Source organism: Blautia sp. AM23-13AC (assembly GCF_003435675.1).
Taxonomy (GTDB): Bacteria; Bacillota; Clostridia; order Lachnospirales; family Lachnospiraceae; genus Fusicatenibacter; species Fusicatenibacter saccharivorans.
The window spans coordinates 57,672-288,357 of sequence record NZ_QTUL01000002.1 but is presented as its reverse complement, the minus strand read 5'-3'; the positions used below and the strand labels follow the sequence as shown (position 1 = coordinate 288,357).

Annotated in this window: 207 protein-coding genes, 2 tRNA genes and 2 pseudogenes (2 of these 211 only partly in view); 181 read left to right on the top strand and 30 right to left on the bottom strand. The window is 47.6% G+C overall.

The window, feature by feature from the left end; translation table 11 throughout:
- From DW642_RS03755 to DW642_RS15810, 6 genes are all read left to right on the top strand, one after another.
- On the top strand, positions 1-1,228 hold the 3' end of the coding sequence (locus DW642_RS03755) for an alpha-L-rhamnosidase (RefSeq protein ID WP_055267552.1). Its footprint begins 1,583 nt before the window's first position; the window shows 1,228 of its 2,811 coding nt (coding positions 1,584-2,811); its start codon lies beyond the left edge, outside the window; it ends in the stop codon at positions 1,226-1,228.
- A gap of 14 nt (positions 1,229-1,242) precedes the next feature.
- Positions 1,243-2,595 (top strand): MFS transporter, encoded by a 1,353-nt coding sequence (locus DW642_RS03750; RefSeq protein ID WP_055267537.1) that lies wholly within the window; start codon positions 1,243-1,245, stop codon positions 2,593-2,595.
- A gap of 266 nt (positions 2,596-2,861) precedes the next feature.
- Positions 2,862-3,218, top strand: a complete 357-nt coding sequence (locus DW642_RS03745) for a family 78 glycoside hydrolase catalytic domain (RefSeq protein ID WP_010782296.1) — start codon at positions 2,862-2,864, stop codon at positions 3,216-3,218.
- A complete protein-coding gene (locus DW642_RS03740; protein WP_055267539.1) occupies positions 3,215-4,309 on the top strand; it encodes an alpha/beta hydrolase in 1,095 nt (364 codons plus the stop codon). Before DW642_RS03745 ends, DW642_RS03740 begins: the two co-directional genes overlap by 4 nt.
- A gap of 888 nt (positions 4,310-5,197) precedes the next feature.
- A complete protein-coding gene (locus DW642_RS03730) occupies positions 5,198-6,028 on the top strand; it encodes an alpha/beta hydrolase (RefSeq protein ID WP_147326096.1) in 831 nt (276 codons plus the stop codon).
- Between the two features lie 82 nt (positions 6,029-6,110).
- Entirely contained in the window at positions 6,111-6,425 is a 315-nt protein-coding gene (locus DW642_RS15810) for a hypothetical protein (RefSeq protein ID WP_010782299.1), read from the top strand.
- 2 nt (positions 6,426-6,427) lie between these two features.
- On the opposite strand, the gene DW642_RS03725 is transcribed toward DW642_RS15810, so the two are convergent.
- Positions 6,428-6,745, bottom strand: a complete 318-nt coding sequence (locus DW642_RS03725) for a hypothetical protein (protein ID WP_010782300.1) — start codon at positions 6,743-6,745, stop codon at positions 6,428-6,430.
- A 3-nt stretch (positions 6,746-6,748) separates the two neighbouring features.
- Positions 6,749-7,666, bottom strand: a pseudogene (locus DW642_RS16625) (ParM/StbA family protein).
- 220 nt (positions 7,667-7,886) lie between these two features.
- Between DW642_RS16625 and DW642_RS03715 the strand changes: the two are divergent.
- The 5 genes from DW642_RS03715 to DW642_RS03695 all read left to right on the top strand — a co-directional run bounded on the left by DW642_RS03715 (position 7,887) and on the right by DW642_RS03695 (position 12,443).
- Positions 7,887-8,561: a response regulator transcription factor gene (locus tag DW642_RS03715; RefSeq protein WP_014080778.1), complete on the top strand. Its 675-nt coding sequence runs from the start codon at positions 7,887-7,889 to the stop codon at positions 8,559-8,561.
- The gene (locus DW642_RS03710; RefSeq protein WP_117509307.1) at positions 8,549-9,727 is read left to right on the top strand and encodes a sensor histidine kinase; all 1,179 of its coding nucleotides are present in this window, start codon (positions 8,549-8,551) and stop codon (positions 9,725-9,727) included. Before DW642_RS03715 ends, DW642_RS03710 begins: the two co-directional genes overlap by 13 nt.
- A gap of 116 nt (positions 9,728-9,843) precedes the next feature.
- Positions 9,844-10,914 (top strand): ABC transporter permease subunit, encoded by a 1,071-nt coding sequence (locus DW642_RS03705; RefSeq protein ID WP_117509306.1) that lies wholly within the window; start codon positions 9,844-9,846, stop codon positions 10,912-10,914.
- Positions 10,911-11,567, top strand: a complete 657-nt coding sequence (locus DW642_RS03700; protein ID WP_242991119.1) for a transporter — start codon at positions 10,911-10,913, stop codon at positions 11,565-11,567. Before DW642_RS03705 ends, DW642_RS03700 begins: the two co-directional genes overlap by 4 nt.
- Positions 11,568-11,570: 3 nt before the next feature.
- Entirely contained in the window at positions 11,571-12,443 is an 873-nt protein-coding gene (locus DW642_RS03695; protein WP_117509305.1) for an ATP-binding cassette domain-containing protein, read from the top strand.
- A gap of 67 nt (positions 12,444-12,510) precedes the next feature.
- Here the strand turns inward: DW642_RS03695 and DW642_RS03690 are convergent, their stop codons facing one another.
- Entirely contained in the window at positions 12,511-14,727 is a 2,217-nt protein-coding gene (locus DW642_RS03690; RefSeq protein ID WP_117509304.1) for a tetratricopeptide repeat protein, read from the bottom strand.
- A 250-nt stretch (positions 14,728-14,977) separates the two neighbouring features.
- On the opposite strand from DW642_RS03690, the gene DW642_RS16410 reads away from it, so the two are divergent.
- Positions 14,978-15,112 carry a hypothetical protein gene (locus tag DW642_RS16410; RefSeq protein ID WP_005348500.1) on the top strand — a complete coding sequence of 45 codons (135 nt, stop codon included), beginning with the start codon at positions 14,978-14,980 and terminating at the stop codon, positions 15,110-15,112.
- Positions 15,113-15,159: 47 nt separating this feature from the next.
- Here DW642_RS16410 and DW642_RS03685 read toward each other — a convergent pair whose 3' ends face one another.
- Positions 15,160-15,768, bottom strand: coding sequence for a hypothetical protein (locus DW642_RS03685; RefSeq protein ID WP_055195104.1), 609 nt, complete (start codon positions 15,766-15,768; stop codon positions 15,160-15,162).
- On the bottom strand, positions 15,761-15,946 hold the full coding sequence (locus tag DW642_RS16185) for a hypothetical protein (protein WP_014080774.1): 186 nt from the start codon (positions 15,944-15,946) through the stop codon (positions 15,761-15,763). The genes DW642_RS03685 and DW642_RS16185 overlap by 8 nt, the downstream gene beginning before the upstream one ends.
- Positions 15,947-16,283: 337 nt before the next feature.
- Between DW642_RS16185 and DW642_RS03675 the strand changes: the two genes are divergently transcribed.
- The 19 genes from DW642_RS03675 (at position 16,284) to DW642_RS03600 (ending at position 29,971) form a co-directional block, all read left to right on the top strand.
- Positions 16,284-18,038: a recombinase family protein gene (locus DW642_RS03675; RefSeq protein WP_242991118.1), complete on the top strand. Its 1,755-nt coding sequence runs from the start codon at positions 16,284-16,286 to the stop codon at positions 18,036-18,038.
- Positions 18,039-18,160: 122 nt separating this feature from the next.
- Positions 18,161-18,481: a SymE family type I addiction module toxin gene (locus tag DW642_RS03670; protein ID WP_117509302.1), complete on the top strand. Its 321-nt coding sequence runs from the start codon at positions 18,161-18,163 to the stop codon at positions 18,479-18,481.
- Positions 18,482-18,495: 14 nt separating this feature from the next.
- Positions 18,496-18,975, top strand: a complete 480-nt coding sequence (locus DW642_RS16180) for a ParA family protein (RefSeq protein ID WP_242991117.1) — start codon at positions 18,496-18,498, stop codon at positions 18,973-18,975.
- 26 nt (positions 18,976-19,001) lie between these two features.
- The gene (locus DW642_RS16175; RefSeq protein ID WP_242991116.1) at positions 19,002-19,280 is read left to right on the top strand and encodes a ParA family protein; all 279 of its coding nucleotides are present in this window, start codon (positions 19,002-19,004) and stop codon (positions 19,278-19,280) included.
- Positions 19,270-19,617, top strand: a complete 348-nt coding sequence (locus DW642_RS03660) for a ParB N-terminal domain-containing protein (RefSeq protein ID WP_242991115.1) — start codon at positions 19,270-19,272, stop codon at positions 19,615-19,617. The genes DW642_RS16175 and DW642_RS03660 overlap by 11 nt, the downstream gene beginning before the upstream one ends.
- 65 nt (positions 19,618-19,682) lie before the next feature.
- Positions 19,683-19,850 carry a hypothetical protein gene (locus DW642_RS15970; RefSeq protein ID WP_015524526.1) on the top strand — a complete coding sequence of 56 codons (168 nt, stop codon included), beginning with the start codon at positions 19,683-19,685 and terminating at the stop codon, positions 19,848-19,850.
- Between the two features lie 82 nt (positions 19,851-19,932).
- On the top strand, positions 19,933-20,121 hold the full coding sequence (locus DW642_RS03655) for a hypothetical protein (protein WP_117509428.1): 189 nt from the start codon (positions 19,933-19,935) through the stop codon (positions 20,119-20,121).
- A 149-nt stretch (positions 20,122-20,270) separates the two neighbouring features.
- Positions 20,271-21,281, top strand: coding sequence for a helix-turn-helix domain-containing protein (locus tag DW642_RS03650; protein ID WP_117509301.1), 1,011 nt, complete (start codon positions 20,271-20,273; stop codon positions 21,279-21,281).
- Between the two features lie 158 nt (positions 21,282-21,439).
- Positions 21,440-21,877: a radical SAM mobile pair system MarR family transcriptional regulator gene (locus DW642_RS03645; protein WP_007884694.1), complete on the top strand. Its 438-nt coding sequence runs from the start codon at positions 21,440-21,442 to the stop codon at positions 21,875-21,877.
- Positions 21,874-22,563, top strand: coding sequence for a radical SAM mobile pair protein A (locus tag DW642_RS03640; protein WP_117509300.1), 690 nt, complete (start codon positions 21,874-21,876; stop codon positions 22,561-22,563). The genes DW642_RS03645 and DW642_RS03640 overlap by 4 nt, the downstream gene beginning before the upstream one ends.
- A complete protein-coding gene (locus tag DW642_RS03635; RefSeq protein ID WP_055228656.1) occupies positions 22,551-23,459 on the top strand; it encodes a radical SAM mobile pair protein B in 909 nt (302 codons plus the stop codon). Before DW642_RS03640 ends, DW642_RS03635 begins: the two co-directional genes overlap by 13 nt.
- 44 nt (positions 23,460-23,503) lie before the next feature.
- Positions 23,504-23,878, top strand: a complete 375-nt coding sequence (locus DW642_RS03630) for a hypothetical protein (RefSeq protein WP_055228657.1) — start codon at positions 23,504-23,506, stop codon at positions 23,876-23,878.
- 74 nt (positions 23,879-23,952) lie between these two features.
- Positions 23,953-25,950 (top strand): hypothetical protein, encoded by a 1,998-nt coding sequence (locus tag DW642_RS03625; protein WP_117509299.1) that lies wholly within the window; start codon positions 23,953-23,955, stop codon positions 25,948-25,950.
- On the top strand, positions 25,950-26,288 hold the full coding sequence (locus DW642_RS03620) for a hypothetical protein (RefSeq protein WP_055228658.1): 339 nt from the start codon (positions 25,950-25,952) through the stop codon (positions 26,286-26,288). Before DW642_RS03625 ends, DW642_RS03620 begins: the two co-directional genes overlap by 1 nt.
- On the top strand, positions 26,285-26,701 hold the full coding sequence (locus tag DW642_RS03615; RefSeq protein ID WP_055228659.1) for a phage holin family protein: 417 nt from the start codon (positions 26,285-26,287) through the stop codon (positions 26,699-26,701). The genes DW642_RS03620 and DW642_RS03615 overlap by 4 nt, the downstream gene beginning before the upstream one ends.
- Positions 26,698-27,114: a glycoside hydrolase family 73 protein gene (locus DW642_RS03610; protein WP_117509298.1), complete on the top strand. Its 417-nt coding sequence runs from the start codon at positions 26,698-26,700 to the stop codon at positions 27,112-27,114. The genes DW642_RS03615 and DW642_RS03610 overlap by 4 nt, the downstream gene beginning before the upstream one ends.
- Complete coding sequence (locus DW642_RS03605; RefSeq protein ID WP_173815312.1) at positions 27,111-27,569, top strand: hypothetical protein; 459 nt, start codon at positions 27,111-27,113, stop codon at positions 27,567-27,569. The genes DW642_RS03610 and DW642_RS03605 overlap by 4 nt, the downstream gene beginning before the upstream one ends.
- 30 nt (positions 27,570-27,599) lie before the next feature.
- The gene (locus DW642_RS15965) at positions 27,600-27,881 is read left to right on the top strand and encodes a hypothetical protein (protein WP_173815311.1); all 282 of its coding nucleotides are present in this window, start codon (positions 27,600-27,602) and stop codon (positions 27,879-27,881) included.
- A 143-nt stretch (positions 27,882-28,024) separates the two neighbouring features.
- Positions 28,025-29,971 (top strand): ATP-binding response regulator, encoded by a 1,947-nt coding sequence (locus DW642_RS03600; protein WP_158554968.1) that lies wholly within the window; start codon positions 28,025-28,027, stop codon positions 29,969-29,971.
- 147 nt (positions 29,972-30,118) lie between these two features.
- Here DW642_RS03600 and DW642_RS03595 read toward each other — a convergent pair whose 3' ends face one another.
- Positions 30,119-31,423, bottom strand: a complete 1,305-nt coding sequence (locus DW642_RS03595) for a sensor histidine kinase (RefSeq protein WP_117509296.1) — start codon at positions 31,421-31,423, stop codon at positions 30,119-30,121.
- 1 nt (position 31,424) lies between these two features.
- On the bottom strand, positions 31,425-32,141 hold the full coding sequence (locus DW642_RS03590; RefSeq protein WP_117509295.1) for a LytR/AlgR family response regulator transcription factor: 717 nt from the start codon (positions 32,139-32,141) through the stop codon (positions 31,425-31,427).
- A 293-nt stretch (positions 32,142-32,434) separates the two neighbouring features.
- Between DW642_RS03590 and DW642_RS03585 the strand changes: the two genes are divergently transcribed.
- The 15 genes from DW642_RS03585 (at position 32,435) to DW642_RS03515 (ending at position 47,651) form a co-directional block, all read left to right on the top strand.
- Complete coding sequence (locus DW642_RS03585) at positions 32,435-32,809, top strand: response regulator (protein WP_117509294.1); 375 nt, start codon at positions 32,435-32,437, stop codon at positions 32,807-32,809.
- A 25-nt stretch (positions 32,810-32,834) separates the two neighbouring features.
- A complete protein-coding gene (locus DW642_RS03580) occupies positions 32,835-34,289 on the top strand; it encodes a sensor domain-containing diguanylate cyclase (protein WP_117509293.1) in 1,455 nt (484 codons plus the stop codon).
- Positions 34,290-34,349: 60 nt separating this feature from the next.
- On the top strand, positions 34,350-35,135 hold the full coding sequence (locus tag DW642_RS03575; RefSeq protein ID WP_055227661.1) for a hypothetical protein: 786 nt from the start codon (positions 34,350-34,352) through the stop codon (positions 35,133-35,135).
- Positions 35,126-36,400: a glycosyltransferase gene (locus DW642_RS03570; RefSeq protein WP_117509292.1), complete on the top strand. Its 1,275-nt coding sequence runs from the start codon at positions 35,126-35,128 to the stop codon at positions 36,398-36,400. Before DW642_RS03575 ends, DW642_RS03570 begins: the two co-directional genes overlap by 10 nt.
- Positions 36,397-38,094 (top strand): leucine-rich repeat protein, encoded by a 1,698-nt coding sequence (locus DW642_RS03565; RefSeq protein ID WP_117509291.1) that lies wholly within the window; start codon positions 36,397-36,399, stop codon positions 38,092-38,094. Before DW642_RS03570 ends, DW642_RS03565 begins: the two co-directional genes overlap by 4 nt.
- Positions 38,081-39,202 (top strand): DHHW family protein, encoded by a 1,122-nt coding sequence (locus tag DW642_RS03560; RefSeq protein WP_117509290.1) that lies wholly within the window; start codon positions 38,081-38,083, stop codon positions 39,200-39,202. Before DW642_RS03565 ends, DW642_RS03560 begins: the two co-directional genes overlap by 14 nt.
- Positions 39,202-39,795: a hypothetical protein gene (locus tag DW642_RS03555; RefSeq protein WP_117509289.1), complete on the top strand. Its 594-nt coding sequence runs from the start codon at positions 39,202-39,204 to the stop codon at positions 39,793-39,795. The genes DW642_RS03560 and DW642_RS03555 overlap by 1 nt, the downstream gene beginning before the upstream one ends.
- A complete protein-coding gene (locus tag DW642_RS03550; protein ID WP_055264982.1) occupies positions 39,759-40,433 on the top strand; it encodes a polyphosphate polymerase domain-containing protein in 675 nt (224 codons plus the stop codon). The genes DW642_RS03555 and DW642_RS03550 overlap by 37 nt, the downstream gene beginning before the upstream one ends.
- 66 nt (positions 40,434-40,499) lie before the next feature.
- The gene (locus DW642_RS03545; protein WP_070103674.1) at positions 40,500-41,180 is read left to right on the top strand and encodes a DUF4956 domain-containing protein; all 681 of its coding nucleotides are present in this window, start codon (positions 40,500-40,502) and stop codon (positions 41,178-41,180) included.
- A gap of 12 nt (positions 41,181-41,192) precedes the next feature.
- Complete coding sequence (locus DW642_RS03540; RefSeq protein ID WP_117509288.1) at positions 41,193-42,626, top strand: CotH kinase family protein; 1,434 nt, start codon at positions 41,193-41,195, stop codon at positions 42,624-42,626.
- A 2-nt stretch (positions 42,627-42,628) separates the two neighbouring features.
- Positions 42,629-43,729, top strand: coding sequence for a non-hydrolyzing UDP-N-acetylglucosamine 2-epimerase (wecB, locus tag DW642_RS03535; RefSeq protein ID WP_117509287.1), 1,101 nt, complete (start codon positions 42,629-42,631; stop codon positions 43,727-43,729).
- 214 nt (positions 43,730-43,943) lie between these two features.
- The gene (locus tag DW642_RS03530) at positions 43,944-44,882 is read left to right on the top strand and encodes a hypothetical protein (RefSeq protein WP_147326095.1); all 939 of its coding nucleotides are present in this window, start codon (positions 43,944-43,946) and stop codon (positions 44,880-44,882) included.
- Positions 44,882-45,571 carry a response regulator gene (locus tag DW642_RS16490; RefSeq protein ID WP_158554966.1) on the top strand — a complete coding sequence of 230 codons (690 nt, stop codon included), beginning with the start codon at positions 44,882-44,884 and terminating at the stop codon, positions 45,569-45,571. The genes DW642_RS03530 and DW642_RS16490 overlap by 1 nt, the downstream gene beginning before the upstream one ends.
- Before the next feature lie 27 nt (positions 45,572-45,598).
- Positions 45,599-46,444: a LicD family protein gene (locus DW642_RS03520; protein WP_022461471.1), complete on the top strand. Its 846-nt coding sequence runs from the start codon at positions 45,599-45,601 to the stop codon at positions 46,442-46,444.
- 31 nt (positions 46,445-46,475) lie between these two features.
- Positions 46,476-47,651 (top strand): glycosyltransferase, encoded by a 1,176-nt coding sequence (locus DW642_RS03515; RefSeq protein ID WP_117509284.1) that lies wholly within the window; start codon positions 46,476-46,478, stop codon positions 47,649-47,651.
- Between the two features lie 63 nt (positions 47,652-47,714).
- On the opposite strand, the gene DW642_RS16165 is transcribed toward DW642_RS03515, so the two are convergent.
- From DW642_RS16165 to DW642_RS16155, 3 genes are read right to left on the bottom strand one after another with little or no spacing between them, the layout of a single operon-like run.
- Positions 47,715-47,942 carry a hypothetical protein gene (locus DW642_RS16165; protein ID WP_242991114.1) on the bottom strand — a complete coding sequence of 76 codons (228 nt, stop codon included), beginning with the start codon at positions 47,940-47,942 and terminating at the stop codon, positions 47,715-47,717.
- The gene (locus DW642_RS16160; RefSeq protein ID WP_242991113.1) at positions 47,917-48,381 is read right to left on the bottom strand and encodes a GGDEF domain-containing protein; all 465 of its coding nucleotides are present in this window, start codon (positions 48,379-48,381) and stop codon (positions 47,917-47,919) included. Before DW642_RS16160 ends, DW642_RS16165 begins: the two co-directional genes overlap by 26 nt.
- A gap of 58 nt (positions 48,382-48,439) precedes the next feature.
- Entirely contained in the window at positions 48,440-49,165 is a 726-nt protein-coding gene (locus tag DW642_RS16155; protein ID WP_242991112.1) for a transposase, read from the bottom strand.
- 197 nt (positions 49,166-49,362) lie between these two features.
- Here DW642_RS16155 and DW642_RS03500 point away from each other — a divergent pair, with 197 nt between their 5' ends.
- From DW642_RS03500 to DW642_RS03485, 4 genes are all read left to right on the top strand, one after another.
- A complete protein-coding gene (locus DW642_RS03500) occupies positions 49,363-49,857 on the top strand; it encodes a DUF4118 domain-containing protein (RefSeq protein WP_117509427.1) in 495 nt (164 codons plus the stop codon).
- A gap of 131 nt (positions 49,858-49,988) precedes the next feature.
- Positions 49,989-50,297 (top strand): sensor histidine kinase, encoded by a 309-nt coding sequence (locus tag DW642_RS03495; protein ID WP_242991111.1) that lies wholly within the window; start codon positions 49,989-49,991, stop codon positions 50,295-50,297.
- Positions 50,290-50,991 (top strand): response regulator, encoded by a 702-nt coding sequence (locus tag DW642_RS03490; RefSeq protein ID WP_022461465.1) that lies wholly within the window; start codon positions 50,290-50,292, stop codon positions 50,989-50,991. Before DW642_RS03495 ends, DW642_RS03490 begins: the two co-directional genes overlap by 8 nt.
- Before the next feature lie 82 nt (positions 50,992-51,073).
- Complete coding sequence (locus DW642_RS03485) at positions 51,074-51,850, top strand: GTP pyrophosphokinase (RefSeq protein WP_117509282.1); 777 nt, start codon at positions 51,074-51,076, stop codon at positions 51,848-51,850.
- A gap of 326 nt (positions 51,851-52,176) precedes the next feature.
- Here the strand turns inward: DW642_RS03485 and DW642_RS03480 are convergent, their stop codons facing one another.
- From DW642_RS03480 to DW642_RS03460, 6 genes are all read right to left on the bottom strand, one after another.
- Positions 52,177-53,130, bottom strand: a complete 954-nt coding sequence (locus DW642_RS03480; RefSeq protein ID WP_117509281.1) for a tRNA dihydrouridine synthase — start codon at positions 53,128-53,130, stop codon at positions 52,177-52,179.
- Positions 53,131-53,359: 229 nt separating this feature from the next.
- Positions 53,360-54,334, bottom strand: a complete 975-nt coding sequence (gene bsh / locus DW642_RS03475) for a choloylglycine hydrolase (RefSeq protein WP_055219508.1) — start codon at positions 54,332-54,334, stop codon at positions 53,360-53,362.
- 270 nt (positions 54,335-54,604) lie between these two features.
- Positions 54,605-57,622 (bottom strand): EAL domain-containing protein, encoded by a 3,018-nt coding sequence (locus DW642_RS03470; protein ID WP_117509280.1) that lies wholly within the window; start codon positions 57,620-57,622, stop codon positions 54,605-54,607.
- Positions 57,623-57,624: 2 nt separating this feature from the next.
- A complete protein-coding gene (locus tag DW642_RS15805) occupies positions 57,625-57,801 on the bottom strand; it encodes a hypothetical protein (RefSeq protein WP_158554965.1) in 177 nt (58 codons plus the stop codon).
- Positions 57,802-57,838: 37 nt separating this feature from the next.
- Positions 57,839-58,201: an extracellular solute-binding protein gene (locus DW642_RS03465; RefSeq protein WP_117509279.1), complete on the bottom strand. Its 363-nt coding sequence runs from the start codon at positions 58,199-58,201 to the stop codon at positions 57,839-57,841.
- Between the two features lie 364 nt (positions 58,202-58,565).
- A complete protein-coding gene (locus DW642_RS03460; protein ID WP_117509278.1) occupies positions 58,566-60,101 on the bottom strand; it encodes an aminotransferase class I/II-fold pyridoxal phosphate-dependent enzyme in 1,536 nt (511 codons plus the stop codon).
- Between the two features lie 310 nt (positions 60,102-60,411).
- Between DW642_RS03460 and DW642_RS03455 the strand changes: the two genes are divergently transcribed.
- Positions 60,412-61,734 (top strand): APC family permease, encoded by a 1,323-nt coding sequence (locus tag DW642_RS03455; RefSeq protein WP_158554964.1) that lies wholly within the window; start codon positions 60,412-60,414, stop codon positions 61,732-61,734.
- A 22-nt stretch (positions 61,735-61,756) separates the two neighbouring features.
- Positions 61,757-63,136: an MATE family efflux transporter gene (locus DW642_RS03450; protein WP_055219500.1), complete on the top strand. Its 1,380-nt coding sequence runs from the start codon at positions 61,757-61,759 to the stop codon at positions 63,134-63,136.
- Positions 63,137-63,214: 78 nt separating this feature from the next.
- Here DW642_RS03450 and DW642_RS03445 read toward each other — a convergent pair whose 3' ends face one another.
- Complete coding sequence (locus DW642_RS03445; protein WP_022461391.1) at positions 63,215-63,619, bottom strand: ACT domain-containing protein; 405 nt, start codon at positions 63,617-63,619, stop codon at positions 63,215-63,217.
- Between the two features lie 322 nt (positions 63,620-63,941).
- Here DW642_RS03445 and DW642_RS03440 point away from each other — a divergent pair, with 322 nt between their 5' ends.
- The 3 genes from DW642_RS03440 to glgD all read left to right on the top strand — a co-directional run bounded on the left by DW642_RS03440 (position 63,942) and on the right by glgD (position 69,202).
- Positions 63,942-66,557 (top strand): glycoside hydrolase family 3 protein, encoded by a 2,616-nt coding sequence (locus DW642_RS03440; RefSeq protein WP_117509276.1) that lies wholly within the window; start codon positions 63,942-63,944, stop codon positions 66,555-66,557.
- Between the two features lie 300 nt (positions 66,558-66,857).
- Complete coding sequence (locus DW642_RS03435) at positions 66,858-68,066, top strand: glucose-1-phosphate adenylyltransferase (protein WP_117509275.1); 1,209 nt, start codon at positions 66,858-66,860, stop codon at positions 68,064-68,066.
- Complete coding sequence (glgD, locus tag DW642_RS03430; protein ID WP_117509274.1) at positions 68,060-69,202, top strand: glucose-1-phosphate adenylyltransferase subunit GlgD; 1,143 nt, start codon at positions 68,060-68,062, stop codon at positions 69,200-69,202. The genes DW642_RS03435 and glgD overlap by 7 nt, the downstream gene beginning before the upstream one ends.
- Before the next feature lie 221 nt (positions 69,203-69,423).
- On the opposite strand, the gene DW642_RS03425 is transcribed toward glgD, so the two are convergent.
- Positions 69,424-71,187 carry a Na/Pi cotransporter family protein gene (locus DW642_RS03425; protein ID WP_117509273.1) on the bottom strand — a complete coding sequence of 588 codons (1,764 nt, stop codon included), beginning with the start codon at positions 71,185-71,187 and terminating at the stop codon, positions 69,424-69,426.
- Between the two features lie 283 nt (positions 71,188-71,470).
- On the bottom strand, positions 71,471-71,899 hold the full coding sequence (locus DW642_RS03420; RefSeq protein ID WP_022461386.1) for a hypothetical protein: 429 nt from the start codon (positions 71,897-71,899) through the stop codon (positions 71,471-71,473).
- Between the two features lie 181 nt (positions 71,900-72,080).
- On the opposite strand from DW642_RS03420, the gene DW642_RS03415 reads away from it, so the two are divergent.
- From DW642_RS03415 to DW642_RS03365, 11 genes are all read left to right on the top strand, one after another.
- Complete coding sequence (locus DW642_RS03415) at positions 72,081-73,514, top strand: glycoside hydrolase family 32 protein (protein WP_117509272.1); 1,434 nt, start codon at positions 72,081-72,083, stop codon at positions 73,512-73,514.
- Positions 73,515-73,518: 4 nt separating this feature from the next.
- Positions 73,519-74,937: a GH32 C-terminal domain-containing protein gene (locus DW642_RS03410; RefSeq protein WP_117509271.1), complete on the top strand. Its 1,419-nt coding sequence runs from the start codon at positions 73,519-73,521 to the stop codon at positions 74,935-74,937.
- 190 nt (positions 74,938-75,127) lie between these two features.
- The gene (locus DW642_RS03405) at positions 75,128-76,003 is read left to right on the top strand and encodes a methionyl aminopeptidase (protein ID WP_117509270.1); all 876 of its coding nucleotides are present in this window, start codon (positions 75,128-75,130) and stop codon (positions 76,001-76,003) included.
- An 89-nt stretch (positions 76,004-76,092) separates the two neighbouring features.
- On the top strand, positions 76,093-77,001 hold the full coding sequence (locus DW642_RS03400) for a radical SAM protein (protein WP_242991110.1): 909 nt from the start codon (positions 76,093-76,095) through the stop codon (positions 76,999-77,001).
- 136 nt (positions 77,002-77,137) lie between these two features.
- Positions 77,138-78,340: a class I SAM-dependent rRNA methyltransferase gene (locus DW642_RS03395; protein ID WP_117509269.1), complete on the top strand. Its 1,203-nt coding sequence runs from the start codon at positions 77,138-77,140 to the stop codon at positions 78,338-78,340.
- Positions 78,341-78,407: 67 nt separating this feature from the next.
- The gene (locus DW642_RS03390) at positions 78,408-78,632 is read left to right on the top strand and encodes a DUF6472 family protein (protein ID WP_117509268.1); all 225 of its coding nucleotides are present in this window, start codon (positions 78,408-78,410) and stop codon (positions 78,630-78,632) included.
- A gap of 74 nt (positions 78,633-78,706) precedes the next feature.
- The gene (locus DW642_RS03385) at positions 78,707-79,228 is read left to right on the top strand and encodes a nitroreductase family protein (RefSeq protein WP_022461381.1); all 522 of its coding nucleotides are present in this window, start codon (positions 78,707-78,709) and stop codon (positions 79,226-79,228) included.
- Between the two features lie 135 nt (positions 79,229-79,363).
- Positions 79,364-80,035, top strand: a complete 672-nt coding sequence (locus DW642_RS03380; RefSeq protein ID WP_117509267.1) for a response regulator transcription factor — start codon at positions 79,364-79,366, stop codon at positions 80,033-80,035.
- Positions 80,036-80,059: 24 nt separating this feature from the next.
- Complete coding sequence (locus DW642_RS03375) at positions 80,060-81,079, top strand: sensor histidine kinase (RefSeq protein WP_117509266.1); 1,020 nt, start codon at positions 80,060-80,062, stop codon at positions 81,077-81,079.
- Positions 81,080-81,225: 146 nt separating this feature from the next.
- Positions 81,226-81,993 carry an ABC transporter ATP-binding protein gene (locus tag DW642_RS03370; RefSeq protein WP_055219485.1) on the top strand — a complete coding sequence of 256 codons (768 nt, stop codon included), beginning with the start codon at positions 81,226-81,228 and terminating at the stop codon, positions 81,991-81,993.
- Entirely contained in the window at positions 81,986-83,986 is a 2,001-nt protein-coding gene (locus DW642_RS03365; RefSeq protein ID WP_117509265.1) for an ABC transporter permease, read from the top strand. Before DW642_RS03370 ends, DW642_RS03365 begins: the two co-directional genes overlap by 8 nt.
- Before the next feature lie 117 nt (positions 83,987-84,103).
- Here DW642_RS03365 and DW642_RS16485 read toward each other — a convergent pair whose 3' ends face one another.
- Entirely contained in the window at positions 84,104-84,643 is a 540-nt protein-coding gene (locus tag DW642_RS16485) for an FKBP-type peptidyl-prolyl cis-trans isomerase (protein WP_330410098.1), read from the bottom strand.
- 327 nt (positions 84,644-84,970) lie between these two features.
- Between DW642_RS16485 and DW642_RS03355 the strand changes: the two genes are divergently transcribed.
- From DW642_RS03355 to DW642_RS03310, 10 genes are all read left to right on the top strand, one after another.
- A complete protein-coding gene (locus DW642_RS03355; protein WP_117509263.1) occupies positions 84,971-86,443 on the top strand; it encodes a vWA domain-containing protein in 1,473 nt (490 codons plus the stop codon).
- Between the two features lie 87 nt (positions 86,444-86,530).
- Positions 86,531-87,970, top strand: coding sequence for an ATP-binding protein (locus tag DW642_RS03350; protein WP_117509262.1), 1,440 nt, complete (start codon positions 86,531-86,533; stop codon positions 87,968-87,970).
- Positions 87,971-87,999: 29 nt separating this feature from the next.
- A complete protein-coding gene (gene truA / locus DW642_RS03345) occupies positions 88,000-88,737 on the top strand; it encodes a tRNA pseudouridine(38-40) synthase TruA (protein ID WP_117509425.1) in 738 nt (245 codons plus the stop codon).
- Between the two features lie 106 nt (positions 88,738-88,843).
- Positions 88,844-90,172: an electron transport complex subunit RsxC gene (rsxC, locus tag DW642_RS03340; RefSeq protein ID WP_117509261.1), complete on the top strand. Its 1,329-nt coding sequence runs from the start codon at positions 88,844-88,846 to the stop codon at positions 90,170-90,172.
- Between the two features lie 13 nt (positions 90,173-90,185).
- The gene (locus DW642_RS03335; protein WP_117509260.1) at positions 90,186-91,142 is read left to right on the top strand and encodes an RnfABCDGE type electron transport complex subunit D; all 957 of its coding nucleotides are present in this window, start codon (positions 90,186-90,188) and stop codon (positions 91,140-91,142) included.
- Positions 91,139-91,777, top strand: a complete 639-nt coding sequence (locus DW642_RS03330; RefSeq protein ID WP_022461370.1) for an FMN-binding protein — start codon at positions 91,139-91,141, stop codon at positions 91,775-91,777. Before DW642_RS03335 ends, DW642_RS03330 begins: the two co-directional genes overlap by 4 nt.
- Positions 91,774-92,478, top strand: coding sequence for an electron transport complex subunit RsxE (rsxE, locus tag DW642_RS03325; RefSeq protein ID WP_022461369.1), 705 nt, complete (start codon positions 91,774-91,776; stop codon positions 92,476-92,478). Before DW642_RS03330 ends, rsxE begins: the two co-directional genes overlap by 4 nt.
- Positions 92,475-93,050: an electron transport complex subunit RsxA gene (gene rsxA / locus DW642_RS03320; protein WP_022461368.1), complete on the top strand. Its 576-nt coding sequence runs from the start codon at positions 92,475-92,477 to the stop codon at positions 93,048-93,050. Before rsxE ends, rsxA begins: the two co-directional genes overlap by 4 nt.
- 13 nt (positions 93,051-93,063) lie before the next feature.
- On the top strand, positions 93,064-93,858 hold the full coding sequence (locus tag DW642_RS03315; protein WP_117509259.1) for an RnfABCDGE type electron transport complex subunit B: 795 nt from the start codon (positions 93,064-93,066) through the stop codon (positions 93,856-93,858).
- A 191-nt stretch (positions 93,859-94,049) separates the two neighbouring features.
- Positions 94,050-94,550, top strand: a complete 501-nt coding sequence (locus DW642_RS03310; RefSeq protein WP_022461366.1) for a heme-degrading domain-containing protein — start codon at positions 94,050-94,052, stop codon at positions 94,548-94,550.
- Between the two features lie 113 nt (positions 94,551-94,663).
- Here the strand turns inward: DW642_RS03310 and DW642_RS03305 are convergent, their stop codons facing one another.
- Complete coding sequence (locus DW642_RS03305; protein WP_117509258.1) at positions 94,664-95,554, bottom strand: RluA family pseudouridine synthase; 891 nt, start codon at positions 95,552-95,554, stop codon at positions 94,664-94,666.
- Between the two features lie 257 nt (positions 95,555-95,811).
- Between DW642_RS03305 and ftsH the strand changes: the two genes are divergently transcribed.
- The 37 genes from ftsH to DW642_RS03115 all read left to right on the top strand — a co-directional run bounded on the left by ftsH (position 95,812) and on the right by DW642_RS03115 (position 143,125).
- Entirely contained in the window at positions 95,812-97,671 is a 1,860-nt protein-coding gene (gene ftsH / locus DW642_RS03300) for an ATP-dependent zinc metalloprotease FtsH (protein WP_117509257.1), read from the top strand.
- Between the two features lie 220 nt (positions 97,672-97,891).
- Complete coding sequence (locus DW642_RS15800) at positions 97,892-99,565, top strand: hypothetical protein (protein WP_158554963.1); 1,674 nt, start codon at positions 97,892-97,894, stop codon at positions 99,563-99,565.
- A gap of 61 nt (positions 99,566-99,626) precedes the next feature.
- Positions 99,627-100,019, top strand: a complete 393-nt coding sequence (locus DW642_RS15795; RefSeq protein ID WP_158554962.1) for a TIGR04086 family membrane protein — start codon at positions 99,627-99,629, stop codon at positions 100,017-100,019.
- A gap of 133 nt (positions 100,020-100,152) precedes the next feature.
- Positions 100,153-100,293, top strand: a complete 141-nt coding sequence (scfA, locus tag DW642_RS03290; RefSeq protein WP_022461131.1) for a six-cysteine ranthipeptide SCIFF — start codon at positions 100,153-100,155, stop codon at positions 100,291-100,293.
- Between the two features lie 116 nt (positions 100,294-100,409).
- Positions 100,410-101,768 carry a thioether cross-link-forming SCIFF peptide maturase gene (gene scfB / locus DW642_RS03285; RefSeq protein ID WP_117509255.1) on the top strand — a complete coding sequence of 453 codons (1,359 nt, stop codon included), beginning with the start codon at positions 100,410-100,412 and terminating at the stop codon, positions 101,766-101,768.
- A gap of 24 nt (positions 101,769-101,792) precedes the next feature.
- Positions 101,793-104,072 carry a protein translocase subunit SecD gene (gene secD, locus DW642_RS03280; protein ID WP_117509424.1) on the top strand — a complete coding sequence of 760 codons (2,280 nt, stop codon included), beginning with the start codon at positions 101,793-101,795 and terminating at the stop codon, positions 104,070-104,072.
- 79 nt (positions 104,073-104,151) lie between these two features.
- Positions 104,152-105,876 (top strand): single-stranded-DNA-specific exonuclease RecJ, encoded by a 1,725-nt coding sequence (gene recJ, locus DW642_RS03275; RefSeq protein WP_117509254.1) that lies wholly within the window; start codon positions 104,152-104,154, stop codon positions 105,874-105,876.
- A gap of 131 nt (positions 105,877-106,007) precedes the next feature.
- Positions 106,008-106,532, top strand: a complete 525-nt coding sequence (locus DW642_RS03270) for an adenine phosphoribosyltransferase (protein WP_117509253.1) — start codon at positions 106,008-106,010, stop codon at positions 106,530-106,532.
- A gap of 47 nt (positions 106,533-106,579) precedes the next feature.
- A complete protein-coding gene (locus DW642_RS03265) occupies positions 106,580-108,877 on the top strand; it encodes a RelA/SpoT family protein (protein ID WP_117509252.1) in 2,298 nt (765 codons plus the stop codon).
- 15 nt (positions 108,878-108,892) lie between these two features.
- Positions 108,893-109,516, top strand: coding sequence for an MBL fold metallo-hydrolase (locus tag DW642_RS03260; protein ID WP_117509251.1), 624 nt, complete (start codon positions 108,893-108,895; stop codon positions 109,514-109,516).
- Positions 109,488-110,987 carry a coproporphyrinogen dehydrogenase HemZ gene (gene hemZ / locus DW642_RS03255; protein WP_117509250.1) on the top strand — a complete coding sequence of 500 codons (1,500 nt, stop codon included), beginning with the start codon at positions 109,488-109,490 and terminating at the stop codon, positions 110,985-110,987. Before DW642_RS03260 ends, hemZ begins: the two co-directional genes overlap by 29 nt.
- A complete protein-coding gene (locus tag DW642_RS03250) occupies positions 110,984-111,664 on the top strand; it encodes an HD-GYP domain-containing protein (protein ID WP_117509249.1) in 681 nt (226 codons plus the stop codon). Before hemZ ends, DW642_RS03250 begins: the two co-directional genes overlap by 4 nt.
- Positions 111,597-112,853 carry a histidine--tRNA ligase gene (gene hisS / locus DW642_RS03245; protein ID WP_117509248.1) on the top strand — a complete coding sequence of 419 codons (1,257 nt, stop codon included), beginning with the start codon at positions 111,597-111,599 and terminating at the stop codon, positions 112,851-112,853. Before DW642_RS03250 ends, hisS begins: the two co-directional genes overlap by 68 nt.
- Positions 112,854-112,945: 92 nt before the next feature.
- The gene (aspS, locus tag DW642_RS03240; protein WP_022461141.1) at positions 112,946-114,754 is read left to right on the top strand and encodes an aspartate--tRNA ligase; all 1,809 of its coding nucleotides are present in this window, start codon (positions 112,946-112,948) and stop codon (positions 114,752-114,754) included.
- A 223-nt stretch (positions 114,755-114,977) separates the two neighbouring features.
- Entirely contained in the window at positions 114,978-115,241 is a 264-nt protein-coding gene (locus DW642_RS03235) for a hypothetical protein (protein WP_022461142.1), read from the top strand.
- 222 nt (positions 115,242-115,463) lie between these two features.
- Positions 115,464-116,894, top strand: coding sequence for an efflux RND transporter periplasmic adaptor subunit (locus DW642_RS03230; protein ID WP_117509247.1), 1,431 nt, complete (start codon positions 115,464-115,466; stop codon positions 116,892-116,894).
- A complete protein-coding gene (locus DW642_RS03225; protein WP_117509246.1) occupies positions 116,891-117,574 on the top strand; it encodes an ABC transporter ATP-binding protein in 684 nt (227 codons plus the stop codon). The genes DW642_RS03230 and DW642_RS03225 overlap by 4 nt, the downstream gene beginning before the upstream one ends.
- A complete protein-coding gene (locus DW642_RS03220; protein WP_117509245.1) occupies positions 117,571-119,958 on the top strand; it encodes an efflux RND transporter periplasmic adaptor subunit in 2,388 nt (795 codons plus the stop codon). The genes DW642_RS03225 and DW642_RS03220 overlap by 4 nt, the downstream gene beginning before the upstream one ends.
- An 11-nt stretch (positions 119,959-119,969) precedes the next feature.
- Complete coding sequence (locus tag DW642_RS03215) at positions 119,970-121,220, top strand: ABC transporter permease (RefSeq protein WP_117509244.1); 1,251 nt, start codon at positions 119,970-119,972, stop codon at positions 121,218-121,220.
- A 275-nt stretch (positions 121,221-121,495) separates the two neighbouring features.
- The gene (locus DW642_RS03210) at positions 121,496-121,963 is read left to right on the top strand and encodes a CBS domain-containing protein (protein ID WP_022461147.1); all 468 of its coding nucleotides are present in this window, start codon (positions 121,496-121,498) and stop codon (positions 121,961-121,963) included.
- A gap of 22 nt (positions 121,964-121,985) precedes the next feature.
- On the top strand, positions 121,986-123,752 hold the full coding sequence (gene argS, locus DW642_RS03205; RefSeq protein ID WP_117509243.1) for an arginine--tRNA ligase: 1,767 nt from the start codon (positions 121,986-121,988) through the stop codon (positions 123,750-123,752).
- Positions 123,753-123,894: 142 nt separating this feature from the next.
- The gene (locus DW642_RS03200; protein ID WP_117509242.1) at positions 123,895-125,502 is read left to right on the top strand and encodes a serine/threonine protein kinase; all 1,608 of its coding nucleotides are present in this window, start codon (positions 123,895-123,897) and stop codon (positions 125,500-125,502) included.
- A complete protein-coding gene (locus tag DW642_RS03195) occupies positions 125,499-126,833 on the top strand; it encodes a hypothetical protein (protein WP_117509241.1) in 1,335 nt (444 codons plus the stop codon). The genes DW642_RS03200 and DW642_RS03195 overlap by 4 nt, the downstream gene beginning before the upstream one ends.
- 90 nt (positions 126,834-126,923) lie before the next feature.
- Positions 126,924-128,543, top strand: a complete 1,620-nt coding sequence (locus DW642_RS16480) for an HAD hydrolase-like protein (RefSeq protein WP_117509240.1) — start codon at positions 126,924-126,926, stop codon at positions 128,541-128,543.
- A 178-nt stretch (positions 128,544-128,721) separates the two neighbouring features.
- On the top strand, positions 128,722-129,453 hold the full coding sequence (rpsB, locus tag DW642_RS03185) for a 30S ribosomal protein S2 (RefSeq protein ID WP_022461152.1): 732 nt from the start codon (positions 128,722-128,724) through the stop codon (positions 129,451-129,453).
- Positions 129,454-129,573: 120 nt separating this feature from the next.
- Positions 129,574-130,512, top strand: a complete 939-nt coding sequence (gene tsf / locus DW642_RS03180) for a translation elongation factor Ts (RefSeq protein ID WP_022461153.1) — start codon at positions 129,574-129,576, stop codon at positions 130,510-130,512.
- Positions 130,513-130,766: 254 nt separating this feature from the next.
- Positions 130,767-132,446: an FMN-binding protein gene (locus DW642_RS03170; RefSeq protein WP_022461155.1), complete on the top strand. Its 1,680-nt coding sequence runs from the start codon at positions 130,767-130,769 to the stop codon at positions 132,444-132,446.
- Positions 132,447-132,621: 175 nt separating this feature from the next.
- A complete protein-coding gene (locus tag DW642_RS16135) occupies positions 132,622-133,029 on the top strand; it encodes a hypothetical protein (RefSeq protein WP_226906371.1) in 408 nt (135 codons plus the stop codon).
- Between the two features lie 157 nt (positions 133,030-133,186).
- The gene (locus tag DW642_RS03155; protein ID WP_117509239.1) at positions 133,187-135,925 is read left to right on the top strand and encodes a translation factor GTPase family protein; all 2,739 of its coding nucleotides are present in this window, start codon (positions 133,187-133,189) and stop codon (positions 135,923-135,925) included.
- A gap of 1 nt (position 135,926) precedes the next feature.
- Positions 135,927-136,631, top strand: coding sequence for an IspD/TarI family cytidylyltransferase (locus DW642_RS03150; protein WP_055219430.1), 705 nt, complete (start codon positions 135,927-135,929; stop codon positions 136,629-136,631).
- A complete protein-coding gene (locus DW642_RS03145) occupies positions 136,628-137,641 on the top strand; it encodes a galactitol-1-phosphate 5-dehydrogenase (RefSeq protein WP_055219428.1) in 1,014 nt (337 codons plus the stop codon). Before DW642_RS03150 ends, DW642_RS03145 begins: the two co-directional genes overlap by 4 nt.
- A gap of 4 nt (positions 137,642-137,645) precedes the next feature.
- The gene (locus DW642_RS03140) at positions 137,646-138,317 is read left to right on the top strand and encodes a ribulose-phosphate 3-epimerase (RefSeq protein WP_117509238.1); all 672 of its coding nucleotides are present in this window, start codon (positions 137,646-137,648) and stop codon (positions 138,315-138,317) included.
- A gap of 80 nt (positions 138,318-138,397) precedes the next feature.
- Positions 138,398-138,958: a manganese efflux pump gene (locus DW642_RS03135; protein WP_055219426.1), complete on the top strand. Its 561-nt coding sequence runs from the start codon at positions 138,398-138,400 to the stop codon at positions 138,956-138,958.
- A gap of 139 nt (positions 138,959-139,097) precedes the next feature.
- Entirely contained in the window at positions 139,098-139,862 is a 765-nt protein-coding gene (locus tag DW642_RS03130; protein ID WP_117509237.1) for a glycosyltransferase family 2 protein, read from the top strand.
- A complete protein-coding gene (locus DW642_RS03125; protein WP_022462990.1) occupies positions 139,862-141,259 on the top strand; it encodes a sugar transferase in 1,398 nt (465 codons plus the stop codon). The genes DW642_RS03130 and DW642_RS03125 overlap by 1 nt, the downstream gene beginning before the upstream one ends.
- Positions 141,252-142,127: a LicD family protein gene (locus tag DW642_RS03120; RefSeq protein WP_117509236.1), complete on the top strand. Its 876-nt coding sequence runs from the start codon at positions 141,252-141,254 to the stop codon at positions 142,125-142,127. Before DW642_RS03125 ends, DW642_RS03120 begins: the two co-directional genes overlap by 8 nt.
- 17 nt (positions 142,128-142,144) lie before the next feature.
- Positions 142,145-143,125: a glycosyltransferase family 2 protein gene (locus DW642_RS03115; RefSeq protein ID WP_055219419.1), complete on the top strand. Its 981-nt coding sequence runs from the start codon at positions 142,145-142,147 to the stop codon at positions 143,123-143,125.
- A gap of 58 nt (positions 143,126-143,183) precedes the next feature.
- On the opposite strand, the gene DW642_RS03110 is transcribed toward DW642_RS03115, so the two are convergent.
- Positions 143,184-145,430 (bottom strand): hypothetical protein, encoded by a 2,247-nt coding sequence (locus DW642_RS03110; protein WP_158554961.1) that lies wholly within the window; start codon positions 145,428-145,430, stop codon positions 143,184-143,186.
- A gap of 199 nt (positions 145,431-145,629) precedes the next feature.
- Between DW642_RS03110 and DW642_RS03105 the strand changes: the two genes are divergently transcribed.
- The 5 genes from DW642_RS03105 to DW642_RS03085 all read left to right on the top strand — a co-directional run bounded on the left by DW642_RS03105 (position 145,630) and on the right by DW642_RS03085 (position 149,470).
- Positions 145,630-146,697 carry a DUF6077 domain-containing protein gene (locus tag DW642_RS03105; protein ID WP_117509234.1) on the top strand — a complete coding sequence of 356 codons (1,068 nt, stop codon included), beginning with the start codon at positions 145,630-145,632 and terminating at the stop codon, positions 146,695-146,697.
- Positions 146,698-146,709: 12 nt separating this feature from the next.
- Entirely contained in the window at positions 146,710-147,546 is an 837-nt protein-coding gene (locus DW642_RS03100; RefSeq protein WP_055227571.1) for a hypothetical protein, read from the top strand.
- Between the two features lie 16 nt (positions 147,547-147,562).
- Complete coding sequence (locus DW642_RS03095; RefSeq protein WP_022462984.1) at positions 147,563-147,913, top strand: EamA family transporter; 351 nt, start codon at positions 147,563-147,565, stop codon at positions 147,911-147,913.
- On the top strand, positions 147,906-148,244 hold the full coding sequence (locus tag DW642_RS03090; protein WP_022462983.1) for an EamA family transporter: 339 nt from the start codon (positions 147,906-147,908) through the stop codon (positions 148,242-148,244). The genes DW642_RS03095 and DW642_RS03090 overlap by 8 nt, the downstream gene beginning before the upstream one ends.
- Positions 148,245-148,339: 95 nt before the next feature.
- Positions 148,340-149,470, top strand: a complete 1,131-nt coding sequence (locus DW642_RS03085; RefSeq protein WP_117509233.1) for an acyltransferase family protein — start codon at positions 148,340-148,342, stop codon at positions 149,468-149,470.
- Between the two features lie 117 nt (positions 149,471-149,587).
- On the opposite strand, the gene DW642_RS03080 is transcribed toward DW642_RS03085, so the two are convergent.
- Positions 149,588-151,537, bottom strand: a complete 1,950-nt coding sequence (locus tag DW642_RS03080; protein WP_070103202.1) for a sulfatase-like hydrolase/transferase — start codon at positions 151,535-151,537, stop codon at positions 149,588-149,590.
- A gap of 306 nt (positions 151,538-151,843) precedes the next feature.
- On the opposite strand from DW642_RS03080, the gene rfbC reads away from it, so the two are divergent.
- From rfbC to DW642_RS03035, 9 genes are read left to right on the top strand one after another with little or no spacing between them, the layout of a single operon-like run.
- Entirely contained in the window at positions 151,844-152,404 is a 561-nt protein-coding gene (rfbC, locus tag DW642_RS03075; RefSeq protein WP_022462980.1) for a dTDP-4-dehydrorhamnose 3,5-epimerase, read from the top strand.
- A gap of 16 nt (positions 152,405-152,420) precedes the next feature.
- A complete protein-coding gene (locus DW642_RS03070) occupies positions 152,421-153,221 on the top strand; it encodes an ABC transporter permease (protein ID WP_055227566.1) in 801 nt (266 codons plus the stop codon).
- Between the two features lie 9 nt (positions 153,222-153,230).
- A complete protein-coding gene (locus DW642_RS03065; protein WP_117509232.1) occupies positions 153,231-154,562 on the top strand; it encodes an ABC transporter ATP-binding protein in 1,332 nt (443 codons plus the stop codon).
- 28 nt (positions 154,563-154,590) lie between these two features.
- Positions 154,591-155,514: a class I SAM-dependent methyltransferase gene (locus DW642_RS03060; RefSeq protein WP_055227563.1), complete on the top strand. Its 924-nt coding sequence runs from the start codon at positions 154,591-154,593 to the stop codon at positions 155,512-155,514.
- Positions 155,515-155,518: 4 nt separating this feature from the next.
- Positions 155,519-156,895, top strand: coding sequence for a hypothetical protein (locus DW642_RS03055; RefSeq protein ID WP_117509231.1), 1,377 nt, complete (start codon positions 155,519-155,521; stop codon positions 156,893-156,895).
- A gap of 2 nt (positions 156,896-156,897) precedes the next feature.
- Positions 156,898-157,869, top strand: a complete 972-nt coding sequence (locus tag DW642_RS03050; RefSeq protein WP_022462975.1) for a glycosyltransferase family 2 protein — start codon at positions 156,898-156,900, stop codon at positions 157,867-157,869.
- Between the two features lie 18 nt (positions 157,870-157,887).
- Positions 157,888-159,129, top strand: a complete 1,242-nt coding sequence (locus DW642_RS03045) for a rhamnosyltransferase WsaF family glycosyltransferase (protein WP_242991109.1) — start codon at positions 157,888-157,890, stop codon at positions 159,127-159,129.
- The gene (locus DW642_RS03040) at positions 159,110-160,543 is read left to right on the top strand and encodes an ArnT family glycosyltransferase (protein ID WP_117509230.1); all 1,434 of its coding nucleotides are present in this window, start codon (positions 159,110-159,112) and stop codon (positions 160,541-160,543) included. The genes DW642_RS03045 and DW642_RS03040 overlap by 20 nt, the downstream gene beginning before the upstream one ends.
- Positions 160,544-160,573: 30 nt before the next feature.
- Positions 160,574-162,778 carry a glycosyltransferase gene (locus tag DW642_RS03035; protein WP_055265468.1) on the top strand — a complete coding sequence of 735 codons (2,205 nt, stop codon included), beginning with the start codon at positions 160,574-160,576 and terminating at the stop codon, positions 162,776-162,778.
- 194 nt (positions 162,779-162,972) lie between these two features.
- On the opposite strand, the gene DW642_RS03030 is transcribed toward DW642_RS03035, so the two are convergent.
- Positions 162,973-164,280 (bottom strand): D-alanyl-D-alanine carboxypeptidase family protein, encoded by a 1,308-nt coding sequence (locus DW642_RS03030; RefSeq protein WP_117509229.1) that lies wholly within the window; start codon positions 164,278-164,280, stop codon positions 162,973-162,975.
- Positions 164,281-164,531: 251 nt separating this feature from the next.
- On the opposite strand from DW642_RS03030, the gene DW642_RS03025 reads away from it, so the two are divergent.
- The 21 genes and pseudogenes from DW642_RS03025 to DW642_RS02920 all read left to right on the top strand — a co-directional run bounded on the left by DW642_RS03025 (position 164,532) and on the right by DW642_RS02920 (position 192,970).
- Positions 164,532-166,364 (top strand): glycosyltransferase family 2 protein, encoded by a 1,833-nt coding sequence (locus DW642_RS03025; protein ID WP_117509228.1) that lies wholly within the window; start codon positions 164,532-164,534, stop codon positions 166,362-166,364.
- Positions 166,352-167,326 carry a glycosyltransferase family 2 protein gene (locus DW642_RS03020; protein ID WP_117509227.1) on the top strand — a complete coding sequence of 325 codons (975 nt, stop codon included), beginning with the start codon at positions 166,352-166,354 and terminating at the stop codon, positions 167,324-167,326. The genes DW642_RS03025 and DW642_RS03020 overlap by 13 nt, the downstream gene beginning before the upstream one ends.
- A 150-nt stretch (positions 167,327-167,476) precedes the next feature.
- Complete coding sequence (locus tag DW642_RS03015) at positions 167,477-168,886, top strand: undecaprenyl-phosphate glucose phosphotransferase (protein ID WP_117509226.1); 1,410 nt, start codon at positions 167,477-167,479, stop codon at positions 168,884-168,886.
- Positions 168,887-168,904: 18 nt separating this feature from the next.
- The gene (locus tag DW642_RS03010; RefSeq protein ID WP_117509225.1) at positions 168,905-170,101 is read left to right on the top strand and encodes an LCP family protein; all 1,197 of its coding nucleotides are present in this window, start codon (positions 168,905-168,907) and stop codon (positions 170,099-170,101) included.
- A gap of 22 nt (positions 170,102-170,123) precedes the next feature.
- On the top strand, positions 170,124-171,077 hold the full coding sequence (locus tag DW642_RS03005; RefSeq protein WP_117509224.1) for a glycosyltransferase family 2 protein: 954 nt from the start codon (positions 170,124-170,126) through the stop codon (positions 171,075-171,077).
- Positions 171,078-171,250: 173 nt separating this feature from the next.
- A complete protein-coding gene (glmS, locus tag DW642_RS03000) occupies positions 171,251-173,077 on the top strand; it encodes a glutamine--fructose-6-phosphate transaminase (isomerizing) (protein ID WP_117509223.1) in 1,827 nt (608 codons plus the stop codon).
- Between the two features lie 145 nt (positions 173,078-173,222).
- The gene (locus DW642_RS02995) at positions 173,223-174,944 is read left to right on the top strand and encodes a trypsin-like peptidase domain-containing protein (protein WP_242991108.1); all 1,722 of its coding nucleotides are present in this window, start codon (positions 173,223-173,225) and stop codon (positions 174,942-174,944) included.
- Between the two features lie 225 nt (positions 174,945-175,169).
- On the top strand, positions 175,170-176,606 hold the full coding sequence (clpX, locus tag DW642_RS02990) for an ATP-dependent Clp protease ATP-binding subunit ClpX (protein WP_055219393.1): 1,437 nt from the start codon (positions 175,170-175,172) through the stop codon (positions 176,604-176,606).
- 80 nt (positions 176,607-176,686) lie between these two features.
- Positions 176,687-177,178 (top strand): zinc-ribbon domain-containing protein, encoded by a 492-nt coding sequence (locus tag DW642_RS02985; RefSeq protein WP_117509222.1) that lies wholly within the window; start codon positions 176,687-176,689, stop codon positions 177,176-177,178.
- On the top strand, positions 177,175-177,633 hold the full coding sequence (locus tag DW642_RS02980) for a signal peptidase II (RefSeq protein WP_117509221.1): 459 nt from the start codon (positions 177,175-177,177) through the stop codon (positions 177,631-177,633). Before DW642_RS02985 ends, DW642_RS02980 begins: the two co-directional genes overlap by 4 nt.
- A 162-nt stretch (positions 177,634-177,795) precedes the next feature.
- A tRNA-Leu gene (locus DW642_RS02975) sits at positions 177,796-177,879 on the top strand.
- Between the two features lie 302 nt (positions 177,880-178,181).
- A tRNA-Leu gene (locus tag DW642_RS02970) sits at positions 178,182-178,265 on the top strand.
- Between the two features lie 241 nt (positions 178,266-178,506).
- Positions 178,507-179,580 (top strand): carbamoyl phosphate synthase small subunit, encoded by a 1,074-nt coding sequence (locus tag DW642_RS02965; RefSeq protein ID WP_055219571.1) that lies wholly within the window; start codon positions 178,507-178,509, stop codon positions 179,578-179,580.
- Positions 179,580-182,786 (top strand): carbamoyl-phosphate synthase large subunit, encoded by a 3,207-nt coding sequence (carB, locus tag DW642_RS02960; protein ID WP_022462958.1) that lies wholly within the window; start codon positions 179,580-179,582, stop codon positions 182,784-182,786. The genes DW642_RS02965 and carB overlap by 1 nt, the downstream gene beginning before the upstream one ends.
- 202 nt (positions 182,787-182,988) lie before the next feature.
- On the top strand, positions 182,989-183,900 hold the full coding sequence (locus DW642_RS02955; RefSeq protein WP_117509220.1) for an undecaprenyl-diphosphate phosphatase: 912 nt from the start codon (positions 182,989-182,991) through the stop codon (positions 183,898-183,900).
- A 509-nt stretch (positions 183,901-184,409) separates the two neighbouring features.
- Positions 184,410-187,040, top strand: a complete 2,631-nt coding sequence (gene ppdK, locus DW642_RS02950) for a pyruvate, phosphate dikinase (RefSeq protein ID WP_117509219.1) — start codon at positions 184,410-184,412, stop codon at positions 187,038-187,040.
- Positions 187,041-187,185: 145 nt separating this feature from the next.
- Complete coding sequence (locus tag DW642_RS02945; RefSeq protein ID WP_022462955.1) at positions 187,186-187,779, top strand: NUDIX hydrolase; 594 nt, start codon at positions 187,186-187,188, stop codon at positions 187,777-187,779.
- Positions 187,780-187,881: 102 nt separating this feature from the next.
- Positions 187,882-188,025 (top strand): annotated as a pseudogene (locus tag DW642_RS02940) (MATE family efflux transporter); the annotation flags it as partial.
- Positions 188,026-188,207: 182 nt separating this feature from the next.
- A complete protein-coding gene (locus tag DW642_RS02930) occupies positions 188,208-189,947 on the top strand; it encodes an ABC transporter ATP-binding protein (protein WP_334294013.1) in 1,740 nt (579 codons plus the stop codon).
- Positions 189,928-191,772, top strand: coding sequence for an ABC transporter ATP-binding protein (locus DW642_RS02925; protein ID WP_117509216.1), 1,845 nt, complete (start codon positions 189,928-189,930; stop codon positions 191,770-191,772). The genes DW642_RS02930 and DW642_RS02925 overlap by 20 nt, the downstream gene beginning before the upstream one ends.
- Positions 191,773-191,791: 19 nt before the next feature.
- On the top strand, positions 191,792-192,970 hold the full coding sequence (locus DW642_RS02920; RefSeq protein ID WP_055219378.1) for a phosphopentomutase: 1,179 nt from the start codon (positions 191,792-191,794) through the stop codon (positions 192,968-192,970).
- Between the two features lie 16 nt (positions 192,971-192,986).
- Here DW642_RS02920 and DW642_RS02915 read toward each other — a convergent pair whose 3' ends face one another.
- On the bottom strand, positions 192,987-193,604 hold the full coding sequence (locus tag DW642_RS02915; protein WP_055219376.1) for a hypothetical protein: 618 nt from the start codon (positions 193,602-193,604) through the stop codon (positions 192,987-192,989).
- 168 nt (positions 193,605-193,772) lie between these two features.
- Between DW642_RS02915 and DW642_RS02910 the strand changes: the two genes are divergently transcribed.
- The 22 genes from DW642_RS02910 (at position 193,773) to DW642_RS02810 (ending at position 215,751) form a co-directional block, all read left to right on the top strand.
- On the top strand, positions 193,773-195,104 hold the full coding sequence (locus DW642_RS02910) for an MATE family efflux transporter (protein WP_117509215.1): 1,332 nt from the start codon (positions 193,773-193,775) through the stop codon (positions 195,102-195,104).
- Positions 195,077-195,379, top strand: coding sequence for a hypothetical protein (locus DW642_RS15755; RefSeq protein ID WP_147326094.1), 303 nt, complete (start codon positions 195,077-195,079; stop codon positions 195,377-195,379). The genes DW642_RS02910 and DW642_RS15755 overlap by 28 nt, the downstream gene beginning before the upstream one ends.
- Complete coding sequence (locus DW642_RS02905) at positions 195,355-196,722, top strand: MATE family efflux transporter (RefSeq protein ID WP_055219374.1); 1,368 nt, start codon at positions 195,355-195,357, stop codon at positions 196,720-196,722. The genes DW642_RS15755 and DW642_RS02905 overlap by 25 nt, the downstream gene beginning before the upstream one ends.
- 101 nt (positions 196,723-196,823) lie before the next feature.
- Positions 196,824-198,374 (top strand): Mur ligase family protein, encoded by a 1,551-nt coding sequence (locus DW642_RS02900; protein ID WP_055219372.1) that lies wholly within the window; start codon positions 196,824-196,826, stop codon positions 198,372-198,374.
- Between the two features lie 503 nt (positions 198,375-198,877).
- Positions 198,878-199,825 carry an L-lactate dehydrogenase gene (locus tag DW642_RS02895; RefSeq protein WP_055219369.1) on the top strand — a complete coding sequence of 316 codons (948 nt, stop codon included), beginning with the start codon at positions 198,878-198,880 and terminating at the stop codon, positions 199,823-199,825.
- Between the two features lie 206 nt (positions 199,826-200,031).
- Complete coding sequence (locus DW642_RS02890; protein WP_117509214.1) at positions 200,032-200,829, top strand: CoB--CoM heterodisulfide reductase iron-sulfur subunit B family protein; 798 nt, start codon at positions 200,032-200,034, stop codon at positions 200,827-200,829.
- Positions 200,826-201,209 carry a 4Fe-4S dicluster domain-containing protein gene (locus DW642_RS02885; RefSeq protein WP_117509213.1) on the top strand — a complete coding sequence of 128 codons (384 nt, stop codon included), beginning with the start codon at positions 200,826-200,828 and terminating at the stop codon, positions 201,207-201,209. Before DW642_RS02890 ends, DW642_RS02885 begins: the two co-directional genes overlap by 4 nt.
- A 33-nt stretch (positions 201,210-201,242) precedes the next feature.
- A complete protein-coding gene (locus tag DW642_RS02880) occupies positions 201,243-203,231 on the top strand; it encodes a CoB--CoM heterodisulfide reductase iron-sulfur subunit A family protein (RefSeq protein ID WP_022461170.1) in 1,989 nt (662 codons plus the stop codon).
- The gene (locus tag DW642_RS02875) at positions 203,222-203,674 is read left to right on the top strand and encodes a hydrogenase iron-sulfur subunit (protein WP_022461171.1); all 453 of its coding nucleotides are present in this window, start codon (positions 203,222-203,224) and stop codon (positions 203,672-203,674) included. The genes DW642_RS02880 and DW642_RS02875 overlap by 10 nt, the downstream gene beginning before the upstream one ends.
- Complete coding sequence (locus DW642_RS02870; protein WP_117509212.1) at positions 203,659-204,627, top strand: 4Fe-4S dicluster domain-containing protein; 969 nt, start codon at positions 203,659-203,661, stop codon at positions 204,625-204,627. Before DW642_RS02875 ends, DW642_RS02870 begins: the two co-directional genes overlap by 16 nt.
- Positions 204,628-204,630: 3 nt before the next feature.
- Positions 204,631-205,656: a 4Fe-4S dicluster domain-containing protein gene (locus DW642_RS02865; protein WP_055227522.1), complete on the top strand. Its 1,026-nt coding sequence runs from the start codon at positions 204,631-204,633 to the stop codon at positions 205,654-205,656.
- Complete coding sequence (locus DW642_RS02860) at positions 205,657-206,511, top strand: FAD/NAD(P)-binding protein (RefSeq protein ID WP_022461174.1); 855 nt, start codon at positions 205,657-205,659, stop codon at positions 206,509-206,511.
- A 16-nt stretch (positions 206,512-206,527) separates the two neighbouring features.
- On the top strand, positions 206,528-207,202 hold the full coding sequence (locus DW642_RS02855; protein ID WP_055265389.1) for a 2Fe-2S iron-sulfur cluster binding domain-containing protein: 675 nt from the start codon (positions 206,528-206,530) through the stop codon (positions 207,200-207,202).
- A 14-nt stretch (positions 207,203-207,216) separates the two neighbouring features.
- A complete protein-coding gene (locus tag DW642_RS02850; protein WP_117509211.1) occupies positions 207,217-208,827 on the top strand; it encodes an FAD-binding protein in 1,611 nt (536 codons plus the stop codon).
- Positions 208,828-208,963: 136 nt separating this feature from the next.
- Positions 208,964-209,806 (top strand): fumarate hydratase, encoded by an 843-nt coding sequence (locus DW642_RS02845; protein WP_055265393.1) that lies wholly within the window; start codon positions 208,964-208,966, stop codon positions 209,804-209,806.
- A gap of 2 nt (positions 209,807-209,808) precedes the next feature.
- A complete protein-coding gene (locus tag DW642_RS02840) occupies positions 209,809-210,372 on the top strand; it encodes a Fe-S-containing hydro-lyase (protein ID WP_117509210.1) in 564 nt (187 codons plus the stop codon).
- Between the two features lie 144 nt (positions 210,373-210,516).
- Entirely contained in the window at positions 210,517-210,837 is a 321-nt protein-coding gene (locus DW642_RS02835) for a hypothetical protein (protein ID WP_022461179.1), read from the top strand.
- 315 nt (positions 210,838-211,152) lie between these two features.
- Positions 211,153-211,905, top strand: coding sequence for a nickel pincer cofactor biosynthesis protein LarB (larB, locus tag DW642_RS02830; protein WP_055219567.1), 753 nt, complete (start codon positions 211,153-211,155; stop codon positions 211,903-211,905).
- Entirely contained in the window at positions 211,898-213,223 is a 1,326-nt protein-coding gene (gene larC, locus DW642_RS02825) for a nickel pincer cofactor biosynthesis protein LarC (RefSeq protein ID WP_117509209.1), read from the top strand. Before larB ends, larC begins: the two co-directional genes overlap by 8 nt.
- Positions 213,220-214,395, top strand: a complete 1,176-nt coding sequence (gene fliB / locus DW642_RS02820) for a flagellin lysine-N-methylase (RefSeq protein WP_055265399.1) — start codon at positions 213,220-213,222, stop codon at positions 214,393-214,395. The genes larC and fliB overlap by 4 nt, the downstream gene beginning before the upstream one ends.
- Positions 214,396-214,480: 85 nt before the next feature.
- On the top strand, positions 214,481-215,128 hold the full coding sequence (locus DW642_RS02815) for a YczE/YyaS/YitT family protein (protein WP_117509208.1): 648 nt from the start codon (positions 214,481-214,483) through the stop codon (positions 215,126-215,128).
- A gap of 137 nt (positions 215,129-215,265) precedes the next feature.
- Positions 215,266-215,751 carry a cytidylate kinase-like family protein gene (locus DW642_RS02810; protein WP_022461910.1) on the top strand — a complete coding sequence of 162 codons (486 nt, stop codon included), beginning with the start codon at positions 215,266-215,268 and terminating at the stop codon, positions 215,749-215,751.
- Between the two features lie 74 nt (positions 215,752-215,825).
- On the opposite strand, the gene DW642_RS02805 is transcribed toward DW642_RS02810, so the two are convergent.
- The gene (locus DW642_RS02805) at positions 215,826-216,617 is read right to left on the bottom strand and encodes a DUF975 family protein (RefSeq protein ID WP_117509207.1); all 792 of its coding nucleotides are present in this window, start codon (positions 216,615-216,617) and stop codon (positions 215,826-215,828) included.
- A gap of 295 nt (positions 216,618-216,912) precedes the next feature.
- Here DW642_RS02805 and DW642_RS02800 point away from each other — a divergent pair, with 295 nt between their 5' ends.
- The 4 genes from DW642_RS02800 to DW642_RS02785 all read left to right on the top strand — a co-directional run bounded on the left by DW642_RS02800 (position 216,913) and on the right by DW642_RS02785 (position 220,262).
- Positions 216,913-217,824, top strand: a complete 912-nt coding sequence (locus tag DW642_RS02800; protein WP_226906353.1) for a GTP pyrophosphokinase — start codon at positions 216,913-216,915, stop codon at positions 217,822-217,824.
- A gap of 32 nt (positions 217,825-217,856) precedes the next feature.
- Positions 217,857-218,084 carry a hypothetical protein gene (locus tag DW642_RS02795; RefSeq protein ID WP_055227506.1) on the top strand — a complete coding sequence of 76 codons (228 nt, stop codon included), beginning with the start codon at positions 217,857-217,859 and terminating at the stop codon, positions 218,082-218,084.
- Complete coding sequence (locus DW642_RS02790; RefSeq protein ID WP_022461914.1) at positions 218,081-218,635, top strand: hypothetical protein; 555 nt, start codon at positions 218,081-218,083, stop codon at positions 218,633-218,635. The genes DW642_RS02795 and DW642_RS02790 overlap by 4 nt, the downstream gene beginning before the upstream one ends.
- A gap of 202 nt (positions 218,636-218,837) precedes the next feature.
- The gene (locus DW642_RS02785) at positions 218,838-220,262 is read left to right on the top strand and encodes an alanine/glycine:cation symporter family protein (RefSeq protein WP_158554960.1); all 1,425 of its coding nucleotides are present in this window, start codon (positions 218,838-218,840) and stop codon (positions 220,260-220,262) included.
- 19 nt (positions 220,263-220,281) lie between these two features.
- On the opposite strand, the gene DW642_RS02780 is transcribed toward DW642_RS02785, so the two are convergent.
- The gene (locus DW642_RS02780) at positions 220,282-221,175 is read right to left on the bottom strand and encodes a polysaccharide deacetylase family protein (protein ID WP_226906352.1); all 894 of its coding nucleotides are present in this window, start codon (positions 221,173-221,175) and stop codon (positions 220,282-220,284) included.
- Between the two features lie 136 nt (positions 221,176-221,311).
- On the opposite strand from DW642_RS02780, the gene recQ reads away from it, so the two are divergent.
- The 3 genes from recQ to DW642_RS02765 all read left to right on the top strand — a co-directional run bounded on the left by recQ (position 221,312) and on the right by DW642_RS02765 (position 224,557).
- Positions 221,312-223,147 carry a DNA helicase RecQ gene (recQ, locus tag DW642_RS02775; protein WP_117509420.1) on the top strand — a complete coding sequence of 612 codons (1,836 nt, stop codon included), beginning with the start codon at positions 221,312-221,314 and terminating at the stop codon, positions 223,145-223,147.
- Between the two features lie 52 nt (positions 223,148-223,199).
- Positions 223,200-224,081: a hypothetical protein gene (locus DW642_RS02770; RefSeq protein ID WP_117509205.1), complete on the top strand. Its 882-nt coding sequence runs from the start codon at positions 223,200-223,202 to the stop codon at positions 224,079-224,081.
- A 137-nt stretch (positions 224,082-224,218) separates the two neighbouring features.
- Positions 224,219-224,557, top strand: coding sequence for a cyclic-di-AMP receptor (locus DW642_RS02765; RefSeq protein ID WP_055227503.1), 339 nt, complete (start codon positions 224,219-224,221; stop codon positions 224,555-224,557).
- A 4-nt stretch (positions 224,558-224,561) separates the two neighbouring features.
- Here the strand turns inward: DW642_RS02765 and DW642_RS02760 are convergent, their stop codons facing one another.
- The 3 genes from DW642_RS02760 to DW642_RS02750 all read right to left on the bottom strand — a co-directional run bounded on the left by DW642_RS02760 (position 224,562) and on the right by DW642_RS02750 (position 227,669).
- Positions 224,562-225,329 carry a TIGR03915 family putative DNA repair protein gene (locus DW642_RS02760; protein ID WP_117509204.1) on the bottom strand — a complete coding sequence of 256 codons (768 nt, stop codon included), beginning with the start codon at positions 225,327-225,329 and terminating at the stop codon, positions 224,562-224,564.
- A 98-nt stretch (positions 225,330-225,427) separates the two neighbouring features.
- The gene (locus DW642_RS02755; RefSeq protein WP_117509203.1) at positions 225,428-226,867 is read right to left on the bottom strand and encodes a putative DNA modification/repair radical SAM protein; all 1,440 of its coding nucleotides are present in this window, start codon (positions 226,865-226,867) and stop codon (positions 225,428-225,430) included.
- A 322-nt stretch (positions 226,868-227,189) separates the two neighbouring features.
- Positions 227,190-227,669: a COG2426 family protein gene (locus DW642_RS02750; protein ID WP_055265411.1), complete on the bottom strand. Its 480-nt coding sequence runs from the start codon at positions 227,667-227,669 to the stop codon at positions 227,190-227,192.
- A 278-nt stretch (positions 227,670-227,947) separates the two neighbouring features.
- On the opposite strand from DW642_RS02750, the gene hisH reads away from it, so the two are divergent.
- The 4 genes in view from hisH to DW642_RS02730 are tightly spaced (at most 19 nt apart) and all read left to right on the top strand, a layout consistent with a single transcriptional unit that may run on beyond the window.
- On the top strand, positions 227,948-228,565 hold the full coding sequence (gene hisH, locus DW642_RS02745; RefSeq protein WP_117509202.1) for an imidazole glycerol phosphate synthase subunit HisH: 618 nt from the start codon (positions 227,948-227,950) through the stop codon (positions 228,563-228,565).
- A 3-nt stretch (positions 228,566-228,568) separates the two neighbouring features.
- A complete protein-coding gene (hisF, locus tag DW642_RS02740) occupies positions 228,569-229,330 on the top strand; it encodes an imidazole glycerol phosphate synthase subunit HisF (protein ID WP_055265415.1) in 762 nt (253 codons plus the stop codon).
- 19 nt (positions 229,331-229,349) lie between these two features.
- On the top strand, positions 229,350-230,042 hold the full coding sequence (locus DW642_RS02735; RefSeq protein WP_117509201.1) for a uracil-DNA glycosylase: 693 nt from the start codon (positions 229,350-229,352) through the stop codon (positions 230,040-230,042).
- Positions 230,039-230,686: the start of a putative polysaccharide biosynthesis protein gene (locus DW642_RS02730; protein WP_117509200.1), read on the top strand. The gene runs 978 nt beyond the window's last position; 648 of the gene's 1,626 nt are visible here — the first part of the coding sequence; the start codon lies at positions 230,039-230,041; its stop codon lies beyond the right edge, outside the window. The genes DW642_RS02735 and DW642_RS02730 overlap by 4 nt, the downstream gene beginning before the upstream one ends.

The window sequence follows — 230,686 nt, the reverse complement described above, 5'->3', positions numbered from 1 at the left end:
CAGCGGGGATGCTGCCATATTGGAACAGCAGTTTGACAGTATGAAGGCTTGGGTGGACTATATCCGTAAGGTGGACGGAGAGCACCACGGATGGAGACATTCCTTCCATTACGGAGACTGGCTGGCGCTTGACCGGGTGGGAGCCGCGGCGGGAAATGTATACGGAGCGACCGATGAAGGCTATATTGCGGATATTTATTATGCGGCAAGCGCGGAGCTTACAGCGAAGGCAGCGGCGGTTCTCGGGCGAAAGGAAGAGGAAAAACAATATCGGGAAATCGCCGAAAAACAATGGCGTGTGGTAAAAGAAGAATATTTTACCCCGACCGGAAGATGCGCGGAAAAGACACAGACGGGTCTTCTGCTGGCTCTGAAATATCATTTGTCAGAGGACGAAGAGCTGACCAGAGAGATGTTAAAGAAACTTTTCCGCGAGAGCAGAAACAAATTGAATACCGGATTTGTGGGAACCTCTCTTTTGTGCAATGTGTTGACCGATAACGGAATGACGGATACCGCCTACCGCCTGCTTTTGAACGAGGAGTATCCGGGGTGGCTGCACGAAGTGAAACTGGGAGCCACCACAGTCTGGGAACGATGGAATTCACTGGATGAAGACGGTAAGATATCCAGTACCGGAATGAACAGTCTCAACCATTATTCTTACGGGGCGATTCTGGAATGGATGTTCCGCCATGTGGGAGGAATCCATCTTTTGGAAGAATCTCCGGGAGGAAGAAGGATTGCAATTTGTCCGAATGTCCATTATGATTTGAGAAGGGCAGAGGCAGTGTATGATTCGGCCGTCGGACAGTATGCATGCAGCTGGGAAATTATGGAGGATAACAGGATTAGAATCAAAATTACGATTCCGTTTGGCGGAGAAGGCGAGGTGCGATTGCCGCATGCTCCGGAGATTCTGTTTGAAGATAAGACAAATCCACTATTCGCAACAGTGGTGAACGGTATTTGTTATATCACTGCAGGAAACTATGAAGTCGTATATGAGGCAACTGAGAAGTTAAAGAAAATATACAGCGTGGAGTCAAAGCTGGAAGATTTGCTGAACCATCCGCAGATACGGGCATTTTTGTCGACGATGACCGAGGTGGATATGATACCGGATGCGGTCTATGGACTGTCGTTTCGACAGGTGGCGGAGATGTTTTCCGGACCGATGGATGAAGGGCAGACAGAGATGTTGAATACAGCATTATCACAATATTAACGAGGAGAGAACAAATGAGTGAGAAGAGTAAAAAACAAAAGGTTAGTATCGTGGAAAAAATGGGCTTATTTATGGTATGTGCGGGAAATATTCCACTGATGGGATTATTGTCAGGATTCTTTATGATTTACTATACGAATGTGGTTGGTCTGGAACCGGCAGCACTGGCGACCCTGTTTTTAATATCCAAGGTGGTGGATGGAATCAGCGACCCGATTATGGGATATTTTCTGGACAAATTTCCGGTAACAAAAATGGGAAAATTTCGCCCTATGATTATTCTGGGAACAATCATCTGTGTTATAAATTATATTTTACTGTGGTTTGGCGCAGTCTGGATTCCGGTCGGAAAATATGTGATTGTGTATGTGACGTATCTGCTGCTGGGCTGGACGTTTGATATTATGGATATCTCCAAGAACAGTTTGCTCCCGGTCATGAGCGCGGATGACAAGGAGAGAAACAGTTTGTCACTTTTCAACGCGTTGGGAACAATGATAGGTAGCGCGGTACTGGCTGTGGCAGCACCGATTCTTGTGGCGGAAGGAACGTTACAGAACTATTACGTGTTAATTTTCGGTTCCATGGCCATGGTGTTGGTTTTATCTATTGCAGGGGCTCTTTGTGTAAAGGAAAGAGTAGCTTTTGAAGGAAAAAAAGAAGAAAGTTATACATTCAGGGAATTGTTACAGTTTTTGCGGTATAAACCTGTCTGGGCACTGTTTTTAGTGGCACTGGTAGTCGGGGTGGGCAGTAATATAGCAGGAGGAGCCGGCGCTTATTTTTACACATATATATTGGGTGATATGACGCTTATGTCAGGGGTGTCACTTGTTTCAATGATAACTGCTCTGGTGGGAATTTTCCTTGGACCAATTCTGGCAAACCGGTTTGGAAAGAAACAGATTTTTGTAATGGCAATCGTCGTATCCATCCTGTTTTCCGCACTGCGTTTGATTGATGTGAGATCTATGCTTTTGATCTATATTAGTACAGTGGCAGGAGGTGTGGCAGGCGGATGTATAGCACCGCTGACAACCAGTATACAGGCAGATAATACTACTTACGTGCAGTATAAAACCGGAAAACGTGCAGAAGCGGCGATCGCATCGCTTACATCTTTTATTACAAAAGTGGCGCAGGGACTCGGAGGAGCGATTCCGGGGTATGTATTGGCAGCTACAGGTTTTGTTACCGGCTCGGTTGCCCAGCCGGAGAGTATCAATACAGGAATTATCCTCTGCGTACTGATACTTCCGACTATCCTGACTGCCGCAGGGGCGATTCTTTTTGGTACACAGTATACGTTGGATAAAAAAGCAGTAGAGGAAATGCACACGGCAATCGCAGCGCGCAGCAATAAGTAACATATTGAAGGAGAATGCGATGGAACTGTCAAGATTAAAAGTAAACAACCACAGCGACGGATAACACCGGTGATACCGCCACCGCCACATCCTCCTTTGAAACAGGTTTTATGAAAAGGGAGTGGAGTGCGCAGTGTTGTTTGAAACGAGAATTGAGTATGAAGACGGCACATTTGAGACAGTTCTCTCTGACGATAAGTTGAAAGTTGCCGATGGTACAGTATGGTGAACCTGTGCGGCCGGTGAAAGAAGTGGAGGCGGTCGGTATGGAGGTAAGCCCAAAGGGAGAGACCATTATCGATTTCGGTCAGAATCTGGCAGGTGTACTGCGGGTAAAGGTGGATTTGCCCGCAGGAACAAAGTTGATACTAGATCACTTTGAGACCAAGGATTCTCAGGGGAATTATTTTAATAATATAGCTGGTGCTGACATGACAGGTCATACACAGACGGATGTATATATATCTAACGGGAAACCCGCAGAGTACAGACCGCATTTTACATATCATGGTTTCCGCTATGTGAGAGTGATATGTGATGCTCCGGTAAAGCCGGAAGATTTTACGGCAGTGGCGCACGCAGGACAATTTTGGGCAAGAGATAAGGAGGAAAAGAACATATGAAAATTCTGGCAATGATAATGCTCGTGCTGCTCATTTTAGCAGTCGGCTTTGTGGGGTATGTTTATAAGAAAAATGCGATGTTTCTGCCGGCACTGTTTGGCATCGGCGGTTTTCCGAATATAAAAAAGAAAGATTATTATCAGGCAGACGGAACATTCCGGAAAGCGGAAAAAGATGATAAAATGGCATTTTTTATGCAGCATCCGGTGTTTGGCGGCTATAAGCATATGTTTTTTAATGTTGAGGATAACGTGTTAAAAGCGATTGCCCCGGCAAAATATGCAGATTTTCTAAAAGCGCAGGGCAGAAGTGATCAGATGGAAAATGCACTGGAGGCTTTTAATTACCTGACCCGGCTTGTGGAAAGTGGAGAGGCGCAGTTGATTTCCGATATTAACTCGAAAGAAATGATAGAACAGAATCCATATCAGTCTCATTTGACCGGAATGTTTTACAAAGGAAAGCAAGGAAAACCGTTGGCGGTGGTCGTTCCCGGAGGTGGATTTATCAGTAATGTGACGGACTGCGAGGGATATCCCGTGGCAATGAAATTACACAAGTTGGGGTACTCCGTATTGGTAATCAGTTACCCGATTGGCAAACAGCTGGGAGAAACGGAACATGAAAAACAGGGGCAGGCAGCGGTCAGGGAGCTGGTGCAGGTAATCCGTTATCTGAAGGAGCATGAGCAGGAACTGTCTGTGGATATGGATGACTATGCGATATTCGGTTTCTCGGCAGGCGGCATGATGACTACGGCATATTCCTTCGCAAATTACGAGGACTGCTGTCACAAAGTAAAACTGCCGAGACCGAAAGTGATTTTCCCGATGTATGGTCTGGACTGGAATGTGAAAGCGCTTGAGCAGGATAAGGGACTGGCGGTATTTTCCATCGCAGGGCGCGAGGATGAATACGGATTCGGAAATGTAGAGAAGAGACTTCCGCAATTGAAATCCGTGTTGGGTGAGGACAATGTGTCTGTACGGATTTACGATAATCTCGGACATGGATTTGGTATTGGTTCCAATACCATAGTACCTCATTGGTTTGAAGAGGCAGTGGAATTCTGGGAGGCACATCGGAAATAATTTTTTCAAGAACAGGAAGAGTGAATTTTGAGAGGTCAAGTGTTTTATAAAATTATAAAACATCTGACCTTTTTTAAAGATGTTGGGGTCAAAAGCCCCCAACTATGATGCCTACGGATTGTTCCGTGCTTTGCACTCCCACAATCCTCCCAATTATTCGCAGAGTAGTCTCGGAAACTCAATAAATAATTGATATAATTCAGAGAGTATTCCAGCAAATCAGTAATACAGTGGTTTGCGAGCGGAGGAGATGATGTTTAGAAGAGCTGCAGTAAAAAAAGACATGGTAAGCAGCCATCTTGAATGAGAGCTGAAACAAACGCTATTGGGGAAAGAGTCCGCTTATATGTTGGATAGTTATCCATGGCAGAATCAAGGCACATATTTGATATGTGCAGGTCGGGCATGTGTTTTTCAAATTCATGGAAAGCTACCAGAAAACTGACAGAATCATGTCTTTTGGCACTGGTAAACCGCAAAAGGAGTGGAATATCAACGTGTAGTGAATGGCGCACAATTCACGAGAAATGACAATAGTTTTTTGGAAATTTGCTGAAAAAATTTAAAATCCCTCTCTGAAAATGGGAGGAAACGAAAAAAGTAACAAGTACAAAAAGAGCGGAGATTCGGGTTTTATGGAGTTTCCGAGACCGTTCTGAAATAGATAAGGAGGAAAAAAACATGGGTAAGTACAAAGGGCTGTTCTGGCCGGCAATCTTAGGCGTCAAGCATATGCCGAAGGTAAAGGAATCGGAGTTTTACAATGTCGCGGGAGGGTTCCGCAGGGCTACGATCAATGACAAGATTGCGTTCTTCCTGCAGCATCCCGTATGGGAGGGCAGGCCGGAGCTTTTTATGAAGACCGGGTCGCCAAAGGAAATATATGCCATGTCAGGCATGAGCGTCCATGGTTTGTGCAATCTTATCGGGCAGCCCGCACAGGCGCAGAGCATCGTGGATGGTTTCAACTATGTCGTGGAGCAGAAAGGGCTGAAAAAGGTGCATTTCATCAGCGGGCTTTATGCGGAGGATGAGGTAAGGCGTGATCCCGACAAGGGAAAGGTACAGGGGATCCTGTTCCAGGGGGAGCCAGGGAAGCCCGTGGCTGTGCTGATTGCGGGCGGCGGGTTTGACGGCGTAGCCTCTTATTTGGAGAGCATCCCGGCAGCCATGGAGCTGCACAGGAGGGGATACAGTGCGTTTGTGCTGGTCTACCGTGTGAATGTGGAGCTGCATGAAACCGAACCGCAGGCCAAGGGCGGGGAGGCATCCAAGGATGTGCTGCCGGCGGTAAGGTATCTGATAGGGCATCAGGCAGAGTACGGCTATACGATGGACGGCTTTGGTATGTTCGGGTTCTCCGCTGGAGGCCTGATGACGACAGCCTACGCATTTTCTGATTATAAGGACTGCTGCCATAAACATAATCTGCCAAGGCCCGCCGCCATCTTCCCCATCTATGGCCTGCACTGGGAGCTTAAGGTTCACGAGGAGGACAAGGGGCTTGCTATATTTTCCAGGGTCGGGCGGGATGACCCTACCGGTTTTGCGGCCGTGGAGAAGATCATCCCGGACATCAGGAAAGCGCTGGGGCAGGAAAATGTCGATATCGTCATGTATGATAAGCTGGGTCATGGCTTTGGCCTGGGGATAGATACTGCGGCAGAGGGCTGGCTGCGGGATGCAGTCGCATTCTGGGAGGAGCATCGGAAATGTTGATTTGCTCTTCACGGATTTCAACTGTTGTTTGTGCCGCGGTGCGGCATGTCCGAAAGCGTGGGAGAACAGGAGAAATGACAGTATGGGACAGGTAAAAAACAATGATTCTTTTTTGGGCAAGGCTGAAAAATTAAAGCCTGTGCTGAAGCACAGGATGCTCCGGCCGGTGGGCGTTGTGTCCTTTGAGCGGAAAAAGGCGGACAGCGGGGCGGATTTCTGGAATACGGTGGGAATTGAGCGGTTGGGGATCCTCTCCGTTATGTTATCGGACGAGCCTCTCGCATATCGTGGGATTGTCATCCCACTTTTAGGCTCATATTGGGGCGGGTCCCAAGGCCTTTCATCCACTTATGAGCAAGCTCATGTGGATTTAGACCTTTTGACCTTGGCATCATGACATTACCTGATTTGGGGCTCCCTTTGCGCCATGCCTGCAGTCAGTCCGGAAAGAAAAAGTGGCAATGCCTGTTTCAGACTGTTTTCCACTGCATCTACAATCTGTTTCACAAAAAGTTCTTCCCGTTCTCTTGTTTCCAGATAAGGATCAGCCCGTGTGCGGTAGTAGCGGTCAAAATAATCTACCAGTGCAAGAGAGATTACCTGACTGTAAGATTTAAAATCCTGCCTGTCCATTGTCTGTAAATATTCCCAGGCTCTCCGCTGCTGTTCTTTGTCCAGATTAAAACGCAGGTTTGTGTTGCGGATATTGTTCTGCATGGTTTATCCCCTCCTTTTCAGGCTCATATAAGCAAGAGATTCGTAACCTTTAGCGGTGGCGCAGATGTCATCAATGATGGTGACTCGTGATTTGTCATACGTTCCGAAGTTACGGAACAGGCATCCACCGCCGCCAACCACATACAGGCGCATCAGGTCAGGATTGTATTCATATTTGCGGAGCGTGGAAAAAAGTTCTGCCACATACTGTCTGGCAATAGAACTGATACAATCCAGATATGGTGCTGAAATGTCAGCTGTTCCAAACCGCAGAATCTGTTCTACTGTGGATTCTTCAATTTTCACTCCGAATTTGTCCAGAACAGCGTTCTTTGCAGCAATCATGCATTGGTTTACACCAAGTTTTTCTGTCCAGCATCGGCTCTCCTGCGCTTTCTTATTGTTGATATACAGAATGTTCATGGTTCCGTTTCCGATATCTGCAAGGAGATTGGTTCCCTTGAAATCTCCAAGTTGGTTTACGATAGCCGGATACCCCTGTGGGTAAAGGCTGCATCCCACAAAGTGGAGATGATACTCTTTGCTGTTAAAAAGGTAACGGACTTCTGGATTCTGGAGCAGATAGGAACGAAAAGCTTCTCTTTGAGTTCAGATCCATGTCAGAGGGAGTCCGGCAGCCAGATGAACATCTGCTTCACGGATGGAAAAGACATTCAGTTCCCTTGCAATAGCCATTAGCGTCAGAAGATAATATTCTTCGTCCATAGCTTTATCCGGGATAAATTCTTTGTGTCCTTCGCCAATCCGGTAGTAAATGCCGTTATATTCCAGAATATTCCCGGTGAAGATTGGTTCGGTTTCATAGGCTTTGATGCCGGTTGGTGTGACGATGTTTGCTGTTTTCATATTGCCGTAGCCATGATCTACAGCAATGATTTTTGTGTTTCTGAGTTCTCGCATAAAAAATACCTCCGTTTTCGTATTGATTGATTCAGCAGGTCGTACCGGTGTGGTACTGCTCTGCTGTGAGATAAGCATACGAAGATCGGAGGAAAAAGGCATTGAGGGGAAATTGAGCAGGAATTGAGAAAAAAGATATATTGTGCTTACGTTCTTCATGTACTCTTGTTGTGATTTCATTGTTTTTTATCGTATAATATGGATACTGGAGGTGGTTTGGATGAAATACAAGATTTTAGTTGTCGATGATGATAAAGAATTGGTGAAAATGCTTTGTAGTTATTTTAATATGAAACAATATGAAACCATTACGGCTACAGATGGAATGGAAGCATTAAATAAAATAAAAATGAAACCGGATATTATTTTGTTGGATATCAATATGCCACGCATGGATGGGATTGAAGTATGTCGTCTGATACGCAGTAAAGTGTTATGTCCAATTTTATTTCTAACAGCAAGAGTTGACGAAGATGATAAAATTAATGGGTTGCTTTCAGGTGGGGATGATTATATTACGAAACCATTTAGTCTTCGGGAGTTGGAAGCGAGGATTGTTACAAACATAAAGAGAGAAGAAAGGCATCAACAAAAAACGGAATACCGTTTCATGGATGAAATGCTGATTGATTATTCTGAAAAAATAGTAGCTATAGCTGGACACAGGATGGAGTTCACAAAAATTGAATATCAGATTATTGAATTCTTATCCATGCATCCAGGGCAGGTGTTTGATAAAGAACGTATATATGCACAAGTCTGTGGATATGATGCGGAAGGGGACAGTAGAACGATAACGGAATTAGTACGGCGTATAAGGAAAAAAATAGCGGATTATTCAGAAAAAGAATACATAGAAACTGTATGGGGGATTGGATACCGATGGAAAAAATAAGAAACTTGTCACTGAAAAAAACAATTCTGCTTTATTTTGTGATCAGCTTAACGGCAGCATTTCTGTTATCTGGATTTACAGTTCATTTTGCAAGAAATATGCAGAATAAAATATGGGAAAAATATATTGATTATGCAGATTATACGGACGTGTTTCAGCAATATGGAAAGAAATACGAGATTGAGATATCAAGACCTAATCAATCACAGATGAATCGTTTGGACCATCATCTTTCGGAAATGTGTGACTTTATGGAAACATATTCGGTACTGATTTTTTCGATTGTTGGGAGTGTTGTTGCGGTATTCTTTTTTTATAAAAATAAGTTAAAGACACCTCTACAGGAACTAAAAGATGCCTCACAAATGATTGCAGATAATGAACTGGATTTTCATGTGTCCTATGAAAATAAAGATGAGATGGGAACTTTGTGTAAAGAATTTGAAATGATGCGAAGTGATTTATCAGATAACAACAGAAAGATGTGGCGAATGATTGATGACGAGAAGGCTTTGCGGAATGCAATTGCACATGATATACGTTCTCCACTTTCCATATTGCGTGGGTATCAGGAAATGCTCTTAGAGTTTGTTTCTGCTGAGAGTATAAAAACAGAGGATGTTATTGATATCTTACAAACAGGCATGTATCAGATTGACCGTATAGAGCATTTCACGGAAAACATGAGAAAAATGTCCCATTTAGAACAGAGGGAACTGCAATGCTCAGAGATAGAATTATCGGAACTGGCAAAAAAGATTGAGGCAGAAGCTGCCATGCTGTCCAAGAAGGAAAGTAAATTATGTAAGGTAGAAAGAGTGCAGGAACAAAACATTGTGAAAGTGGATGAGGAACTTGTCATGGAAGTGACAGACAACTTACTGGAAAATGCGGTTCGATATGCACAAAAAAGTATTGCTTTGCAGATAAAGAAAAAGGATGGTTTTCTTATAATTTCTGTTGAAGATGATGGAATAGGATTTGTGGATACTGAGGAAAAAGTAACAGAACCATTTTATCATAAGAATCCACAAGATGATTTAAAGCATTTTGGCCTTGGTATGTATATTTCTCGTATTTTCTGTGAAAAGCATGGAGGAAATTTGAAAATATATAATGCCAGACAAGGCGGTGCTCATGTAGAAGCTCTTTTCAAAGCTGAATAAAAATACTTTATAAGGCTGAAATCACAAATAAAGTGGTTTTAGTCTTTTTTGTTGTGAATTTATTGAGAATTGATTTGTATGATGTTGTTAAAGAAATAAAGAAAGGAAGAGATACAATGAAAACAATCATAAAAAGAAGTATACTTGATTATTTAAAGAACCCTGTTTTGTGGATTGGCTTGATTATTATAGTTGCCAGTATGTATCAATGTCTGTCACCGTATTTGCAAATTCATTATATCAAACAGAATGAACAGGTCACACAAAATGATGTAGAATTGGAAGATGCCGATGTCATGGATGGGTACATTCCCACATCTGATGATAAAGAAAGAAGAAGGGAGTGGGAAGATACGATCAAAGAGACGTTAATGGACACCTCCCAAAATGGTTTTGGATTTAGCAGGCAGGAAGCGGATCATGTAATGAAAGAAATTCAGAATATGGATGTAAAGACTGCTTCTGAGTTTTTGGAATCCCAATATGGCTATTATAATGCAATATATGCTTATGAGGACCTTGAAATTCATAAGGGGACAGCAGAAGAAATCAATCATTATATCGAGCGGAAATTATCCGAACATTCTTTTTCCTGGTACTTTGCCAAAAAGTTCACGGATTTTGCAGGATTGCATATGGCCTTTTTTGCAACAGTCTTGCTATCATTTTTATTTATTCAGGATACACGAAAAAGTACCTATGAATTATTACATACAAAGCCTGTTACGGCAATCCAATATATATGTGGGAAAGTAATAAGCGGATTCATTAGTATGCTGGGAGTATTAGTGATTTTGAATGTTATATTCTTTATGCTGTGTTTGAAAACGTCTTTAGAATCGGGATTTCCGGTAACACCAATTGATTTTTGCGTGAATTCTCTGATCTATATTGTGCCGAATCTTTTGATGATATGTTGTGTCTATACAATTACAGCATTAATATTTAAAAATCCGCTTCCGGCAGCACCAGTTTTGTTTTTACACATTATATATTCAAATATGCTGACCGAGAAGAATGATATTTATTATATGAGACCGTTCTCTATTATGGTGCGATTTCCTGGCAGGTTTTTTGAAACACATGCAGCCAAAATGTCAAATATAAATCAGATTATGCTTGTGATCGCATCTGTTATATTAGTATGTATTTCTGTTACAATCTGGAAAAGGAGGAGGGTTCATTGAAAACGGAACTCAAAAACTGCCTGTCGTTATATAAGATTTTTTATTCATGTGCCTTTATACTGATATTGTGTGTTATTCATCCGATTATATACTATGAAGAAATCGGTTCAGCAATTCAGTCTCCAATAGCATTTTTAACAATTATTTTTTGTAGTGACACATATTTGATGGAAGTAAAAAGTAAGCGTGCCGATGTATTTCATTTGTATGACCCAAAAAAGCAGTTAAAAGTAATATTGCAGAGAGTGAGCGTTCAAATATTATATTTATTAATACTTTCTTGTGTTGGATATGTTTTGTTTTTCTGGCAAAAACCGGGCAGTGTAAACGAAGGCATTTCGGGTATTCAGATATTTCTTTTATATTTCATTGCAATGTTTGGAACTATCTGGTTTTGGAGTATATGCTCTGTGATTTTGTGTACATTGCTTCGAAATATGTGGGCAGGTATTGGATGTTTATTTGGAATTGTCATTGGACTTATATCAAAAGCGGGAAGTTCATTTTTCGGAAATCTGGGATTGTTTTCTTTCAGCTTTTGTGAACCTACTCAATTAATGTCCGAGAGTTGGATTTATGGAACGCTTGTGTCTTTTATAGCGGGGCTGTTTTTATTTGCAGTATTACCAATTACTTTAAAGAAAAGAGGATAGATTATGAGTATTAGAATAAATGATTTAACAGTTAGATTTAAAAATGGTGTAGTTGCAGTAAATAAGGCATCTCTTGAAATACCTAAGGGAATTTACGGACTTTTGGGTGAGAATGGTGCTGGAAAAACCACTTTGATGAGGGTTCTTACAACTGTTTTAAAACAAACGGAAGGAATGGTTTCCCTTGATGGAATTCTGTATAACGAGGGAAATTATGAGAAAATACAGAAAAAGATTGGTTATCTTCCACAGGAAATCGACTTATATCCGAATCTTACGGTGAAAGAATGTCTTGTATATATGGGGGGACTGTCAGGAGTATCCAGAAATGACCTCGAACAAAGAATTACCTATTATCTGGAAAAGACTTCTCTTACAGAGCATCAGAATAAAAAAATGCGGCAATTATCTGGTGGTATGAAGAGACGTGTCGGACTCATACAGGCACTTCTTAATAATCCGGATTTTTTGATTATTGATGAACCTACCACTGGGTTAGATCCGGAAGAAAGGATTAGGATCCGCAATCTTCTGGTTGATTTTTCAAAGGATAGAACTGTGCTGTTTTCCACTCATGTAGTAGAAGATTTAGCAGCAACCTGTACACAGCTTGCCATTATGAAAAAAGGAAGTTTTTTATATTCCGGAAGCGTGAGTGGGTTGCTGGAAAATGCAAAGGGTTGTGTTTGGAATTGTACGGTACAAAATGCAGAAGAAGCCCGTTTGTTAGAAGCCAATTATTCTATTTCATCTAAGCAGTATGTAGAAAATGGAATTCATATGAAAGTATTAAGCAAAGGAAAGCCAAATGAGAATTGCGCCCCGGATAATGATATCACTTTGGAAGATGCATATATTTATTTGACGAATAGTTGAATATAACGGCGGGCAAGTTGCCCGCCGTAAATTGTACTTATTTTGTTAAAAGACCGGATAGAGTTTTTCAAATGGAAAATCCAATCTGTGGATATAACTCCTGAATCTCCAGATATTTTGCTTCAATCATTTCAGGCTCATCAGCCCAGATCTTTTCATATATTTTGAAAGCTTTTTTAAAATGTGTTTTGGCGTGTGAAAGATTGGCGGTCATCAGATAAATGGTTGCAAGGGTTTCCTGTACTTTGGCATAATCCAGACATTCATCGGAATGGTATTCCTTGATGATGCCGGATAATTTTTGCAATTCGGAGATTCCTCTTTCGGGTTCCTGCTGTTCTGTCAGGAACATTGCATAATTGGCAATCTGAGGTATGCTGTCATTTATATGAAGCAGGTTAAATTGGTCAAGCAGTGAGATACTTTTTTCCATGTGTTCTCTTGCGAGATCGGGATGACCGTTCATGCGGTAAAGTCCACCGAGATTGGCATGAAGGTTGGAAACAAGGCGAGCATTGTCAGCAGTGATATTTTCTATCTGGGCAAGTGCATCCTTTTCCAGTTTTATTGCTTTTTCTGGCTTGATTTCAAGAGTAGCCTGAAAATCCAGTAACAATGCCCGGTCAGAATCGGTGCCAATGTCTTTAGGCTTCAAAAAATTTTTTAATTCCTGAATGATTTCTTTCATACCTTTCTGGTAATTATAATTATCCATATATGGAAAAATATTTTCCAGAAAAAGTAGATATTTTGGTATATCATCTTTTTCAATCAATTCTATGATGTTTCCTGCTGTCTGAAACAGCTTCTTGTAATAATCGACTTCGATTCCATGCATTAAACATATTTTCTGTAAAGAATCCAGTAATATGTGACAGCTACTTACAGATGGTTTTGTCTCTGAAAGGGCAATTTCCTTAATCATAGGATGCAGGGAGATTGTGTGACGTGTAGTTGTCTGCACAAAACCAGTTTCAATCAAGTCGTTAATTTCATTTAAGGTAGGCAGTTCCAGCCATTTGGCGAATATGCGGGCAGAAATACCAGTGTAAGGAAGAAAACACAAATTGCACATGATATCCTGCTGTTTTCGGGATAAAGCATATAGTGAAAATAGAGTATGGATATGACTATAATAAGTGGCTTTACTGCTTTGACCATCCTTGATTATCTTAATTTTATCTTCATTATCGAGAGATGCTCTTTCTTCCTGAAGTCTTGCTAATAACTGACCTGGAGTTGAAATTCCATTTTCCAAAAGTTTTGCAGCCAGTTCTACAGCAAAAGTATGATAGTGTACGGTCTCTATGATTTTTTCGACGGTCGAACGATACTTGTCTGCTTCTGAATAAAATGCAGATGTCAGTTGGAAAAGAATGTTTATATCCTTTATTTCTTTTAATTGAAAAGTACAGTATTCATTCAGATTACTTCTGGTCGTAAATAAAATCTGACAGCGGTATTTTAATACTACTGACAGAAAACTGTCCTGTGTAGCTGTGACATTAAAATTATCTATGATAAGCAGAGTATCGGATTTCAGGGAACGCAGAAAACGGTTATGTCTTTGAAACCGTTCCTGTTCGCTGATTTCTGGTGGATCATCAATAAAATCCATGTCAGTAATGTCCTGATGAAGATCACCTGTATATTCTACATATAGAATGTTAGTGTAATGCTCTTTGTAATGTTTTGCGTAGGCTTTGGCAAGTTCGCTTTTACCAATACCGGCAATTCCGCAAAGAAAAACATGCCGGTTTTCCTCAAGCATGGTATATAATTCTTCCAGTTCTTTATCTCTTCCGATAAAATGACGGCATGGTTTCGGAACCTCACTGTCCATAATATAATCCAGCACAATGGGTGACAGGGCACCTCCGGCAATTAATTTTTGATTTTTAGTATCACGTTTGATAAATTGTCGCTCCATGCCAAAAGAAATCAGCTTTGCAAGAAAAAGCAGACGTGAGCTGGCTGGTTTATATAAGGGAGTCAGATTTTTCTTTTTCGCATCTGAGATGCTGTCATCATGAATGAATAAAGTGTAAATATCTTGTATAGCCATATTACAGTCAGACATCAGTGGAAGAAGATTCTGGTGGATGGTATGGGCTAATTTTTCCTGATTGGATGGCTTGGAATAGTAAGCGGATATTTTAGGACTGATTTTAGCCTGACCAGTCATCCAGCGGCAAACCAGACCATTATCCATAGAAAAATCCTGATTTGCCGGATCATCCATAAAATCTTCAAATAATTCGTATAAAAAATCAGGCTGACTCATTTGATTACTTTCGCTGATATGATTTTTTAAGCAAGTGCTAATAGAAGAAAAATCGCATCGATTCAATAGAAATTCCCCTTTCGTAGTTAAGATTAAGTATATCTATCATAGTACGAACATATATTCGATTCAAGAAAATGCGGATATTTTTAAATTGATTGTGTCAATTTACAATCAATTTTTATTCAATGTGGTTTTCCGGCAGGTTCTGTAAAATAAGCTCAGATCAAAACAATAACGGGAGGAGCTTATGCAACAGAATATTGAATTTGAGCGGTGCATTGATTTTCTGGTACGGATGATTGATAAGTACGGCGCTGAAGTCCTCCGGGAGTTGGAGGAAGAAAAACAGAATAAGGAAGAAAAAGAAGCGGCAGTTTCCTGAAATACAAAATGTAAATCAGACTGTCGCTTTTTTCATGTATTTTTAAATCAAATAAATTTTAAAAGCTGATGCAGAGTGTGTGACTCATTATTCTGGGAAGCGGTAATACGAGTATCAAATGGCTTGAAATGATTCTGTGTATAAAAGCTCAGAAGAAATTCATTATCTTCGCATTCAAGAAACTCCATAACGCCGCCTACGGAATATTTGAGACTGGATATGGTTTCCAGTGCAAATCCCAGTAGAATATTTCCAGGGATTCGTTTATTCTTTGGAAGAGAATAGTTCTTTCCCAACTGGGCAATCAGGTAAGCTGCGGTAGTATAGGATTGTGTTTCTTCATCCAAAATACTGACACGGGACAGCTTTTTTGCCATTGTCTTGCTGATATTTGAAGCACGGACAGAGATTGGTTTTACTGTAAGTGAAAAATAACCAACCAGTGAAGCATCTTCAGCATCAAATACCAGATAAGTGATAGATTGATCTTTTTTGGTAAACTCAATCGCATTATGTAATAAAAAGTATTCCACATCGGGATTTTTGGGACAAGAAAAATCGGAGAGTAAGTCGTAAAGACTTTCCTCTCCGATATATGTCGGTTCGTCTTTATCCAAATATGCCCGAATATTAACGGTAAAATATTTATCAGACATGTTTTTTCTTCCTTTTTGACATTAAAGCTAAGATTTCCTGGGGGTTCGTTAACTGACGTCCGGGAAGTGTCTGCTTTGGTGTGCGGTCACGGTCAGCTTCGTCAATTGCTGCGACAAAACGCTTTACGCTATTTGGATTGGATACGACAAAATTATGAGTAATACTTGAAGTAGCCATACTAACACCTCCTCTTTTTTGGCTTTTTTGTGTATTTATAGTATATGCAATGTGTGATAAAAACACAATATCGAAAACAAAAATAATTTCTAAATAATTTTCAAGCCGGACATTTATTAGACGCTTCCGGTAAGCGAACAATATTTTCGAGCCAATCATTTATAAGTCGCCAATGGTGGGCGGGCAATATTTTGATAACAGAAATGCTCTGTATCTAACTTAATTATACGATTGGCGAAGAAATGCGTCAATACGGAGAATAAGTATTGAAAATAGTTGGAACAAGTACTAAAATAAGGTTGGGACAATAAAACAGAGTTATACTGCGAGGAAGATTATGAAGAATAAAAAGATTAAATGCGATATATATACCAGAGTATCCACAACCATGCAGGTAGATGGCTACAGTCTGGATGCTCAGAAAGAAAAACTCAAGAGATATGCGGAATTTCAGAATATGGAAATCGTAAATGAGTATTCCGATGAAGGTAAGTCTGGAAAAAGCGTAGAGGGCAGACCGGAATTTCAGAGAATGTTGGATAATATTGAGAATGGCACAGATGAGGTGCAGTTTGTACTGGTGTTCAAGCTTTCCAGATTTGGTCGTAATGCGGCAGATGTTTTAAATTCTTTGCAGCGGATGCAGGATTTTGGAGTGAATCTGATCTGTGTTGAAGATGGAATTGACAGCTCAAAAGATAGTGGAAAGCTGATGATTTCTGTTCTGTCTGCGGTGGCAGAGATTGAACGAGAGAATATCCTTGTGCAGACAATGGAGGGACGTAAGCAGAAAGCCAGAGAAGGAAAATGGAACGGCGGGTTTGCTCCATATGGCTATGAATTGGTAAATGGAGAATTGCAGATCGCAGAAGACGAAGCAGAGATTATTCGTCTGATCTATGATAAATTTATTCATACCAATATGGGAATCTCTGCGATTGCTGCATGGCTGAACCAGCATGGATATAAAAAGAAAAAACGGCAGAATAATACACTGGACGCATTTGCCGCTTCATTTATAAAAGGTGTTCTGGATAATCCGGTATACTGTGGAAAGCTGGCTTATGGGCGAAGGAAGAACGAGAAAGTATCTGGTACAAGAAATGAATACCGTATTGTAAAGCAGGAAAATTATATGCTGCACGATGGTATCCATGAAGGGATTATTTTAGAAACAGACTGGGAGCTGGCACATCAAAAACGGGAAAAAACAGGTGTAAAATATGAAAAGACACATAGCCTCGAGCATGAGCATATTTTATCCGGAATATTGAGATGCCCGTTATGTGGAAGCGGTATGTATGGAAACGTGAATAGAAAGAAAAAGAAAGACGGAACTTTATATAAGGATTATTTCTATTATGTCTGCAAACATCGTCGCCTGGTAGACGGTCATAAATGTGGATATCGTAAACAATGGAGCGAGGAGAAGATTAATAATGCAGTGGAAGAAGTTATTCGGAAGCTGGTGAAGAATCCTAAATTCGAAGAAGCAATTCTGAATAAAATCGGTTCAAGAATAGATACAGAAGAAATAGAAAAAGAGATTGAAGGATTAGAAAAGCAGCATAAGCAGCTGACAGGAGCAAAAGCAAGACTCGGACAGCAGATGGATAGTCTGGATATCATGGATAAATTTTATGAGAAGAAATATCAGGATATGGAGACAAGGTTATACCGTTTGTATGATGAGATTGAAGGCGTGGAGAACAGTATAGAAGAAGTCAAGAACCGCCTGCTGAATATCCGGCAACAGAAAATATCAGAAGAAAACGTCTATCAATTTCTTTTATATTTTGATAAACTATATGATAAGTTCACCGACCTGGAGAAGAAAGAATTTCTTAACAGTTTTGTAGAACAGGTGGACATTTACGAGCAGGAGCAGCCAGATGGCAGATTCCTGAAGCACATAAAGTTCCGCTTCCCGGTGTATTTTGGAGACAGGGAAATACAGGAACTTTGTTGGGACAACGAAAGTACCGTTGAAACTGTGTGCCTCTTGAGCAACCGAAAACCAGATACCACGGTAAAACTCAGCGTGGATATGGACGATTACTACCGTATTAAAGATGGTAAAGAGCCTAAATAAAATCGAATAATACACTGAATTAAAGCAGGATAGAAGCTGTTGATGCGTTAGAAGATAACGTGTCAGCGGCTTTTTCTTTTTATCTGAAAATCTATTAGTCAAATTTGAAAGGAGTCAATTCTATGGCAAAGAAAAATGTAAGGAATATGAAGGTTTGTGGACAGAGCGGTTATAAATATGAGACAGTTCCGGCAATTACATTAAAAGGAAAGTGGCTGGAAGAACTGGGATTTCATCTTGGGGATTATGTGCAGGTGAAATGTGAAAATGGTCAGCTGATTATCACGCCGGATGTGGATAAAGCACAAGAGCAGGAAGCGAAGACCGCATTTATGGATGAGGAGATTAAGAAACTGATAATCAGATACCAGAATGAAAAAGAAGAAATTACTGCAAAATATGTGGCAGAGCAGAGTGCAGGCTGTTATGGAAAGAAAGCATGAGAGGGGGAGAATGTATGGCAAGGATTATAATGTGTGGATCATTTAAAGGGGGAGTTGGCAAAACTGCCAGCTCCTGGAATTTGGCGTATTCACTGGCTGAGATGGGAAAAAGGGTTCTGGCTGTTGATTTTGACAGCCAGGCAAATCTGACAACCTGCTTCGGAGTAGAAGATCCTGCGGCTGTGCCGGTGACGATTGGACATCTGATGATGAATCGGCTGGAAGATGAGAAAATGCCGGATCCGTCAGAGTTTATACAGAGTAGAAATGGTGTGGACTTTATTCCATCATCCATGATGCTTTCAGCAGTGGACAGTAAGCTGCGGATGGAGATGGGTTCAGAGAAGATGCTGACTGGTATTCTGGAGCCGCTGAGAGGGCTGTATGACTATATTATTGTAGACACCTGTCCATCGCTCGGAACATTGACGATTAACGCATTGACGGCGGCTGATGAGGGATTATTGCCGTCAATCCGCAGCTTTTGGCAATGATGGGATTGCAGGATTTTATCCGGACAGTGAAGAAAGTCAGAAGCAGACTGAATGACCGCCTGCAGATTGCAGGGATCCTGCTGACTATGTGTGATGCCAGAACAAATCTCTGTAAGGTAATCACAGAACAGCTGACGGATACTTTTGATGGACAGACCCGGATTTTTAAGAGTATCATACCAAACACAGTAAAGGTGGGAGAATCAATTTATTACAGTGAGCCGCTTCTGGAGTATGCACCGGAGAATAAGGCTTGTAAAGCATACCGGAATCTGGCAGAGGAGGTGGTTGGGGATGAAAGCTAATGCACCAAAAAGAAAAGTATTTCAGGACGCACTGGATCTTCTTGCTGAGGATCCGGTGAAGAATACGCCAGTGCCTGTGAACGGGATTGTTTCTATTCCGGTTGAGGAAATACATCCGTTTCATGATCATCCGTTCCGGCTGTATGAGGGAGAACGCCTGGAAGATATGGTACAGAGCATCAGGGAGTATGGTGTGCTGAATCCGGTGATTGTGAGGAAAGCTGCAAGGGGCTATGAGATGCTTGCAGGGCATAACAGAACCAATGCGGCAAAGATAGCAGGATTGACAGAGATACCTGCGATTCAGTATTTATCAGGTTTTGCCGAAGCTGATTGAATTGTGGGGGATGAACATCAGGACGGATGTGGAGGCTAAAAAAACTTCATGCAACAGACCGTGAAATGACAACTCCCCTGTTTCTTCTCCGGTGTGTGCAGCTGGGGATTTCCATCCGGGATCTGGATCTGCTGACTATCGGGATGGTGAATGATATGTTTGTGGAAAGCAGGAACGATGAGTATAAGGGATGGAGACAGGTTGCCACGCAGGAGGATTTTGACAGGTTCTGATCTGATGAAATGTGGTGACAGGATGTTTCAGAAAGGGTATAATGGGTTTATCAAAGTCGGGATTTGGAGGAGATTCTTATTTATGAAAAAAGGAATAAATAAATCAATCTTATTTTATATTGCATCAGTTCTGTTTCTCGTAGCCTCAGCTATAGACTTTACGAGTGGAAATGAAAATTCTATGGCTATAGTATGGTTATGTCTTGGTTCTTCGTTTCTTTGCTTGGGTTCGACTCATAAGAAAAAGGAAAACAATACAGATGATAAATAATTTCCTGCTTGTATTGCTGGAAAATCGGGATTCATAGAGTACTTTTGTGATTTGCAACTGCTGGTTGACAGATTTACAGCCTGAAATGGTGGAATGCAAACAGCAAAACTGTTATATTTAGCTCATAAAATCTGCAAAAGGAGGAAAAAATGATTTTAGCTGATAAGATTACAGAGGAAAGAAAAAAGAATGGATGGTCACAGGAAGAACTAGCCAATCAGTTGGGCGTATCCAGACAGGCAGTATCTAAGTGGGAAAGTGCAGGAGCTGTTCCAGATTTGCAAAGAATTTTACAGATGTCGGAGCTTTTTGGTGTTAGTACAGATTACCTATTAAAAGATGAAATGAAAGCAGAAAATATCACCTATCACGAAAGTACTGAAAGCTATGCAGAACCGTTGAAAAAAGTAACTATGGAGAATGCAAATGAATTTCTTGACATGAAAAGAAATGGATCCAAAGTAGTGGCAAACGCAACAAGTATGTGTATCTTAAGTCCAATATTATTGATTGTTCTTGTGACAATGGCAGAAGATAGCGTATTTCATGTTTCGGAATCTCTGGCAACAGTATTTGGATGTGTTTTTTTGCTTGGAATGGTTGCGGCAGCCGTCTTTTTGTTTATTACATATGGAATGAGTGAATCACATATGGAACATTTTGAAAAAGAATGCTTTGAAACAGAGTATGGTGTATCTGGAATGGTACGAGAAAAAAAAGATTCCTATGAACCAATTTTTATCAGAGGAACAGCTGTTGGGGTAGTGCTTTGTATACTGGCAGTGATTCCGACAATTATTGCCGAATCTATGGAAGCGTCCGACTATTACTGCGGTCTTTCCGTTGGATTACTGCTATTCATACTTGCAATAGGAGTGAATCTGTTGGTTCGTGTTGGGATGGTAAAAAGCAGTTACGATACCCTTCTTCAGGAAGGGGAATATACAAAAGAAGAAAAACTGTTTAAGAAAAAGACTGACACGTTTTCTGGTGTATATTGGTGCTTGACTACAGCGATTTACCTTGCATGGAGCTTCTGGACGATGAGCTGGGATATTACATGGATTGTATGGCCGGTTGCAGGTGTTTTGTTTGCAGCATTGCTTGGTGTGGCGAAAATGGTGTTAAAGAGTGGCAGTGAAACTCAGCACTATATTTAAGATGGAGTTAAGTTTATTTTCCGCATATTATACTCATCCAGAAATTCAAGTTTGGAGAATTGAAAAAAACGGAATTTATCTATTAAGACATATAAACTCTTGACAATAAAGCTCCTATATAGTATGTTTTTAATAAACTACTATATAGGAGCTTTTGTATGGAAATGAATGGAGGATTTCTTGTCACCAAAATAAAACAGCTTGGAGACCGGATTTTTGAGAAGATTCTCAGTGAAAAGAATATTGATGCGTTTAATGGAGCCCAGGGACGTATTCTTTATGTGCTGTGGCAGGAGGATGGTATCTCAATCAGGTCACTCTCGACTAAATGCGGATTAGCGATAACATCTCTTACTACGATGCTGGAAAGAATGGAAAATCAAGGGCTGATAAGCCGTGTTCAGTCTGAAACGGACAAAAGGAAAACACTCCTGTTTCTGACTGAGAAAGCACATGCCTTAAAGGGCGAGTACGATTCTGTATCTGATGAGATGGGCAGTATTTACTACAAAGGTTTTTCAGAGGAAGAAATTATCCGGTTTGAGGAATGTCTCGACCGCATCAGAAAGAATCTTGAGGAGTGGCAGAAGTCATGAGTATTTGTATCAAAGATCAGATTCAGAACATGAATATCGTCATTGGCTGCACAGTGGGGTGTACATATTGCTATGCCCGCAACAACGTGAAACGCTGGCATATGATTGATGACTTCGCTGACCCTGAATTCTTTCCGGGTAAGCTCAAGATGATGGAAAAGAAACGTCCGCAGAACTTTCTTCTTACTGGGATGAGCGATCTCTCCGGATGGAAGCCGGAATGGAGAGACGAGGTATTTGCAAAGATCCGTGAAAATCCACAGCATCAGTTCCTGTTCCTTACCAAGCGACCTGATCTGCTGGATTTTGATACCGATCTGGAAAATGCATGGTTTGGCGTTACGGTGACGAGGAAAGCCGAACTGTGGCGTATCGACGCCCTTCGGAAAAACATCAGAGCAAAGCATTACCATGTTAGCTTTGAACCGTTATTCGACGATCCCGGTACAGTTGACCTTTCCAGAATCAACTGGATCGTTGTCGGCACTATGACCGGGGCTCAGAGCAGGAAGATTCATACGGAGCCGGAATGGGCATGGTCTCTGACGGATCAGGCACACGCACTCGGCATTCCGGTGTTTATGAAGGAAGACCTTGTCCCTATCATAGGGGATGAAAATATGATTCAGGAAATGCCGGAAGAATTTAATAAAGTGTTAGAGGTACAGAAATCATGGAAGAAGTAATAAATGGAATCCTCATTCGTGAGGTGGAAACAAAGAACATCATGACTAAGTCTAGTCTGCCGGTAGGCGGTTACTCGGTCAATCCCTATGTGGGCTGTACACATGCCTGCAAGTATTGCTATGCTTCTTTTATGAAGCGCTTTACCGGGCACAAGGAGGAATGGGGCACTTTCCTTGATGTGAAGCATTGGCCGGAAATTAAAAATCCGAAGAAATATGCCGGACAGCGGGTGGTCATCGGTTCTGTGACAGATGGCTACAATCCACAGGAGGAGCAATTCGGGAATACCAGAAAACTTCTGGAGCAGCTGATCGGCAGTGACGCAGATATTCTGATCTGCACAAAGTCGGATCTTGTGGTACGGGATATTGATCTGCTGAAGAAGCTTGGACATGTAACCGTTTCATGGTCGATCAACACACTAGATGAAAATTTCAAGAACGATATGGATTCTGCTTCGAGCATTGAGCGCCGTATCTCTGCTATGAAGCAGGTATATGAAGCAGGTATCCGTACAGTCTGTTTCGTATCCCCGGTATTCCCCAGTATCACGGATTTTGAAGCAATCTTTGAGCGGGTAAAGGATCAGTGCGATCTGTTCTGGCTCGAAAATCTCAATCTTCGAGGCGGTTTCAAAAAGACAATTATGGATTATATCGCCGGAAAATATCCTGATCTTGTACCACTTTACGACGAGATCTATAACAAGCATAACCGCAGCTACTTTGAAGCACTTGAAGTAAAAGCTGAGAAAATGGCTAAGAAGTATGATTGTGCCTTTGTGGATAATGAAATGCCTTATGGCAGAGTCCCGCAGGGACATCCGGTGATCGTAGATTATTTCTATCATGAGGAAATCCGTGGGACAGAGAATACCGGAAAAAGAAATCGCTAACTTCAAGTTTGCAGGGAAGGTGGCTATCATGGAGATGAAGAGAAATGGATGAGAGGAAAGCGTATTGGTTTGAACAGCCATATATGCCGCAGATGAAAAATATTGCGGTGGCTCCTGTTATTCTGGAAGATGGAAGACTGTCCTTCTGTGTTCCAGGGGATGATGGTCCTCCGTGGTCCGGGGTGTGGAACCTGACTGGAAAGGTTGTTTTGGACGGGGATGATTATTTTGAGTTCCAGTGTGATGATGAAGTGATGCACAGACGGGGTGGAACATATAAATTTCATGCTTTGGATGTTGATACATTCAGCAGGGAAACGTGTCAGTGGATATCACAGGGAAAAGAGATTGCAGACTGCTGTAAAACAACAGAAGAACTGCATGAATGGTACCTGAAACATTGGACTTATAACAGATAGAATGATTATATTTACGAAGGCATCGGTCACCTGGTTGGCTGGTGCTTTTTTCGTGGGGAAATGGAGGTGGCGGGATGTATCCGGTATCGGATGGGTTTCTGAGAGCTGTGAAGAGCAATACAAGAAAATATTACTGGACGGGTACGATCGTTACCAGAGGCGGAATGACGTATGAGTTCGGGGCGAAGGAGATTGTGAAGGGTTCCGGGTATATTTCCAGGCAGTGCTGTGGAAGCACGGAAATTGAACTGGGGACGGTGTATGCGGCGGAGATGGGGATCACGCTTCTGAGTGACATTGACAGGTATACGCTGGAGGATGCTCAGGTGACGCTGGTGTTTCATCTGGTGCTGGCGGATGATTCGGTGGAAGATGTGCCGATGGGAGTTTTTGAGGTCAGTGAGGCGAACCGTCTGGCAAAGTGCCTGGAACTGAAAGCCTATGATTTTATGCTGCGGTTTGATAAGAGTTTCAACGGGTTTGAGACTGTGGGGACTGCTTATGATTTTATTGCTTTGTGCTGTAAGCGGTGTAAAGTGGAGTTTGCGAATAAGAGGGCGGAGATTGATGCCATGCCGAATGGCGGGGTGACGCTTTCTGTTTATACTGAAAATGATATTGAGACCTGCCGGGATGTGCTGTTTTATGTGGCACAGGTTCTGGGAGGTTTCTTTATTATTAACAGGGAGGGAAAGCTGGAACTGAGAAAGTACGGGAAGGATCCTGTGATGAAGGTGGAGCAGAGACACCGGTTTTCTTCCAGCTTTTCGGATTTTATTACCAGATACACGGCAGTGAGTTCCACCAACAAGCAGACGCAGATTGCAGAGTATTATGCTCTGGATCCGGATAATGGGCTGACCATGAACCTGGGTGTGAACCCGCTTCTGCAGTTTGGGTTAAAGGAGACTAGGGAGATGCTGTGCAGGAATATCCTGGCAGATCTGTCTGTGATCCGGTATGTGCCGTTTGATTCGGATACCATCGGGAACCCTGTCCTGGATCCAGGGGATGTGCTGACATTTGCGGGAGGACAGGCGGATGAGGGACAGATCACCTGTATCACTTCCATCAGACAGAAAATCGGGGGAAAGCAGAGCCTGAAATGTGTGGGGAAGAACCCGAGGCTGGATCAGGCGAAGTCAAGGAATGACAAGAATATTTCGGGACTGCTGAATCAGATTGAAGACAATGCGAAGACCGGGAAGATCGGGATCCATACGTTTACCAATGCTTCCGCGCATGAGATCGGGCAGACGAAGGTGAAGCTGATCAGTATCCAGTTTGCTTCTTCTGAGGAAAACCACATGCAGTTTTTTGCGCAGGTTGTTGTGGATGTGGCTGCGGATCCGGTGGAACGGTCTGCGGAGGCTTCCGGGACTGTGGTGATTCCATTTCCGGGCGGAAGCGGCAGTGGAACTGGAAGTGGTACGGGTGGTTCTGATGGAACCGGGGAGACATCGGATGCAGGAAGTTCTGAAAATGATGCGGCAGGGAATGAAGTTGGAAATACTTCTGGGAATGAGAATACAGGGAGTACGGATGATGTCGCTGGTGGCTCGGATTCCGGATCCGGAACCGGGAGTGGTTCGGAGGTTTCTGTGGATGTGAGCCTGCCGGTGAAGTGGCAGGAGGACGGACAGGCGGTCTGCCATGTGGTCTTTGAATTTAATAATGAGGAGATTGTGGAGCATTGTCCGGTGGAGACCTGGCATTCCGGGAAACATATTTTGTCGCTGTATTATCCAATTGAGAAGATCGTTGCCAATTATACGAATACATTCAATGTGTATCTCTGGATGGAGTATGGCAGCGGTACGGTTGATGTGGGAGACTGCATTGCTTCTGTCAGCGGACAGGCAATGGCGGTTGGGGAAGCCTGGGACGGAAAGCTTGAGGTGGAGGATTATACCACGAGATTTGCCATTGGCGGAGGACTGGATGTGAATGGTTTCCGGGAATCGCTGTCCATGCAGATGAAGGAGACGGTGAACAGAGGATTTGAAGTGTATTTTGCTGAGAGAGCGGGAATCAGCGGTTTCTGCAGGCCGGTAGAAATGGAGGGTGTGTGATGAAGTTGAAAGGTGAAATGGTCATTGAACTGACCGATACGAATACGGGTGCGGTGGAGACAGTTCAGGAGACGAACATGATCACGGAGGCAGTGAATAATATTCTGGGGCTGAATCCCATGGGGATTTATCTGAAAGCCAGCGGGGAGTATGACAATTCTGTTTTGTGGAACGGGACGCTGCTTCCCATCTGCCCGAACATGATCGGCGGGATCCTGCTGTTTCCGGCAGTGCTGGAAGAAAAGGCGGATCATATTTACGAGCAGGGGAAGAACCTGCTTACGGCAGTTCTCAGAAATGGGAGCTGCTTTTTTCATGGGAGGAGGATTCTGGCATGAAGGAATTTTGGAACTTTATTCAGATGGTTTTTATGGCTGTAGGCGGATGGCTGGGTTGGTTTATGGGAGGCTGTGACGGGCTTCTGTATGCACTGGTCGCTTTTGTGGTGATTGATTACCTGACCGGGGTGATGTGTGCTTTTGCGGACCATACGCTTTCCAGTGAAGTGGGCTTCCGGGGGATCTGCAGGAAGGTGCTGATCTTTCTGCTGGTGGGAATGGCAAATATTCTGGATGTGGCTGTGATCGGGAACGGATCCGTGCTGAGGACAGCGGTGATCTTTTTCTATATTTCCAATGAGGGTGTGAGTCTGCTGGAGAATGCAGGGCATCTGGGGCTGCCGATTCCGCAGAAGGTGAAAGAGGTGCTGGAACAGCTGCATGACAGAAGTGAAAAGGGGGATGGGGAATGAGGATTGCAAGGGAAAAGTTTATCGCGGACATTGCGGGATATGTGAAAAAGTATGCCGGGCAGTATGGAATCCTGTGCCATTCTGCGGTGATCTCACAGGCGGTTCTGGACTCCGGATGGGGCGAGAGCCGGCTGACCAGTCAGTACTATAACTATTTTGGACTGAAATGTGGCACAAGATGGACTGGCAGGTCTGTAAATATGCGTACACAGGAAGAATACAGGGAAGGGACGCTGACTTCCATCCGTGATAATTTCCGGGTGTTTGATTCCATGGAAGAGGGCGTAAAGGGGTATTTTGAGTTTATCCAGCTGGAACGGTACCGGAACCTGAGGGGGATCCGCAGGAGTATCTGGAAACCATCCGTGCCGACGGGTATGCCACTTCTTTTTCCTATGTGGAAGACTGCATGAAGGTGATCCGTCAGTATGAACTGACAAGATTTGATGAAGGGGGATGTGAGGCTATGGCAAAGACTGCTGAGAGTGTTCTGGATGTGATGAGGGGATGGCTGGGATTCAGTGAGGCCAATGGAAAGTTTAGGGAGATTATTGACTTGTATAATAGTGTGAAGCCGCTTCCCAGAGGATATGCGGTGCAGCATTCGGATGAATGGTGTGATACCTGTGTGTCTGCTGCAGGGATCAGGGCAGGATGCAGTGAGCTGATCGGCAGGGAGTGCGGCGTGGAGGAACACGTGAAGATCTTCAGGGAGATGGGGATCTGGATCGAAGACGGAACCATTATGCCGGAGCCAGGTTATGTGATTGTGTATAACTGGGACAAGGCCACACAGCCGAATGACGGGTACAGTGACTATATCGGTTTTGTGGAGGAGGTTTCCGGTGGGAATGATTACTGCTATTGAAGGTAACCGGGTGAAAAGGTTGACAGAAGGGTGATCCCCCTGGGATGGGGATATATCCGCGGATATGCGGCTCCGCAGTATGAGAAGGCTGTGAAAGGAACCGGCGGGAATCCTGGTACAGGAAAGAAAAGTGTGGAAGCTGTGGCGAAGGAAGTGATTGCCGGAAAGTGGGGGAACGGCGAGGACAGAAAGAAGAGACTGCAGGCTGCAGGGTATGATTATCCGGCAGTGCAGGCGAAGGTGAATGAGCTGGTGAAAAGTAAAGTGTATGGAAGCAGGAATGAACGCACATCTTGCAAAGCCGTTGGATGATGAAAAAATTAAGCAGACCATAAGCGAAGAGTTGAGAAGGTCAAATGCCTGTCATGAATGATTATGAGACAGCCGCAGCAATCAGGAGCCTTCCAGATGCATGGGAAAAGCGGACAGGAAACATAGAGAGAGAGGATTTTGTTATGACAGAAATGAAATATATATTTCCGAAACAACTGCAGTCTGTGGCTGCGTTGGCTTTTATAGCCGTGCTGATCGCTCTGCTTCTTATCCTGACTGTAATGGTACATATGAGGAACAGAAAACTGAAACGTATGCTGGAAGAACAGATGGCAGAACGACGGCTTTTGGACAAAATATGTTCAGACTTTACTGCTGTCTATTATGTCGAATTAAATATCGGTTTCTTTGAGATTCTGCATATAAACGACGGAACCAATGCAAAAAAAATGAATCTGAAACAGTGTGATAATTTCAATTATGCTGCTGACCAATATGCGGTCCAGTATCTGTATGGGAAAGAAAGACAGGAATTTAAGGATTGGATTTCGACGGGGCATCTGAAGGAACAGCTTTCCAGGAAGGAGCGCATTACCTATCATTACAGAAGCAAACCGAATCCGAATCAGCATGAATTTTTTGAGGCACAGGCAGTCAAAATATACCAGGATGAGAAACATTTTTTCGCACTGGTGGGTTTCCGGCATATCGATGATATTATGGAAAAAGAAACTACCATCCAGAATCAATTAAAGCAGGCACTGGACGAGACACGGCTGAGTAATGAAATAATTTCGGCAATTGCCAAGAGTTACTGTTCTATCTACAGGATTGATGTTCAGAAAGATTTTTTTGAAGAGGTATCAAATGACAGTGAAATACACAAACTGACAGGAAACAGAGGATGTGCATCGGAGAAACTGTATCAGCTTTGTGATACCATGGTTGCACCGAAATACCGTCCGCTGATACGTCCATTTCTGGATGTTTCTACACTTTCAGCCAGATTGAAGACGGAAGAATGTATTTCTACAGAATGCAGGATGTGTGATGGCAGCTGGCACAGGATGCTTTTTACTGTAAAAAAACGGGATCAGTCTGGAAATGTTACCCATGTTTTATGTACAGTCCGTAGTATCAGTGATTCCAAAAGACGTGAAGAGGATCTTAACTTTGCAGCGGAAGCAGCAAAGCGGGAAGCCGAAATGAAAACAAGGTTTCTGGCAACTATGAGTCATGATATCCGCACGCCACTGAACGGTATTATCGGTATGGTAAATATGGGAAATCAGTACGCAGATGATCTGCAGATGCAGCAGAAGATCAGAGAAAAGGCAATGGAAGCCCTGAAATATCTGGTGTCTCTGGTAAATGATGTGCTGGATATGAATAAACTACAGAGCGGAGAGTTGAAGGACCAGCAGATTTTGTTTGATCTGACAATGGTACTGCGGGAACTGAACCAGATTTATGATGAGCGGGCTGCAAAGAAAGGCATCCGGTATGAGGTTGACTGGAAAAATAGTACATACAGCCACAGCGCTCTGATTGGAAATCCGGTATATCTTGGCAGGATCCTGTCGAATGTCATGGACAATGCCATAAAATTCAGTCAGGCGGACAGTGTGATTACGGTCTGGGTTAAGGAAGAAACTCTGGATGATGGCAGAGCATTTTTTACGTTCTACTGTAAAGACCAGGGTGTGGGTATGAGTGAAGATTTTATTGCACATGCTTTTGATATGTTCTCTCAGGAAAGCAAGACAAGCAGATCCAGGTATGAAGGCACCGGACTGGGGCTTGCAATTACGAAACAGCTTGTGGACAGGATGGATGGAAGTATTGAACTGAAGAGCGAAGTTGGTGTTGGTACTACAGTTATTGTAAAAATACCGTTCAAAATTGACACACAGGATAAAAACAGTAATTTATCAGATAAGCCAGTAAGCCTTGATGATTATTCAGTGGAAGGCATACGGGCATTGGTTGTGGAAGACAATGAGCTGAACATGGAGATTGCCAGATGTATACTGGAAGACAGCGGTATGGAAGTTACATGTGCAGTAGACGGGCAGGAAGCAGTTGAAATTTTTGAGGATTGTTGCTTAAAAAAAATGCATGGCAGATAATAGCGATGTAAAACTGCACGAAGATTTGTAGGAATAAAAAGACAGAGCATATAGAGCTGCTATATGGTCTGTTTTTTTATTCCTTTGAAGAAGCTTGGGACAGGTACAGCAAATTAAAATGGTAAAAACATGCTCATATCCGGAGCATTATTTTGCAGAGAAAATACCATCTTTATAGGTAAAGTCACAGATACCGCCGTTTTTGTCGGTAATGTGGCGGACGGATTCGATTCCTATGCCGTTTCCGGAACGTTTGGAGGATTGGAAAATATTGTTTTCTTGCCGTATTTTACCATCGAAAGTATTCTCCACATGAATCAGAAGCAGATGATTATGGTGGGGATAAACCTCCACATTAATCTTCCTGCGGGCCTGATCTGTTTTCACACTTGCCTGGATGGCATTTTCCAACAGATTGGAAAATACAAGGCACAGATTAATCTCATCTATGGAAAGATCAGCAGGCAGAGAAACCATTGCATGAAAAGGAATGTTTTCTCTTTCTGCAAGGGTGGAATAATGTCCGAAAACACTGTCAACAGCCTGATTTTCACAGAAATGCAGGTTATAGTCAGAGATTTTTCCGGTTGCAGCGGAGAGATATTTTTTGATCTTTTCCATGTCACCCTGCTCTGCCAGAGAGGACAGTTGGACAAAATGATGGCGGATATCGTGACGCGCCTGTCTTGCTTCTTCAATGGCCATGCAGAGATTCTCGTATCTTTCCTGCTGAAGGGAAAGAAAATGGTTCTCCTGCTGAAGTCTGGCATTTCTGTTCAGGTTGACCCCCATCATAAGAAACATGACATAAAACAGGAGCAGGAGTATGAGCAGTACAAGACTTAAAACAATATAACACTGCAGGACCCGCCCGGTATATAAAGTGCTACGGTGTTTGGGAATCATAAAAAGATTCACTCCGATGAAGATTACCGGAAGAATCCAGAATACATACCAGGTCTGGGCAAAGTTTTCGTCTGCGATCATTGTCTGAACACAGTGGCGGGCAGGATACCAGGCTGCCAGAACAAACAGCAGGCAGATGAGGTTATAGAAAATTCCGGCACCGGTACGAAACCACAGTTCATTTTCTGTAATATGCAGGTCAGCAGTTATAAGTGCATTGACTGCCCGGGAAAGACTGTTGACACATGCAAAAACTGCAAAGACTGCCAGAAAAATACTGACGGATTTCCAGACAGAGATTTTTAACGTTTTATGATAAATAAGCATAATAACAGGCAGCAGAGGAAACAGGATCCATCTGGTGGGAAAGTGGAAGGCACAGCAAACTGCTCCTCCGAAAATACAGATTCCCAGAAGAAGAGGAAGAAGCCACGCTGTCAGCTTAAGCGGTGTCTGCCTCAGATAGCTTTTTACTGGCAGATATGACAGCAGTATGCCGGGAATGATTACGGAAAGTTCAAGTACAGGGCGAAGTATGTCAGTCATTTCACGACCTCCTTTGGAACAGAAATTCCATAAATGTCTGTCTGGCGTTTTTGAGCAGCTTCCGGCTGACCGGGACATTGTTTCCGTTATCAAGGCGAAAAATCGATCCGTCAAAATCAACAGCATGCTCCAGATTGATCACAACACCCCGGTTACACTGATAGAAACGTGCGTCCATTTTCAGGGCGGTTATGAAGGAATCAAAGGACTGACGGGTCACCAGTTCCCTTTCACCGTCAGTGTGGATGTGGATCATATGGGAAAAATGCTCTGCGTAGATTATTTTCCGGAAGGGAATCTGAATATTACTGCCGTTTACCTTTACATCTATGTATTTCCCGGAATCCGGGATGCGGGAAAGAATTTCATCGGCCAGTGCGGAAATATCATTTTCACTGTAGGGCTTTACAAGATAGTGCAGAGCCCGGACCTGGAATCCCTCTAATGCATGGTCGGTAGAAGTTGTTGTAAAGATCAGCAGACAGTCAGTATCTGATCTGCGAAGTTCTTTTGCTGTATCAATCCCGTTAGAACCATTCATATAAATATCCAGAAACACTACAGTGAAAGGACATTCCTTTGCCGCAGTGAGGAAAGTTTCTCCATTTTCATATTCCAATATATCTGTATGGACATTGCGCCTGGAAAACTGAGATTCCAGTCTGTTTCGTAACAGTGTCCGCTCTTCTGAAATATCATCAACAATTGCAATTCTCATAGTAAATCTTCCTTATAATATATATTTATAAAATTCCGCCTGCTGAGAATTCCTCGTTACTGTTCACGCTGTTTTCGGTAATATTTTTTCATCTGTGCAACCGAATTCGCAGACAAGCAAGTGGTGTAGTTATTTCGAAAACGCTCTGGTAACAGTATATCATAAAACAATGCCACGGAGTTGCAATTCGTGTCATTTTCTGTCGTTTCGTGACAGAATTATTGAAATAATTTTGATATTTTTTATAATGAGGGTAACAAATGAAAGTATATTAAATGGAAAGGAGGGGGATCGTGTATTGTATTGCCATACTGACCGACCAGGAACAGGAAGGACAAAACAGCGCGGAATATATCAGGAAGTACTGTGCAGAGAAGAATGTCTTTCCGCTGATTGAAATTTATCAGAATCAGGAACAGTTTTTTGCAGAGACATTGAAAACAGTACCAACAGTGCTGTTTCTCGCATTACCGGGTGTAGCCGGCCTGAATGCAGCAGAACACCTCCGTTCCCTGTATCCGAAATGTGGAATCATCTGGTGCAGTGACCTTGATTTTTCGCTCCATGCGTTCAGGCTGCGGATAGAATATTTTTTTATGAAACCTGTGGAAGAGCAGAAAATAAAAGAAGGACTTTCCATCTGGCTTGAATGTAACAAAATAAGATAAGAAAGACATTCGGGAGGAAAACAGCATGAAGACGATCATGAAGTATGAACTTGTCATAAATGAAGCACTTAGATCCGCACTTAATTACCATACACCTGACGAGCAGATTAATGAATTTATTCGTTTTTTCGGCAGACATATCAGTTCTGACAGAATATATATTTTCGAAGATTGTAAAGAAAGGCATGTCACAAACAATACGTATGAATGGTGTGCGCAGGGAGTGGTTCCCGAAAGAGACAGATTGCAGAATGTAGATATGGACATAATAAAGTGGTGGTACGATACGTTTTCCAAGGGCGAAAGTATCATTATCGCTGATATAGAAGATATCAAAGAAGAACATCGCATGCCCTATGATATGTTAAAAGCACAGAATGTAAGAAATGTGGTGGTATGTCCTTTGCGTTACAAAGATGAGATAAGTGGTTTTTTCGGTGTGGATAATCCTCCAAAGGGTGATTACAGGGGGCTTACTATTTTTCTGGATATGATAGGAACGCTTCTTATCTCGTTACTGAAATTGCGTAATTCATTTATAAAGTCAAATAAAGAGGCACGGCTCAGCAGTTATACATCCCTCTCGAAGATCTATACATCCATGCATTTGGTTGATGTGCAGACAAAGAAATATCATATTGTAAAAATGACAGATCAGATTATGGAATGTTTGGGAAAAGATTTTAAGAAAATGGGAGAATATGAAATCAGGAATGATTTTTGCGGACATGTCAGGGATATTGTCGAGAAAATGTGCATAGAATCGCAGCTTCAGGAATCACTGGAGTTTGTAGATATCAATACGCTGGAAGAACGGCTTCTTGGAGAAAAGAGCATAACACATGAATTTATAGATAAAAAATCAGGTTGGTGTCGAAGCAGATTTATTCCTGTAGACTATGATGAAAATGGAAGACTTCTGCATGTGCTTTTTTGTACTGAGTGTATAGAAGAAGAAAAAAAGCGTGAGAACTGGCTGATTTATCTGGCGAAGACAGATCTTATGACAGGATTATGTAATCGTGGAAGCGGAGAAAAAAGGATTACTGAACTTTTAAAGGAAAAAACAAAGGGATTGCTTTGCCTGATCGACTGTGACAAATTTAAATCCATCAATGATACTTATGGGCATTCTGTAGGAGATAAGGTGATTATAGCCGTTGCGAAGACGCTGCAGAAAACATGTCGTGACAGTGATGTGGTTATGAGGCTTGGAGGTGATGAGTTCGCAATATTTATGCCGAAAATGTTGGAGCAAACAGTAGCTGAGAAATTCTTCGAGCGCCTTTTTGAAAATATTCGACAGATTGATATCATAGAGATGCGTGGAAAGAGTATAGAAATAAGTCTGGGTGCGTGTTTTTATGATGGATATGAAGATATTTCTTTTGATCAGCTATACAGAAAGGCTGACAGGGCAATGTATCAGAGTAAAAAGCAGAAAGGCTGCAGTGCTGTAATTTATGGGGAGGGAATGTAAAAAATCTGGAAGGTTCCCAGTTATGAGCTGCATAGCGAAGCGGAACAAAAGGAGAAGTCTATGAAAGAAAAGAAAGTAATTGATTATACCAGAACCTATCGAAGAATTGAGATAGATAAAAAGAAATGTATTCTGTATATTGTCATACTGATCCTGCTTGGTTTTCTGCTTATGTGGACGCAGATCGATGATCTGACCAGGGTGATCTGTAAGATAGGGGTCGATGCTTTAAAAAAATATGAACCGCAGATGTATGTTGGGATCCGTTCAGAAACGTATCCTCTGTTTGGAAAAATCAGCTATCTAAGTGCAGGAACCGTATATCCGGGAATACAGATAAGCCTTATAAATGCAGCAGTTTCTCTTGCGGCAATCATTCTGCTGGCGGGACTTCCATGGAAGGGACGCCCTCTTGCCATTTATCTGATCCTGTGCAGTGCGATTCATCTGATAAACAGTCTGTGGTTTGTATTTGGAGAAAAATACTTTCCGTATACTTTAACTGTTTATTCGAAATTATATATGCTTCAGGAAATTGGCATATGGGTGATGTTTTTTGTCATGACAATTATGGTCACTGGAATTATAGGAGACCGGGGAGTGATCTATAAGCTTTTGACACTTCTTGCGGTAATGTTGTATTCCATAGTATTTGGAACTGTTCGCTATGTGATTTTTATCTGGCTGCTGTACAGATTTTCTGTGATCTATATGGCGTTTTTCTACTTTATAATAGGGCCCATGTTTGACTTTTTGTATCTGGTTATGATTTATGCAGTGTTTGTCGACCGCATGATCGGTGTTTACGATTCAAGGAAGGGAAAGGAGGTATGGAAATGGTCGTAGCTATTATGAAAGGTTATACTATTTTTGTTATTATCCTGATGCTTCTGTACACAGCCAGACATTTTTATTTTACAATTGTAAGGCTTCTGGGCAGGCAGCGCCTCTATTACAATGATATTCTTACAGACAGGATGAAAAGTATTTCCGTACTGATCCCTATGCATAATGAGGAACAGGTGCTTTCCAATGTTCTGGATTCTCTGCTGAAATGTGAGTATGACAGGGACAGACTTGAAATTATTCCGATTAATGATAATTCTACAGACCGTACCAAGGAAATGCTGGATGAATATCACAGAAAGTATGAGTTTATACGCCCCCTTCACAGAGACTGTCCGGACAGAGGAAAACCGGTAGGTCTGAATGATGCAATGAAGCTGGCAAAAGGGGAGATCATCATTGTATTTGATGCGGATTACAGACCTGCCAGAAACATGCTGAAACAGATTGCGCTGGGATTTGAGGATCCGCAGGTAGGTGCAGTTATGGGGCGGGTGATACCGTACAATACCAACACAAATATGCTGACCAGACTTATCAATCTGGAACGGTCCGGCGGATATCAGGTAGATCAACAGGCACGATATAACCTGAAAACAATTCCGCAGTATGGCGGTACAGTGGGAGGATTTCGAAAAGATTTTCTGTTAGAAACAGGTGGCTTTAATCCAAAGGTTCTGGCAGAAGATACGGAACTTACATATCGGCTTTTTACCAATGGCTGGAAGGTTGTATATGCTAATTCGGCAGAATGTTATGAAGAGTCCCCGGAAAGCTGGAATGTGCGAGGCAGACAGATCAGACGCTGGTCAAGAGGCCATAATGAAGTATTGTTCCGCTATCTGATTCCTACGATCACAACTCCTTATATGGGGCTGTTTCAGAAAATAGATGGCTTGTTTCTGCTTTTTATCTATTCAGTACCGGTATTTCTGCTGGTAGGCTGGGTAGTGTCCCTTGGATTATTTTTCCTGGGTGAAATGCAGATATTCAGTGGCTGGTGGGTTATATTGTTTTTGGGAATTTATAATTCCCTTGGAAACTTTGCACCATTTTTTGAGATAGGTACCTCGCTGATCATAGACGGACTTCCCGGAGAGGCATTGCTTCTGCCTCTTATGATGTTTAACTTTTTCTTTTATATGTGGAATATCTCTCTGGGATTCTGGGATGCAGTGGTAGATACTGTTACCGGAAGAGGTGTGAAATGGGATAAAACAGTGCGGTTTACTGTGCAGAAAACGGAAAAGGAGGCTGAAAAATGAAAGTATGGATTTTGATTTTTGTCTGTATGTTCTCTATGCCTCTGTTGGTCGCAGTATTGCATTTCAGGATGAGAAAAGGGCAGATTCTGAAAATAAGGCAGGATTATGTGAAAAATGCCAGATATTTTGGCAGAAGCTTTTCTTCTCTGGTGGAAAAAGCCCTTCCGGAAATGAAGAATGGTATGATCATGCTTTCAAGACAGGAAAAGGTGTTGGAAACAGATGGAAACCAGGAGTTTGTGCAGCCTGAGATTGAAGATCTGGTCATTGCCAGAAATACCATCTTCTGTCCGCAGCAAGGGGATTTACATTTCCAAAAAGAAATCTACAGTGAAAAGGATGCGTTGTTTGTAAAAGAGAACATACGACTCCGGGCTGTATACAGCAAAAAAAGACTGCTTTTCGGAAATAAGATCCGGCTGCTCAGATGGGCAGATGCTGAACATGCAGTTGTAGTTTATGATGAATGTGATCTGGGTGAAAGGGTATCAAGCGGAGAACAGCTTGTGATAGGCTTTGGTAATATTTTTCATAGTCTGTATGCACCTGTGATCCGTCTTGGACAGTGTCCGGAGGAACCTGACCGGTTTATGGAGGGACGTGATCCCAGGATATTTCGTATGCCGGTCACGAACAGCTATGAATATAACAGGCATTACATAGATGATGATATGGTTACGGAAAGTGGGACAGTTCCTTATACGATTATTTCCCGTGGGGATATAAAGGTGATCGAGGATATCATCCTGCAGGGAGATATCCACAGTGATGGGGCTGTGAGGATCATGGAAAATGCATCGGTGCTTGGAAATATTTTCGCAGAGAATGATATACTTCTGGAAAAAAATGCAACAGTGCTTGGCAACATTTTTACACAGGGCAATATTATATTTGAAGAAGGTGCCAGCGCAGGCCAGCCGAATAAGATTACTTCAGTTGTTGCCCGCGGAACAATAACATTTTATGGCAGTAATTATGTTTATGGATATGTGGTTTCAGAGGGTGGTGGAAAAATCCTGAAATCAGACAGGGAGATATTTGGAGAGTATTGTTTTCCAGGAGAACCTGTTCATAAGGAAAAGATTACTTTCCAGGATCTGTTGGAATATGAAAACGTTGATTTTCAGGGATTTCGAGGAGATATATATGTAAAAGAAGCGGTTATTCCAGAAGGTGCATCAATTATTCCGAAGAGTCAGTTTTTTGGATGCAGAAGTCTTGAGAAGGTGTGTCTGCCGGAGAGCGTTTCTGTTATTGAGGACTATGCATTTGCTGACTGCAATGTATTGAAAGTATGGGAGAGCATGGAAAAGCTTTCGTTGAAATCAGTAGGGATATCAGCTTTTGAAAACTGTTACGCACTGGAATTTATAAGTCTTCCGGATTCTCTGACTGTGATTGAAGGAGCTGCATTTGCTGACTGTGTGTCTGTTAATAAACTGATATTTTCAGATACCTCTCTGTTAAAGAAAATAGGTGATCATGCTTTTCGCGGGTGCAGGAATCTGAAAGAGGTATACCTTCCGGACGGTGTGGAATATGTGGGAATCAGTGCATTCAGAGATTGTGTTTCGCTTGAACAGATTTCCGTATCAGAGAAAATAAAAGATCAGCCGGGTATTGCAGAACTGGAGAAAAACTGTCCAAATGCCAGAATCAGGTTCAGGGAGGTGAATTCAGTTGAAAAAGAATAAAACCGCAGAAGTGTTTCTGGTTTTGCTCATATTGATCGTGATGTCTGCAGGAATTCTGATCCTCCAGAAAGGGATGGAAAAATTGCAGAATGTTAAGCAGGAAAGCGTATATGTTCCGGAAACAAGAAATTTATATAATAATTATGGCTTAAAAAATGACCAGTCTCTTTCAAAAATCAAAATCATAGAAACGCAGGATCAGGTGATTTATACAGACCGTATCTTTAATATAAATCAGATTTCTGAGGATCGTATTTCATATGCGGCAGATATTATGAAAGCATTACAGAAAAAGAGTGGGAAAGACACTTATATTATGCCGATACCGCAAAGAGCAGTATTTGAAAGCGGATATGAAACTGAAAAGGAAAAATACAGTGATTTTATAGAGAAACTGGAAGCCTCTTTTTCAGATCCCTCAGTGGTTTTGAATCCGCTGTCTGAACTGGAGAAACATCAGGATGAATATATTTATTTCAGAACTGGAAACAGCTGGACAATGCGTGGGGCATTTTACGGGGCGCAGGTGATTTTTGGAGAACTTGGATATGATAAGGAAAACCTGGATGATTACCGTGAATATGTTTTTGGAAATTTTAAGGGAAACCTTCTTTTGGAAGCGCTAGGAAAGTATACGACAGACGAAATAAAGAAAGGAATAGAAAACATGGAAGAAGAACCATTCTATATTTATATCAATGGTTCAAATCCCAATCGCGAAGAATTAACCTTTGAAAACAAAGAAGGGCAGCTACAGACACTAAAAAGACAAACGATACAGTTTAATGGCAGCGGAAATTATGCAGTCATTGGTTCGAGTTATAAGCATAGTATAGTGGAAGGAAGAGGAAAAGGACAGAGAAAGGGAAATCTTCTTCTTATTGCAGATACAAGAGGAAAGATGATGATATCTTATCTTTCAGAAATCTTTGAAAAGGTTTATGTATCTAATATGTATGAGGATGCAGATCTTATACAGAATCTGGATGAAATACTGGAAAAATATGATATAGAATATATTATATGGGCACAGGATGTTGCTGAAACAGGAAACAGATCCTATATGAATGCATTGAATCCACTTTTAAAGGAAGGAGGGAATGGCTGATGTCGGAACTGATCCTTAAGGGAACTGATTTGTTTATGGGAAAGACAGGAATTGCAGACACCCTTCCTATAAGCGGAAATACAGAAAGAATCCTGTTTCTGCTCCTGGGGATCCTGCTTGTTTTTGCAGGAGCTAAAGTGTACCGTCTGATCGTTTCCTTCATAATGTTCTGGGGAGTGACGATCGTATTATGTACTGTTATGAATGGAAGGGCCGGATGGGGGACGATCGTAACAGCATTTACGATACTTGGGTGTCTGATGGGATATATGGCATTTAAGTGGAAAACAGCAGATTCCATGATCTTGTCTGCCATGACTGCTGCGGCAGTTGTATGGATGTGTTATCCGTTCTGGTGGGCTGTAGTTATTTTCGCTGCAGGAGCTGCAGCTGCAGCGGCCTTTTTTCCTCTTGAGGGAGCGATCCTTTCTTCTGTTGTGGCAGGAATGTTTCTTCTTCACGAGACGGGAGTCAGATACGTGGCTTTGCTGACAGTATGCGGACTCCTATTCCAGATCGTTCTGTTTGAACGAAAATCAGAGAGGGGGCGTAAGATTTGGAAACGGTTTTTCGCAAAGAAATCAAATATCTGATCAGCCGCAGAGAGGCCATGATTCTTCAACAAAAGCTGGATGGCATTATGGAAAGAGATATCCATGGAGATAATGGCAGATATTTTATCAGATCTCAGTACTATGATTCCATAGACGATCAGGATCTATGGGATAATCTGGATGGAATGTATGAAAAAAGGAAGATCCGTTTAAGAATTTATTCCTTGAATGATCTATCTGCAAAGCTGGAGTTTAAATGCAAAAACGGATTTGACGGAGTGAAATATTCCATACCTGTCAGCCGTGAACACGCACTTCGGATGGAACAGGGAGATGCTTCGTTTCTTCTGGAATATGAAACAGAGCTGGCTATGAGATTGTATTTGCGGATCACACAGGGTTGTTACCGTCCAAAGACGATCATAGATTATCAGAGGCTGGCATTTGCTTATCCTGCAGGTGATGTAAGGATCACTTTTGATACGGATATCCGAGGAACGTTATATCCATATGGTCTGTTCGAGGAGGTTGGAACCGATGCGCTGGGCAGTACAGAACAGGTGCTGATGGAAGTAAAATATACAGGATTTCTGCCGGATATGATCGCTGAGACATTGAAAAAAGCGGATGAACTGTCCACCAGCCACAGCAAATATTCCAGAGCCAGAATGATGTGACTGTAAGTTTTACATGCGGCAGACCGGAGACCGATGGGAAACCGGATGCCGGGATTGGAGAAAAATATGAGAGAATTTATCGTAGAAAATCTGACAAATACAGAAGCACTGAGTGTGACTGTGATTTTAATGAATAATGTGATCGCACTGATCGTTGCCTTTTTTATTATGTTTACTTATAAAATTTCTTATGCAGGACCTGCATACAGCAGAAAATTTAATATTTCGATCGGATCGATCACGATTATCACAGCTATGATCATGAGCATTATCAGTAATAATATTGCATTGTCCCTTGGTATGGTTGGTGCTCTTTCTATCATAAGATTTCGTACTGCTGTAAAGGATGTAAGAGATGCTACTTATATTTTCTGGGCAATTGCGGCAGGCATTGGCTGCGGTGTATCTCAGTATGCGCTTATTGTTATTGGTTCTGCTTTTTTACTTCTTTTTCTTATTATTACAAGAAAAGGCTTTACATCCTGTAATAAGCTGCTGGTTGTTCAGGGAAAACCTGACTGCTTACATAAAACAGAGGCAGCAGTGGATACCTTCTTTTCAGGAAAGGCACATGTTTCCATGAGAAATGTTACAGAAGGCAGCTTTGAACTGGTTTATTCTATCGGAGAGGGAATCCTGTATAAAGCTGCAAAAGAAAATCAGATGGATATTTCAGAGAAACTGATCAAAATCGATGGTGTGAAAAGGGTAAATATAGTTGACCAGAAGGATGAACTTTCGCAGTAAAAGGCTGCCTGAATGAGAGGTGTTGCTATGAAAAGGATAAGACGTATCCTTTTATGTATTCTGATGATAACAGTTCTCTGTGGAATATCCGTTGTGGGAAATTCTGTTGTAAATTCGGAAAATAAGTCAAAGGAAAAAAAGAGAACCACTATCACGAAAGAAGAAGTGAAGGAGTGGGCTGCACCGGACGAGGAGAGTCTGGAATACTATGATTTGGGAGAATTCTCTACGACACTTCCGGTAGTCTATATGAATACAAAGGGACAGCAGGTCCTGAAGGAGAATGCAATCTGGGGAAATATTGCTCTGTTGGATGGAAACGGAGAGGAACAATCTGTTTTTTCTCTTCCCAATTCCATATACCGCGCTACGATCAAATACAGAGGCGCTTCTTCTTATAGCAAATTCGATAAAAAGCAGTATCGCATTAAATTTTATAAAAATGAAAAAGACAGTGCAAAAGAAGTGTCTCTTGCAGGAATGGGAGCAAACAGTGAATGGGTGTTAAATGGTCCTTATCTTGATAAGACGCTGATTAGAAATAAACTGGTATATGATCTGGCAAGGGAATTAAATGGATGGGCTCCGGACACCCGGTTTGTGGAATTGTTTGTTGATGGAGAATATCAGGGCGTTTATCTGGCAGTGGAGCCTGTAACAAACGGAGAAAGCAGACTGCGTCTCGCGGAATTTGGTTTGTTGTCCGGAGAAACTGCATATATTGTAAACAGAGACAGAATTGATACGGGCTCTGAAGAGATAGACACATGGGGAAAGACTAACGGCTATACATATAACGCTTTGTACATAAGATATCCGTCAAAAAATAAAATAACGGAAAAACAAAAAGCATATATCCAGAAAGATATTTCCGAATTTGAACAAGTTCTGTATGGGAAGAATTTCAGCGACAAAAGAATTGGATATCAGGCATATATAGACATGGATAATTGGGTGGACTATTTTATTATCAATGAATTTGCCATGAATTATGATGCTGGTAATCTTTCTACTTATTTGTATAAAGAATTGGACGGAAAACTGCAGCTTGCTGTATGGGACTTTAACAATGGTTTTGATAATTATCAGTGGTTCCGGACAGAAACGGATGTTCTTCATACTGTGGAGAATTCATGGTTTCAAAGGCTGTGGCAGGATGAAAATTTCAGGGACCGTGTCTGTGAAAGATACAGGCAATTACGAGAAACTACTCTCGCTGATGAACATATCGCTGAGAAAATAGCATCTTATCAGGAGGAACTGGGAGAGGCTGTGGACAGAAACTTTAAAGTGTGGGGATATTCTTTTAAAGAGAATCTGTTAGCCGGAACCAGTAAGGAGGGCACATCGAGGAATATCAGAAGCTATGAAGAAGCTATGAAACAGCTGACAGATACTATCCGCGAAAGACTGGCGTATCTGGATAAAGAACTGGGAGGAAATTGAAAATGAAAAAAGTACTGGTGATTTTTGGAACAAGACCGGAAGCAATTAAAATGTGCCCTCTTGTTCTGGAAATGAAAAAAAGTGAAAAACTGGAAACGCTGGTGTGTGTCACAGGACAGCACAGGGAAATGCTGAAGCAGGTTCTCGATATTTTTAAAGTGGTCCCGGATTATGATATGGCGATCATGAAAAAAGGGCAGGATCTTACGGATGTGACAACGGCTATTCTTACAGGAATGAGGGAGATCCTGAAAAAGGAAAAACCGGATATTGTGCTGGTCCATGGAGATACGTCTACTGCATTTGCCGCATCTCTGGCTGCATTTTACCAGCAGATCCCGGTAGGACATGTGGAAGCGGGACTTCGTACTTATAATATGAAATCTCCCTATCCGGAAGAATTTAACAGGCAGGCCATTGGACTTACTGCCAGCCTGCATTTTGCGCCCACTCAGAAAGCAGCGAATGCACTGCTGAAAGAGGGTAAGGATCCAGAGCGGATCTTTATCACAGGAAATACAGGAATTGATGCTTTGCACTATACGGTGCGAAGTGATTTTTATCATCCGGAAACAGAATGGGCAAAAGGCAGCAGACTGATTGCTGTAACAGCACACAGAAGGGAGAATCTGGGAGAGCCCATGCGTGATATGTTCCGGGCTATACGCAGGATCGTGGAAGAATTTACAGATGTGAAGGTTATTTATCCTGTACATTTGAATCCGCAGGTCAGGAAGATCGCAGATGAGGAATTTGGTGGATGCGAGAGAATACACCTGATCGAACCACTGGATGTGGTGGAATTCCATAACCTGATGAAAGCCAGTTATCTGATCATGACAGACAGCGGCGGAATTCAGGAAGAAGCTCCTGCACTGGGAAAACCGGTACTGGTCATGCGGGATACAACAGAGCGTCCGGAAGGTGTGGAAGCAGGAACCTTAAAGCTTGTAGGCACGAAGATGGAGGATATTTACAGAGAATGCAGGCGGCTTCTTACAGAGCCGGAGACATACAGAAAAATGAGTGAGGCTAGAAACCCTTATGGTGATGGGACTGCAAGTATCAAAATCAGAAAAATCCTGGAGGATATAGATGCATAAGCATAAACAGAGCCAATGCAAAAGAAAAGTGAAACATCGAAAGAACGTGATGGGACTTATTATATTTTGCATAACTGTGTGCATTGTGTTTATGTTTGCTTATTATCAGAACCTGAGAAAAGAAATATCTGTCCGGCAGGAATGGCTGGAAACCGTCCTGACCAGAGAAAAAAAGTGGATCCTTGAGAATCAGGGCCCTGAAGGCGAAATCTATATGAATGGAAGTAAAGCCGGAGATGTTAATCCATACTTTGCATGTATGGCTGCACTGGGGCTTCTGGCAGAAACAAAGAATTGCCCCATGACTGAAACAGAGCAAAAAGCTGTTGGCAGGTATCTGGACTGGCATACTGGGGTTTTGCTGGAAACAGATGGAAAAATGGGAATCTACAGGAAAGAGGGTGGGGAACTTATTTATAAAGAAAAGGCTGATTCCGAAGACGGATATCTTGGTATGTACCTTTTTCTTATGGGAAAATATCTGGAAAAGACAGAAAGTACAGACCTGCCGGAATCCTGGAAAAATGGAATCAGCCTTGCATTAAAAAAGATTCAAAGCCTGATGCAGGATGGAATTACACAGGTTTCAGAAGAAAACACAACAGTTTATCTGATGGATAATCTGGAAGTATGGAAAGGCCTGTACGAATTGGAACTTGCAGGACTGGAAGATACGCAGGCGATCAGTGAAATTCGTAAAAAGATACAGAAACAGATAGAAAAGATATTCTGGGATGATGCGAATCAAAGATGGAGAATTATCGGAAACAGTGATCGGTATCATCAGACAGAATTTTATCCGGATGGTGTTGCTCAGATTTATCCGCTGATTTATGAATTTCCGGTAAAAGAGAAGAAAAAGCAAAAGGTATTATATGATCAGTTTACGGAAAGGTTTCAGTGGCAGAAACTGAATAAAAAAAGAACTGGCTTTTTGTGGGCAATGACAGGAATGGCTGCTGCGCAGATGAGGGATATCAATAACCTTGTGGAATTAGTAGGAAATTATGAAACAGAATATTGTAAGAAACGAAAATATCCGCTATATACAGGCGAAGCAGGATGGATATGCATGGAATGCGAGAAATTGTATGGATTATATGAAAGAAAAATAAAAACAGCATATTTGCAATATGCAGTTTGCGGATGTTGATGAAGCCCAAAGAACCCGAATCTGATTGTAATCAAGTAAAACGCCGGTTGTGTGAATTTCTGAAAAAACGTGAGGAAGAATTAAGCTCCACGCATGAAAACCTCCAGTTTATTGCCGTGAACCAGGAAGGATACTATTATTCCGATGAGGGTCTGCAGGGCGTGTGGTACAGATCTAAAGATCTGCAGGATGCGGATATCAAAAGCTTTCTGACATCGGACTGGATCACCAATGAAAACCAGATGGTATTTGCCAGAAAACTGCAGAGCCAGCTGGTGGTCGACGGCAGTATCATCACACACTTTATTCTGATCCGTTCGATGGAGGAGATGGCACCGTATTTCAGAAGCAGTGCATTCAGCAACCAGAGCACGACGTATGTGGTGGACAGCAACGGAACGAAGATGTTCGAGGATACCGCTGTCGAGGAGCTGAGGATTCTGGCAGTAATTCTGCTTCTGATCCTGGCATCGGTTCTCTTTGTGACGAAATTCCGGAACAGCAGCCACCCGCTGGCAAAGAAAATCCCGATTCTTGCGATGACAGCCAACGCATTTTCAGAAGATGTGCAGAATGCCTTCAATGCGGGCATGAACGCACACATAGTAAAACCGGTGGATATGAAGGTACTGATAAAAACAGTGTGGAATCTTCAGACGGGCGCCGGAGCGGCAGGAACTTTAAATTGAAAAAATCCGGCAGAGTGTTTATAATGGATGGGAAAAACAAAACAGAAAGGCAATGCCGTTATGCGTAAAATTACAGAATTAAAAGAAAAACAGGAGATTGCGCTTGGAATATTACTGTATCTGGATGAAGTCTGCCGGAAACATCACCTGATCTATTTTGCAGCAGATGGAACGCTGCTCGGGCTGATCCGGCATCAGGGGTTCATTCCGTGGGATGATGATGTGGATGTCTGGATGCCGAGAGCGGATTATGAAAAACTGGAACAGATTGTAAACAGCGAAACGGATACACCGTACCGCGTCATGAATTTTCATAATACAAAGGGTTTCACACTGGCATACGGAAAGCTGGTACACACCGGAACGAGTCTTGTGGAGCACGTGGCAGGAGCTGTGGATACCGGTCTTTTCGTCGACATTTTCCCGTTTGACGGACTGCCGGAAAAAGATACACCGGAGTACGACCGTCACTGGAAAAAGCTGCTGTTTCTGGAAAGCCAGCGGATGAATGCATTCCGCACCTACCGCCAGACCTTAAAAGGAAACAAAGGAAGCTTCGCAAAATGGTGCAAATGGGCGATCCGGAAATGCTATGGAAAAGAGCGGATTCTGCGCGAGATGGAAAAAGAGTGCAGAAAGTACCGCGCGGAGGACTCAAAGTGGGTGGCCTGCCAGTGCGGCGGTTACCGCAAGTCGGACGCGATTCCCAAAACAGCGATCGAAGAGATCGTGCGCCTTCCGTTTGAAGGCCATCTGATCAATGCCCCGGCGGGATACGAGACGTATCTTCACACCCTGTACGGCGATTACCATCAGCTTCCGCCGGAGGATCAGCGTCATCCTGCGCATGTGGGAGATGCCTACTGGCGTTAGAACAGAGAAAAAAGCAGATGAGAGGTAAGCAATGAGTAAAATACTGGTGCTGGGACGTACCATGGACATGGGCGGAACGGAAGTTGCCATGGCAGCGCTGCTGCAGAAACTGGTGGAGAAAAAAGAAGATGTAACGCTTCTTCTGGTCGAAAAAAGAGGCGTTCTGCTGGAGCGGATTCCGAAGGAAGTGGAAGTGCGCCAGATGATCTGGAACAAAAAGCCGCATCCGGCTTTGGAACGGATTGTGGGAAAACGGGAGACACCGGCAGAACGGTCTTTCTATGCCAGAGGAATGGGCGTATTTCTGATGCGCGTCGTGTATGGAAAGAAACGGTATGGAAAACTGTATGAACGGATTCTGGAGTGTGTGGAGCCGGAAACAAAACAATACGATCTTGTTTTCGACTTTTTCGGATTCGGTGCGTTCACAACCGCATTCGGAGCCAGAAAGACGAATGCGCGGAAAAAAGCGGTCTGGTTCCACGGAGAAAATCTCTGGTGGCTGTTCCGGACCAGGGACTTTATTCCGGAGTATGATAAAATTTACTGCGTTTCCGAGCCTGTCCGGAAACAGGTCATTGCCCGTTTTCCGGAACTCGCGGACCGGACAGAGGTTCTGCTGAATTTCATTGACATCAAACAGGTGCAGAGACGGAGTGAGGAGCCGCTTAGCGATCCGCAGTACACAGGAGAGCTGAAATTTCTGACGGTGGGAAGAGCTTCGGAAGAAAAAGGATATGATATTGCGGTGCAGATTACGGCGGAGCTGAAAAAACGGGGACTTTGCTTCAAATGGTTCATCATCGGTGATGGAAGAGATCTGAACAAGCTGCGGACCATGGCAAAGGAATATCAGGTGGAGCAGGAAATTATTTTTCTCGGAATGCGCGAAAATCCTGCGCCGTACGTAAAATCCTGCGACCTGTATCTCCAGCCGTCCCGTCACGAAGGCTATCCGATTACGATTGTAGAGGCGAGAAGCCTGCAGAAGGTCATCATCGCTTCCGATATTCCGTCCATGCGCGAGCAGATCCGGGATGGGGAAAACGGATATCTCTGTCCGCTGGATGTGATGCAGTTTGCCGATAAAATCCAGAAAGTGCTGGCAGATCAGGAAGGACGCGATGCGGTCAGAAAGAAGCTGCGGGAGGAACCCATTGATTTTTCAGCGGGATATGCGCAGATAGAAGCGTTTGCAAAAAAATAAAAGAGAAACAGCAAGAAAAAACGCCAGAACCGGCGATAAGATATTTCCGGTTCCGGCGTTTCTTTAGTCCTGGCGTCCCTGCTTGTTTTCATACATATATTTATCTGCTTTGTCAAACAGCGTGCGGAGCGTACATTCGTTGTAATCGGTGGAAAGTGCCAAGCGGTGGGAATAGCTGATGCGGAACTGGGTTCCGTAGCTGTTGAACTGTTCGACTTCGTTCTGAAGCTCTGTGAGGATTTCTGTGATGCTTTCGCGGGTTGCATTATAGATGACCGCCATAAATTTCATCGCCGCCGTATCTTCCTACGAAATGCTTCGCGGGAATCGAGTTTCGCAGCAGCCGGGCAAAGTTCAGAATCAGCTGGTCGCCGATGGAGTGGCCGAGGCTGTCGTTGACGCGTTTCAGGTTGTTCATGTCAAAGACGATACAGGCGGTAGGAGTTTTGATGAATTCCACATTGTGGAACAGCTCTTCGCACTTGCTCTTGTTCGGCAGTCCCGTGTGAAGGTCGATGTAGGCTTTCTGTTCCAGCTGGCGGTTGGCACGGGAAACTTTGACTGCGGCAACCGTTTCATCTGCCATCTGGAAATACGTCTCGCTCATGTCTACCAGATCCGCCGTTCCGTTTTCTCCGGATCTGACCTTCTGAATTTCATTTTTCAGTTTATCCCAGTAGGCAATCTGGACATCCAGTTTTTTCTGATAATCCTTGTCGGAAAGACTCACGAGATCGTAGTGGCCGTCCTCGTATTTCAGTCCGCTTAAGATATCGTCCAGGTAAGGTCTATCTCAAATCCGGAAAGATCCCATACTTCAATACTCTTTTTCCCTTCCTGAAGCTCCTTTTTCTCCCCTCGTCCCGCTGAAACATGCTTTCCGCATCCTGAAACAGAAGCCTTCTTTCATCTTTCAGACGGATTACCGTTTCTAAACCGCATTCCTTCAAAGTATTGATAAACGGGGCATTCAGGTACAGTGCATCCGCCACAATCACATCTGCGAAATGACCATGCCTTTTCTTTAAATGCCGGATGAGCCTTTTCGCTCCTGTCAGTCCCCCTTCATCTTTTTCTGAACCATCTCTGGGTTTCAGCATTTCCTGCCCAAAGATCACATGCGGCGATTTTCCTACCGTCATACATACCACACTTCGATGAAAGTATTCTGTCTTCCCCGTCACGTTCTTCCGGCTCAGGCAGTCTGGACAGGACTTTTTTGTACTGCTGAATAATTCCATCCCATCAATACCTGCCGCAACATATCTGCCTATGGTTCCTTCCCGAAATACGCGGTTGCGTTTCAGAACATCAATCGTCTGCGCGTGAATTTCCTCGATTTCTTTTGGATCAATCCGGGAAAGAAGATCCCTGACTGCATCAACTTTTGGGATTTTTCCACGGATACAGTTTTTCAGTCGTTTCTCTATGCTTTCCGGCGCTGAAAAAATGGTGTGAAAACTTTCATACTGAAGCATCAGGAAAATCAGCACTGGCATAACGATATTAAACAACGGGATGGATTTTCTTTTTCTTTCATCGGATAAACCCTTGATTTTTTGTGGAATTTTGTATACACTTTTCATATAAGTTAGCAGTTTCTTCAATGCTAATTTTTCATTAAGGACACCTTCTTTCGTATGTTTGTGGGGTAACATAATTATACAATAAAAGGTGTCCTTTTTGAGTGTTTATCCGGACTGCGGCACAGATGGCCCGGGCATTTGGTGCTAATTTTACAGCACTGTATGTGCAGACCGCGGAACCGGCAGAGAAAACGCCGGAGGATCAGGCAAGGCTGCAGAAGCATATCCGCCTGGCAGGACAGAGCGGGGCGGAGATTGTAACGACGCACAGCGAGGACATTGCCCTGCAGATTGCAGAATATGCGAGAATTTCCGAAGTAACGCGGATTGTCATTGGAAAAAGCATGATGGATCAGGGATTTTTTCGAAAGAGAAGGGGATGGACCGAACGGCTGACCGATCTGGTGCCGGATTTGGAAATCCATATCATTCCGGATTCCAATATCATTACCATATATCTGGTCGGCGTTATGATGACGTCAATTCTGACCAGCGGTTATACCTGCAGCGTAATCAGTTCTGTGATCAGTGTAGTGCTGTTTAACTACTTCCTGACAGAACCTTCTTTTCAATACCAGCCAGCTTCTGCAGAAGGCAGAGGATGCGTCGGAGATTTTTGATATTACAGCGACAAAGCTTGTAAAACTGCTGGGAAGTGATCTGACGGCCGCACCGGCAGGGGCACAGGAGAGCAGAATTGTCCGCGGAACACTTTACAGCGCGCAGACAGGAGGAAAGACGGAAAAAATCTTTGCCCCAAGGGAACAGGAAATCATTCAGTGGGTTCTCGACAGCCAGAAAAGAGGAGAAAAATGTCTGGATCGCGGTGGAGGACAACGGCCCCGGGATTCCAAAAGAGTCCAGAGAGCATGTGTTTGAGATGTTCTATTCCGGGAAAAATAAAGTAAGCGACAGCCGCAGAAGCCTTGGCCTTGGACTGGCACTCTGCCGTTCGATTGTAAATGCGCACGGCGGGGAGATAGCACTTTATGACTGCGATCCACAGGGCTGCTGCTTTCGGTTTACCCTGCCGCTCAGTGAGGTGAATTTGAATGAATAAGACATTAATTCTGGTTGTGGAAGATGATACGCCGGTTCACAACCTGATTACTACGACGTTAAAAACACACGATTATAAGTATATTTCTGCAAAGAACGGTGCGGGTGCCATTATGGAGGCATCCACACATAATCCCGACATTGTTCTGCTCGACCTTGGCCTGCCGGATATTGATGGCGTAGAGGTGATTGAAAAGATTCGAAGCTGGTCGAATATGCCGATTATCGTAATCAGTGCAAGAAGTGAGGACAGCGATAAAATCGAGGCATTGGACGCAGGAGCGGATGATTATCTGACGAAACCGTTTTCTGTGGAGGAACTGCTGGCCCGCCTTCGAGTCACACAGCGCCGTCTGTCCCAGATGCAGGCAGAAAATGGAGTCCAGTCGGCTGTCTTTGAAAATGGCGCACTGCGGATCGAGTACGCAGCGGGGTGCGCATATCTTGACGGAGAGGAACTTCATCTGACACCAATCGAATACAAGCTGCTCTGCCTGCTGTCGCAGAATGCAGGGAAGGTGCTGACGCATACGTTTATCACACAGAAAATCTGGGGAAGCAGCTGGGAGAATGATATCGCTTCCCTCCGTGTTTTCATGGCGACGCTTCGGAAAAAGCTGGAAAAGAACGGAGAGCAGACGCAGTATATCCAGACGCATATCGGGGTTGGCTACCGGATGCTGAAGGTAGAGTAAAAGAAGAAAAAATTTGACTTTACAGGCCTAAAATGATAGCATAAAGGACAGAGAACGCAGTTTTGGGAGGACGAAAAAACGGATGATGAAAAACCTCGAAGTACTGGAGGAAATAAAAAAACAGGGAAAAAACCTGATTGGGACAAAACGGGATGAATTTGTAAAGCAGAATCTTTTATCGGATGAGTTTATTGAGATGATGCAGAAGAACAAAAAGCCGTTCGATCTTCTGATGTCGTATTATCAGTGCGCCATTATGGAAATCGAGACAAAGTTCCGGGTGCTGAATCAGGAATACTCGCTTTCCTATGACCAGAACCCGATCGAAGGAATCAAAACAAGGGTCAAATCGTATGAGAGCATTATGCGGAAAATCCGCGTGAAAGACATCCCGGTCACACTGGAGTCTATCGAGGAAAATATCCGCGATATCGCCGGTGTGCGCGTGATCTGTTCTTTTCCAAACGATATTTATAAGCTGGCAGACAGTTTTCTGAAACAGGATGACATTACGCTGATTGAGCGGAAGGACTATATTCAGCATCCGAAGGAGAGCGGCTACCGCAGTCTTCATCTGATCGTTCAGGTGCCGATCTTTTTACAGGATACAAAGAAACTGGTCTACGTGGAAGTACAGTTCCGTACGATCGCGATGGATTTCTGGGCGAGTCTGGAGCACAAGATGCGCTACAAGAAAAATATTCCCGAAAATCATGTCAAATATCTGCAGGATGAACTCTACGACTGCGCAAGACAGAGCGCGGAGCTGGATAACCGTATGCAGAATATCCGGAATCTGATTGCAGAGGAAGCAGAAGAGGAAGAGCGCGATACGCTTGCAATGCTGCCGATGAAATAGAGAACGGATTTGGGAGTTGGAAAAAAAGAGCATAAAAATACGCCGCAGGTCTAGTGATCAGATCTGCGGCGTATTTTTGCTCATGCTTCTTTCGAATAATGAATATGCTGCAATTTCCATTTCTCGTCCTCTTTGACGGCGACCTGTGTCTCGAGTCCGCGGATGCCGTACGAAGTGCCATCCTCACGGCGGATGCATTCGGTGTGGTAAGAGAAAAGGATGAGAGCTGTGTTTTCGTTGATCAGACGCGGTTCAATTTTATCTGTGCGGAACAGGATGGAAAAATCAAGCGAAGGTTCATAAGCGGCTTGCGCGGCTCGATTCGGTTAAAAAATCAGCTCCTGTTCCCGAAAGAGCGAATCAACGGCCTCTTCATACTCGGCAAGGCGATTTGCTTTTTTGATCTTTTTCAGATACTTCTGGGGATTCGTAAACGATGTTCCAAGGTAAATCCACAGTGCCTTTAATTTAAACAGCACATTTTTATCCCCGGAAATAACGCGCGCATAGCCGGCACAGAGATCTTCGCAGAATGTGCGCAGCAGCTCCTTATCTGCCGGAGCTAAATTTTCACTGCTGGCAGGATCTGTACTGCGCAGCATCCCGATCAACCAGGGGTTCTGCAGCACCCCGCGGCCGAGCATGACCTTTTCCGTCAAGGGAAAATCATGGCAGAGCTTCTGAAAATCAGCGGTTGAGAAAAGATCCCCATTGTAGCAGAGCGAATGGCGGCTCGTTTCATATGCTGTCCGATAACACTCCATGCGCGGCGTATATTTGTAGAAATCTTTCTGAATCCGCGGATGAATAATCAGCTCTTCCAGCGGATATTTGTCATAAATCGCAAGCAGCGTCTCCCACTCATCGGTGTCGGTTGTGCCAAGTCTTGTCTTGATGGAAATCCGGCAGTCGCAGGACGAAAAGATTTCATCGAGAAATGCATCGAGTGTATGCGGCCACGCAAGCAGTCCGGAGCCGCGCCGCTTGGCGACAACCGTGCCGGACGGACAGCCAAGGTTCAGATTGACGGTATCGTAGCCGTACTCCTTCAGTTCTTTTGTCAGAGAAAGAAAGTCCTCCGCCTGGTTTGTGAGAATCTGCGGGAGCACCGTCATCCCTTCGTTATGCTCCGGGAGAATGTCATTGCGCTCGCGGGAGCTCATCTTTTTATTTGTAATAAATGGCGTGAAATAACGGTCAGCCGCCGGAAAATATTTGTGGTAGGCGCTCCGGTACACATATCCGGTCAGCCCTTCCATCGGAGCGAGATAAAATTGCATGATGATAAAATCCTTTCAAAAAAATCGGTTTTCCAATACGAAAAGTGTATCATAAAACTGCCGGAAGGGACAGAAAAAAATGAAAGTAAAATAATATCTACTAAACAAGTAAGAGGTTAAAAGAAGAAGCCGGTGCGACGTCTGTTTTACAATATGTGATGAGATGTAGAAAAAATCCGATACAGAATCTTTTTTGAGGGGTCCTCAAAGATTTCTGTACCGGATTTTTCTAATTCTGCATATGGATCTGCTCGCCCGTCACCGGCGCAAAGCAGCGAAGCGTTTCGCCATCGAGATTCTCGCGGTGCATATCAACCGCAGAAATCTGATGATTGTCATACGTCGTATAATAGTAAATTCCCTGCGTCGCATTGCAGCAGGAAGTATAGAGCGTGATCTCATACTTTCCGTCCGCCACCTCACAGCATCCTCTCTGCTGGTCAACAGAATTTAAAATATGGAAAAACTGGCTGACACTTTCCGTTTCGCTGTTTCCCGAGATCGAGTTCTGCTTTACAAACGCCACGCGTGCAAAGCGGGAAGCAGAAGAGAGGTCGCCCGGCAGTCCAAGACCGCCCATGCCACGGCTGTACGTAGAAAGATCGAGCTGGTTGGAAAATGTGTTGGCCGGCTGTTTCGGTGACAGATGCAGGTAATTGTTCAGTGAGAACATCTGCATTGGAAACGGCGGATTGTTTGTCAGAACGCCGACCGGATTGTCGTAGACATGCAGACCGTCCGCCGTGGATTCCACGGTGATGGCACCCGATGCATCTGCGATGATCCAGTGAAGCTGTGCGAGCGGAAGATTCTTTTTAAAAGGTGTGCTGATGAGATTGATACGGGAGAGGGATTCTTTTGCTTCCGCAAGCGAAGCACATGTACCGAGAATCCACGGGATCAGCTCGAACTGCGCGATATTGTCTTTCTCCGGTTTCGGATCGAAATAAACGGCATTTCCTACAAAATTAAGGCCGGCGATACCAAGCCCTTTTTCATTGAACGCCTCATAATAGAGCGGGTAATCATCCATCACACACGCCATGCCGATCATTGCATAGTGATGGGAAAGGGACGGCATATGAAGAAAGGAAAACGGGTAATTGCGAGGTGTAACGGTGATCTGGTCGCCATAGGAAAATTCATAATCGAGTGTGCGGCCCATATAAAAGTCGCGTGTTTGATAGGTTGCTGCTGTACACATAGAAAAACTCCTTTCGATGGATGATTTGTCATTGCTATAAGGTATCATAGCACAGAAGCGGAGGAACGAACAGGAGAAAAATATGAAAAAAGTATAAAAAAGGATCCTTCAGAGTGGAGACAAAACCCTGCTTTTGCAGGGTTTGCTATGGATGTTTTTTGAGGGATAATTGCTCAGATACGCTCCGGGTCGCTGACTGGTACCTGTTTCGAAGCAGCAGATCAGACATAGATGCTGTGATTTGAAATGATGCTGCAGGAAGAGGTGGAATTACGCAAGATGCTTCCGGAAGTGTTCTATGACAGCAACGGATTCTGCACTGACAGGTTTCGGAACAGCGGACGGTTTTGCAAGAAAATAGCCCTGCAGGAGATCAACATCCAGTTCCAGTACCTTCAAAAGTTCAGCTGGAGTTTCCAGACCCTCGGCAATGATTTTCATGCCTCTTTGATGTGCATAGGAAACAATATTTTCTACGATCTGCTGCTTGTCCGGATCGGAGTCGATATCGCGGATGATGGAAAGATCCAGCTTGATATACGCCGGTGCAAGCTCCAGAAGCGTTTTTTCATTGCTGTAGCCGCTGCCGTAGTCATCCAGGGCAAATACACCGGAAAATCCCGGCATCTCACGTTTTTTCAACAGAGCTGTAAGATCCTGTGAATCCTCCTCTGTGATCTCGATGACAATCCGATCCTGAAGAAAGCTGTATTGTTCGACGTAAGCCACTGACTCATCGTGATTCATGTATTGGCTTGCAATCGAATTGACAAAGAGAAGCTCATCACCGCGTATCTGATGGGTGGAGAGGAATGTGGCATAGGATTTTGCAGAGAGAAACATAGTCAGACGTTCTATTTCATGCAGGCACTCTTCCTCGTGAGCCAGCTGCAGGATCTGATCCGGACGAGTAAGCGCCGGGAGATTTCCGCGCATCAGCGCCTCGTAGGCGTAGATACTGCCGTCCGCAGCGGAAACAATTGGCTGGAAGTAATACGTAAACAGCTCTTCATTCAACATTTTATGGAACAGGCGGCGCATCTCGGTTTCCTTTGCGTTTTTTGTAAAAAGCTCCAGATCGAATTCGGTAATGTACCCTTTTTCTGCTTTCTTTACCTGGTACATTGCGAAATCCGCATATTTTTTCAGCGTAGACAGATCTGTACTGTTTTCCGGATACCAGGAAACTCCGCCGGAAAGGCGAAGGGGCAGTTTACGACCACTTGGCAGCTCCAGGGCTGTATTTGAAACCGCAAGGGAAAGATTCTGCAGAAGTGCTCGAATTTCTTCCTGCGATTGGTAGCCGTAGAACAGAAGATTAAATTCATCGCCGGAAATACGGGCACAGAGCGTTTTAGCCGGCACAGAGGAGATAAAACACTGTCCTGCCTGCCGGATATAGGCATCGCCCCAGTCGTGGCCGAAGGTGTCGTTGGTGCGTTTTAGATTGTCAAGGTCGATCATCAGAAGGGCAGCGTGACCGAGAACTTCCGAATGCTCAAAAAGAGCTTCACTTTCCCGCTGAAACGCGCGTCGATTGTAGAGACCGGTCAATGCATCGTAATCACGCTCGTGCTCTATGCGCTGCCGTTCCAGCATAACGGAGGTAAAATCTTCGACAAGTCCGATCTGCGCATAGCCCTCGCGGGAGGTCTCCATACGGATGTAGCGGATTGTTCCGTCAGAAAATGAAATTTCATACACCTTAGAATGCCCGACCCATACGGTATGAGAATGTGTCTGGTCAAATTCACGCAGCATCTGCTGGAAATACCGGGTGGAAAGCCCGGAGACATCTTCAGATGGAAGGTTGAGCATGGGAAAAAAGTTCTTTGTGACATAGACCGTGTTGAGATCAAAACGCATCTCATAGCCACCCAGTTCAATACTTGCCATTTCCATGATACGCAGGAATTTTGTGGAGGTTGTCAGAATATCCTGACTCAGCTGTGTAATTGCCTGCGAAAACTGATCGAGCTCGCGAATTCCCGTGCGGGAGAGAGTCGGCAGCTTTTCCCTGTTTTTTTGTGCGACAGCCACCTCTGCGGAGAGCTGGGAAACAGGATGCGCCAGCAAACGGCTGGTGATCAGGCTGGAAACGAGTCCAACGAACAGAGTCAACACAATGGCGGTCATTAGAATACGCAGCAGTTGCCTGGAAAAATGAAACAGGTTTGATGCTTGTACGGTACCGGCCAGTGCCCACTGTTCATCGGAAAATGGCGCATTCCTGCTGTAAAGCGTAAGCGGTGTGACGGAAACGTAATACGTGCTTCCGTCACTTCGCAGCCAGAAGGAACCGTCAGGATGTTCTTTAAGCTTAAATGCCTGCTTTTCCTCTTCAAAAAGCGTCATACCGTTTCCGGTAGAGCAGACAGCTGTGCGGCAGATGATCTGGGATGGGGGTTCGCTGTTCAGTGAAGCGGCAGACGCGGAAAAGAGAAGATACGTTCCATTGCTTTCGTTCTGCAGCTCGGAATAGGGAAGAAGCGACTGCAGATAGGAGACAAGCATCTCGATACCGACAACGCCGTAAATGGTACCGTCGGATGTGATAAGCGGAATTGTGTAGGCAATGGCAGGACGGTCATCCCCGGAAAGCGTGTAGGGCAAAATCGTCCAGCGACCGTAATTATCCGCGTCCAGCGCACCGTGATCTGCCCATGTGGCAAGAAAAACCGGTGTGAGGAAAGCACTTTCCGGCTTCTGCGTCAGGTCAAAGGAAGTTGTCCAGGATTTATCTGTAGAAATACCCATGGAACGGACAAGCGCTATGGGAGAGCGTTCCAGAAAAAGATCGTCGTTGGCTGCGGAAGCAGGGGAAGTGGGATCCAGATCCCGCAGATACATGCCCGGAATTGCGGAAACCGTACTTGATTTTGAGAACTCCTCCGTTGTAAAGGCAACGAAAACCCCGGTGACGGATTTACTGCGCAGTGTGGAAATCATAGCAGAACTGATTTCTTCCAGAAGAGGAAGCGCCTCGGCGGAACTGTCTCCAATCCTGGAAAGATCCAGCTTTTGGGCAGCGGAGAGTTCAGAAGCTTTTTCGTTGATACAAGAAGAAAGCCTGGAGAGATCCTGGTTGAAAAGCAGTATGCTTTCCAGATAATCGGCGCGGTTGCTGGTCTGCATGTCGAGAAGATCCATGGCGTTCTGATTCAGTCTTGTACTGACATTGCTAAGATACAGGGCAGAAACAAGAAGGACAATTTCAATGCCGAGTACGAGAAGCATGGCGAACAGGATCGTCCGAAAAATTGTTTTTTCTTTCTTTCTTTTTTTCATTGTCATTCTCCTGTCAGAGTTTCATGGTCAACCAAAGTTGAGAGTGTGGAAAGTGTGTTTTGATACCAGGCTTCAAAGTAGTCGTCGGTCAGAAAGTCGGCAGCTGCTTCGTCGAGTGTCTGACCCTGCTCCATCCGGTCACGGACAATGAGGAGGTCAGCAGAAGCCTGGTCACGCATGGCATGTTCCAGAAAAGAGCGTGCCTCATTTCCGTTTTCAAACGGTTTGGTTGTCCGGCAGATAACTGGAGTCTACGGAGAAGGTAATGTTGTTTTCTGGTGCGGTAAACCATTTGAGGAAGGTTACGCACGCTTTGATTTCCTGCTCGCTGCCCTGTGTGACAACCATACCGGCACCCTGCTGTACCGCATAAGCTTCTCCGTCTGCAAACTTCGGACAGGGAAGAACCTTCATGGAAATACTGTGGGCATCGGAATATGAGGTTGTATTGAATTCCTCAACAAGACGTTCAAAGGAAGCTAACTGATCTCCGTTGTAATACGTCCATACGGTCAGCGTAACGGGTTTGTCGGAGGCGCGGCATCCGCCAAGAAGCGATACAGCGAGAACAGAACTCAAAAGAAAGGTTGTGACTTGATTTGAAAGAATTATAACATAAAGGAACAGGAGCCGCAATCGAAATTAAGCCGTGGAACAGAAAAGTTGTTACAGTTCACTGGTTCCCAGCGAACTGTAACATTCGCAGCCCTCATTTAAAGTTTTGCTTCGCAAAAGGAGGGCTGCTCACGCCTGAATCACTTTCTTACGCAGCGAAACAGCAAGTGTTTCACTGCTGAGTGAACAGTAACGAAAAGTTACCTGTTGTTTGCCGGGTACCGGTGAGGTGTAATGCAGCAGGAAAGAATCCGGTAAAGGAAAAAAGCTCCGCCGGAAAAAAAGGTGGTATTTCCGGTGGAGCTCTGTGAAAAAAGTGATCAGAATTTTACTGATGATAATAGGAGAGGAAGTCGGTGATCTTTTCAACCGCATCCTTTAAAACTTCAATTCGCGGCAGGTAAACAACGCGGAAGTGATCAGGCTGTCCCCAGTTGAAGCCGCCGCCGTGGACGATCAGAAGTTTTTTGTCGCGCAGCAGATCGAGAGCAAATTTTTCGTCGTTTGTGATATTGAACTTTTTCGTGTCAATTTTCGGGAACATATAGAACGCAGCTTTTGGTTTGACTGCGGTGATACCCGGAATATCGCAGAATGCCTTGTAAACGTATTCGCGCTGCTCGTAAATCCGTCCGCCCGGAACGATGTAGTCGTTGACACTCTGGTGGCCGCCAAGAGCGGTCTGGACAACGGACTGTGCCGGAACATTGGAGCAGAGACGCATGTTGGAGAGCATTTTGAGCCCTTCAATATAGTCCTTTGCGATAGCTTTATTTCCACTTAAGATCATCCAGCCGATACGGAAGCCTGCGATCATGTGCGATTTGGAAAGACCACTGAAGGTGACACAGAACAGATCCGGTGCGAGGGATGCAATAGAAACATGCTCGAGACCGTCCATGACGAGCCGGTCATAAATTTCATCGGAAAAGATGATCAGCTGATGTTCTCTGGCAAGCTCGACAATCTGCTGCAGTACCTCTTTCGGATAGAGTGCACCGGTCGGATTATTCGGATTGATGATAACAATCGCTTTTGTGCGGTCGGTGATCTTCTTTCGCATATCATCAATGTCCGGATACCATTCGGACTGTTCATCGCAGATGTAGTGGACGGCTTTTCCACCGGCCAGCGTTGCGCAGGCGGTCCAGAGCGGGTAATCCGGGGATGGGATGAGGATTTCATCACCGTCATCCAGAAGAGCGGACATGCAGAGGTTGATCAGCTCACTGACGCCGTTTCCGGTGTAGATATCATCGATAGAAACATTTGGCAGTTTCTTTAACTGCGCATACTGCATGATCGCTTTTCGTGCAGAGAAGAGACCCTGGGAAGGAGAGTAACCCTCGCAGTCGGTAAGCTGATGGCTCATGTCGTAGATGACCTCATCCGGGGTACGGAAACCAAAAGGAGCCGGATTTCCAATGTTCAGCTTCAGAACCTGCGTGCCGCACGCTTCCATGCGGTTGGCTTCTTCTACGACAGGTCCGCGGACATCATATAAGACATTGTCGAGTTTTGATGATTTTTTAAATTCTCGCATAGGGGAACCTCCTGTTTTTTTCTGGGAAAGAGAAGCAGCAGATGGATCAGAACAAGATTCTGTCGAATCAGAAACCGTATCTGCCGTATAGTTTACTGTGGAATCTTTTGCAAGCAGCCAGTCGGGATCGACCTGGAGCACATCGGCCAGAAAGTGAAGAATGTCGGAGCGCGGAACCGTTTTTCCGCTGACATACTGGCTGACATGGCTTTTCCCAAGCTTCACACCGCGCCGCTGGGCCGCTCGGATCAAATCGACCTGCTTGAACTGTTTCGCCTGCATGGCCAGTTTCAGACGGTCGGAAAAGGTTTCGTTTGTCATAGAAAATCTCCTTAAGATAGAATACAAAATAAAAAAAAGTTCAAAACTGTGCTTATTGTAGCATGGACAAGAAAAAAGTTCAATAGAAAAACTGAAAATTGTAAAAATGTTGAAAAGTTCAAAATTAAAGCGAAACAAGTTCAATTATAATATTGTCTATTCTGTACAGGTAAAGCGTTAAACCTTGCGCATTTTGCAAATTGACAAACGATGAGATTTCGGTAGAATAAAAAAATAGGATGCTATGCGTTTCTGTTGGGATCCGCCAACAGAAACGAGAGTACATTGGGAGAAAAAGGGAGGAAAATGTATGGGGGAAGGTCATAAAAAATTGAATATTTCCGACTGTATGGGACTTGCGATCGGACAGATCATCGGTTCAGGCATCATGGTATTGACAGGAATCGTCATCGGTCTGACAGGACACGGCATTGCCGCAGCGTTTATTTTAGGTGCCGTGCTTGCCATTATCACCTGTGTACCGTTCATCATCCTGACGTCCGCAATCCCGTCATCAGGCGCCGGCTTTACTTACATCCGACGATTGATGGGTGAAAAAGCCGGCTTTATGTACATTGCGATGTTTGTCTTAAGCCAGGTTCTGATCGCAACGTACGCGAAAGGCTTTGCAAGCTATTTCTGCTCGATTTTTCCGCAGTTTGGCGAGTCGGCTGTCGCAATGGCAGCACTTGTAATCTGTACCGCTGTCAATCTCATCGGACTGAAATCGAGCGCACTGGTGCAAAAGGGCATGGTTGTGCTGCTGCTTTTAAGCCTGTTCTTATTTATTGTATTCGGGTTGCCCAAAGTAAGCTGGGATGCCCTGACACCGACGGTATCCAACCTGATGCCGAACGGTCCGAAGAACTTTTTCACAGGCGTGGCACTTTTGAGTTTTGCGTGCGGAGGCGCAAAATTCGTTGCGGAGAACGGAGACGATATTGTGGAGCCGTCCCGCACGATTCCAAAGGTTATCGTGCTTTCCACGAGTATCGTTGCTGTATTCTATGTGCTGATCGGTATCGTGGCAGGCGGCGTGCTTCCGGTCGAAACGGTTGCATTTCAGAATCTGACGCTTGTCGCACAGGAGATTTTTCCAACCTGGCTGTACCTGTTTTTCGTGTTCGGTGGTGCCGTATTTGCGCTGCTTACCACCCTGAACGGAACCTTGAGCTGGGTGACAAGAGGACTGCAGGCTGCCGCAAAACAGGGCTGGCTGCCGGAAAAAACCGCGGAGGAGAATAAAAACGGTGTTCCGGTGATCCTTCTGATGGTCTTTTTCCTGATGGGCGCTATTCCGATCCTTACGGGAATGGATCTGACATTGATTTCCAACATGGGTGTCGGAACCGATATGGTGACGGAATTTATGGTACTCCTGGCCTGCTGGCGTCTGCCGGATATCTTCCCGGAAGAGTATCAGAAATCTGCGTTTTGTATGAAAAAGCGGACACTTCACATTCTGCTGTTTTTCATCGGCATTCTGATGATCGGAACCTCGTATGTCAATCTGTCGGATCTTACGGTTCCCGCGGCGATCGCATGCGGCATCTATATTCTGGTGATGTTTGTTTACACGCAGGTCCGATACCCGTATGTGAAGGCAAAACAGGAAAAGAAAGAAGACAAATAAAGAAGAGAAATGGAGAAGAAACATGAGGGCAACAACAAAAGAGCAGGGCTTTTACAGCCAGATTTTTAAGCTGGTTCTGCCGATTGTGATTCAGAATCTTTTAAGCGCGGCAGTCAACTCTGCCGATGTCGTGATGCTGAACTACGTGGGACAGTCCGCTATTTCCGCGGTATCCCTGGCATCCAACTATGCAAATGTATTATTTATGGTTTATTATGGACTGGGAACAGGAGCAACACTTCTGTGTGCCCAGTACTTTGGAAAAGGCAATATGCGAGCAATTCAGACTGTCGAGGGAATCGCACTTCGATTCTCCGTCATCATCTCCGTCGTTGTGGCAGGAATTGCTTTTACCATGCCACAGATGATGATGCGTCTGTTTACAGATAATGCGGAACTGATCCGGATCGGTGCTTCGTATCTGCGCGTCATGGGTGTGACCTACCTGTGCTGGGGCATTACGGAGATCTATCTTGCGGTGCTTCGAAGCCTCGGCCGTGTGACGATCAGCATGGCGATGAATATGATGGCATTCGCACTGAACGTATTTTTCAACGCATGCTTCATTTTTGGCCTCTTCGGATTTCCGAAGCTTGGAGCAACCGGTGTTGCAATCGCAACGGCGATGTCGCGTGTCATTGAACTGATCGGCTGCGTGATTGTGTCGATTATGAGTAAGGATATCAAGCTCGATCTGCGGTACATGTTCATCCGCAACAAGCTGCTGTTTTCCGATTTTGTGAAGCTTTCACTTCCGGCACTTGGAAATGATCTTTCCTGGGGCGTTGCATTTTCGATGTATTCTGTGATCCTGGGCCATCTGGGAAGCGATGCGGTAGCGGCAAACTCGCTCGTTGTTGTTGTAAGAAATATCGGAACCGTGCTGTGCTTTGGTGTGGCAAGTGCAGGCGGTATTCTGCTTGGAAATGTTATGGGAGAAGGAAATCTGGAAAAGGCGAAGGAATATGCATCGAAACTGCTGAAGCTGACGGTTGTTGCCGGAGCTGTGGGCGGACTGGTTGTGCTGGGTATCACGCCGTTTGTATTGAAATTTGCTTCTTTAAATGAGACCGCGATGCATTATCTGAAATATATGCTGCTGATCAATACCTATTATATTATGGGGGCGGCCGTCAATACGACGCTGATTGCCGGAGTATTCCGTGCCGGAGGTGACACAAAGTTCGGACTGGTCTGTGATACGATTGATATGTGGTGCTACGCGGTGCCGCTTGGATTTATTGCAGCGTTTGTCTTCAAGCTTCCTGTCCTTGTGGTTTATTTCCTGCTGTGTACAGACGAGTTTGTAAAATGGCCGTGGGTTCTGAAACGGTATAAGAGCGGACTGTGGGCAAAAAACATTACGCGGGATCACCTGTTTGAGGATGAAGAAAAAGAATAGATGATATAGAAAAAAGACATCTGCAGGGGTGAAAAATCACTTCGCCAGATGTCTTTTTTCGTGTTTTTCAAACATGCTCTAGAGAACGGTATATCCCTTGCTCTTTAAGCTTGCTTCTGTCTCGTATACATCCGGTACATGAAACACCATGATCGGGCAGCCGGACTCGCGGTTGAAAGAGAGATAGATATAGTCGATGTCGATATTTGTCTCAAGCAGTGTTTTCAGAAGGGAATTTAAGTTACCCGGCTGATCAACTACCTCGACACCGAGTACATCCGTCTGGCGTGTCATGTAACCGGCAGCCTGAAGCGCCTGCTCTGCTTTATCCGGATCGGAAACGACCATGCGGACAATGCCGTACTCTGCGCTGTCGTTGTTGACGGAACCTAAAATATTGACGTCGTTTTCAAACAGAATCTGTGTGATCTGCTGCATCGTGCCTTTTTTATTTTCTGCGAAAATAGAAAGTTGTTTTAACATAATGGGGCCTCCTAAAATTGATCTCTGATTCCATTATACTGCCAAAATCAAACGCGTCAACGAATTTTGTAAAAGAAGACGAAAAAAAAGGTAAAAAAGCGTATCGTTTACAGAAAATTAATAGAATAAAAGCATCAATATAAAAAAATAAAAAAAGAAATCAATGAGCGAAAAAAAGACAGAAAAGTCGGATAATAAGAGAAAATGCACAAAATACAAATAAAATATGAGAAAACAGGTGAAAAAACTTTTGCATAATGACGAAAAATGCGTTACAATATAAGCGCTATATGTGAATTTATTATTGGGAGGTATTAGAATTATGGCAACATTTTATGCATCAAAAACAGGAGAAGTATCTGCAAGAGAAAAAGAGCATTCCGCGCTGGTACGTGAACTGGCCGGTGAGTGTATGACACTTCTTGAAAACGACGGAACCCTGCCGCTTGCCGGTGCAGGAAAAGTCGCAGTTTATGGTAACGGCGTCCGCCACACGGTAAAAGGGGGTACCGGTTCCGGAGACGTTAACACAAGAACGGTTGTTACGATCGAACAGGGCTTAAAAGAGGCCGGCTTTGAAATTCTGACTGGTAAATGGCTCGATGAATATGACAAAGTGCTTGCAGATGCGCAGGCTGCATATCAGGCAGAGCTGGCAAAAAAAGCAGAGGAGCTTCACGTTCCGATTTTTGCTGTTATGTTCTCGGAAGTATTTGCACAGCCTGACGTGCCGGTAATTACCGAAAAAGAGGACACCGATACCGCTATCTATGTTCTGTCAAGAAACTCCGGTGAAGGTGCAGACCGCTATAACAGAGCATGCGATTATCTGCTCGGCGAAAACGAGCTCGCTGACATTGCCTATCTGGCAGAGCATTATGAGAAAACAGTTTTAATTTTGAATATTGCGAACCTTGTAGACACCACAGAGTTAAAGAAAATCAAAGGACTGAATGCAATTCTTCTTGCAGGACAGGCCGGAAATGCAACCGGAAACATCGTTGCAGACGTTGTTCTCGGAAAGAGCATCCCATCCGGAAAGCTGACTGATACATGGGCTGCTTCCTATGAAGACTATCCGTCCTCAAAAAATTTCAGCCACAACAACGGTGACACCAACGATGAGTATTACAGCGACGGCATTTATGTCGGCTACCGTTATTTTGACACCTTCAACGTAACCCCGAACTACTGCTTCGGCTATGGCAAAGGTTATACTGATTTTGAGACGGAAGTAAGGGACGTGGAGGCAGATGCCAAGAACGTTACCGTTACCGCATCCGTAAAGAATATTGGTGATGCATTCGCCGGAAAAGAAGTCGTACAGGTTTACTATTCCGCACCGGATGGCACGATTGAGAAACCGTATCAGGAGCTTGGCGGCTTCGGAAAATCCGATCTGCTCTCGCCGGGTGAGTCCCAGACGATTACCATTTCCTTCCCGACGAGATCTATGGCTTCCTACGATGAGAAAAAAGCAGCATGGGTACTCGAGGCAGGAACGTATTACATCCGTGTCGGCAACAGCTCCAGAACAACGAAAGTGGCAGCAGCCCTGAATCTCAAAGAGACCGTTGTTACGGTTCAGGGAAAGAATCTCTTCCCTGCAGATGACGCTCCACAGGAACTCTCCAAAGCAGGCGTAACACCGTACAGCTATGAAGGTGAGGCAGAAGAAAAAGCAGCTGCAAAACAGATCGATATCTGCAGCAAATGCATCAAGACGGAGACTGTTGTCTACAGTGAGACACCGGAAGCATTCCCGGCTTATGAGGGAGAGAAGCTGACCGCGGCAGATGTAAAGAGCGGAAAAGCGACGTTAAAAGATCTCGTATCGCAGCTGACCGTAGAAGAGATGGCTGCCGTTTGCAATGGTACTGCAGACGGACTTGGCCAGGAAGGATTTATCGGATCTTCTTCCGATATGGCGCCTGGAGCAGCGGGAGATACGACTTCCATTCTTCTTGAGGACAGAGGTATTTACAATACGATTCTTGCAGACGGTCCGGCCGGTCTTCGTCTGATTCCGCACTTTGTCGTTGATGCAGACGGAAAGATGGTATCCTCCGGAAATCCTCTGGAAGATGCGTTTAACAAAAATGAAATCGAAGTTCCGGAAGGCGGCACGGAGTATTTCCAGTACTGCACCGCAATCCCGGTAGCAGCGCTTCTTGCGCAATCGTGGAACATGGATCTGATCCAGAAATGCGGTGATATCGTCGGAAAAGAGATGGAAGAATTCCACATTTCCGTATGGCTGGCGCCTGGCATGAATATTCACAGAAATCCGCTTTGCGGAAGAAACTTCGAGTACTACTCGGAAGATCCGCTGGTGGCAGGTATGTGCGCCGCAGCCGATACCAGAGGAATCCAGTCCCATGCCGGAATCGGAACCAGCATTAAGCACTTTGCAGCCAACAACCAGGAAGACAACCGTATGTACGTCAATGAGCACATCAGCGAGCGCGCAATGCGTGAAATCTATCTGAAGGGCTTTGAAATCGCAGTCAAGACAGCACAGCCGATGACGATTATGTCTTCCTACAACCTGGTAAACGGTGTGCATACTGCCAACAGCCACGACCTTCTGACCGCAGCAGCAAGAGATGAGTGGGGCTTCGCAGGCTATGTCATGACCGACTGGGGAACCTCAGAGGACATGAGCGGATTGTTCGCTTACAAATATAACCTGAAATATGGACATTCCACTTCAAGAGAGTGTGTTCTTGCAGGAAACGATCTGCAGATGCCTGGCCAGCAAGGAAACCGTCAGGAAATTGTAGCATCTGTTGCAGACGGAACTCTGCCGCTTGGACAGCTTCAGACCTGTGCATACCGCATTCTGAATGTTGTTCTGCAGTCCCTCGCATATGATGACTGCAAACCATACGGTGATCAGTTCGAACTCGAAGAGGCAGTTACCGTTACAAAAGCATAAAAACTAATAAATATAGAAGCAGCCCTGCAGACCTTTACCATAAGGCTTTGCGGGGCTGCTTTTTATACGGTCAAAGGGTCAAGGTCTATGCTTGCAAGAGGCAAACGATTTCCGCGATCCGCAAGCCCCGCTTTGTGGTACAAAATGTAAAAAGCTCACGAAAGAACTGTAAAACTGGAGAAAAATACAGAATAAAATCGGTAAAAAAAATAAAAAATAGTGAAAAATGCACAAAAAGATTGTCCATAGAGCAAATAGTGTGTTATAATGAATGCATCTATTAAAACAGGGGGATAGATTATGGCAAAAGAAATGATAGCAATGCTTCTTGCCGGAGGTCAGGGATCTCGCCTTTATGCGCTGACCGAGAAGCTTGCAAAACCGGCAGTTCCATTTGGTGGAAAATACAGAATCATCGATTTCCCGCTTTCTAACTGCGTAAATTCCGGAATTGATACCGTAGGTATTCTGACACAGTATCAGCCAATGGTGTTAAATGAGTACATAGGAAACGGCCAGCCGTGGGATCTGGACCGCCTCCATGGAGGTGTTCACGTGCTGCCTCCTTATCAGAAAGCCTCAGGTTCTGACTGGTATAAAGGAACTGCAAATGCCATCTACCAGAACATTCCATTCATCGAGAGCTACGATCCGGAGTACGTCATCATCCTTTCCGGAGACCAGATCTGCAAACAGGACTACAGCGATTTCCTCCGCTTCCATAAGGAAAAGGGCGCAGAATTCAGCGTTGCGGTTATGGAAGTGCCGTGGGAGGAGGCATCCCGTTTCGGACTTATGGTAGCAGATGAAAATGACAAAATCACCGAGTTCCAGGAAAAACCAAAACAGCCGAAATCCAATCTGGCATCCATGGGTATCTACATTTTCAACTGGGATATCCTGAAAAAATATCTGATTGAGGACGAGGCAGACCCGAATTCTTCGAACGATTTCGGAAACAACATCATCCCGAATCTTTTAAAAGACGGACGCAATATGTACGCTTACCATTTCAGCGGATACTGGAAAGATGTAGGAACCATCTCCTCTTTGTGGGAGGCAAATATGGAAATCCTCGATCCGGAACACAGCGGAATCAACCTGTTTGACAATAACTGGAAGATTTACAGCCGAAACAGCGGAAAAACAGGCCATAAGATCACCGAAACCGCTGTTGTGGAAAACTGTATGATCACCGATGGCTGCCGTATTGCAGGTCATGTCAAACATTCGATTCTGTTCTCCGGTGTAAAGGTTGCAGAGGGCGCAGAAGTAGAAGATGCCGTTATCATGGGAGGAACCGTGATCGAATCCGGAGCAGTCGTGAAACACTGTATCGTTGCGGAAAACGTTGTGATTGGCCAGAATGCCGTGGTAGGAGAAATGCCGCATGACGGTGAAAAAGGTGTTGCCACCATCGGATCCGGAATCCATATCGGTGAGCGTGCCAAAGTAGGACCAAATGCAATGGTAAATGCAAATGTAAAGGATGGTGAAGAAGAATGGTAAACGCAAATGCAGATGCACTGGGCATCATTTTCCCAAACAGTTATGATGAGCAGGTACCGGATCTGGTAAACGAGCGTCTGATGGCCTCCATTCCTTTTGCCAGCCGTTACCGCATGGTGGACTTTATTTTATCCAGCATGGTAAACTGCGGAATCGGAAATGTATCCATTATCGTCCGCAAAAATTACCATTCGCTGATGGATCATCTCGGCTCCGGACGTGAGTGGGATCTCGCCAGAAAAAAAGGCGGCTTAAACATTGTTCCGCCTTATTCCGAGAAGAAAATTCAGGTGTATTCCGGAAGAGTGGAAGCACTGGCAAATGTTCTCGATTTTCTGAAATGGCAGAAAGAAAAATATGTTGTTATGGCGGACACCAACATTGCCTGCAATTTTGATTTCAAAGAGATGCTGAATCAGCATATCGAAAGCGGCGCAGATGTTACTGCAGCTTATACCAAGCAGCCGATTCCGGAAGGCGTCAGAAGCTCTTACGAGAAAACCAATTATCTGCACTACACCTTCTCCATGGCAGGACAGAAGATCAGCAAGATCTTTGTAAACTCGGAGGAAAACGGAGTACAGAATGTATCGATGAATATCTACGTGATGGAGCGTCAGCTTCTGATCGACGAAATCAAAAAAGGCTTTGTCCTTGGAAATAAATTCTTTGAGCGTGATGTCCTGGCACCGCAAACGGAGAAACTGAACATTCAGGGATATGAGTTTACCGGTTATCAGGCAAGAATTGATGATATGAAGAGCTATTTCGATGAGAACATGAAGCTCTTAAAAGATGAGAATCTCGATAGTCTCTTCTCCGGCAACCCGATCTATACCAAAGTCCGCGACGACAATCCGACCCGTTATATCAACGGATCAAAAGCGAAAAACGTGATGGTAGCAGACGGCTGTGTGATCGAAGGCGAAATCGAAAACAGCATTTTGTTCCGTGGTGTCAAGGTAGCCAAGGGAGCAAAAGTAAAGAACTGCATTCTGATGCAGGATACTGTGATTGAAGCAGGCGCTGAGATTGAGTACGTTGTTTCTGATAAATACGTTATGGTATCTGAAGGAAAACAGCTCAAAGGAACCGATTCCTTCCCGGTATTTATTGCGAAGGATCAGGTGGTATAAAGAAAAGAATAGAATGAAATAGAAATACCGACTGCCAATGTAGAATATATCAATATTGATGGGCAGTCGGTATTTTTTGGAAAAATTCAGAGAAAAATAGTAGATTGAGTAATGCATCTGTGATATGGTAATAAAACAAAACAGTGATAGCCTAAGGAAGGGAAGATTCTTACCATAAAAATTCCCGGTTGTACAGCTTATGGTTACAGTACAGTCTGTTTTTAGGCTTTCAGCGTTGGCAGCTGATACTGTTTTTTCAGCTCTTTATATTCTGTCTCAAATTCTTCTTCTTTCTTTAATGCATGCAGATACTCATGTGTATCAAAGGATCCGCTGTGGATCTGGCTGACGCAGACGGCAATGTTGGAGCAGTGGTCGGAAATCCGTTCGAAGTCGGTCATCACATCGGAAAGGATAAAACCAAGCTCGATCGTGCATTTTCCACTCTGGAGCCGTTCGATGTGGTGGTTCTTCAGGCTGGAATTCAGGCTGTCAATCACCTGCTCGAGTGGTTCCACTTCATTTGCTTTTTTTACATCTTCATTATTGAAAACGGAGAAGGTCAGGCTGACAATATCTTTGACTGCTTTTCCATAAACAGCAAGCTCTGCGGCTCCATCAGAAGAGAACTGCAGGTTCTTGTCATGCATCTCTCTTGAAGCTTTCATGATGTTGACGGTGTGATCGGAAATTCGTTCGAAATCGCCGATGCAGTGCAGAATCATGGAAAGTGTCTGGCTGTCCTTCGGGGAAAGCTTTTCGCTGGAAAGCTTCACCAGATATGTGCCGAGGGCATCTTCAAAATGATCCACCTTTTTCTCAAGAATATCTACATTTTCCACATCCGCCTCGTTGTAGGAGGCCATCAGGTCAACAGAAGTAACAAGGCCGGTTTCGGTCAGTTCTGCCATTTTTGCGGCTGCAACTTTACACTGCTGCAGAGCAAAAGCCGGGCTGTCGAGGAAACGGGTATCGAGCATCTGAACAGCTTCGTCTGCTTTTTCTTCCGGTCCGTCCGGAATGGTCAGTTTCGCAAGTTTGACCAGTCCGTCTGCAAACGGGAACAGGATCAGTGTTGCGAAAATATTGAAGCCGGAGTGAACGATTGCGATGCCGGCTGCATTTGCCGAGGTTTCCAGGAATGGAAAATGTACAAAGGCATTGATTCCATAGAAGAGAACCAGGAAAAGAACAGTACCGATAATGTTAAAATAAAGGTGAACCATTGCGGTACGGCGTGCATTGCGGCTTGTACCGATGGAGGAGAGCAATGCGGTGATACATGTACCGATATTCTGTCCCATGATGATAGGGATCGCTACGGCGTAGCTGACGGAACCGGTTGCGCAGAGTGCCTGGAGAATACCGACAGAAGCAGAGGAACTCTGGATCACGGCGGTCAGAATGGTTCCGGCAAGAACACCGAGCACCGGAATTGAGAATTTTACGAGAAGTCCCGTGAATTCCGGTACATCTGCGAGCGGTGATACAGCGCTGCTCATGGTGTGCATACCAAACATCAGAATGGAAAAACCGGTTAACAGGGTACCGACATTTTTCTTTTTATCGCTCTTTGCCAGCATCAGCATAAAAACGCCGATGATTGCAAGAATGGGGGAAAAGGACGACGGGTTCAGCATTTTAATGAATACATTGTCGCCCTGAATGCCGGTAAGACTTAAGATCCAGGAAGTGATGGTGGTACCGATATTGGCGCCCATGATGATGCCGACTGCCTGGTTCAGCTTCATGATGCCGGAGTTTACGAATCCGACAACCATAACAGTAGTTGCAGAAGAGGACTGGATAACTGCGGTAACACCGGCACCTAAAAGAACTGCCATAATCCGCTTTGATGTCAGCTTTTCCAGCAGGTATTCCAGTTTACCGCCGGAAAGTTTGGTCAGGCCATCGCCCATGGCACTCATGCCGTATAAGAACATGGCAAGGCCACCGACAAAGGATAACACTCCAAAAATGTCCATAATTTCTCCCTTTACGTAATTTTCTTTTTCTTTTCGTGGTTTTAACAATAGATACACGTTTTGCAGGTCTTACTCGAGAAAAAACCTACATTTAGAAGATAACACATCTAAAAACAGTTTTGTGTTAAATGTATGTAAAGTTTGTAAAACGGTCAAAACAACTCAAAATCCGGTGCGGCACTGTTTTGTGCCGGTACCGGATCGTTTCTCGATTCCTTTGCATCCGAAAGAAGCTGCCACTCGCAGGATCTGCAGATGCGGGTAGTTTGGCTGAATATGATTTTCATAAGAAATCTTTTAACTTTTCCATGTTGTATTCTTCAAATTTTCGCAGCTTATCCATCAGATCCCGGATTTTGGGATCCGCGTCCTCATACTGGCGGTACTTCTGGATTGCCTCGACGATGCCCATGCTGCTTCCGGTAATCAGCATGCTGGCAATGTGTGAGACGGACGGATCCGTCATAGTCTGCAGGTTTATCATAAAATACGTGCGTGCTTTTTCCATTATGCCAAGGCCTTTTTCATCGTAGCCGTGTTCATTCAGCAGCTCCTTTGCCGCCTGATGAAATTCCTCATAGCCCTGAAACTGGGTTTTCAGATGTTCTTTTAAGTCTTTGTCCTCAACGACTCCAATGAGCTGCCGGATCGTGTCGACACCCATCTGGGAGTTCTGGTAAATAAAGTTTAAAAGCTCTGCATCTCCACTCATCGTGCATCTTCCTTTCTTACTTTCTTTGGTGGTTTCATGAAAAAGTATTGCCGGAAATCGGGGCAAATATACCTGATTTTAATTGTAATTTTACAGGGGAAAAAGTATAATAAAAGCATCGGAAAAAGAGTACGAAAAAGCGGGAAAAACCGCAGAAAAACGGAAAGGAGAAGAAAAAAATATGCAGTTATTTTATACCCCGCAGCATGCCCGTGTCGGCGATGTGATTCCTTATTATGAAGATGGGAAATTCCACCTTTTTTATCTGAAAAACTGGAATCCATATTTCGGCAGCGACAGGAAAGACGGCTGGCATCTGCTAAACACAAAAGATATGGTGCATTACGGGCCGGAGACGGCGATTGGGATTCTGGGAGGAACGGGATCTGTCATCAAGGCAGATGGGATTTACCATTTATATTACTGCGTCTTTGAACAGAATCCGCAGCGGCAGTACGTCTGCCACGCGACGAGCCGTGATCTGGACAGTTGGACGAAACACGAAGAAGAAACATTCGGACCGGACGAAACGATCTATCTGCCGACCGACTGGCGCGATCCATACGTGTTCTGGAATGAGGAAGAAAACTGCTGGTGGATGCTGCTGTGCGCGCAGAGCCAGGGAAAAACAGGCCGCCGCGGCTGTGTAGGCTTATGTAAATCTGCCGATCTTCACCACTGGGAGTGCTGTGAGCCGCTGTATGCACCACATGCGAGCATGTCGGCATACGAATGCCCGGATATGTTTTACGAAAACGGCTGGTGGTATCTGATCTTTTCGCAGTTCACAGACCGTTTCCAGACCATTTACCGCATGAGCCGTTCCTGCCATGGACCATGGAAACGCCCGAAAACAGATTCCTTTGACGGTCGTGCGTTCTACGCGGCAAAAAGCTGCGGGGATGGAAAACACCGGTATCTGTTCGGCTGGAATCCGACAAGGACACAGAACACCTGGAATTTCGACCCGGATCCGAACCACGAGGGATACGATTACAAAACATATGACTGGGGCGGTACGCTGATTCCGCATGAAATTTATGCACGGGAGGACGGCACACTGGCGGTAAGACCAAATCCGGCGCTGAAAGAGGTTCTGACCATTCAAAATGACGTAAAGTGGGCACCGATGAACGGCGCGTGGGAGATTGGTGAAACATCTGCCGTTGTTGATACGCCGTATGCTTATGCGTCTGCACTCAGTGAAAACGATGTTCCGCATCAGGGCTGTCTGGCATTTGATTTCACGTTTTCGGAAGGAACAGAGCGTTTTGCCGTGGCACTGCAGGTGGATGAGGAGTTTGCGAGAGGCTACTATTTCTACTTAGATCCGAAGCGGCAGCGTCTGGAGTACAAGAGCGCAATCCGTATGCATGAGCAGGGCGGATGGACGTTCCAGTACGATGTCGAGCTGGAGCGGCCGCTGGAACTGATTCCGGGGAAAACGTATTCCATGGAAATTTATATCGATGAGTCTGTGATGGAAGTCTATGTGGGCGGAACAACGGCTCTCAGTGTGCGCGCGTATGACTTGCACGACCGGAAGTTTGGTCTTGCTGTATCTGACGGAAAGGTGCGCTTTGAAAATATTCAATTGACAACGATGGGAGGGTGAGCGGATGAGTCTTTATTTTCGACCGGAAAAGGCAGTGCTGGGTGATGTGATCCCCTATTATGACAATGGTGTTTTTAAACCGTTTTATCTTCGCAATTACCGTGCGAACCGGGATGAACAGCATCAGGACAGCTGGGTGATGCTGAGCACGACAGATCATATTCATTATACGGAGCATGATACAAAAATTGTGGGCGGCACGGGTTCTGTGATCAAAGTGGATGGCCTGTATCACATGTTTTACTGTACCTTTCAGAAGCTGCCAGAGAAGAACTACATGAATCACGCCGTCAGCACCGATCTGGATGTGTGGACGGAAATCCCGGAGGACCGCTTCGCATCGGATGATGTGATCTATGAGCCGATCCACTGGAGGGATCCGTTTGTTTTCTGGAGTGAGGAGGAAAACTGCTGGTGGATGATTTTTGCGGCGCAGAAAAAAGGAAAAACGACGAGGAGAGGCTGTGTGGGTCTGTGCAAATCGAAGGATCTGCATCACTGGGACTACTGCGAGCCGTTCTATGCTCCGATGAATGCACAGTGTGCGTTTGAGTGCCCTGACTTTTTCCGGATGGGAGACTGGTATTATCTCGTCTTTTCTTCGTATGCGGACCGCTATCAGACGATGTACCGGAAGAGCAGAAGTCCGTATGGACCGTGGCAGACGCCGGAAATTGATACGTTCGACACGCGTGCTTTTTATGCGGCAAAGACGGGAAGTGATGGCGTTCACCGATACGTTTACGGCTGGAATCCGACAAGAGAAGTCAACGAGCACAATTTTGATCCGCCGGGATATCCCGGAAAAGACTGTAATACATGGGACTGGGGCGGCAGTCTGGTGGTGCATGAGCTGTGGCAGGATGAGAATGGCGATCTTTTTGTGAAGCCGATTCCACAGGTGCTGGAAGCCGTGGGATGGGAAGAACCGCTTCAGATGCAGGCACTGACAGGAGAGTGGAAGCTGGAAAAGAACCAGGCAGAGGTTGATGCACCGTACGATTTTGGTGCGCTGCTGCTGAATCCGGTGGGGGAAACGAGCCGTCTTTCCTTTGACGTCGAAGTGGACGGGGATTGTCCGAGCGTTGGAATTGCCGTGCATGTCGAAGAAACATTTACGGTCGGTTATTATCTTCTGATTGATTTTGGCCGCCGCCGGATCGAGTTTAAATCCGGAGTCCGCATGACAGAGCGGGGCGGACAGATGTTCCCATATGAGGTGGAACTGGAACGGCCGCTGCCGTCATCAACGGGAAGAAGCTTTCATGTCGATGTGATTGCAGACGGTACGATTCTGGAAGCTTATGTGGATGGCAAAATTGCGCTTGGAACACGGATGTATGATCAGACGGGCGGATGCTTCGGGCTGTATGCATCGGATGGGAAAGCGGTATTTCGGGATATAAAAGTTTTTCACGCATGATAACCTTACTGCACGCGCCGTCCGCATGCGGAATCCGGCGGAGGGTCTCTTTTGAGAGAGTTATTCATTTGGGAACTTTTGCTTGCAGTTTTGCCGGAGTGTGGTAAAGTAGTAGAGGAGTTATATGAATTTCAGCGGGAGACAGAAAATCGGATCTGTCGTTCCGCGTTCAGAAAGAGGATAGAACATTATGCTGAAAAAAATTGGAAGAAATGATCCCTGCTGGTGCGGCAGCGGGAAGAAGTACAAAGACTGCCATCTGGCGCTGGATGAGAAAATCAATTCTTATAAATTAAAGGGATGGAAAATTCCGCCGAAGAAAATTATCAAAAGACCGGATCAGATCGATGGAATTCGTGAAAGCGGTCTTGTCAATATTGCAGTTCTGGATTATGTGGCCGAAAACATTCATGCAGGCATGAGTACGGAAGATATCGACCGTCTGGTCGCAGAAAAGACAAAAGAACTCGGCGGAATTGCAGCACCGCTGAATTATGAAGGATTTCCGAAGAGCGTGTGTACCTCCATCAACGATGCGGTATGCCATGGAATTCCGAATGAGGAGGAAATTCTGCAGGACGGAGACATCATCAACGTCGATGTTTCTACTATTTATAAGGGATATTTTTCCGATTCTTCCCGTATGTTCTGCATCGGCGATGTAGATGATGTTTCGAAGAAGCTGGTGGAAGATACGTTAAAAGCCGTACAGCTTGGACTCTCTGAAGTACGCCCGTTCAACCGCCTCGGCAATGTCGGCGCGGTAATCAATGAATTTGCCCAGAGCCAGGGCTATAAAGTTGTCCGTGACATCGGTGGCCATGGCGTCGGTCTGGAGTTCCACGAGGATCCGTTCGTCAGCTATGTCACAAGACGCGATACCGGAATGCTGCTCGTACCGGGCATGGTATTCACCATTGAGCCTATGATCAATCTCGGAACCGATGAAATCTTCATCGACTCCGACAACGACTGGACTGTCTACACTGAGGACGGCGCACCGTCAGCCCAGTGGGAGGTTACGGTTGCGGTAACAGAAGATGGATATGAAATTCTGGCATATTAATTGACGCATAGAAATATGAAAGCTGTGTCTGTGGAAGAACTATTTTCCGGAGACACGGCTTTTTTCTAAAGAGAAAAGGGAGAAATACGATGCAGGATTTGGAACTGGAGATGAGCCGGTGCCGGGTTTGTCCGCGGAAGTGCGGAGCGGACCGGGAGCATGGAAAGACGGGATATTGTAAGGCGCCCTCCGGGGTTGCGGCGGCGCGGGCTGCACTGCATTTCTGGGAGGAGCCGTGTATTTCCGGGACGACGGGGTCAGGGACGGTTTTCTTTTCCGGATGTAATCTGCGGTGTGTTTACTGTCAGAACCATCATATTGCGGAGATGGAGAGCGGAAAAGTGATTTCGATCGGGCGGCTTTCGGACATTTTTCTGGAGCTGCAGGCACAGAATGCAAACAATATCAATCTTGTGACACCAAGCCACTACGTGCTGCAGATCCGGGAGGCACTTTTTCAGGCAAAGAAAAAGGGACTTACCGTGCCGGTTGTGTATAACTGCGGCGGGTATGAGAGCGTGGAAGCCCTGCAGGCCCTGGATGGGCTGATCGATATTTATCTGACAGATTTTAAGTATATGGACTCCTCCCTTGCAAAAGTGTACTCGCGGGCAGAAGATTACCCGGAAACAGCAAAACGGGCGCTGGCGGAAATGGTGCGTCAGACAGGAGAGGCTGTATTCGATGAGAATGGTCTGATGAAAAAAGGTGTGATTGTGCGCCATTTATTGCTGCCCGGTGCTGTAAAAAATGCAAAAGCTGTGGTAAAATACGTCTATGAGACGTACGGCGATACCGTCTGGCTGAGCCTCATGAGCCAGTACACGCCGCTTCCGCAGGTGGAAAACATAAGTCCGCTGAACCGGAAAACGACAAAACGGGAGTATGAGCGTCTGCTGGACTATACGTTTTCCCTCGGCGTCACCAACGCCTTTTTACAGGAAGGCCCGGTGGCTGAGGAGAGTTTCATTCCGGAGTTTGATGGAAGAGGAATCTGACGTTATAGTTCACTCGTGCAAAAAGGAGCTGCGCAGCAGCAAAAAGCGCTGGAAGCGCGGTTTTGTGAATGCAAGCAAAACACAGTTGTCTATGATTAGATATGACTAACTATATTGTTTTAAGGAGGAAAAACTTTTGAGCAACGCAGTTGTAACACTGAAAAAAGGAGAGGGCCGCGCCTTAAAGCAGGGCGGAGCCTGGATTTTTGATAATGAGATCGCTTCGATTTTAGGAGCATATGAAAACGGAGATATCGTGCTGGTGCGCGACTTCGACGGATACCCGATGGGACGAGGTTTTATCAACGAGCATTCCAAAATCCGCATCCGTATGATGACAAGAAATATCGACCAGGAAATCGATGAAGCATTTTTGAGAAAAAGAGTGCAGGATGCCTGGGAATACCGCAAAAAAGTGACAGACACATCAAGCTGCCGCCTGATCTTTGGCGAGGCAGACTTCCTGCCGGGACTCGTAGTGGATAAATTCTCCGATGTGCTGGTCGTTCAGTCACTGGCACTTGGTATCGACAAAATGAAAATGACGATTATCCGCCTGTTGGAGGAGGTTCTGGCAGCTGACGGGGTTAAGATCCGCGGCGTGTTTGAGCGAAGTGATGCAAAAGTGCGTGAGCAGGAGGGCATGGAGCGTGTGAAAGGATTTCTCTCCGAGCCGTTTGACACCAGCGTGGAAATCGTCGAGAATGGTGTCCACTATCTCGTCGATGTCAAGGACGGCCAGAAAACTGGTTTCTTCCTGGATCAGAAATACAACCGTCTGGCTGTGCAGAAGCTCTGCAAGGACGCGAGAGTGCTCGACTGCTTTACCCATACCGGATCGTTTGCACTGAATGCGGCATATGCAGGAGCAAAGGAAGTTATCGGCGTTGATGCATCAGAGCTCGGTATAGAGCAGGCACGGAAAAACGCAGCCTTAAATGGTCTGGAAAACGTAGCATCTTTCGTGTGCGAGGATGTCTTTGAACTGTTGCCACGTCTTGAAAAAGAGGGAGAAAAATTCGACGTCGTTATCCTTGATCCGCCGGCCTTCACAAAATCAAGAAACTCTATCAAAAACGCAATCAAGGGATATCGTGAAATCAATTTGCGCGGCATGAAACTGGTCAAAGACGGCGGCTATCTGTGCACCTGTTCGTGTTCCCACTTTATGGACTACGAACTCTTCACGAAAACCATCAACCAGGCGGCTCACAACGTCCACAAACGCCTTCGTCAGGTAGAATACCGCACCCAGGCCCCGGATCATCCAATTCTGTGGGCGGCGGATGAGTCCTATTACCTGAAATTTTACATCTTCCAGGTGGTGGATGAAAAATAGAAATTCTTCCTCTGCCGGAAGCGCCGAAACGGAAAAGCGAAGTGTAAGAAATGGGAGGAATTGCCATATGATAGAACCAACACCCCATGCACAAAAGAAAAAGCACTCCCGCCAGATGGCCACAAGCTGTGAGTCGTGCGGCAATTTTGTGTATGATGAGGAGTATGAGTGCTACACCTGCGAGGTCGATCTTGATGAGGATGAGATGGCACGTTTTCTGCAGGATAAATTTTACGACTGTCCGTACTACCAGCTCGGCGATGAGTATCGGATTGTGCGGAAACAGATGTAGGCAGGCAATGCGTCCGGTATACAAAGCTGCGGCGTTTGCGATAAAAACAAAAAAAGAACAGGAGGATTTTTACCATGAACAACGAAGTATTAAATGCAATCAAAACAAGAAGAAGCATCCGCAAATACAAAGCGGAGCAGATTACCGATGAGCAGCTCGATGCAATTCTGGAGGCCGGAACGTATGCGGCAACCGGCATGGGAAAACAGTCGCCGGTGATTGTTGTGGTACAGAAACCGGAGCTGATTGCAAAGCTTTCGAAAATGAATGCAGCTGTTATGGGTACAACATCCGATCCGTTCTACGGCGCTCCGACCGTTCTGATCGTGCTTGCTGACCCGGAGCGCGGAACTTATGTGGAGGACGGCTCTCTTGTCATGGGAAATCTGATGCTGGCAGCACATGCCGTTGGTGTGGATTCCTGCTGGATCCATCGTGCAAAAGAAGAGTTCGCGAGCCCGGAGGGAAAAGCCCTCTTAAAAGAGTGGGGACTTTCCGAAAATTATGTTGGCATCGGCCACTGCATCCTCGGCTATCGCGACTGTGAGTACCCGGAGGCAAAAGAAAGAAAAGCAGATTATATTGTAAGAGTATAATCATCTGCGAAAACGGCTCCGGGAGCGGCTGTGCGTTGAAAACACCCGCCCGGAGTCTATATTTTTAACCGAATCAAGCAAGTAGCGAAGCGGATTGCGAATATCCGCTTTGCTAGAGACAACAGAGGAACAGCCATGTATCGAATTATGATTGTAGAAGATGATGAAGTCATCGCCCGCGCCGTGCAGCAGAGCCTGGTTTCCTGGGGCATGGATGCGTTCTGCGTACAGGATTTTTCCAGTGTTCTCGCCGAATTTGCCGTGAAAAATCCGCAATTAGTGCTGATGGACATTCATCTTCCCTTTTTTAACGGATTTCACTGGTGCCAGGAGATTCGAAAGGTCTCGAAAGTGCCGGTAATTTTTCTTTCTTCTGCATCGGACAACATGAACATTATTATGGCCGTTAATATGGGCGGCGATGACTTTATCGCGAAGCCGTTTGATTTAAGTGTCCTGACCGCCAAAGTCCAGGCGATGCTCCGCCGCACCTACGAATTTGCCGGAGAAACGAATTTCCTCGAGCACCGCGGTGCCATGCTCGATACGGGAAGTGGTGTGCTGAATTACCGGGGAAAGCGAATTGAGCTGACAAAAAATGAGTGGCGCATTCTGCAGTCCCTTCTCGAAAATAAAGGAAAAGCCGTCAGCCGCGATATGCTGATGATGCATCTGTGGGAGTCGGACAGCTTTATAGATGACAACACGTTGACAGTCAACGTCACGCGCTTGCGGAAAAAACTGGAGGAGGCAGGACTTACAGACTTTATCCAGACGAAAAAGGGTGTCGGCTACCTGATCGCATGACGGAAGCAGAACAGGAGAAAGAGGATGGAACAACAGAAAGAGGGAATCCGGCAGGAGGTTACACTTCTTAACTGGTATTTGAAAGAGCATCTTGCATCGGCCGTGCGGATTGCCGCTTTTATAGGAGTATTTTCACTCCTCTGTTTTCTGCGCAATGTGCCGCAGGATGTCACCGTTTATATGATCGTGCTGATGGCTGCTGTCGGAGCCACAGGTTTTTGCTTTCATTATGGGAAGTACCGGAAACATCATCTGGTCTTAGCACTCCTTGCCGCCGAACCGCAGGGCAAAACAGAAGCGCTTCCGGAGGCGGACGGGCTTCTGGCGCGGGATTACCAGCAGATCATCGCATCCTATGAGCGGCAGTTTCAGGAAGAACAGATTAAGATGGAGCAGAAATACCGCGATATGATGGAGTATTACACGATGTGGACCCATCAGATCAAAACGCCGATTGCGGCGATGCGGCTGCTTCTGCAGGAGGAGGATACGCCGCTTTCGCGTGAAATGCAGAGCGAACTTTTCCAGACGGAGCAGTATGTGCAGATGGCGCTGCAGTACCTGCGCATGGAAAAAATGACATCGGATCTTGTCTTTGCAAGGTACGATTTGGATGCGCTGATCCGCCAGGCTGTGCGGAAATATGCTCCGCTTTTTATCCGCCGGAAGATTATCCTTTCCTACGAGCCGGTGCACTGCGAGGTGCTGACAGATGAAAAATGGCTCGTCTTTGTGCTGGAGCAGATTCTGTCAAATGCGCTGAAATACACGAAAAGTGGAAGCATTCACATCTATCTGTCACCGGATGCACCAAAAACGCTGGTGATTGAGGACACCGGCATCGGCATTGCGCCGGAGGATCTGCCGCGGATTTTCGAAAAAGGCTACACGGGCTGCAACGGCCGCGCAGACAAGCGGTCAACGGGCATCGGACTGTATCTGTGCCGCCAGATCATGGAGAAACTTTCGCATACCATCCGCATCGAGTCGGAGATGGGAGTGGGAACGAAGGTGTATCTTGGGCTGGATACCGTATCCCTGTAGTACATAGAGAGCTTCGCCGGGAATCTTACAGAAATGTAAGGTTGCCGGTCTTTTTGTAAGATGATCCTAAGGCAGAAGAGGGCGCGGACGGGTATAATAAGCCTTGTCAATTAAGAAAACAGTTCAGACAGAAAGGAAAATGTGACATGGCAATTCTGGAAGTAGAACATCTGAAAAAAACATATACCACGCGCCTTGGCAGCAACCGGGTGGAAGCGTTGAAAGACGTTAATTTTACAGTGGAACGGGGCGAATTTGTTGCAATCATGGGCGAATCGGGAAGCGGAAAAACGACGCTTCTGAACCTGCTCGCAGCACTAGACAAGCCAACCGGCGGACAGGTGCGGTTAAATGGAAAGAATCTCGGCGAATTAAAGGAGAAGGAGATTGCCGGATTCCGCCGCGAAAATTTAGGTTTCGTGTTCCAGGACTTCAACCTGCTCGATACCTTTTCCCTGCGTGACAACATTTATCTGCCGCTCGTGCTGGAAGGAAAAAAATACGAGGAGATGAGTCTTCGGGCAGAGCCGATTGCGAAAAAACTCGGCATCACCCAGATCCTCAATAAATACCCATATGAGGTGTCCGGCGGACAGAAGCAGCGTGCAGCCGTTGCGCGTGCGCTGATTACCAATCCGGAGCTGGTTCTTGCGGATGAGCCTTCCGGCGCGCTCGATTCCCATGCAGCGGATGGCCTCATGAAACTGTTCGGGGAGATCAACGAGGAGGGCCAGACGATTGTTATGGTAACGCACAGTGTGAAGGCGGCCTGCTCGGCGAAGCGTGTGCTGTTCATCAAGGACGGCGAGGTCTTCCACCAGCTGTATCGCGGTTCTTTAGGGCGCGATGAGATGTATCAGAAGATCTCCGATACGTTGACAATTCTTGCGACGGGTGGTGAACGGGATGAATAATCTGCTGTATGCCAGACTGGCAAAAACAAATTTGAGCAAAAACCGTCAGAATATTCTTCCGTATCTGCTGTCATGCATCGGCACGGTGGTGATGTTTTTTATCATGGATACACTGGCGCAGGGAAGTGGCTTTGATTCCATGATCGGAAAAGATACGATCCTGACAGTGATGGGGATGGGAACCTATATCATTGGCCTGTTCGCGGTGATTTTTCTGATCTACAGCAACAGTTTTCTGGCAAAAAGAAGAAAAAAAGAGTTCGGTCTGTTCCAGATTCTCGGCATGGAGAAAAAGCATCTGGCGAAGATCCTCTTTTTTGAGAGTCTGTATCTGTGGGCGGCATCGCTTGGAATCGGTATTCTGCTCGGTGTGTTGCTGTACCGCCTGCTGTTTCTGGTGCTGATGAAGCTGACCGGACTGAACGGAACAATTGGTTTTGCGTTCAGTGCAAAAGCCGTGGGAAGTACGATGCTGCTGTTCGGCCTGACTTTTGTGATCAATTTTCTCTTAAGCCTTCGCCAGATCCACGTCTCACAGCCGGTCGAACTGCTGCACGGCGGCGCGCAGGGTGAGCGGGAACCGAAAACGAAGCTTTTGACGGCGGTTCTTGGATTCATGCTTCTTGGTGTTGGCTATTATCTGGCTCTGACCTGCCAATCCTCGATGGATGCACTTGATAAGTTTTTTAATGCAATCGCTTTGGTTATGGTGGGAACGTACTGCCTGTTTTCTGCTGGAAGTATTGCATTTTTGAAAATTCTGAAGAAAAACAAGAATTACTATTACCAGACACGCCATTTTACAAGCATTTCGGGCATGCTGTACCGCATGAAGCAAAATGCGGTCGGTCTTGCGAATATCTGTATTCTGTCAACGGGTGTGCTTCTGGTTATCTCCATCAGCACATGTCTGTGGACGGGAATTGAGGAGGTTACCTATACGCGGTTTCCACATCAGATTTCGATCGAAGCAAATACTGGCGTGAGCGGCATTATGAAGACGGTGGAGCCGGTCAGTCAGAAGATGATAGAGGAAGTGAAAACTGGGATTGATCAGCATCTGGAAGAAAAGCAGCTCAGAAAAAAGTATGAAAGTGATCAGAGATACTATGTTATGCTTGCTGCTGTAGATAGAAACAAAGTAGAAAAAACACAGTCAGATGATGCTGCGGCGAGCACACTGATAAAAATCATGGAAGAGTCGGAGTACAATCAGGTAACCGGCGAACAGGTAGAGCTGGAACCAGGGCAGGCTCTGGTTTTTCAGGCAAAACAGAAAAATTATGGATATGACACGATTGAACTGGGAAATCAGATGTATGAAGTAAAAAAATGGAATACCGATAAAAAATCGTACATTCTGGATGAGAAGACGCAGGTGTATGAGACAATGACGGTGGTGACGCGGAACCATGAAGCAAAGGAAGCGTATGCGGCTGTGCAGGGAAAGGAGCCAGAAGGATACAGTTGGGAATATGCTCTGGATCTTATCGGGGATGCTGGCGAACAGATCACAGTTGGAGATGAGATTGAGACGATACTGACGGAATCATCTTTTAACGGATGGGTGGAAGTGCGCGAAAAAGAGCGCAATACGGTTTACAGTCTGTATGGTTCACTTCTGTTTTTAGGTGTTTTCGTCGGCGCGCTGTTTTTGATGGGTGCTGTTATGATTATCTATTACAAGCAGGTTTCAGAAGGCTTCGATGACCGAAAACGGTTCCAGATTATGCAGAAGGTCGGCATGAGCCGCAAAGAAATCCGTCAGACGATTCAGTCACAGGTGGTAACGGTCTTTTTCCTGCCGCTCGCGGTGGCCGTGGTGCATACAATGGTAGCGTTTCCATTGACCAGGCGTATCATGGCAATGCTGAATTTCCCGGACAGCAATCTGTTCCTGGCTGCAACAGCGATTACGATTGCGGCGTTTGCCGTGGTTTACCTGATCGTCTATGTGCTGACGGCGCGGGCGTATTACAAAATTGTGGAATAAGAAGATGTACTTTTTTTAAAACATCAGCGCGGCTTTGAAAAAAACTTAACAAAAAACGATGAGAAAAAGACATCCGGCGCAGACGGAAAATCTGTGGAGGATGTCTTTTTTGCTGTTCTATTTATAAATGCCGTTGACGGTAACTTTGAAAAGAGCTTCTTTTCCGTTGAGTTCGTCTTTTCCATAGTCTTCCGGGAAAGTGACGGTTACATCTACGTTGTCGCCCGGGTGATGACCGATGAGCTGTTCTTCAAAGTTATCGATGTAAGTGTGGGAGCCGATCACAAGATCAGCGCCGTTTCCTTTTGTGTTTCCTCCCTGGAATTCCACGCCGTCAATGGAGCCGACATAGTCGATATTGACGGTATCACCGTCCTCGATGGTAAGGGAAGTGTCGGTCTGCAAAGAGGCAGAAGCCGAAGTGGAGGCTGATGAGGCGGATGCGGCCGATGAGGCTGTGGAGGTATCCTCCGAGGCACTTTTGACAGAGAGTCGTTTGGAATCGAGTACGCTGGCAATAATAAGGCCGACGATCACAACGACAATCAGAGCCGGTCCGGCCCAGCTCCAGATCTTTTTGTAATGCGCTACTTTCGCTTCGTGCTCCCGCTCTTTGGCACGCCGTTCCTTGGCAGCTTTTCTGTTTTCTTTGTTCATAAAAAGGATCTCCTTTGCACTTTTACGACTGCAATCGTATTTTATAATATCAAGTATATCATAAAAATATGGTAAAAGTGTGAAAAAAATAACACGATCCAACATTGTCAATGCTCAAAAATGACGATATAATGAGTGCAAGTGAGTCAAATGAAAATTTATTTTCATTTGACGAACGACGAATGTCGCTTACGCGGCAGCGTAAGATTGAGTGCAAGTGAGTCAAACGAAAATTTATTTTCAGTTGGCGAACGACGAATGTCGCTTACGCGGCAGCGTAAGATTGAGTGCAAGTGAGAAAACGCGACGAGTAAGGGAGTGAATAAAATGGATGACTGGAGTAGTTTCAGAACGACGACATCCGAACAGCAGCGCCTCCGGGCTGCACTTTCCGGCTTTTGTGAATTGCAGGATCTTCCGGAAGAACAGCGAGCCGCATATACCGCATACCTGCGGAAACGCATCCGTCCCGCTGTCGAAATGCTGATTCGTGAGGATGATTTTTCAAAGCTGGAACGTATTCTGCAGACCGGATGGCTGTCCGATGCAGACCGAAAACGTTTTCTCAACCTTGCTGCCGACCAGCAGAAATGGCAGGCCTTCCGCATTCTCCTGAACCGGAGCTCACAGGATCCGATGCAGGAGAATACGGAAAGCAGAAAAACAGAAGCTGCGTTTCAAAAAGAAAAGCCCACAAAAGAAAAAGAAGCGCTGGCGCTCCGGCTTTTCGAAGAAGCCCGCAAAAACCTCTGCTGGCTGTACCCGGAACTTGGTGAAGCGATTCTTTTCTTTCAGCATCAGCCATCCGACAGGACAAAAGCCATCACATCCGACGGTCATACGATATATTTTAACTCCGATTTTGTACTCTGCATGTGTGCCGAAAATTCATCGTTCCTCAAGGAAGGCTATCAGCACCTGCTGCTGGAATGCATCCGCCGGTTTGGGAAAGAAACACCGGAGCCGGAAAAAAAAGAACAGCCCCCGGTTTCATGGCTGATGCCGGAAAAAGAAAAACAGTCTCCGGTTTCATGGCTGGTGCCGGGAAAAGAACCGGAACTTATCGAGTCTTTTCAATCAGTCTGGAAACGTGCTTCCCGCAAGTTGGCGGAAAACTACGGCACCGGCGGCCTGCGGCGAGGCCAGAACCGTGGTGGAAAAAAAGAAACCCTGTCCGGGATCGAAAAAAGAGCGTACGATTACCGCCGCTTCCTGAAACGCTTTACCGTTACCCGCGAGGAAATGGAGCTGGATCTCGACAGCTTCGATCCAGTCGCTTACCATTATGGGCTTATGTATTACGGAAATTTCCCTTTCATCGAGCCGCCGGAGACGCGCGAGGGAAACCGTCTCGAAGAGCTGGTTATCGCGATCGACACATCCGGTTCGTGCAAAAAAGAAATTGTAGCAAAGTTCCTTGGTGAGACGCGCAGCATTCTTGAAGAAAAAGAAAACTTCTTTTCCCGATGGAACGTCTGCCTGATCCAGTGCGACAGCTTCGTGCAGGATGTCACGATGATCCATTCACCGAAAGAATGGGAAGCTTACCGTGAAACAATTATCATCAAGGGCCGAGGCGGAACCGATTTCCGTCCTGTCTTTCAGAAAGTGGAAGAGTTGCGGAAACAGCATGTATTCCGAAACTTAAAAGCGTTGATCTATTTTACCGACGGAGACGGAATTTATCCCGAACAAAAGCCCGATTACGAGACGGCATTTGTCTTTGTCAGACAGACCGAAAAAATGAATCTTGTCCCAAAATGGGCAAAAAAACTGCTGACAGAAGAATGTACTCTTTGAACAAAACTGACAAAAAAGCATCTCGCAAAATCAAACACAGAAAGATTTCGAGAGTACATAAAGAGTGCATAAGATAAGAGAGATCATATGAACATACAAGAAGCAAAAGAGACAATTGAAACAGCCCTGCGCGCATACTTTGCAAGAGATGAAATTGGTTTTCCACTGGTTCCCCTCCGGCAGCAGCGTCCCATTCTCCTGATCGGCCCGCCGGGCATCGGAAAAACGGCAATTATGGAGCAGATCGCAGAAGAGTGCGGTGTGGGGCTTGTCGCCTACACGATGACACACCATACGCGTCAGAGTGCCATGGGCCTTCCGGAGATCTGCAAACGTGAAATCGAAGGGAAAACGGTACATACAACGGAATACACGATGAGCGAGATCATCGCCTCGATCTATGACTGCATGGAGCAGACCGGAAAGAAGCGGGGTATCCTCTTTCTCGATGAAATTAACTGCGTCTCCGAGACCCTCGCTCCGGTAATGCTGCAGCTTTTGCAGGACAAAAAATTCGGCAATCAGCACATCCCGGATGACTGGCTGATCGTGGCCGCCGGAAATCCGCCGGAATATAATAAATCTGTGCGGGAATTTGATGTGGCAACGCTCGACCGTGTGCGGAAGATCGAGGTGGTTCCCGAGCTTTCCGTGTGGCTTTCCTATGCAGAGAAAAATCAGATCCACAGCGCCGTGACAACGTACCTTATGGCACACAGTGACCATTTTTATTCTGTTTCGCAGGAAGCGGATGAGAAGCGTTTTGTGACAGCACGCGGCTGGGAGGATTTGTCGGCAGTGCTGAAAAGTTATGAAATCCTGCATTTTCCGGTCGACGAAGCACTGATCGGACAATATTTGCAGGAAGAAAAGACGACGGAGGAATTCAGCTCGTACTACAGGATTTACGAAAAATATGGACAGGATTACGGTGTAGAGGAGATTCTGACCGGTGCATTTTCCGGAAAAATCATGGCAGAAAAACAGAAGATGGCGGCAAATGGTTCCGCAGAAGAGCGATCTGTACTGCTGTCTCTGTTTCATGCGGCACTTCAGAAAGAGGCATCCGGCTGCCAGAAGCAGGAGCATACGGCAAAGGAGCTCTCCGAGTGCTTTCGCCAGTTTACCGGGCTTTGCAGGCAGAAAAAAGATGAGACATACGCATCCTGGCTACAACAGAAAGAGCAGGGATTTGCAGTGTGCAAACAGCAGGGACTGCTGAAAAAGGGCGAGGAAGAAACGAATGCGCGGGTCTTGAAAAAGTTAAAAAAACTCGAGGAGACCGCTAAAAAATGTCGCAAAACCGATTCAGATCAGATGAAAGAGCTTTTTGAAACGGTATGTGAACTGGAACAGGAAAAAGTGGAGAAGGAAGTAAAGAATGTGAAACTGCAGATCCGCCGTGCCGCTGAATTTTTACAGAACAGCTTTCCGGGCGGAGCAGAAGTGGTGCTGTTTGAAGCAAATCTGGCGCGAAGTCCAGCGTTACGGAGCTTTTTGATTGAGAAAAGCATGGATGCCGAATGATAAGCGGCCACTTTGGAAAGGAGAAAAAGATGAATTATAAAATGATCCTGCAGTACGATGGCACGCGCTATAACGGCTGGCAGAAGCAGGGAAATACGGACAACACGATTCAGGGCAAGCTCGAAACGCTGCTGTCCAGAATCGCAGGAGAGCCGGTGGAGATCCACGGCGCGGGCAGAACCGATGCCGGCGTCCATGCGGCGGGACAGGTCGCAAATGCAAAGTTCCATACGGATCTATCCGATGAAGAACTTCTGCAGACAATCAACCATTATCTGCCGGAAGACATCGAAGTCACCAGCCTCGCGCGGATGCCGGAGCGCTTCCACAGCCGTCTGAATGCGGTGGACAAAACATACGAATACCGTATCGTGATCGATGGCAGAAAGCATGTTTTCGAGCGGAAATACGTGTATTTTCCGGAAGCACCGCTCGATGTGGAAAAAATGAAAGAAGCATCGAAAGCGTTTATCGGAACGTATGATTTCAGGAGCTTCTGTGCCAACAAACGTATGAAAAAATCGACAGTACGGACGATTACCGGAATTGATTTCTGCGAGAAAGACGGGATTCTTATCATTTCCTATACCGGAACCGGTTTTCTGTACCACATGGTGCGGATCCTGACCGGAACACTTGTGGAGGCCGGGATGGGAAAACGGGATATCGCATCAATGATGGAGCTTCTCAAAGCAAAAAATCGCGAAAGTGCGGGTTTTCTTGCACCGGCATGCGGACTCCTGTTAAAAGAAGTCCGATATGAATAACCGAAATAATCAGGGCAATGCACCAGCCTTTTTTGCATAAAAAACCGAAAAAAGGCTGTGAATTGATAAATGCAGCATAGAAAAGAGAAAGGATGAGGTGAAAAGCATGTTTCAGAAGAAAAGAAATACTTTTCATGGCGGCGTTCACCCGTACGAGGGAAAAGAGCTCTCCAAGGACAAACCGATTGTCAAAGCGCAGCCGGGCAACTTATTGTATTACGCAGTGTCACAGCACATCGGAGCGCCTGCTGTGCCGACCGTACAAAAAGGCGACCATGTAAAAGCGGGACAGAAAATCGCAGAAGCGGGAGGATTTGTTTCGGCTCCTGTTTACGCATCGGTTTCCGGCATGGTAAAAGGAATTGAGAAAAAAGTTTCCGCGGCCGGTTCTCCGGTGGACTGCATCGTTGTGGAGAACGATGGGATGTATGAAAAAGAAGCATTTGAGGAGTGCCCTCATTGGGAAAAACTCGACGCAGATACGATCCGGAAGAAGATCAAAGAAGCCGGAATCGTCGGAATGGGAGGTGCGGGTTTCCCGACACACGTCAAGGTATCACCGAAAGATCCGTCAGCGATTGACCACATTCTTGTCAACGGTGCCGAGTGCGAACCATATCTGACAAGCGACTACCGCAGAATGATCGAGAAGCCGGAAAAGGTGATCGGAGGTTTAAAAATTATGCTGCATATGTTCCCGAGGGCAAAGGGAGTCATCTGCATTGAAGACAACAAACCGGACTGTATCGTGAAGTTCCGTGAGCTGCTGCTTCCGGAGGATAACATTGAGGTTCTGGAACTTAAAACGAAATACCCGCAGGGTGCCGAGCGTATGCTGATCTATGCAGCAACGGGGCGAAAGGTAAATTCCTCCATGCTGCCGGCGGACGCGGGCTGTATCGTGGATAACATCGATACCGTGACCGCTATTTACCAGGCAGTCCGCTTCGGCGAACCGCTGATGAGCCGTATCGTTACCGTGACAGGAGATGCCGTACAGAATCCGTGCAACTTTGAAGTGCCGGTCGGCATGCTCTTATCCGAACTTTTAGAGCAGGCAGGTGGTCTGAAAAACGAGGCATCCAAGATCATCTGCGGCGGTCCGATGATGGGAAAAGCCCTGTTTATAATGGAGGTTCCTGTAACCAAGACAACATCTGCACTGACCTGCCTCACCGAGGATGAAGTATCTGCGCTGGCACCATCTGCCTGCATCAACTGCGGACGCTGCGTTTCCGTCTGTCCGGGTCAGATTCTTCCGGCCCGCCTTTCCGTTTTTGCGGAGCACGGAGAGAAAGAGAAGTTCCTGAAATACGGCGGAATGGAGTGCTGTGAATGTGGCTGTTGTTCCTTTATCTGCCCGGCAAGACGTCCGCTGACGCAGGAAATCAGCTCAATGCGTAAAGTGCTTCTGGCAAAGAGAAAGAAGAAATAGGGGGATCTTACATATGAATGGATTATTACACGTATCATCTTCCCCACACGCGCGGTCCAAGGTGACGACAGACAAAATCATGTTTGCCGTCCTGCTTGCCCTTGCCCCGGCAGCCTGCGTGGGAGTCTGGAATTTCGGCCTTCGGGCACTGCTTTTGATTGCGATTTCGATGGCAGTCTGTCCCCTGACGGAATATCTGTATGAAAAAGGAATGAAGAAACCGGTGACGATTGCCGACGGCAGTGCACTGGTAACCGGCCTTCTGCTGGCCATGAACATGCCGGTGCAGGCGCCTCTTTGGATGCCGGTGATCGGCGGTGTGTTTGCAATTCTCGTCGTAAAACAGCTTTTCGGCGGTCTTGGCCAGAACATTATGAACCCGGCGCTTGCAGGAAGATGCTTCCTTTTGATTTCCTTCCCGGGTCATATGACCAACTTCGCTGCCCCGGCAGCCGCACATCTTGTGGATACCGTATCCGGTGCGACACCGCTTGCCGCAGCAAAAGCAGGAGAGCAGGTGAATCTGCTGTCCATGTTCCTTGGGAATACGGCCGGAACGATCGGTGAGACTTCCGCACTGGCCCTTCTGATTGGCGGCATTTTCCTTGTCTGCATTCATGTGATTGACCTCAATATTCCGCTCATCTACATCGGAACAGAGCTTTTATTTGCCCTGATTTTCGGCGGCCACGGTTTTGATATCAACTTCCTTGGCGCGCATCTTTTTGGCGGTGGTCTGATGCTCGGCGCATGGTTCATGGCAACCGATTACGTTACCCGTCCGATCACAAAGAAGGGACAGTATATCTACGCGGTCATTTTAGGACTTCTGACCGGTGTATTCCGTATCTTTGGAAATTCGGCAGAGGGCGTTTCCTATGCCATCATCTTTACCAACCTTCTGGTTCCGCTTATTGAGCGCGTGACCGTGCCGGTTGGATTCGGAAGAGGAGGCAAGAAAAAAGCATGAACAAAATTATAAAAAACGCACTGATTCTTGCGGCGATTACGCTGATCGCCGGCCTGCTTCTCGGTGCGGCCCACCAGGTAACCTTAGAGCCGATCCAGAAACAGCAGGAAAAAGAAAAACAGGAATCCTGTCAGAACGTATTCCCGGAGGCAGCTTCCTTTGAAGAAGTAACAATGAGCGATGCAGAACAGGCAGAGCTTACGGCAGCACTGATCGGCCACGGTTTTGAAGCACAGACGATTGACGAACTGCTGCTTGCAAAAGACGCATCCGGCGCGACGATCGGCCTGGTTGAGATCATCTCCACAACCGAAGGCTATGGCGGCGGCATGCAGTTCTCGATGGGAATTGCATCGGACGGAACGACAAAAGGAATCTCTTTCCTGTCACTTTCCGAGACGGCCGGCCTTGGTATGCGTGCCGACACAGACGATTTCAAGAATCAGTTCAAGGATAAAAACGTAGAAGCATTCTCCTACACAAAATCCGGCGCATCCGCGGATGATGAAATCGATGCGCTGAGCGGAGCAACTCTGACAACGAACGCTGTAACAAACGGTGTCAATGCAGGAATCTGCTGTTTTAACTACTGCAACGAATCCGGTCTGCTTTCCGGAGAGGGAGGGAACTCATGAGAAAAGATACGCCGCTGGAACGGCTTTATAATGGTATCATAAAAGAAAACCCGACCTTCGTCATGATGCTGGGTATGTGTCCGACGCTTGCGGTTACCACTTCTGCAAAGAACGGTATCGGCATGGGCCTTGCGACGATGGTCATCCTGACCGCCTCCAACCTGATGATTTCCCTGCTTCGGAAAATCATCCCGGACGGCGTGCGTATGCCAGCATACATCGTTGTTGTGGCATCGTTTGTAACCATCGTGGAATTTTTGATGGAAGGTTTTATTCCGGCACTCTATTCCGCCCTTGGCATCTACATCCCGCTGATCGTTGTAAACTGTATCATCCTGGGACGCGCCGAGGCATATGCTGGAAAACATGGTCCGATCCCGTCTTTATTTGATGGTATCGGCATGGGCCTTGGATTTACCGTCGGCCTGACCCTGATCGGTATGTTCCGTGAGCTGATCGGAGCCGGAACCCTGTTCGGTATTCAGGTAATGCCGAGTGCTTACGAGCCGGTCAACATCTTCATCATGGCGCCGGGTGCATTCCTTGTGCTGGCAATGCTCGTTGCGGTGCAGAACCGCATCAAACGCCAGAAGTCAGAGAAAACCGGAAAACCGGCAGTCCCGGCAGAAGAGACCGGCTGTATGGCATGCGCCAATAAGGCATACTGCCAGGCTGTGAAAGGAAAGGAGGAAGCGAAATGAAAGAACTGATTTTGATTGCCATCGGTGCTGCGCTGGTCAATAACGTTGTCTTAAGCCAGTTCCTCGGCATCTGTGCTTTCCTCGGTGTTTCCAAAAAGATGGATACGGCGGCCGGCATGGGCGGAGCGGTTATTTTTGTCCTCACGATTTCTTCATTTGTGACAAGTCTGATTTACAAATTTATCCTGGCACCGGCAGAACTTGATTATCTGAAAACGATCGTTTTCATTCTTGTCATCGCGGCGCTGGTACAGCTCGTTGAGATGTTCCTGAAAAAGACGATTCCGTCTCTGTACCGAGCGCTCGGCGTTTACCTTCCGCTGATTACAACAAACTGCGCGGTACTCGGTGTGGCACTCATCAACGTACAGAAGGATTACACGATTCTGCAGGGTACGGTTTACGGTCTGGCAACCGCAATCGGCTTTACAATTGCCATGGTGCTGATGGCCGGCCTGCGGGAAAAGATGGAGTACAACGATATCCCGGAGTCATTCAAAGGAATGCCGATCGTTCTTCTTACGGCTATGCTGATGTCAATGGCATTTATGGGATTTTCCGGAATGATCTAGGAGGGATGAAGAGATGAATGGTATTTTAGCAGCCACCCTGATGGTGGGTGGAACCGGCCTTTTGATTGGTATTCTCCTTGGAATTGCCGGAAAGAAGTTTTATGTGGAAGTGGACGAGCGCGAGACGAAGGTCCGTGAAGCGCTGCCGGGCAACAACTGCGGCGGCTGCGGTTACCCGGGCTGTGACGGAGCGGCGGCTGCAGTGGTAAAGGGTGAAGCCCCGATTTCGGTCTGTCCGGTCGGCGGAGCGCCGGTTGCGGCAGCGATCGGTGCCATTATGGGACAGGAAGCCGGAGCACAGGAGCGCAGAAAAGCAGTGGTACGGTGCGCCGGTACGTGTGACGTGGCAAAGAACAAGTATGAATACACGGGTGCAAGGGACTGCTCCTACGCTGGTTTTGTACCGGGCGGCGGTCCGAAGAGCTGCGGAAACGGATGTCTTGGTTTTGGAAACTGCGTGAAGGCATGTAAGTTTGATGCGATCCATATTGAAAACGGCATTGCCGTTGTGGACGGCGAAGCGTGCAAGGCATGCGGTGCCTGCGTGAAGGCCTGTCCGAGAAATCTGATCGACCTGATTCCGTATGAGCAGAGGATCACGGTGAAATGCCGCTCAACCGAGAAGGGCAAGGCGGTGATGGCAGCGTGTGAGATCGGCTGTATCGGATGTAAGAAGTGCGAGAAGAACTGCCCGTCGGATGCAATTCACGTTGTGGACCAGCGCGCGGAGATCGACCCGGCAAAATGTACGGGCTGCGGCCTCTGCGCGGAGAACTGCCCGCGGAAGTGTATTATGGTAGAAAAATAAAAATGAGAAATTCCATGCTGTGGGAGGGAACTTCTGCGGCGTGGAATTTTTGCTTTTCGGTGATATCGTGTTAGCCAATGCCGGGGGTGGCTGGCTTGACTTGAATTTGGGAAAATGATAAACTGAAAGTCAGAAAACGAGGGGCAAAAAGCTAAAAAAATATAAAATGGCAGAAAGGACGGGGCAAAAGTATGACAATGACAATGGATGAACTGATGAAAGTGCTCGATATGCAGGAGGATATTCTGCAGTTTACGCATTTTACAAATGCAGACGCATGGGAACTGGGAACGATGATCCTGATGGAGGCAAGACGGCGCGGAGCACAGGTTGGCATCATGATCCGCAGAAGCAACGGGGAAGTTGTATTCCAGTATTGTGATAACGGCATTACGCCGCACAATGTGGAGCTGATGAGACGGAAGAGCAATTCGGTGCTTCTGACGGAGCGGAGTTCGCTGCAGCTCTACATGGCAGCGACGAATGCGCCGGAGAGCGTAAAACAGATGGTACTGGACCCGAAGGAATACGCAATGCTGGGCGGAGGTTTTCCGATCTGCGTGGAAGAAGTCGGCGTTGTGGCAACCGTAGCAGTGTCCGGCATGGGACAGGTTTCGGATCATGATGTGATTGTGAAATGCATCAGCAAATATTTGCATATCGATGAAGTACCGAGAATCAGAACTGTATGAAAATGATGATTGAAACTAAATTTTGTGTATGATACAATGTCACCGGCAAAAAGACATGACAGTTCCATCAGGGACAACAAAACCCCCGTGAGCGGCAACTCACGGGGGTTGGTTTATGTCAGCAGGTTTTGCATATCTTCCGGCAGTGGTGCGTGGAAGTTTAAGGGTTCTCCGGTGATCGGATGGACGAAGGAGAGCGATGCAGAGTGAAGTGCCTGGCGGGGGAAAGTGCCGGGAGTTTTGTTGTAGAGGGTATCGCCGAGCAGCGGATGGCCGATGTAAGCCATGTGGACGCGGATCTGGTGGGTGCGGCCGGTTTCGAGATTGAGTTCGAGGTGGGAGAAAACGGAGCAGTGCGCGAGGGTGCGGTAATGGGTTACGGAGCGCTCGCCGGAGGCAAAGTCGACGGTGCGCTGGATGAGGGAGCCGTTGAGGCGGGCGATCGGGGCGTCGATGGTGCCGGATGCAGCGGTTTCGCCGAGGGCGAAGGCCTGATACGTGCGGTGGATTTCGCGGGAGCGCATGGCCTGGGAGAGGACGGCGGCGCTTAAGGCGTGCTTGGCGAGCACGATAAGGCCGGTGGTGTCGCGGTCGAGGCGGTTGATGCAGCGGTAGACGAAGGGTTCACCTTTCTGTTCAAAATACCATGCAATGCCGTTTGCCAGCGTATTTTCATAATTTCCAATCGACGGATGAATCGGCGTATCAGCGGGTTTATCCACAACGAGGATGTCGTCATCCTCATACACAACCGAAAACGGAACCGGCCGCGGCAGAATTCCGTCGGAGGGTTCTGTTTCGACAAGGTGCGTTTCGATCACATCCCCGGCGTGCACGGCCTGGCTCGTCCAGGCGCGGACGCCGTTTTGGAAAATGCCGTCCTCTGTGCGTTTTAAGCCCGTAATAATATGGCGCGAATATCCATGCCGGCGGAGAAACCATTCCACAGTCAGATTTTCCCGTTCCTCCTCCGGCAAAACCACATATGTAAACCTGTGTCCCATACACAAAACCTCCGTTTCTATAGCTTTTTTATCGAATGAACCCTGTCATTTCGGGGCAAAATTTCAAAAAGAGACTTTCCCAGTCTTTCGCAAGTATAGCCGAAAACAGATGGAAAAGCAAGAAACTTACCTTTCTATAGCGAAAATATAAAAAAGTATAAAAGTTTCATGAAATGTCAGAATTTGATTGATTTTAGCGAAAGAAAAGTTTATGCTACTAAAAAAGAAAGAAAATCAAGAAACAGGAGGGGATACAGATGAAGCAGGTGCAAAAACCGAAAAAACCCATAATTTTTTATTATGTAATTGCGCTGATCGTCATTCTGCTGTTAAATCTTCTGCTTTTCCCGAGACTTCTCGAGCCCAAAGTAACAGAAGTTGATTACGGAAAATTTTTGCAGATGGTAGATAACAACGAAATCAGCGAAGTCCAGATCCAGTCAAATGAGATTATTTTCAGCGACAAATCAAGCCCGGCGAATTATTATAAGACGGGTGTGATGAATGATTACAAGCTGGTAGATCGTTTATATGAGGCAGGTATTACCGAATTCGGAACGCCGATCATAGAGCAGATGTCGCCACTCATGGAATTTCTTTTAACATGGGTAATACCGATCGTTGTGATGGTTGCGCTCGGACAGTGGCTGATGAAACGCATGACGAGCAAGATGATGGGCGGCATGGGAAATGCGATGAGCTTTGGAAAGAGCAACGCCAAGGTTTATGTACAGTCCGAAACCGGCATTAAATTTGCAGATGTTGCCGGAGAGGATGAGGCAAAAGAAATTTTACAGGAGATTGTTGACTTCCTGCATAATCCCAAAAAATATGAAGAAATTGGTGCAAAAATGCCGAAAGGAGCACTGCTTGTCGGCCCTCCAGGAACCGGTAAAACGCTGCTTGCAAAGGCAGTAGCCGGTGAGGCAAACGTTCCGTTCTTCTCCATCTCCGGCTCCGAGTTCGTCGAGATGTTCGTCGGCATGGGAGCTGCGAAGGTGCGTGACCTGTTCCAGCAGGCAAATGAGAAAGCACCGTGTATCGTCTTTATCGATGAGATCGATACCGTCGGCAAAAAACGTGACGGCGGCGGATTCTCCGGAAACGACGAGCGTGAGCAGACCCTGAACCAGCTGCTTGCCGAGATGGATGGATTCGATGGAAAGAAAGGCGTTGTCATTCTGGCAGCGACGAACCGTCCGGATTCCCTGGACCCGGCACTTCTTCGTCCGGGCCGTTTCGACCGCCGTGTGCCGGTTGAACTGCCTGACTTAAAAGGCCGTGAGGAAATCCTGAAAGTCCATGCGAAAAACATCCGCGTGGGCGACAATGTCGATTACAATGCGATCGCACGTATGGCATCCGGTGCTTCTGGTGCAGAACTTGCCAATATGATCAACGAGGCAGCACTCCGTGCCGTCCGTGATGGAAGAAAATTCGTCACCCAGGCGGATCTGGAGGAGAGCGTTGAGGTTGTCATCGCCGGATACCAGAAGAAGAATAAGATCATGACCGACAAAGAGAAACTGATCGTTTCCTACCACGAGGTCGGCCATGCACTCGTCGCAGCACTGCAGAGCCATTCCGCTCCAGTTACGAAGATCACCATTATCCCGCGTACGTCCGGCGCCCTAGGCTATACGATGCAGGTGGATGAAGATGAGCATAATCTGATGAGCCGTGAAGAGCTGGAAAATAAAATTGCAACCCTGACCGGCGGCCGTGTGGCAGAGGATCTGGTGTTCCATTCCATCACGACAGGTGCTTCGAACGATATCGAGCAGGCAACGAAGGTGGCAAGAGCCATGATCACCCGCTTCGGTATGAACGAGGAATTTGGTATGGTTGCATTTGAGACGGTAACGAACCAGTACCTCGGCGGTGACACTTCCCTGGCATGCTCCGAATCGACAGCAGCACAGATTGATGAGAAGGTTGTTGCAGCAGTCAGAAAACAGTACGACAAAGCAGAGCAGCTCTTAAAAGATAACATGCCGAAACTCCACGAGCTGGCAAAATATCTGTATGAGAAAGAGACAATCACAGGTGATGAGTTTATGGAAATCCTGAATTTATCCCCGGATCAGCTCACGACAACGAGAATGGAAACAAACTAAAAAGCGATAAAAGCAGATGAGAATCCCGCGTTACTGTTCACCCAGCAGTGAAACACTTGCTGTTTCACTGCGTAAGAAAGTGATTCACGAATCCCGCGTTTCAAGGCGACTTCAGCCTTGCGCGGGATTCTTTCTTGTGCTATAATGCTGTAATGCGAAATTATGACACAAAAAGACAGATTTTTTTAAGATAGACCAAGAGAACATAAGGAGAAACGCAATGAAGAAAAAACAGGCATGGAAAGTGATGGGTGCTGTCCTTGCGGGCACACTGGTATTTTCCGATGCAGTTCCGCTCCGTGCCAGCGCATCGGCAGGAACGGAAAAAAGCGCAGTACAGAACGAAACTGTCTCCGGAACGGAGAACGGTACAGAGACAAAACGGGCAGCCGTTTATGTGAATCTGAAAACCGGCGATGATACGGCAGACGGTACAACGGCAGAGACAGCAGTAAAAACCGTGGAAAAAGCACAGGAGCTTCTTGCAGTTGCAGCGGCAGAACTGCAGGCGGACGGGAAAACAACCGAAAAAAACACTGCTGCAGATACCAGCAAAACGGCAGCGGAGGAAGCAGCAGAAAAATATCTGGTATTCGTCGGAATGGATGAAAAAGAGCTGGAAACGTATCGAAAGAAACAGCAGAAAACAGACTTCAGGGGAAGAGTAACAGATACCGTTTTTGCGGCAGATGAAATCGTGGTGACAGAAGCCGGATATGAGGCTGTTCTGGCAGCAGAAAAAGCAAAAGAAACGGTTTCGGAAACACCAACGCTTGCGCCAGGCGAGTCTCCGGCACCGGATGCGGCAGAAGATACCGTAACACCAACTCCGGGTCCGACGGAAACGCCGGATGCAGAGCCGACCGCAGAACCAACGGTGACCCCGGACGCAGAGCCGACCGTAACGCCGGCGGAGGAACCAACGGCAACTCCGACACCGGATGCGGACAACGGAGAAGATACAGGGGATACACCAACGGCAGCGCCGACACCGGATGCGGAACCGACCGTAACGCCGGAAGTAACTCCGACGACAGCACCGGGCGAGAATACCGATGACAGTGAAAATCCGGAGAATCCGGAAACTCCGGCAGAAGATCCAACCGTGACACCTGCCCCGGATGATACAGCAAAAGACGATCCTGCAGCAGATGATACAAACCAGGACGATACAAACCAGGATAACCAGAACGGAACGGGAAATGATGCATCATCGGACCAGTGGAAACAGGATGAAAATCTGGATGACCTTGTAAAAGATGAAATTCAGAAAGAAAACGAAACCGTAAAAAATTTCGATGAAATTTCCAATCCATCCGGTACGGACAGCACAGAAGACGGCTATCTGATCTCCAATGTCTCTCTTTTGATCCAGCCGGTGGCAGTAAGTCTGTCCAGAAGCCTTGTATCAGAGGAGCAGACGGAAACAGCAGAAGCTGAGACGGCGGACGAAGGCGAGCATGAACTGCTTGCAGCTGCAGAGCAGAAATCCAACCTGAGTGCAGGTGAAATGACAGCAAGTGCAGCCGATGACGTAAGTACGCTGCGTGCCGCAGGAACGATCCTTGTAGGACCGGACAACTACGGAACGAATAAGACATCCACTCCGACTCCGACAGCCACACCGTCGAAGAGCAGCAGTAACAACAGCTCTTCCAATTCCAATACCGGAAGCACAAAGATTCCGCAGAAGAAGACACAGACCACTGTAAGCATCCGCAGCATCCCGGTCAACACCGGCGATGAGACGATGGTGCTTCCGCTGGCGATCAGCTCCGCACTTTCTGCAGCCGTTATGTTCTGCATGGCATTCCTTCAGATGCAGGCGAAACGCGCAAAGAGCATGGCCGCATGGCTGGAATTCAAAAAGAATCATCCGTTTGACGAAAAATAAAGAAACAGGCATATCCGGAAAAGCCATTCCATACATTTACAGTATGGGAGGGCTTTTTCTTATGGAAGAAAAGAAAACATGGGCGGTGGGTGCGGGCAGCGGGATCAGCTGGCTGAAGGCTCTTCTCGTTTCCTATCTGATCTCGGTGCTTCTTCTTTTGCTGCTGTCTTTCCTGCTCTGGAAATTTTCCTGGAAGGAAAGCTGGGTGCAGGCGGGCATTGTGGTGATCTATCTGGCATCAAGCTTTTCCGGCGGAAGAATGGCAGGAAACATGGCGGGAAAACGGCGGTTTCTCTGGGGCATCTGCTTTGGAATCGTGTATTTTGCCATTCTGATCATCGTCTCCGCAGTCTTCCTGCCGGGCGGATTTGCCGGAGCCGGAAGACTTCTGTGGGCGGCAGCAGTCTGTGCCGTCGGCGGAATGGCAGGCGGAATGACGGCACACGGCAGATAAAAGCGGACAAAACAGAACATTTTTTCAAAAAACAGACTTTTAAATTTGAAAAACCTATGCTATAATGGGAAGAGCTAATGGCCGAAGACTATAAAAAAGTCGCGCGTCAACTACAATGAAGGAGGAATGTGCCATGAAACACATCAAAACTTTAAATACAAAAAGCTTACAGAACACTGTAAAAAAAGGTGGATGCGGTGAGTGCCAGACATCCTGCCAGTCCGCATGTAAGACTTCTTGCACCGTAGGCAACCAGAGCTGCGAGCATAAGTAAAAGTAATCCATAAGGACGAGTAAAAGGTGTTCCCAGAACCGGTTTCGCCGGATTTGGGAACATTCTTTTTGCCAGGCACATCAAAAAAAGAGAGAGTTATAGAAAGGAATACCACAGTGATACATTTATATAAAAGCAATGGCTTCAACATGGTGCTGGACGTCAACAGCGGCTCCGTCCATGTTGTGGATGACTGCGTATACGATGTCCTTTCCTGCATGAACGAAGGAAAAAATGCAGAAGAGGCAGCAGAGGCGCTTAGCAGTAAATATGCCGAGCAGGACATCACCGAAGCCAGAGAAGAAATTCAGGAACTTACAGATAACGGCATGCTCTTTACAAAAGACATTTACGAAAACGCAATTGATCAGTTTTCCAACCGTCCGACCGTCGTAAAAGCACTCTGCCTCCACATTGCACACGACTGCAACCTTGCCTGTCGTTACTGCTTCGCAGAAGAGGGCGAGTATCACGGAAGACGTGCACTGATGTCCCTGGAAGTCGGCAAAAAAGCGCTTGATTTCCTGATCGCAAACTCCGGCAGCAGAAGAAACCTCGAGGTAGATTTCTTCGGCGGTGAACCGCTGATGAACTGGGATGTTGTAAAACAGCTCGTAGCCTACGGAAGAGAACAGGAGAAGTTACATAACAAGAACTTCCGTTTCACCCTGACCACCAACGGTGTTCTCTTAAACGACGAGGTCATGGAGTTCTGCAATAAAGAGATGGGCAACGTCGTATTAAGTATCGACGGAAGAAAAGAAGTTCACGATCACATGCGTCCGTTCCGCAAAGGTGCCGGAAGCTACGATCTGATCGTGCCGAAATTCCAGAAATTCGCTGAGCTTCGTCATCAGGATAAATACTATGTGCGCGGAACCTTCACGCATTACAACACAGACTTTGCAGCTGATGTTCTCCATCTGGCAGACCTCGGCTTCAAGCAGATCTCGGTTGAGCCTGTTGTAGCGCCTCCGACCGAGGACTATGCGATCCGTGAGGAAGACCTTCCGGTGATCTTCGAACAGTACGACATTCTGGCAAGAGAGATGATCAAGAGAGAAAAAGAGGGAAGAGGCTTCAATTTCTTCCACTTTATGATCGATCTGACCGGCGGACCATGTGTTTATAAACGTCTTTCCGGCTGCGGTTCCGGAACCGAGTACCTTGCGGTAACACCGTGGGGCGATTTCTATCCGTGCCACCAGTTCGTAGGACAGGAAGATTTCTGCCTCGGAAATGTTTACGAAGGCGTGAAAAAGACAGAAACTGTCAACGAATTCAAAAAATGCAACGTTTATTCCAAGAAGGAGTGCAGCCAGTGCTTTGCACGGTTCTACTGCAGCGGCGGATGCGCGGCAAACTCCTACAATTTCACAGGTAAGATCAACGATGTTTACGAGATCGGATGCAAGATGCAGCAGAAACGGATCGAGTGTGCATTGATGATAAAGGCAGCTCTGGCCGAAGATTAAAGAAAAGAGGAAAATCGCGACATGATGAAGAAGAAACAGAGTATCATCGCACTCGTCCTGGCAGCCATTGTAACAGTGCTTCTTGGATGGACGATGATCAAAGGATGGGGTCCTACCGGAACCGGTTCGATGAAGAACATCAACCTGGGTCTGGATCTGTCCGGCGGTGTCAGCATTACCTATCAGGCCGTAAAGGACAACCCGACAGACGAAGAAATGTCAGATACCCGCTACAAGCTGGAACAGCGTGCGCAGCAGTACAGCGAAGAGGCACAGGTATATCTGCAGGGCGACAACCGTATCACCATTGAAATCCCGGGTGCAACCGATGCAACCACCATTCTGGAAGAGATGGGTAAACCGGGAAGCCTGTATTTCATCAAACAGACCAACGATGACGGAACAGAAAACTACACCTACGACAGCTCGACCGGCGAGTACGTTCTGAACGGAAAAACTATCGAAGAGCTCGAGGAGGACGGCTCCGTCGTTCTGACCGGTAAAGATGTGGAGAGCGCAGAAGCCATGCATCAGCAGAACTCCACCACAAAAGCAACCGAGAGCGTCGTTCAGCTGAAAATGACCGACGAAGGAAAACAGAAATTTGCAGACGCAACCCAGGAAGCCTACAGCGCAGGAAAGAGCATCGGTATCTACTATGATGAAAAATTCGTCAGTGTACCGAGTGTAAACGCTGTGATTTCCGATGGTACTGCAGTCATCTCCGGCGGAAACATGGACTGGGATGAAGCAACCAGCCTGGCATCCACCCTCCGTATCGGTTCCCTTTCCCTGAAACTTGAGGAGATCAACTCCAGCGTCGTTGGAGCACAGCTTGGATCTGCAGCTGTTTCCACCAGCGTAAAAGCGGGAGCGATCGGCATTGTACTGATTATCCTTTTCCTTGCAATCGTATATCGCCTGCCTGGTATTGCTGCCGGATGGGCACTGCTCATCTATGTTGAGCTGAATCTGATTGCTTTAAATGCATTTGACCTGACATTGACCCTGCCTGGTATCGCAGGTGTTATCCTGTCGATCGGTATGGCGGTCGATGCGAACGTTATCATTTATGCCCGTATCGAGGAGGAGATCGGTGCCGGAAAGACGGTTCATGCGGCAATCCGCGACGGATTCAAGAAGGCAGCTTCTGCCATCCTGGACGGAAACGTGACGACCCTGATTGCAGCAGCTGTTCTGTATGCGCTTGCGAGCGGAAGTGTCCGCGGATTCGCCATGACACTTGCTCTTGGTATTGTTCTTTCCATGTTCAGCGCCATGGTTGTTTCCAGACTGCTGGTCAACAGCCTGTACGGTATGGGACTGAAGGATGCGAAATACTACGGAACCAAGAAAGAGCGCAAGGGATTTCCATTTGTGGAAAAGAGAAAGATCTTCTTCACGATCTCCTGCATTCTGCTGCTTGCCGTTCCGGCCAGCATGATTTTCATGCATCAGACAAAGGGAAGCGCACTGAACTTCGGCCTTGACTTCAAGGGCGGTACTTCCATCAACGTTCCGTTCAACGAGGATTACTCCATCGAAGAGCTGGACAAAGAGGTAGAGCCGGTTGTGGAAGGCGTGACAAAAGATTCCAATATTCAGATGACAAAGGTTGTCGGAGGCAACAATGTCATCATCAAAACACGTTCTCTGACTCTGGAAGAGCGTGAGCAGGTTTACCAGGCAATGGCAGACAATTTCGGTGTCGATACTTCTGAAATCACTTTCGACAACATTTCTTCTACTGTAAGTAAAGAAATGAGCCAGAATGCGATGAAAGCAGTTATCATCGCTGTAGTCTGCATGCTGTTGTACATCTGGATCCGTTTCCGCGACATCCGTTTCGCATCGAGTGCCATCCTTGCACTGATGCACGATATCGCCATTGTATTCGGATTCTATGTGGTATCCCGTATTTCGGTCGGCAGCACCTTTATCGCGTGTATGCTGACGATCCTCGGCTATTCCATCAACAGTACGATCGTCATCTTTGACCGTATCCGTGAGAATCTGCCGGAGTTAAAGAGAGAGCCGATCGAGTCCCTGGTTGACCGCTGCATCACGGACACCCTGACCCGAAGCATTTACAGTTCCCTCACCACCTTTATCACCATCTTTGTTCTGTTCGTGATGGGAGTTTCTTCCATCCGCGACTTTGCAGCACCTTTGATGGTTGGTATCGTATGCGGAGCTTACACTTCTGTCTGCATCACAGGTGCCCTGTGGTATGTGATGAAGCACGTTGGAAAAAACAAATATGTGCCGTCCAAAGCAGTACAGAATAAGACAAAAAATAAATAAAAGCAGCAAAAACCATAAAAAGAGAAACGCCGGACCGGAAAAGTCCGGCGTTTCCTGCTAACAGGAAAGAGGAGAACATATGAAGAAAGAACGCTGGGTAGTTTCGGCAAAACGCGCCGATTTCCAGGCAATTGCGGACCGGTTCGGCATCGATCCCGTCATCGCCCGCCTGATCCGGAACCGGGATGTGACCGGGGAGAAAGAGATCGAAGAGTATCTCTTCGGTGATCTGGAGCAGCTCCACGATCCGCTGCTGATGAAGGATATGGAGCGCGCGGCAGATCTGATCGCAGAAAAAATCCGGGAGAAAAAGCCGATCCGCATCATCGGGGACTACGACATCGACGGTGTTACGGCAACGTATATTCTGCTGACCGGATTAAAAGATCTCGGTGCCGATGCGGATGTGCGTATCCCGGACCGGATTGCAGACGGATACGGCTTAAATGAGCATCTTGTGCAGTTTGCCGCGGATGAGGGGCGGGACACGATCGTCACCTGTGACAACGGCATCGCGGCGGGCAGTCAGATCCGTCTGGCAAAAGAGCTTGGCATGACGGTTGTTGTGACGGACCACCACGAGGTTCCGTTTGAGGAGGATGAAAACGGAGAACGCCGCTACATCCTGCCGCCGGCGGACGCGGTTGTCAATCCGAAACAGAAAGACTGTTCCTATCCGTTTCCGGGCCTCTGCGGTGCGGCCGTCGCATGGAAACTGATCCAGACGATGGAGGCAAAAGCAGGTATTCCAAAGGAGCACAGCTTCCGCTTTCTGGAATTTGTCGCCATTGCGACGATCGGTGATGTGATGGATCTGCAGGGAGAAAACCGGATTTTTGTAAAAGCCGGCCTTCGGGCGCTCCATAAAACGCAGAACCTCGGCCTGCAGGAGCTGATCCGTGTGCAGGGCATCGAGGCGGAAAACGTGACACCGTATCACATCGGCTTCGTTCTCGGCCCGTGCATCAACGCATCGGGACGGCTTGACACGGCGGAGCATTCGTTAAAACTGCTCTGCGCAAAGACACGTGAGGAGGCCGCAAAGCTTGCCGGGGACTTGAAAGACCTGAATGAAAGCCGCAAAGAGCTGACGCGCCAGGGTGAGGCGAAAGCAATCGAGCTCGTGGAAACCTCCCCGCTGCAGAACGACAAAGTCCTCGTCGTCTATCTGCCGGACTGCCACGAGAGCCTTGCCGGAATCATCGCAGGTCGCCTGCGGGAGCACTTCCACAAACCATCCTTCGTACTCACCAGAAGTGAGGAGGGCGTCAAGGGCTCCGGCCGCTCGATCGAAGCGTATTCGATGTATGAGGAGCTCTGCAAATGCAAAGAACTGATGACGAAATTCGGCGGCCACCCGATGGCTGCGGGCCTTTCCCTCGCAGGAGAGGAGATGATCGAACCGTTCCGCCGGGCACTGAACGATAATTCCACGCTGACGGAAGAGGATTTCGTCGAAAAAGTTGTGATCGATGTGCCGATGCCGATCACCTACATCACCAAAAATCTGATCCGCCAGTTAAGTCTCTTGGAGCCGTTCGGAAAAGGCAACACGAAACCGCTGTTCGCACAGAAAGGACTGACTGTATTAAATTACCGCATTTTTGGAAAGAATAGAAACGTGGTGAAAGTACAGCTTGCCGATGCGGGCGGATATCAGATGGATGGTGTCTATTTCGGCGAGGGAGAAGCGTTCGCCGCATACGTGGATGCACATCCGACCCTCTCGGTAGCGTACTATCCGTCGATCGATACGTGGAACGGACGCGACAAATTACAGATCAATATCCAGAGTTATTTTTAAAGATGCAGAAAAGCCGCAAATACCTGATTTTTCTGCCCTGTTTTCTATCGGAAACAAAATTGACGCAGAAGAATATTGATGCTATACTGTAAGGTGAATTGTCAAACCTTGACGAAACGGAGGAATATTTTATGAAAAAAGTAGAGGATTACGTAAGAAGTATTCCGGATTTCCCGGAACCGGGTATTATTTTCAGAGATGTAACGAGTATCCTGCAGGACGCAGACGGACTGCAGCTTGCCATAGATGAGATGCAGCATTTTGTAGAAGAAGTAGACTGTGATGTAATCTGCGGAACCGAGTCCCGCGGCTTCATTTTCGGTATGCCGATTGCTTACAATCTGCACAAACCGTTCGTGCCGATCCGTAAAAAAGGAAAACTTCCTCTGGAGACCATCGAGGAGAGCTATGACCTGGAGTACGGCAGCGCAACGATCGAGATGCACAAAGACTCCATCAAACCGGGCCAGAAGGTAGTCATCATCGACGACCTGATTGCAACCGGCGGTACCGTGGAGGCTTGTGCAAAAATGATCGAGCGCCTCGGCGGCGAAGTAACCAGAATCGTGTTCCTGATGGAGCTTGCCGGCTTAAAAGGACGCGAAAAACTGGCAAAATATGATGTAAAATCTGTCATCCGTTACGATGGCAAATAACGTATCCAACGAAACGCAGGGGTTAATCATGAGAGCGGAGGATACATATGGAAGAAGAGAAAAGAATCAGTGAAGAAGAATTAAAGAAGGATGTGGCGGCGGCAGAAGCCAGAATCCGCAAGACGGACGATTTTACAAGTCCGGAGGAATTATACGGGGAATTGATCGCTTCTGTGAAAAAATATCATCCATCGGACGATATTTCCCTGATCGAAAAAGCATACCGCGTGGCAGCGGATGCACATAAGGACCAGAAAAGAAAGAGCGGGGAACCGTACATCATCCATCCGCTCTGTGTGGCAATTATCCTGGCAGATCTGGAGCTCGACAAGGAGTCGATCGCGGCAGGCCTTCTGCACGACGTTGTCGAAGATACCGTCATGACCGAAGAAGAGCTGACCGAGGAGTTCGGCCCGGAGGTGTCCCTGATTGTAAGCGGTGTCACGAAGCTGGCACAGCTGAAATATTCTGCGGATAAGGTCGAGGAGCAGGCAGAAAACCTGAGAAAGATGTTCCTTGCGATGGCAAAGGATATCCGTGTTATTCTGGTAAAACTGGCGGACCGTCTGCACAACATGCGGACCGCACAGTACTGGTCGCCGGAGACGCAGAAGAAAAAAGCGCGTGAGACGATGGATATTTATGCCCCGATCGCACAGCGCCTCGGTATTTCCAAGATCAAGGTCGAACTCGATGACCTTTCTCTGAAATATCTGGAGCCGGATGCGTACTATGAACTGGTGCAGAAGGTCAGCATGAAGCGGGAGCAGCGGCAGGAGTTTGTCGATGCGATCGTAAAAGAGGTGACCCGTCATATCCACCAGGCCGGCATTGAGGCAGATGTCAACGGACGAATCAAGCACTTTTTCAGCATCTACAAAAAGATGGTCAACCAGCACAAGACGCTGGATCAGATCTATGACCTCTTTGCGGTCCGCATCATCGTGGAATCCGTCAAAGACTGCTATGCAGCGCTCGGTGTCATCCATGAAATGTACACGCCGATCCCGGGCCGTTTCAAAGATTACATTGCGATGCCGAAGCCAAACCGTTACCAGTCCCTGCATACAACCCTGATCGGACCGAACGGACAGCCGTTTGAGATTCAGATCCGTACTTATGAGATGCACCGGATTGCAGAATACGGTATCGCTGCACACTGGAAATACAAAGAGGCCTCCGACGGCAAGAAACCGGGACCGGAGCAGGAAGAGGAAAAACTGACCTGGCTGCGCCAGATTCTGGAGTGGCAGCAGGACATGGCGGACAACCATGAGTTCATGAACCTCTTAAAGAGCGATCTCGACCTGTTTGCCGACAATGTTTACTGTTTCAGCCCGGCGGGCGATGTCAAAACGCTTCCGGTCGGCTCCTGTGCCATCGACTTTGCTTATTCCGTCCACAGTGCGGTCGGCAACAAGATGGTCGGAGCGAGGGTCAACGGAAAACTCGTGCCGATCGAGACGGAACTTCACAACGGAGACCGCGTCGAGATCATCACCTCGCAGAACTCCAAGGGACCGAGCCGCGACTGGCTGAAAATTGCGAAGAGTTCCCAGGCAAAGAGCCGCATTAACCAGTGGTTCCGCCAGCAGAACAAGACGGACAACATCGTCAAAGGCAAGGAAATGCTCACCAGCTATGCAAAGCTGAAGGGCAAAAACCTTGGAATCTATACGAAACCGATGTACGAAGAGGCTGTCATGAGAAAGTACGGCTTCCGCGACTGGGATTCCGTTCTTGCGGCCATCGGCCACGGCGGCTTAAAAGAGGGCCAGGTCCTCAACAAGCTGATTGAGACGTACGAAAAGCAGCATAAAAAAGAGATCACCGACGAGCAGGTGCTCGAGGCGGCATCCGGAGAGAAAGTTCTGCCGGTTGGAAAGAGCAAGGGCGGCATCGTCGTGCGCGGTATCCACGATGTGGCAGTTCGCTTCTCCAAATGCTGCAATCCGATCCCGGGCGATGAGATCGTGGGCTTTGTCACAAGAGGACGCGGCGTGACCATTCACCGCACCGACTGTGTCAATGTCCTGAATCTGCCGGAATCTGAGCGGGTGCGCCTCATTGATGCTGAATGGCAGGCAGAGGACAACGGCGGCTCTCTCTATACCGTGGAGATCAGCGTTTACGCAAACAACCGTACCGGTCTTCTGGTGGATATCTCCAAGATCTTTACCGAGCGGAAGATCGACCTTGCGGCGATGAACGTGAGAACGAGCAAGCAGGGAACGGCTTCCATCGATGTGACGTTCGACGTGCACAACAACGAAGAGCTGAACAGCATCATCGAGAAGGTGCGCCAGGTGGAGAGCGTGATTGATATTCAGAGATCGAGAGGATAAAAAGGAGAAAAGCGTATGATAAAGGTAAATTACCGGGCACTTGGAATGCTCTCGACAAACTGCTACGTTGTGGAAAATCCGGACAGCCAGAAGGTGCTGATCGTGGACCCGGGCGATTCGCCGCTGGAGATTGCACGCCAGATCGACGAGATTGACGGCGACCCGGAGGCTATTTTGCTGACTCATGGCCATTTCGACCATATGCTGGCAGCGGATGCGTTGCGGAAAAAGTACCATATCCCGGTCTATGTCCATGAAAAAGAGCAGCACCTGCTGGGGGATCCAAAGGAAAATCTTTCCGGGCTCTGGAGCAAACCGTACACGATGCAGGCGGACAAAACCGTAAAAGAGGGCGATGTGCTGCATCTCGCAGATTTTGAAATCCACGTTCTTGCGACACCGGGGCACACGGCAGGCGGTGTCTGCTACTATATTCCGGCAGAGAAAACACTTTTTTCCGGTGATACGCTGTTCTGCGAGTCCTACGGAAGATACGACTTCCCGACATCCTCCGGCAGAGAGCTGACCGCGTCGGTCAAGCGCCTGTTAAAAGAGCTTCCCGGGGATGTGACCGTGTATCCGGGCCACAACGATGAAACTACGATTGAACATGAAAAGAGGTACAATCCCCTTGCTTAATATCAGCCTTTGTTTTAACAGAAAAGATTTTGAATACGATGTGTATTCCCTGATCAAGGCATTCTATCCGGGCTGTGAGATTACCTCATGGTACGAAGAGGATGGGGCGCTGGACGGGGAATTTGCATATTATGATACGATCACATACGAGGCGGATCAGATCTGTTTTTCGATTGCAGACGAGAAACATGAGACGCTCGCTTCGCAGTGTGAGGCGGTGGAATATGAAAAAGACCGCCATGAAACGAAAAATGTCCTGAAACGGATGGTATACCGCACGCTTTCCGAAGTGAGCGGCAAAGAACTTCCATGGGGCGATCTCACCGGCATCCGTCCGACGAAAATTCCGATGAAGATGCTTGAAGAGGGTAAAAAAAATGTAGAGATTGCGAAATACATGCGCGAAACTTACTACACCAGCCCGGAAAAGACGGCACTTGCGATCACGATTGCCAACCGGGAAAAGGACATTTTAAAGACGATCGACTACGAACACGGTTACAGCCTGTACATCGGCATCCCGTTCTGTCCGAGCATCTGCCTGTACTGTTCCTTCGGCTCCCATGTGTTAAGCCGCTGGGAGCATATGGTAGATCCGTATCTCGATGCACTGATCAAAGAACTGATCTTTATCAGTGAGAACATGAAGGATTACACCCTTGATACGATCTACATCGGAGGCGGTACGCCGACCACGCTGAATGCGGCACAGATGGAGCGCCTGCTCACGAAAGTGACAGAGCTCTTCCCGATGGAGCAGGTGCAGGAGTTCACCGTGGAGGCAGGACGGCCGGATACGATCAATGAGGAGGTCTTAAAAGCCATCCGCAAATTCCCGGTCACCCGTATTTCGATCAATCCACAGACCATGAACCAGGAAACGCTGGATCTGATCGGACGCCACCATACCGTGGAGGAGATCGAGGAGAAGTTCCGTATGGCGCGTTCCCTTGGATTTGACAACATCAACATGGATCTGATCGTCGGTCTGCCGGGCGAGGACAAGGAAAAAGTGGCGCATACGTTGGAAAAAGTGGAAGCGCTGAATCCGGATTCCCTGACCGTCCATTCCCTTGCGTTAAAGCGTGCAACGAGACTCAACCTGTTCAAAGACAAATATCAGGAAATCTCGTTTGAAAACTCTGCCGAGATCATGAAAATGACGATGGACAGCGCACACCGCATGGAGATGGGACCGTATTACATGTACCGCCAGAAAAATATGGCGGGTAACTTTGAGAATGTCGGCTACTCCCGCGAAGGAAAAGCAGGTATCTACAACATCCTCATTATGGAGGAAAAACAGTCCATTCTGGCCGCGGGAGCCGGAGCGTCCACGAAATTCGTGTTTGAACACGGAGAGCGCATTGAGCGGGTGGAGAACGTGAAGGATCTGAAAAACTACGTGGAGCGTATCGATGAAATGATCGAGAGAAAACGTATCGGAATGGAGAAGTATCTGCCAAAATGAAAGAAAATTCCAGTCAGCAGCTTCACATGCTGCGCTATACCCTGACCGAGCAGCTCATCCATGGCATGGAAGTGAGCAATTTAGCTTACGATCTTGCGCGGGAACTTGGGTATGAGAAAGAAATCTGCTATGAGCTTGCAAAAGCGGGCGTTCTCCACGATATCGGAAAGATTGTACTGGAGAATTACGTAGAAGAACAGGATACGCTCGTCGTTGAGGAGATGCGCTTTGTGCGGACCCATTCCACACTGGGCTATGAACTCCTGCAGGGACGCGGCTACTCCGATTTTGTGCTGGAGAGTATTCTGTATCACCATGAAAATTATGACGGAACCGGGTATCCGGCCAATCTGGCGGGAGAAAAGATTCCGTTTGGGGCGCGTATCTTACGCATCTGTGATGTGTACTGCGCGCTGACCTCCGACCGCCCGTACCGGAGTGCGTTTACGCGGGAACAGGCGATGGAGCTTATGACAGAAGAAGTCAAAAATTTCGATCTGAAAATGTTCCTGGCATTTCAGAGAGTGATCCACAGCGGCAGCCGGAAAGCGATCGAGCTTTCTGATGTCGATGAATTGATCCGGGAAATCATAAAGGAGAAAACAGAAAATGGCATTAAAAAAGAAACCGGTTACCGGAATGAAAGATATTTTACCGAAAGAAATGGCAATCCGTGACTACGTGATCCGTCTGATCAAGGAAACTTACGGAACCTTCGGCTTTACCTCCATGGAGACCCCATGCGTGGAGCACATCGAAAACCTGAACAGCAAACAGGGCGGCGAGAATGAGAAACTGATTTTCAAGATCTTAAAAAGAGGAGAGAAGCTGAAACTTGAGACAGCTGAGAAGGAAAACGACCTTGTGGACAGCGGCCTTCGTTACGACCTGACCGTTCCGCTCTGCCGTTATTATTCCAACAACGCAAACGAGCTACCATCCCCGTTCAAAGCACTTCAGATGGGAAATGTATGGCGTGCCGACCGTCCGCAGAGAGGAAGATACCGCCAGTTCATGCAGTGCGATATCGATATCCTCGGCGAGCCGACCAACCTCGCAGAGATTGAGCTGATCCTTGCTACCACCACACTGCTTGGAAAACTGGACTTCAAGAACTTTACGATCCGTATCAATGACCGCCGCATCTTAAAAGCAATGGCAGCCTACAGCGGATTCCCGGAGGAGTCCTATGACACCGTATTTATTATCCTCGATAAGATGGATAAAATCGGTTTTGAGGGCGTTGCCAAAGAGCTCGAGGAAGCCGGCTTTGCAAAAGAGTCCGTAGAGAAATACCTGAAAATGTTCGAGGAGATCACCCCGGATACCGCAGGCGTAGAGTACTGCCGTGAGAAACTCGAGGGATTCCTTGACAAAGAGTACGCAGACGGCCTGAAGATCATCATCGACAGTGTCAATGCCGTGAAGACCGCAGAATTCAAGATCGCTTTCGATCCGACTCTGGTGCGCGGAATGTCCTACTATACCGGACCGATCTTCGAGATCGCTATGGATGAGTACGGCGGATCTGTCGGAGGCGGCGGACGCTACGATGAAATGATCGGAAAATTCACCGGAAACCAGACCTGCGCATGCGGATTCTCCATCGGATTTGAGCGTATCGTTATGCTTCTGCTTGAGAGAGATTACCAGATCCCGGGCGCGCAGAAGAAAAAAGCGTACCTGATCGAGAAAAACATGCCGGCAGAGGGAATGCAGAAGATCATTCAGCAGGCGACAAAAGAGAGAAGTGAAGGCACGGCCATCAACATCGCCGTGATGAAAAAGAACAAGAAATTCCAGAAAGAGCAGCTTGCCAGCGAGGGCTACACTGAGATCGAAGAATTTTTTGTTGACAAAATGTAAGGAATATCCAATAATAGTAATCGCATGAAAAAACGATGTGCTGCGGATGCAGATTCTTTGTGTCCGCAGTTCCAAATAGGAGGAACAAGAAAATGGCTGAATCCATGAAAGGCCTGAAGAGAACCTGCCGCTGTGCGGAAGTCACAAAAGCAGATATCGGAAAAAAAGTAACCCTGATGGGCTGGGTACAGAAGAGCCGTAATAAAGGCGGAATTATTTTCGTCGATCTGCGTGACAGAAGCGGTATTATGCAGATTATCTTTGAGAACGGCCCGATCAGTGAGGAAGGTTTTGAGAAAGCAGCAAAACTGCGCAGCGAGTTCGTCATTGCCGTAGAAGGTGAAGTTATGGCCCGCTCCGGTGCTGTCAATGAAAATCTGGCAACAGGAGAGCTCGAAGTAAAGGCTGAGTCCTTACGCATTCTTTCCGAGGCAGAAACCCCGCCGTTCCCGATCGAGGAGGATTCCAAGACGAGAGAAGAGCTCCGTCTGAAATACCGTTACCTGGATCTGCGCCGCCCGGACATCCAGAGAAACCTGATTATGAGAAGCAAGGTGGCAATGCTCACCCGTGAGTTCATGTCAAAAGAAGGTTTCCTTGAGATTGAAACCCCGATGCTGACGAAATCCACACCGGAAGGCGCCAGAGACTATCTGGTACCGAGCCGTGTTCATCCGGGCAGCTTCTATGCACTGCCGCAGTCTCCGCAGCTGTTCAAACAGCTTCTGATGTGCTCCGGCTATGACCGCTATATCCAGATTGTAAAATGTTTCCGTGACGAGGACCTGCGTGCTGACCGTCAGCCGGAGTTCACCCAGATCGATATGGAGCTTGCTTTCGTTGATGTAGATGATGTTATCGATGTCAATGAGAGACTGCTGGCACACCTGTTCAAAGAGGTGCTCGGCGTTGAGGTACAGCTCCCGATCCAGAGAATGACCTGGAAAGAGGCTATGAACCGTTTCGGTTCCGACAAACCGGACCTGCGTTTCGGTATGGAGCTGGTTGATGTTTCCGAGACCGTAAAAGATACCGAGTTCGTTGTATTTAAGGGCGCACTTGAAAACGGCGGTTCTGTCCGCGGTATTAACGCAAAGGGACAGGGCGCAATGCCGAGAAAGAAAATCGACAAGCTCGTTGAGTTTGCGAAAGGTTACGGTGCAAAAGGTCTTGCATACATTGCAATCCATGAGGATGGAAGCTGGAAATCTTCCTTCTCCAAATTTATGACAGAGGAGCAGATGGAAGCCCTCATCAAAGCCATGGACGGACAGGCTGGAGACCTTCTTCTCTTCGCAGCAGACCGCAACAAGATTGTTTGGAACGTTCTTGGCGCACTTCGTCTGGAACTGGCAGAGCAGATGGGACTTCTCGACAAGAACGAATACCGTTTCGTATGGATTACCGAGTTCCCGCTTCTGGAGTGGTCCGATGAGGAGAACCGTTTCACCGCAATGCATCACCCGTTCACCATGCCGATGGACGAGGATCTGCCGCTTCTGGATACCGATCCGGGCGCAGTTCGTGCAAAAGCTTACGATATCGTCCTGAACGGCACTGAGATCGGAGGAGGAAGCGTTCGTATTCACCAGAACGATGTGCAGGAGAAGATGTTTGAGATGCTTGGTTTCACAAAGGAACAGGCACATGAGCGATTTGGTTTCCTTCTGGATGCTTTCAAATACGGAGTTCCGCCTCACGCCGGACTGGCTTACGGACTGGACCGTCTCGTTATGCTGATGGCAAAAGAGGACAGCATCCGCGACGTCATCGCATTCCCGAAGGTAAAAGATGCTTCCTGTCTGATGACCGAGGCTCCGTCACCGGTTGACGCAGCACAGCTGGAAGAGCTTGGTCTTGAGGTTGAGCCGCAGGCTGAGGAAGAGACAACAGAAGAGTAAAGAAAATTTTGTGATTTACAGGACAGACAATTTTGCAGAAGTGCAGCGTTGTCTGTCCTTTTTTAGGTTTCACTCGATCGGTGTAAAGAAAAACTTAAGAAATTCTTCCACGTCTTCCCCGTTGTTTTGCTGGAAAAAAGTGCTACAATATGGTTTGTAAGAAAGATACGGAAACATCCACAGCAAGTGGAACACATAGAGAAAAAGACAAGGAGGGATCACGATGTTAGTTACATTAGTCATGCTGGCAACCTGTTTTGGTCTGCTCTGCGGAATTGGAATTTTATTTGGGATCGTCGGACTGCTGCTGAAATTTGGAGGAAAAGTCCTCGGCGCATGCGCCACTATTCTTCTCCCGATCGGCGTGATCTGGCTTGGATTTAAAATCGTGTTCGCCGTCGTTCCGCTTCTGTTCAAACTGGTCTGTGCAGCGCTGATCTGTTATCTCGTATACCGCATTCTGCGGGAGATGAAACTTGTAGCATAAAAAATAAAATCTAACAGATTCGAAAGAAAACCTGCTTTCCGTCATAAACACGGAGGCAGGTTTTTAATGACAAAAACAAAAATCTATTTTCAGAAAAAGCCAGTATTTGCTAAAAAAAGAGTAAGGAAAAAGTAAGAAAACAAAAAACAAAATGTGATACGATAGAACTAACTTGGGAAAGCAGAAAATTAATTTGTAAAATAGAAAAGTGGGAGGAAGCATATGAAGAAAAAAGTAATCGCGATTGTGTGTGCAGTCGCAGTGCTGGCGGCAGCCGGAGGGGGAGTGACATGGCATTTCCTTGGAAACGGTACAAAAGAGGACGATAACGTCGTCTATGTCAATACTGTAAAAGCCCTGACCAATCTGGGAACTGGAAATGGAATGGAAAACCGCTATGCCGGTGTTGTGGAGTCGGAAAATACCTGGAAAGTAGAGAAAAACAGCGAGAAAAAGGTAAAGGAAGTTTATGTGGAAGTCGGTCAGGAGGTTCAGGTCGGAACACCGCTGTTCTCCTACGATACCGAGAAATTCCAGAGTGACCTCGAGCAGGCGCAGCTGGATCTGGAACGCATAAACAATGAACTTTCAAGTATGAATACCAATATCAACCAGCTTTACAAAGACAAAAAGCAGGCATCAAAAGACCAGCAGGCAAGCATCACACTGGAAATTCAGGAAGCGGAGCTGGATTTAAAGAAAAAAGAATATGAAGGAAAATCAAAACAGGCGGAGATTGATAAATTAAACGATAACATCACCAATGCGACCGTGATCAGTGAAATCGCCGGTGTCGTAAAATCAATCAACAACGATGACAGCAGCGCCGGCGCTTACTCCGGTGACAGCTCCGACAATTCCTTCCTGACTGTTCTTGCAACGGGAAATTTCCGTGTAAAAGGCCAGATCAATGAACAGAATATGAGCGACGGTTCGATTACGGAAGGAAGCCAGGTGATCGTGCATTCTCGTGTAGATGAGAATCAGACCTGGACCGGAACCGTGACAAAGATTGATCGGGAAAATGCAAAGACCGGCAATAACAACATGTACAGCAGTTCCGGCGATGGCATGACACAGTCAAGCTCCTATCCGTTCTATGTACAGCTTGCCGGAACGAATGGTCTGATGCTCGGCCAGCACGTTTACGTAGAGCCGGATGTCGGCCAGCAGGAAGTCAAAACAGGAATCTGGCTGTCTGACTCCTTTATCAACGATGTCGACAGCAATCCTTACGTCTGGGCCGATAATGGAAAAGGCAAACTGGAAAAACGAAGCGTAACGCTTGGAACGTACGATGAAAACATGATGGAATATCAGATCACCGACGGCCTTGCAGAAGATGATGCAATCACCTTCCCGGAGGACGGTCTGGAAGAAGGGATGAAGACCGTAGTCAGCACCGACGGATCACTGGGACAGAGCAATCCGGCCGGCGGCGAGGATGACGGTATGCTTGACAACGACGATGGAATGGTCGACGACGGTATGAAGCAGGATGAAAACGGCATGGTTGACAATACCATGGACGGCGCAGAGTACAGCGGTGAGGAAGATACAACGAACGTGATCGGCGGCGCCGACAATGGTGATGCAGAGCCGGCAGACACACAGGAAGCCGGATCAGCAGATGACGGGGAGGTGCAGCCGTGATTCTGGAATTAGAGAATATCTGTAAAGAATATATGCAGGGCAAAATCCCGGTTCCGGTTCTGAAAAACATCAACTTCTCCATGGAAGAAGGCGAGTACGTTGCGATCATGGGTCCTTCCGGTTCCGGAAAAACAACACTGATGAATATTGTCGGCTGCCTCGACCAGGCGACGAGCGGACGGTTGATCCTCGACGGACAGGACATCAGCAAATGCAGTGACAATCAGATGTCGGACATCCGCCTGCAGAAAATCGGCTTTGTCTTCCAGAACTTCCAACTCCTTGCAAGACAGAGCGCAATGGAAAATGTATGCCTGCCGTTGACGTACGCGGGCGTGCCGAAAAAAGAGAGAAGAGAGCGGGCAGCGATTGCCCTCGAGCGGGTGGGGCTCAGCGATCGTATGAGTTTCAAACCGACCCAGCTCTCCGGCGGACAGAAACAGCGTGTGGCGATTGCAAGAGCGATCGTCAACCATCCGAAAATTCTGCTGGCTGATGAGCCGACCGGAGCGCTCGACTCCCATTCCGGCGAGCAGGTCATGGAGCTGTTCCAGAGCCTGAACGACGAGGGCGTCAGCATCTTGATGATTACGCATGACGCGGAGATCGCATCAATGGCACAGCGCACCGTGGAGATCCGCGACGGAATGATGAAATCGAAGGAGGTGGCCGAAACATGAAAAAAGGAAAAGCCGCAAAGAAAGCCGTGATTGCAGTTGTGACCGCAGTTGCCGTGGGCGGTGTCAGTGTCGGCGGTTATTACGGCATCCGCCAGGCGCAGAAGACGACCGTAAAAGTGTATCCGGTCAGTGACTTTACGAGTGGTTACTGGGAAGACAGCATGAATATGGAAGGCCAGATCACCTCGACGGCTTCCCAGAACATCTATCTTTCCGACAGCCAGACCATTTCCCAGGTTCTCGTCAAAGAGGGCGATGTGGTAAATGCCGGAGACACGCTGATGACATACGATACCAGCATGATCGAGCTGGATCTGGAAACGCAGCAGTTACAGCTTGCACAGACAAAGCTGAAAATCCAGCAGAGTGAAAAAGAACTGGAAAAGCTGAAAAAGACAAAACCGGTAGCGGATACGCCGCTGGATCCGGTGGAGCCGGATTTCCCGGATTTTCCAGATGAACCCATCGATCCGGATTTCCCGGACGAACCGATTCCGACCCCAGAACCGGAGCCGACGTACGAGGATGCTGTTCTGTACAGCAGTACGAATAAGCTTGTATTTGGTTCCAAACCATACAAAGGAGAAGGAACGCAGGAAGACCCATACACCTATCTCTGCGCACCGGGGACAGTCCTGACAGGCGGATTCCTGAATCAGATGGCAGGATACGCGGATGAAAAGGGAACGAAAAAAGAAGAGGACAGCGAAGGATACTGGTTTCGCCTGGAGATTCATGAGGAAAACAAAGCCGCAGAGGCGCTGGAAACCGTGTGGGAGCAGGATGGAACGAAGATTGCGAAAGCATACGAGACTTCGTATGAAGCAGTCCTGAGTCTGAAAGAATCCGAATCGGCGGATGCACCGGAAATAAAAATTACCACGCCGATTGCAAACACAGAGGTTGCAGAGGGCGGCGAGCTGAAGCTGAAAATCGGAATCAATGAGAAGAAAGATACCGAAGAGAAGCCGGATGAGAAAGCCGACGATAAAACGGATGATAGAACCGAGAGTCCGTCCGAGGACGATGTGACACAGCCGGGTGAAGCCGGAAATGGAAGCGGTGAGGCAGACGATTCCACGGAAAACACCGAAACGGATGTCACTTACACATACGTCTGGAAACACAACGGAAAGACAATCGACGGAGATTTTAAGGATACTTACACAAAAGAAAACATCACAAAAGAGGATGCCGGAATCTATATAGTAGAAGTGACAGCGAAAAATGACAAGGGTACTTCCATGGCAGTCAGCACTGCAAATGTGGCGGTAAAAGAAGGAACGATTACCCCGACACCAAGTGTAACTCCGACCCCGAGCGTTACGCCGGGACCGAGTGTAACTCCAGAGCCGACCGTCAGCCCGGAACCAAGTACAACACCGATTCCGACCACAGAGCCGGTTCCAACAGAAACTCCGGTGCCGAGCGAGACCCCAGTTCCGACGGAAACGCCGACGCCGACCGAAGCCCCGGCAGAACCGGAAGCGGAACCGCAGAGCGAAGATGCACCGGAAGCAGTGCAGACGACAGCAAAAACCGTATTCTACGGTGAAAAAGCATCGGTACAGTCCCTCTTTACATCATCCACAGGAAGCAGCGCAAATAACAATACTTCTTCCGGTGATGATACCCAGATGACCTACACAAAAGATGAGTTGAAAAAAGCCATCAGCAAAAAAGAAAGCCAGATCCGTGATCTGAAGCTGGATCAGAAGGAAGAGGAACTCAAAGTCAAAAATACGCAGAAATCCCTGGATTCCCAGACCGTAAAAGCGACGATCAGCGGTATCGTAAAAAAAGTCGGAAATGCAGAAAAGCCATCCAATGACGGAAGCGCGTTTATCCAGGTCAGCGGAAATGAAGGCCTGTATGTGCGCGGTTATCTGAGCGAGATGTATCTCGATCAGATCAAAGCGGGAGATAAGCTTAACGTAACTTCATGGTCTTCCGGTGCATTTGCGGTCGCAACCGTAACCGAAATTTCACCGTATCCGGCAACAAGTTACATGTCTTACAGCGAGACACCGGCATCCTTCTATCCCTTCACAGCGGTCATACAGGAAGGCGGGGAAGGCTTTGAAAACGGTGACTGGATTAAAATTGCAATGACCGTTGGCGCCGATGTGGAAAACGGCAATGGACTGTACGTCAGCAAAGAATTCATTCGCGAGGAGAACGGGCAGAAATTTGTTTATATCCGGGATGAGAAGGATAAATTAAAGAAACAGGATGTTGTAACCGGAAAACTTCTGTGGGGCAGCTATTACGAAGTAAAGAGCGGCCTTTCCGAAGAAGATTACATTGCATTCCCATACGGTAAAACGGTAGTGGAAGGCGCAGACACGAAGGAATCCAGCTCATCGGATTATTATAACAGTTAAGGAGGCGCATCATGTTAGAAAATGTAAGACTATCCTTTCAGGGAATCTGGTCACACAAAATGCGTTCCTTTCTGACTATGCTGGGTATTATCATCGGAATTGCATCAATCATCTCCATTGTTTCCACAATCAAGGGAACGAATGAGCAGATCAAACAGAACCTGATCGGAGCCGGAAATAACAATGTGACTGTACGGTTAAAACAGGGGGATGGTGATTACTGGATGGATGGTGGGCTGCCAAGTGGCGTATCAAAGCTGTCCGCCGACCAGAAAAAGCGGATCCGCGAACAGGAACAGGTAGAGAATGCCTCATTTTATACCGAAAGAACGTATGTGAGCGGTATTGCGAAAGGAAATACAACACTGGACAGTGCAAAGGCACTTGGTGTGGATGAAAATTATTTATCCACATGTGGATACCAGATTTACCAGGGACGTGGCTTTGTGGAGAGTGACTTTTCGAAGATTCACAAAGTTGTCCTGCTTGACGATACTGCGGTGCTGACGCTGTTTCCAGATGAATCACCGGTCGGAAAAACGATTGAAATCATGGGTGAGCCGTTTACTGTTGTCGGTGTGATCAAAAAATCCGATTCCTTTCAGCCGGTCATCAATTCCAGGGAGGATTACAATACGTACAATCAGGAATCCTACCCGCTGGTGCTGATGCCGGATGTATGCTGGCCGATCGTATTTCAGTATGATGAGCCGGAAAATGCCGTTGTAATGGCGCAAACGACCGAGGATATGAGTACAGTTGGAAAAACAACCGCAGAGATCATGAACGAGGCTGTTACCAATACATCGGACTCTCTGGCGTATAAAGCGGAGGATCTGCTGGAAAAAGCGAAGAGTCTGCAGGAATTAGGTCAGAGCACGAACCAGCAGCTGATCTGGATCGCAAGCATTTCACTTCTTGTCGGCGGTATCGGTGTTATGAACATTATGCTGGTATCTGTAACGGAGCGTACGAGTGAAATCGGTCTGAAAAAAGCAATTGGAGCGAGAAAACGCAGAATTCTGTTCCAGTTCCTGACGGAGGCGGCGGTGCTTACCAGCATCGGCGGACTGCTCGGTGTACTGGGCGGCATCATCATGGCGCAGGTGATCTCGAGAGTATCACAGACGCCTGTGGCAATCAGCATTCCGGCAATCATTTTCTCCGTGGTCTTCTCCATGGTGATCGGTATCGTATTCGGACTGCTGCCGTCGGTAAAAGCAGCGAACCTGAATCCGATCGATGCGCTGCGAAGAGAATAGAACAAAAAAGAGTTGAAAAATCCGTGCGGGTACAGCGTAGGTGCTGGATCCGTGCGGATTTTTTGTGCGGCGTGTGCGGATGAAACTTAAGATCTTTACTTTTTGCGGAAAGTCGGTTATACTGGAAAATAAGCGCAATTTGCGGCGCAGCAAAGAGGCATTCGAGTTTCGGATTCGGTATGTTTATGAAAATATAAGAAAGATTCAAAGACATTTCACATTCGTTTATGGTATAATCAAACAAGAGTATGACCAACGAAAAGGAGTATACGCGAATGAATATTTTGTTTTTTATCACACCGAAAAGTGAAACGGCTTATCTGTATGACGACTGCTCACTTCGGCAGGCCATCGAGAAGATCGAATATCATAAATACACGGCGGTTCCGGTACTGAACAAAAAGGGCTGCTATGTGGGAACACTGACGGAAGGAGATCTGCTCCGCATCATAAAAGAACGGTATCTTCTGAATTACCATGAAGCAGAGGATATCCCGCTCTGGCAGGTTCCGAAACGGTGGAATTATGAATCCGTCAACATCAACAGCAACATCGAGGACCTGATCGAGATGTCCATGCGGCAGAATTTTGTTCCAGTTGTGGATGACGAGGGAATCTTCATCGGCATCATCCGAAGAAGAGATATCATCCAGTACTGTTATCAGAAAAGCGGCATCAAAGAAGAGGAAGAAGCCCGGCGCAGCGCGCGGAAACAAAACGCAGAACAGATGATTCTGCAGTAAAGAAGAAAATGAGGGAAACATTATGAAAAAACTGATCGATCTTATCCAGGAAGAGCTGGTAAAAGCCTTTACCGCTGCGGAGATGGACCCGTCCTATGCAAGGGTTTCCGTTTCCAACCGCCCGGATCTGTGCGAATACCAGTGCAACGGCGCAATGGCAGCTGCAAAAGCATACCACAAAGCACCGATCCAGCTGGCTGAAGCAGTTGTAGAAAAAGTGACCGATCACAGCGTGATCGGTGAAATTGAAGCCGTAAAACCGGGATTCATCAACCTGAAAATCAACCCGGAATTTCTGGCAGATTATCTTTCCAAAATGCAGAACGATGAAGAGCTTTCTGTAGAGAAAGCAAAAAATCCGAAAACCATCATCGTAGATTACGGCGGAGCAAACGTGGCAAAACCGCTTCACGTCGGCCATCTCCGTTCCGCGATCATCGGCGAGAGCATCAAGCGTATGGGACGCTTCATGGGCCACAACATGATCGGTGACGTTCATCTTGGAGACTGGGGTCTGCAGATGGGACTGATCATCACCGAGCTGCAGGAGCGCCATCCGGAGCTTGTTTATTTTGATGAGTCCTTTACGGGAGAGTACCCGGAGGAAGCACCGTTTACGATCAGCGAGCTCGAGGAGATTTATCCTTGCGCAAGCGGCAAATCGAAAGAGGACGAGGACTATAAGAAACGTGCACTCGAGGCAACGAGAGAGCTGCAGCAGGGCAGAAGAGGATATCGTGCGATCTGGAAACACATTATGAACGTTTCTGTTGCCGATCTGAAAAAGAACTATGGAAACCTCGACGTTCATTTCGATCTGTGGATGGGTGAGTCCGATGCACAGGAGTACATTCCGGACATGGTAGATTACCTGAAAGACAATGGTTATGCACATTATGACCAGGGCGCACTCGTTGTTGATGTCAAAGAAGAGACAGACACAAAAGAGATCCCGCCGTGCATGATCTTAAAATCCGATGGAGCAGCTCTGTATGATACGACAGACCTGGCAACCATCATCCAGCGTATGAAACTGTACAAGCCGGACGAGATCTGCTATCTGGCAGACAAACGTCAGGAGCTTCACTTCGTACAGTGTTTCCGCTGTGCAAGAAAAGCAAAACTGGTGAATGATGATACCGTTCTTTCCTTTATCGGCTTTGGTACCATGAACGGAAAAGACGGAAAACCGTTCAAGACCCGTGAGGGCGGCGTTATGCGTCTTGAGCGTCTGATCGGCGAGATCAACGATGAGATGTATCAGAAGATCGTGGAGAACCGCAGCGTAAAAGATACGGATGCAAGAGGAACGGCACAGATTGTCGGACTGTCTGCTATTAAATACGGTGACCTGTCCAACCAGGCATCGAAAGATTATGTATTCGATGTTGAGAGATTTACTTCCTTCGAGGGAAACACCGGTCCGTACATCCTGTACACGATCGTTCGTACAAAATCCATCCTCGGAAAATATAAAGAAGAGGGAAATGAACTGAAGAAAGGCGCACTTCTGGCACCGAAGAGCGACAGCGAGAAAGCTCTGATGCTTTCCGTATCCCGTTTCAACGGCGTTGTGGAGAACGCATTCGAGGAGAAAGCACCGCATAAGATCTGTGCTTATATCTACGAGCTTGCAAACGAGTTCAACCATTTCTACCACGAGACCAAGATCTTAAGTGAGCAGGATGAGGCAAGAAAAGCATCTTACCTGGCACTGCTGGATCTTGTCCGCGAGGTACTTGAGACCTGCATCGACCTGCTGGGATTCTCGGCACCGGAACGGATGTAAGATTCGTCAAGAGGGAAAAAATAGATAAAAAACAGGCGATTTTTTTGGCAGCCGTCGGCTTCTGTAGTTCTTGCAGAAACGGCGGCTGTTGTGTTATACTTACATCACGATTTTTCATCCGCTTGGACATTTGTCCTGAAAAATCGATTCTATATTACTCTATCGAAGAGCCATTCGGCTCAATTTATATCCATGTACAAAAACAGAATATCGGACTGACAAACACTTTGACGTAAAAAGAGGAGGCGGGATCATTGGAAAAGTAGAACTTCCGGGAGGGAAGTATCGCCTGCTGTCAGTGCTCGGAAGAGGGGCAACGTCTGTCGTTTATCTTGCAGAGAAAACTGGATCCGGAAAGCGGTATGCAGTCAAGGTAAGTATATGTGACAGGGAAAAACTGCGCCGGGAAGCGTTTCTTTTACAGAAGTTTTCATATCCCGGGATTCCCTGTGCGGTGGAACTTCTGGAAAGTGGAACAAAAAGCTTTCTGGTGATGGAAGCTGTAAACGGAAAATCTATCGGACAGCGTATGCGTAAGGGAGAACGGTTTTCCAGCCGGGAAATTCTGAAAACGGGAATTGCCCTGAGCGGGATTCTCTGTTATCTCCATGCACAGAACCCGCCGGTTTTCTACCGGGATCTGAAGCCGGACAACGTGATGATAACAGAGCGTGGTGAAATATACCTTGTGGATTTCGGTGCAGCCGGAACAGAAGAAACGGGTGTGGAAGTCCGTTATGGAACCCGCGGTTATGCAGCGCCGGAGCAGTATGACGGGAAGTGTGACGCCCGTTCCGATCTTTATGCACTAGGCGCACTGCTTGCGGCAATGGCGAAGCATGCGAAAAAGCGGCAGAAAAGAGGACTCTGGCGGGTGATGGAAAAGTGTATGCAGAAAAAGCCGGAGGAGCGGTATGCGTCTGCCGGAGAAGTCAAAAAGGCACTGCGGCGGCTGGAAAGAAAGCAAAAAGGCAGGAAGACTCTGCGGATCTTTGCAGTTTTTGCTTTTCTGACAGGAGGAGCGGCTGCGGTTGCCAGCAGGATGCCATGGGGGCAGTTTCCGGCGGCAGACGAATGGGAGGAGCAGGGAGATCTCTGGTTCTGCGGAAATCCGGTGGAAGAAGGCAGTCTGCCGAACTACCAGAAAGCGCGGGAAGCGTTCTTAAAGGCAGACCATCTCAGTCAGGCGGGGCGTGTGGAGCAGGAACTTGTGGAATACTGTCTGGCGGATGATGCGGCAAGGGAAAAAATGCAGATGGAGCCATTGCTGGCTGAATTTTATGATGACACGCAGCAGGAGCCGGAAAAGGAAAAACGCTGCCGCAGATATCTTGCTGTTGCAGGAATGTATTTCAGTTTTTCCGAAGAACTGGCGCGTGAAAATGACACAGACGCCATGCGGAAAGGAATCGAAGTGCTGGAAAAGGCCGCAGGCGAGAATATGGAGGGGCAGTGGGAGGCGGTTATCTGGCAGAGACTGGCGGATGCGTGCTATCTTGGCGGAAAATCCGGGGATGGGGAAAGAGAACAGGACTGGTGCCAGGAGAGTTTTCTCTATTACGAACGGCTTCTGTGCAGCAGACAGGATGGAAACCGGCGGAAAAATCTGCTCAGGGCCGCAGAGCTGGCACTTCAGTTCGACATGCAGGAAAAAGCAGAACAGTACCTCAACGAGGCCGCAGAAATTCCGGGAATGGAGGAGGATATTTTTTATCAGCAGATCAGAAAAAGATGGGAGGAAGCAGGATGAGAAAAAAGACCATATGCGCAATGATGACAGGATTCCTGGCCGTCCAGGGAATCGAAGTCCACGCGGAGACACAGCAGACGACAGGCGAGGCCGCAAGTGCGGTGGAAAGCGTGGAATTAGAAGCTGAAATCATCGAGAACAGTGATGTGACAGATGCAGACGGGAAAGCCGGACCGGAGGAACTGCTGCCGGACGAAAAGTCAGAAGAAGAACCGCCTATAGAAGAGAAACCAGAGCAGGAACCAGAGCCGCCGGAAGAGAAAACAGATCCGGCAGAGACCGGAAAGAAAGAGACAGAAGAAGAAAAAATGCTTCCCCCGACGGTAATTCCGGATCCGGAGAAAGAACCAGCGGAAAGGTGGGAAGAAACAGATACAAAAGAATCAGAGACAGAAGAGTCAGATTCGGAGAGAACGGATTTTGGAGAAATGGACACAGAAAAACCAGATTATGAAGATGCAGGTTCAGAAAAATCCGGAACGGAAAATTTGATGCCAGAAGATTCGGAACCGGAAAAGCCTGATATGGAAGAAACGAAGCAGGAATCTCCGTCAACCGAAAAAGAGTCAGAAAATCAAACCTCGGAAACAAAAGCACCAGAAAAAGAGGAGCCTACCGTAATGCCAGATGCCGGAAAGTCAAACACAGAAAAGCAGGAACAAACGGAGCCCGGGCAATCGTCTCCGGAGAAAGAAGAACTCAAAACAGACGAACAGCTGCCCGTTGCTGCAGCCACGCCCGAGGAGGTGACCCAAGATCCAGATGATACTCCGCTACAAACAGAAGAAAGCAGTCCTCCGCCTGCCGAAACTCCATCTGAGAGTGCCGGGGAGGAGCCATCTCAAATACCGCCGCAGATCATCGCCGATTTCATATTATCACAGATAGCAGACGAAGATTTCGAAGCGCCGAACCCCCTGATTATCCGCCCGGCCGACACCAGCGTCGAAATAGATCCCGGTTATACCCCGGAAATTCTGCTCGAGGGAGCCGCCGACACGGCTGAAATTCTTTCCTGCATGGTAAATGGCTCCGAAGCCGAATACGAATGGAAAGAAAACAAAATCTGTCTGAAAGCCGAGAGCCTTTCCGAAGGCTACAACCGCATCACTGTAAAAGTGCGTGGCGCAGACGGCATTGTACGAACCATGAAACCGTGGGAAGTCAACGTGAAACCAAAAACTTCCACACTTGTCAGCCAAAGAACCAGCCAGAAACCAAAAGGAACCCGCCTCTTGCAGTCCTTAAGGCGCCTCTGGAACCTGATTCGTGCCATTGCCGAAATTCAGAATCAGACCACCCGCTATCTGCGTGCACTCTGCAGAAAATAGCCTGATCCGGTTTTGTTTGTATTTCTAATTTCGATATGCTAGAATAAAAGACATGTCATACGATAAAAAAGTAAAAGAGGAAATAAGAGTATGTCAGATATGATATTATTTGATCTGGACGGAACCCTGACCGATTCCGGTCCTGGAATTACAAGATGCGTACAGTATGCGCTGGCATCCTTTGGCATCGAAGAGCCGGATCTGGAAAAACTGAACTGTTACGTGGGACCGCCGCTTCTGGAATCTTTCATGAATTTTGCAGGCCTTGGCTGCGAAGAAGCACAGCAGGCCATCACAAAATACCGGGAGCGGTACGAGGCAGAGGGCATTTTTGAAAATGAAGTATACGAGGGAATCCCGGAGGTTCTGGCGTATCTGAAAGAGAAGGGAAAAATTCTGGCGGTAGCATCGTCCAAACCGGAAAAATACGTGGAGCAGATCCTGGAGCATTTCGAAATCAGAAAGTATTTTACCGTAGTAACCGGTTCAGAAATGAACGAAACCAGAACCGACAAAGGAGAAGTCATCGCAGAGACGCTGCGCCGACTCGGAGCAGAAGACAGCCGTTCCGACGTGGTGATGGTTGGTGACAGAAGCTATGACGTAATCGGGGCAAGAGAAAACGGACTGCTCTGTGTCGGCGTATCGTATGGGTACGGCGGAAGAGAAGAACTCGAGGCAGCAGGTGCCGCAAAGGTATGTGATACACCGGAAGAACTGAAACTGCTGGCGGAGGATCCGAAAGAAGAGAAGAAAAGACGCGACCGCATCAAAAAAATGAAGCCGGAGCGTATCCCGTGGCTGACAAGAGGAGAAAGTGGAACAGGAATCTTTGCGCCGAAAGAGAAAAAAGCAGAGAATATAAAAGAAAAAAGGACAGCGAAAACAGAGCCAAAAACGGAGGAAATCGTAATTCCTATCCAGCGGAAGCTATGGCGTCTTTTAAAACCGCTTCTGACGTACGAACTGTTTCTGATCGGAGCAACCGTACTTCTGGCGCTGATTCTGATGACGTTTACGACCGGCGGTTATCTGGAAGAGCGTATGCACGCGACATCCGTTCTTGCATCAGCAATCGGCAGTCTGGCGGCGATCCCGGTTCTCTGGAAACAGTACAAAAAAGATGAAGGCATGTTCCCGAAACCGGAAAAACGGTGGAGTGCGGCAGAGGCAGCCGCCTGTATTCTGCTGGTTATGACCTTCGGCCATCTCCTGAATACTGTAATGAACGTGACCGGCTTTACCAGAATCTTTTCCGGCTATCAGGACATGGCATCAAAGATTTATGAAGGACAGAACCCGCTGCTTCTGATCCTGTCCGTCGGTGTGCTGAGCGCGGCCGCAGAGGAAATTGTTTTCCGCGGCATGATTTACCGTAGGGCAAAAGATTTCTGGGGAACCGGCTGGGGCATCGCAGCATCATGTCTGCTGTTCGGTGCATATCACGGCAATGTGACGCAGTTTGTCTATGCAGCCGTGGTAAGTGTGCTTCTGATCCTTATTTATGAGCGGTGCGGAACACTCTTTGCCCCGGCTCTTGCGCACATGGCAGAAAATATCTGGGGACTTTACCGGAGCCAGTTCGTATCCTGGATGACCCAAAAAGCGCCGGCAGGTGCATGGATGTTCATCTTTTTGGAAGCGGTAATCTGCGCCGGAACGTTCTGGTATCTGTTTTTAAAGGATAAACAGGGAAAAACACAAAAATAACAGAAAAAAACCGCAGAATCCGCGAAAAAAATGCTTGTCATGAAAAAAACTCTGTGATACAATCTTACTGTTGCACAATAAGCACCCATGCGGTACCAAGGATGGTGCCTGTTTTTTGAAAAACAGGTTCCAAGGTGAAAAAACATGGGGAAGAATAAAACCATAAGGAGATAAAACAATGAGCGTAATTTCAATGAAACAGTTACTGGAAGCCGGTGTTCATTTCGGACATCAGACAAGAAGATGGAATCCTAAAATGGCTCCGTACATCTACACAGAGCGTAATGGTATCTACATCATCGACCTGCAGAAATCTGTAGGAATGGTAGATGACGCATACAAAGCTGTTGCAGACATCGCAGCAGACGGCGGCACAATCCTTTTCGTAGGAACCAAAAAACAGGCTCAGGACGCTATCGCTGTTGAGGCAGAGCGCTGCGGAATGTACTATGTAAACGAGAGATGGCTCGGCGGTATGCTGACCAACTTCAAAACCATCCAGAGCCGTATTGCAAGACTGAAAGCAATCGAGACCATGGAGCAGGATGGCACCTTCGAAGTTCTTCCGAAAAAAGAAGTCATTGAGTTAAAGAAAGAGCTTGCAAAACTGCAGAAAAACCTTGGCGGTATCAAAGAAATGAAGAGACTGCCGGACGCTATCTTCGTAGTAGATCCGAAAAAAGAGAGAATCTGCGTACAGGAAGCTCATACACTGGGAATTCCGCTGATCGGTATCTGCGATACCAACTGCGATCCGGAAGAGCTTGACTATGTAATTCCGGGTAATGACGACGCTATCCGTGCCGTAAAACTGATCGTTTCCAAAATGGCAGACGCAGTTATCGAGGCAAAACAGGGCGAGGCTGAGGAAGCTGCATACGAAGAAGCAGCAGAGACAGACGCTGAATAATTTACGCGAAGTAATGAACTGGGGGGAACTTGAAATTCAGGTTCCCTTCGGCGAATCTCACAATAGCAGACCGGCATGAAGATGCAGTCTGCTGAATCACGTATACGGAGGAATAAAACAATGGCTATTACAGCAGCAATGGTAAAAGAGTTAAGAGAAGTAAGCGGTGCTGGTATGATGGACTGCAAGAAAGCTCTTACAGCTACCGAAGGTGATATGGACAAAGCAATGGAGTTCCTGAGAGAAAAAGGACTTGCTACTGCTCAGAAAAAAGCTGGCAGAATCGCAGCTGAGGGTATCGTTATGCTGAACGTATCCGAGGATGGAAAGAAAGCTGTCGCTGTAGAAGTAAACGCTGAGACAGACTTCGTTGCAAAGAACGAGAAATTCCGTGGCTATGTAGCACAGGTTGCAGAGCAGGCTATGGATACAACTGCAGCAGACGTAGAAGGATTCCTGGCAGAGCCTTGGAAATTCGATACCAACGAGACCGTTGGCGAAGAGCTGGCTCATCAGATCGCTACCATCGGCGAGAACATGAACATCCGTCGTTTCCAGCAGGTAAAAGAGGAGAACGGTTTCGTTGCTTCTTATACTCATATGGGCGGTAAAATCGGTGTTCTGGTTGACGTTGAGACAGATGTTGTAAACGATGACCTCAAAGAGATGGCTAAAAACGTTGCAATGCAGATTGCAGCTCTTCGTCCGCAGTACACAAACCGCGACGAAGTAAGCGCTGATTACATCGCACATGAGAAAGAAATCCTCATGGCTCAGATTCAGAACGACCCGAAAGAGTCCCAGAAACCGGAAAAAGTTATCCAGGGAATGATCCAGGGCCGTATCAACAAAGAGCTCAAAGAGATCTGCCTGCTTGATCAGGTATACGTAAAAGCAGAAGACGGAAAACAGTCCGTAGCTCAGTATGTAGCACAGGTTGCAAAAGCAAACAACGCAACCGTAGCAGTAAAAGGCTTCGTTCGTTTCGAGACCGGTGAAGGAATCGAGAAGAAAGAAGAGAACTTTGCTGAGGAAGTTGCTAAACAGATGAACGCATAATTCAACTGTGAATTTGTAAAAATAACGCAAAAATATAAAACCCTCATAAATGTGCAGAAAATACACGATTTATGAGGGTTTTTTACTGTCACAGGCAGTATCCATCGGAAATGCAGTAAGTGCCCTGAAGGATACCGTCCCCGGAGATTTCTCGGCAATGAATCTTTCGGAGATTTGTGAATTAATCCAGGAACATAAATCGAATGGTCCGGTAATGGAGATGAAACGTTAAACATAAGAAAAGAGGAACAAATTTGAAAAAACAAGACAAAAGAAACTGGCCGAAAGCAGTGATTCAGATCCTTTCTTTCCTGCTGATCCCGGGCTTGTTTGAGGCGCAGTTTTCTGCGGTTGGGACGATTATTTCCGCAGTTTATCAGGGGACGGTTTCGTGGGAACGGATCAGGTATTCGGTATGGATGGTGCTGGCGACGGTTCCGGCGGTGATTATTGTGGGACGGTTTTTCTGCGGATATTTCTGCAGCTTCGGGGCTGTGCAGGATTTTCTGTGGTTTGCAGGAAATAAGCTGAAAAAGCGGTTTCGAAAAGCAGGTGCGAAAAACCTGCATTCAAATTCAAAGAAGAGTGGAAGAAATGTTCCAACAGGCTGGATCAAATATGGTGTGCTCCTGTTCTGGGCAGTCTTCGTATGGAGCGGTATGATAAAATGGAACATCGCAGGGCCGTGGCAGGTGTTTGGACAGTACAGTTCCATCGGACACTGGCCGGGTGTGAAGCCGATGTTTTCGATTGGCGGTGCGCTGATTCTGGTGATTTTCGTCGGATCCGTCTTAATCCAGCGCTTTTTCTGCCGGTATCTCTGTCCCATGGGAGCCATCTACAGCCTGATTTCCAGATGTACGCTGTTAAAAATTGTAAAACCGCGGAGCAAATGCGGAAGCTGCCGTCTCTGTACTGCAAAATGTACCATGGGAATTGATCTGACAGAAAAAGAGCAGACGGCAGGCGGCGAGTGTATTGGATGCGGGGTATGTATAAACGGATGTCTGAAGAACAATGCACACTGGAAGTACCGATACAGCGTGTGGATCGGTGTCGGGGTGACCTGCCTTACGATTGCAGCGTCACAGTTCCTGATCCGGAGCGAGAGCGGTTCCGTTGGTAAGACAGCAGGTGATGCGGCCATTGATACGGCAGAACAGAATCTGGACAGCAGATTCCAGGACGGCACTTATTCCGGAAGTGGAGAAGGCTACCGCGGAACCGTGACCGTTTCCGTAAAAGTGGAACAGGGAACGATAACCGGACTGACGATAGAGAACGCCGAGGATGATCAGACATATCTGGACAGAGCAAAGTCAGGAATCTTTTCGGAAATCATGAAAAAACAGAGTGCCGAGGAGATAGATACCGTTTCCGGCGCCACCTACAGCAGTAAAGGGTTGATTGAGGCCACTCAAAATGCGTTAAAAGAAGCCGCCGGAGATGAGAATACTGTACAGGAAAATACAGCATCTGAATCGACGGATACAACGGAAGAAAAACAGGCATTCCTGGACGCCGGCCGTTTCCACGACCTGAAAGACGGCATCTGCACGGGTACCGCCGATGCCTTCCGCGGGGATGTCGAAGTGCAGGTAACGGTAGAAAACCAGAAAGTGACCGACATCTCCATCCTTTCCTACTGCGACACCGAGGAATACTTTTTCCGTGCAGCGCCTTACGTGATAGGGCAGATGAAAGAAGAACAGAGCCTTAACATCGACGCCTTGAGCGGTGCCACCTACAGCAGCAACGGTATCATTCACGCCACCGCCAATGCACTCGAAATCCCGGAAGACGAATATGCACCGCGTCCTGGCCGGGATCTGGCACATAAGCAGAAAGAGCACGGTCATATTGTAAAACATACGATCGAGAGCCAGGAGCAGTATGAAGAAAAAGTAAAAGAATACGAAGACGCACAGAATTAAAAAACAAAAATAATCTCAAAATAAGCACTGTAAATACATTCATCTGTATTTGCAGTGCTTTTCTGCTGTAACAGAACCCCGCCCGACTGCATCAAAAATATAAAAAATTTAACAATCATTTGATATAGACCTTATAGGAACAGGATAGCAGTTAAAATACAAATGTGCTACGATCGTGATTGTAGTAAAAAATATTCTGAAAGAAATGGCAGGAACAGTAAAAATACAGCGGTTAGGCTGGAGTCTGGAATGGATGCAGCGCATATCTGAAAAAGGAAACGAAAACCTGGGACAGCTGGGATATACGGATCATTCGCAGAAACACTGTATGCAGGTTGCCCATCATGCAGAGTACGGTACACTTCTTGCAAATGAACTTTTAAAAGAAACGGATATGACGTTGGAAGACAGAGTAACCATCGTTCCTCGGTTCTGCAGTTATTGCAGCTGTAAAACTGGCAGGCGGAACGATCAACGTGGCGGTTGCATGCCTGGCGATTTTATTTGCACTGGGATTTGTTTTCCTGAAAATTGCAGATCGGCAGCCGATGGCGGGGGAGAGATAAAACAGAACATAGCATAAAAAATCTCAAAGCAGGAGAGAAATCCGCTTTGAGATTTTTTGCGTTTCACTCCGGGGTTCCGCAATGAGAGGTTTTGTGGTACAATAAGCAGTGAGTCGGGCCGCAGGGGATGAGGGGGCCTGAAAAATATGAATCATACAGACAGGATGAAACAAAATGGAAAAAACCAAAAAACTGGCGGTAGGCATTTTAGCGCATGTCGATGCGGGAAAGACGACGCTGGCAGAGGGAATTTTATATAAAACAGGCCAGATCCGGAAAGCCGGAAGAGTGGATCACAAGGACGCCTTTCTGGACACGGAGGAACTGGAAAAAGCAAGGGGTATCACGATCTTTTCCAAACAGGCCGTGCTGAAGCTGAACGAGACGGAGGTCACACTCCTTGACACGCCGGGCCATGTGGATTTCTCGGCGGAGATGGAGCGCACTTTACAGGTCATGGACTATGCGGTTCTTCTGATCAGCGGTGCGAACGGCGTGCAGGGTCATGTGGAAACCCTGTGGCGGCTGCTCGCGCGGTATGAGATCCCGGTCTTTCTCTTTATCAACAAGATGGATCAGCCGGGCACGGATGCGGAAAAACTGCTGGAAGAACTGCAGAGCCGTCTCTCAGAGCACTGCCTGAATTTCTCGCAGGATCTCCAGAACGCAGAATTGCTGGAAGAACTCGCCATGTGTGATGAGGACGTGCTGGAGCAGTATCTGGAAACGGGAAGCGTGGAAGAAGACCAGATCCGCACGATGATCGCAGAGCGGAAGGTTTTTCCGTGCTGCTTTGGCTCTGCACTCAAGATGGAGGGCGTGACGGAATTTCTGAAAATTCTGGACCGGTTTACAAAAACGCCGGAGTACGGCGGGGATTTTGGTGCGCGCGTTTTTAAGATTTCAAGGGACACGGCAGGAAACCGTCTGACGCATCTGAAAATCACGGGCGGCGTGCTGAAGGTGAAGCAGATGCTCGGCGAAGAAAAGGCAGACCAGATCCGTATTTATTCCGGTGCGGGCTATACGATGGTACAGGAAGCACCGGCGGGGACGATCTGTGCCGTAACGGGACTGAACAGCACTTTCTCCGGTCAGGGCATCGGCAACGAAACCGAGGCGGAAAAACCGGTGCTGGAGCCGGTGCTGACGTACCGCATCGAGCTTCCGCCGGACTGCGATGTCCATCAGATGCTTGGAAAACTGCGCCAGTTAGAAGAAGAAATCCCGGAGCTCCACATTGTCTGGAATGAGCGCCTCGCGGAAATCCATGCGCAGGTCATGGGTGAGGTGCAGATCGAGATCTTAAAGAGTCTGATCCACGAGCGTTTCGGCGAATGGGTGGAATTCGGAGCCGGAAATATTGTATACAAAGAGACGATCCGCAGTACCGTGGAGGGTGTCGGCCATTTCGAGCCGCTGCGCCATTATGCGGAAGTTCATTTGCTGCTGGAGCCGGCAGAACCGGGCAGCGGACTGCAGATTGGAACCGTCTGCAGCGAGGACACCCTGGACCGCAACTGGCAGCGTCTGATCCTCACACATCTGCTGGAGCGGAAGCATCCCGGCGTGCTGACCGGGTCGGAGATTACCGATATGAAAATCACGCTGGTCAAGGGCCGTGCGCACATTAAGCACACCGAGGGCGGCGACTTCCGCCAGGCGACGTATCGTGCGGTGCGGCAGGGGCTGAAAAAAGCAGAATCCGTTCTGCTGGAGCCGGTCTATGCGTTCCGTCTGGAAATTCCGTCGGAATCGACGGGACGGGCGCTGAACGATATCCAGCGGATGTACGGCAGCTTTGAACCGCCGGAAATGGAAGGCGATATGACAGTGATCACCGGAACCGCACCGGTTGTGACGATGCAGGATTATCAGAAAGAAGTGACTGCTTACAGCCGGGGACGCGGAAGAGTGTTCTGTACCTTAAAAGGATATGAGCCGTGTCACAACGCGGAGGAAGTGATTGCCTCCATCGGCTACGATTCCGAGGCGGATGTGGAAAATCCGACGGGTTCTGTGTTCTGTGCCCACGGGGCAGGCTTTGTCGTTCCATGGAATGAAGTGGAAGACCATATGCATCTGGAATACACGCTGGAAAATCCGGAAGAAGAAAGCGATTCAGCCGAATCTGCGGCAGACCGGAGCGGCGGAGCATCCTCTGTGCAGAAAGCAAAAAAAGCATCTGACCGCGTGCCGATGGCAGCTTCCCTGCAGGAGGCAGAGGAGCTGGAAGAAATCTTTACGAGGACATACGGCAAAGTGGGGCGGAAGCGCGCCGGTTTCGAGCGGCGGACACGTCCGGTCACCTCGTCATCCGGCATCGGGGATCCCAAATATGCAAAATCAAACCGCCCGAAGGAGCCGCAGGAGGAATATCTGCTGGTGGATGGCTATAACGTTATTTTTGCATGGGATGATTTAAATGAGCTGGCGAAGTATAATATTGAGAGCGCCAGAGGAAAACTGATGGACATCCTGTCAAATTATCAGGGATATAAAAAAATGACGCTGATTCTTGTCTTTGATGCCTACAAAGTAAAAGGCAACCAGGGTGAGGTCGGCATGTACCATAATATTCATGTCGTTTATACGAAAGAGGCGGAGACGGCTGACCAGTACATCGAGAAAACGGTTCACAGGATCGGCCACAACGGCAACGTAACGGTGGCTTCCTCGGACGGTCTCGAGCAGATCATCATTATGGGAGCGGGCGCGCATCGTCTCTCCGCACGGGATCTGCGCACAGAGATTGAACATACAAACGGCCAGATCCGGGAAAACTATCTGGAGAAAGAACAGAAAACGAAGTCGTACCTGCTGGAGAACGCCTCCGGAGAACTGGGAGACTTTTTAAAAGAGCTGGAAGAAGAGCGAAAAAAAGAGAGTAAAAAGAGCAAAGGAAAGGCTTAAGATGAATTACGCAATCATACTATCGGGGGGAATCGGAACGAGAATGCAGATGGGGGATTTTCCGAAGCAGTATCTGGAAGTGGAAAAGAAACCGATTCTGCTGTATACGCTGGAGCAGTTTCAGAAAAGCAGTGCCGTTGAGAAAATCGTCATCGTGGCGGCAGATGCCTGGAGAGAGAAGATCCGCGGATGGATGGAAGAAGACGGGATTACGAAATTTCTCGCCTTTGCGGATGCCGGGGATACGCGGCAGGAATCCATTCATAATGGCCTTACCGTCTGCATGGAGGATTCCGTATCGGAGAACGACGGTGTGATCATCCACGACGGCGTGCGGCCTCTGGTGAGCGAACAGCTGATTGGCGACTGCCTTGCGGCGCTTGCCGATCATGAGGGCTGTATGCCGGTGCTGCCGATGAAGGACACGATCTATCAGAGCAGCGACGGAACGAAAATTGACCATCTGCTGGAGCGCAGCACGCTGTTTGCCGGTCAGGCGCCGGAAGCCTTCCGGCTGCATCCGTACGCGAAGATCAACCGGGAAGCATCGAAAGAGGAGCTGTCCCTCACAAGGGGAACGAGTGAAATTGCCTACCGCCATGGAATGGATGTGGCGATGATCCCAGGGGATGAGCGGAACTTTAAGATTACAACAAGGAGCGACCTGGAGCGTTTCTGTACGATTGTGGAAGGAGAAACGAAATGAGAGCATACGAGCTGCATGGAGTCAATGATTTAAGAAGGGAAGACATCGAAAAACCGGAAATCCCATCCGGCTGGGTTCTGGTGCAGGTAAAGGCATCAGGAATCTGCAGCTCCGATATTCCGCGGATTTTCACAAACGGAACATACCATTTTCCAACGATTCCGGGTCATGAGTTTTCAGGCGTGGTTGCCGCATACGGCGAGGGTGTGCCGGAAGAGCGAGTTGGAAAACGGGTCGGCATTTTCCCGCTGATCCCATGCCGCACCTGCCCGCAGTGCCGGCAGAAAAAATATGAGATGTGCGAACACTACGATTACCTCGGCTCGCGCCGGGACGGCGGCTTTGCGGAATACGTGGCCGTGCCGGACTGGAACCTGATGGAGCTGCCGGAAAACGTCAGCTTCCGCGAGGCAGCAATGCTGGAGCCGCTCTCTGTAGCGCTTCATGCGGTGAAACGAAGCGGTGTGAAGCCGGGCGATACCGCAGCAGTGATCGGAACGGGCATGATCGGTTTTGCAGCGGCAGCGTGGGCGAAAGCGCTCGGCGCCGAAACCGTTTTTGTGATTGGACGGGGCGAAGCAAAACGTGCGATCGCAGAACAGATCCCGGGCATCTCATATGTGACGGAAGAGGAGAGTAAAGCGATTCAGGCGGATGTTGTAGTAGAAGCGGTCGGAACGCCGCAGGCCGTTTCCAGTGCAGTTCTTCTTGCAAGACCGGGCGGAAGCATCGTGCTGATGGGAAATCCATCGGGCGATCTTGCGATGGAAAAGAACGTGTACTGGCGCATCCTGCGCAAACAGCTGAACCTGATGGGAACGTGGAATTCTTCTTATGAAAAAGATGAAGCCTGCGACTGGACGGAGGCACTCGATGCGCTTTCGAAGAAGAAAATCCCGGCACAGGCGCTGATCACGCACTGTTTCCCGTCCGAAAAGCTGATGGACGGACTGGAACTGATGAAAAATCATAAAGAGCCATACTGTAAAGTAATGGTTTCATGGGAGTAGAAATATGAGAAAAAGTCAGATATCGGCATCCATGATGTGCTCAAACCTTGTGGATCTGCAGGTGACGATCGATGTATTTGAAAAAGAAAAAGTCGAATATCTCCATATCGATGTGATGGACGGCGAGTTCGTTCCGAACTTCGGCCTTGGCGTCGACTACATCCGCGGACTGCGGGAACTGACGAGTATTCCGCTCGATCTTCATCTGATGATTAAAGACCCGGAGTACAAGCTGCCGTGGATCGGCATTCACAAAGAGGACATCGTGACGATTCATTATGAGAGCACTTTCCAGGTGCAGCGCGCGCTCGATTACCTCGTGCCGTACGGCTGCAAGCGGTTCCTCGCGATCAACCCGGCGACACCGATCGGGCAGATCGAGGAAGTGCTTGATTATATCGACGGCGTCAATCTTCTGATGGTGAATCCGGGCTTTGCCGGGCAGAAAATTGTGCCGAGTACGCTGCGCAAGGCGGAAAAGCTGCAGAAATTTCTGCAGGAGATGCACCGGGAGGACATCATTTTAGAAGTGGACGGAAACATTACGAAGGAGCACGGCGCGACGCTGCGTTCCTGTGGAGCCAGCATTTTTGTGGCGGGAACTTCGAGCATTTTCTGCACCGATGTATCGCACTTCGGAGAAAAAATCCGGGAATTCCGGAAAGCAGTGGAATAAGAAAAAGAACTGCCTTCCCGGGATGCACGGTTTGAAAAACAGACGAATACTGTAAAGTGAGAAATGACGGAGCGTGTCATATGGTAGAATTGCTTCTGCTTGCTGCGGCGCTCTCAGCCGATAACTTTGCAGTAAGCATCGGATATGGAAGCAGCAATACGAGAATTTCACCCGGCATGACGGCGCTGCTGAATCTGTTTTGCAGTGCTGCCCTGGTTGCTTCCGCGCAGTTTGGAAAAAGATTTCTGCAGTCCGCAGGACCGGAATGGGGAACCAGAGTGGGTGCGGGCTGCTTTTTTCTTATGGGAACGCTGAAAATTTTTGAGGAACTGAGAAAACGCAGAAGAAAAAAGCAGGGAAAACCAGAAGCAAGACTGGAACATCTGGAAAAACAGCTCCACCCACTGGAATTTGGCCTGCTGGCGGTTTCGATGTCGGTGGATGGAATTGTCTCCGGCGTCTTTGCCGCGGATCTTCCAGTGACAGGAGGACAGATCTTTTTTGCCTCCTTCGCGGTCGGAATGGCGGCGATGTATGCCGGAACTGCCATCGGAAAAAAGACGGGGCAGAAAAACGGCGGAAACGGAGCACTGTTCGGAGGAATTCTGTTCTATTTACTGGCGTTTTTAAAGCTCACATAGGATTACATGTAAGAAAGAAAAACCAGCAGATCCCGGCGTAAAATTGACAAGCCCGTGCAGATATGCTATAAAAGTAGGAGGTTTGCTGCTGGAAAATTTAAAAAACAGATGCAGCAGACAAAGTAAGAGAGGAAAATACATGATTTCAGTAGTAATCCCTTCGTACAACGGTGCAGAAACACTGTTTCAGGCAATCGACTCAGTCCTTTGCCAGACAACAAAAACCCCGCTGGAAATCCTGGTGATCGACGACCATTCCACGGACGATACGATGGAAAAGATGGGGCGTTACGGAGAAAATGACCGGGTACGGTATATCCGGAATGAGACAAACAAAGGAGCGTCCGCATCCAGAAACCGCGGTGTACAGCTCGCAAAGGGCGATTACATTGCCTTTCTGGACGCGGATGATTACTGGGATCCCGAAAAACTGGAAAAGCAGGAAAAATCCCTTGCAAAGACCGGTAATGTGCTCTGCTGTACGGGTCGGGAGCTGATTTACGATCAGGAACCGGAAAAGCAGAAGATTTTTTCTGTCCCGGAGCGGATCACCTACAAAATGCTGCTGCGCGGCAACGTGATCGGCTGCTCGTCGGTACTGGCCAAAAGAAGCGTTCTGCTGGAATTCCCGATGGAAAAGGACGAGTGCCACGAGGATTATCTGGACTGGCTGCGGATCCTGAAAAAATACGGGACAGCCTGCGGTGTGGATGAGCCTTTGCTGAAATACCGGCTGTCCAGCACAGGAAAATCGGGGAATAAACTGCATTCTGCAGGAATGACTTACCGTGTTTACCGCGAGCTGGGAATGGGAACGTTCCGCTCCCTGTACTGTTTTGCGTGCTATGCCGTAAACGGTGTGCGGAAGTATTACGGTAAGGGCAAAAAGAGAGGAAGAGATTGATGAACTATAAAAACAGGGAACAGTACAAACATCTGATGCGTGTCCTGGCGGTCGCGGCGATTGTGCTTCTGGAATGCGCTGTTTTTTCTGTGTTCTGGGACAGATACTATGCGAGCCACCTGTGGCTGGAGCCGTTCTGGGATAAGGGAAATCAGATTATCGTCGTGATCTACGGCATTTTTCTTCTGGTTTTCATGTACATTTACGGCGGCATGAAGATCGGCTACATGAAGGGAAGCAGCATCATCTATTCCCAGATGATGACGGCATTCTGTGCCAATGCGCTGATGTATCTGCAGATTATCCTGCTGTGGCGCCACCTGCCGTACATTCTGCCGATGGTCGGCATGACACTCGTGGACTTTGCGCTGGCAGGCATTGTATCCTGGCTTTTTGAGAAGACGTTTGCGCGTCTCTTTCCGCCAAGAGAGGTGCTTCTGATTTACGGTGAATACCCGATGGAAAGCTTGGAGCTGAAGATGAACCAGCGGCCGGACAAGTATATTGTAGCACATAAGGTGAGCGTGGAAGTGGGAGAGAAAGAGCTCTGCCGACAGATTGACGCATACGGTCAGGAGGGCGTGATCCTTGGCGATCTTCATTCGGAGCTGCGCAACCGTCTGCTGAAATATTGCTATGCGAAAGAAATCCGTGTCTATCTGACGCCGAAGCTGTCGGATATTATGGTACGGAAAGCGGAAGCGCTCCATATTTTCGATACACCGCTTCTGCTCGCGCGAAACAGTGGTCTTTCGTTTGATCAGAGATTCTGCAAGCGCCTGCTGGATCTGCTCGTATCGACGATTCTTCTTGTGATCACGTCGCCGATTATGCTGATCGCAGCGCTCTGCATCAAGCTGTATGACCATGGCCCGGTGTTCTTTAAACAGAAACGTCTCACGATCGGCGGAAAAGAATTCTATGTCTACAAATTCCGAAGCATGATCGTGGATGCCGAAAAAGACGGCGTAGCCCGCCTGGCAACGAAGAACGACAGCCGCATTACGCCGGTCGGAAAGGTGATCCGCGCGACGAGAATTGATGAGCTGCCGCAGCTTCTGAACATTTTCAAGGGCGATATGAGCGTCGTCGGACCGCGCCCGGAGCGGCCGGAGATTGCAAAGGAATATGAGGAATCGATTCCGGAGTTTGCTTACCGTCTGAAAGTAAAGGCAGGCCTTACCGGCTACGCCCAGATTTACGGAAAGTACAACACGACCGCATACGACAAGTTGAAGCTGGATCTGATGTACATAGAGAGCTATTCGATTTTAGAGGATCTGAAGCTGATTCTTGCAACCTTTAAGATTGTCTTCACAAAGGAGAGCACAGAAGGGCTCGAGGAAGGACAGACGATCAGCCTGAACGCGAAGGAAGAGGAGAAAAAAGATGTTTAATACCGAGGACGAAATTCTGCGCCGGCTGCAGGAAAAAAATCTGGAAATGGCCGTTATGTTTTACCACTGGTGCCAGAGAAATCATCTGACCTGTTATCTCTGCGGCGGCGGCTGTATCGGTGCAATCCGCCACGGCGGCTTTATTCCGTGGGACGATGATCTCGACTTTTTCATGCCGCGGAAAGATTACGAGAAGTTCCTGAAAATCTGGGATACGCAGGAGGAGAGTAAAATCTACAAGCTCGAGTACCCGAAAGAGGGCTTCTGCAATGCGCACACGTTTGCGAACATCCGCGACAGCTGCACCACGCAGGTGAAAAAGGAGCAGGTCGATATGGATCTCTGCCACGGCGTTGCGCTTGATATTCTCCCGATCGAGGGCTATGCACCGGGAAACCTTGCGCGGAAATGGCAGGTGATCGAGGGAAAGATTTTCCAGCTCTTCTGCACGCAGGTTATTCCGACCAAAGAACGCCACGGCGCGTTTATGCATTACCTGGGAACGATTCTGCTGGCGCTGGCTCCGACGCAGAAGATGCGGTACCGGATCTGGAAGCAGGCAGAAAACTATATTACAAAATTTGATATCGACAGCCCACGGGTGGACGGCATCACCGAGATGTGCGCACCGCAGGCGATTCTCCGGAAATATCCGAAAAAGATTTTTGCATCGGCGATTGAGGTTCCGTTCGAGAACGAGCGCCTGCCGATTCCGGTCGGATATGACACATATCTGCGCATGGCGTTCGGCGATTATATGAAACTGCCGCCGAAAGAACAGCAGAAAGGCCACCACGATGCGGCGTTTCTGGATCTCGATCATCCGTATGAGCAGTATAAGGGGATACACTACTGCTGTAAGAAATAAAGAAAGAGGATAAAACAATGCCGGAAATTTCAATCATTACCCCGGTGTATCAGGCAGAAAAATTTTTAAAAAAATGTGTGGATTCCATTCTCTCCCAGTCTTTTACGGACTGGGAGCTGCTTCTTGTAGATGATGGAAGCACCGACAAAAGCAGTGAAATCTGCCGGACATACGCAGAACAGGATGCGCGGATCCGTTATCACCAAAAAGAGAACGGCGGCGTCAGTTCGGCGCGGAATGCGGGCGTTGCGCTTGCAGAGGGGCGTTATATCACGTTTGTGGACAGCGACGATTTCGCAGCGGAGGATCTTCTGGAAACACTGTATCGTCTGGCGGAAAAATATGATGCCGAAATGAGTATCTGCCGCGGATACGATCTCTATGAAGGAAGGCCGGTGCCGGATCTGAAACAGGAGGGAATCGAATCTGTGACCGACAGCGAGGAGGGACTGCGCCAGGTGATGAAGGCGCGCGTGTTCGGCGTGATGCCGTGGGGCAAGCTGTATCGGAGAGAGATTTTCGAGGGCGTTGTCTATCCGGAGAAAACAATCGCCGAGGATGCATACGTCATCGTTCCGTTAATGGAGCACTGCCGGAAGGTGGCCTTTTCCACAGCACAGAAATACTATTATGTGCACCGGCGCGAAAGCCTCACGACAAGCGGTTTTCGCTGGTCAGATCTGGGTTCGGTGGAAGTATGGGATCATAATCAGAATGTCGTGGAAGAACGCCACCCGGCGCTGAAAAAAGAAGCAGGTGTGCGCTGCTGCTGGGCGCGGTTTTTCGTGCTGGACAAGCTGATGCTGTTGGAAACCATGGACGCGGAGAAAAAGGCGCTTGCGAAGAGGCTGGCAAAAGAGCTTAAAAAGCATCCGCTTCTGGTACTGGAAGGCGATCACTTCACGAACGGGCGGAAAATCGCCTATCTGACCCTGTTTCTGGGAACCGGAATTTACCGGCAGTGCGTTCGTGCACTGTTCCGGAAAAGAAATTTATAAAAAATGCGGCAGAAGCGAATGAGATTTTCGTTTCTGCCGCATTTTTATATGGATTTTTCTAGCTTTCTTTTTCGGAAAGCAGAACACCGTTTTTATCAAACACATACGTTGTTCCGTCAATTTTTTTCGTCCCGGTGACGCATCCGCCCCAGCTCTGGAAATAATATGTTTTTCCGTCAATTTCTGCCCAGCCGGTCTGCATGGAAGCATCATCGTTGAAGTAATACCAGTTGTTTTTATAATAGAACCACTGCGATTTTCTCGCACCGCCCCAGCTGTAGGTAAAGTACCAGACACCTTCCCGGATCACCCATTGGTTTGCCGGCATGACGCCGTTTTCATCAACAAAATAAAGATTGTTATCATACGTAAAGGCTTCATCCGTTTTCCGTGTACAGTCCTCATTAATATAATAGTATTTATTCTGAAGCAGCAGCCAGCCTTCGTGTGCGGCACCGCCCCAGCTTCTGAGATAATAATAGTTTCCATCCCATTTCAGCCACTGGTTCTGATACATTTTTCCGCTCTTATTTACAAAGTAGAGATTGTTGTCATACAGGAAACTTTCGTTCTGCTTCAGGGAACCGTCCGCATTCATAAAATACCAGGCGCCATCGATCTGATACCAGCCATTGGTTACGCAGGAATATTTCTGTACATAATACCAGGCACCGTCATGGTACAGCCAGGTGCTGCCGGAAATACCGCCCCAGGAAAGAAATTTGACGCGGTAACCGTTTAAGGTAAGTGTCGTATTGCGTGCGGCACCTCCCCATGTGTAAAAATAGTACATCGTTTTGGTCTCTGGATCAGCGTGCCATCCGGACGAATACATAATACCGGTATCCTTGGCGAGATAGTACCAGTTGTTGCTGATAAACTGCCATCCGGTCTGCATCTCACCGCTGCCGGAAAAATAATAGTAATCTCCGTCAAGCAGAAGCCAGCCTGTTGCCATAACGCCGTCCGCGCCGAGGTAATACGTTTTGTGGTCGAGGGTGAGCCAGCCGGTATACGGTGTTTCATCATCGTTGTAGTAATACCATTTTCCATCCCGTTTTACCCAGCCGATGACGTGGCGTTCGTTTGTGATCACGCCGTTTTCATCGGCGGTATATTCGATGCCCGTTTCTGTGTCGCGCCAGGAAGTGGAGCATACGAGAAGATGGCTGCTGTCTGCATAATATTTCTGTCCGCCGCGGGTGAAAAATCCGCTGTACGGGATGCCGTCATGATAAGCAACGAGCTTGGAAGAACGGCCGCGGTAAATTTCATAGGTATCATCCACGTTGGAAGTGACCGCGGAACCGGAAAAGTCAGCAATGACTGCCGGAAGATCGCCGGAATATTCTGTCGTGGAAAATACGCGCAGCCCCAGAGAGGTCAGGGTCTCGACGGTATCGTTATCCATAATACGGAAGTCACCGGTCTGGATAAAATATTCCGGGTTGACGGCAGCAAGATAGTCTGCATCGACAGCATTCGGATATCCGTGATGATTGGAAGTCATCAGATCAATGCTGTACAGCCCGTAGTTCGAAACAATCCGGCTGGCATCGCCCTCGACGTCGTCGATATCACTCGTCAGAAAAGCGTGGTGGTCGTTTGCGGAGGCAATTACACCAAGACAGAACTGGTTGGCGTCCTCTTTTGGACTTGTGAGATAATCTTCCTCGTAGTTGACAATCTGGATCTGGAAATTTCCAAAAGCAAAATCAGGAGATCCTTCTTCTGCGGAGGCGGCACCGGGATTCAGATGCTGGATCAGGGTCACACCTTCAGTCTCTTCTACAGCAGTAAGAAGCTGGTCGTAGACATAAAGATTGTCCCAGAGACGCGCAGTATTATAGATATAACTGTCATCATACGGGAGCAGATAAACCCGGTCGGGGGAATACAGCCGCACGATGGTATCGCCGGTTCCAATATGGTCGCTGTGCGGATGTGTTGCAACATAAAACTGCAGATTATCGGAGGTGACACCGAGGGAGTCCAGGTAGGAGAGTACCTCATCGTCGTAGCCGGTCGACGTTGTGATGCCGCTGCGCAGCGGATAACGCGGATCAGATCCGTCAGGGTAATCCCAGTCCTCGCCGGAGTCTACCATGCCGAAAATTTTCTGGCCATTATCGTCTACACTTTCCAGAACGATGGCATTGGAGCCGCTGTCGAGTGTCAGAATGTGAATTTTTGCTGTAGTATCAGCCGCATGTGTGTTTTCCGGGGTGAGAAAAAGAAAAGCAGCGGCAAGGGATGCCGCGCCGATGGAAAACACGGATCTGCGGGTATGCCGGGAAAAAGGCATATCAATGGCTCCTTTCGTAACATATATCATTAAAACAAAAAGTAAAACAGCCGGGCGGAAAATAAGCGCTCGACATCACAATTATACAAAATTTCAGGGAAAAGTCAATGTTTATTAGAATTTCGATTACTTGACGCAGACAGGGCATCATGTTAGAATGAGTGGGATTGGGAATGTAAGGAAAAGAAAGGAACCAAACATGATTACCTTATTAAAAATGCCGGCACTGTTTCTGGGAATGCTCGCGGTGTTCTGCTGCCTGGGTTCTTTTTTTATCAGAGAAAACAGGTATGAGAGCGGACATCTGGGTGAAACTGTGCTGTTTGGCTTTATTGCATATTACTTCTTATTTGAACTGATTTCTGTGCCGATGATGGTGCTCGGTGCAAAGCTGCATCTGCTCGCATGGGTATGGGCTGCTGTTGTGGCTGTCCTTGTAATTGCTTCCATCTGTCTTCATCTGGGAATGTGGAGAGAGTGGAGAAAAAGAAGCGGCGGTTTCTGGAGAGGAAAGACGGCGGCTTTTTATGTGATGCTGGTGCTGATTGGAATCCAGCTGTATTTTGTTGCTGCACTGCAGGAAAACGGCAGTGCGGATGCAGCGTATTATGTGGGAAGTGTGACAACGAACCTTGCGACAGATTCCATCAGCAGCTTTGACCCATATACAGGAAAAGCACTGGATTTTTTTAACATCCGTTATGTGTTCAGCATGTATCCGGCAGCAAATGCAGTACTGTGCCGTTTAACGGGCCTTCATCCGCTCGTAGTGACGAAGGTGATTCTCTGTATGATGACGGTAGTTTTAAGTTATCTCGTCTATGCACAGATCGGAAAGGCGCTGTTAAAAGAAAAACAGATGGTATGGGTGCTCCTGTGCTTTATCAGTGTTGTGAATCTGAATTTTCATACGATCTTTTCGAATGCGTCGTTCCTGCTGACGAGGGGATACGAGGGAAAGGCCGTATTGTGCAATATCATCCTCCCGTTTCTGTTTTATCTTGGCCTGCGCATGTATCAGGAGAAAAACGGAAAGAGAGTCTGGCTGCTGTTTTTCATGACAGGCGTCGCTGCGATTGACCTTACGATGTCATCCATGATGACCGTACCGGTGGCCATGAGTGCTGTGATTCTGCCGAATCTTGTGCGGAAAAAACGCTGGGGACAGAGCGGGCTCTATCTGCTTGCTGTGCTGCCGTGTGTGCTGGTGCTTGGGGTCTATCTCCTTGGTGTGCGCGGTATCCTGCAGATTCCGGTTGTGCGGTAGAAAGGAGAAAATGTGGGCGGAATAAATCTGAATGAGAGCGGCCTCGATTTTGTGAGACAGGTCTTTGTGACGTTTGGAGGAAACACAACCGTACTGACGCTGTTTCTGCTGTCGGTGCTGTATCTCGCTTTAAAAGGAAAAAAGGAAGAGCGGTATGTGTTCGTAACAACCGCTGTTTTTCTGGCCTTTACGGTATACAATCCATTTGCGGTGAAATATATCCTGGGAAAACTTGGAATGGTCAATGTCTATTACCGGTTTTTCTGGATTCTGCCGATGGTACTGACCATCGGATATGCCTGCACGAAAGTTGTGGGCGGGCAGAAAAAAGGCTGGAGACGGTATCTGACCGCGGCTGCGCTGGCAGCGGTCATCTGTTTTGGCGGAAATTCCGTACTGGCTGGCGGACTGCCGAAGCTGCCGGATAACCAGTACAAGATGCCAGATGATCTTCTGGCCGTCTGTACGGTGCTGCACGAAGAAGCGGGAGAGGGAACCGTAAGAGTTGTCTTTGAACCGGATTTCAACCTGATCGTGCGGCAGTATGATGCTTCGTTTGAACTGGTTCTGGACCGCGATATGGTTCTGACCTATCAGGGCTCCAATACGGTATCAACTGATGCACTGACCGAGCAGGAAATTGAAGACGAAACAAAGATCCTTCAGATTATCACACAGATGGATCTGTCGCTGGATCAGAAAGAATTTTACAGAAGTCTTAGGGAAATGAATGCAGAGTATATTGTACTTTCGAGCAGTTCAGCGGCAGTATCCTATGTGGAAACAGCGGGGTGCATCCCGGTAAGAGAAGTAGAAGGGCATATCATTTTCCGCGTGGAAGAAAAGTAAGAAGGAGGACTTGTTTTTGAATAAGGCAAAAGATTATATTCAGCTGCACCTGAATATTCTGCTGTTTTCTCTGACGAGTGTGTTCTCGAAAGCAGCATCGGTTCAGCTGAACCGGGGAGGAATCAAAAATCCTCTATTATATGTATTTTTATTTCTGATGGTTGCAAATTGTGGCATTTACGCTATTGCATGGCAGAAGGTAATCAAAAAATTCTCTTTGTCAACCGCATATGCAAACCGCAGCGTCTATCTGATCTGGTCCCAGATCTGGGCCGTGATCATTTTCCATGAAAATCTGACGGTAAAAAATATCATCGGCCTTCTGATTGTGCTGGTGGGAGTTATGGTGGTGCAGCGATATGAATAAATATATGATTTTAATGCTGATCTGTACAATGTTTTCCGCAGTATCACAGATTCTGCTGAAACAGAGCGCCAACGAGGAGCATGCATCTGCACTTCGCGAGTATCTGAACTGGCGCGTGATTGTGGCGTATCTGATTTTTGGCAGTGTACTTCTTTTAAATACGTATGCCTACACACAGGTAGATTTGAAATACGGTCCGGTGTTGGATACTTTTACGTACGTCTTTGTCCTGCTGCTTTCCTTTGGCGTTTTGAAAGAAAAGGTATCAAAAGGAAAGCTGATTGGGAATCTGATTATTATCCTGGGGGTACTGGTGTATACATTGCCGTAAAACGTTCCGATGATGGAAAGAAAGCGATATCAGCTAAGCTGTCCTTGTCCTTTGAAATAGGGGGTCTGCGTACAACAAACGAAAGGCTTTTGATTATGAATAAGAAAAAAATAGATTATCGTTTTAAGATATTATATGCTGTGGCGATTCTGATGGTTGTTGCGGGACATTGTGATGGTGGTGGAATTTCTTTGGACTTTGCGCAATGGTTTCCGTATGAGGGAATCCATCTGGCGCTGTTTACTTTTTGTTCAGGATATTTTTTTAAAGATGCAGCACTGAAACGACCGGGGAGATATGTCTGTAAAAAGCTTCGTACCCTGATACTTCCAATGTATGGGTATACGATTGCGTATGGGCTGCTTGTCAGGTTATTACATCGGTGGGACTTTCAAATCGGTGGAAAATTTAATTTGCACAATATTCTGATTTCACCTTTAAACGATGGGCATCAGTTTGTTCTTAATATGGCCGGCTGGTATATTGTGCCCTTGTTTATGGTAGAAATATTAAATTGTATGATTCGGGCATTTTTTAAGCGAAAAGGATGGCAGATACCGGAATGGATATTTTTTGCAGGGGCAGTACTTATTGGAATGGGCGGCAATTTTTTGGCGATTATGGAATATCGCACCAGCTGGTGGCTGACAGTGGTCAGAATTCTGTATTTTGCTCCGTTTTATGCAATGGGTATTTTTTATAAAAAGATACTGGAGAAATATGTGGACAGGATTCCATCTGTAGTGTATTTTGCGATTGTGTTTGCTGCAAAACTTATGATTTTTCTTCATTATAAAACTAGGTTGGCTTATACGCCAGCGTGGTGCAATGACTTTAATCAAGGACCGGTCATGCCAATTATTATTGGTTTTTTGGGAATTGCACTTTGGATGCGGATTGCAACGATAATGGAACCAGTACTTGGAAGAAAAAAGTGGATTAATCTTCTTGCAGACAACACATTTTCGATTATGGAAAATCAGTTTTTGGGTTTTTTACTTGTAAAAGTTGCTTTCGGAACAATTGCGAATGGCACAAAGCTGTTTTTGAAGTTTGACTGGTCAAGATGTAAAAGTGATATTTGGTGGTATTATATGCCGAAGGACGTAGAACAGACAAAAATTCTGTATTTATTAGCAGCGATTTTTGTTGCCTTACTGATCCAGTGGATCCTTACACAGGTGAAAAAAATGGGAAAAAACATATTTTTGTACGTAAGACAATAGTTAAGCGTATACTGCTTTAAATATTTTGCAAGATAAAAATCCCGCAGAAAAAGAAATGAAAACTTTTTCTGCGGGATTTTATTTTATATTGCATAGATCTGAATCGTTATCAAATTTTTATTGATAATCGATAGGAGACAGGTCGTGAGGATCATCTTCCGCAGAAGAGCCTAGATGTCTGATGGTTTTGGAATTATCCTCATTTTCAGAGAAATCGTCCTCATCTATTCCAGAAGAAGAACTTTCGACTGTGGAATCCAAATCGTTTTCTGTAAAAGAAGAAGCGGAGGAAATGTCACTTACCGAAGTGGAGTCGGGTGTTTCCTCTTCCAATTCAGGATTTGTATCGCAAGGACCCTCGATGAGATGGTAATCCGACTCGGAAAAATGATACCATTTCCCATCCTCAAGCTTTTGCCAGCCGGAAACCGCGTGGCCGTCCTTATCAATAAAATAAGACTGCTTACCGTCAGCCCAGAGCTGATGTGGATTGTAAGTTACCCATTCGTTATTGGCAAATCGATCTTCTTCCTTAATATAAAATTTCTGATATTCGCCATCGCCGACCCAGACGGGGGTAAGATCAGCATCAAGTTCATCGAAGAATCGGGAGCCCATAGAGAGCTGGCGATTCAGTTCATCGAAGCCAAGTTCTTCGGCAAGTGTAGGCTTGTCTGAAAAAAGATTCGTACCAAGTCCAAGACGGTCACCGTCAATGACAGCTCCAAGGCTTGCGAGAGTAGTTGGGAACATATCCATCGTGGTGAAAATCCGATTTTTTTCATGAACCGGAAGAATGGGTGAATTTAAAATAGCGTTATAAGTAGAACGTTGATAATCTTCATCGATGTTTTCACAAAAATCAGAGTCCATGGTCAGATGATCACCGGAAAGAATTATAGTCGTGTTTTCATAAAAAGGCTGTTCCTTGATCCAGTCTATAAACTCACTGACACGGGAACTGGAGCAGTCAATCACCATACCGTAGTGGTCATCTCCGTACTGCTTTTCATCACACTCGTCACATTTGTAGCCGTCCTCGAAGTGGGTGGCAACAGTCAGCATACTGAAGTTGAACGGTTCGTCATTCTTGGAAATCTCCGTCAGTTTATCTTTTGCATACTCAAACAGTTTGGCATCTTCATAGCCCCACCACTGGTAGTAGCCTTCCGGGATCAGTCCCTCGCTGATCGCCCAGTAGTAATCGTCAATTTCATAATCACCGTGCGAAGTGAAGTAATTCTTCCGTCCGCCGAATGCGGCATCGGAACCCATCATAAAGTACTGTTTGTAGCCGGCTTCATTGAGAACGTCGCCAAGTGTTGAAAGCTGCGGAAAAAAGCTGTCCTGATAAGCCATCTCATTGCCTTGAATCGAAAGCTTCAGCGGAAGACCGGAAGTCTGTGCAAAGAGACCGCCCATGGTCCAGGTGGTTCCGGTTGTCGGATAAGCGCCGCCCAGCTTGTCGGAGTTGGAAAAATTGATATTGTCCAGGGCAAGATTAGTCAGGGCGGGAATAAAATTGTGGTCGTAAGCACCGCCGTCTTTTTTATCAGAATAGGTGCTTTCCATTGATTCCAGATAAATATAGATCAGATTCCGTTTCTTTTCCGGGAATGTAATCGTTGTCTGGGACGGATTGACGTAATTATCTTCGATCAAAGTGCTGTAGCTGTTCTGAATGTGCAGGTAAGTATCGATATCCAGCGTCGTCCAGACATTATAAAGAGAATAGGAAGAAAGAGCGATTCCCAGGGCAATGCAGATGCAACCGAGAATGATTTCCACTTTCTTCCGATGGCGCAGGATAATAAAAAGCGCGATCAGAATAGCAAGAACGGCAAAAGAGATCATGCCGCAGGACCAGACGTAACTCCAGAGCACATCCTTGCTGGTACCCTCAAGGGGTGCCTTTAAGTGATAAACAAGTTCTTCCATATCAAGATGCGCCCAGGTCGCGAGCATCCAGCGGGAAGACGTAAAAAGAAGGATCCCAAGGAATCCTAACAGAACGGAAAGAATGGAAAAAAGTATCTTTCCAACATGCTGTACTTTTTTGCGAGACACAGTAAATAACCTCCAGTTTTCTTTAGTGTTTTATAATAGGTAACAAACAGGTAGCGTTAGGTATAAAATATAACTGGGAACTTACGATATTATAACAGAAACTTTACGAAAAAAATAGTATTTTCTTAAAAAATACGAGTGGAAAAATGAAAATCCGGGAATTTACATGAAAAGCGGCGGGGCGGGCGTGAAAATGGGTTCTTGAGTTTCTCAGAAAAGAATGGTATAATAGCAAAGATTGTAGACACAAAAGAGGTCAAAAAAAGATCTGTTCACATTTTTGTGGAGAAGAGAAAGGAAAGAAAAATGGGAAAAATTAAAGTAGAATCTTGTGAAATTGAAGGATTAAAAGTAATTACCCCAACCGTATTCGGCGATGAGCGCGGATATTTTATGGAGACATACAATTACAATGATTTTAAAGAAGCCGGCATTGATGTCCAGTTCGTACAGGATAACCAGTCTGCATCCAAAAAAGGTGTCCTGCGCGGACTTCACTTCCAGATCAATTACCCGCAGGACAAACTGGTACGCGTGGTAAACGGTGAAGTATTCGATGTTGCAGTTGACCTTCGCGAGGGATCCAAAACCTACGGAAAATGGTTCGGCGTGCTGCTTTCAGCAGAAAACAAGAAACAGTTCTTTATTCCGAAGAATTTTGCACACGGATTTATCGTACTCTCTGACTACGCAGAATTTGCTTATAAATGTACGGATTTCTATCATCCAAACGATGAAGGCGGTCTGTATTTTGACGATCCGGAGATCGGCGTGGAGTGGCCGATGCCGGAAGGAATGACAAAAGAAGATCTGATTATTTCGGAAAAAGATCATAAATGGGGCGGAATTAAGGATTTAAAGAAATAAGGAGTAAAAAACATTTATGAACGTATTCAAAGAACTTTATCAGAACCGGAAACTGATCTGGAAACTGTCGAAAAATGATTTCCGCAACAAATTTGCCGGAGCGTATTTTGGCATCGTATGGGCATTCATTCAGCCGATGGTGACGGTTGCTGTTTATTTTGTCGTGTTTCAGCTCGGACTGCGTGTACAGCCAGCTGCCACCGGATATCCGTATATCTGCTGGCTGGTTTCCGGTATTATTCCGTGGTTCTTCTTTTCTGATGCGCTGCCAAGTGCGTCAAATTGTCTGCTGGAATACAGTTATCTGGTAAAGAAGGTCGTATTTAAAATCAGTGTACTTCCGATTGTAAAGGTGATTTCTTCCCTGTTTGTACATCTGTTCTTTATTGTGTTTGCTATTTTGATTTTTGCACTGATGGGAAAACTTCCGCCGGTTCAGATTATCCAGATCGGGTACTATACCTTTGCGGTGATCTGTCTCGTCGTTGTACTTTCCTATCTGACCTGTTCCATCACACCGTTTTTCCGCGATTTCGGCCAGATTATCAATGTAATTCTGAATGTCGGCATGTGGGCAACCCCGATTCTGTGGGATACCACAACAATTCCGAATATTCCGAACTGGCTGAACAGCCTTCTGAAGCTGAATCCTCTGTACTATATTGTCCAGGGATATCGTGACAGCTTTATGAATGGACTCTGGTTCTTCGAGCATCCATGGCACACCCTTTACTTCTGGGCTTTTGTGCTTATGGCAGGACTAATCAGTTCCAAAGTGTTCAAGCGCCTCCGGGTTCATTTCTCAGATGTATTATAGGAGGATGGAATGAGCACAGAAAATACAGAAACAGTAATTTCAATTAACCATGTCAGCAAGGTCTACAAGCTGTTTGAAAAGCCGATGGACCGTCTGAAAGAATCGCTTTCACTGACACATAAAAACTATCACACCGATCATTTTGCGCTGGAGGATATCTCGCTCGAGGTGCACAAAGGCGAGTGTGTCGGTATCATTGGAACGAACGGCTCCGGAAAATCCACACTGCTGAAAATCGTCACAGGTGTCTTAAACCCGACGAGCGGAAACGTGGAGTTAAAGGGAAGAGTCAGTGCCATTCTGGAACTGGGTGCAGGCTTTAACATGGAGTATACCGGTATTGAGAACATTTTCCTGAACGGAACGATGCTTGGCTATACTGAGGAGGAGATGAAGGCAAAGCTCGACGATATCATTGCGTTTGCAGAGATCGGTGACTTTATCAATCAGCCGGTTAAGACGTATTCCAGCGGTATGTTTGCCCGCCTTGCCTTCGCGGTTGCGATCAATGTGGATCCGGATATTCTGATTGTCGATGAGGCCTTAAGCGTCGGAGACATTTTCTTCCAGTCCAAGTGTTACCGGAAATTTAACGATCTGAAAGAAGCAGGAAAAACGATCCTTTTCGTTTCCCACGATATGGGCAGCGTCATCAAGTACTGTGAGAGATGTCTTCTGATTAACAAAGGAAAACAGGTGATGGTTGGAAAATCGTCGGAGGCAGTCGATGTCTACAAGAAGATTCTTGCCAACCAGTACGATGATGAGACAAAAGAAGAGGAAGAGACCGAAGAGAGTGCAGAACAGACCGAAGAGAGAACCGAAGCAGATGCATCCGGTGCCATATCGGCAGAAAAGCCGAAAAAAGGCCTCTGGAGAGAACGCCTGATTGCGAATGCGCAGCTGGTAGAGTATGGAGACAAGGCTGCGGAGATCGTGGACTTTGCGATTATCGACCACAAAGGTATGATTACATCTTCTGTGGATAAAAACCAGAGATTCCGCATCAAGATGAAAATCAAGTTCCATGAAACGATGGAGCATCCGATTTTTGCCTTTTCGATCAAAGACCGGAAGGGAACGGAGATTACCGGAACGAATACGGCGCTGGAGGATTACACAAAAGACGTGGTGGAAGCAGGAAAGACCGTCACGGTATGCTTTGACCAGATCATGCCGCTGCAGAGCGGACAGTATCTGATGTCGTTTGGATGTACCAGCTACCATCTGGAAGAGCTGGTGATCCACCACAGACTGTACGATGCTTGCTTCCTGGAAGTCTTCTCCATGAAAGACACCGTAGGATTTTTTGATATGAACTCTACCGTGACCTACGAGTAGGATGCGGAGGATAAACGACGGGGGTTATATGAAAGAAACAATAGGAAATGTTCTTTTGAACCTGGATTATTATGACGGCGAAGATGCTTACAGCGACGGCAGCATTGAGGACCGGCTGCTGGAGATCGTCAAGACGACGCCGAAAGAGGATTACCAGAAGGTAATCCTCACAGAAAAAAGCTGGCCGATTTTTTATCATCTCTCTCCGGAACGGGAAAATATTCTGGACTGGTATGAGTGGAAAGACGATGCTTCCGTATTTGAAGTCGGAGCCGGCTGCGGAGCCATTTCCGGCGTGCTCTGCAGAAATGCAAAGCGGGTAGTGGCAAACGATCTGTCGAAGCGGCGCAGTACGATCAATGCCTACAAAAATCAGGATGCGTCCAACCTGGAGATTATGGTTGGAAACTTTAATGTTGTTGCAGAAAAAATGGAAGAACGCTTCGATTACGTGACACTGATCGGTGTTCTGGAGTATGCAAAAAGCTATATTGGAAAGGATAATCCGTATCCGGAATATCTGGAAAAGATCAATCGTCTCTTAAAACCGGGCGGAAAAATCCTGATTGCGATTGAGAACCGTCTGGGACTGAAGTATTTTGCCGGCTGCAGGGAAGACCATGTGGGCCGGGAATTTGTCGGAATTGAAGGATATCCGGGGATCGATTTTGTCGAGACATTCAGCAAACCGGAGCTGGAGCAGATGCTGCAGGAAAACGGTTTTTCGAAGTTTAAGTTTTATTATCCTTATCCGGATTACAAATTTCCGGCGGTCATTTATTCGGATGAATATCTGCCGAAGCCGGGTGAATTGAGAAAAAATCAGCGGAATTTTGATGCTGACAGGATCACACTTTTTGACGAAGGCAAAGCATTTGACGGAATCCTGAAGTCCGGTCTGTTTCCGGTTTTTTCCAATTCCTTTCTGATTGAAGTGGAGAAAAAGGAGTAAACGTATGAGGAAAGTTCTGTATACGAAATTTTCGAGAGAACGTCGGAACGAATTTCAGATTATGACCCGGATTACAGAAGAGGATGGGATCCGGCGTGTGTGGAAGCTTCCGCTGCAGAAAGAGGGAGAACTCCACATCCGGCATATGTATGAAAACTATAGAAAGCTGGAGCATCTGTACGCCTATGCGGACGTACAGATCTGCCCATGCGAACTGGATGAAGAAAAATGCGCGCTTGCATTTCCTTTTGTAGAAGGGGAAAGTCTGGAAACGCGCATTTCCCGTCATGGAAAAGAAAAAGATTTTGCATCGCTGAAAAAGGATTATGAACTGCTGTATCAGATCATTGCATCGGCAAAAGGGCAGAAATCCTTTGTGGAAACCGATGCGTTCTGTGAGGTGTTCGGCCATCCGGCATTGAAAGAAAGACTTGCCGCAGCGGAGATTTCCAATATTGACATGATTCCGGGCAACCTTCTTCTGGATGGAGAAAAGGTCTGGGTGGCAGACTACGAGTGGGTATTCCCGTTTGCCGTACCGATTGCATTTATCTATGCGCGGAGCGTCTTTTTACAGGAGGCGGCGAGTGCACTGACGAAGGAAGAGCAGGAAGAACTGTACGCCATTGGCGGTATTTCCATGGAAGAGATTCCGGTATACTACCATATGGAAGAGTGCTTCCAGGAATTCGCGGCCGGAAAGGGTGAGCCAAATGCGCTCGCCACGTTCTATGGAAAACTGCACCGGCACAATTATCCGCTTTCCATCTGGGAAAAAGAAAAAATGATGTACCCGGTTGTGCTCACCGAAACAGCACCGGAGGAGAGAGAACTCTATTATGAGGACTGCTTCGGCTTGGATGAGCAGAAGGTGATGATGCTTGAAAAGGCAGACGCGGACGGAGAGCTTTCCCTTCAGCTGATGCAAGAGGGGGCTGTCATTAAAATCCGTTCTCTCGCGGGCGTATGCAGCGATGGAAAGACGGAACGTATCGCTTTTTCGCACAACGCCGAGCTTGAGATTATCGACGACTATTATTTCCTTGGAACGCCGGTTCTGAAATTCCGGAATGCCGGTTATGAACAGATCCGGATTGATTACCGGATTTACTACAAAGGCGATGGCGTTACGTCCCAGTTTATTCAATATATCCGTCAGAATAAAGATCTGAGGGATGAACTGAACGGGGAGATTTATCGGAAAGGCCAGCTGCAGGCAGAAATCGAAGCAGAAAAAGCGGCACTTGCACACAGGGAAGAAGAACTCCAGGAAACGAGAAAACAGAAGCAGTTTCTGGAGGAAGAGCTGGAGCGGATGCGCCAGCGTAAGGTTGTGCGTATGGCAGATAAAGTGCAGCATGTGATAAAAAGGAGTAAATAACTATGGATGTATCCATTGTCATTCCTACCAAAAATGGTGGGCATCTGTTTGAAAAAGTGCTGGATGCCGTTTTCAAACAGAAGACAGAGTATGAATATGAAGTAATTTGCGTGGATTCCGGGTCAAAGGACGGAACGCTCGATGTGATCCGCAAATATCCATGCCGTTTGTTTCAGATTGAGCCGTCCGAATTTGGACATGGAAAAACGAGAAACTATGGTGCTTCCAAAGGAAACGGAACGTATATCATCTTTATTACGCAGGATGCGCTTCCAGCGACCGATACCTGGCTGCAGAATTTCATTGATGCCATGAAGATGGACCCGGAAATCGTGGGAGGATTCGGGATTCATTATCCGTATCCGGACTGCAATCTGCTTGACAAGCGTGATCTGGATGGCCATTTTAAAGGATTTGGAGAAACTAATACGATTTTCCACCTTGATGATCCGGAACGCTACGAAAGAGAAGAAGGATACCGCCATTATCTGGCGTTTTTCTCCGACAATAACTCCTGTATCCGAAGAGATATTTTTGAAAAATATCCGTATGAGGATGTCAACTTTGCCGAGGATCAGATCTGGGCGAGAAAGATGATTGAACTCGGATTCAAAAAAGTATACTGCCCGTATGCGCCAGTATATCATTCCCACAATTTCAAACTCAGAACGTATTTCAAACGGTATTATGATGAGCAGAAGGGATTATATGAAGTTCATCAGTATATGATTGCACAGAAATGGACGCAGCTTCCGGGCATGCTGTACCGGCAGGTGAGAGGGGACTGTGTGTATATCCGTCAGCAGCCGCTCAGCAAAAAAGAGAAAATCCACTGGGCATTTTATTCCCTGTTTCGCAATTTTGACCGCTTTGTGGGCGGCTATCTCGGCGGAAAATACCATCTGTATTCCAAACGGAAACAACAGTTCCTGGATCGTCACATTTCGCAGCAGTACGATCAGAGACATGCATAGAAGAAAGGAAAAAGAAACGTGAAAAAACCAAATGTGGCATACCGTGCGTTACGGTATCTGAAGAATCATGGATTAAAAGAAACGATTGAGCGCGCAAAACAGGGCAATGAGCCGGCTGTACCGCCGAAGAACAACGTCATCGGATTTTACAGATTTGTCGTAGACAACGATCCGATCCCGTTCAATCAAAAAGAGTATGAGAAACATAAAAACGACAAGAAAAAGATCCTGAATTGGGTTGTACCGGAAATGGGACCTGGTTCCGGCGGTCATACCACCATTTTCCGTTTTATTTCCAACCTGGAGCGCCTCGGTTTCCACAGTAGAGTTTATCTCTACATGTCCCCGAATTTTCAGGATAATGCGTCCATCCGCAAATTCCTAAAAGAGTACTTCCCGCTTCTTGTGCCGGAAGTAGAAGTTTACTGCGATGTATCCCAGATGAAATTTGCACATGCAACCGTAGCAACCTCCTGGACCACCGCTTACTACGTAAGAAAATTCCAGAATACGATTTCGAAGTTTTACTTCGTACAGGATTTCGAGCCGCATTTCTATGCACACGGTTCGGAGTATGAGTTTGCAGAGAACACGTACAAGATGGGATTCCGAGGAATCACAGCAGGAGACTGGCTGCGGGATATCATGAGAAATGAATACGGCATGCAGGCAGACAGCTTCCATTTCTCCTACGATGACAAGGTATATCAGCCGAAGGAAAAGCAGGACAACGAGAAGAGAGTTTTCTTCTATGCCCGCCCGGTTACCCCGAGACGTGATTTTGAGCTCGGTATGCTGGCACTCAATGAGCTGTGCCGCAGAATGCCGGAGATCGAGGTTGTTTTCGCGGGATGGGATGTCAGCGGCTATGAGATTCCGTTCAAACACAGAAATTTAGGTGTCGTAACACCGCAGGTGCTGGCAGATTCCTATGCGATCTGTGATATGTGCCTTGTTATTTCGAATACCAACCTTTCCCTCGTACCGTTCGAGGTTATGGCCTGCAACTCGGTCGCTGTCTGCTCCAAGGGTGCAAACAGCAGTTGGATGGTAAATGAGGAAAACTCCATTCTGGTTGACTATGATCCGATCCAGATCGCAGACAGAATGGAATATTACTTCAACCACCCGGATGAGCTGGCTACAATCCGCAAAAAGGGAATGGATTTCGTAAAGGGAACCTCCTGGTACAAAGAAGCCGAAAAAGTTTACGCAAGTATGCTAAAAGGAATTGAGGAAGATGAGAAAAAACTGCAGTAAGGATGTGAGCAGAGAACGCAGAATCGAGATTCTGTTTGTATTCGGCGTATTCCTGTTTTACTTTTTGTGGTCCTGTACGCAGCGATACAATTTCTCGTCGGATGAATCAATGCGGTATCAGATTCCACAGTTCATTTATGAATATGGGAAGCTTCCGCGGGGTGACGAACCGCTGATTCGGAATGAGGATTGGGGGATTTCCTATGCATTCAATCCGATTCTCTCCTATATGGCATCTGCAGTTTTGATGAAGGGGATGAGCCTGTTTTCCACGGATGAGTGGATGCTGCTCATTTCCGCCCGTTTTGTAAATGTTCTGCTGGGAGCGCTTACTGCCTGGGTGGTCTTAAAGACGGCAAAGCTGTTGTTTCCAAGACGCTACGCATGGATGTTTACGACTCTGGTGGTTTTCCTGCCGGGCAATGTGATTTTATATTCCTATGTCAACTGCGACGCGCTTGCAATGTGTTCGACGGCCATTATCTTTTATTCCTGGGTAAAGGCGTACAAAGAGGGATGGAGCTGGACCACGTGTGCGGTATCGGCCGTTGGAATGGGAATCTGTTTCTTGTCGTATTACAATGCGTATGGATTTATTCTGATGACGTTTTTCTACTTTGTGGGAACGATGCTGACGGACCAGTCGAAACCGGTCAAAGAACGATGGAAAGAAATGATCCAAAAAGGTCTTTTTATTTTGGTGATCGTCTGTGTCATTGCTCTGTGGTGGTTTATTCGAAATGCTATTCTCTATGGAGGAGATTTTCTGGGACGCCAGGCATCGAGCGCAAGCGCGGAACTGTATGCAAGATACCAGTACAAGCCGTCGCACAGCAAGACCTTCCAGAAAAAAGGAGGCTCCATGTTGCATATGATCTTCTATAAGCCGAGTTTTCTGGAACATGACTGGCTGGTAACAGTGCTGTACAGCTTTGTCGGCGCGTTTGGCTACAATAAGATTTATCTTTCCACGATGATTATTGTTCCGTACCTCTGCTGTCTTCTTGTCGGTCTCATTCTGATGCGGAACTGTTGCCAGAGAGACTTTTTCTTCTGGAATGCAGACGGCACGCAGACGGCTCTTACCGGAAAAACGAAGAGAAAATGGAGTAAACTGGGATGGTTTACCTGGGCTAATGTGTTTGCCCTGCTGATCCCGAATTATCTGAATGCGTATTACTCCTACAGTTCTGATTTTCAGCCGCAGGGACGATACAGCATGCCGATGCTGATTCCGCTGATGTATTTCGTGACGAAGGGTGTGCAGGCGTTCCTGAAACGGGAGAAAAAACTACAGAAGTATGAAAAATTGTTCTGTATTCTGGTCTGTGTGGCGGCAGCGGCATTAGCGGCATTTACTTGGGCGAGAATCATCTATCCGATGTACTTGCAGAACTACTACGGATTGCGGTAAGCGGAACAGAGAAAGAAAGCGGTGAAACGTTTGGAAAAAATTTCAGTGCTGACAGCAAAATTAAAAAAAGCTGTTGCAGAAGAAGGAATCGGCGGTCTGGCTGGGCGTACGAAAGGGTACCTTGCGCGGGCAAAAAAAGAAAAAGAGTTTCAGAGAGAAAAATCCCGGGTCTACCGGGATATTCTCTTTATCAGTGGCTGCAATGAACAGCTGCCGCATCCACACCGGTACCGCGTGGTGCATCAGATGGAGCAGCTGGAGGCAGGCGGATATACGTGTGATACGGTTTATTTTCAGGAGCTGAAGCCCTGGATGGTACGTTGCTACGGCGCGTTCGTGATTTTCCGCTGCCCGATGACGGACACCCTGCGGGAATTTGCCACAATGGCAAAGCAGATGAACAAGCCTCTGTGGTACGATGTGGATGATCTTGTGATCGATACGAAATACACCGATCAGATTCCGTTTCTCGACCGGATGCAGCCGGAAGAACGGCAGGCATACGATCAGAATGTCCGAAACATGGGCGAGCTGCTTTCCCTCTGCGATGCGGCGGTTACGACGACAGCGGCGCTGGCAGAAGAACTGAAGCAGTACGTACCGGAGGTGCTGATCAACCGCAACTGTGCGTCAGATGAGATGCTGCTACTGTCCGAGGCGGTGTTAAAAGAAAAACAGAAAAAGAACGAAGCAGATGGAACGGCGAAAAAAGTACGCCTTGGCTATTTCAGCGGCAGTGCGACGCATCTGGACGACATCGAGATGATCGTTCCGGTGTTGAAACAGTTGCTTGGCAAAAATCCGAACCTGGAACTCCTCATCGTGGGAATTCTGGAACTCCCGGTGGAGCTGAAACTGTTTGCTTCCCAGATCCAGATGGAGGGCTTTGTCGATTACCAAAAACTGCCGGAGCGGATTGCGTCGGTGGATATCAACTTGGCTCCGCTTACCGATACGATTTTTAACCGTGCGAAATCGGAAAATAAATGGGTGGAAGCGGCTCTGGTGCAGACTGTGACAGCAGCCAGCAATCTCGGCGCTTTTGCTGAGATGGTACAGGATGGAGAAGACGGCGTACTCTGCCGAGACGAAGCGGAGTGGTTGGAAAAACTGCAGTGGCTGATCGACGACGAACCGGCACGAAAAGCCATTGCCGGACGGGCATATGGCCGGTGCAGCCGCGAGTGTGTCACAATCTTTCATGCCACCGGGATTTGCGAGTGGGTGGAGCGCCACTGGAATCTACGCTGTGCCTTTGTGCTTCCAGCGATGGAGATCAGCGGAGGCATCCGCGTTGCACTTCTTCATGCGGAAATGCTGGTAAAAGCAGGAGCGCAGGTCAGCCTCTTTACTCTGGAAGGGGAGGCGGAGTGGTATCATGAGGGTGATTTCCATTTTCCGGTGCTGTCGGCCGAGCGAGAGAAACTGCAGGGAACGCTGGATCTTGCGGTAGCGACGATGTGGAATACCGCAGAGTTCGTCGAACAGTCCAGCAAGATCCGAAAGAAAAAATATCTGGTGCAGAATTTTGAAGTTGGATTTTATCCGCCGGGAAGCCCGTACCGGATCGCAACTTCGGCGACTTACCGGATGAGGAGCCCGATGGAGTACGTAACCATTTCCAAATGGTGTCAGAACTGGCTGCGGGAGGAATACCATACCGAAGCAGCCTATCTTCCGAACGGCATCGATCCGTCCTTCTATCCGAAACGGGGGCGGGATCTGCAGGGAAAAATTCGGATTCTGATCGAGGGAGACTGCAGCGCGGAGCATAAAAACGTGGACGAGAGCTTCCGTATCGTGGAACAGCTGGATCTGGAAAAATTCGAGATCTGGTACATGTCCTACAATGGAAATCCGAAATCCTGGTACCGCGTGGACCGCTTTTTACACCGGGTTCCATATGAAAAAACACCGGAAGTCTATGCGGCGTGTGATATCCTGCTGAAAACAAGCCTGCTGGAAAGCTTTTCCTATCCGCCGCTTGAGATGATGGCGTCCGGCGGCTACGTCGTTGCTGTGCCGAACGGTGGCAATCTGGAATACCTGAAAGATGGGGAAAACTGTATTCTCTATCCGCAGGGAAATCTCGCGGAGGCAAAAGCGGCGATTGAGCGTATTCTGACAGATGCGGAACTGAGGAAAAAACTGGATACGGGAGCAGAAGAGACGGTAAAGGAAAGAAACTGGAAAAGAATCGAACCACAGATTTTAGAACAGTATCTTGGAAAATAAATAAGCAACAAAAAGGGCTGTCGCACTAGCAAATATTTCTGGCGGTAGCTCTGCGTTATACCCAAATGGCATCGAAATCGGTTGCGTTTTCGATGCCATTCTTTACTTCTTATAGGAAAGTTCGACTTCCGTCGAACTCTTGAATCAGGATCACCCGTTGGACGGGAGGTCCTGATTGCTTATAAATTAGAAGATCAGTGTCGTTTGTTTCGGTTATTGCGGCGTCTGTTTCTGCGTTTCCGTCTCTTTTTCGCGTTGTTGATCACGACAATGATCAGAATCAGAAAAGCGACACCGTTCAGGCCAAGCAGAATATAGAGCAGTGTGGAGAAAAAAGAAATTTTCTTGGTTTCTTCCGGTGTTGGAATATCTGTGCTGTCGGTTTCTTCTGATGAATCGGAGGAAACCGAAGAACTGTCGGAAACAGTACCTGGAGCGGAAACCTCGGCTGTTCCGATGAAGTGATCATCGAAAAAATACTGGCGGGTGTACGGTTCCTCAACGGAAGCGCCGTCCGGATCGGTGTAGGTTGCAGTTTCAATTTTCGCATCCTTTGGAAGCGTTACCACACCGGAAAGACTTTCCTTTTTTGCGTTCTTCAGGGTATAATGTGTAAAATTATCATAACCGAAATCAAGTACGGTACGGGTATCGTTGATATAATCGAGGTTATCACAGGTTAAAACAACGCAGACCAGCGTCATATTGCCTCGCTTGGCAGCGGTAACGAGTGTGTTGTGTGCCTCATCGGTATAACCGGTCTTTCCGGCGAAAGCACCCTTGTATCCCCACTGACCGTCCTGGAACAGCAATGCGTGGTGGTTCTGAAGATCACGCGGTGTCGAGGTCATATTGGTCGGCTGAATTGTGTAGGTCAGATCGGACTCGATGCGGCAGAAGGTCTCGTTTTTGATGCACTCCTGCATAATGAGTGCCATATCGTGTGCACTGGTGTAGTGGTTCGGATCTGGCAGACCGTTTGCATTGACAAAATGGGTATTCGTGCAACCAAGTGCAGCGGCGCGTTCGTTCATCATGGCGGCGAAACCTTCCTCGCTTCCGGCAATGTCGATGGCAAGCTGTGTGCAGACCTCATTTGCCGAGGCAAGAAGAATCGCGTGAAGAGCATCCTCCACTGTGATCGTTTCGCCAAGCTGAACGTTGATGCGGGCATTTCCCGGAATGGATTCGCTGACAGCATGTTCGCCGAAGGTAACGGTGTCGGTCATCTGCTTGTTTTCAATGATCAGCAGAGCCGTCAGAATCTTGGTGATGCTGGCAGGATAGCGCTGCTCGTCCATGTTTTTATCGTATAAAACAGCACCAGTATCGGCATCGAGTAAACAGACAGCGCCGGAATTGTTTTCCGGTCCTTCGGGCCAGGTGGTGACTGTTTTTTTATCGGTTGTGGCAAAAATCGTCTGCGGGAGGCAGGACGCGGCAAAAACAAAAGCAAGCAACAGGCATAAAAATGTGCGGGCTGCAGAATTCTTTCTAATCATAACTCACTCCTTCTGATCCAGCGGGTACAGCTGCATAAGACTGTCCGGGCAGCGGATCTCTCTAAAATGTATTAGACACACTTTTATTATTATAACATAAAGCGAGCAGGGAAGAAACACATAATTTCTTAATATTTTCAGTCGGGATTTGCAAAATGCAGTAAAATAGAGTATAATGCGAACGAGTTCATACGGAAAAAACAAAAAACCTGAAAAACAAAAACCCCAAGGAGTTAAAAAAAGTGTCAGATATGAAATGGCTCCGTTTTATACGGAAATTGAAACCTTACAACATACAGAAGGGACTGCGTTACCTGAAACATTATGGCCCAAAGGAATTCCTGATCCGTCTTTCGGAGAGGATGGAGCCGGAGGAGGTTCCGTACGGACCGTGGCGGGAGCAGTACTGCGCAAAAGAGGAGGACCTGGCGTGTCAGAAAAATCATAAATTTTCTTATTGTCCGAAGATCAGCGTTGTTGTTCCGGCTTACCGTACGCCGGAAATTTTTCTGCGTCAGATGATCGAATCCCTGGAAAAACAGAGTTATGAAAACTGGGAACTGGTGATCGGAAATGCCAGCCCGGAGGATGAGACGATGGCGCGCATCCTGAAAGAGTATACCGGAAAAGATCCGCGCGTAAAGAACGTTCCGATTCCGGAAAATATCGGCATTGCAGAGAATACAAATGCAGCGCTTGCCGCAGCAGCGGGAAATTTCGTCGGTTTTATGGATCACGACGATCTGCTTGCGCCGGATGCACTCTTTGAAATTGCCATCCGTCTGGAAAAAGATCCGTCCATCGATGCTTTTTATACCGATGAGGACAAGGTACGGACCGATCTGTCCGAGTATTTCCAGCCGCATTTCAAACCGGATTTCAATCTGGATCTGCTGCGGTCAAACAATTATATCTGCCATTTCTTCGTTGTACGGCGGGAGATTGCGGAGAAAACCGGCGGCCTTCGTCCGGAATACAATGGGGCGCAGGATTATGATTATATCTTCCGCTGCACGGAAATGGCGGGAAAAATTGTACACATTCCGAGAGTTTTATATCACTGGAGGGTCCACAGCGCTTCCACCGCAGACAATCCGGCAAGCAAGCTGTACGCGTATGAGGCTGGAAAAAAGGCAATTGAGGGAAACCTTGCGCGCTGCGGCGAAGAGGGAACCGTCACACTGCGTTCGGATTATGGCTTCTACGATGTAGATTATAAACTGCAGGGAACGCCTCTGGTTTCGATTCTGATCCCGAACAAGGATCAGGCCGATACGTTACGCACCTGTCTGGAATCCATTAAGAAGTGCATGTATCCATCCTATGAGATTCTGATTATTGAGAACAACAGCACTGAGGAAGCAACGTTTTCCTATTACAAAGAACTCGAAGCACAGGGCATCCGTGTCCTGAAGTATCCAAAACAGGGCTTTAACTATTCTGCGATCAATAATTTCGGCGTCAAAGAGGCAAAGGGAGAGTATCTCCTGTTTCTCAATAACGATATGGAAATCATCACACCCGATTTTATGGAAAAGATGGTATCCAATCTGCAGAGACCGCAGATCGGGGCGGTCGGCGCGAAGCTGTATTACCCGGACAACACGGTGCAGCATGCGGGTATCATCATCGGTATCGGCGGCATTGCGGGCCACGCCTTTTTAGGACTGGCGCGCGGAAGAAGCGGCTACCTGCATAAGGCATCGCTCCAGATGAATGTGAGTGCGGTGACAGCAGCGTGCATGATGATGAAAAAAGAGGTCTTTGAGGAGGTCGGCGGCTTTGAAGAAGAACTGTCCGTCGCTTTCAATGATGTTGATCTGTGCCTGCGCATTGGAAAAGCAGGTTATAAAATCGTATACAATCCGCACGTGGAGCTGTACCATTATGAATCGAAATCCAGGGGAGCAGAGGATGACGAGAAGAAGGTGCGCCGCTTCCAGTCGGAAATCGAATTTATGCGCAGCCGCTGGATTGGGCTGTTAAAGGCAGGAGATCCCTGCTACAATCCAAATTTAACGCTGGCATCGTGGAACTATGGACTGCGTGCCGATGGCAGGGGAGTAAAACCATGGACAAAGTAGCAGTTGTAATACCAAATTATAATGGATACCGATATCTGGAGACATGCTTTGCGGCGCTTGCAAAGCAGACCTTTACGGAATTTACCACATATTTCGTGGACAATGGTTCACAGGATGAGAGCTGTGCGTTTCTGCGGGAACACTACCCGGAGACGAAAATCATCCAGCTCGATGATAACTATGGCTTCAGCCGTGCGGTCAACGAAGGCATCCGCCAGTCGAAGGAGCCGTATGTGATCCTTTTAAACAACGACACCGAAGTGTTCCAGGACTTTGTCGAGCGCCTTTATGAGGGAATCTGTAAAAGAAAGAATGCGTTTGCATGCAGCGCAAAGCTGATTTCCTATCAGGAGCGTGATAAAATCGACGATGCGGGAAATTACTATAATATGCTGGGATGGGCATTCGCAAGAGGAAAAGGAAAACCGGTCAGTGAATTTGAAACGTCCGACCGGATTTTTGCGGCCTGCGCCGGAGCAGCGATCTACCGCCGGGAATTTCTGGAAAAGACAGGACTTTTTGACGAAGAACATTTTGCTTATCTGGAAGATACCGACATCGGCTATCGTGCGCGGCTTTTGGGCTACGAGAACTGGTATGAGCCGTCCGCGAAGGTTTACCACGTCGGAAGCGGAACGAGCGGCTCCCGGTATAACCTCTTTAAAATCCGTTATTCTTCCAGGAACAATATTTATCTGATCTATAAAAATATGCCGGTTTTACAGATTTTGCTTAACCTGCCGGCCTTTATCCTCGGCTTTTCGGCAAAACTGGTCTTTTTTGCATCGAAGGGATATGGAAAAGAATATCTGGCAGGAATCAAGAATGGTTTTTTCATCTGCCGGAAGCCGGAAAACAGAGCAAAAAAGATCCGTTTTGAGTGGAAGCGCCTCGGCACGTATTTTGTCATCGAATGGGAGCTTTTTATCAATGTGTTCCGGAGATTTCTGGAGAGGGCATAAGGATTCTTTCAAAAGATTACGAAAAAGTTAAAAAGTTTACGGAAATAAGAAGAATGTTAGAAAAATATGATTGCTCTTTTTTGGAACTTATTGTATAGTTAGGGGTAGGGAATTTTTAAATCCCGAAAAAAACAGATAAGGTGAACGAATTTGATCAACGATAATCAGAAATATTTTGACCGGATGCACGTTCTGATCGATGCCCTGGTGCTCGCACTTTCCTACGTACTGTCCTGGTACTGCTATGTGCGGCTGGGCGTTATGAATAATCATCCGGAGAGGGGAATTCTACCGCCGGCGACGTATATGATGGCACTGCTCTATATCGTGCCCGGCTATCTGCTGCTTTACTATGCATTCAATCTCTATGCATCCAAGCGTTTTCAGGGAAGACGTCTGGAATTTGCCAATATCTTAAAAGCGAATACGGTTGGATTTCTGGTCTGGCTGGCCAGCCTTTACATGGTGCGCCAGGTTCACTTTTCCCGTGGTATGCTCTGCATCTTCTTTGTGCTGAATGTGACACTGGAAACGATCGTAAGAAATCTGATCCACTATATCTTAAGCAATATGTGGAAACACGGCCGCAACCAGAAGCAGATTCTGATGGTCGGCTACAGCCGTGCGACCGAGGAATACATTGACCGGATCATTGCAAACCCAGAGTGGGGCTATCTCGTCCGCGGAATCCTCGATGACCATGTCAAAGCGGGAACGATGTACCGCGGTGTCAAGGTTCTTGGAAGAATCAACAATCTTTCAGTCATTCTGCCGGAAAACAAACTGGATGAAATTGCCATTACCCTTGGCCTGAACGAATACTTCCGCCTGGAGGAGATCGTTGCCATGTGTGAAAAATCCGGCGTACATACCCAGTTTGTGCCGGATTACCACAACATCATTCCGACAAAGCCGTACACAGAAGACCTGCAGGGACTTCCTGTCATCAATATCCGCTATGTGCCGCTTTCCAACACGTTCAACGCGATGCTGAAACGGATTGTGGATATTTTCGGCGCGTTCGTGGCGATCATTCTGTTCTCACCGGTGATGCTGTTTTCCTGCATCATGATCAAGCTGACCTCACCGGGTCCGCTGATCTACCGTCAGACACGCGTCGGACTGCACAACAAACCGTTTGAAATGTACAAGTTCCGTTCGATGGAAGTTCAGACGGAGGAGAAAGAAAAGAAGGCATGGACCGTGAAGAATGACCCGCGTGTGACGGGATTTGGAAAATTCATGCGCCATACCAGCATTGATGAGCTTCCACAGCTCTTTAACATCTTAAAAGGAGATATGAGCCTGGTCGGACCGCGGCCGGAGCGACCTTTCTTTGTGGAAAAATTCCGGGAGGAAATCCCGCGTTATATGGTAAAACATCAGGTGCGTCCCGGTCTTACGGGGTGGGCACAGGTGAATGGATACCGGGGAGACACTTCCATCCGAAAGCGTATTGACTGTGATCTGTATTATATTGAAAACTGGACGCTGGGACTTGATTTTAAAATTCTGTTCCTGACCTTTTTCAAAGGATTTGTGAATAAAAACGCTTACTAAAAGATAAGGGGAAAAGAGATGTCGAAGAAGAATTACAAAAAGAGCAGAAAATACAAAAAAATGCGCCGCAGAAAAATAATTTTCGGAATTGAAATCACCGTTCTGCTGATTCTTTCCGGAATTCTGTTCGTCTACGCATGGATCAACCGTTCGATGGATAAGATGAATCAGGATACGCTGGACAGCTCCCAGATTCAGATCAACAGTGAAGTAAAGGCAAATACCGATCTCTCACAGATGTCCGGTACACAGGTCATCGCGCTGGTCGGCGTGGATGCCAGAGGTGTGAAAGGCTCCGAGCTGGCAGAAAGCATGAACAGTGACACTATTATTCTCTGTTGTATTGATCACGACAAGCAGGAAATCCGTATGGTGTCGATTATGCGTGACACCTGGATGAATATGGCGAAATATACCGATGAATATTATGAGTTTGACAAAGCCAATTCCGCCTATAACCGCGGCGGTCCGGAGAGTATGCTCTCCATGCTGAATACAAACCTTGACCTTGCACTGACCGATTACGTTACCGTAAACTTCAAGGCACTCGCCGATGCGATTGATGTCTTGGGCGGTCTCGACATCGAGATGACAAATGCAGAGTGTGTTCATGCAAACAACTACAACAGAGAGGTATCGGAAGCACAGGGCGTAGAGTATGAAGCTATTCCGTATGATGAGGACCTTGGGGATGATTACAGCGAAGTACGTCATGTCAGCGGTGCACTTGCAACCTCCTATGCGCGGATCCGTTACGGCGGCGGCGACGATGCGAAACGTACGAGCCGTCAGCGAATCGTCATCAATCTCATGGTACAGAAGATTAAACAGAATCCGACCAAGATTCCGGAGATTCTGGATAAAGTGATGGGAAATGTCAGCACCAGCCTTACCAAAAACGAAATTCTGGAGCTTGGCATGCATGCAGTAACGTACAAAATGGGAACATCTTATGCATATCCGTTCCAGCTGTGTTATGGAGAAAATGTAGAAAGCGCACTTGGCGTTGATGTCGTAATTCCGGTTACACTGGAACACAATGTAAAGGAACTGCACGCTTATCTGTATCCGGCGATGAGCTATGATCCATCTGCAGCCGTGATAGAGTACAGTGACTATATTGCAAGAGAGAGCGGCTACGATGATGATATGATTGAGTATGTACTGAATCAGGGACCGGGCGCTGCAACAGATTCTGTGGTAGCAGGAGATTAAAATACAGGGAGAATACGACAAGATGAGTCAATATACCGTTGATGTCATGATACCAACGTATAAACCAGGGCAGGAGTTCGCAGAACTTCTGCCCCGCCTTTTAAAACAGACTTACCCGATCCGTTCGATCCGGGTCGTGAATACGGGGAAAAAGTTCTGGAATCCGGCGTGGGAGCAGCTTTCAGACAAGATTATGGTGGAGCATATTCAGCCGAGCGAGTTCGACCACGGCGGAACGAGAAGGGAGATGGCAGAAAGTTCAGATGCGGATCTTCTACTTTTTATGACCCAGGATGCCATGCCGTACGATAATGCGTGCGTGGAACATCTGGTGGAAAAATTTTCACTGCCGCATGTGAAGGCGGCCTATGCGCGGCAGCTTCCGCGGGATGACTGCCGTACACTGGAACGGTTTACGAGAGGCTTTAACTATCCGGACGAGAGTGATATCAAGGATGCCGGTGATCTGCCAAAACTTGGTGTTAAGACTTTTTTCTGTTCCAATGTCTGTGCAATGTATGACCGCAGGACATATGAAGAGCTGGGTGGATTTGTAGAAAGCACCTTGTTTAACGAAGATATGATCTATGCCGGGCATCTTGTGCAGGCGGGCTATGCGATTGCCTATGCGGCAGATGCGAAGGTGGTACATTCCCACAATTACGGTTGTCTGGCACAGCTTCACCGCAATTTCGACCTCGGTGTATCCCAGGCACAGCATCCGGAGATCTTTGATGCGTATCCGTCTGAGAGTGAGGGAATCCGTATGGTGAAAAAATCGGCATCCTACGTCTGCAAAATTCATAAGCCGTGGCTGCTCGTCACTTTATTCTTTCAAAGCGGATTCAAATATGTGGGCTACTTCCTCGGAAAACGATACAAAAGCCTTCCGGACAGTGTAATCCGCTGGTGTACCTCAAACAAAACATGGTGGGAATATCACGGAAAGATACGAAAAAAACGAAATAGAAGATAAGTGAAAGTAAAAAACAAAAATAAAAAGATCTTGTAAGTAAATACGAAATGCTCCATAAGGTTGACAGAGAACGGAGCAGAGTGGTAAAAAAGTAAAGAACAAGAAATTAGAAGGCGGCATAACCTGAAAACAGAACAAGGGTGCCGCCTTTTACTGTTAGGAGGAAAAAATCTATGTGTGGAATTGTTGGATATATTGGAACCTGCCAGGCTGCCCCGGTGCTGCTGGACGGATTGTCAAAGCTGGAGTACCGCGGATACGATTCGGCCGGAATTGCTGTATACGATGGAAACAAAATTCAGATGCAGAAAGCAATGGGCCGTCTGAAGGTGCTTGAGGAAATGACACAAAATGGAGCGACACTTCCGGGTACCGTAGGAATCGGACATACGAGATGGGCAACGCATGGGGCACCTTCCGATCTGAATGCACATCCGCATTTCAATAAAGACCACTCGATTGTCGTTGTACACAATGGAATTATTGAGAATTATCTGAAATTAAAGAAAAAACTGATGTCCAAAGGATATGAGTTCCTTTCGGAGACAGATACCGAGGTAATTGCCCATATGCTGGATTACTATTATAACGGCGATCCGCTTGCAACGATCACAAAGGTTATGCACCGTATGGAGGGATCGTATGCACTGGGTATCCTGTTCCGCGACCATCCGGATGAGGTGTATGCGGTCCGTAAAGACAGCCCGCTGATCGTTGGTACAAGTAAGAGCGGAAACCTGATTGCATCCGACGTTCCGGCTGTACTGAAATATACAAGAGATGTCTATTTTCTGGAAAATGAGGAGATTGTCAAGCTGACCCGAGACGGCCTTCATTTTTACAATATCGATGAGGAGGAGCTGCAAAAGGAGCCTACGCACATCGAATGGGATATGAATGCCGCAGAGAAAGGCGGCTATGAGCATTTTATGCTGAAAGAGATGCATGAGCAGCCAAAAGCCGTAAAAGATACGCTGACCCCACGCATCAAGAATGGTGACGTAGTGATCGAGGAGCTTGGCATGACGGACGAAGAGATCCGTGCAATCAGCAAGATCTTTATTGTTGCCTGTGGTTCTGCATATCACACCGGTGTAACCGCAAAATACATCTTCGAAAAGCTGGCAAGAATCCCGGTTGAGGTAGATCTGGCAAGCGAATTCCGCTACCGTGATCCGATTCTGCCGGAAAATACGCTCGTGGTCATCGTCAGCCAGTCGGGTGAGACGGCCGATACCCTCGCGGCTCTCCGCCTTGCAAAAGAAAAGGGCGTGCGTACCCTTGGCATCGTAAATGTAGTTGGAAGTTCGATTGCAAGAGAGGCAGACAATGTCATGTACACCTGGGCCGGTCCGGAGATCGCTGTTGCGACAACGAAAGCGTACAGCACACAGCTTATCGCGCAGTATCTTCTGGCGATGAAGTTTGCCAAAGTACGCGGAACCGTTTCACAGAATGACTTCGATGCAATGATCCAGAGCCTTGAGCGCCTGCCGGAGCAGATTTCCCTGCTGCTGTCCCACAAGGAGAACGTACAGCGTTTTGCCAACCGTTATCTTGCGGCAGAACACGTCTTTTTCATCGGACGCGGCATCGACTATGCAATCTCGATGGAGGGCTCCCTGAAGCTGAAAGAGATTTCCTACATCCATTCCGAGGCGTATGCAGCCGGTGAGCTGAAACACGGAACCATTTCCCTGATTGAGGACGGACGCCTTGTCGTAGCCGTGCTGACCCAGCCGGAGCTCTACAAGAAAACGATCAGCAATATTCAGGAAGTGAAGACACGAGGCGCGTTTGTTATGGCGGTAACGACCGTTGGCAATACAGAAGTGGAAAAAGTAGCCGACTACGTAGTTTACTTGCCGGAGACAAATCCGATTTTTGCAAACTCCCTGGCGATCATTCCGCTGCAGCTCTTTGGCTACTACGTATCGATCGGCAGAGGCCTCGATGTGGATAAACCGAGAAACTTGGCGAAATCCGTTACGGTAGAATAAAAACCGCAGCATAAAATTCCTCTTTTTTCAAAATTATCACAGTTTCAACACAATTCTAACGTACAATAGGCAGTAGAAAATGAAGAAAGAAATAAGAGCACTGTGTATTGGTGCCTGAGATAGAAAAGAGAAAGAGGGATCAGCCATGAGTGAAGAATTCAAAAAAGAAGAAATAAATGGTGAGGCAGCAGAGGAAACCAAAGCTGCAGAGCATACAGAAGAAGTAAAAGCAGAAACGACAGCAGAGCAGAGTGCGGCAGAGACGGAAAAACCGCAGGAAACCGCAGAAGCGCCGAAGGCGGAAGAAAAGAAAAAGACAACCTACAGCTGGGTGAATCCGAAAATCAGCGGAAAGACCGGCGAGGAGAATAACAGCGCTTCCTACACCGGAAAACCGGACCCGTCGGAGGCAAAGGCAGAGCAGACATCTTCTGCAAAGACAGAACATTATCAGTACCAGTCACAGACACAGAGTGCTCCGAAGCAGGAAAAACCACAGTTTTCTGCCGTTCCGCAGCCGCAGGATCACAAAAAGAAAGCGAAAAAACCAATGTCAGCCGCAAAAAAATGGGGCATGACACTTGCCATGGCAGCGTGCTTCGGACTCGTGGCAGGCGGTGTTTTCATTGGGACTGCAGCAGTCGGTACGAAAGTGATCGGTACAGCAACAGAGCAGAAGCAGGAAGTTACAATTCCGACGACCACCACAACAACGGCAGCAGACAGCAGTGATACCTCCGATACCGTAAAAGCAACCGGCGAGATGTCCGTGAAAGATGTTGCATCGAGTGCGATGCCGTCTCTGGTAGCAATTTCTACGACAACGGTGGAAGAAGTTGAGACATTCTTCGGAACCACAAGCCAGGAAGTTCCTGCAAGCGGAACCGGAGTTATTGTCGGACAGAACGACGATGAGCTCCTGATTGCGACAAACAACCACGTTGTCAGCGGTGCAACGTCTCTTTCCGTCAGCTTTATCGACGATGAGACGGTAGAAGGCCAGATCAAAGGTACCGATGCGGACAATGACCTTGCTGTTGTTGCAGTAAAACTTTCCGACATCAAGGACGAGACAAAGAGCCAGATCAAAATTGCCGTGATGGGAAATTCCGATGACCTTGAGGTCGGTGATCAGGTTGTGGCAATCGGAAATGCACTGGGAACCGGCCAGTCCCTGACGAGCGGATATATCAGTGCAAAAGACCGTACGATCTCCAGTCAGGATGAGAGTACCGGCGAGACGATTACTTCTGAGGGACTGATCCAGACCGATGCAGCCATCAACCCTGGAAACAGCGGCGGCGCCCTTCTGAACATGAACGGTGAGCTGATCGGCATTAACGAAGCAAAATACAGCTCCACACAGGTCGAGGGCATGGGCTTTGCGATCCCGATTTCGAAAGCGGAGCCGATTCTGCAGAACCTGATGAACCTGACAACAAGATACAAAGTCAGCGATGATGAGGCTGCTTATATCGGAATCAACATGGCGGATGTCAGCGCAGATGTTTCCCAGAACTACGGTATTCCGACCGGTGTCTGCATCATGAGCGTTGTGGACGGCAGCCCGGCAGCCGATGCGGGCTTCAAGAAAGGCGATGTTATCACCACGTTTGATGGAAGAAGCATCTCGAACGCCAAAGGCTTAAAAGAGACACTGACCTATTATGCGGCAGGCGAGACTGTAGATGTCACCGTACAGCGCGCGGATAACGGTGAGTACAAAGAAGTAACACTGACGCTGACCCTTGGCTCTGCAGCAGATATGCCGCAGACGAGCGGAAGCAGCAACGGAACCACAAACGATGGAACCGGAAGATCCGATCAGAATGACCAGGGTATTCAGAATCCGTTTGGCAACAGATAAAAACTCGAAATAACTATTTCCTAAGAGAAAAAAGACGGACAGCACAGGAATATGAACGCCTGGCTGTCCGCCTTTTTCTGCATTTTTTGATATAATTTTTTGAATTCGTAAAATTCTTAAAAAAGTTGGTAATTTTTAAGAAAGTTTTTACTTGTGACCCTATGGCTTTTGGGCTATAATCAAGCTAGACCAAGCGATCTATTACAGAAAGGAATTTGAAAAATCATGTCAGAAGAGAAAGACAGAGTGGACGGTACCGCGGACGAAACGAAGGCGGAAACAAAAAGCTCTGACCATCATACAGAAGATACTTATGAAAAAGTCTGCTTCATGTGCCGCAGACCGGAGAGCAAAGCCGGAAAGATGATTACCCTTCCGGGAAACATCAATATCTGCCCGGACTGCATGCAGAAGAGCTTTGATACCATGAACCAGAACCCGGGCCAGATCAATGAGATGATGAATAATATGAACAACATGCCGAATATCGGCATGTTCGATCTCTCCGGGCTTTCCAACCAGATCCCGAACCGGCAGCGGGTAAAGAAAAAAGAAGAAAAGAAGAAAACAAAAGAATTTTCCATCAAGGACATTCCGCCGCCGCACCGGATCAAGGCGATGCTTGACGAATACGTCATCGGCCAGGAACGTGCAAAGAAAGTCATGTCGGTTGCCGTTTACAACCATTACAAACGTGTCTTTGCACCGCAGGACGGAAATATCGAGATCGAAAAATCCAACATGCTGATGATCGGACCGACCGGTTCCGGAAAAACGTATCTGGTGCAGACACTGGCACGCCTCTTAGATGTGCCGCTTGCCATCACGGACGCCACATCCCTTACCGAAGCGGGTTATATCGGCGATGATATTGAAAGCGTGGTATCTAAGCTTTTAGCGGCCGCAGACAACGATGTGGAGCGCGCGGAGCACGGTATTATCTTCATCGACGAGATCGACAAGATTGCGAAAAAGAAAAATACAAACCAGAGAGACGTCAGCGGAGAAGCCGTACAGCAGGGAATGCTGAAGCTCCTCGAGGGCAGCGACATCGAAGTTCCGGTGGGAGCCAACAGCAAAAATGCGATGGTTCCGCTCGAGACCGTCAATACCAGAAACATTCTCTTTATCTGCGGCGGTGCCTTCCCGGATCTGACGGACATCATCAAGGAGCGTCTGAACAAGACAGCTTCCATTGGCTTCCAGGCGGATCTGAAGGACAAGTATGATGGGGATAAGAACCTGCTGTCACAGGTGACCTTAGAAGACCTTCGGACTTTCGGTATGGTGCCGGAGTTCCTTGGCCGTCTGCCGATCGTATTTACGCTGGAGAGTCTCAATGAGGATATGCTGGTCGAGATCTTAAAAGAACCGAAAAATGCGATCCTGAAGCAGTATAAGAGACTGCTCGAACTCGACGAGGTGAAACTGGAATTTGATGATGATGCACTTCGCTCTATTGCAAGAAAAGCGCTGGAAAAAGATACCGGTGCGAGAGCACTCCGTTCGATCATCGAGGATTTCATGCTGGATATCATGTATGAGATTCCAAAGGACAGCAGCATCGGAGAGGTTATCATCACAAAAGACTATATTGAAAAGACCGGCGGGCCGACGATTCTCCTGCGCGGCCAGGAAGTTCCAAAGTTAGAGCAGAAATAAGGTAACTGGAAAACACAGCGGAGCAGACGTGAAACTGGCGTTTTCTTGAAATAAGAGATAAGAAAGAGAGGGTTTTAACTATGGCAGAGGATTTTTTTGGAAATTTAAGTAAAACACTGAAAAAAACAGTGGATACTGTGGGAAAGAAAACAGATGAATTCGTAGAAATTCAGAAGATCCGCACCCGTCAGCATGCGCTCGAGGATCAGATTGAGAAGAATTACCAGGATATCGGACAGATCATCTACAACCGCTATTTGAACGGCGAAGCATTCGACGAGAATCTTGCCGGCTTCTGCAAAGATATCACCGATCTGGAAAAAGAGATTGCAGACTGCAAGGAAGATGTGGCAAACAAGAGAGGCCGCATCGTATGCCCGGCCTGCGGCGCAAGTGTTCCGAAAGATGCAGCTTTCTGCATGCGCTGCGGTGCTGCTATGCCGGAGAAGGAAGATGAGCCGGAGGATGCCGAGTTTGTACACGTAGAACCGGAAGAAAAAGCAGAAGAAACCGAAGCAGCAGCGCCGGAAGAAGAGCCTGAAAAAGAAGCAGAGGTACCGGAAGAGGAATGATCTGGATCCTGCTGCCGGGAGCGGTTTTCCTTGCAGACGGATGCCTGAAAAAGAAGGCAGAAGAGGAGTTAAAGGAAAATGAGCAGATCCCGGTCTGCAAAGGACATATTGTCCTGCGGAAATGTCATAACCGCGGCGTAGCGGGCGGCGGCTTCGCGGACAGCACGAAGAAGGTGGAAATTCTCACCTTCTTTTTGCTGTCCGGACTGTGGGCGCGTCTCGGAGCGCTGGCGGGCAGACGTAAGTGTAAGGCGAAGAAGCTTGGGCTTGCGCTTACGATTGGCGGCGGCATGTCGAACTGGTATGACCGGCATAAGAGAGGTTACGTGACCGACTATGTCAGCTTCCGGTTTGGACCGGAGAAGTTCCGCAGACTTGTGTTCAATGTTTCTGATTTCTGTATTTTCTTCGGACTTGCGCTGCTGACGGCAATTTCCTGCCGGGAGTCCAGGTGATGCAGGATCTCACGAAAAGCCCTGCGGATGGCGGGCTTTTCGGGGCAAAAAAGAAAATTTGAAATTTTTTGAAAAAATTTGAAAAAAGCTGTTGACAGATTCGGAATCATCTGGTAATATATGTTTTGTTGAGCGGCACATGAGAGCTGCAAGACAAGAAATGCAGGAGTGGCGGAATTGGCAGACGCGCAGGCTTCAGGTGCCTGTGGTCGCAAGATCGTGTGGGTTCAAGTCCCATCTCCTGCATTATTTTTCGCTTTGCGTATCAAGAATTGGTCCGATGGACCAATTCGGATTACCCTGCCTGGAATGATGCAGAAACTTCCCGGCAGGGTCTTTTTATTTCTGTGCGGAGAAGATGTGCAGACGGGGAAAGAAAAACAGACGAATCTCAGACAGTGTAAAATTGTTTAAAATTATCGCTATTATCCATATTTTTCATAAAATCAAAAAAATTAAAATTTTTTCAAAAAAGGTGTTGACTTTTCTTTAGAAAGCTGTTATTATCTATCTTGTCAAGCGGACAACCGCTAAGACAACTAAGAAATGCAGGAGTGGCGGAATTGGCAGACGCGCAGGCTTCAGGTGCCTGTGGTCGCAAGATCGTGTGGGTTCAAGTCCCATCTCCTGCATTATTTTTTTGCTTTGCGTATCAAGAATTGGTCCGGTGGACCAATTCGGATTGCCCTGATGGGAAGTGTGGAAACTTTCCGTCAGGGTATTTTTATTTTTCCAGAAAAGAAATTTCCGTAATTCGACAAAAATAGTTGAAATGTTTCCCTGGTTGTGATAGAATCTGAAAGATTAAAGTATGAGATGCATATTTCATACAAACTCAAAACCGAACGAAAAAGAAAGGAAAACGGTGGAATGATGAAAGCTTTTCTAATCTTAGAAGACGGGCATGTCTTTACCGGAACCAGCATTGGTTCACAAAAAGAAGTGATCAGTGAAATCGTATTTAATACATCCATGACTGGATATCTCGAAGTGCTGACCGACCCATCCTATGCGGGACAGGCAGTATGTATGACGTATCCTCTTATTGGAAACTATGGAATTTGTTATGATGATCAGGAGTCCTTAAGACCCTGGCCGGATGGCTATATTGTAAGAGAATTATCCCGTCTCCCCAGCAACTTCCGTTGCCAGGACACCATTCAGAATTTCCTGAAAAAGTTCGATATTCCCGGAATCGCCGGAATCGATACTCGTGCTCTCACCAAAATTCTTCGTGAAAAAGGTACCATGAACGGTATGATCACGACCAACGAAAATTATCACCTCGATGAAATTATTCCAAAATTAAAAGCGTATAATACCGGAAAAGTTGTAGAAAAGGTAACCTGCTCTGAAAAATCAGTTTTAAAAGGAGAAGGCTTTAAAGTTGCACTTCTGGATCTTGGCGCAAAGAACAACATCGCACGTTCCTTAAATGAGCGCGGATGCGAAGTGACCATTTATCCGGCGCTTACTACAGCAGAAGAGATCCTCGCCGCAAATCCGGACGGAATCATGCTGTCCAACGGCCCTGGAGATCCGAAAGAATGCGTATCCATTATCAAAGAGATTAAAAAACTGTACGATTCCAATGTACCGATCTTTGCAATCTGTCTTGGACATCAGCTGATGGCACTGGCTACCGGCGCAGATACCCACAAGATGAAATACGGCCACCGCGGCGGAAACCACCCGGTCAAGGATCTGGCAACCGGAAGAGTTTACATTTCTTCCCAGAACCACGGCTACGTCGTAGATACCGATACCCTGGATCCGAATGTGGCAGTTCCGGCCTTTGTGAACGTCAACGACGGCACCAACGAGGGACTCAAATACGTCGGCAAAAACATCTTTACCGTACAGTTCCATCCGGAGGCATGCCCTGGCCCGCAGGATTCCGGATACCTGTTTGATCGATTCCTTGAGATGATGGGAGGTAACAAATAATGCCAAAGAATCCGAATATTAAAAAAGTTCTGGTTATCGGTTCCGGTCCGATCGTCATCGGACAGGCAGCAGAGTTCGACTACGCAGGAACACAGGCGTGCCGTTCCCTGAAAGAAGAGGGAATGGAAGTTGTTCTTCTGAACTCCAACCCGGCAACCATCATGACCGATAAAGACATCGCAGACCGCGTTTACATCGAGCCGCTGACCGTAGAAGTGGTAGAGCAGCTCATCCAGAAGGAAAAACCGGACAGCGTTCTTCCGACTCTGGGAGGCCAGGCAGGACTGAACCTTGCGATGGAACTCGAAGAAAAAGGCTTCTTAAAAGAAAACAACGTACGCCTGATCGGTACCACAGCACAGACCATCAAAAAAGCAGAGGACCGTCAGGAATTCAAAGATACCATGGAAAAAATCGGCGAGCCGGTAGCGGCATCCCTGGTTGTCCATGATGTACAGGCTGGTATCGATTTCACCAACAAGATCGGTTATCCGGTTGTACTGCGTCCGGCTTACACCCTCGGCGGAAGCGGCGGCGGTATCGCTTACAACGAAGAAGAGCTGATCGAGATCCTCTCGAACGGACTCCGTCTTTCCCGTGTCGGCGAAGTACTCGTTGAAAGATGTATCGCCGGATGGAAAGAGATCGAGTACGAGGTAATGCGGGACAGCGTAGGAAACTGCATCACCGTCTGCAACATGGAGAACATCGACCCGGTCGGCGTTCACACCGGAGACAGTATTGTCGTAGCACCGTCCCAGACCCTGGGAGATAAAGAGTATCAGATGCTGCGTACTTCCGCACTCAACATCATCACCGAGCTCGGCATCACCGGCGGATGCAACGTACAGTATGCGTTGAATCCGGACAGCTTCGAGTACTGTGTTATCGAGGTAAATCCGCGTGTCAGCCGTTCTTCCGCACTGGCTTCCAAAGCGACCGGTTATCCGATTGCAAAGGTTGCTGCAAAGATCGCACTTGGCTACACTCTGGATGAGATCCCGAACGCCATTACCGGAAAAACCTACGCAAGCTTCGAGCCGATGCTGGATTACTGTGTTGTAAAAATCCCGCGTCTGCCGTTCGATAAGTTTATCAGTGCAAAACGTACCCTGACCACACAGATGAAGGCAACCGGTGAGGTTATGAGTATCTGCAACAACTTCGAGGGCGCGCTGATGAAAGCCATCCGTTCCCTGGAACAGCACGTAGATTCCCTGATGTCCTATGACTTCAGCCACTTGTCCAAAGACGAGCTGATCGAAGAGCTTCACATCGTAGATGATATGAGAATCTGGAGAATCGCAGAGGCGATTCGTCAGGGCATCTCCTACGACGAGATCCACGAGATCACCAAAATCGATGTATGGTTCATCGATAAGCTGGCTATCCTCGTTGAGATGGAGCAGGCATTACAGGCCAAAGAGCTGGATGAGGATCTTCTGCGCGAAGCAAAACGCCTTGAGTTCCCGGATTACCTGGTGGCAAAACTGGCAGGAAAGACCGAAGAAGAAGTAAAAGCGTTAAGAAAACAGTATGATATCACCGCAGCTTACAAGATGGTAGATACCTGTGCCGCTGAGTTCGCAGCAACCACACCGTATTACTATTCCGTATACGGCGGCGAAAACGAAGCTGTCGAGACAAACGACAGAAAGAAAGTCCTCGTCCTTGGTTCCGGCCCGATCCGTATCGGACAGGGTATCGAGTTTGACTTCTGCTCCGTACATTGTACCTGGGCATTCAAGAAAGAGGGCTATGAGACCATCATCATCAACAACAACCCGGAGACCGTCAGCACCGACTTCGATATCGCAGATAAACTGTATTTCGAGCCGCTGACACCGGAAGATGTAGAAAATATCGTCAACATCGAGCATCCGGACGGAGCCGTTGTACAGTTCGGCGGCCAGACCGCGATCAAGCTGACCGAAGCACTCCTGAAAATGGGTGTGCCGATCCTTGGAACATCTGCAGAGAACGTAGATGCCGCAGAGGACCGTGAGCTGTTCGATGAGATCTTGGAGCAGTGTGAAATCCCGCGTCCGAAGGGACACACCGTATTCACCGCAGAAGAGGCGAAAAAAGCAGCCAACGAGCTCGGCTATCCGGTACTCGTCCGCCCGTCCTACGTCCTTGGAGGACAGGGTATGCAGATCGCCATCAGCGATGAGGACGTCGATGAATTTATCGGCATCATCAACCGGATCGCACAGGAGCATCCGATCCTGGTTGATAAATATCTGCAGGGCAAGGAGATCGAGGTTGATGCAGTCTGCGACGGCACCGATATTCTGATTCCTGGTATCATGGAGCACATCGAGCGCGCCGGCGTTCACTCCGGAGACAGTATCTCCGTTTATCCGGCACAGAGCATCAGCCAGCATGCAAAAGACACTATCGTAGAGTATACGAAACGTCTGGCAAGATCCCTGCATGTCATCGGTATGATCAACATCCAGTTCATCGTATGCGGTGAGGATGTTTACGTCATCGAGGTCAACCCGCGTTCTTCTCGTACCGTGCCATACATCAGCAAGGTAACCGGAATCCCGATCGTGCCGCTGGCAACGAAAGTCATCCTCGGCCACACGATCCGCGAGCTTGGCTACGAGCCGGGACTGCAGAGAGAGGCAGATTACATTGCCATCAAGATGCCGGTATTCTCCTTCGAGAAGATCCGCGGCGCAGATATCGCCCTTGGACCGGAGATGAAATCCACCGGTGAGTGCCTTGGTATTGCAAAGACCTTCAACGAGGCTCTTTACAAAGCATTCCTCGGCGCCGGAATCAACCTGCCGAAATATAAAAACATGATCATCACTGTAAAGGATGAGGATAAAGAGGATATCGTTCCGATCGCACAGAGATTCCAGGCTCTCGGCTACAAGATCTATGCGACGAGAAATACCGCGAAAGCCCTGAACGAGAACGGCGTCAATGCGATCCGCACCAACAAGATCGAGCAGCCGTCCCCGAACCTGATGGACCTGATCCTCGGCCACAAGATCGACCTCGTCATCGATACTCCGTCCCAGGGCGTTGAGCACTCCAAAGACGGATTCGTCATCCGCCGGAACGCGATCGAGACAGGTGTCAACGTACTGACCTCTCTGGATACCGCAACCGCACTCGTAACCAGTCTGGAAAATACAGATGTGAAGAAGCTGACCCTGATCGATATCGCAACGATCGACAAGAGATAAGCATGATAGAAGCATAAAGCAAAGAAAAGCTCTCTGCTGCAGAAACAAAGCGGCAGAGAGCTTTTTTGGCCGAATGTGGGTTTGAATGGATTTTACAAAAAAGAAAACGTGACGCGCTTGTGTTTTTAGCATAAGTATGATAGATTTTTAATAGAATGCCAGAAAAGGGCATCCAATTCAAAAAGAGAAAGGTACATATCGTATGAACATCATTGAGTGGTTAAAGGTTATCCTGCTGGGTATCGTAGAGGGCATTACCGAGTGGCTTCCAATCAGCAGCACCGGCCACATGATTCTGGTAGATGAGTTTATTAAGCTGAATGTGACAGCTGATTTCAAGAATGTTTTTGAAGTTGTCATCCAGCTCGGTGCAATCCTTGCGGTTGTCGTCATCTATTTCTGGGATCTCTGGCCGTTTCATGGTAAAAGTAAAGCCAGAAGCCGGAGCTATTTTGCCAATCCAAGCGACAACAAGGTATTTGGCGCTGTTCAGAACTTTGTAGACAATTACTGTTATCTGGACAAAATCATCATGTGGTTTAAGATTGTTGTATCATGCCTACCGGCAGCTGTCATTGGTCTGGCATTCAACGACTGGATCGAGGCACATCTGATGAATTACGTGGTTGTAGCCCTGATGCTGATTATCTATGGTGTGTTATTCATCGTTATTGAAAATTACAACAAGACGAGAACTCCGTCTGCAACGAAAATCAAAGAAATTACCTGGAAAAATGCACTGTATATCGGTGTTTTCCAGCTCCTTTCCATCGTACCGGGAACTTCCCGTTCGGGGGCAACCATCATCGGCGGTATCCTGCTGGGATGCTCGAGAGAGCTCGCATCGGAGTACACGTTTTTCCTTGCCGTTCCGGTTATGTTCGGCGCGAGCCTTTTAAAACTGGTAAAACACGGCTTTGCCTTTACCGGTGTTGAGGTGGCGATCATGATCGTCGGCATGCTGGTGGCATTTGCGGTATCGATTTTTGCCATCAAATTCCTGATGCAGTACATCAAGAAGCACGATTTCAAAGCCTTCGGCTGGTACCGTATCGTACTCGGTGTGATTGTGCTGCTGTATTTCGTAATCAAAACCGTAATTTTGAAAGCATAAAATCGAACAATTCCGAAAATTTACCGGGAAAAATAGAAGAAGAAGTATCGTAAAATGAAAAAAATTGTGCGATACTTCTTTTTTTACGCGAAAATTACAAAAAACCCTGTAAAAAGTAACCAAAAGCTGATATAATAGAACACAAGAGGGACGCAGACGATACAGTTCACCCGCGCCATTCGCAAAACTGCGCTTTCAGCGCTTTCCGCTGCTGCGCAGCTCCTTTTGCTCATTTCTCGGCGCTCCCTTCGTGTGTTCTTGCAAACAAATTTTCATGCAAGCATGAAATTTGCCCGCCAGAACACACGAGTGAACTGTAAATTAAAAAAAATACCGAAAATTTGCCATATTTTTATTGACTAAAGATATTCTTATGGTAAAATAAATGTGTGCGCCCGAGAATATCTTTCTTTTCGGTGCAATCAGTATAGGGTGAACGTATCATCCAGGGCAATCTGGAAATACTTTACTATAACCTATCAAAATTACAAGTAGGAGGAAAAGTAACAATGGCAAAATGGGTTTACATGTTCACTGAAGGTAATGCAGACATGCGTAACCTTCTCGGTGGAAAAGGCGCAAACCTGGCTGAGATGACAAACCTGGGACTTCCTGTACCACAGGGATTCACGGTAACAACCGAGGCTTGTACACAGTACTATGAGGATGGCAGACAGATCAACGACGAGATCATGGGTCAGATCATGGAAGCAATCGATAAAATGGAAGGAATCACAGGAAAGAAATTCGGAGACGCTAAGAATCCGCTGCTCGTTTCTGTACGTTCCGGAGCAAGAGCTTCCATGCCAGGTATGATGGATACCATCCTGAACCTTGGTCTGAACGAAGAGGTTGTTGAAACTCTGTCACAGGCTTCCGGCAACCCACGTTGGGCTTGGGACTGCTACAGAAGATTCATTCAGATGTTCTCTGACGTAGTTATGGAAGTTGGTAAAAAATACTTCGAAGAGCTGATCGACAAGATGAAAGAGGAGAAAGGCGTAAAACAGGACGTAGATCTTGACGCAGATGACCTCAAAAAACTGGCTGAGCAGTTCAAAGCTGAGTACAAAGCTAAAATCGGTGAGGATTTCCCGACCGATCCTAAGGTACAGCTGATGGAGGCTGTAAAAGCCGTATTCCGTTCCTGGGACAACCCGAGAGCAAACGTTTATCGTCGTGACAACGACATCCCGTATTCCTGGGGTACCGCTGTTAACGTACAGATGATGGCATTCGGAAACATGGGAGATGACTGTGGTACAGGTGTTGCCTTCACTCGTGACCCTGCTACAGGAGAGAACGGACTGTTCGGTGAGTTCCTTACCAACGCACAGGGCGAGGACGTAGTTGCCGGTGTTCGTACACCTATGCACATTTCCGAGATGGAAGAAAAATTCCCGGAAGCTTTCAAACAGTTCAAAGATGTTTGCAAAACTCTGGAGACACATTACAGAGATATGCAGGACATGGAGTTCACTGTTGAGCACGGTAAACTGTACATGCTGCAGACACGTAACGGTAAGAGAACAGCAAAAGCTGCTCTGAAAATCGCCTGCGACCTTGTAGATGAGGGAATGAGAACAGAGGAAGAGGCAGTTGCAATGATCGATCCTCGTAACCTTGACTCTCTGCTTCATCCGCAGTTCGATGCAAAAGCACTGAAAGAGGCTGCTCCAATGGCAAAAGCACTGGGAGCATCTCCGGGAGCTGCTTGCGGTAAAATCGTCTTCACAGCTGATGACGCTGTTGCATGGGCTGAAAGAGGAGAAAAAGTTGTTCTGGTTCGTCTTGAGACATCCCCAGAAGATATCACAGGTATGAAATCTGCACAGGGTATCCTGACTGTTCGTGGTGGTATGACTTCCCACGCAGCCGTAGTTGCCCGTGGTATGGGAACCTGCTGTGTATCCGGTTGCGGTGATATCGTAATGGACGAGGCAAACAAGAAATTCACACTGGCTGGCAAAGAGTTCCACGAGGGAGACTGCATCTCTCTGGATGGTTCTACAGGATGCATCTATGACGGACTGATCCCGACCGTAGACGCTACCATCGCTGGCGAGTTCGGAAGAATCATGGGCTGGGCAGATAAATACAGAACCATGAAAGTTCGTACAAACGCTGATACTCCGGCAGACGCTAAAAAAGCTCGTGAGCTTGGCGCAGAAGGTATTGGTCTTTGCCGTACAGAGCATATGTTCTTCGAAGGCAACAGAATCGATGCATTCCGTGAGATGATCTGTGCTGAGACCGTAGAAGAGAGAGAAGCAGCACTTGCTAAGATCCTTCCGGAGCAGCAGGGAGACTTCGAGAAGCTGTATGAAGCTCTGGAAGGCAACCCGGTTACCATCCGTTTCCTGGATCCGCCGCTTCATGAGTTCGTTCCGACTGAGGAAGAGGACATCAAGAAACTGGCTGACGCACAGGGCAAATCTGTTGAGCAGATCAAAGCAATCATCGCTGGTCTGCATGAGTTCAACCCGATGATGGGTCATCGTGGATGCCGTCTTGCTGTAACTTATCCGGAAATCGCTAAGATGCAGACAAGCGCAGTAATCCGCGCAGCCATCAACGTGAAGAAAGCTCATCCGGATTGGAATGTAAAACCGGAAATCATGATCCCACTTGTTGGCGATATCAAAGAGCTGAAATACGTTAAGAAATTCGTAGTAGAGACCGCTGACGCTGAAATCGCAGCTGCAGGCAGCGACCTTGAATACGAAGTTGGTACCATGATCGAGATCCCGAGAGCAGCTCTGACTGCAGATGAGATCGCAAAAGAGGCAGACTTCTTCTGCTTCGGAACCAACGACCTTACTCAGATGACTTACGGATTCTCCCGTGACGATGCTGGTAAATTCCTGAACGCTTACTATGACGCTAAGATCTTCGAGAACGATCCATTCGCAAAACTCGATCAGGACGGCGTTGGCAAGCTGATGAAGATGGCTATCGATCTTGGAAGACCGGTTAACTCTTCTCTGCACGTAGGTATCTGCGGTGAGCACGGTGGAGATCCGAGCTCCGTAGAGTTCTGCAACAAACTGGGTCTGGACTATGTTTCCTGCTCACCGTTCCGTGTACCGATCGCCCGTCTGGCAGCAGCTCAGGCAGCTATCGCTCAGAAGAACGCTTAATTTAAGCGGAATTTGTCCGAATCAGGATATTCATGCAGTAGCATGATTTGTGTTCAAACGTAAGGAGACCCCGGCGGTCTGTAGAAATACAGGCGCCGGGGTCTTTTTTATCAATCGTTTAAAATCAAAGTGGGAGGGAAAACGGATGCAGAATGAAACAGCCAAAGAAAACCTGCTGCGGCAGATCCGGGAATACCGTCCGTACAATGAGCAGGAAGAGCGGGATCGGGCGATTCTGCTGAAATGGATGGAGAGCGGATGCGATATTTTGACGCGGGAAAATGAGACCGCACATCTGACTGCCTCCGCCTGGGTCGTAAGCCCGGATCGGAAGCAGGTGCTGATGGCGTATCACAATATTTACCATTCCTGGGCATGGCTCGGCGGCCACGCGGACGGAGATGCGGATCTTTGCAGCGTGGCGGTAAGAGAAGTGAAGGAGGAATCCGGGATTGAAGAGGTGAAGCTCTTATCGGATCAGCCATTCTCGCTCGAAATCCTGTCGGTGGACGGCCATGTGAAGCGCGGAAAGTACGTGACGACACATCTCCATCTGAATGTGACATATCTCATGGAAGCAGACCCGGTACAGGAAATCCGCTGCAAGCCGGATGAAAACAGCGCAGTCGGCTGGATTCCGGTGGAGCAGATCGCAGAAAAATCGACAGAGCCATGGTTTGTGGAGCGTGTGTATGGCAAGCTGTGTGAGAAAGTGAAAAGAGATTTCTGTGAAGTGTAATATGCAATCCGCGTATGAACTGCCATTTAGAATAAGCATTAGAAAAATGAGCTGTTAGATGTCTAAAATAGAGACAGAAAGAAAAATGGCAGGAGGGGTTTTATGTTTACAAATCAGGATTTGAAAAAGCTGATTATTCCGCTTTTCCTAGAGCAGCTTCTGGTGGCTCTGGTCGGAATTGCGGACGTGTTTGTTATCGGATTTGTCGGAGAGGCGGCGGTTTCCGGTGTGTCACTGGTCAATGCGTTCAAAAGGTAGACTTAAGCTTCCAGAAAACGATCCTCTTTTTCTGACGACAGAAAAGTTGTTGGGAAAAGGGGATTTTTGGGGTAAAAGGGATTATTTCGGCGCGTTGAAAATCATGCCGGGGTATGGTAAAATGGACTCCGAAAAACAGCAAAAGGAGGACGTGACAGAAGATGAATGATATGAAGCGTCTGCTCTCGTATGCAGGTCCCTACAAGCGGGATATGATTTTCGGAGCAGTGCTGGTATTGGTAGAAACGTGTTTTGAACTTTTTATTCCGATTCTGATTTCCAATCTGATTGACATCGGCGTTGCGAACGGCGATATCCCTTACATTTACCGCAAGGGAATCCAGATGGGAATCTGCGCGCTCTGTGCGCTTGTGACCGGAATTTTATACGCGCACTTTGCGGCGCGGGCGACGTACGGCTGGGGAGCTGAGATCCGGAAGGCGGAGTATGAGAAAATGCAGCAGTATGCATTTTCCAACCTCGACCACTTTGCGGTATCATCCCTGATCACCCGTATGACGACGGATGTTACCGTCATCCAGAATATGGTAAGCGCCGGCTTCCGCCCGATCACGCGCGGACCGTCGCTTCTGATTATGGGAATCGGCCTTTCATTCTATATGAATCCGCGGCTGGCATTTGTATTCCTTGTATGTACCCCGCTTCTTGGCTTTATTCTCTCCCTGATTGTGCGGAGAGTTGCCCCGATGTACACAAAACTGCAGTCCATGGTGGACCGCCTGAACAACGTTGTCCAGGAGGGGCTGACCGCGATCCGTGCCGTCAAAGCTTTCGTGCGGGATGAGTACGAGGAAGACAAATTCAACGAGGTCAACACCGACCTGACCGCAGCGAGCGAGCAGACGTTCCACTACGCCGTGCTGAATCTGCCGGCATTTCAGGGCGTCATGTATACCGCGATCGTGCTGATTCTGTGGTTCGGCGGAAATATGATTCTGAAAAAACAGCTTGCCGTCGGAAACCTGACCGGATTTCTAAGCTACGTCATGCAGGTCATGAACTCGATGATGATGATTGCAAACGTCTTCCTGCTCCTGACCCGTTCCATGGCGAGTGCACACCGGATTGTCGAGGTGCTCGATGAGAAAATCGTGCTCACCTCGCCGGAAAATGGTGTAGCAGAAGTGACAGAGGGCAGCGTGGAGTTTGACAACGTATCGTTTAAATACAAAGAAGAAGCAAAAGAGTACGCACTCTCCGATGTTACGCTGAAGATCAAAGCCGGTCAGACGGTAGGAATCCTCGGAGGAACAGGTTCTTCGAAAACGACGCTGGTGCAGCTCATTCCGCGTCTGTATGACACTAGCCGCGGCACCGTCCGCGTCGGCGGAAAGGATGTGCGCGCGTACGATCTTGCCGCTCTCCGCGATGCAGTCAATATCATTCTGCAGAAAAACGTGCTGTTCTCCGGAACCGTGCGTGAAAACCTGAAATGGGGCAATGTGGATGCATCCGATGAGGAGATCTGGGAAGCATGCCGCGCGGCGTGTGCGGATGAATTTTTGAACCGCATGCCGGACGGCCTCGACACCGTGCTCGAGCAGGGCGCAAGCAACCTCTCCGGAGGCCAGAAGCAGCGTCTCTGCATCGCGCGTGCGCTGATCGGAAAGGCAAAAATCCTGATCTTCGATGATTCGACAAGTGCGGTCGACACGGCAACGGAGAAAAAGATCCGCGAGGCACTGGCGGCGCGGAAGAATGTCACAAAAATTATCATTGCGCAGAGAGTAACATCCGTCATGAATACGGATCAGATCATCATTCTTGATGACGGAAAAGTACACCGGATCGGCACGCACGCTGAACTGCTGGCGGATGACCCGATTTATCAGGAAATTTACGCCTCACAGATGAAAGGAGGAGACGAAAATGGCAGCGAGAGCTTATAGCGGAAAGAAACCAAAGAACCTGAAACACACGCTGCGCGTATTCCTGTCTTATCTGGGACGGCACAAAAAAATGCTCGCAGTCGTAGCGGTACTGGTAACAATCAGCGCGGGAGCCAACCTCCTTGGAACGTATATGATCCGCCCGGTTGTCAACGGACTGGCGGACGGAGATGTGCACACACTGCTGCGCGGCGTGCTGATTACGGCACTCATTTTCGGGTGCGGCGCACTCGCAGCATACGGCTACACGCAGACCATGGTAAAAGCAGCACAGCAGGTTGTCTTTGATATCCGCCGCGATCTGTTCGAACACGTCCAGACACTGCCGCTGCAGTTCTTCGACAGCAGACGCCACGGCGATATCATGAGTCTTTTCACGAACGATATCGACACGATGGCAGATGCCCTGAACAACAGTTTTGCGATGGTTATCCAGAGCTTCATCCAGATTGTGGGAACACTGACCTTGCTGTATATCCTAAACTGGCGGCTCTCGCTGATTGTAACGGTGTGCTACGGTATCATGTTCTGGTATATCAAGTTCAGCGGAAAGCGCAGCAAGGGTTATTATACGAAGCAGCAGAACAGCCTCGGAGAACTGAACGGCTATATTGAGGAGCTGATCACCGGACAGAAAGTCGTCAAGGTGTTCCACCACGAAGAAGAGAGCTTTACGGAATTCTGCAAAAAGAATGAGGAGCTCCGGAAAGCGGGAACCGGCGCGCAGGGGTATGCGGCGACGATGGTTCCTGTCGTTGTCAGCATTTCGTATGTCAATTATGCGATTGTGGCAGTGCTCGGCGGCCTTCTCGCCCTGCACGGAAAAGCCGATATCGGAAGCCTGGCAAGCTACCTTGTCTTTGTCCGCCAGGCGGCGCTTCCGATCAACCAGTTCACCCAGCAGAGCAACTTCCTTCTCTCAGCGCTCGCCGGTGCGGAGCGTGTCTTCGACGTGATGAGCCTGGAGCCGGAAATCGATGAGGGAAAAGTGGAACTGGTCAACGTAAAAGAAGAGAACGGCGCACTTGCCGTCTGCGAAGAGACAACAGGCCGCTGGGCATGGAAGCGCCCGGACGGAACGATGACGGAATTAAAGGGCGATGTGCGTTTTGAAAACGTGGATTTCGGCTACACGGCAGACCGTCTGATCTTAAAGAACATCAGCCTGTATGCCAAACCAGGCCAGAAAATTGCTTTTGTCGGTTCCACAGGAGCCGGAAAAACGACGATCACGAACCTGATCAACCGTTTCTACGACGTCCAGGGCGGCGCGGTTGTCTACGACGGCATTGACGTAAAAGATATCGAAAAAGACGCTCTGCGCCACTCCCTCGGTATCGTTCTGCAGGATACCCATCTGTTCACGGGAACCGTAGCAGAAAACATCCGTTTTGGAAAACTCGATGCCACGCAGGAAGAAATTGAACGTGCGGCCAAAATTGCGAATGCGGATTCCTTCATCCGCCGTCTGCCGAACGGCTACGACACGATGCTGACCTCCGACGGAGCCAACCTCTCCCAGGGCCAGCGCCAGCTTCTCGCGATTGCCCGTGCCGCCGTTGCCGATCCGCCGGTGCTGATTCTTGACGAGGCAACATCCTCCGTTGACACCAGAACCGAGGCGCTGATCGAAAAAGGAATGGACCAGCTCATGGAGGGCAGAACCGTATTTGTCATCGCCCACCGCTTAAGCACCGTGCGAAACGCCAATGCGATCATGGTGCTGGAGCAGGGAAATATCGTAGAGCGCGGCGACCACGACGCACTTCTGGCACAGAAAGGAAAATATTATCAGCTCTATCATGGAATGTTTGAGCTGAGTTAAAAAGAAAGGAGTAAAGAGTATGAGAAAATATAACCGTATTTTTCTGATCGTCCTGGATTCTCTCGGAATCGGGGCGATGGCGGATTCGGAGAAGTTTGGGGATGTCGGTGTCAATACCTTCGGCCACATCTGGGAGAGTCAGGGAGGCCTTGAAATCCCGAACCTGCGCCGCCTTGGCATGGGAAATCTCTGCGGTGTGACAGAGGATGAGGCAAAGGGTTACGCCAGAAGGCTGAACGAGGCGAGCAACGGAAAAGACACCATGACCGGCCACTGGGAGATGATGGGAATTTACACGACAAAGCCGTTCGTTACGTTCACCGACCACGGATTTCCGAAAGAACTGATCGACGAGCTGGAAAAACGAACCGGCAGAAAGATCATCGGCAATAAGGCGGCGAGCGGAACGGAGATCCTCGATGAGCTGGCAGAGCGCGAGATCGAAAACGGAGAACTGATTGTCTATACCTCGGCGGATTCCGTACTGCAGATCTGCGGCAACGAGGAGACGATGGGACTGGAGACGCTGTATCATTACTGCGAGATTGCCCGTGAGCTGACCATGAAAGACGAGTGGAAAGTCGGCCGTGTCATTGCAAGACCGTACGTCGGAAAGAAAAAAGGAGAGTTCGTCCGCACCGCAAACCGTCACGACTACGCTGTCAAACCGACGGGAAAAACCGTGCTCAACGCGATGCAGGAGGCAGGATATGATGTCATCAGCATCGGAAAAATCAACGATATTTTCTGCGGCGAGGGCATCACGGAGAGTCTGAAATCCAAGAGCAGCGTCCACGGCATGGAGCAGACGATTGAGACGGCAGGAAAAGATTTTACCGGACTGTGCTTTGTCAACCTCGTCGATTTCGATGCACTCTGGGGCCACAGAAGAAACCCGGAAGGCTACGGAAAAGAGATTGAAAAATTCGATGTGAACCTTGGAAAGCTGCTGGAGCAGTTAAAAGACGATGATCTGCTCCTGATCACGGCAGACCACGGCAACGACCCGACTTATACCGGAACGGACCACACCAGAGAACAGGTGCCGCTCCTTGCGTACTCACCGTCTATGAAGGAGAGCGGCCTTCAGGAGACAAAGGACACCTTCGCTGTGATCGGCGCATCCGTTGCAGAGAACTTCGGCGTAAAAATGCCGGAGGGAACGATCGGAACATCGATCCTGGAATCGTGGAAATAAGGAAGCGATGGCGTTTTCAGCTGAGGCGGTAAGAACCTTTCGAAAGTTTCACAAGCTGTCCTTCTTCGAGCAGCTTCTTTAAAACTCGCTGGAGCTGGCGGCGGCTGCAGTGGAGCTGCATGGCCATCTTTTCCACGCCGGAAAACGTCTGATCAGGACAGCGCTCTGAGAGATAAGAGAGGAAGGATTCCTCGAGCGTGGAAAAATTCGACTGGGAGCTGGAATAAAGCATCAGCTTTTCGGTGACAGAGTTTAAAAGATATCGTAAAAAGCGGTTGTCGTTCAGCAGAAGCTCTTTCGTGGAAGCGAGCGGCAGAACAATACAAAGCGCGGTGGTGCGTGCCTCGATCTGGTGCGTATCATCGCGTTTTCCGCAGAATTCCATATCGCCGATGCAGGTAAAGCCGTCGAGATAGCCGATCGGGTAGCTCGTGCCGTCGGCGCGGTTGGCGCTGATCTCGATGGAACCGTCCACGAGGAACGAGAGGTATTCCTCCGGATTCAGCGTGTCGAGCCGTTCGCCTTTTTCAAACTGATACAGAGAAAATGCGAGATCCGGGGTATCGAAAAGAGATGGGATCTCATGTTTCTGAAGATAAAAGTCCAGCAGAGCCGGATCAAAAATTCGTTTCATAGGAAAATCCTTTCACAGAAAAATTTTTTGGAAAACTTTTTCTTTATTGTGACATATGACACAAGAAAAAGCAAGAAAGTCTGCTAAGATAAACCAGAATGAAAAATGTTACAGTTCGCTGGGTACCAGTGAACTGTAACCGAAAAAGAGGAAAGGGGAGTTTTCAAAATGGAAAACGAATTATTTGAGAAAACAAAAGTGTCCAAAGCATATATGACGCTCGCACTTCCGGTCGTGCTCGGCATGGTCGTGTCGCTGATCTATAATATGGTAGATACTTTTTTCATCGCGCGGACCGGAAACACGGCACTGATTGCCGGCGTATCGCTCGGCACACCGATTTTCACGCTGATGATTGCACTCGGTGACATCTTCGGTGTCGGCGGCAGTTCCGTCATTTCGCGCCTCTTCGGTAAAAAAGAGTACGAGGACGGAAGACGGATCAGCGTATTCTGCTTTTACGCGGCGATTGCTGTCGGCATTGCGGTCAGCATCATCCTGCTTGCCGCCAAACAGCCGATCCTTGGCCTGCTTGGCTGTGATGAGACGACGTGGCAGTATGCGGGGGACTATTACCAGTGGATTGCACTCGGCGCACCGTTTATCATCCTGCAGCTGACGCCGAACAATCTTCTTCGGACCGAGGGCTTCGCAAAAGCCTCGATGATCGGAACAATGCTGGGAGCCGTTGTCAACATCATTCTTGACCCGATCTTTATTTACACGCTCGGCATGGGAGCAGCCGGAGCAGCGATTGCAACGGTGATCGGCAACATCTGCGGTGATATTTTCTATGTTATCTTTATGATAAAGAAATGCCGCTATCTCTCCGTCGATTTCCGAAAACTGAAAATGACCGGAGCAGAGGTGCTCGCCGTTCTTGCCATCGGCATTCCGGCATCCGTCACAAACTTCATGCAGAGCATCGGCGTGACGCTGACGAACCGATTTTTGCAGCCGTATGGAACGGACAAAGTTGCAGCGATGGGAATTGCTTTGAAAATTATTATGATTTCTGTTCTTGTGATGGTCGGTTTCGCTTTTGGCGGACAGCCGCTGGTCGGATACAATTATGGAGCGAAAAATAAAAAACGTCTCAGTGAGACGATCCGCTTTGCCTTCCTCCTGGAAGTGCTGACCGGTGCCGGAATGGCGGTTGTGCTCGGTGCGGCGGCTCCGCTTCTCGTGGGACTGTTCTTAAAAGAGGCGGATGTCATTGCAGTGGCCCAGCAGATCCTTCGCGTCCAGCTCATTGGTATGCCGTTTGTTGGTATCGTACTCGCATCGACCTGTATTTTCCAGGCGATCGGAAACGGGGCAGGAGCAATGATTCTTTCAGCAGGACGTCAGGGCGTGATTTTTGCCATTGTAATTTTCTGCGCTTCAAAACTTGCCGGTTTTTCCGGTGTTATTGCCTCCCAGCCGGTTTCTGATTTTCTGACCGCATCGGTGGCTGTGATGATTCTGCTTCAGTGGAAAAAGAAAGAATTTGCAAAATAAGAAAGAACAGCAAAGCGGCTGCGGCACAGCGTTCCGGAACGGGAACCTGCCGCAGCCGCTTTTGGCGTGCGCAAAAAAACAGAATTCCTGCACAGGCGGCCGCCATGTCAAAAACACGTAAAAGTGATGAAAAAACGTCTCTTAATTCGGCAGTATTACGGGATTGCATTCTGAGAAAACAAGATATAAAATGGCATGAGATTCGACAAAAAGGGGAAGCAAAAACATACGACAATAGGGAGGACATCACATGGCAACAAAGAAAAGTGCAGTAAAAGATCTGACAAACGGCAGCCCGGTAAAACTGATTCTGGGGTTTGCACTGCCGCTGCTGCTCGGCATGCTGTTCCAGCAGTTTTACAGCATGGTCGATACGATTATTGTAGGAAAATTCTTAGGCGCGAAAGCGCTCGCGGCTGTTGGCAGTACAGGTTCGATCAACTTCATGATCGTGGGATTCTGTATGGGAGTCTGCAGCGGATTTGCAATTCCGGTTGCGCAGATGTTCGGGGCAGGAGACCGGAAAGCGCTGTGCCGGTATGTAGGAAATGGAGCCGTCCTGGCCGGTATTCTTTCCGTGGTGATGACCGTTCTTGTCTGCATCTGGTGCCGCGACATTCTGATTCTGATGAAAACCCCGTCCGATATTCTGGACGGTGCATACGCTTACATCTTTGTTATTTTCCTCGGAATTCCGCTTATGGTGCTCTATAACCAGACATCAGCAATCATGCGGAGCCTCGGCGACAGCCGCTCCCCACTGATTTTCCTCGGTATCTCTTCAATACTGAATATCGTGCTAGATCTTGCGCTGGTCCGCCCGATGGGAGTAGCGGGAACCGCGTGGGCGACGATTATCGCGCAGGGAGTCTCTGGATTCCTGTGTCTCTTTTATATGAAGAAAAAATTCACCATCCTTGCTTTTACGAGAGAGGACTGGAAGCTGCACAAGCATTATGTGCTTAATCTGTGCAATATGGGAATCCCGATGGGACTGCAGTATTCAATCACCGCGATCGGAAGTGTTATTTTGCAGACCGCTGTCAACGGCCTTGGTTCCACTGCGGTTGCATCTGTTACGGCTGCCGGTAAAATTTCCATGTTCTGCTGCTGCCCGTTCGACGCGCTCGGCTCCACTATGGCGACGTATGCCGGACAGAACGTCGGTGCGAAGAAGATGGATCGTGTCAACACCGGTATTTTGACAAGTTCCATTATTGGAAGCGTGTATTCCGTGGTCATTTTAGGAGTTATGTTTCTGTGGTCCCGCCAGATTTCGCTTCTCTTTGTAGATGCATCCGAGACGGTCATCCTCGACCAGGCGCGTCAGATGCTGCTGATCAACATGGTATTTTACATTCCGCTGACCCTTGTCAATGTCGTACGCTTTACCGTGCAGGGCATGGGCTTCAGCAAATTTGCAATCCTTGCCGGCGTCTGCGAGATGATCGGCCGTTCGGTGGTAGCCTTTTTCCTGGTTCCGTATTTTGGTTACACCGCAGTCTGCTTCGCAAGCCCGGTGGCATGGATTCTCGCCGATCTGTTTCTCGTTCCGGCGTACCTGTACTGCGCAAAAACGCTTCGTTCTCTTTTTGAGAAAAATGCGCAGATGATGTAAGCCGTGCCGCAAGATGGACAAGCTGTTTCAATTCTGGTATAATGGAGCCTGGATTTTAGGAAAGCTGAAAAAGAATCCCATAGAAGAGAGGAAGATATCCTATGAAACAGTCGGTATTAGAATATAAGAAACTTCTGGAGCAGGAAGGCCTTCTGGTGGAATTTGCAGAGCCGGAAGGAAAAGAAGGAGAGGACAGACCCGTTACCCTCGTAACGTATTTTTCGGGCGGAGCGGATCAGGGAACGCTGTTTCTCTGCAAAGGAGCTGCATTCAAAGAGGCATACTTAAAAGACGCCGTAAACCGCGGTGCTGTTGCCTATGTAAGTGAAAAAAAATACGAAGCGGGAAAAGAAATTCCGGCGCTCATCGTCAACGATGCCAGAAAAGCACAGTTTGTGCTGGGTGAGGCGTTTTACGATTATCCGGCAAAGTCGCTGCATGTCACGGCGCTGACCGGAACAAAAGGAAAGACAACGACAGCCTACTACCTGCAGTCGATGCTCGATGCCTGCCTGAAAAAACAGGGCGGAAACGGATGTGCACTGTTAAGTTCGATTGAATATTACGACGGAAAGACGAGAGAAGCATCAACGCTCACCACGCCGGAATCCCTGGAGCTGTGCCGTCATATGCGCAATGCCGTAGATGCAGGCCTTTCCCATATGGTGATGGAAGTATCCTCCCAGGCGCTCAAATACGAGAGAGTCGGAAACACGCATTTTGATACCGCCATTTTCCTGAACATCTCCAAGGACCACATCAGCCCGACGGAGCACAAGGATTTTGATGATTATTTCCAGTCGAAATTAAAGATCTTCGACCGCTGCACCTGCGCCTGCGTGAACCTGGACAGCGACCATATCGGGGAAATCCTGAAAGCTGCGGCAAAATGTGAGCGCGTCGTTACGTTTGGATCGAAAGAAAATGCTGTAATCCGCGTGAGTGATATCAAGCCGGGCAGAGGAAAATTCTATTTCCATGTGGCAGGACCGGATTTCTCGGAAGATTTTACCCTGCCGGTGCACGGAGCCTTCAATGTGGAGAATGCCGTAGCTGCCATTGCGGCTGCCTGGTCGATGGGAATCCCGGTTTCGCTGATCAAGGAAAGCCTCCTTGGCGTCACCGTTCCGGGAAGGATGGAGACGTATGAGAGCAGCGCGGGCGAGGTCACGGCGATCGTGGATTTCGCGCACAATGGCCTGAGTTTTGAAAAAATGTTTGATACCGTAGCACTCGAATATCCGGGGAGCCGCGTAAGCGTTGTGTTCGGAACCCCGGGCGGAAAAGCATTCAACCGCAGAAAAGATATGGGTGAGATTTCCGGAAAACGGGCGGACCGGATTTTCCTCGTACCGGATGATCCGGGAAACGAAGATCCGCAGGCGATCTGTGAGGAGATCGGCGGGTACATAGCAAAGGAAGGTGCATCCTTCCAGATCCGCATGGACCGCGGAGCAGCAATCCGGGAGGCGATTCTTGGCGCCGTACCGGGAGAGGTTGTTCTGATCCTTGGAAAAGGCGCGGACGTGACGATGCACGTCGGAAACGGAAATGTGCCGTACCGGTCAGATGCCGTCTATGCAAAAGAGGCGCTTGCCGAATATGGAAATGCATTTGCCGAAGCGGCAACGGCTCGTGAAACAGAAGAATAGAAGCAAAAACAGAAAAAACAGAGCAAAAAAGACACGGAACAGAAAAATCCGTGTCTTTTTTGCGTCTGGCGGCAGCAGAAATGAAAATCAGACAGGAAATTTGGCGGATACATCCTACAAAATGTAGAAAAGAAGGACAGAAACTAGCCCGTATGACGAAAAGTTGTTAAAAATATAACGAACGAAAGTTAGACTTGTGAAACTAAACACAGAAAGCAAAAACCCGGGAACCATGCGGAAAAAGACGAATTCTGCGGGATGAAGGACAAAGCTGTAAGTTTTTGGAAAGAATTCTTGTGAAAAAGAACAAAAAATGGTATAATTGTATTGAAATATATCCAGAACACCCCTTCTGGAAGCGTACGGGCTCAGTGAGAAAAAAGATTTCACGAAAATGCTCGAAAAAAACACTTGTTAAATTCTTGTCATAGTGCTATGATAAGGAAAGTGAAAAATTTATCAATCACAAAAACCAACTAGGGGTATTTTAGAAAGGAGTATTTATGAGCAGCAAGATTACCATCATTGGAGCTGGAAGCGTTGGATCTACGATCGCCTATACACTGTCGAACGAAGACATCGCGTCTGAGATTGTTCTCATCGATATTAACAAGAAAAAAGTAGAGGGAGAGGTTATGGATATCGCGCAGGGTACCTGCTTCCGCGATCCGGTCTCCATCATCGCAGGTGAGTATGAGGATGCCAAGGACTCTGATATCGTAATTATTACTTCCGGTATTGCAAGAAAGCCTGGCCAGACCCGTATTGAGCTGACCCAGACCAACGTAAACATCTTAAAATCCATCACACCGGAAATCGTAAAAGCGGCTCCGAATGCCATCTACATCATTGTAAGCAACCCGGTTGATATCATGACCTACGTGTTTACAAAGATCTCCGGACTTCCGGAAAACCAGATCCTTGGTTCTGGTACCATGCTGGATTCCGCGAGACTTCGCTGCGGACTGTCTGAACACCTCAACATTGCCCAGAAAAACATCCACGCTTACGTATTCGGTGAGCACGGCGATACTTCCTTCATTCCGTGGAGCGGCGCTTACGTTTCCGGTGTCAGTCTGGACGAGTACTACGAGACCGTAGAAAAAATGGGCAGGAACGTAACCAAGATCGACAAAGATGCTATGCTGGAGTACGTAAGAACTTCCGGCGGACAGGTTATTGCAAACAAAGGAGCTACTTTCTATGCAGTATCTGTTGCAGTATGCAAACTGGTAGCAACCATTCTTTCTTCTTCCGATTCTGTAGCAACCGTATCTTCCATGATGCACGGTGAGTACGGCATCGAGGATGTATGCTTAAGCACACTGACCCTCGTTGGACCGAAAGGCGTACAGGGCAAGATTCCGATGCGTATGACAAAAGAGGAAGTAGAAAAACTCAAAGCAAGTGCCGACGCATTAAAAGCAGTTATCGCACAGATCGAGCACTAAGAGCGGGCAATAAGCTCAAAACATAAAATTTATGGCAGTGGCAGAAAGTGCGAAAGAGCGGTATCTCCCACTGCCTTAACGTGCGCCTGAAGAAATTTTCCGCCGGGTGTACATAAAAAGAGTACCGGAAACTTTTCCGGTGCCGGACAGAAGATACCGCAGGAAAAATGGAAACCAACAGGAGCAAGTAAGAAAGGAGCAATTCCATGACCTACAGTTATTTTCCGGGCTGTACGCTGAAGAACAAAGCAAAAGATCTGGATCATTATGCCAGAGAGTGCGCAAAAGTTCTGGGATTTGAACTGGAAGAAATTGAAAACTGGCAGTGCTGCGGAGCTGTGTATCCACAGGCATCCGATGAAATCGCCACAAAACTTTCTTCGGTTCGCGCCTTAGCAGACGCCAAAGAAAAAGGACAGGATCTGATCACAGTCTGTTCCGCCTGTCATCACGTGATCAAACGCGTAAACGATGACATGGCGAATGTAGAAGACATTCAGACAAAAGTAAACAACTACATGGCTCTTTCCGAGCCATATCTTGGCGAAACGAAAGTACTTCATTATCTGGAAGTGCTGCGTGACGTCGTTGGATTTGACAAGATCAAAGAGAAAGTGGTAAACCCATTAAAAGGAAGAAAAATCGGCGCATATTACGGCTGTATGCTGCTTCGTCCGAGCACCACAATGCAGTTTGACGATCCGGAAAATCCGACAATCATTGAAGACTTTATCAAGGCCCTTGGCGCGACACCGGTCGTATATCCGATGAGAAATGAGTGCTGCGGCGGCTACATATCCCTCAAAGAAAAGAAAATGGCATCCAACATGGTAGACCAGATCATGGTATCCGCATCCTACAAAGGAGCAGAAGAACTGATCACTGCATGTCCGCTTTGCATGTACAACCTGCGCAATAACGGAACAAAAGAAGGTCTTCCGGTTACCTACTTTACCGAGCTTCTTGCAGAAGCACTCGGCATCAAAGAGGAGGTGCAGGCATGAAAATTGCAACATCCGATGAAATCCGTGCCATCGCCGGTGTGGATACCAGAAAATGTATGAAATGCGGTAAATGTTCCGCATCCTGTCCTGCTTATAACGAAATGGACATCCGTCCGCATCAGTTCGTATCCTATGTACAGAACGGCGATGTGGAAGCACTGATGAACTCCAAGTCCATCTGGAAATGCCTCTCCTGCTTCGCATGCGTAGAGCGCTGTCCAAGAGACGTAAAACCTGCCAAACTGATCGAGGCAGTCCGTCTTTCTGTCATCCGCCAGAAAGGTGAGAATTATCTCTCCCCGGATGAAATTCCGGCACTTCTGGACGATGAGACTCCGCAGCAGCTGCTGATGAGTGCATTCCGTAAATATAGAAAGTAAAAAACAACCCATCCACAGAAAGGTGAGAGAAAAGTGCAAAGAATAGGAGTATTTGTCTGCCACTGCGGTACAAATATTGCGGCTACCGTTGATGTTAAAAAAGTTGTTGATGTCATCAGCAAAGAGCCGGGTGTTGTACATGCAGAGGATTATCAGTATATGTGTTCCGAAACAGGTCAGCAGAAAGTGATCGATGCCATTCAGAACGAGCATCTGACCGGCGTTGTTATCTGTTCCTGCTCTCCTCGTATGCATGAAGGAACGTTCCGCAAAGCAGCAGAAAAAGCGGGTCTGAACCCGTATCAGCTGGAGATTGCAAACATTCGTGAGCAGTGTTCCTGGATTCATAAAGATATGGAAGAGGCTACCGAGAAGGCCGTGATCCTGGCCCGTGCAGCCGTTGCAAAAGTTATGCTGGACACCCCGCTTACCCCGGGCGAGAGCCGCGTTGTAAAACGTGCGCTGGTGATCGGAGGCGGTATCGCAGGTATTCAGACAGCACTGGATATCGCAGATGCAGGCTATGAAGTAGATATCGTAGAGAAGACCCCGAGTATCGGCGGAAGAATGTCCCAGCTCGATAAAACATTCCCAACCCTTGACTGTTCTTCCTGTATCCTGACTCCTCGTATGGGAGAGGTAAACGCCCATGAGAAGATCAATATCTATACCTACAGTGAAGTAGAGAGCGTTGGCGGATTTGTCGGTGATTTCAAAGTAGATATCCGCAAAAAAGCAAGATACGTAGATATGGACAAATGTACCGGATGTGGTCTCTGCCAGGAGAAATGTCCATCTAAGAAAAACTTAAGTGAGTTCAACCGCGGACTGTCCACACGTACTGCAATTTACACACCGTTCGCACAGGCAGTTCCGAATGTACCGGTCATTGATACTGCAAACTGTATCCATTTCAAAACCGGAAAATGCGGTATCTGTTCCAAAGTCTGCGCAGCAGGTGCAGTAAATTACGATCAGAAAGATGAAGTAATTACAAGAGAGTACGGTGCTATCGTTGTTGCAACCGGTTTTGATACCATCAATCTGGATAAGTTTGATGAATATTATTACAACCAGAGCAAAGACGTTATTACCTCTCTTGAAATGGAACGTCTGATGAACGCTGCCGGCCCGACAGGCGGTAAAGTAGTACGTCTTTCCAATGGCGAGCATCCGAAGGATATCGTATTTATCCAGTGCGTTGGCTCCCGTGACGTAACCTGCAGAGGAAAGAGCTATTGCTCCAAGATCTGCTGTATGTACACCGCAAAACAGGCCATGCTGGTGCGTGACCATTATCCGGATGTCAATGTACATGTCTTCTACATTGATGTTCGTACCCCGGGTAAGAACTTCGATGAGTTCTATCGCCGTGCAGTAGAAGAGTTTAGCGTAGATTATATCAAGGGTCAGGTAGGAAAAGTATCTGAGGCTCCGAACGGACGTCTTCTGGTACAGGGATCCGACCTTCTGGACAACCGTCAGATCAAGATGGAAGCAGACCTTGTTGTCCTTGCAACGGCAATCGAGCCGAGTAAAGATGCAAGAAAACTGGCTACCATGCTGACTGCAAGTATGGATACCAACGACTTCTTTACCGAGGCACACGCAAAACTGCGTCCGGTAGAGTCTCCGACCGCAGGAGTTTTCCTCTCCGGTGTATGCCAGGGACCGAAAGATATTCCGGAAACCGTTGCACAGGCCGGAGCAGCTGCTGTCAAAGTAGTCGGACTGCTTGCAAAAGACAAACTGACCACCAACCCGTGTACAGCAGAATCCAATCCGCTGTTCTGTAACGGATGTGCATCCTGTGAAAAAGTCTGCCCATACGGCGCGATTTCTTACGAAGATCGTCAGGTCAACGACCACGGAATCCGCGAAACCAGACATGTGGCAGTCGTTAACGGCGCACTTTGCCATGGATGTGGTGCATGTACCGTTGCATGTCCGTCCGGTGCTATGGACCTGAAAGGATTCTCCAATAGACAAATTCTCGCGGAGGTAGATGCAATATGCCGATAGATAACAACGAAAACAAAGAATTTAAGCCAGTCATCGTGGCATTCTGCTGCAACTGGTGCTCCTACGCAGGAGCAGACCTGGCAGGTTCCAGCCGTCTTTCCTATCCGGCAGACGTAAAGATCATCCGTGTTCCATGTTCCTGCCGTGTTAATCCGCTTTTTATCTTAAGAGCTTTCCAGAAGGGTGCTGACGGAGTCATCCTCTGCGGATGCCATCCGGGAGACTGCCATTACAGCACAGGAAACTATTATGCAAGAAGACGTATGACCCTGCTGTTCTCCATGCTCGACTATCTTGGAGTTGAAAACGGACGTACCCGTGTGGAATGGGTATCCGCCGCAGAAGGTGTGAAATTCTCCCAGACCATGAACGAGTTCATTGAGCAGGTGAGAAGTCTTGGTAAAAATGTCAGATTGGAGGATTTACGATGCAAGAAAAATTAGTATCACGCGCAAAAGAGCTTCTGTCTGACGGTACCGTAGTCCGCGTTCTTGGCTGGAGAAAAGGCGATACAGATTTCAGCGCAGAGCCTGCATTTTTTGAAAGTGCCGAGAGTCTTGACGAATTTACCTATGACGGATTCTGTGGTGCCAACTTAAGCAAATACATGATTAAAGCATCAAAAGAAGAAGGAAAAACACTCGTTTTCTTAAAACCGTGCGATACCTACAGCTTTAATCAGTTAATCAAAGAGCATCGTGTGGACCGCGAGAAAACCTATATCGTTGGTGTAGGATGTGACGGAAAACTCGATATCGAGAAAATCCGTGAAGCAGGCTGCAAGGGTATTACCGCTGTAACAGAGGACGGCGATACCATCAAAGTTGCAACGGTTTATGGTGTCAAAGAGCTGAAAAGAGAGGATGTCATCCTCGAGAGATGTAAGGCCTGCAAGGGTGGAAAACATGTAGCATACGACGAGCTCGCAGAAGGCTGTGACGAGGAAAAACCGGCAAAAGAAGGCCGTTTCGAACTGGTTGAAAAGCTTGAGGCAATGGCTCCGGAAGAACGGTTCGCATTCTGGCAGAATGAGCTTTCCCGCTGTATCCGCTGTAATGCATGCCGCAACGTATGTCCGGCCTGCAGCTGTATCAAATGCGTATTTGACAATGATCGTTACGATACTGCACAGAAAGCAAACACTACGACATTTGAGGAGCAGATGTTCCACATCATCCGTGCATTCCACGTTGCCGGACGCTGCACGGACTGCGGCGAGTGTTCCCGCGTATGTCCGCAGCATATTCCGCTGCACCTTCTGAATCGTAAATTCATCAAAGATATCGATGAGTTCTACGGAGAGTATCAGGCAGGAGAAGACACTGACAGCCGTGCACCGCTCACCAACTTCACACAGGAAGATGTAGAGCCAAGTATCGTCAAGGAAAGGGGTTAAGGGATGTATCAGATTAGCAGAGAAAAAATGCCGGAGCTCCTTGCCGCTGTTGCAAAGGAGATGGATCTTTTCCTTCCGGTACAAAACAATGGAATTACCAATTTCGGTTTCTGGACCGAGGACGCGAAAGTGGATCTCGATACCTTAAAAACCGTAAAATCCCCAAAAGACGCCTTTTTCCCGCAGAGTGAAGTTCTTTACTCCTGCTATCAGAAGGCAAACAAGACCAGCATCGAGCCGGCAGCATTAAAAGATGCGCCGTTCGCTATTTTCGGCGTTCGTCCATGCGATGTCCGCGCTTTCGATGTTCTGGACCGCGTATTCTTAAGCGAGCCGGCTGACGTTTACTATGCAGCAAGAAGAGAGCACGGCATTGTGGTTTCTCTTGCATGTCATGAGCCGGAAGACAGCTGCTTCTGCAAGACCTTCGGTATCGATGCGGCAGAACCGCAGGCTGATGTTGCGATGTGGCAGGTAGCTGACGGTTATGCATGGGAAGCAAAAACCGAAAAGGGTGAGAAGCTGACAGAGCTTGTGAAAGAATACCTTACCGAGCAGGATCTTGCAAAAGAGGTTGAGGCTGAAAAAGAAGCCATCCGTACCCTGATCGACAAGATGCCAAACAGCAATCTCTCCCTCGAGGGATGGGGCGTAGGCAAGACAAAAGAGCGTTTCGATGATCCGAAATGGAAAGAGCTTTCCGATGCCTGCTTAGGCTGCGGAACCTGTACGTTCTCCTGTCCGACCTGCCAGTGCTATGATATCAAGGATTTCAATACAGGAAACGGTGTACAGCGTTACCGTTGCTGGGATTCCTGTATGTACTCTGACTTTACGATGATGGCAGCAGGAAACAACCGTACCACACAGATGCAGCGTTTCCGTCAGCGTTTCATGCACAAGCTGGTTTACTTCCCGGACAACAACGATGGAATGTATTCCTGCGTCGGATGCGGACGCTGCGTAGAGAAATGCCCGCAGTCGCTGAATATCGTAAAAGTCATCAAACGCATGGGAGGTACCAAGTAAATGTGCAATTGTAGTTGTGGAAGCGAAGAAAAGAAAAACGCTTTGCTGCCGCAGGTCGGTATCATCACAGATATCCGCCGCGAAACACCGGACGTAAAGACATTCCGTATCGTTCGTCCGGACGGCACCAAGCTGTTTGAACATATGCCGGGCCAGTGCGCAATGCTCTGCGTGCCGGGCGTTGGAGAGGCGCTGTTTTCCATTACATCCTCCCCGACAAACAAAGAGTACCAGGAGTTCTCCATCAAGGAGTGCGGTACTTTAACAAACTATCTTCATAATATGTCCGTAGGAGATGAAATCCTGGTTCGTGGACCGTACGGAAATCATTTCCCGGTAGAAACTGTATTAAAAGGACAGGACCTGCTGTTCATCGCCGGTGGTATCGGACTTGCTCCGCTGCGTTCCGTGATCAATTACGTACTGGACAATCGTGACAACTACGGTACCGTAGATATCGTTTACGGTTCCCGTTCCAAAGACGATCTGGTACAGTTAAAAGAGATCCAGGAAGTATGGGCGAAAGCAAAAGATGTCAACGTGCATCTGACGATTGACCGTGAGCAGGAAGGCTGGGACGGTCATGTAGGATTCGTTCCGAATTATGTGAAAGAACTGAACATGTCCGTTGACAAAACAGCTCTGATCTGCGGACCGCCGATCATGATCAAATTTGTTCTTCAGGGACTTCAGGAACTGGGCTATGAGAAAACACAGGTTTACACTACTTTGGAGCTTCGTATGAAATGCGGTATCGGAAAATGCGGCCGCTGCAACATCGGAGATAAATACGTCTGCAAGGACGGCCCTGTTTTCCGCTGCGACGAGATTGACGAATTACCGAACGAATATTAAACGGAGGTTGAAGAAAATGCAGGAAATGGTAAATATTTACGTTTACGGCAAAAAGTATTCCGTACCTGGCGATCTGACCATCATGACCGCTATGGAGTACGCCGGATATCAGTTAAAACGCGGATGCGGATGCCGTCACGGATTCTGCGGTGCATGTGCGACCATCTACAGAATCAAAGGAAAAAATGAACTGAAAACCTGTCTGGCATGTCAGACACAGGTAGAAGACGGCATGTATATCGCAAGCCTTCCGTTCTATCCGATCGACAAGAGAACATACGATATCGAAGAGATCAGCGCAGAGCAGAGAGTCATGATGGATCTGTATCCGGAAATCTACAGCTGCGTTGGATGTAATGCATGTACCAAAGGATGTCCGCAGAGCCTGAACGTTATGCAGTATATTGCATACGCACAGAGAGGCGACTTCAAGAAATGTGCAGAAGAGTCCTTCGACTGCATCGGCTGCGGAATCTGTGCATCCCGCTGTCCGGCTGGTATCTCCCATCCGATGGTAGGAGAGCTGGCAAGACGTCTGAACGGAAAATACATTGCTCCGAAGTCTGAACATGTAAAGAACCGTGTAGCAGAGATCAAAGAAGGAAAATTCGATGATCTGATCGAGCAGGTTATGCAGAAACCGATCGAAGAAATGCAGGAACTTTACAACAACCGTGAGATCGAGAAATAAGGAGGGAATTTCTAATGTATACACTGGCCAATATGCAGGACTCTATTAAAAAGGTAGAAGCTACCAGAGCCCAGAGAATGGCAACAGAGCCAAGAAGAATGACAGCGGATGAGAAAGATGCCCTTCTTGCAGCATATCATCCGGACTATAAAGAGGAAGGCTTCATCACCCTGAAAGTCGGCCCGAACAAAGGTGAGAAAGTTCCGACAGAGCTCGGCTATCTGCTGGAGTCCAACAGCCGTATCTTAGGTGTTGACATCGACCTTGACAAAGTAGATTACGACGTAGATGTACTCGTTATCGGTGCCGGCGGAGCAGGTTCTTCTGCAGCGATCGAGGCACATGAGGCAGGCGCTAACGTTATGATCACAACAAAACTCCGTATCGGTGATGCAAACACCATGATGGCTGAGGGTGGTATCCAGGCAGCAGACAAAGAGAATGACTCCCCGGCACAGCATTATCTTGATGCATTCGGCGGCGGACACTTTGCTGCAAGACCGGAACTGCTCCGCAAGCTCGTAATGGAAGCTCCGGATGCAATCTCCTGGCTGGAAAACCTCGGCGTTATGTTCGATAAAGATGAGAACGGCCGTATGGTAACAACACACGGCGGTGGAACATCCAGAAAACGTATGCATGCGTGCCGTGACTACTCCGGAGCAGAGATTATGAGAACTCTGCGTGATGAAGTCATCAACCGTGGTATTCCGGTCGTTGAGTTCTCATCTGCAGTAGAGCTGATCAAAGACGATAAGGGACAGGTTGCCGGTGCTGTTCTCCAGAACATGGAGACCGGAGAGTACCAGGTAGCAAAAGCAAAAACTGTCATCATCGCAACCGGTGGTGCAGGACGCCTTCACTACAACAACTTCCCAACCTCCAATCACTACGGTGCAACCGCTGACGGTCTGATCCTCGGATACCGTGCAGGTGCTCCGCTTCTGTATCAGGATACCATTCAGTACCATCCGACCGGAGCTGCTTACCCGGCTCAGATCTTCGGTGCTCTGGTAACCGAGAAAGTACGTTCTCTTGGTGCAATGCTTGTAAACGTAGACGGCGAAGCTTTCATGCATCCGCTGGAAACCCGTGACGTATCCGCAGCAAGCATTATTCGTGAATGCTCCGACGACCGCAACGAGGGCGTTGAGACTCCGCAGGGCAAGGCTGTATGGCTGGATACCCCGATGATCGATCTGCTTCACGGAGAAGGAACCATCGAGAAGAGAATTCCGGCTATGTTCCGTATGTTCATGCAGTATGGTATCGATATGAGAAAAGAGCCGATTCTGGTTTACCCGACCCTGCATTATCAGAACGGCGGTCTGGAAATCAACGGCGAAGGCTTCACCAATACGGTAAACAACCTGCTTGTAGCAGGCGAGGCTGTCGGAGGAATCCACGGAAGAAACCGTCTGATGGGCAACTCTCTGCTTGACGTTATTGTATTTGGCCGCGATGCAGGAAAAGCTGCTGCAGCAAAAGCAAAAGACGTAACGCTTGGCAAGATGAATCTGGATCACGTTGAGAAATACGCTGAGACCTTAAAAGAGGCAGGTATTGATACCGGTATGGTATCTCCGCAGCTTCTGCCGAATTATGCAGGTAAAAGACACCTGTAAAATGCAGTAACCGCGAAAAAGCGTGTCGGAAGGGGGCGGCGTTTAAAAGCCGCTTCCGGGACACGCTTTCCGTGCTGAAATCCAAAAGGTTTTTCGGTACGATAAATCATAGAAGTAAAGAAAGGTGGAGAACCCCATGCGTGAAATTCAGGCTAGTACCATTACGGATGTGGTAGAGAAACTTTGTATCGAAGCAAACTACCATCTTCCGGAAGACGTAAAATGTGCCATCACAGGCTGCCGTGCCTGCGAGGATGGCGAGATTGCAAAAGGTGTTCTGGACAAAATCGTAGAAAATTATGAGATCGCAGACGCACAGAACGTGCCGATCTGCCAGGATACCGGAATGGCATGTGTTTTCCTGGAAATCGGACAGGATGTGCACATCGCAGGAGGAGATCTTGCAGAGGCAGTCAACGAAGGTGTCAGAAGAGGATATGACAAAGGATACTTAAGAAAATCCGTTGTCAAAGATCCGGTCAGAAGAGGAAACACCGGCGACAATACACCGGCTATGCTCTACACCGAGATCGTTCCTGGCGATCAGATCAAAGTAACCGTAGGCCCGAAAGGCTTCGGAAGCGAAAATATGAGTATGATCCGTATGTTCAAACCGTCCGCAGGTCTTCAGGGAATCAAGGATTTCATCCTGGAAGTTGTTGAGACAGCAGGCCCGAACCCATGCCCGCCTATGGTAGTCGGCGTTGGTATCGGCGGAACCTTCGATAAATGTGCACTGCTTGCGAAAAAAGCACTGATGCGCCCGATCGATTCCGAGAACCCGGATCCGTTCTACGCAGATCTGGAAAAAGAAATGCTGGAGAAAGTCAACAAACTCGGCATCGGACCGCAGGGCTTTGGCGGAAAAACCACAGCCATCGGCCTCAATATCGAGACAATGCCGACTCATATTGCGGGAATGCCGTGTGCAGTCAACATCAACTGCCATGTTACCCGTCATAAAACGGAGGTGATCTGATCATGGAAAAACATATTCAGCTGCCTTTAACAGAAGAACTGGCAAAAACACTGCATGCCGGAGATACCGTATATCTGACCGGAACTATCTATACTTCCCGTGACGCCGGACATAAGAGAATGTGTGAAGCGCTCGCAAGAGGAGAAAAAATCCCGTTTGATCCGACAGACGCTACGATTTACTACGTAGGACCGACCCCTGCAAAACCAGGCCAGGTCATCGGATCTGCAGGTCCTACCACCAGCGGCCGTATGGATGCGTATGCTCCGACCATGATGTCCGTAGGCGCAAGAGGAATGATCGGTAAAGGCGCACGTCTTCCGGAAGTTGTAGAAGCCATGAAGAAATATCATGGCGTATACTTCGGAGCCATCGGCGGAGCCGGCGCACTGCTTGCAAAATGCATCAAAAAAGCAGAGCTGATCGCATACGAAGATCTTGGCGCAGAAGCACTTCGCCGTCTGGAAGTAGAAGACATGCCGCTTTTTGTTATCATCGACTGCGACGGAAATAATCTGTATGAGATGGGAAGAAAAGAATACTTAGAAGCGCATAAAGAAGACTAAAGGTTACATTTGTAACGACGAAATACAAGAGAGACCATAGACCCGTCTGATTATTTCAGACAGGTCTCAAGCTGAAAAGACATCAGGGCATTAACACTTGCAAGCGACTTTCGGCAGAAAAAGAAATGAAAGAGGAAGAAAAACATGACTGTAGAAATGATAAGCCACTTACTGGAAGCACTGATGATCCTGTGCTTTGGCCTGTCCTGGCCGCTGTCCATTTATAAATCCTGGACTTCAAGAACAGCAAAAGGAAAGAGCCTTTACTTTGAGGTGTTCATCTGGATCGGATATATTTTCGGTATTGCTAACAAATTTATCAGCTATATGAACAATCCGGACAAAGACTGGATCTTTTTCCTTGCATGGGCTTTCTATTTCCTGAACATTGCAGAGATCACCGTAGATATGGTGCTGTACTTCCGCAATGTAAAACTGGATAAGAAAAGAGAAGCAGAGAAATAAAGCAGCGGAATACAGTTAAACTTACAGAATCCCCGGCGGTGCGGCATTTGAGGCGGCATCGGCGGGGATTCTTATTTCTATACGATGACTCACACTGCGAAAAGAAAACATTGCGGGAACGCAGAAAGCAGGGTATACTTGTGTATAGAATCTGCTTGACTTAAAGTGCACTTCATAGTTTAAAATAAAGAAAGCTGGAGATTTGCGGTGTCAGAAAAGAGAAGGTTCTGACAAAGCAGAGGTTTCGGCTTTCTTTTTATGTTGTATCGTATTTGGGTGTGAAAAAAAGGAAAAAACGAAAACGAGGTGAATGCTTTGGAGGCAAGAGAGGTATTAGAAAAAGTAAAAAACAACGAAATCTCGATCGAGGAGGCAGAGAAATATTTCAAAAAAGAGCCGTTCGAGGAGATGGGATATGCTAAGCTGGATACGCACCGTGAAATCCGGAGCGGATTTGCGGAGGTCATTTTCTGTGCGCGGAAGGCGGATGAACATCTGCTGAAGATTTTTACGCGTCTGTACGAGCAGGATGGGGAGGTCTTCGGAACGAGAGCCAGTGAGCATCAGTATGAGCTGATCCGCGAAAAGTTTCCGGAAGTGGTGTATGATCCGCTGTCGCATATTTTAAAAATAGAAAAGAAAGACAAGAAGCGGATCGGAAAAATTGCGGTCTGTACGGCTGGAACTGCGGATATTTCCGTTGCCGAGGAGGCGGCGCAGACCGCAGAATACTTCGGTGCAAACGTTGAGCGTATCTACGATGTCGGTGTGAGCGGTATCCACCGCCTGCTGTCGCGTCTCGATACGATTCAGAGCGCCAACTGCGTTGTAGCCGTTGCCGGAATGGAGGGGGCGCTGGCGAGCGTGCTCGGCGGCTTGGTGGACAAGCCGGTGATTGCTGTTCCGACATCCGTTGGCTACGGGGCCAGCATGAACGGTCTTTCGGCGCTGCTTACGATGATCAATTCCTGCGCGAACGGAATTGCCGTCGTGAATATCGACAACGGCTATGGAGCCGGATATATTGCAACACAGATTAACAGAATGGGAGTACATCAAGATGAGTAAAAGTTTATATCTGGAGTGCGGGAGCGGAATCAGCGGAGATATGACCGTTGCAGCGCTGCTCGACCTGGGAGCAGACCGGGAAGTACTGGAGAAATCACTGGAAAGCCTGAAACTGCCGGGATACGAAATTGCGATTACAAGAGTGAAAAAGTCGGGGCTGGATGCCTGCGATTTCAATGTGATTCTGGATGCAGAGCATGAGAACCATGATCACGATATGGCGTATCTGCACGGGGATGGGGCGGAAGTGCATGACCATCCACATGATCACGAGCATCATCATGACCACGAGCATGCGCACAGCCATGACCACGATCACACAGGGGAGCATCATCACCATCATGAGCACCGCGGGCTGCCGGAGATTCTTGCGATTATCCGCAGCGGCGGTCTGACACCGGGAGCAAGAGCGCTGGCGGAGCGGATTTTCCAGATTCTTGCCGAAGCGGAAGCAAAAGCCCATGGCGTTCCGCTTGATCAGGTGCATTTCCATGAGGTGGGAGCTGTCGATTCCATCGTTGATATTGTGGCTGCCGCTGTCTGCCTGGATAACCTGGCGCCGGATGAAGTCATCGTGACGGGTCTCAGCGAGGGAAGCGGCTTTGTCAGATGCCAGCACGGCATGATCCCGGTTCCGGTACCGGCTGTTTTAAATATCGTACAGGCACATGGCCTGACCCTCGTTCCGACCGGAATCCAGGGTGAACTGGTCACACCGACCGGAGCAGCCATTGTTGCGGCAATCCGTACCAAAGAGACACTGCCGGCATCCTTCAAATGTACCAGAACAGGTCTTGGCGCCGGAAAACGGACGTATGAGCGCCCGTCACTGCTGCGTGCAATGATGCTCGAAACAGAAGAAAACGACGAGAAAGATACGATCTGGAAGCTGGAGTGCAACATTGATGACTGCACCGGCGAGGCGCTCGGCTACTGCATGGGAAAACTGCTGCGATCAGGCGCAAGAGATGTCCATTACATCCCGGTCTATATGAAGAAAAACCGCCCGGCTTACCAGCTGGATGTAATCTGTGATGATAAAACGCGGGAGACGTTGGAAAATATCATATTCGCCGAGACCACCACAATCGGCATCCGCCGCTGCCGGATGGAGCGCACCGTGATGAAACGCGAGTTTGCGACAATCGCAACCGAGTACGGCCATGTGACAGTCAAGATCTGCCGCCACGGCGAGATCGAAAAAATTTACCCAGAGTACGAGAGTGCCGCAGTAATTGCAGAAAAAAGCGGCATGCCGGTCGGCGAGGCTGGTGCGTGGATCGTACAGAAATATAAAGAAGGAAACAAAAAAGCATGAGATATTTAAAACCACATTTTTACGACCAGTTTGTATGCACCGCCGGAGACTGCCCGGATACGTGCTGTGCCGGCTGGCAGATCGTGATCGACGAGGATTCCCTGGAGCGGTATGGAAATGAGAAGAGTGAGTTTGGAAAGCGCCTGCGCAATTCGATCGACTGGGAGGAAGAGTGTTTTTACCAGAACAACCGCCGCTGTGCCTTTCTGAATGATGAAAATCTCTGCGATCTTTACAAGGAACTGGGGCCGGATTCCTTATGTGACACCTGCCGCCTTTACCCGCGCCATACGGAGGAGTACGAGGGTCTGCGTGAATTATCCCTGTCCCTTTCCTGCCCGGAAGCTGCACGGATTATCCTGTCCTGCAAAGAGCCGGTGCGTTTTCTGGAGGAGGAGACCGACGAGGAGGATGATTTTGAAGAGTTTGACTTCATGATGTTCTCCCAGCTGGAAGACACGAGAGATGTTTTGTTCCGGATTCTGCAGAACCGCGAACTGCCGCTGCAGGAGCGCATGACGGCGGCAGAGCAGCTCGCAGAACAGTATCAGATCTGTATGGAGGAGCAGCGGGAGTATGATATCGATGACCTGCTTCGGAAGTATGAAAAGCATCTGGAAGAGGGAACCTTAAGCGAGTGCGTGGCGGAGAGCCTTGCGGAAAAAGGTGTGGATGCTGCATCCTTTCATGCATATGACCGCCAGGTGAAGGAACTTGCCGTTCTCCGCGGTCTCGAGCGTCTTCGTCCGGAATGGGATACTGTGCTTGACGGCACAGAAAAAGCGCTGTATCAGAACGGAGAAACCGCTTATCAGGCCATCTGTGAAGAATTCCATCGCACCTGGGGCGCTGCAGGTGAACGCCGTGCAGAGTGGGAAAACATCGGTGAGCAGCTTTTGATGTTTTTCGTCTACACCTATTTCTGCGGCGCCGTCTATGACGATATGGTCTGTTCCAAAATGGAACTCGCGCTGTTCTCTGTCCGTTGGATTCAGGAAATCCTGGTTGCACGGTGGCTGGAAAATGGAAAAACGCTTTCCATGCACGACATCGAGGAGCTTTCCTGGCGCTATGCGCGTGAGGTCGAGCATTCCGATGATAATCTGAATGCGCTTGAGGACTGGCTTTTTGAAACTTATGCACCAGAAGGCTGTGTGCTGGAGGAGGAGTAATCCTGCATCCGATAGACTTACTGCACATTTTCCCTGATGTGTGTTAAGATAGAAGCGTTGTTACAGAAAGAAAAGAGGGAAAATTATGCAGGAAAAACAAAAGAAATGGATTCTGCGCATTGCGCTTTATCTGATTGGAATTATGGTGCTGGCACTCGGTATCACACTGAATACGAAGACGAACCTCGGCGTATCGCCCATCATCTCCATGCCGTACGCCGTGGCACAGATCTTCGGCTATGAAACAGGAACCGCCGTCTTCGTGGCGTATTTGATCTTCATCGTATTACAGATCGTACTGCTGAAAGGAAAATTCCCGCCGTTCCAGCTTCTGCAGGTTGCCGCAAGTTACCTGACGAGCGCCTTTATCACCATCTTCGACCGGATTTTCCCGGCACCTGACCAGATGGGAATGCGGCTTCTCGTTCTTGTCCTTGCCATCATTCTTACGGGAATCGGCGCCGCTGTGACCGTAGACGTCAACATCGTCCCAAACCCGGCCGACGGCCTGGCAAGAGTTCTCGGCGAGCGCTGCGGAAAGAACATGGGTTTCGGAAAAAATCTTTTTGATTTCTCCGCCATCGTCATTTCCCTTGCGATCGGCCTCATCGATGCCGGCCGCCCGGTAGGAATCGGAATCGGCACTGTTATAGCCATGGTCTGCACAGGAAGAGTCATCGCGGCATTCAATCATTTCGCAAAAAAGAAAATAGAAGAAATCACCATCGCCTGAGTGATCCATGCCCCTGTCGAAAAACCTTGAGTTTTCGGTGGGGGTTTGTTATAATAAAAGACAGCGAAAGAAAAATTTTTTGATTTGTCATAAGGCGTTTGTTTGCGTTATGAGAAGTGCGAAGGAGGAAGTGGCAAATGAACTTAGTTATTACGATGAGCCGCCGGTTTGGTACTGGGGCGAGTATTATTGCGAAAGAACTTTCCGAGAGACTGCATATCCCGGTATATGATAAGGACGATGTAGAGCACGGCATGCGTGAAAATGCCTTTGAATCTGAGGCGGATGCGATCCGCGAGCTGGCGAAACAGCCGTGTATTATCATTGGACGGTGTGCTTCGGAGTTTCTGAAAGATAAAAGCAACGTCATCAATATTTATGTCTGCGCGGACAAAGAGGACCGGATCAAACGTATCATGAAGCTGTTTTCCCTGACAAGAGAGGCGGCTGAGGTGATGCTGGAAGAGACAGACAAGCAGCGTGCCGAGTATTATTATAAAAATACCGGAAAGACATGGGGCGATGTCAATAACTACCATATGATCCTGAATACCTCGGATCTTGGCATCGAGAACTGTGCCGATATTCTGATGCGGTATTTTGAAATGAAAGATTATATCTAAGAGATATTTAAAAAGAAATACATAAAAAATCAGGTGCTTCCCGAAAAAGAGAAGCACCTGATTTTTTGTGCGGTTTAGTAAGCCTGATACGTATTGCCATAACTCCGGCTGGAGAAGTAATTCTGTTTCAGAACCAGGAACAGTTCGGCATCGGTTGCATATTTGTACGGATACAGATAGAAAATACCGACAAGATTGCAGGTGATTCCGGAAAGAATATACCATCCGATAAAGGAGAGATCAAGAATAAATGTATTCATCTTTTCACCGTTCATCATTTCACGGCTGATGCGGAATGCTTCTTCGGTCGAAAGTTCCGGGTAGTCGGCGAGAAGATAAGGAACCATGCGGTATTCATAAGCTTTCACAATTCCAGGAATCAGAAGAAGCAGCGACCAGAGGAATATATAAAGATTTTTTAAAAACAGAGTCCACACAGTTTTTCCATAGTAGCCGTTCTGGAATCCGAACAGTATGTTGCCAAGTCCCGCTTTTTCCATCGAGTTTTCAATGAAAAACCTCGAGCCTCCTACCTCAAATGGTGCAAGAACAAAAATACGGATCAGAATAAAGGCAAGACCAATGACAAGAAGTACAATGCCGCTGAAGACAGTAAAAACAAATTTAACCGGTCCAAGCGGGGTGAATTTTTCTGCAAAGGATTCCACATTGAAGTTATCGGAAGAAATCGTAAATCCAGATATACCGACCGAGTTAGTCTGATTGCTGTCATTGTTGGAATTTCCAGAATTAGAAGTACCGCTTCCGACCAGCAGAGTCAGAATCAAGGCGGCTACCACACAGATCCAGTAATTGCGTAAAAATGCGGCTTTTCCGCGGGTTTTCAGTTCCTCTCGAGTCCACATAAAAAAGACCTCCCTCTTAATGTAAGTGTAAACAGCAGACAATTCTGCCAAGTCACGATTATCTTACCATGGGGCAGGTGAAACATCAAGACAGCTTAAGGAAAGTTTAAGAAATTGGCAGAAAGATTAAAGTGGAAATGTGCATTCTTAAATAAAGATTTTACTTGTGAAGCGGGGATGAATGTGCTATAATCTCTCCGGTGCGTCAGAACGCAGCGGGGCCGGGTTTCTCCGGGGTGCGTTCTGAAAAAAAGAAACCTGTACGTTGAATTGACAAAGAGAGCGAGGAATCTACGTGTATCTGACAAAGGACGAGTTTTTGCAGAAATTCGGAATTCTGCCGCAGGAATTTGAGGAAGCAGATATTTCCTGGGAAGAACTGCTGGAAATTGCGGATGATTATGAACGGCGCCGTCCGACGCTGGAAAAGATCCGAAAAGAATTTGTGGCAGAGTTTTTGCAGGACAAGGAAAAAGAGATCGGACTGCAGTCGTACCACAGCCGTCTGAAGGACACCGAACATCTGGTGGAAAAGCTGGTGCGCAAGCGCCTAGAAAATTATGCAAAGTACCGGAAAATGGATTCGACAAGCTATATGCGTTACGTGACAGATCTGATCGGAATCCGGGGACTTTTGCTGTATCGGGAGGACTGGGTAAACTTCCATAAATACATTACGCACTGGTTTAAAAATGATCCGGAGAAATACATCCGTGATTACGGCCGTGACTACGACCAGAACGCATCGGGCTATATGGCAGAGCCGCCGAAAGTCCATACAAGACTTGGCGATTACGCCGACATTTATGTGAACTGGATTCCGGAGGAGAACATTCTGGACCGGAAACATTACCGTGCGGTGCATTACATTGTCGTTTACCGCGGCGTCTACATTGAAATTCAGATTAAGACGCTGTTCGAGGAGGGCTGGGGAGAGATTGACCACAGCATTCTTTACCCGCGGCGCAAGGGAAACGCCATGCTGACAGAGTTTTCCGAGCTGCTGAACCGTCTGGCGGGCATGGGAGATGAGATGGGATCGTTCTACCGCCGTCTCCAGGTTGTGCCGGATGAGAAGTTCCAGAGCAAGGAAACGATCGTGCGCAAGCGTGAATTAAAACCGCAGGTCAAGGCAGCGGTGGAAAAACGCGATCTGAATGAAATTCATACGATGGATGATGCCGTCTGGAGCATACTGAAAGAATAAAACTGCTTTTCAGACATGGGAAAGGATAAAAAATGGATGGAAGAAACACGGGCCGCATGGGCTTCTCTCATGCAGCAGAGGACTCTGCGGAGAATATGATGGCGGCAGTCAAAGCCGGAAAAATCCGAAAACATCTGATGGGAAATACCTCGCCGATCCGCTACGGAACAATGGAAAAACGCGAGATGACCGAATATACCGACTTTGTCCGGACGAAACTCTGCTATGAAATCCTGAATCTGCCCGGGGAGGAAAAATGAATACAATAGAAAAAATATACACAAACTACGACGGACTTCTGGAAGAATTTTCCGAGGAAGTAATCCAGAGCCGTTACGCTGTTTTTTACGAAGAAATCGAGGAATTTGCCAAGAGTCTCGGCATCCGCGAGAAAATCCAGATCAGCGAGTCGCTGTTGAGCCATGCAGTGCTGGACTATTTCACGGATATTTCCCGCCTGAAACATTTTCATCAGGCAAAGCATATCAATTCATTGAAAGTGATCTCCTATGAGACCTACTGGCTGCTGCGGAGAAAACCGATCCAGATCCTGGTGGAGGATGAGACATCGGATGCGATGGCATTTCTGAACGAAAAGTTCGTCTTTTCCCGGATTGCCAAATATCTGATGGGCGACGGAAAACGGGTGATTTTAAGTCCGGAGACGAAAAAAGGCTTTCTGAATTATCTCGATTCGCTGTTTTATTACCTGAAATACCGCAATTACGATGCAGAAATGCTCGAGATGATGCTGATGGGCTTCAAAGCGGGTGTTCTCGTGGCGGATGATTTAAAGGAGCAGGAGTCCTGAAAAACGGGCGGAAGCGGAATACAACAAAATAAGATGAAGATCGAAAGAACCGGACGGGCCGTAAGGCTGCTGTCGGGTTCTTTTTTTGTGCGGTGCTGCATAAAGTGCAGAGAAAACATTGCGATGCATGGACAGAAAACCGTTTAACAATGGAGGGACGGGAACTGCTTTCCTTTGGAACTTTGTACAGGGAGGAATGGATATGGCCACGCTTGAAAAAATCAATGCATTTCTAAAAGCGGTGAATGCAGCCGCCTGGGGACCGCCGCTTCTTTTTCTGCTGCTTGGGACAGGCATTTTTCTGACCATCCAGCTTCGCGCGCTACCCATTCGACGGTTGTTCTTTGCGCTTCGTACAGCATTCGGCCGTGAGGCGAGATACAGCGGGGAGAAAACAGAAGCAGGAGTTTCGCCGTTCGCATCGCTGATGACGGAACTTGCGGCGGAAATCGGGACGGGCAATATCGTGGGGGTTGCCTCCGCAATGGCGCTTGGAGGACCAGGAGCACTGGGATGGATGATGCTGGCGGCGGTTGTGGGACTTGCTTTGAAATTTTCTGAGAGTTTTCTCTCGGTGCAGTACCGGATGCAAAGAAAAGACGGAACATACTGCGGCGGTCCGATGGTGACGCTGACCAGAGCATTTCCGGGGGAGCGGCTGGCGAAGATGCTGGCTGTGTTTTTTGCCGGAAGCACCGTGCTGGTATCTCTCGGAATGGGCAATATGACGCAGGCAAACTCGATTGCGCTGGCGATGCAGGATACGTTTGGCGTGGCAAGAGAAAAAAGCGCGTTGGTGCTGACGATTCTTCTTCTGCTCGTGGTGACAGGCGGACTGCGTTCCATTGCAAAAGCGGCGGAGGTGCTGGTACCGGGAATGGCACTCTTTTATCTGGGCGGGGCAGGAATGGTAATCGGTCTGCACGCCGGAGAGCTTCCGCGGACACTGCTTGCGATAGTACGGGACGCGTTTTCTTTCCGGGCGGTATCGGGAGGAGCGGTGGGTGCGGGAATTTCCCTGCTGCCGCCGGCCTTGCGGTATGGAATTTCCCGCGGTGTGTTTTCGAATGAAGCAGGGCTTGGAGCAGGCGGAATCAGTGCTGCGGCGGCACAGACCGACGATCCCGTGCGGCAGGGGTACATCAGCATGACAGGTGTGTTCGTTGATACCATGGTGATCTGTCTTGTGACCGGCCTTGCCGTTGGAGTGACCGGGGCGGCAGAGGGGATACTGGAGGCGGAAAAAGCGGATGGAGCGGCGATGGTAATTCAGGCCTTTGAAAGTGTGTTCGGACCGGCGGGAGGCTATGTTGTCGCGGTCGGGATTCTGCTGTTCGCATTTGCAACGATGGCCGGCTGGGCATACCAGGGGGAGCAGGCGTTTCTCTGGCTGGTGAAAAAGGATAGCTTCGGAATGGTTTACCGTGTTTTCTTCTGTTTTGCAGCGTTTGCCGGGTGCGTCTGCATGGCAGAAACGGTCTGGAATTTTGCGGAGCTTGCCAATGCCTGCATGGCGGTGCCGAACCTGCTCTGTGTGCTGCGGCTCTGGAAGGAAGTAAAAGAGGAGGCATTCCGGTTTGAAAGCAGGATAAAAAAAGCAGAACAAAAGAAAGATAGAAATACATGAGAAACCGTATTTCCGGTCCTCAGGCAGATTTCGATGCGAGCTGATCGAGAGAGCCGAAAGAATATCCCATTTCTTCCCATTTCGTCAGCAGCTCATCGAGAATCTCCGCGTTGGTGGATGAGGTATTATGAAGCAGGACGATGGCACCGGGATGAATGCGTCCGGTCAACTTTTTGAAAGCCTCCTCGTGGGTCGGCTGCTGATCCTGGTACCAGTCTACATAGGCGAGACTCCAGAAAAACGTCTGGTATCCGAGGTCCTTTGCCATCTGCAGGTTCTGTGTGCTGTATTTTCCCTGCGGCGGCCGGTAAAATTTCACCATTTCCTGGCCGGTGGTTTCCTGATAAAGTGTGGAGACTCGGTTCAGTTCTTCTGAGAAGGCTTCCTGCGTGGAGATTTTGGACATATCCGGGTGCGACCAGGTGTGGTTTCCGACGATATGGCCTTCCGCTGCCATACGTTTGACAAGATCCGGCTGGTCGGAGAGAAAATTGCCGACGACAAAGAACGTTGCGGGAGCCTGATGCTTCTGGAGCGCATCAAGAATCGTTGGTGTGTTGCCGTTTTCATAGCCGCAGTCAAACGTCAGATAGATGATGTTTTCTTCCGGTGAAGCGGCAAACCAGGCGTTGTAGGCGGCAAGCTCTTCGGATGTAGCATTGCCGACGGGAGTCTTCCCTTTTTCCGGGAAGGAGAGCCCCCAGTTTTCGGCAGCAGAGGAGAGGACGGGCATCGAAACGGAAGAAACAGGTGTCTCCGGCGCAGCAGAGAGAAAAACTGGGGCTGCCTTTCGGAGCGCACGGCAGGTAAAGTGGGACAGAACAGAGCCAAAAAGAAAAGCGGAGCAGAAAAAAGCGGCGGCGATACCGGCTTTTTTCAGGATCCGGCGGGAAAGGGGTGAAAGAGAACGCATAAAATCCCCCTCCAGGACTTTTTGAGACAATATATGTATGGATGAAAGAAAACATGCGGCACACATCTGTTTGACTTTACCTGCAATCTATGTCACAATGGAGGTAGAGTGGATGGAAAGGGCAGAGAAAAACAAGATGACAAAATATGAGGTTTTAAAAAAGTACTTCGGTTACGATTCCTTCCGGGAGGGGCAGGAGATGCTGGTGGATGCGCTTCTGAACGGACAGGACGTGCTCGGCATCATGCCGACCGGAGCAGGAAAATCGCTGTGTTATCAGATTCCGGCGCTTCTGCTGCCAGGAATTACCCTGGTGGTATCACCGTTGATTTCTCTGATGAAGGATCAGGTATCGACCCTGAACCAGGCGGGGATTCACGCTGCGTTTCTGAACAGCTCCTTAAGTGCGGCGCAGTACCGGAAGGCACTCGGCTTTGCCATGGAGGGCCGGTACAAGATTATTTATGTCGCCCCGGAACGCCTTCTGACACCGGAATTTTTGTGCGCGGTGCAGTCGATGGAAATTTCGATGATTAGTGTTGATGAGGCACACTGTATTTCCCAGTGGGGTCAGGATTTCCGCCCAAGCTACCTGAAAATCACAGAGTTTGTCGAGCAGCTTCCCGCACGGCCGGTGATCGGTGCCTTTACGGCAACGGCAACAAAAGAGGTACGGGATGATATCGAAGCACTACTGTCTTTGCGTGATCCGGTACGTCTGGTCACAGGCTTTGACCGGAAAAATCTGAAATTTACGGTACAGCAGCCGAAAGATAAATTCGCAGCCGTGGAATCATTCCTTGCAGAGCACGAGGCGGACTGCGGAATTATTTACTGTCTGACCAGAAAAAATGTGGAGGAGGTCTGTGAGAAACTCGAGCAGAAAGGATATTCTGTCACAAGATACCATGCGGGTCTCTCTGACCTGGAACGGAAGGAAAACCAGGAAGATTTTATTTATGACCGGAAGCAGATCATGGTAGCGACAAACGCTTTTGGTATGGGAATCGATAAATCGAATGTGCGGTACGTCATCCATTATAATATGCCGAAAAACATGGAAAGCTATTATCAGGAGGCCGGACGAGCAGGCAGGGACGGCCTTCCGGCGGAATGTATTCTGCTGTACGCGGGACAGGACGTCATCACAAACCAGTTTTTTATCGAAAACATGGCGCAGGAGAGTGAGGATCCCGAGACGACAGCGCTGATCCGTCAGCGGGAGGAGGAACGGCTGAAGAAAATGACGTTTTACTGTTTCACCCATGAGTGCCTCAGAGATTATATCCTGAGGTATTTCGGGGAATACGGTTCCAATTACTGTGGAAACTGTTCCAACTGCCTCTCGGAATTTGAAACGGTGGATGTGACAGCGGCGGCAAAGGCAATCCTTGGCTGTGTGCGGGAATGCCGTCAGCGCTACGGCACGACGGTGATTCTCGATACCCTGCACGGTGCGAATACCGCGAAAATCCGCCAGTACCGCATGGATGAAAACTCCCATTACGGGGAACTGGCAAAAGAGCCGGTCTACCGGCTGCGGCAGATCTTAAATGAACTGCAGGTCCGGGAATATCTCTATGTAACGGCCGACACATACAGCATTGTGCGCCTGTTGCCAAAAGCGGCGGAGCTGCTGGATGAGGACGGCACGATGCTGATGAAGATGGCAAAAGAAGAAAAACGGATTCCGAAAGCCGCAAAAGAGAAGACAAAGACAAAAACCTCGGCAGCGGCAAAGGATCTTTCCAACGAGGAGGCCGCGGTATTCGAAAAACTGCGGGCACTCCGGATGGAGCTTGCAAAGGAGCATAAAGTGCCTCCGTATATTATCTTCTCGGATAAAACACTGATCCAGATGGCGATGGAGAAACCGTCCAACAAAGAGGAAATGCTGGCGGTCTCTGGTGTCGGCGAGAGCAAATTTGAAAAGTACGGGGAACCGTTTCTTGCATGTCTTGCAGAAAGATAAAACAAGTCGTGTAAAAAAAACGGGAAAACAACAGGAAAGGAAGAATACGCTTATGAAAAAAGAAAACGCAGTTATTTTTGGAGTGACCGGTGTTGTAGTTGCCGCCGTGCTGATTGGAGGCGGAATCTATATGAAAACGGAACGGGACCGAAATCTGAATGCAGATACAGCAAGTACTGCAGCGGACAGCAATAGGGCAGAAGAAGTACAGAAAGCCGTATTTCTTGCAGAAGATTCCGGGTTATGGTACCTGGGAGATCTGGAACACGGAAACATCTATGTGACACATACACCGTCCGACACACTTTACGATGAAAATGGAAATGCTATTGATCCGTCCGAGATCAAAAAAGGAGATTTTCTTCAAGTGGAGGGCGACGGTATTATGCTGAACTCCTATCCGGGACAATATCCGGGTATCAGCCGTATTATGAGAATCAGCGGCGGTACGGAGGCGGATGCAGAAAAATTCGATGAGGAACTTTCCCAGATTCTGCCGGAAAAGGATCCATCGGAAATTCCGTTTCTGAATCTGTGCTACACACAGCCAAATGCCCAGGTGACAGCTATGGCAACACAGGGAGGTTATACCTGGTCTTATGTTGATGAGGACGGCAATGGTCAGAACGTCGTTGCGGACAGTGCGTTCATTCTGGAATGGACGGAACTGAGTGATCTGCATACAGCAAATGACGAAGGAAAAACCGATCTGGAGCTTGTCTTCTCGGAGGAGCCGGATTCTGTCACAGCAGAAAGATGGCCGGCCGAAGACCGGGGGCAGAACTTTGGCAATGGTTACCCGGAGGGAGAAAGCGTTTCTGTGGAGCATGCGGAGAGCTGGAGCATTCCGGGAGCCGAGGCCGGCTACATCTACGAAGTGGACGCGGTATTCGAAAATGGAACCGTGTCATACGGATTTGAAGTGAAAAAGTAAAAAAAGACTTTCTTTTTCCGTGACATTATGCTATTTTTACTGTGAAAACAGAAAAATGCAATGTGCCATACGGCATAAGCAGCTGACTTTTCAAAAATCAGAATCCGTTTGACCGGAGGATGCGAGGAGGAATTTGTATGAAGTTAATTGTTGCTGTATTACGGAAAGAGGACGAGGCAGACACCATTGCCGAGTTGAACAAAAAAGGCTTTTTTGTGACGGAGCTTGCCACGACCGGCGGTTTCCTGAAGGAGAAGAACACAACACTGCTGATCGGAACCGATGATCATAAGCTCGACGCTGTGCTTGCGATCTTAAAACAGGAAGCAGGGCTTCGGAAAACAGTTACCTATGCGGCCACCCCGATGGAAAGCGGAAACTTCTGCCCGGGCGGAAATTACTCTGTTCCGATTGATACCCAGACAGGAGGCTGTACTGTGTTTGTGCTGAACATGGAACAGCTGGAAAAATTCTAAGACTCTAAAAATTTTTAAATTCCGGCATATGATCCCGGTAGTGGAGCGGCAGATGCGTACGCTGACAGTCGGGATTGGAACGCTCTTTGATGGCAATTGCGGTGAAAAATCCTTTCCAGAGTTCTTCGTAAGGGTCCGAAGTGGATTCCGTGAGGGAAAGGCGTTCTATTTCATCCGGAGAAAGACGGGTCAGATAAAAGGGCCGGTCAGCGGGATGCACGACGGCAAGCTGCCGGTTATCATCGAGAATCATCCAGTTTTCTGAGGGAAGCCGGTCAGAAAAATGGGGAGCGACCAGGGTCAGCACATTGGCTTTCGGGGAAATATGCGAGACCAGGATCGGAAAACCGGAGGAAATATTTGCAAAACGGATAAATTCCCGGAACGAATGCGCTTCATTTGTGACCTGACGGGAAACTTCAAAAGCGTGGAATACCGCCGGTTCCTGCAGCATATGCAGGGTATCCTTTCCATAGGAAAAGCCGTAGAGCAGAAAACGATAAATGATGTCGGGAGCGTCGCTTCTCTCGGACATTGCACAGAGATAGACGAGCCGCCAGGCTGCTGCGCCGATCTTCTTTTGAATGGATCGCGTGACGCTGGCGGCTTTTTCTGTGTCCGGCTCAACATGGCAGTAATCGCAGAACAGCTCCAGATTGCCGACTGGTTCCGTCATCAGCCGTACATTGCGGTAGCCGAGACGGGAATTCCAGGCTTCATAGATGCAGGTCAGGATCGACGCAAGATCCGGGCTGCAGGTGTAAACAGTCATAATAAAATCCTTTCTGAAATCAATTGATACAGACAACAGCCTTCTGCAAAAAGCGCAGATACAGCAAAAAGGCTTTTCCGTGAGAAGAACGCCCGGGATTATATATGCCCAGGTACGGCAGCATCAAACAGAGAAAGCTGCTGATACTGTTCCGGATGGGAAACCTCCCAGTTGGAGGCGGCTTCCTCTCCCGTGAGCTGCCGGGTCAGAAACTGCTGTTCCAGCCGCATGTGATACATCATTTTTCCCTCGCAGGTGATAAAATATTTGGCGCGTTTCAGCACCACACCGATCTTTTTCAGATGATCAAATGAAAGATGGGAGCTTCTGCGGCTCTTTACAATCCGCATGGCCGATTTCGGCCCGATGCCGGGAACGCGCAGAAGGTCGGCATACTCAGCCGTGTTGATCTCCACCGGAAACAGCTCCATATGGCGCAGCGCCCAGTCGCATTTCGGGTCGAGCTGTGCATGAAAGTTCGGGTGGGCTTCATCGAGCAGTTCATCCGCCTGAAAACCGTAGAAGCGGAGCAGCCAGTCTGCCTGATAAAGGCGGTGTTCCCGAAGAAGCGGCGGCTTGGTTTCACGTGAGGGCAGGGCGGAATCCTCGTTGACCGGAATGTAGGCGGAGTAAAAGACGCGCTTCAGGTCATACTGCTGGTAGAGAAGCTGTGAGGTGGAGAGAAGCTGGTAATCGTTTTCCTTTGTCGCACCGATGATCATCTGCGTGCTCTGGCCGGCAGGAACGAAGGGAGCAGAGCGTTCCTTTTCCGGCAGTGACCGCGCGGAGGAGGAAGAGATCCAGCCCAGATCGGCAGCGGAGGCGGAAATCTGCTTTCGTGTATCGAAAATGGAGTGGGAGAGATAGCGGTTTCCCGAGGAACGCTCTAAAAAAGCGCTTTTCCCTGCGGTCAGCCGGTAATCTACAATACCGGACTGGATCTGGCGCATGGGTTTTAAAATCGCTTTCTGTGTCTTCTGCGGGGCCAGTTTCTGCAGCCCTTCTCCGGTCGGGAGTTCCAGATTGACGCTCATGCGGTCGGCGAGATAGCCGGTCTTTTCGATCAGCTCGGCGGGTGCGCCCGGGATAGCTTTGACGTGGATGTAGCCGTTAAAGCGGTAACGATTACGTAAAAGATGCAGAGTGCGGTACATGAGCTCCATCGTATGGGCAGGATTTTTGCAGACGGCGGAACTTAAAAAGAGTCCCTCAATATAGTTTCGGCGATAAAATTCCGTGACGAGTGTACAGACCTCCTCCGGTGTAAACGTGGCGCGCTGCCGGTCATTCCCGGCGCGGTTGACGCAGTATTTACAGTCGTAGATACAGTCGTTGCTCTGCAGAATTTTCAACAGAGAGATACAGCGTCCGTCGGAAGAAAAGCTGTGGCAGATACCGCAGGAGACCGAATTGCCGAGATGTCCCTGTTTTCCGGCACGGTTCACACCGCTGGAAGTGCACGCAACGTCGTATTTGGCCGCGTCAGCGAGAAGATTCAGCTTCTCGGAGAGAGAAAGTGTTTGTGATGATAACTGCATGGCAGAAAAATTCCTTTCTATGTCCAAATGAATACGAATAAAAGTAAAACAATAAGATAACAGGTATTTTATAAAAAGAACAACTGTTCGATAAAAGAAGTGTAACACAAATCGAACGAATGTTCAAGAGGAAAAATGAAAATAGTACAAGAAAATACTGGAAGAAAAGAAACAGAATTCGATCCGGAAAAACGTGAACAGGAAACAGCAGGGAAAATTTCTGTTAGAAAAAAGTTATACAAAAACAGCCGCACAGATCGGAAAAACAAATCTGTGCGGCTGTAAGCCAAATTTTATGGAATTGAAACGGAAGCAGAGCCGTTTACGCCAAAAGCGCCCCAATTGCCCCGAATACGCCGGAACTTGCAAGCAGCATGATGACGCTTGCAAGGAGAACACCGCCCATGATGGCGAGAACGCTGGTCTTAAAGTCCATATCGAGGATACTTGCGGCCAGTGTGCCGGTCCATGCGCCGGTTCCCGGGAGCGGAATGCCGACGAAGAGCAGCAGGGCGAGCGGAAGTCCGCGGCCGGCTTTTGCTTTCAGTTTTTCCCCGCCTTTTTCGCCTTTTTCCAGACACCAGGTGAAGAATTTTCCGATATACTTTTTATCACATCCCCAGACAAGAACCTTTCGAGCGAACAGGAAAATAACCGGAACCGGAAGCATATTTCCGATGACGGCGATCAGATAGGCCGGAAGCGTCGGAATATGGAAAGCTACCGCGTACGGAATCGCACCACGCAGCTCGATGAGCGGAACCATGGAAATCAAAAATACAATCAGATATTTGGTAATCATATACACCTCTCGTTTTTCACAAAATGTTATCGTTTCTTAGTGCAACGCTCTTATTGTAGCGTGATGCCCGCCATTTGTCCAGTATAAAAAGAAAGAAAGGAGCGGGAGTAAAAGAAATCTTAAGAATTTCTGCATTTTTGTATAATTTTATAACCTTCAAAATTTGAATTTTAGAAAACGGTATGTTAGAATGAAGTGTACTGTTTGCAAAAGAACAGCAGAGATGCCCCCAATGACAGGGGGCGTGGACTGAAATAACAAACGAGGAGGACCCACCTATGATTGCACTGATCGACTATGATGCCGGAAATATAAAAAGCGTGGAAAAAGTCTTTCAAAGCCTTGGAAAAGAGGTTGTACTGACCAGGGATCCAGACGTGTTAAAACGCGCAGATCACGTCGTTCTGCCGGGTGTCGGCAGCTTTGGAGATGCGATGGAAAATCTGAACCGCTATCATCTGGTACCGGTTATTCATGAAATCGTAGAAAAAGGGACTCCGTTTCTTGGAATCTGCCTCGGACTTCAGATCCTGTTTGAACGCAGCGAAGAGAGCCCGGGCGTTGCAGGCCTTGGCCTGTTAAAAGGAGAAATTCTCCGGATTCCGGACAAAGAGGGCTTAAAGATTCCGCACATGGGCTGGAATTCCATCCATCTGCAGAACGGTGGACGCTTATTCAAAGGCATCCCGCAGAAATCGTATGTTTACTTTGTCCACTCCTACTATCTGAAAGCAGAAGAGGAGGAAATTGTAAAAGCAACGACAGAGTACAGTACACACATCCATGCATCTGTGGAAAAAGGAAATCTGTTCGCCTGCCAGTTCCACCCGGAAAAGAGCTCAGATCTTGGGCTTGCCATTCTGAAAAACTTTGCGGAAATTGGAGAGGAGGACTGACGGATGTTTACAAAACGAATTATCCCATGCCTGGATGTAAAAAACGGAAGAGTCGTAAAAGGTGTTAATTTCGTCGATTTAAAAGATGCCGGCGACCCGGTGGAGATCGCAAAAGCGTACGACAAGGCAGGAGCCGATGAGGTTGTTTTTCTTGATATCACGGCCTCCTCCGATCAGAGAGGAACTGTTGTTGATATGGTGCGCAAAGTAGCAGCAAACGTTTTTATCCCGTTCACCGTCGGCGGCGGAATCCGTACCGTGGATGATTTCAAGATGCTGCTCCGCGAAGGAGCCGATAAAATCTCGATCAACTCCTCTGCCATCAACAATCCGCAGCTCATCCACGACGCGGCACAGAAATTCGGCAGCCAGTGCGTGGTCGTTGCGATCGACGCCAAGAAAAGAGCGGACGGAAGCGGCTGGAATATCTATAAAAACGGCGGCCGCATCGATGTCGGCATCGATGCCGTTGCGTGGGCAAAAAAAGCAGAAAGCCTTGGCGCCGGAGAAATCCTGCTCACCAGCATGGACTGCGACGGAACAAAGGCGGGATACGATATCGAGCTGACAAGAACGATCGCAGAGAGCGTCGGCATCCCGGTCATCGCATCCGGCGGCGCAGGAACGCTGGAGCATTTTTATGATGCCTTAACCGAAGGAAAAGCCGATGCTGCACTTGCCGCATCTCTGTTCCACTACAAAGAACTGGAAATTCGTGAAGTCAAAGAATATCTGGCAGGCCGCAATGTGCCGGTCCGCCTGTAAAAGGAAGGGAGAAAACGATATGCCGCCTCTTAGCGGAAGCTGGGCCAATGCCCTGAAAGGAGAATTCTCCAAAGATTATTATAAAAAACTGTTTCAGACGGTGGGAGCGGAGTACAAAACCCACACGATTTACCCGCCGGCTGATGATATTTTCAATGCGTTCCACTTTACCCCACTTGAGCAGGTAAAAGTAGTCATCTTAGGCCAGGACCCGTACCACGAGCCGGGACAGGCACACGGACTCTGCTTTTCTGTAAAACCGGAAGTAGACATTCCGCCGTCCCTGGTCAACATTTATAAGGAACTCGAAGACGATCTGGGATGCTACATCCCGAACAACGGCTATCTCGAAAAATGGGCACGGCAGGGTGTTCTGATGCTGAACACGGTGCTGACTGTGCGTGCGCATCAGGCAAATTCCCACAAGGAAATCGGCTGGGAGCAGTTCACGGACGCGGCAATCAAAGTGCTCGCCGGGCAGGACCGCCCGATGGTCTTCATCCTCTGGGGACGTCCCGCACAGCGCAAAAAAGAGATGATCCACAATCCAAAACATCTGGTGCTGATGTCCGCTCATCCGAGCCCGCTCTCTGCATACCGCGGATTTTTCGGCAGCCATCCGTTTTCCAGAACGAACGAATATCTGGAAGAAAACGGTCTTGCGCCGATTGACTGGCAGATCGAAAATGTAATCCGGGGAGCGAAAGAATGAGTAAAAAGAAAAATACGTTACTGAGAAATACTTCTATCTTGATGGCTGCAACGATTATCTCGCGTGTGATCGGTCTTTTATACCGGTCGCCGCTCGGCGAAACCATTGGAAATGAGGGACTTGGTTATTACAGTACAGCGAGCAATCTGTATACGATCCTGCTGCTGATCTCGTCCTACAGTATTCCGATGGCAGTATCGAAAATCGTATCCGAACGCCTGGCATTAAAAGAGTACCGGAACGCACACCGCGTTTTCCGCGGAGCCCTCCTTTATGCCGTAATCGTGGGAGGAATCGCTGCACTGGTGGCGTTTTTCGGCGGAAAATTCCTTCTGCCATATAACCAGCAGAATGCCATCCTGGCCCTGCGCGTACTGGCACCGACCATCTTCTTCTCGGCGATTCTCGGCGTCCTGCGCGGCTATTTCCAGGCCCACAGCACGATGATGCCGACTTCGATTTCACAGATCATCGAGCAGATATTCAACGCTGCTTTCAGTATCGGTGCAGCCTGGTTCTTTATCCAGCAGTTTGCGACAAATGACACCGAGCGTGCGAAATTCGGTGCTGCCGGCGGAACCCTCGGAACGGGAGCCGGTGTGCTGGCAGGCCTTTGCTTTATGCTGCTCGTTTACGGGGTAAAC

Coding starts and splice junctions, on each gene's coding strand:
- DW642_RS03750 (WP_055267537.1), top strand. CDS start 1,243: ATGAGTGAGAAGAGTAAAAAACAAAAGGTTAGTATCGTGGAAAAAATG.
- DW642_RS03745 (WP_010782296.1), top strand. CDS start 2,862: ATGGAGGTAAGCCCAAAGGGAGAGACCATTATCGATTTCGGTCAGAAT.
- DW642_RS03740 (WP_055267539.1), top strand. CDS start 3,215: ATGAAAATTCTGGCAATGATAATGCTCGTGCTGCTCATTTTAGCAGTC.
- DW642_RS03730 (WP_147326096.1), top strand. CDS start 5,198: ATGTCAGGCATGAGCGTCCATGGTTTGTGCAATCTTATCGGGCAGCCC.
- DW642_RS15810 (WP_010782299.1), top strand. CDS start 6,111: ATGGGACAGGTAAAAAACAATGATTCTTTTTTGGGCAAGGCTGAAAAA.
- DW642_RS03725 (WP_010782300.1), bottom strand. CDS start 6,745: ATGCAGAACAATATCCGCAACACAAACCTGCGTTTTAATCTGGACAAA.
- DW642_RS03715 (WP_014080778.1), top strand. CDS start 7,887: ATGAAATACAAGATTTTAGTTGTCGATGATGATAAAGAATTGGTGAAA.
- DW642_RS03710 (WP_117509307.1), top strand. CDS start 8,549: ATGGAAAAAATAAGAAACTTGTCACTGAAAAAAACAATTCTGCTTTAT.
- DW642_RS03705 (WP_117509306.1), top strand. CDS start 9,844: ATGAAAACAATCATAAAAAGAAGTATACTTGATTATTTAAAGAACCCT.
- DW642_RS03695 (WP_117509305.1), top strand. CDS start 11,571: ATGAGTATTAGAATAAATGATTTAACAGTTAGATTTAAAAATGGTGTA.
- DW642_RS03690 (WP_117509304.1), bottom strand. CDS start 14,727: ATGAGTCAGCCTGATTTTTTATACGAATTATTTGAAGATTTTATGGAT.
- DW642_RS16410 (WP_005348500.1), top strand. CDS start 14,978: ATGCAACAGAATATTGAATTTGAGCGGTGCATTGATTTTCTGGTACGG.
- DW642_RS03685 (WP_055195104.1), bottom strand. CDS start 15,768: ATGTCTGATAAATATTTTACCGTTAATATTCGGGCATATTTGGATAAA.
- DW642_RS16185 (WP_014080774.1), bottom strand. CDS start 15,946: ATGGCTACTTCAAGTATTACTCATAATTTTGTCGTATCCAATCCAAAT.
- DW642_RS03675 (WP_242991118.1), top strand. CDS start 16,284: ATGAAGAATAAAAAGATTAAATGCGATATATATACCAGAGTATCCACA.
- DW642_RS03670 (WP_117509302.1), top strand. CDS start 18,161: ATGGCAAAGAAAAATGTAAGGAATATGAAGGTTTGTGGACAGAGCGGT.
- DW642_RS16180 (WP_242991117.1), top strand. CDS start 18,496: ATGGCAAGGATTATAATGTGTGGATCATTTAAAGGGGGAGTTGGCAAA.
- DW642_RS03660 (WP_242991115.1), top strand. CDS start 19,270: ATGAAAGCTAATGCACCAAAAAGAAAAGTATTTCAGGACGCACTGGAT.
- DW642_RS15970 (WP_015524526.1), top strand. CDS start 19,683: ATGACAACTCCCCTGTTTCTTCTCCGGTGTGTGCAGCTGGGGATTTCC.
- DW642_RS03655 (WP_117509428.1), top strand. CDS start 19,933: ATGAAAAAAGGAATAAATAAATCAATCTTATTTTATATTGCATCAGTT.
- DW642_RS03650 (WP_117509301.1), top strand. CDS start 20,271: ATGATTTTAGCTGATAAGATTACAGAGGAAAGAAAAAAGAATGGATGG.
- DW642_RS03645 (WP_007884694.1), top strand. CDS start 21,440: ATGGAAATGAATGGAGGATTTCTTGTCACCAAAATAAAACAGCTTGGA.
- DW642_RS03640 (WP_117509300.1), top strand. CDS start 21,874: ATGAGTATTTGTATCAAAGATCAGATTCAGAACATGAATATCGTCATT.
- DW642_RS03635 (WP_055228656.1), top strand. CDS start 22,551: ATGGAAGAAGTAATAAATGGAATCCTCATTCGTGAGGTGGAAACAAAG.
- DW642_RS03630 (WP_055228657.1), top strand. CDS start 23,504: ATGGATGAGAGGAAAGCGTATTGGTTTGAACAGCCATATATGCCGCAG.
- DW642_RS03625 (WP_117509299.1), top strand. CDS start 23,953: ATGTATCCGGTATCGGATGGGTTTCTGAGAGCTGTGAAGAGCAATACA.
- DW642_RS03620 (WP_055228658.1), top strand. CDS start 25,950: ATGAAGTTGAAAGGTGAAATGGTCATTGAACTGACCGATACGAATACG.
- DW642_RS03615 (WP_055228659.1), top strand. CDS start 26,285: ATGAAGGAATTTTGGAACTTTATTCAGATGGTTTTTATGGCTGTAGGC.
- DW642_RS03610 (WP_117509298.1), top strand. CDS start 26,698: ATGAGGATTGCAAGGGAAAAGTTTATCGCGGACATTGCGGGATATGTG.
- DW642_RS03605 (WP_173815312.1), top strand. CDS start 27,111: ATGAAGGTGATCCGTCAGTATGAACTGACAAGATTTGATGAAGGGGGA.
- DW642_RS03600 (WP_158554968.1), top strand. CDS start 28,025: ATGACAGAAATGAAATATATATTTCCGAAACAACTGCAGTCTGTGGCT.
- DW642_RS03595 (WP_117509296.1), bottom strand. CDS start 31,423: ATGACTGACATACTTCGCCCTGTACTTGAACTTTCCGTAATCATTCCC.
- DW642_RS03590 (WP_117509295.1), bottom strand. CDS start 32,141: ATGAGAATTGCAATTGTTGATGATATTTCAGAAGAGCGGACACTGTTA.
- DW642_RS03580 (WP_117509293.1), top strand. CDS start 32,835: ATGAAGACGATCATGAAGTATGAACTTGTCATAAATGAAGCACTTAGA.
- DW642_RS03575 (WP_055227661.1), top strand. CDS start 34,350: ATGAAAGAAAAGAAAGTAATTGATTATACCAGAACCTATCGAAGAATT.
- DW642_RS03570 (WP_117509292.1), top strand. CDS start 35,126: ATGGTCGTAGCTATTATGAAAGGTTATACTATTTTTGTTATTATCCTG.
- DW642_RS03565 (WP_117509291.1), top strand. CDS start 36,397: ATGAAAGTATGGATTTTGATTTTTGTCTGTATGTTCTCTATGCCTCTG.
- DW642_RS03555 (WP_117509289.1), top strand. CDS start 39,202: ATGTCGGAACTGATCCTTAAGGGAACTGATTTGTTTATGGGAAAGACA.
- DW642_RS03545 (WP_070103674.1), top strand. CDS start 40,500: ATGAGAGAATTTATCGTAGAAAATCTGACAAATACAGAAGCACTGAGT.
- DW642_RS03540 (WP_117509288.1), top strand. CDS start 41,193: ATGAGAGGTGTTGCTATGAAAAGGATAAGACGTATCCTTTTATGTATT.
- wecB (WP_117509287.1), top strand. CDS start 42,629: ATGAAAAAAGTACTGGTGATTTTTGGAACAAGACCGGAAGCAATTAAA.
- DW642_RS03530 (WP_147326095.1), top strand. CDS start 43,944: ATGAATGGAAGTAAAGCCGGAGATGTTAATCCATACTTTGCATGTATG.
- DW642_RS16490 (WP_158554966.1), top strand. CDS start 44,882: ATGAAGCCCAAAGAACCCGAATCTGATTGTAATCAAGTAAAACGCCGG.
- DW642_RS03520 (WP_022461471.1), top strand. CDS start 45,599: ATGGGAAAAACAAAACAGAAAGGCAATGCCGTTATGCGTAAAATTACA.
- DW642_RS03515 (WP_117509284.1), top strand. CDS start 46,476: ATGAGTAAAATACTGGTGCTGGGACGTACCATGGACATGGGCGGAACG.
- DW642_RS16165 (WP_242991114.1), bottom strand. CDS start 47,942: ATGAAATTTATGGCGGTCATCTATAATGCAACCCGCGAAAGCATCACA.
- DW642_RS03500 (WP_117509427.1), top strand. CDS start 49,363: ATGGCCCGGGCATTTGGTGCTAATTTTACAGCACTGTATGTGCAGACC.
- DW642_RS03490 (WP_022461465.1), top strand. CDS start 50,290: ATGAATAAGACATTAATTCTGGTTGTGGAAGATGATACGCCGGTTCAC.
- DW642_RS03485 (WP_117509282.1), top strand. CDS start 51,074: ATGATGAAAAACCTCGAAGTACTGGAGGAAATAAAAAAACAGGGAAAA.
- DW642_RS03480 (WP_117509281.1), bottom strand. CDS start 53,130: ATGCAATTTTATCTCGCTCCGATGGAAGGGCTGACCGGATATGTGTAC.
- bsh (WP_055219508.1), bottom strand. CDS start 54,334: ATGTGTACAGCAGCAACCTATCAAACACGCGACTTTTATATGGGCCGC.
- DW642_RS03470 (WP_117509280.1), bottom strand. CDS start 57,622: ATGAAAAAAAGAAAGAAAGAAAAAACAATTTTTCGGACGATCCTGTTC.
- DW642_RS15805 (WP_158554965.1), bottom strand. CDS start 57,801: ATGCGTGACCAGGCTTCTGCTGACCTCCTCATTGTCCGTGACCGGATG.
- DW642_RS03460 (WP_117509278.1), bottom strand. CDS start 60,101: ATGACAAACGAAACCTTTTCCGACCGTCTGAAACTGGCCATGCAGGCG.
- DW642_RS03455 (WP_158554964.1), top strand. CDS start 60,412: ATGGGGGAAGGTCATAAAAAATTGAATATTTCCGACTGTATGGGACTT.
- DW642_RS03450 (WP_055219500.1), top strand. CDS start 61,757: ATGAGGGCAACAACAAAAGAGCAGGGCTTTTACAGCCAGATTTTTAAG.
- DW642_RS03445 (WP_022461391.1), bottom strand. CDS start 63,619: ATGTTAAAACAACTTTCTATTTTCGCAGAAAATAAAAAAGGCACGATG.
- DW642_RS03440 (WP_117509276.1), top strand. CDS start 63,942: ATGGCAACATTTTATGCATCAAAAACAGGAGAAGTATCTGCAAGAGAA.
- DW642_RS03435 (WP_117509275.1), top strand. CDS start 66,858: ATGGCAAAAGAAATGATAGCAATGCTTCTTGCCGGAGGTCAGGGATCT.
- glgD (WP_117509274.1), top strand. CDS start 68,060: ATGGTAAACGCAAATGCAGATGCACTGGGCATCATTTTCCCAAACAGT.
- DW642_RS03425 (WP_117509273.1), bottom strand. CDS start 71,187: ATGGACATTTTTGGAGTGTTATCCTTTGTCGGTGGCCTTGCCATGTTC.
- DW642_RS03420 (WP_022461386.1), bottom strand. CDS start 71,899: ATGAGTGGAGATGCAGAGCTTTTAAACTTTATTTACCAGAACTCCCAG.
- DW642_RS03415 (WP_117509272.1), top strand. CDS start 72,081: ATGCAGTTATTTTATACCCCGCAGCATGCCCGTGTCGGCGATGTGATT.
- DW642_RS03410 (WP_117509271.1), top strand. CDS start 73,519: ATGAGTCTTTATTTTCGACCGGAAAAGGCAGTGCTGGGTGATGTGATC.
- DW642_RS03405 (WP_117509270.1), top strand. CDS start 75,128: ATGCTGAAAAAAATTGGAAGAAATGATCCCTGCTGGTGCGGCAGCGGG.
- DW642_RS03400 (WP_242991110.1), top strand. CDS start 76,093: ATGCAGGATTTGGAACTGGAGATGAGCCGGTGCCGGGTTTGTCCGCGG.
- DW642_RS03390 (WP_117509268.1), top strand. CDS start 78,408: ATGATAGAACCAACACCCCATGCACAAAAGAAAAAGCACTCCCGCCAG.
- DW642_RS03385 (WP_022461381.1), top strand. CDS start 78,707: ATGAACAACGAAGTATTAAATGCAATCAAAACAAGAAGAAGCATCCGC.
- DW642_RS03380 (WP_117509267.1), top strand. CDS start 79,364: ATGTATCGAATTATGATTGTAGAAGATGATGAAGTCATCGCCCGCGCC.
- DW642_RS03375 (WP_117509266.1), top strand. CDS start 80,060: ATGGAACAACAGAAAGAGGGAATCCGGCAGGAGGTTACACTTCTTAAC.
- DW642_RS03370 (WP_055219485.1), top strand. CDS start 81,226: ATGGCAATTCTGGAAGTAGAACATCTGAAAAAAACATATACCACGCGC.
- DW642_RS03365 (WP_117509265.1), top strand. CDS start 81,986: ATGAATAATCTGCTGTATGCCAGACTGGCAAAAACAAATTTGAGCAAA.
- DW642_RS16485 (WP_330410098.1), bottom strand. CDS start 84,643: ATGAACAAAGAAAACAGAAAAGCTGCCAAGGAACGGCGTGCCAAAGAG.
- DW642_RS03355 (WP_117509263.1), top strand. CDS start 84,971: ATGGATGACTGGAGTAGTTTCAGAACGACGACATCCGAACAGCAGCGC.
- DW642_RS03350 (WP_117509262.1), top strand. CDS start 86,531: ATGAACATACAAGAAGCAAAAGAGACAATTGAAACAGCCCTGCGCGCA.
- truA (WP_117509425.1), top strand. CDS start 88,000: ATGAATTATAAAATGATCCTGCAGTACGATGGCACGCGCTATAACGGC.
- rsxC (WP_117509261.1), top strand. CDS start 88,844: ATGTTTCAGAAGAAAAGAAATACTTTTCATGGCGGCGTTCACCCGTAC.
- DW642_RS03335 (WP_117509260.1), top strand. CDS start 90,186: ATGAATGGATTATTACACGTATCATCTTCCCCACACGCGCGGTCCAAG.
- DW642_RS03330 (WP_022461370.1), top strand. CDS start 91,139: ATGAACAAAATTATAAAAAACGCACTGATTCTTGCGGCGATTACGCTG.
- rsxE (WP_022461369.1), top strand. CDS start 91,774: ATGAGAAAAGATACGCCGCTGGAACGGCTTTATAATGGTATCATAAAA.
- rsxA (WP_022461368.1), top strand. CDS start 92,475: ATGAAAGAACTGATTTTGATTGCCATCGGTGCTGCGCTGGTCAATAAC.
- DW642_RS03315 (WP_117509259.1), top strand. CDS start 93,064: ATGAATGGTATTTTAGCAGCCACCCTGATGGTGGGTGGAACCGGCCTT.
- DW642_RS03310 (WP_022461366.1), top strand. CDS start 94,050: ATGACAATGACAATGGATGAACTGATGAAAGTGCTCGATATGCAGGAG.
- DW642_RS03305 (WP_117509258.1), bottom strand. CDS start 95,554: ATGGGACACAGGTTTACATATGTGGTTTTGCCGGAGGAGGAACGGGAA.
- ftsH (WP_117509257.1), top strand. CDS start 95,812: ATGAAGCAGGTGCAAAAACCGAAAAAACCCATAATTTTTTATTATGTA.
- DW642_RS15800 (WP_158554963.1), top strand. CDS start 97,892: ATGAAGAAAAAACAGGCATGGAAAGTGATGGGTGCTGTCCTTGCGGGC.
- DW642_RS15795 (WP_158554962.1), top strand. CDS start 99,627: ATGGAAGAAAAGAAAACATGGGCGGTGGGTGCGGGCAGCGGGATCAGC.
- scfA (WP_022461131.1), top strand. CDS start 100,153: ATGAAACACATCAAAACTTTAAATACAAAAAGCTTACAGAACACTGTA.
- secD (WP_117509424.1), top strand. CDS start 101,793: ATGAAGAAGAAACAGAGTATCATCGCACTCGTCCTGGCAGCCATTGTA.
- recJ (WP_117509254.1), top strand. CDS start 104,152: ATGAAGAAAGAACGCTGGGTAGTTTCGGCAAAACGCGCCGATTTCCAG.
- DW642_RS03270 (WP_117509253.1), top strand. CDS start 106,008: ATGAAAAAAGTAGAGGATTACGTAAGAAGTATTCCGGATTTCCCGGAA.
- DW642_RS03265 (WP_117509252.1), top strand. CDS start 106,580: ATGGAAGAAGAGAAAAGAATCAGTGAAGAAGAATTAAAGAAGGATGTG.
- DW642_RS03260 (WP_117509251.1), top strand. CDS start 108,893: ATGATAAAGGTAAATTACCGGGCACTTGGAATGCTCTCGACAAACTGC.
- hemZ (WP_117509250.1), top strand. CDS start 109,488: ATGAAAAGAGGTACAATCCCCTTGCTTAATATCAGCCTTTGTTTTAAC.
- DW642_RS03250 (WP_117509249.1), top strand. CDS start 110,984: ATGAAAGAAAATTCCAGTCAGCAGCTTCACATGCTGCGCTATACCCTG.
- hisS (WP_117509248.1), top strand. CDS start 111,597: ATGGCATTAAAAAAGAAACCGGTTACCGGAATGAAAGATATTTTACCG.
- aspS (WP_022461141.1), top strand. CDS start 112,946: ATGGCTGAATCCATGAAAGGCCTGAAGAGAACCTGCCGCTGTGCGGAA.
- DW642_RS03235 (WP_022461142.1), top strand. CDS start 114,978: ATGTTAGTTACATTAGTCATGCTGGCAACCTGTTTTGGTCTGCTCTGC.
- DW642_RS03230 (WP_117509247.1), top strand. CDS start 115,464: ATGAAGAAAAAAGTAATCGCGATTGTGTGTGCAGTCGCAGTGCTGGCG.
- DW642_RS03220 (WP_117509245.1), top strand. CDS start 117,571: ATGAAAAAAGGAAAAGCCGCAAAGAAAGCCGTGATTGCAGTTGTGACC.
- DW642_RS03215 (WP_117509244.1), top strand. CDS start 119,970: ATGTTAGAAAATGTAAGACTATCCTTTCAGGGAATCTGGTCACACAAA.
- DW642_RS03210 (WP_022461147.1), top strand. CDS start 121,496: ATGAATATTTTGTTTTTTATCACACCGAAAAGTGAAACGGCTTATCTG.
- argS (WP_117509243.1), top strand. CDS start 121,986: ATGAAAAAACTGATCGATCTTATCCAGGAAGAGCTGGTAAAAGCCTTT.
- DW642_RS03195 (WP_117509241.1), top strand. CDS start 125,499: ATGAGAAAAAAGACCATATGCGCAATGATGACAGGATTCCTGGCCGTC.
- DW642_RS16480 (WP_117509240.1), top strand. CDS start 126,924: ATGTCAGATATGATATTATTTGATCTGGACGGAACCCTGACCGATTCC.
- rpsB (WP_022461152.1), top strand. CDS start 128,722: ATGAGCGTAATTTCAATGAAACAGTTACTGGAAGCCGGTGTTCATTTC.
- tsf (WP_022461153.1), top strand. CDS start 129,574: ATGGCTATTACAGCAGCAATGGTAAAAGAGTTAAGAGAAGTAAGCGGT.
- DW642_RS03155 (WP_117509239.1), top strand. CDS start 133,187: ATGGAAAAAACCAAAAAACTGGCGGTAGGCATTTTAGCGCATGTCGAT.
- DW642_RS03150 (WP_055219430.1), top strand. CDS start 135,927: ATGAATTACGCAATCATACTATCGGGGGGAATCGGAACGAGAATGCAG.
- DW642_RS03145 (WP_055219428.1), top strand. CDS start 136,628: ATGAGAGCATACGAGCTGCATGGAGTCAATGATTTAAGAAGGGAAGAC.
- DW642_RS03140 (WP_117509238.1), top strand. CDS start 137,646: ATGAGAAAAAGTCAGATATCGGCATCCATGATGTGCTCAAACCTTGTG.
- DW642_RS03135 (WP_055219426.1), top strand. CDS start 138,398: ATGGTAGAATTGCTTCTGCTTGCTGCGGCGCTCTCAGCCGATAACTTT.
- DW642_RS03130 (WP_117509237.1), top strand. CDS start 139,098: ATGATTTCAGTAGTAATCCCTTCGTACAACGGTGCAGAAACACTGTTT.
- DW642_RS03125 (WP_022462990.1), top strand. CDS start 139,862: ATGAACTATAAAAACAGGGAACAGTACAAACATCTGATGCGTGTCCTG.
- DW642_RS03120 (WP_117509236.1), top strand. CDS start 141,252: ATGTTTAATACCGAGGACGAAATTCTGCGCCGGCTGCAGGAAAAAAAT.
- DW642_RS03115 (WP_055219419.1), top strand. CDS start 142,145: ATGCCGGAAATTTCAATCATTACCCCGGTGTATCAGGCAGAAAAATTT.
- DW642_RS03110 (WP_158554961.1), bottom strand. CDS start 145,430: ATGCCTTTTTCCCGGCATACCCGCAGATCCGTGTTTTCCATCGGCGCG.
- DW642_RS03105 (WP_117509234.1), top strand. CDS start 145,630: ATGATTACCTTATTAAAAATGCCGGCACTGTTTCTGGGAATGCTCGCG.
- DW642_RS03090 (WP_022462983.1), top strand. CDS start 147,906: ATGAATAAATATATGATTTTAATGCTGATCTGTACAATGTTTTCCGCA.
- DW642_RS03085 (WP_117509233.1), top strand. CDS start 148,340: ATGAATAAGAAAAAAATAGATTATCGTTTTAAGATATTATATGCTGTG.
- rfbC (WP_022462980.1), top strand. CDS start 151,844: ATGGGAAAAATTAAAGTAGAATCTTGTGAAATTGAAGGATTAAAAGTA.
- DW642_RS03070 (WP_055227566.1), top strand. CDS start 152,421: ATGAACGTATTCAAAGAACTTTATCAGAACCGGAAACTGATCTGGAAA.
- DW642_RS03065 (WP_117509232.1), top strand. CDS start 153,231: ATGAGCACAGAAAATACAGAAACAGTAATTTCAATTAACCATGTCAGC.
- DW642_RS03060 (WP_055227563.1), top strand. CDS start 154,591: ATGAAAGAAACAATAGGAAATGTTCTTTTGAACCTGGATTATTATGAC.
- DW642_RS03055 (WP_117509231.1), top strand. CDS start 155,519: ATGAGGAAAGTTCTGTATACGAAATTTTCGAGAGAACGTCGGAACGAA.
- DW642_RS03050 (WP_022462975.1), top strand. CDS start 156,898: ATGGATGTATCCATTGTCATTCCTACCAAAAATGGTGGGCATCTGTTT.
- DW642_RS03040 (WP_117509230.1), top strand. CDS start 159,110: ATGAGAAAAAACTGCAGTAAGGATGTGAGCAGAGAACGCAGAATCGAG.
- DW642_RS03030 (WP_117509229.1), bottom strand. CDS start 164,280: ATGATTAGAAAGAATTCTGCAGCCCGCACATTTTTATGCCTGTTGCTT.
- DW642_RS03025 (WP_117509228.1), top strand. CDS start 164,532: ATGAAATGGCTCCGTTTTATACGGAAATTGAAACCTTACAACATACAG.
- DW642_RS03020 (WP_117509227.1), top strand. CDS start 166,352: ATGGACAAAGTAGCAGTTGTAATACCAAATTATAATGGATACCGATAT.
- DW642_RS03010 (WP_117509225.1), top strand. CDS start 168,905: ATGTCGAAGAAGAATTACAAAAAGAGCAGAAAATACAAAAAAATGCGC.
- DW642_RS03005 (WP_117509224.1), top strand. CDS start 170,124: ATGAGTCAATATACCGTTGATGTCATGATACCAACGTATAAACCAGGG.
- glmS (WP_117509223.1), top strand. CDS start 171,251: ATGTGTGGAATTGTTGGATATATTGGAACCTGCCAGGCTGCCCCGGTG.
- DW642_RS02995 (WP_242991108.1), top strand. CDS start 173,223: ATGAGTGAAGAATTCAAAAAAGAAGAAATAAATGGTGAGGCAGCAGAG.
- clpX (WP_055219393.1), top strand. CDS start 175,170: ATGTCAGAAGAGAAAGACAGAGTGGACGGTACCGCGGACGAAACGAAG.
- DW642_RS02985 (WP_117509222.1), top strand. CDS start 176,687: ATGGCAGAGGATTTTTTTGGAAATTTAAGTAAAACACTGAAAAAAACA.
- DW642_RS02980 (WP_117509221.1), top strand. CDS start 177,175: ATGATCTGGATCCTGCTGCCGGGAGCGGTTTTCCTTGCAGACGGATGC.
- DW642_RS02965 (WP_055219571.1), top strand. CDS start 178,507: ATGAAAGCTTTTCTAATCTTAGAAGACGGGCATGTCTTTACCGGAACC.
- carB (WP_022462958.1), top strand. CDS start 179,580: ATGCCAAAGAATCCGAATATTAAAAAAGTTCTGGTTATCGGTTCCGGT.
- DW642_RS02955 (WP_117509220.1), top strand. CDS start 182,989: ATGAACATCATTGAGTGGTTAAAGGTTATCCTGCTGGGTATCGTAGAG.
- ppdK (WP_117509219.1), top strand. CDS start 184,410: ATGGCAAAATGGGTTTACATGTTCACTGAAGGTAATGCAGACATGCGT.
- DW642_RS02945 (WP_022462955.1), top strand. CDS start 187,186: ATGCAGAATGAAACAGCCAAAGAAAACCTGCTGCGGCAGATCCGGGAA.
- DW642_RS02930 (WP_334294013.1), top strand. CDS start 188,208: ATGAAGCGTCTGCTCTCGTATGCAGGTCCCTACAAGCGGGATATGATT.
- DW642_RS02925 (WP_117509216.1), top strand. CDS start 189,928: ATGGCAGCGAGAGCTTATAGCGGAAAGAAACCAAAGAACCTGAAACAC.
- DW642_RS02920 (WP_055219378.1), top strand. CDS start 191,792: ATGAGAAAATATAACCGTATTTTTCTGATCGTCCTGGATTCTCTCGGA.
- DW642_RS02915 (WP_055219376.1), bottom strand. CDS start 193,604: ATGAAACGAATTTTTGATCCGGCTCTGCTGGACTTTTATCTTCAGAAA.
- DW642_RS02910 (WP_117509215.1), top strand. CDS start 193,773: ATGGAAAACGAATTATTTGAGAAAACAAAAGTGTCCAAAGCATATATG.
- DW642_RS02905 (WP_055219374.1), top strand. CDS start 195,355: ATGGCAACAAAGAAAAGTGCAGTAAAAGATCTGACAAACGGCAGCCCG.
- DW642_RS02900 (WP_055219372.1), top strand. CDS start 196,824: ATGAAACAGTCGGTATTAGAATATAAGAAACTTCTGGAGCAGGAAGGC.
- DW642_RS02895 (WP_055219369.1), top strand. CDS start 198,878: ATGAGCAGCAAGATTACCATCATTGGAGCTGGAAGCGTTGGATCTACG.
- DW642_RS02890 (WP_117509214.1), top strand. CDS start 200,032: ATGACCTACAGTTATTTTCCGGGCTGTACGCTGAAGAACAAAGCAAAA.
- DW642_RS02885 (WP_117509213.1), top strand. CDS start 200,826: ATGAAAATTGCAACATCCGATGAAATCCGTGCCATCGCCGGTGTGGAT.
- DW642_RS02875 (WP_022461171.1), top strand. CDS start 203,222: ATGCCGATAGATAACAACGAAAACAAAGAATTTAAGCCAGTCATCGTG.
- DW642_RS02870 (WP_117509212.1), top strand. CDS start 203,659: ATGCAAGAAAAATTAGTATCACGCGCAAAAGAGCTTCTGTCTGACGGT.
- DW642_RS02865 (WP_055227522.1), top strand. CDS start 204,631: ATGTATCAGATTAGCAGAGAAAAAATGCCGGAGCTCCTTGCCGCTGTT.
- DW642_RS02860 (WP_022461174.1), top strand. CDS start 205,657: ATGTGCAATTGTAGTTGTGGAAGCGAAGAAAAGAAAAACGCTTTGCTG.
- DW642_RS02855 (WP_055265389.1), top strand. CDS start 206,528: ATGCAGGAAATGGTAAATATTTACGTTTACGGCAAAAAGTATTCCGTA.
- DW642_RS02850 (WP_117509211.1), top strand. CDS start 207,217: ATGTATACACTGGCCAATATGCAGGACTCTATTAAAAAGGTAGAAGCT.
- DW642_RS02845 (WP_055265393.1), top strand. CDS start 208,964: ATGCGTGAAATTCAGGCTAGTACCATTACGGATGTGGTAGAGAAACTT.
- DW642_RS02840 (WP_117509210.1), top strand. CDS start 209,809: ATGGAAAAACATATTCAGCTGCCTTTAACAGAAGAACTGGCAAAAACA.
- DW642_RS02835 (WP_022461179.1), top strand. CDS start 210,517: ATGACTGTAGAAATGATAAGCCACTTACTGGAAGCACTGATGATCCTG.
- larC (WP_117509209.1), top strand. CDS start 211,898: ATGAGTAAAAGTTTATATCTGGAGTGCGGGAGCGGAATCAGCGGAGAT.
- fliB (WP_055265399.1), top strand. CDS start 213,220: ATGAGATATTTAAAACCACATTTTTACGACCAGTTTGTATGCACCGCC.
- DW642_RS02815 (WP_117509208.1), top strand. CDS start 214,481: ATGCAGGAAAAACAAAAGAAATGGATTCTGCGCATTGCGCTTTATCTG.
- DW642_RS02810 (WP_022461910.1), top strand. CDS start 215,266: ATGAACTTAGTTATTACGATGAGCCGCCGGTTTGGTACTGGGGCGAGT.
- DW642_RS02805 (WP_117509207.1), bottom strand. CDS start 216,617: ATGTGGACTCGAGAGGAACTGAAAACCCGCGGAAAAGCCGCATTTTTA.
- DW642_RS02795 (WP_055227506.1), top strand. CDS start 217,857: ATGGATGGAAGAAACACGGGCCGCATGGGCTTCTCTCATGCAGCAGAG.
- DW642_RS02790 (WP_022461914.1), top strand. CDS start 218,081: ATGAATACAATAGAAAAAATATACACAAACTACGACGGACTTCTGGAA.
- DW642_RS02785 (WP_158554960.1), top strand. CDS start 218,838: ATGGCCACGCTTGAAAAAATCAATGCATTTCTAAAAGCGGTGAATGCA.
- DW642_RS02780 (WP_226906352.1), bottom strand. CDS start 221,175: ATGCGTTCTCTTTCACCCCTTTCCCGCCGGATCCTGAAAAAAGCCGGT.
- recQ (WP_117509420.1), top strand. CDS start 221,312: ATGACAAAATATGAGGTTTTAAAAAAGTACTTCGGTTACGATTCCTTC.
- DW642_RS02770 (WP_117509205.1), top strand. CDS start 223,200: ATGAAAAAAGAAAACGCAGTTATTTTTGGAGTGACCGGTGTTGTAGTT.
- DW642_RS02765 (WP_055227503.1), top strand. CDS start 224,219: ATGAAGTTAATTGTTGCTGTATTACGGAAAGAGGACGAGGCAGACACC.
- DW642_RS02760 (WP_117509204.1), bottom strand. CDS start 225,329: ATGACTGTTTACACCTGCAGCCCGGATCTTGCGTCGATCCTGACCTGC.
- DW642_RS02755 (WP_117509203.1), bottom strand. CDS start 226,867: ATGCAGTTATCATCACAAACACTTTCTCTCTCCGAGAAGCTGAATCTT.
- DW642_RS02750 (WP_055265411.1), bottom strand. CDS start 227,669: ATGATTACCAAATATCTGATTGTATTTTTGATTTCCATGGTTCCGCTC.
- hisH (WP_117509202.1), top strand. CDS start 227,948: ATGATTGCACTGATCGACTATGATGCCGGAAATATAAAAAGCGTGGAA.
- hisF (WP_055265415.1), top strand. CDS start 228,569: ATGTTTACAAAACGAATTATCCCATGCCTGGATGTAAAAAACGGAAGA.
- DW642_RS02735 (WP_117509201.1), top strand. CDS start 229,350: ATGCCGCCTCTTAGCGGAAGCTGGGCCAATGCCCTGAAAGGAGAATTC.